Below are 186404 nucleotides of genomic sequence, written 5' to 3' on the forward strand. Positions count from 1 at the left end.
GACCATCATCCTGCCCGACGTGCCGGAAATCATCTCGCCAATCATCTATGCGCTGCCGATCCAGATGCTGGCCTATTACGCCGCCGTCTTCATGGGCACCGACGTCGACCAGCCGCGCAATCTGGCGAAATCGGTGACGGTGGAGTAGGGCGGATGGCTAATCGTCTCCGCCGAGAGGAGGTGACCAATGAGTCGGCAATTGGGACGAAGCCCTTGCGATCGAAGCTGCATTTTTCGTCGATCACAGGTAAATGGGCCAGTTGCGCTCTTGAGGTTTTCATCGTCGCAATGATCAGCTTTTTGCTGGCCAGCGCCATCGGCCTGATGGTCCCCATTTTGTTGATAGGTCGAGCCTAGCAAGCGCGAGGAATATCCTTCGTCCGTTCGAACGAAGACAAGTAAGGAGATAGGGATAAAATTCGTCTCACGCGGCATTTGGCGCCGTGGGGCAGTAAGCAGAAAATACAATGGCGGTGAGGGCCGGGGTTGATGAGTTTCAGCGATGGTCTATGCGCAGAATACCAAATTAAAGTGTCTCCGCTGGAACGTCACGTTCGTTAATCGACGCCTATTGATTTTATCTCGAGGGATACGCGGCACAGCGCGTTGCACCATATTTCGTTTCGTTCCGTTAACCCTCATTCTGTCATTTGCATCTCCAGCCTACAGTCAGCTTGCTCCGGAAACGTCAGCAGTCGGCGCAGCTAGTGACAGTTCGTCGATCGTGGTTTTGCACCACATCGATTTCGAGAAAGAACCGGGCAACGCGCAACCGGGCGCGCCCGGGTCCCATATATCCCATGCAGTCCTCGGTGAAGCGCAGGCATCCAAGGATGCACACAAGCCGCTCGACGAGAACGTGGAAGGTTTGCGCCGCGAGTTGGCCGCAGCACGAGCGGAGCTCGCCAGGCAAGCTCAAGCCTTAAAAGCACAGCAGCAAACAGACGAAGCGCTCTCGCACAGTCTGGAGACGGCGCAACGCGTTATCGAAAATCTCCGGGCGGCAGCCACTCTCTCTGAAACCTCGGACAACAGCGTGCCGGGAGCCAACCCCTCCATGGAAGCCTCCGAGGCTCCTGCCAAGCAAGCGCTTGAGGACGAGCGCCAGAAGGTTGAGCTCTTGAAGCGACAACTTTCCACGGCATATCAAACGATCGATGCCCTCAAGACAGGCGCAAATCTGGCCGCAGTCGGGCAGGCCAGCGCCGCAAAGGACCGCCAAGTGGCCGAAGCCGCTTCCAAGCAGGCTGGGGAAGAACTCAAACTGGAACGCGAACGAGCAGATTCAGCCACAAGGGAGCTCGACTCTGTCCGGAAGGAACGCGATGCGTTGAGGCAGCAATCGATTGTGTTGAGTGCGGCGCTGGACCAGGAGCGTGAAAGGTCTAACGGTTTGGCCCGCAGCCTCAGTGCCGCGCGTGAGACAATTGACATCTTCAAGGATAAGCGTCGCATTACAGCCTTGCAGCGCGCGCCGAGAGTACGCGCCCCAGCGGGTGAGCTTGCAGCTAAATTATCGCGCTCAGGGGCAACCCGTAAACCGCCCTCGCAGGAGAAACAGAAGGAAAAGGGCCAGGACCCATCGCAATCGGAGGTGCTGGCTACCATCGATCTTCCCGCGGCATTGCTCCCAACGCGCCCCCCGAAAAAGCGCGGCCTGCGCCAGTGAGGACCAGGGAGCGAAATGTATGCCGCACGGGAGCATGACAATGAAAAATTGCGTCGTGGCCGCATTGATGATCGGAATGGCAGTCGGGCCTGCCTCGGCTTTTGAAACAGGCGTTGGCGGTCACGTCGGCGGCATCGGACTCAGCGCAGGGGTGAGCGGCGGCAGGCAAGGCACATCTGTGGGGGTGGGCGCGAACGTCGGCGGTCTCGGGATCGGTGCTGGAGTGAGCGCCGGTGCGCAAGGTACGTCTGTGGGGGTAAGCACGAGCGTCGACGGTGCGGGCGGAGCAAACGTTGGAGCTTCGGTTGGCGCGGGTGTCGGCGTCGGCGATGATGAGTCCGCCGAAAACCAATCGGCTACCGCTGCCGGCAGTCCGGTCGCGGTCTCGGCAGCGACTGCCAAGACCACCAGAAAGTCGATGGTTCTGCCGCCTGTCCTAAGGCCTTCCAAATCAGGGCGGGGCTTCACCAAGGGGTATCCCTTTGGATTTCTGGGAGCACTGGAAGCGATTCCCGGGACGCCAGTTGCGGTCGTGCAAGCCTGCCGCTCGGCGGTCATGTCCGCTGCCAAGCCGCTTGGGGCCATCCGTGTCCGCGCGGCAAGCGCGGGTGCCTTGCGTCAACGCCGCGGTGCAATCTCGGCGCCGATCAAGGTGCGAGTGGACTACGCAAGGCAAGGTGGCATCGAAGTCCGGCAGGCAAAGGTCAATTGCAGTCTCGATAGAGCAGGCCGGGTCACCGGAATAAAATAGACCTATGGCCTGTAAGGCCCTGGCGCGCGGCGCCACGCTTGGCGATGACCATGCCCCAAGTCTGATTTTGGGAACCCGCCGCTTGATTAGACCTGGTGAACCTGAAGCCGCTGTTCCCGGTGCAGCGAGGAACCGGGCTGGTGGAGTTTCTCCCTGCAAAACCCGTTGGGTTGAAGGACAGGGAGCTTCGCGAGAATCCTAGCCTGTAGTGTAGCGACCGGACTCTCAAGAACGATGCAGCTGTGCAATCGTATCGCCTGGAAAGGGCCGATGCTATATCTCCTCGGTATAGGCGACAGTGAAACTTCGTGCCGAGATGGGAAAGATCGTTTCCATGCCTAGATTCTGGATTGTTATCTGTCTTTGGCGACCTGTTTTTCTATCACTGATCATCCAACTCGTTGAAACCGCATGCTTTGCAGCGGTACGCATGGTTCGGCTCCTCTTCGCGACGGAGCATCCTGACTGTGCCGCATGCGACCCAACAGATTGGGCACGAGAAATTGCCTCCGTAGCGCGGCCGGTACACTTTCAGGCGCCCGTCCGCGAGATCCGCGGCCTTCAGTCGTTCGGACATCTCGGCCAGGCTTTTGTAGGCTTCGGCGATTTGGGTTCGCAGGGTTTCTCGGTCGTTCGCTTGGGCGAGCGCTTGTTCCTTCGCGCGAAGAGTGAGTTTTTTGGCAAACCGCTCCATCATTCGCTGCCTGATCTACCTCGTCTCGGGAGTGGAGATAGGGGTTGCTTGAAGCAGGACGATAGGCCGTAAGGACTAGTTGACCCAATGTGAGCTTCAGCTAATTTTAGCTACGACGAGAATTCAAACCCCCTCGTCAGCCTTTGATGAAACTTCTCGCCCGCGGGCTCAAGCCGGCGGGCTTTTTTCATGTCTGTATGTCCTTGCTGACCTCATCGAGCATCTTCAGTGCAGCACTTTTTCTGCAGGCAGCACCAGCAAAGCGCGTTTATGAAAAACCGAAGCTGGACAAGAAGGGCAGGCTGACAGCTGTCACGGCTTCACCGCAGGCTTCTCCGGCTGTGCCGGCACAGCCGACGCCAACCTAAGTTATTGTTGAGCAACGCAAAGCCTGCTGGCGATTGCCCTTCCCCGCGCACTGGCGGATTGGACTATGATAGGCGCATGCTCTGCATCTTTTGTTCGAAAAGCGCGAGCTTGGTCAAATAACCGATCCTAATCTTCGCGTCGCATCGATCGCAGTTGAAGGTAGATATCACCTTCACCCAAGAGCCCTTCTTCACCATTACATGGGAGCAGTTGGGGCATTGAAATTCGAGGTACTCGTCCATCATTTCTTCGGAAATAGGCATGTGCCACTCCCCTCAGCGATTTACTGAAACTAAGCGGTGGCGGCCTTCCAGCCGAGCCACGAATGCGCGGCTCGAACCATAACCTTGGGCAAAGGTTCCATCGCCCGGCTTCGGTCCTAAGGTGCAATAGACCAAAGTCCCAATATGCTTGTCGGAAGTCATTTAAGAGGCGGCCCTCGGCCGCCGTGACCTCCGAGCAGGAAGGCAGGTTATCACTCTCCCCACCAGCCCGGTACCGTTCACCGGATCAATGCGGCCTGGTGCCAGCCGCAACCCGCGTGATCGACCTGCATCCTGCCGTGCTGGCAGCTATGAGGAGCAGCGAAATAGGGCGGCGGTCCGAGAGCTGTGATCTGACCGGCCGAGGTAATGCTGATCAGCAAGCGGCATCCCGACACAAACAGCTGCTCGGCGACCAGCACGGCGAATAAGGAACCGACCGCACAGCCAATGGCGCCAAGCGTCTGGCCATCCAGCTCGAACTCGTCAAGGACAGTATGATAGCAGGCCCAGCCCGCCGAGGGACGGGCGCGGCCTTCTTTCCGCAATCGGCGCACGATGTCGCCGTCCGGATCAAGCACGCACACGGAAGGCACGGGCTCCAGCGGCAGGCCTTTCTGCCGCCGTGCCTCCCGCAGCATGTTTTCAACCTGAAACACGGACTCGGCCGAATAGTCCTTCAGCTCAAGCAGCGGCGACTGCGGAATTAGCTGCGTCATATTGTTCGTCCAAGAATCTTTGGAGGCGGGACCACTTCAGGCCGCTGCCTCAACCGGAAGGCCTGCAGCCTTCCATTCGGGATAGCCGTCCTCGAGCCGGTGAACGACATATCCTCGCATCCGCAACGCCGCGACAGCTTCGAAGGACAGAACGCAATAAGGACCACGGCAATAGGCGATGACCTCTCGGTTCGCGGGCAGCTCCGCCAGCCGGCGATCAAGCTCAGCGAGCGGGATGTTGAGCGCCCCCGGAAGATGTCCGAGCGCGAATTCGTCCTCCGGCCGGACGTCGAGAACCGTGACGAGGCCATCATGAAGCCTTGAGACAAGGTCTTCGCGCGACACTGCCTCCAGAGCGTCGCGAGCGTGGAAGTAGTCGGTCATGACGCGATTGACCTCGGCGACGTTCCGCTCGCCCACGCGCCCAAGGGCCTTCATCAATTCAACCACCTGGGTATCTCCGGCAAGGCGATAAAGCACATGCTTGCCATGCCGCTGCGCCTCGACAAGTCGCGCGCGTCGAAGAATTTGGAGGTGGCGCGAGGCGTTGGCAAAGTTGAGGCCAGCCCGTGCCGCAAGTCCCTCGACGCTGCGTTCGCCCTGGGCGAGGTGCTCCAGCAATTCCAGCCGGTGCGCATGCCCGAGAGCTTGAGCCACTTCGGCAAGGCTGGCGAAAATTGCCTGTTTTGGCCCGATGCTTGACATGCGATCTTCTCGATGAAACATTCAGCAGAATAATTGACTGTTACCTCAAGCGAGGTAGAGAGCGCAAGTCATGATCCTCCGTCAATTCCTCCATTCCGACCCGGTCGCTGCATCCTACCTGTTCGGCTGTGGTGGCAAGTCGGCCGCCGCCGTCGTCGACCCGGTCGGCGACATCGCGCCGTATCTCAGGGTTGCCGTGGCAACCGGCATGCGCATCCTGTATGTGGTCGATACGCACATCCATGCCGACCACATTTCCGCCGGGCGGGCGCTTGCGGCTGCCTCCGGCGCCCAATATGTGCTCTTCCAAGGCGTGGAAGCGGGGTTCCCGTTTCTGCCCGCCAAGGACGGTGACGTGCTCGAACTTGGCAACGTGACCATGACCGTCATGCACACGCCCGGGCATACGCCGGAACACATTTCGCTCCTGGTCACCGACAGGACACGCGCGGCCGAGCCATGGTTCGTGCTGACGGGCCACACTCTCTTGGTTGGCGATCTCGGACGAACCGAACTTGCAACCAGCGCCGAGGCCGGCGCGCGGACGCTGTTTTCCAGCGTGCGGCGTCTCAAGCAACTGCCAGATCACGTCGAGGTGCTGCCCGGCGCCTTTTCCGGCTCGGTCTGCGGGCGCTCGCTCAGCGGCAAGCCGACATCGACGATTGGCTTCGAGAAGCGCTTTAACAAGGCGTTCCGCATCGACGACGAGGAGGCCTTCGTCGCAACGATGATCGCAGACATACCGCCTCCGCCGCCGGATGCGGCGCGCAACCGCGCCGCCAATGCCGGCTTGGCCGCCGCTGCGGCCTGACTGATGAGCGACGCATCGGTTTCGCAGTCAGCAGCAGGCTCGGCCGTCAGGCTTGGGCTCAAGGAAAACTGGCGGCAGTTTGCTCTTCTGATGCTGGTGAATGCCTTTGTCGGCGGCATGGTTGGGATCGAGCGAACGGTGGTGCCGCTCATCGGGTCGGAAGAGTTCGGCATCAAGTCAACGACACTCGTCGTCTCCTTCATCGTCAGCTTCGGCGTGGTCAAGGCGCTTGCCAATCTCGTCTCGGGCCAGCTCGCCGATACCTGGGGGCGCAAGCGCGTTCTCGTCCTCGGCTGGCTTGTCGGCTTGCCGGTTCCGTTCATGATCATCTGGGCTCCAAGCTGGGGATGGGTGATTGCGGCCAATGCACTGCTCGGCGTCAACCAGGGACTCGCCTGGTCAATGACGGTGGTCATGAAGGTGGACCTCGTTGGCCCGAAGTCACGCGGCCTCGCCGTCGGACTCAATGAATTTGCCGGCTATCTCGCCGTCGGCGTGACGGCGTTCCTCACCGGCTATCTTGCTTCGCGATACGGTCTGCGACCGGTGCCCATCTATCTCGGGATCGGCTATGCCGTCGCAGGCACTGTGTTGTCGGTGCTGCTCATCCGCGACACGCGCGGCCACCTCCGGTTGGAAACATCCGCTCACGCGCAGCAATCCGCGCCGATCAGCTTCCGGGAAGTTTTTGCGCTGACCTCGTTCCGGGATCGCAATCTGTTCGCGGCATCGCAAGCCGGCCTCGTCAACAACCTCAACGACGGCATGAGCTGGGGTATTTTCCCACTGTTCTTCGCGTCCTTCGGCCTCGGCGTCGAGCGCATCGGCATCCTGAAGGCGATCTATCCGGCGACCTGGGGGATCCTGCAGATCGTCACCGGCCCCTTGAGCGATCGGTGGGGTCGCAAGGGTCTGATCGTCGCCGGAATGTGGATCCAGGCCGGTGGCTTGTTCCTCACCGCGGCCACGAGCCGGTTCGAATGGTGGCTCGTCGGCAGCCTTCTTCTCGGCCTTGGAACGGCAATGGTCTATCCAAGTCTGATCGCCGCCGTTTCCGACGCTTCGCACCCCAGCTGGCGCGCCCGCTCGCTCAGTGTCTACCGGTTCTGGCGCGATCTCGGCTACGCGATCGGCGCGCTCTCCGCAGGTCTCATCGCCGATCGCTTCGGGCTCTCATCGGCGATCACATCGGTCGCCGCATTGACGTTTGTCTCTGGCGCGATTGTCGCTATCGTAATGCAGGAGGCTGCAAAAGGTCCGCGCCCACCATCCGCTGCCGGCGAATAGTCGACCGAGGGCGGGTCGGCCTGACATCCAGTGGCTCATATGGATTCGCTCACACTCATCCTTCGGTTCATTGGCGTAGCGCAACTGGCCATCATCGCTTGCCTGGCCGTTCGTGACCTGCGCTTCAGCCTCGTCGGCTACCTCGTTGCATTGTTCTGTTTTGGGGTCGCCACGTATTTGATCTGCCCAGTCATTGCAGTCCACGGCGATCTCGGGCTTCTGGACGTTCTGATCTATTTCGGCTGTTTCGGGAATCCAGTCTTCTTCCTGCTGCTGTCGCAGTCGATCTTCGATGACCGGTTCCGCCTGAGACCAGCGCACGGCGCTTTGCTCGCTTTGGTAGAGATGCTCGGATTCTGGCGCTTGGCGGAGCTGATCTACGGACCTTGGAATTGGGGCTTCGACACAACAGCCGCGTCCCTGATTGCCCAGCAATTCGCCGCACTCGGCATCATCGTCTGGTCACTGGTCGCAGCCTACCGGGGGCGCAGGATCGACCTGGTTGAACCGCGTCGACGCTTTCGCGAAATATTCGTCGCCAGTTGCGGAAGCTACATGCTCGTCGTCGTTGCCTCTGAGATACAGCTCAATGGCCGCATGGCTACCGAGGGACTCGCGCTTATCAATGTGGCTGTTATCGTCGCGTTCGTGCTGGTCGCATCGTTTTGGATGCTGCGGTTCTCGGACAGGGTGTTTGCCATTGCAGCACCAGGACGCAAGCCGCCCTGGGAGGTCCGCGCGCCAGTGGATCAGGATCTCCTGAAATCCCTGGAGGCGTTTATGAGCGCAGGAGGTTTCAGGCAAACCGGGCTCACCATCGGCGGGCTTGCCGACCACCTGCAGGCAAAGGAGCAGGGCCTGCGGCGCATGATCAACGGCGAGCTGGGATTTCGAAACTTCAACGCGTTCCTGAACAGCTACCGGATACGCGAGGCCAGTGAACTGTTGGCAACCAGTGGAGCTGGCCGCCTTCCGATCCTCACGATTGCCATGGACCTTGGCTACGGCTCGATTGGTCCTTTCAATCGAGCCTTCAAGGAAGCGATCGGCAAAACGCCCTCCGAGTATCGGGCGTCTTTTCTTCTGACCCAGAATAGCGAAGCGACTCCTCAGCGGTAGGGTCGGAAAAACCGCGCCGATTCCGGAATCGGTGCTATTTTGTAAGAGTTCGGCGAGACACCGCCCGACACGCGCCCACTTATGCTCCCGCACTGAGGGATCAATCCGCTCAGTTGATGGGAGCTGCACTATGAAGCCTGACTTTATCGCCCGCCAGGGAAGACGTCCCAGTGGCCTGCTCGGCCACATCGTGGCGCGCGTCATGGCGATGGAGACGAGAGTGGAAAACGATCGGGCGCTTGAGCTGCTTGAGTTGCGGGCCGATGACGATGTTTTCGAGATCGGCTTCGGCCACGGCGCCACCCTTTATCGTGCGGCTCAAATCATTCGCGAGGGGCATCTCGCCGGCGCCGATTTCTCGGACGTGATGGTCAAGATCGCAAGGGGTCGCAATCATCGATCCATCGAGGAAGGTCGCATGGATCTCAGACTTGCGGACACCGCAAGTCTGCCGTTTGGCGATGAGAGCTTCGACAAGGCTTATAGCGTCCATACGATCTATTTCTGGGCGAGTTTGGAGCAGCATTTAAGGGAAGTGCTGCGCCTGCTTCGCCCCACAGGGCGCTTTGTGCTTGGCTTTCGCCCGCATGAGGATGCGAATGCCGTCGCTTCTTTTCCGGCATCGATCTACCGATTCCGGACAATTGCCGAAGTGCAAGCCGCGCTACAGTTCAGCGGCTTTGCCGTGGCCAAGACTATCACCTCACCGCTGCAGTCGCGCCTCATGACGTGGATCGTTGCGGAAAGGCCGGCTCACGGATAGTGGGGCCGCCAATCAGCGCCGCGCATGCTTGCATTGAGATGCATGCCGTGTGGTACCGCAGGGGTTTGAACCCCCGCGACGAAAATGCATTTATTATCAAATGGTTGAGAGAAACCAAGGGCGTTGGAGTCTCCGTTTTTGACGTGTTCGAGGCAAAAATACGCAACAATGTCAGATGGTTATGTGATTGTGGTGGTAGCGGGAGACCGCTACAAGCGATCCCCACATTCGGAACCGGTGCCATTCATATATCGCGTCGCATCGTAGCGAATGTGCCAGCTACCAGAAAAGGAAGATATGCCCCGTTGCGGACTCTCTCGGCGGCAGAGGTCTTTGTGACCGCTTTGCGCACCATCCAGGCCGCCGGAATCCTATCTTCCCACCGCCCGGAAGCAGACATGGAGCCGCGCCCGAGAGTCAAGCTTGTCCCTAAAGGCTACGCCTCGCCGGTACTGTCAATCAGGCGTCTGGCGTGTAACACTGCTTGCTAATAAATGGGTGGGAAAGCATTCCGCTTGCACTTGGCGGAAGGTCCCTTGGGGAGAAGCCAATATGCAGGGTTCAGTCGAAAGCGACCTTGCCAGCCGCCTGGCATCCGCCAACCGGCGTATTGCCGAACTGGAAAATACCAATGCAGTCGCGGCGATCGAATTTGACCGTCTTTGCGTTGAAAACAAGCGTCTGACGCAGGTCGCCGAGGAACGCACAAAGGAACTCGCCATTCTCAACAGCGTTGGCGAAGCGATGGCGAAGACGCTGAATGTCAAGACGGTGACCCGCATCGTCGGCGACAAGGTGCGCGAAATATTCGGGGAGGACATCACCGAAATTCTGTTGCACGACGAGGCCTCTGACCTCATCACCGTCCCTTATTCATTTTACCGCGAGTACCAGGACGTCGAGCCCTTCACTTTAGGCGCGGGACTTACCTCCAAGGTCATTCTCTCTGGAAAACCGCTGGTTCTCGCGACGTTCGAGCAGTCCCTTGAGTTCGATGTGATCGCACTCACCGAAGCGGAGCGATCAGAATCATACATAGGCGTGCCGATCATCGCCGGAGGCAGAACGCTAGGCGTTGTCAGCGTGCAGAGTTACCAAAAGAACGCGTTCAGCGAAGACCACGTGCGTCTTTTGCAGGCGCTCTCTTCGAGTATGGGTGTTGCCATCTCCAACGCTCGCCTTTTCGATGAGACGCAGCGACTGTTGAAAGTATCAGAGGGCCGCGCAAAAGAACTCGCGATCCTCAACAGCGTCGGCGAAGCAATGGCCAAGACGTTGAACGTCAAGACCGTCACGCGAATCGTCGGTGACAAGGTGCGCGAGATATTCGGAACAGACGTCACCGAAATCCTGCTGCGTGATGAGAAGTCTGATCTGATCACCGTACCCTATGCGTTTTACAGGGACTATCAGGACCCCGAGCCATTTGCGATGGGCGAAGGTCTGACCTCCAAAGTCATACTGTCAGGCAAGCCATTGGTTTTGGGTACGACTGAGCAACACGTTTCTCTGGGCGCACTTATACCTACAGAAGATGACAGGACCGAATCCTACTTGGGTATGCCGATCATCGCTGGTGACAGGATTTTGGGTGTCGTCAGCGTTCAGAGCTACGAGAAGAATGTCTTCAATGAAGATCATGTGCGTCTGTTGCAGGGGCTGTCATCCAGCATGGGCGTCGCCATCTCCAACGCACATCTGTTCGATGAGACGCAGCGCCTGCTGAAAATGACAGAGGACCGCGCAAAGGAACTGGCCATTCTCAACAGCGTCAGCGAAGCGATGACGAAGTCGCTGAACCTGGACACCGTTATTCGCCTCGTGGGCGACAAGGTGCGGGAAGCCTTCGGCACCGAGGTCAGTGAAATTCTATTACACGATAGCGAGTCCGGGCTGATCCATGTCCCTTATGCATACTTCAGGGAGCATAGGTCCATTGATCCATTTCCAATGGGCATAGGCGTGGCGTCAAAGATCATCACAACAGGTAAGCCATTGGTTTTTGGCACTCTGGAGGATGGAAAAGAGCTGGGGGCTTACTTTCCCAACGAAGAGGACAGGACTGCGTCCTACATAGGCGTTCCAATCAACTCTGGTGAACGAACACTGGGTGTTCTCAGCGTGCAGAGCTATCAGAAGCATGCTTTCGACGAAAACCACGTGCGCCTGCTGCAGACGGTCGCCTCCAACATGGGCGTTGCGGTCGCCAATGCACGCCTTTTTGACGAAACCCAGCGTCTGCTCAAGGTGACCGAGGCCCGCGCCGCAGAACTGGGCGCCATCAGCGCGGTCAGCCAGGCGCTCATCGCGGAATCGGAACTCGAAAGCACGATCCAGCTGATCGGCAACCAGATGCAGGAAATCTTCAACGCCGATATCGTTTATGTCGCCCTGCTCGACCGTGAAACGAAGCTAATTCATTTCCCCTATCAATTTGGCGAATCCTTCACCACGCTCACCCTCGGCGAAGGGCTGACAAGCAAGATCATAGAGACCGGTGAGCCATTGCTCATCAACCAGGATGTAGCGGAACGCGGCGCCCAGATCGGGGCCACTCCCGTCGGCAAGGATGCCCTGTCTTATCTTGGCGTCCCCATCAAGACGGCTCAAGGCACTATGGGCGTCATTAGCGTGCAAAGCACGACCCGGGAGGGCATATTCAACGATGACTCGCTCCGATTGCTCTCCACCATCGCCGCCAATGCTGGTGCCGCCTTGCATAACGCGCAGCTATTCACGGAGCTCAGGCAACTATCTCTCGCGCTGCAGCAGGCAAAGGAAGCGGCCGAAGCGGCAAATGAGGCGAAAAGTTCATTTCTGGCAACAATGAGCCATGAAATCCGCACACCGATGAATGGTGTAATCGGCATGAGCAACTTGCTCCTTGGTACAAAGCTTGATGACGAACAACGCGAGATCAGTGAGACTATCAACCACAGCGGGGAAGCACTTCTAAGCATTATCAATGATATATTGGACTTCTCCAAAGTTGAAGCCGGCAAGCTGGAGCTCGACCCTCAGCCTTTTGAACTGCGCCAATGCCTTGAGAGCGCGATCGACCTGATAGCCCCCAGGAGCGCAGAGAAGGGGCTGGACCTTGGCTGTTTGGTGGAGGCCGGCACGCCGGAAGCCATCATCGCGGACAACAACAGGTTGCGGCAGGTTTTGATCAACCTGCTCAACAATGCCGTTAAATTCACTGAGCGAGGCGAGATCGTACTTTCCGTGTTGGAGGTTCCAAACGGAGCCGCGGACGTCAGTCCACACAGGCAAGGCGAGCGGAAGATGTGCACACTCCAGTTCTCGGTGCGCGACACCGGCATAGGCATAGCCAAGGACCGCATGGATCGCCTCTTCAAATCATTCAGCCAGGTCGATGCCTCCACGACGAGACGTTATGGCGGAACCGGGCTCGGTCTCGCGATCAGCAGGCGTTTGGTGGAATTGATGGGCGGTGAGGTCTGGGTGGACAGCGTTGAAGGCAAAGGCACGACGTTCTTCTTCACCATCCGCGCTCCTGTCGCCTCAAGCCACAAACCAGCTCACGCACCGCCAGAAAGGGACGAATTGGCGGGCAAGCGACTATTGGTGGTCGATGACAACGCGACAAACCGGCGCATCATGTCCCTGCAGGCGCAGTCCTGGAACATGGCGGCATCTGAAAGCGAACGTCCCGCCGACACTCTTCAAAGGCTTGCGGGAGGAGAGGTCTTCGACGTCATCATTCTCGACATGAATATGCCCGGCATGGATGGGCTCGAACTGGCCAAGAAAATACGCGCACTCGATGGTCAAGCTAACGTTCCGCTCATCCTGCTCAGTTCAATGGTGCCTTTGTCGGAAGACAAGAGGAAGGAGATGGAAAGCATCGAATTCGCCGCCACCCTTTCCAAGCCGATCAAGCCATCGCCGTTGCTCAATACGTTGCTGTCGATCTTTGTCGGAACCCCGACTCGCTTCATCCGATCCAATCAGCCGAAGGGACCGGCTCTCGATAGCACCATGGCGCAGAAGTTTCCGCTTCACATCCTCCTGGTCGATGACAATGCCACCAACCGAAAGCTTGGCAGCAGGTTCTCGAGCGCCTGGGCTACAAGCCGGAGCTGGCGGTCGACGGGCAGTCGGCGGTCGCCGCATACACCAAGGGCGGTCATGACATTATCCTGATGGATATCGAAATGCCCGATATGGACGGTCTAGAAGCGACAAGGTTAATCCGTGGGTCGGGCAGCCAACATGCCCGTCAACCGTTCATCATCGCCCTGACCGCCAACGCAATGGCCGGTGATCGCGAGAGGTATCTGGATGCAGGGATGGATGACTATCTCAGCAAGCCGCTGCGCGTAGAAGACCTCATCGCCTCGCTGAACAGGTCGGTGCCGGGTGGCGGACAGAGAGTTGCCGGCGCAGCGGGAATTTTCGAGGAACCCGGCGTGCCAACGCTCTGAAATCGAAAAGGCGGCCTGGCGCAATCACCACCGTGCTCGTGGCAGCATTGATTGAAAATTATGTGCTATCGCTAATTTAGCAAGCCTGAGATAGCCTGCCTATTGAATGGGATGAATTCTGACGAATTTAAGCAGCGCGGTCGATTTGATTTTACTTACCAGCATCGGAGAAATTCGCCGTGCTGGTTGTAAGCTAGAAGAAACGAACATCGGGGGATGTCGTGGCGATCGACAGAGGGGCACTGGACAAGCTGCGCGAGCTTGTCGGCGGCGAAGAAGCTGACCTTGTGGAGCTTGTGGGGTCCTTTCTCGAAGAGGGGCCATCCATCATGCAGGATATGTGGTCGTCGGGTCGGGCTTCAGACCTCGCCGCTGTCAGGCGGGCTGCCCACTCCCTGAAATCCAACGCGCGGGATATGGGCGCTGCCGAACTCAGCCAAATCTGCGCCCGGGTGGAGGCGCGGTCCGCCAGTGGCGAGCCAGCGGATATGACGGAAATCGACAATGCACAGCGCGCATTCGACGCCGCCGTCATGGAGCTTCGAACAATCTTCAATCTGGGAGAATAGCGTGAGCAGCCCTGGCAGGATTCTCATTGTCGACGACTCCCGTACCATAAGGATCAAGCTCAAGAAGTCGGTCGAGGCGCTCGGACACGAAGCCGAGGCGGCAGAGAGCGGCCGGGTGGCGCTCGATCTGCTCGCCACCGAGAATTTCGATCTCATCCTTCTCGACATCATGATGCCGGTGATGGACGGCTTCGAGGTGCTGAAGAGTCTCAAGGCATCGTCCAGGACGCGGGATGTTCCCGTTGTCGTGATTTCCGCGCTCGATGATGAGATGAGCACCGTCGTCAGGGCGATTGAACTAGGCGCCGAGGATTTCCTGCCTAAGGATTTTGAACTCGCGCTTCTCAAGGCGCGGGTTTCCACCTGCATCGAGAAGAAGAGACTGCGCGACGTCGAGAAAGAATATCTGCGGCAGGTGGCCAAGCTGACGAAGGCGGCCGCGACCTTGGAAAGCGGGAGGTTCAACCCTTCGAAGCTCGGCATCCGCGATGTGGCAGGCCGTCCGGATGGTCTGGGCAAGCTCGCCACGGTTTTCGCCGCGATGGCCCAGAAGGTCTATGAGCGCGAGCGAAAGATGCGGCAGAATATCCGCACATTTCGTGGCGCGTTACTGCTGTTGGCCTGCGGAGGACTATGGGGCCTTGTCGTGCCACTCTCGAAAATGGCTTCACTCGTCGAAGCCCATCCGATCGGGCTGGCGATCCTTATTGACGTCATTGGGGCGGTGTTCTGCGTCGGGATAAGCATGAAGCGCGGGACAATGCCGCGCCTGGCTGATCTTACGCACTCGGATTGGAAGTTCATCCTCATCTTTGCGTTTATCAGCTCGCTGGTCAATCAGGTGCTGGTCTATTGGCTGACGAGCAAGCTTCCCGCCTTCATCGTCTCGATCGTCATCGTCCTGGAGGGATTCGCCGTATTCCTGTTCGCCGCCTTGATGCGGACGGAAGCCCCCAACCTGAAGCGGTTTTTCGGACTTGGACTAGGCCTCGTCGGCATCTTCATCATACTTCTCTACGGAGAGCCGGCGGAAATGGCTACCAGCTGGTTGTGGCTTGCCATCGCACTCGTCATCCCGATCACTTACGCGACCGAGGATATTTACCTCTCAGAGTACAAGCCTAATGCCATCGATAGCGTAGCTCTGTTCGGCATCACCCTTGTTGCTTCGGTTTTGATGTTGATCCCGCTGGCAGCTTTCTATCGGGATTTCATACCGTTTGATCTGTTGACCGGGCGGCTTGGCGTCATCGTGGTTCTGATGGCCGCTGCCGGCAATTTGGCGATGTTGCTCTTCATGACCCTGATCTCCAGTACAGGCGCCGTGTTCGCAAGCCAGAACGCCTACGCGGTTACAGCGGCCGGCATAGGTTGGAGCATGCTCTTGCTGGCTGAGGCGATACCAGCGCTGACCTGGGTTTCACTCGCGCTGATCGTCGTTGGTCTTTTGATGGTCGAGCCCAAGCAGGAGGCTGAGGAAGAACCGCCACTGCTCGATGACGAGTTGGAGGAGTTCGCCCCGCGGCTTGATCTGGTGCCGTCGCCCACGGAATGAACAGACCAAGACAACGGCTACTCTGCGGCTGTTATAGCTTACATCGAAATTTAGCGCTTAATTACAATGGCTTAAAGAGATTTGGTAGCGGGAGAGCGCTACCGCCATTCCCCCCACTCATCGAGCTGCCAGTTCAAGCTTCGCTGCTGCGGCTGAGCGAAGCGAATCTATCTTAACTTGCGGCTTCCCGTTTCATCTTGCCGCGGCGCCGTATCTCTTCAGGGGTCGGCTGCTCAGCCGCTCGGGGCCGAAAACCCTGCGCGAGCCGCACGGCTGGCCAAGCTCGATCAGCAGGTTCGCTCGCATGCAAGCCTGGTGCGGCTGTATCTGTCTGTCTTCAGCCCACCCCTGCGTCCAATGTGACACCGGCGTGAGAGACGATTTATCGAGTCTGTGGTCGCCATTTCACCGGATCTGGAACCCATGCGCCAGCGGATCGCGATCGTCGACGAAAATCGTGTTGTGGCCGATGATCCGCGCCCAGCCGCTGACACTGGGCTTGATGCCCTTGAAGGGGCCGATGTCGGCCTCTGCCTCGACGCGGCCCTCGAACACTGTGCCGATCAAGCTTTCCTGGCGGAACGTGTCGCCGACCTTCAGTCGTCCCTTCCCGTAGAGTTGTGCCAGCCGAGCCGAAGTTCCGGTGCCCCCCGGCGAACGGTCGATGGCCTTGTCGCCGTAAAACACCGCTCCGCGGCCGTCGGCGTTGCTGCTTGAGGGCCTGTCGCACCAGATGGCGTGGTCCACGCCGCGTATCCTTTCGTCTTCGGAATGAACTGGATCGCAGACGGGTTCGAGCGCTTCGCGCAGACCGCGGCTGAGGTCCACGATGTCGCTTGCCGACATGCCGTCCAGGCCCGGCCATGACTCCTGCGGCTCGACGACGGCGTAGTAGTTGCCGCCATAGGCGATGTCGACGACGAGCCGGCCGAGATCGGGTACATCGACGGCGACGTCCGCGGCGTGAAGATAGCTGGCAACGTTGAACATCCGCACGGAGTCCACGAACTCGCCGGGCTTTTCGTATTCGATATCAACCCTGCCAGCCGGAGTTTCGATCGACAGCCTGCCGGGAATCCGAGGCGTTACCAGGCCTTCCTCGATTGCCGCCGTCACGAGGCCAATCGTGCCGGCGCCGCACATTGGCAGGCAGCCGCTGACTTCGATGAAGATCACGGCAAAGTCACAGTCCGCACGATAGGCAGGATAGATGATAGCGCCCGACATGATGTCGTGCCCGCGCGGCTCGAACATCAGTGCCTGCCGGATCCAGTCATGCTCGCGCACGAAGAGGTCGCGCCGCTCGGCGATGGGAATATGCGGCAGCAGGGGGCCACCTCCCGCGACCAGGCGCACCGGATTGCCGCAGGTGTGGGAGTCGATGCAGAAGAAACTGCGGCGCATGGGAATTCCTTTTGCGGTTCAGGCGAACTTTGCCGCGCCAGGCGCCTGGCTGCGCTGCAGCACGCCCCTGGAAACCCGGTCGAGGAGGATGGCGACGGCGACGATCGACAGGCCGGCCCTGAGGCCTAGGCCCATCTCCATCCGCGTCAATCCCCGCGTCACCTCGGCGCCAAGACCGCCTGCTCCGACGAGACCGGCCAGGACGACCATGGCCAGCGACAAGAGGATGCACTGGTTGAGACCGACCAGCAGTGTCGGCGTGGCCGAGGGGATTTCGATCTTGAACAGGATCGACCGCGGCGAGGCGCCGGTGGCCTGGCCAAGCTCCAGCAGGTCTTTCGGCACCTGGTTGAAGGCGAGCGTTGTCAGGCGCAACATCGGCGGGATGCCGTAGACGATCGTGGCGATGATCGCCGGAACGCGGCCTAGGCTGAAGATCATGACGGCGGGAATGAGATAGACCCATGGCGGCACCGTCTGCATGATGTCCAGCATGGGTCGGATCGCGGCCTCGAATTTGCGGTAGCGTGATGCCAGAACGCCAAGCGGGAAGGCGACCGCAACGGAAATGATCACCGCCACGGTCACCAGCGCCAGCGTCTGCATCGAGGCGGTCCAGAAACCTGCCAGCAGGCAGAAGGTGAGCGCAACGGCCGTCACCACCGAGACCCGGACGCTGACGAAGAACGCGGCGAGAAGGACTGCAACGACGATCGTGGCGTAGGGCGGCGGGTAGAGCAGGGCGGTTTCGATGGCGCCAAGCACCGCCTCGATCAGCTTGGTCACGGCATCGAAGAACGGATGGAAGTTCTTGTTCAACCAATCCACGGCAGGGGCGAGGTAAGCGCCGGGCGAAAACTGGAGCAGATCAGGATTCATCGTGCGTCTCCCTTGGCGCGGCGCGCCACACTCTGCGTAAGTCTGTCGAGCACCATGGTCAGGATGACGATTGCGATCGCGGCGTTGATCGACGTGGCGATGTCGAGCGTGCGCACCGCCGAATAGATCGTCTCTCCCAGGCCGCCAGACCCGACGATACCTGCAATGACGACCATGCCGAATGCCATCATCAGGCATTGGTTGATCCCGGCCATGATGCTTGGGATGGCGAAAGGGAGCCTGATCTTGGTAAACATCTGCCAGGGTGTCAGGCCGCTTGCCTGGCCAAGCTCTATGAATTCGTGCGGCGTCATCCTGATGCCAAGAGAGGTGAGCCGGATGGCGGGAGGCATCGCGACGATGAAGGTTGCGACGAGTGCTGTCGCAGCCCCGTAGCCGAGGAGCGCGATTGCCGGAAGGAGATAGATGTAGGGCGGCATGGTCTGGATCAGGTCGAGTATCGGCTCGAGAAAGCGGTCAAACGCCCCGACGAAACCAGCCACGATTCCAATGGGAATGCCGAAAAGAAGAGCGAGGATCGTGGCAGTGATCACCAGAGCCAATGTGCTCATGGTCTCGCTCCAAAGTCCCATGACAGCGCAAAAGATCATGGCAAGCCCCGCCAGGATGCCGGCGAAGGTGCTGATCAGGCGCCATCCAAGCAGGGCTGCGATGATCGCGATGACGTAAAACGGGGCGAGCTGAAGAAGCCAGAGCACGTCGCCATAGGTGCCTTCGAGCACGGCCCTGACAGAGTCAAACAGCCATTCGCCATTGTCGCTGATCCAGCTGAGAGCATTGTCCGTCCAGCTGTCAAAAATATCTGTGATGGTCGAGATGTCCATTTCGCTTCTCCCGAGCCTAAGCGGCGGTTGGCGTGCCCGCGACGCCTCGGAGCAAGCCACGAATGGTGACGACACCGATGACGGCTCCGTTCTCGACGACCGATATTGCGTCGCGATCGGACTGCATGGTGAGATCGATGAGCTCGGCGATATCGGCCTCTGGCGACGTTCGAAGAAGCGCGTTCACGTCGCAATGCGGCTCCGCCGCCTTGAATTCGGCAACCGGACGCATGACGGAATGGGCCTTTACAAAGTGGATCCTGGATATTCCGGCAACGAAATCTGAGACGTAGTCGTCGGCGGGCCTGGTTACGATCTCCTCCGCCGTGCCGACCTGGACGATGACACCGTCCTTCATGATGGCGATGCGGTCGCCGATGCGGATCGCCTCCTCGAGATCATGGGTGATGAAGACGGCCGACTTGCCCAGCGACTTCGTCAGCTGTCGAAACTCGTCCTGCAACTGGCGTCGGATCAGCGGATCGAGTGCGCTGAACGGCTCATCCATCAGGATGATCTCGGGATCTGCCGCCAGCGCCCGGGCGAGGCCGACGCGCTGTTGCATGCCGCCGGACAGTTCTCTCGGATAGCGCGAGGTCCAGTCGCCAAGCCCAACTTTTTCGAGTGCCGCGCGGGCAGTCCTGTTGCGTTCGTCTTTCGCAACACCTCGCACTTCGAGACCGAAGCCGGCGTTCCCGAGAACCGTCCGGTTGGGAAGAAGCGCCACGCTCTGGAACACCATGCCGATGTTGCAGGAACGCATATCGCGCAGCTCGGCCGGATTGAGCCTGGCGATCTCCTTTCCTTTCACCATGATCTTGCCGAGGCTTGGTTCGATCAGACGATTGAGAAGACGGACCAGCGTCGACTTGCCGCTCCCCGACAACCCCATGATGCAGAATATCTCGCCGCGGCGGACCTGCAAGCTGGCGTCGGAGACGCCCACCACGCAGTCGAAGTCTTGCAGCACCTGCGTCTTGGAGAGCCCACGTTCGGAGATGGCCTTGACGGCGGCCTGGGCGCGACTGCCGAAAATCTTCCACACCGACTGGCAGTCGACCAACACTTCGCTGGAGTCGTTCATCGCACTGTTCATCACGTTCCCCACGGGCCGGCTTGGCGGCGGCCTTCATGTTTCGTTGCTCCGGAACGGGCCGCCGATGTTGGCGGCCCGCCGTTTCGACGACTACTGGGTCTTGATGTTTTCCCAGCGTTTCAGGAGGTCGGCGTGGCTGTCGGTCCAGGCCTTGATGGCCTCGTCCATGGTCTTGCCCTCGTTGACGGCCGAGTTGATCGCCGTGATGTCGGCAAGCGGCACGTAGACGCTGGCGATCACTTCGCGTGCATGCGGATTGTCGGCTGAGAAGCCCTTCTTGCCGATCCAGTAATAGCTCTGCGGCGGTGGGAAGACTGCCTTCGGGTCCTTGAGGAACTTGACGTCATATTTCTGCATCATCCACGAGGGCTCCCAGATGGTGACGGCGATCCATTCCTTGCGGTCGACGGCCGACTTGAGCGCGGCGGTCATGGCAGCGGTGCTGCCCTCCACGAGCTGCAGTTTCAGGTCGTATGCCTTCACCGAGTTTGCCGTATCGCGCATGAGACCCGAACCAGGCTCGATACCGACGATCTTGCCGCCGAACTTGTCAGCGTCTTCATTCAGCTGGTCCATGGAGTCGATGGTCACGTATTTCGGGACCGCGACGCCCTGGAACAGGCCATGCGAAACCGGCGAGATCTTCTCCAGCTTCTTCTTGTTTTTGTCCCAGTAGTCCTGGGCGACGTAGTCAGTCTGCGAGGCAAGGATCTGGATGTCGCCCTTGGTAAGTGCAGCGTAGGCGATGCCCCACTCGGAAAAGTCCACCACCTTCACGGTGTAGCCGGAATCTTCGAGCACCTTCTTGGTGATGCCGGTGATGGGGGTGAGGTCCTCCCAGGACATCGTGCCCACGGTAATGGTCTTTTCCTCCGCCTGAGCGGACAGCATGGTCATACCGACCATCGCGGCAGCGCAGAGCGCTTTCCACAACGTCTTCATTTTACTCACTCCTTTGTTTTTCGTTCCCATTCTCATTTGAAGACTTCGCCCTCGGCTCGGTCTTCACATTGCGCGGCGAAGGTTATCCCTCGCGGCCGGCACGCAATTCCTGCAGTCGGATCACGGTATTGACGCCGAGCCATGCGAGCGGCTCCGGAGGGAGTCTCGCGGGCTCAGGCTGATCCGAAAATTTGTCGAGCATGTCCGAGCGGGTTCCGGTCGCCAGATCGGCGGCCATGACGCCCGCGAGCGTGCTTTTCACGGTCCCGAGGCCGTTCTCGCAGCACGCCGAGTAGAGGCCCTCTTCGATTTCGCCGAAGGCCGGCACATGGTTGCGGCTGAGGCAAAGCCGTCCGGCCCAGACGTGCTCGAACGGCACGTCCCTGAGGTCGGGAAACCGGGCTTCCAGGGACGTCCGCTGCTCGGCGGCGATCCCGGCCAGGCGTTTCTCGCCGACCTGGACGCTCCAGTCGTAGGTGAACCGGGTTCGGATCACGATCCGCGAGCTTCCTTTCGAGCTAATCTTCCTGACGGTCGCGCCCATCGGATCGGCCGGAAGCAACGCCCACCTGTCCTTGCCCGTCGATCTTTCGGTGAAGGGCGCGGTCATCGATGCGTAAGTGAAGATGTGCATCAAGCGGCCGCGGAAATGGCCGAAGTCCTCGATGTGGCCGTTGACGCCGAGGATGACTTTCGGCGCGGTGATGCTGCCTCGATGCGATATGGCCTTCCACGCCCCGCCGACACGCTCAAGTCTGAGCACCGGCGAGTGCTCGAATATGTCGACCTTTGATGACAGCCCGGCGGCAAAGCCGCGAATGTAGTCAGCGGGCTGGATCATCACCGAGCCTGGCGTGTAGAGACCTCCCAGATAGTAGGACGATCCGGTGATCTCCCGCATCTCGGCCGCATCCACAAAGCGGTGCTCCTCGCCGATGCTAGCGAGCGAGCGGCCATAGTTTGCGTTGAGTTTTATCCCGCGCTCCGTCGCGGCAGCATTGATCTTGCCCGACGGATCGAAGGTCCGCACCGACATGTCGTACTCGGCCGCAGCGGCGGCGGCGAAGGAGATCGCAAAACGGTTCTGGGCGATCTCCGTCTTTGTCGCGGCCTCGTCGGCGACGGAATACTCACCAGACGAGATATTGTGCGGGACGTCGATCATGTAGCCGGAGTTCCGGCCCGCGGTGCCCTTGGCGATCTCTCCCGCATCCAGAAGGACGATCCTGTCGCCAGGCCGCAGCTGAGACAGCCGCCGCGCCGCGGAGAGGCCGGCGAAGCCTGCACCGATGATCAGCCAGTCGGCCGACACGTTGCCGTCGAGCGTCCGGACGGGGAAGCAGCGTCTGCTCAGCGCCTCCCAGCCCGAGGTTCCGGATTCCGCCGGAAGCCGCTTGACGACGATTTCGTTCATCTGACGGTCTCGTCGACCGAACGATCCGAGACGTCGATCCAGACCGTCTTCAATTCGCAGTAGTTGTCATGCGCGAAGACCGACTTGTCGCGGCCGCCGAAGCCGGATTCTTTGTAGCCGCCGAACGGCGTCGTCGCGTCGCCTTCGCCAAAGCAGTTGACAGTGACGACGCCAGCCCGGATTTCGCGCGCAAGCTTGATCGCCTTGCGCAGGCTGCCAGTGTAGACGGACGCGGTCAGCCCGTAATTGGTGTCGTTGGCCAGAGCCACGGCTTCGGCAAGCGAAGTGAACGTCGTGACCGAAAGGATCGGACCAAAGATCTCCTCCTTGAACAGGCGGCTCGATGGCTTGACGCCGTCAACGACGGTCGGCTCGATGTAGATGCCTTTGTGCGTGGCGCCGCCATAGGCGACGGAGAGCTTTTCGGTCTTCACGTCGCCGAGGAAGGACTTTACCTTCTCGAAATGGCTCTTGCTGACGAGCGCGCCGATGCGGTTTTCCGGGTCGAGTGGGTCGCCGGTCTTCCACTCGCGCATGTAGGCGCCGATACGCTGCAGCAGCTCGTCCTTGATCCTGGCGTCGACGATCAGCCGCGACGTGGCCGAGCAGTTCTCGCCCATGTTCCAGAACGCGCCATTGACCACTTGTTCGGCGACCAGGTCGAGATCCTCGGCATCATCGAGAACCACTGCCGGGTTCTTGCCCCCGCATTCGAGGACGACGCGCTTGAGATTAGAGTCCGCTGCGTAGTGCAGGAAACGGCGACCTGTCGGCGTCGATCCGGTGAATGCCACCATGTCGACGTCCATGTGCATGCCGATCGGTTCGCCGACGTCCTTGCCGCCGCCCGGCACGACATTGAAGACGCCCGCCGGAATGCCTGCCTCATGCGCCAGCTCGGCGACGCGTAGTGTGGTCAGTGTCGTCTCCTGGGCCGGCTTCACGATCACCGAGCATCCGGCGGCAAGTGCCGGACCGATCTTCCAGGCCAGCATCAGCAGCGGGAAATTCCACGGCAGGACGCAGCCGACGACGCCGACCGGTTCGCGCACGACCATGGTCAGCGCGTTCGAACCCACGGGAGCGGTGTTGTCGTAGAGCTTGTCGATGAGTTCGGCATGCCAACGGATGGTGTGGATCGTATCCGGAACATCGACGGTCTGGCATTCGCGGACCGGCTTGCCGCTGTCGAGGCTCTCCATCACCGCAAGTTCGTGGCGGTTGCGCTCCAGCAGCTTTGCGAATTTGATGAGGACGGCCTTGCGCTCGCCAGGCGAGCGGAGATGCCAGCGGCCGTCGTCGAAAGCCTGCCTGGCCTTGGCCACGGCGAAATCAACATCGGCAGCATCGCACGCCGCGATCTCGGCAAGCGTCTCGCCCGTCGCTGGATTGGTCGTCTTGAATGTCTTGCCTGAATTCGCCGGACGGAACGCGCCGTCGATGAAGGCATTGGTCGGAAATTGAAGGCCTGCGGCAATCGCCTTGTATTCGGCGGCGGTCAAAGGTTCATGCATGGTTTGCTCCCGACGTGATCTGGGCGACCGTGCGCTTCAGGGTGGCGACGACAGTCTGCAGGGATCGCTTCTCTTCAGAATTGAGAGGGCGGAGGGGCGCGCGCACGCCGCCTGTCTTCAGGCCGACCAGCTCGCATCCATGCTTGATCGACTGGACGAACTTCCCGCATTCGAGAAAGTCCATCAGCGGCAGCATCGCCGTCATGATGGCGCGGCCCTTGTCGAAGTTCTTTTCGAGCACGCAGGCTTCGTAAAGCGCGACATGCTCGCGCGGGAGAAAATTGGATCCGGCACAGACCCAGCTCCTGGCGCCCCATGCAAAGAATTCGAGCGCCTGGTCGTCCCAGCCGCAGGAGAGCGCGATATGGGGGAATTTCCGCGCCAGCAAATGGAGGTTGCCCATCTCGCCGGAGCTCTCCTTGATGGCCACGACATTCCTGGATTTGCCGACACGGGAGAAATAGTCCTCCCTCATCGTCACCCCCATGCGGGCCGGGTAGTTGTAGAGCATGATCGGAAGGTTGGCCGCACGGTCGACGGTGAGCGCATGCACCGCATTCTCGCGCTCCGTCGGCAGAGCGTATGGCGGCGAGGAGACGAGGATCGCCTCGGCGCCGATCTCCTTTGCCGCCCTGGCGTATTCGACGGAGTCTTCGGTCCTGATGGCGCCCGTGCCGATGATGAGCGGAAGGCGGTTGCCGATCACCTCCTTGGCGTAGGCGCCGAGATCGAAGCGCTCCTGCGCGCTCTGGGCGTAATATTCGCCAGTCGATCCGCCAACGATGATGCCGTGTACTTTGGCTTCAATAAGGGACTCGAGAACATCCGCGAAAGCCGCGTTGTCGATCTGCCCATCCGGGCCGAGCGGCGTGACCGCCGGTGTGTAGATGCCTTCGAATTTCAAGTCATTCCTCCGTCCATGGAGTCGCCGTTTCGACGAATGCGCTTTCGGGGCGCACGAAGTCGTCTGCGAACTTCTCACGCGAGAATTCTCAGTGCCCGAACCCGTCGATCGCATTTGATGGTCTGGAAAATTGCACACGGTCCGGCGGGAGTCAATGAATTGTATTATCTGTGTACACATTTTTTATATTTTGCTAACACACCGCTGCCTCGCAGGGGCGAGCCTGGGGCCGGCGCTTGGTTCGGCCTGAAAATGGCGGCGACTATCTCACTGCCGGCAAAGTGCCCGGCGCGCGAGCAGAGCTGGATTCGCGGTCGGGGCGAGCCCACAGGACCAGAAGCAGCGAAAGCAGCAGTCCTCTCGCACGCGGCGCATTTCGAGCCCGTCCTGAACAGACAGGTGATGTCAGCAAGGTGTGATCCCGGCCCAGAGGTCGGGCGCTAATGCTGAAAGTTAAGGTCTCCGGATTTCTCCGGGCCGCTTACGGCGATGCGGTCAAGAACCGCCAACGAGAGCATCCGCCTTCAGTCCTTGGGGCGCGATAAACATCTCCATGTTTTCGCGCGACAGTTCCCAATGCTCGAACACAAGGTCGACAACAGCGTCCTCTTGGTGGGCGCCGATAGCAGCGATGAAGCCGTCATGGTGTTCGACTGCTATCTGAAGCCGCTTACGCATGTCATCGTTGCGCGGGCGGAAGAAGGTGTGACCGATCCGGGCGTGGTCTATCAGCAGTCTGCCGAGACTTGGCTGCAGGTAGGCATTGCCGGACATCTCGCCGATGATTTCGTGAAATCTGTTGTTCTCGAGGACCATCGAAAGCGCGTCGCTGGACGTACTTGCCTTGCGGAAACGCTCCTGCGTGTCCTTCAGATCCGAAAGCTGTGAGGGCTTGTAATTCTGGACGGCCAATCGGCCGATAGCAGCATAGATCATGGGCGCGACCAGGAAAAAATGTCGAAGGGTCGAATGGTTCATCGGGACAACGCGGGCGCCCCTGTTCGCGCGAATTTCGATGTATCCTTCGCCCTCCAATCTGCGGAAGATTTCCCTGACCGGGGTCCGTGACAGGCCGTAGCGCTCGCTCAGCGCCACTTCATCGAGATCCTCGTCAGGATCAAGTTCCATCGTCAGGATGCGGCGCTTCAGATCGTCGTAGAGGCTGCCCTTGCTGCTCTTCATTGCGCACCTTCGGAATGGTTCTGATAGTCAGTGACATCTAGTACGGCAGGAAGAATCGCATGCGTTGATAGGCGAGTCAACGGATTGTATTTTCTTGGTACACAATATATAGCCGGTCATCGATCGCTCACGAGAGGCAGACGAAACCACCCTTCTGCCGATCGAGAAACGCCCTAGTACAGCCAAGGAAAACGAATGGCCAAGAGGTTTGCGTTTCTCCTGGTTCGCGATTTCACCCTGTCGCCGCTCTCGCTGTTCATCGACACACTGCGACTGGCGGGCGACGAAGGTGATCGAAGCCGCAGGGTAGAATTTGACTGGCAGATCATTGGCGAACGCGGCCTGCCAATCAGGGCGAGCTGCGGCGTCGAATTGCTTCCGACGAAAGAGATCGGCAATCCGGAGGACTTTAACAATGTCGTCGTGGTCGGCGGCCTGCTCGACACCAACCGCGTCCTCAGTTCAGAGAAAGAGGCTTTCCTTGTGCGCGCCGCCGAGAAGGGAGTGCCTCTTACCGCGCTTTGCACGGGAAGCTTCGTGCTCGCCCGCTACGGCTTGCTGGATGGCTATAGCGCCGCCGTCAGCTGGTTCCACATCAAGGATTTTCGGGCTGAGTTTCCAGACGTGAACGCGCATGCCGATAGTCTGTTTTCCGTCGACCGAGGCCGCGCAACTTGTGCCGGAGGCACCGGCGCGGCCGACCTAGCCGGGCATTTCGTTTCGGAATCCATAGGCCGGAAAGCGGCCGAAAAAGCTGCCAAGATTCTTGTGCTTGATCGCATTCGAAACATCAAGGATGTGCAGCCGGTCGGAGACCTGTTTCCCGAAGCGTCGAGCCGCGCCGTGAAGCGGGCGCTGCTGTTGATGGAAAGCAATCTTCAGGAGAAAGTCTCGATCACCGAGATCGCAGGCCGATTGAATTGTTCGAGGCGACAGTTGGAGCGTCTTTTCGGGACTGAATTGGGCGTCAGTCCGATGGCGGCGTATCTCGCGCTGCGGGTGCATTATGCGAAGTCCCTACTGGAGGACAGCGACTTGCAGATAGGAGAAATCGCATACCGATGCGGTTTCGAAAATGCCGGGCATTTCAGCCGGGTGTTTCGTCAACAGACCGGTGCGACGCCTACTCACCTTAGGCATCAGACCCGATCCTCAGGCGGCTCTACCAATGCGTGACATGAGTTCGTGCCGGATTGAGCTGCGCCAACGTCCGATTTCTGCTCGAGACGTCCGAAACCCGACATGCCGCTTCCGGCCCCAAAGGCGACATCACAACATCTGCTCGGCGATGATCGCTTCTGGCGCATCTGCGACGTTCTTTGGCACCGTAAGGTAGCAGGCTCGGCCTTGAATCATTGAGGATTTTTCGGACAGGGCGCTACCATAGATCCGGGTTTTTGTTATATTTCAATAGCTTAAAGGTAGACTGGTAGCGGGAGAGGGACTTGAACCCCCGACCCCAGGATTATGATTCCCGTGCTCTAACCAACTGAGCTACCCCGCCAGGGCGGCGAAAGGCTCGAATCCACCTTAAATCGAAAGGCATTTCGAGGCGTTCGCCAAGGTCGCGCGGATATAAGGTTGGGAGGGCGAGCCTGTCAAGCATCGATGCGTCAGGCGCGCCGGCATATTGTCGCCCGAGAAAAGCTTTGCCGGCCAGACATCCCGATGCAGTCGGGATGGGGCTCTAGTCTTTGTTTGAGCATGGTCTTTTTCCGAAAACCGGTTCCCACTTTTCGGGACCACGCTCTTGTCGCCGGGGTTGAGTTCGGCGGGGCACGTCGCTATGTCTCGGCCAAGAAATCTAGAGTTTGAAGCTGATGAAGCCGCGCATTGCAGTCCTCGGTTGCGGATACTGGGGCAGCAACCACATCCGCACCCTCAAGGCGCTTGGCGCGCTGCATGCGGTTTCCGATGCCAATCGGGCGCGGGCCGAAGGTTTTGCCAGCGAGCAGGACTGCCTGGCGATCGAGCCGGATCAGCTGTTCGTGCGCGACGATATCGACGCCATCGTCATGGCGCTGCCGCCGCAATTCCATGCCGACCTTGCCGTGCGCGCCGTCAAGGCCGGCAAGGACGTGCTGGTGGAAAAGCCAATCGCGCTAACCGTGCCCGATGCCGAACGCGCAGTGCAGGCGGCCAAGGACAATGGCCGCGTCTTCATGGTCGGCCATGTCTTGCGCTTCCATCCAGCCTTCGAGACGCTCAAAGCGCTGATCGACAATGGCGAGCTCGGCGAAGTCCGCTACATCCATTCGCACCGGCTCGGCCTCGGCAAATTTCATACCGAGAACGACGCGCTGTGGGATCTTGCGCCGCATGATCTGTCGATGATCCTGGCCATTACCGGCACGGAGCCCATCGAAGTCAGGGGCGAGGGTGCTGCCTTGCTCGACAGTCTCAGCGACTTCGCGCACCTGCACATGCGCTTTCCCAACGGCCTGCGCAGCCACCTCTTCGCCTCGCGGCTCAATCCCTATCGCGAGCGGCGGCTGACCGTGGTTGGCACCAAGGCGATGGCGGTGTTCGACGATGTCGAGCCGTGGGAACGCAAGCTTGCCGTCTACCGCCATGCGGTGTGGCAGGACAGCGGCCAGTGGGCCTTCACCACCAACGAGCCGTCCTATGTCGCGGTCGGGCAGGGCATGCCGCTGACGCGCGAGCTGGAGCATTTCATCCATTGCATCGAGACGCGGGCCGAGCCCCGCACCAGCGGCGAGGAAGCCATCAGGGTGCTGCGCATCCTGACCGCGGGCACTGTCACACACACCAAATCCTGAGACCGTTTGGAAATTCTACTCCGGCGGCCAATTGTCTCCGAGAAAGTAGTGTTTACTCGGCGGGGATCTGTGCCGGCCTGGCGGCAAGCCGCGTCAGCATGGCCTCGGCCTCGGCGCCACGCTCGGAACGCTCGATGAAGCCGCCGCCGAAGACGCGGGCCTCGTTGCCGTCGTCGGAATAAAGCACGCAGGCCTGTCCGGGCGCGATGCCGGACTCGCCGTCGACCAGTTCCACAAAGGTGCTGCCGGCGCGGTGATGCAGTACGGCCGGGCGCGGCGGCCGCGTCGAGCGGACCTTGGCAAACAGCTCCATGCCGGCGGCCGGAATGTCTGACAGCGCGCGATCGCCCAGCCAGTTCATGTTGCGCAGGTAGATCTTGTGCGTCTCCAGCGCCTCGCGCGGGCCGACAATGACGCGGGCCCGGTCGGCGTCGAGATGGACGACGTAGAGCGGTTCGCCCGACGCAATGCCGATGCCGCGGCGCTGGCCGATCGTGTAGCGCAATATGCCATCATGGCGGCCAAGCACGCGGCCGTCGATATGGACGATGTCGCCCGGGTTGGCGGCAGCCGGCTTCAGCTTGGCGATGATATCGGAATACTTGCCCTGCGGCACGAAGCAGATGTCCTGGCTGTCCTGCTTGGCGGCGACGGTCAGCCCCATCTCTTCGGCAATAGCGCGCACCGCGGGCTTCGACAGGCCGCCGAGCGGAAAGCGCAGATAGTCGATCTGCGCCTGCGTGGTGGCAAACAGGAAGTAGCTCTGGTCGCGGTCCGCATCGACCGGCCGGAACAGCGCGCGGTGGGCGCCATTGGCGCCGGAGCGGATATAGTGGCCAGTGGCGAGCGCGTCGGCGCCAAGGTCCTTGGCGGTCGCCAGCAGATCGGCGAACTTCACCGTCTGATTGCAGGACACGCACGGGATCGGCGTCTCGCCGGCGACATAGCTCTCGGCGAACGGGTCGATGACCGCCTTGCGGAAGCGCTCTTCATAGTCGAGCACGTAATGCGGGATGCCCAGCGTCTCCGAAACGCGGCGGGCGTCGTCAATGTCCTGGCCGGCGCAGCACGAGCCGGCCCGGTGCGTTGCCGCGCCATGGTCGTAGAGCTGTAGCGTGACGCCGACGACATCATAGCCTTCGCGCTTCAAAAGGCCTGCGACGACGGACGAATCGACACCGCCCGACATGGCGACGACGACGCGGGTGTTTTGCGGGCTGGCGGGAAGGTCGAGGCTGTTCATGGTTCTTTCGTTCTGGGCGGCGCTTCAATGGCAGTGGCGCGAATATAGGTCAACCACATCAGCGGCGCCAGCTTTGCGGCAGCGCCGATTTTGCGGGAAAATTGCGCGCCCGCCGGCCGTTCACTCAAATGCCGACGAAAAGACTAACGCGGCGTTCATGATCCTTACCTAGTCATTAGGGTTCGCTTAGGCAATTTTTAAAGCTGTGGCGGTAATGTGGTGGGGATTGGGTCTTTGAGTTTTTTGTAGAGAGTACGATGACCGATCTTGTTAGACCGCGAGTCAAATATGTTATCGGGCCTGACGGCAGCCCTCTTACGATTGCCGATCTGCCGCCGACGAATACACGTCGCTGGGTTATCCGGCGCAAGGCGGAAGTGGTTGCGGCGGTGCGCGGCGGGCTTTTGAGCCTCGACGAGGCATGCCAGCGCTACAAGCTGACCACCGAGGAATTCCTGTCCTGGCAAGCGTCGATCGACGAATACGGGCTTGCCGGGTTGCGCACGACGCGCATCCAGCAATACCGGCACTAGAGCCAGGATCTCAACAAGAAAAGGGCGCGGTAACCGCGCCCTTTTGCCTGTCGTAAGGCCTGCTTCAGACCGTCAGCACCACCTTGCCGATGGGCCTGGTGGCGAGAAGGGCGTGCGCCGCGCCCGCCTGTTCGAGCGGAAAGCTCTTTGCCACATGAACGGCAAGCTTTCCCGCATCGACCAGTTTGCCAAGCTCAACCAGGCCTTCGCGGTCAGGCACCACAGACATGCGCTCGACGCGGATGTTTCGCGCCGCAGCCTTGGCCCGGGTGGTGTCGTGGACGTTGAGCAGCGACACCAGGACGCCGCCATCCTTCAGGACCGTCAGCGATTGGTCGGCATGGTCGCTGCCCATCGGGTCCAGAACCAAATCGATGTCACGGACCTCAGCGGTGAAATCGCCCTTGGTGTAGTCGACGACCTCGTCGGCACCGAGCGAGCGGACGAAATCGAGTTTCTTCGGGCTGGCGGTGGCGATGACGTAGGCGCCGCGCGCCTTGGCAATCTGCACTGCCAGATGTCCGACGCCACCGGCCGCGGCATGGATCAACACCCGCTGGCCGGGCTTCAGGCCACCATGGCGGACAATGCCCTGCCAGGCGGTCAGGCCGGCCAGCGGCAGCGCGCCGGCGTGATTGTGATCGATGGTTCGCGGCTTTGGCGCTATTTCATCGGCCGGGGTGACAGCGAGTTCCGCATAGGCCGCGGCCTGTTTGGGGAAACGCGGCATGCCGAACACAGCGTCACCGACCTTGAGGCCACCGTTGACGCCCAGGCCCAGCGCCTCGACGGTGCCTGAAATATCCCAGCCGAGGGTGAAGGGCGGTTCGCCCAGCAATGGATAATAGCCGGCGCGCACCGAGCCATCGACCGGATTGATGCCGGCTGCGTGCACGCGGACCAACACTTCGCCTGATTTGGGCGAGGGGGAGGGACGATCGGCGATGACGAGGACGTCGGGCCCGCCGACGGAATTCTGGACAACGGCACGCATGGGATATCTTTCCTGCTTGGGTTCATATGCCGCTATCATTTGGATAGTAATATTCTCTTGTCTAGTATGTACCTTTTCTATATATAGGTACCCCATGGATAGTGACAATGATTGCGGCAGCGGCTATGATGCCTTCCAGCGGACGTGCCCTTCGCACGCCGTGCTCGAAATGCTGGCCAGCAAATGGGTCTATCTGGTGGTTTGCGCATTGCGCCGCGGCCGGATGCGCAATGGCGAACTGGCCCGCAGGCTGGAGGGCATCACGCCCAAAATGCTGACGCAGACGCTGCGCATTCTCGAGCGCGATGGGCTGGTGCGGCGCGAAATCTTTCCGGTCATCCCGCCGCGGGTCGAATATGAATTGACGGAACTTGGCCAGAACCTGGCGGGGCTGCTCACCCAGATACGGTCCTGGTCGGAAGAGCATGTGCCCGACATCAAGCAAGCCCGGGCTAGGGCAGAGGCGAACCAGAAAGCGGAGTTGCAGGCACAGGCCTGAAGCTGCGGCCGCCTTGCGGCCAGATCAGCAGCGCTGGAACTTTGGTCCAGCCACACTCAAGCAAGGTGCGACGTCAGGCGCCGCTGGTGGATCAGCCACCGTCTTCAGCCGATCATGGCGCTGCGGCTGCCGAGTTCAGCATCGCGGATCTTGGTGTCGCGCGATTCCAGCATCTCGGCCTTGGAAAGCTCCGCTTCAGCTTCGCCGAGTAATGATTCGGCAGCGCTTCGCTGCTGGGCGAGGTCGCTTTGCGAGTTTCTGAGGTTGTCGCGGCGCAGACGCGCCGCTTTGGCGAAGGTTGGATAGGCGAAATGACTGATATCGGTGATGCCCGCCTTCTTTTCTTCGGCGGTGATCTGAAGCTCCAGTTCAACAGCCATGCGCTCGAACTCGGCGATCATCGTGTCGAGCTGCAGCAGCTGCCGCCGCTTCTCATTCACCTGAAACTGCTTCAGCCGAACGAGGTTTTCACGTGACTTCATGATTCGGTACTCCCGCAAACGCACACCTGCACATATCGTCCAATCCGCTCGCCAGGGCCTGGCGACACCCGTATCCACCGGCATTCCCCGAACTATGGGAAACAAATTCCTAAAGTTTTTTGCCGGCGGTAACCATTCGTTTACGGGCATTGTTAATCATACGGGCGAGGACTTAAGGCCGGGTAAAAATTCCGGCTCCCGATACGGAAGCCGGCCAGCGAGTCCCTTGAGTCACTTAGTCCAACTTATTAATGTGTTGCATTAGCGATTTGGTTCTGTGATTCATCATTAGATTCAAGAGGGTGTAGAAAGCGGTTAAAAAATCTGGTACCGTTCTGGGTGCGGAATTAGGTTTTGTTAACCATTCGATGGCAGCCTTCTGTTCAGGCAATCACTGCTCCGGTCCCGGATGGGTCGTGACTGGTCCGGCGGCAGAAAAGGGGAATGAAATGCGCGTTCTGCTGATAGAAGACGACAGTGCAACCGCTCAGAGCATCGAGCTGATGCTCAAATCCGAGAGTTTTAATGTTTATACGACCGACCTCGGCGAAGAAGGCGTCGATCTCGGAAAACTTTATGATTACGATATCATTCTTCTCGATCTCAACCTTCCCGACATGTCAGGCTACGAAGTCTTGCGGACACTTCGCCTCTCCAAGGTGAAGACGCCAATCCTGATCCTGTCCGGCATGGCCGGCATCGAGGACAAGGTGCGCGGCCTCGGCTTCGGCGCGGACGACTATATGACCAAGCCGTTCCACAAGGACGAGCTGGTCGCCCGCATTCACGCCATCGTGCGCCGCTCCAAGGGCCATGCCCAGTCGGTCATCACCACCGGCGACCTGGTGGTCAATCTCGATGCCAAGACCGTCGAAGTCGGTGGCCAGCGCGTGCATCTGACCGGCAAGGAATACCAGATGCTGGAGCTGCTCTCGCTGCGCAAGGGCACCACGCTGACCAAGGAAATGTTCCTCAACCACCTCTATGGCGGTATGGACGAACCGGAACTGAAGATCATCGACGTCTTCATCTGCAAGCTGCGCAAGAAGCTCGACGCTGCGTCCGGTGGCCAGAACTACATCGAAACGGTCTGGGGCCGTGGCTATGTGCTGCGCGAGCCGGAAGACATCCGCGTCAGCGCCTGACCGAATCATCTGATTGAATTCAATGCAAAAAACCCGGCTCAGGCCGGGTTTTTTGCTGTCCCTTCCGTTCGAGCACGAGCCGAATCAGGCGGCGATCTTCAGGGTACGAAAGCGTTCGAGCAGTTGCGGCCGGTTGAACGGCTTCAAGAGATAGCCCTGGGCGCCGGCGCGCTTTGCCTTCATGATCGAAGCGACATCGACTTCGACCAACGAAATCAGGATCTGCGGCTTGATCGCGCTTTCCATGGCGCGGACCCGGCGGATGACATCGACCGCCTGCATGTCCGGCAATGCGCCGTCGACGACAATCACATCGGGCATCTCGGCGGCGCACATCTCGACCGCGTCGTGTCCGGTGGCCGCTTCGATCACCACCATGTCGGAGCCGCCAAGAATCCGTTTTGCGACCTTCCTGATCACACTCGAATCGTCAACAAACATGCAGCGCTTCATTTCCGGGTCCTCTTTGCCTTGGGGCGAACCGGCGGCATCCGGGGTATCGGGATGCACCTTAGGCCGATCTGGTAAAGAAGCCGAAAAGCCGTTAGGTAAATTTTTTTGCAAAAATGTCGTTTGCGCGCCGTGTCAGCGGACGCGTCGCCGACGAAGAAACTTGGTTGTTCTGAATTTCGGCCAAGCCCGCAAATATCAGCGGGAAAAGATACTTGACTTGTTCTTGGCTGTCGGCCGAGCCGGAAACGACTTCGGCTCGTCAGACCGCGGACAGCACGATCTCGTCGGCGGTCGCGTGGATCGAGATCGTCATGTTGGCCTCACGCGCAAGAAGCAGCGTGTAATAAGGCTGGACCGAATGGGCGTCGATCGGCTCCTCGGGCTTGTTGCCGGAATGGAGTTCGAGGAATTTTGGCGGCACGCGCAGCATCGGGCCGCTTGCCGCAAGCGCAAAGCGCGGCTCGGTGTCGAGGTTTTCCAGTGTAACCACCAGCTTGCCGCCGCGCGGGATGGCGGCGTTGGCGACGAGCAGCAAATTGAGCAGCAGCTTGACCTTGTTCTTGGGCAGCAGGGCGCGAACGCCGTTCCAGACCAGTTCCGGCTTCTCGTTCTTCAGGAACGCGATGGCGACGGACTCGGCATCGCCGGTGTCGATCATCATGCCGGCCGAACCTGCGGCGCCGAAGGCGATGCGGGCGAACTGCAGGCGTGCCGAAGCGTTTTTGGCGCTCTGGCGAATCAGCTTCATGGCGTCTTCGTCGGCGCCGCCCTCGTCGAGGAGTTCAAGGCCATTGTTGATGGCCCCAACCGGCGAAATGATGTCGTGGCAGACGCGGCTGCACAACAAGGCTGCGAGATCGGGTGCGGAGAGAGAGAAAAGCTCGGCCATCGGCGAAAATCCCTGCAAAAAATTCATATCCTGGTGGCCACGCGAGCGACCGCCGCGCCTCACCCACCCGAATCACGCTCTTTCCCCAGCGCTTCTGAATACACAGCGCCCGAGCGTGCAGCAACAAATCCACAATTCTCGTCAGCAAAAATGGCGTGTTTGCACAGGATGGGAGCCCGCACAGACGGTCAGACAGCCTTCGAACCGCCATGTTCATGTGGAAGGTTAATGGTTGAAAAAGGATTACGGCATAGTTTGCCCGTAACAGTCATCCTTAACGGCCGCCTAAAGAGCCGGACGGGGTGCGAGGCGTCGGCGAAAGTGCTCCCTGACGGAGATTGGAAGCATGGTTTCCCGATTCTACGACCGGACCTTTGTCCGTGTCTTCTTCATGGCGATTGCCCTCATGGGCGCGCTCGCCTTCTCAACCTCTGCGTCGCGGGCGCAGGAATACACCGCTCAGGAGATCGTCGATTCCGGCCACAAGTTCTTCGGCGCGACGTCGGGCGGTCTCGCCACCGTCGTCGAGAAGATTTTTGCCTCCTACGGCCTGCCCAATGGCTATCTGCTCGGCGAAGAGGGTTCTGGCGCGGTGATCGGGGGCCTGACCTACGGCGAAGGCACGCTCTACACCAAGAATGCCGGCGACCATAAGGTGTTCTGGCAAGGTCCGTCGCTCGGCTGGGATTTCGGCGGCGAGGGATCGCGGGTGATGATGCTCGTCTACAATCTCGACGACGTCAGCAATCTCTACAACCGGTTCGGCGGCGTCGCCGGCTCCGCCTATGTCGTGGCCGGCGTCGGCTTCAACGTGCTGCAGAACAACAGGGTGCTGCTGGTGCCGATCCGCACCGGCGTCGGCGCCCGGCTTGGCGTCAATCTCGGCTATCTGAAGCTGACGCAGAGGCCGACCTGGAATCCCTTCTGAGCGATTCCGACCACAGGTCGGCCCGATCAACAGGTTCTGACCCGATCAAGCTGCGGCATACTCTTGCCGCAGCGCTGGATTTGCGTCATGCGAACATGGCAAAGTCCAGACTTGGCGGTTGTCGGCTAGCGGCCCGCCTGTAACGGGTAGTCACCTTGGTTCAATCGATCCTGTTCTTCGCCCTCGGCTTTCTGTGCGCCGGCTTTCTGGCGCTGCTGGTTGCGCCGGCCATCTGGCGGAGGGCGGTCGCGCTGACGCGCAGGCGTGTCGAGGCGTCGGTGCCGCGAACGCTGGCCGAGATCCAGGCCGACAAGGACAGCTTGCGGGCCGAGTTCGCCATGACGACGCGCCGGCTCGAAATCAGCGTCAAGACGCTGCGTGAGCAGGCCAATGAGCAACTCGTCGAAATCAGCCGCGGGCGCGAGGCGCTGAAAGGCCTGGCGGTCGAGCGCAAGGACAAGAAGCAGGCGCTTACCGAGCTCGGAGAAAAAAACGAATTGCTCCTGCATCGCGAGCAGCAGATACAGCAGCTGACGGACAAGCTGGTGCAGGCCGAACGCATGATGGAGAAGCGCGCGCTTGAGCTCGAAAAGCTCGAGCACATGTATGACGACGCCTCCTTCTCCTCTAGCAATCGTCAGATCGAACTGGTGGCGCGGGAATCGGAGCTGGAAAAGTTTGCCAACGACATTTCGGTGCTGCGCGGCCAGCGCAAGGAAGCCGAGAAGCGCCATCAGGAAGTCGTCGCCGAGAGCAAGGCAACGCGCGATTCTCTGAAAGCCGAGAAGAAGAGAACCGCCGATCTCGAGAAGAAGCTCGAGCGCCTGCTCGCCACGCTTGCCGATCGCGAGGACAAGCTCGATCGCCGCGAAAGGGAACTGGTGCGGCTTCGCGAACGGTTGAAGGGCGAGGCTGCGGGAGGCGCCGTGGCTGCTGGCCTTGTTGGCGCGCAGGACAATGCCCCCGCTGGTAACAACGACGTCGACACGGTGCTAGCCAAGCTCGAAGGCGATCGCGAGCGGCTGGAAGCCAGGCTGACGACGCTGGCCCGTGAGAACAAGCGGCTGAAGACGGAGCTTGGTGGTTCCGAGACCACGAGAAATGGCGACGACGGGCCCAGCGCCGGTGATGCGTTGCGCGAACAGATGAACACGCTCGCGGCAGAGGTCGTCAGCCTGACCGCCAAGCTTGAAGGACCCGATTCGCCGATCACCAAGGCGTTGGCTGCGCCGCAAGAAGCGCGATCGGGAACCATCAGCCTCGCCGATCGCGTGCGGGCGCTGCAAAAGGCAGATTCGGCGGGCTGAGCTTCAGGCCGCTGGCTTTCAAAAATCCTGGGCGGCTACCGAATTGGCAGTGAAAAATGATGCAACGCGATGGCTGAGGCTGCAGCGACATTCAGGCTGTCGAACCCTTCAGACATCGCAATCCTCACCGTCCGCAGCCGGTCAAGCAGCCTCTCGGGCAGGCCTTCGCCTTCGGTGCCGAGATAGAGCGCCAGTCGTTTCGGTCTCGCGGCATTGCGAATGTCAGCCTCACCGCGCGGCGATAGAGCGACCTGGCCGAAGCCCAACTCGTCGAGCTTCGCGATGAAAGCTTCAGTGTGGCTGAAGGAGGCGAAGGGAACTTTCAGCGCTGCGCCGACGGAGACGCGGATCGCCTTGCGATACAGCGGATCGCAACAGGTGGCGTCGATAAATACGGCATCGGCGCCGAAGGCGGCAGCGTTGCGGAAGATCGATCCCATATTGTCATGGTTGGCGATGCCGATGAGCACGACGATCAGCGCGTCGGCAGGCAAGGTGTCGAGCAGGGCCTCTGCGGGCTGCGGGGTGCCCTTGCTGCCGATCGCCAATATGCCGCGATGCATGTTGAAGCCGGCGATCCTGTCCATGATGTCGCTTGTCGCCACGTAAACCGGCAGGTCGGCAGGGGCCTTGCGCAGGATGTCGTCGAGCCCGGCCAGCCGGTTTTCCAGAACCAGGATCGACTCGGCGGCGAAGCGTCCGGCTGACAGCAGGACGTCCAGCACCACCTTGCCTTCAGCGACGAACCGGCCATGGCGGCCGGTGAGATCGCGTTCGCGGATGTCGAGATAGGCGGCGACCCGCGGATCGCGCGCGTCGTCGATCTGGATCGGACCCATCAATACCTCGGCCGGCGAAAAATCGTCAGCGAGGTAAGGAGCGATCGGAGCCGCAGGTCAAGTCCCGGCGCGGCGCAGACGCGTTGCCATCTGGGACAAGTCGCCGATCCCGAAAATGCCGTCCAGCATGCGCAACAGCTCGCGCACGGCGTCCGACTTGCAGGAATAGTAGATCATCTGCCGGTCGCGGCGGGTCTCGACAAGATCGAGCGCCCTGAGCTTGGCCAGATGTTGCGACAAAGCGGACTGACTGAGCATCACCTTTTCGGCGATGGCGCCGACCGACATCTCACCGTCGGCCAGATAGCTCATGATCAAAAGCCGCTTTTCGTTGCCCATAAGGGTCAGAAATGTCGCCGCCGATTCGGCATTGGCGATTAATTTGGTAGAGACCATGCCCCATGTTTCCCTGCTCATCCGAACGCTATGGGGGCAAATAGCGTTGGGTGCTATAATTCAGCTGTGGATCACGCTGCTGATTCAGCGTCGTATGAATCGTAGATCATTTCGCCCAAATCTCAAGACATGCTTTTGATTCATGACGATTATCCTTGCGTAGCCGGCATACGTCCGGTCTTGGCCATGTCGACAAGAACTGCTCGCAGGTCGCGCGCGGTCTTCAATGGTTGCGGAAAATAGACCCTGCAAACGGCGTCGCCCGATGCCAGATCCATGCCCTCGGCATCGAAGCCGGTCATGGTCCAGCCATCACCTTCGGCCTTGGCAAAATGATGCGCATAGACAGCGATTGCGTCGAGATGGTCGGCATTCATGTGATCGAGGGCGGACTGTTCGCTGGCGGCCAGCTCCTCGACGATCGGCCCATCGGTGATGAGATCGGCACGGCCCAGCAGATAGGCCTTGCCGAAACCGGCATTCAGGCTGGCGCGCTCCGGCTCGAGCCGGAAGATCGAGAAATCGCCGAGCCCGGAATAGAGCTTAGCCCTGGGATTGTGATTGAGATAGCGCCGCTCGGCGCGGGCATGCGCGCTCGATCCGCGCTCAAGCGGCTGGGCCTGGCAAACCAGTGTTATCCTTGGGTGTGCCAGCGGATCGCCCTTGCCGGGCTCACCGACAAGCAGCGAGCAACGCGGCTCGGCAAGCATCGCCCCGGTGTGGGCGGAGAGCGCCGAGACAAGGATCAGCGGCGTGCCATCGGTGTCGGTGGCGACACCGACCCTGGAGGCCAGCGGCGAACCGGTCGAGGGCTCGATGACCGCCAGGGCGCCGAAGCGGGCGCTGCGGATCAAGGTTGTTGCCAGCCTGACCGCCTCGGCGTCCGTCGCGCGAATGACGTCCTTCTTCGGCTCGTTCAAAATGCTCACCGGGTTAAGTTGATTTTCTTCATCCAGTTATTGGCCAATCAGACCGGATTTGACAAGCGCTGTGATCTCATCTGCCGAAAAGCCGAAGCGCGCCAGCACATTTTGCGGCCGCTGGTCGTCATCATCCGGCATGGCGGCAAGCGTCGGCTGCGAGGCGGAAAAGCGCGGCGCAGGTGCCGGGCGTTCGAACCTGCCCGTCTTCACAAATGCGTGACGAGCACGATTGTGCGGATGGTTCCTGGCCTCCGCAAGCGACAAAACCGGCGCGACGCAAGCGTCGGTGCCCTCAAACAGACCGGCCCAGTCGTCGCGCGTCTTCAGCCGGAACCGGTCGGCGAAGGTGGCGCGCATGTCCGGCCACAACGCCTTGTCGTACTGGCCGCGGACAAAATGCTCGCCCAGCGGCAGCAACCTGGCGAATTCGGCGAAGAAGCGCGGCTCAAGGCAGCCGACCGCGACGTGGCGTCCGTCCGCCGTTTCATAAGTATCGTAAAAGGGGGCGCCGGAATCGAGCAGGTTGGCGCCGCGCCTGTCGCTCCACAGGCCTGCCGCCATGAAGGCGTGTATGGGCGCCGTCAGCATCGAAGCGCCCTCGACCATTGCCGCGTCGACCACCTGGCCCTTGCCGGAGCGCGAACGCTCAAACAGCGCTGCTAGCACGCCGGCGATCAGCATCATGGCGCCGCCGCCATTGTCGGCGATCAGATTCAGCGGCGGTACCGGCCGGCTTTCCTCCCGGCCGATGGCATGCAGCACACCGGAATAGGCGAGGTAGGTGATATCGTGGCCAGCGCGGCCTGCGAGCGGCCCGTCCTGGCCGAAGCCGGTCACGCGGCCGTAGATCAGCGCCTTGTTGCGCGCCAATGCAGCATCCGGGCCGAGACCGAGCCGCTCCATGACGCCGGGACGAAAGCCCTCGACCAGCAGATCGGCCCGTTCGACGAGATCCAGCACCAGCTCGATGCCTTGTGATTGCTTGAGATCGACACGCAGGATGGAACGGCCGTGACGGTCGAGATTGTACTCATCGGAGAGCGGCAGCAGGGGTTGGTCCGACCCGCTGCGCTCGATGCGCAGCACCTCGGCGCCCATCTCCGACAGCATCAGCCCGGCCAGCGGCACCGGGCCGAGCCCGGCCATCTCGATGACTTTCAGGCCGGCCAGGGGGCCGGTCTTCACTGCGGCTGCGCCGGCCGCCATGGCCGTCTATTTCGGCGCCATACGGATCGCCCCGTCGAGGCGGATGGTCTCGCCGTTGAGCATCTGGTTTTCGACGATATGCAGGGCGAGCGCCGCATATTCGGACGGTTCGCCGAGGCGAGACGGGAACGGCACGGCCGCACCAAGCGAATCCTGCACCTCCTGCGGCATGCCGGCCATCATCGGCGTCTTGAAGATGCCGGGCGCGATGGTGCAGACGCGAATGCCGAAGCGGGCGAGATCGCGGGCGACCGGCAGCGTCATGCCGACGACGCCGCCCTTGGAGGCGGCGTAGGCGGCCTGGCCGATCTGGCCGTCATAGGCGGCGACCGACGCCGTGTTGACGATGACGCCGCGCTCGCCGCCCTGCAACGGCTCGAGCTTGGCGGCGCGATCCGCGACGAGGCGGATCATGTTGAAGGTGCCGATCAAGTTGATCTCGATCACCTTGCGATATTGGTCGAGCGGGTGCGGACCATCCTTGCCGATGGTCTTCACGCCGATGGCAATGCCGGCGCAGTTCACCAGGATGCGCGCCGGCCCAAGCCTTTTTTCCACTTCGGCGACCGCGGCCGCACCGCTGTCGGCGCTGCTGACGTCACACTGGATGGCGGTGCCGCCAATGTCGCCCGCCACTTTCGCCGCCCGGTCGATGCCGATATCGAAAATCGCGACGCGGGCGCCCTTGTCGGCCAGCGCGCGGGCGGTTGCCTCGCCGAGTCCGGAGCCGCCACCGGTTACGATCGCAATCTGGCCGTTCGGGTTCATGCCGCGTCCTCCCTGCTTTTCCGGATCATGCTACGAAGGTCGCTGGCATGGTGCAACCTGACCGGTCCATCGAGACGTCTCGATCGGCCGGGCAATCAGGCCATCGCCGGCGCGGGCTCGGCAATCCTGGCGACGCTGGCATGGCAGACTTCGCCGGAAAGACGCGCCACGGCGCCAGGCACGATCTCGTGCGACAGCAGCCGGTCGAGGTCGACCGGGCGTGGCATGGAGATCTGGCCGCGCGGGATCTTCCTGAAGCCGAGCGGGCCGTAATAGGGCTCGTCGCCGACAAGGATCACCGCCGGCGCGCCAGCCTTGGCAGCCGCTTCCAGCGCGATCGCCACCAGCCGGCGGCCGATGCCGAGATTCTTGAACGCAGGGCGCACGGCAAGCGGCCCGAGCATCAGCGCGCGGCCGGCGCCGGCGGCAATGCGGGTCATGCGCACCGAAGCAACGACGATGTCACCGTCCACGGCGACGAAGGACAGCGAGCGCTCGTGGCCGCCGGCCTCGCGGATCTTGTAGGCGGCCAGCACGAAGCGGCCGGGGCCGAAGGCTTCGTCGTTGATGGCTTCGATTTCGGGGTCATGCGCCGGAGTTTCCGGCAGGTATTTCACGTCGGCAAGGCTCATGGTCTTCGCGGTCCGATATACGAGGAAGGTTGCTGCAAGCGGCAGCGTTCGCCAGTCAGCGCTTTCTAAGCGCGGGCGCCCTTTCGTCGTCGGTCAAACCGTATCGAGGCAAAGTCGAACATGCGGAGTGTCCGCTAGCATCATTTTTCGGCCGCTGCAATCGGTCGCTTTTATCAGGCATTTCGGACGAGTGACGCTCTGTTCAGCAGATGACGACTTCGACATTGCCGCTTTGCGCCTACATTGGCCAAGGCAGGCAAGGAGATTTCGCATGGGTTTGCTGGTCGAAGGCAGATGGCAGGACCACCCGGTCAAGGTCGATAGCGGCGGTAGGTTCATCCGCGCCGAGGCCCAGTGGCGTGACTGGATCACGCGTGATGGCTCGCCGGCTAAAGGCCGTACGCGCGGCTTCAAGGCCGAACCGGGCCGTTACCATCTTTACGTCTCGCTCGCCTGTCCGTGGGCGCACCGCACGCTGATTTTTCGCGCGCTGAAGAAGCTCGAAGGGATCATCTCGGTTTCGGTCGTGCATCATTTCCTCGGTGCCCACGGCTGGACTTTTCTGGCCGAGGAGGGGGCCACCGGCGACACGGTTTACGGCCTCGATTTCCTGCATCAGATCTACACCAAAGCCGATCCCGCCTATTCGGGCCGGGCGTCGGTGCCGGTGCTGTGGGACAAAAAGGAACAGACCATCGTCTCCAACGAATCCGCCGAGATCATCCGCATGCTCAATTCCGCCTTCGACGCATGGGGCGATGCCAGCGTCGATTTCTATCCGCCGGCGCTGCGCGGCGAGATCGACAAGGTCAATGCGCTGGTTTATCCGGCCATCAACAACGGCGTCTACCGGGCCGGCTTTGCCACCACGCAAGCAGCCTATGAAGAAGCCTTTGCAGAGTTGTTCTCGGCACTCGACACGCTGGAGGAGAGGCTGTCAAAACAGCGCTATCTCACCGGCGAGCGCATCACCGAGGCGGATTGGCGGCTGTTCACGACGCTGGTGCGTTTCGACCCGGTCTATGTCGGCCATTTCAAATGCAATCTGCGCCGCATCGCCGACTATCCGAACCTGTCGAACTATCTGCGCGATCTCTACCAGGTGCCCGGCGTCGCCGGCACGGTGAACCTGCACCACATCAAGACGCATTATTACGGCAGCCACGAGAGCATCAACCCGACGCGCATCGTGCCGGTCGGCCCGGAGCTCGACTACGCCGCGCCGCATGACCGGGCGCGGTTCAGGAAGGCGGCCTGACGCCAAATCCAATCGAGCGCATGGCGCACTACGTTGCGATTTCAGCAGCGAGAGTTATCGCAGCAGCTAATGCTGTGGGAGAACTCTGGCCTACCAGTGCGGCGATGCCGGGTCCCCACCAAAAACCTCAGCGATCCGCCGCAACGTCGCGGGCGTCGTGCCCTCGGGCAGATGATCAAGCGGGAAGAAGCCGGCTTCGGCGATCTCGTGGTCCGGCAGTTTCGGCGCCGTCTGGCTGAAGCTCTCGATCAGGTAGAAGGCGACATGGTCGCGGCGGCTGGAGCGGCAGTTGAAATGCATTGATTTCAGCACCGGCGGGGCGGTGAGCGCGATGTTGCCTTCCTCGGCCAATTCCCGCGTCAGCGCTTCGCCAAGCGTTTCACCCAGTTCGACGCCACCGCCCGGCAATTGCCAGCCGGGAACGTAAGTGTGGCGGATGAGGAAGACTGAGTTCGACGCGCGATCGTGGATCAGGCCGCGCACACCAAGCGTCATTGGCCGCCGCAGCAGGAAATAGAGATGGAACAACCTTGCCCTGAAGCCGGCCCAACTGGTCTGGCGAAACGCCTGCTCCGGATCCGATATCGCCATCGCTAGCGAAACCGTAAGCAGACAGGAAACAGTGAGTGGAAAGCGGTGGGCGCGTCGCCTATGAAGGAAGGATGTTCAGGCTCGCGCATATTTCCGATGTCCATCTGGGGCCACTTCCCGGTGTAACCTATCGCGAACTCGCGTCCAAGCGCGTGGTCGGCTATGTCAACTGGCAGCGCAACCGCCGCCGCCATATGCACGATGCCGTCATCGACACCATCGTCGCCGACATGAAGGCGAGCGGTCCCGACCACCTCGCCGTCACCGGCGATCTGGTCAATCTGGCGCTGGACGGCGAGATCGAAATGGCAAAGCACTGGCTGGAGACGCTAGGCCCTCCGGAGGATGTTTCGGTGGTGCCGGGCAATCACGACGCCTATGTGCCGGGCGCCTTCGACAAGGTCTGCCGCTCCTGGGCGGCGTGGATGAGCGGCGACGGCGTCACCACACCAATCGACCGCAACACTTTTCCCTATCTGCGCGTGCGCGGCAACGTCGCGCTGATCGGCGTCTCGACGGCGCGCGCCACGGCGCCGTTCATGGCCAACGGCTTCTTCCTCGAAGGTCAGGCGCAAAGGTTGGCCTCGATGCTCGACGCCACCGCCAAACGCGGCCTGTTGCGGGTGATCATGATCCATCATCCGCCGGTGCGCGGCGCCGTCACCCAGCAAAAGCGCCTGTTTGGCATATCCCGCTTCCACAAGACCGTTCACCGGCACGGCGCCGAGCTTGTACTGCACGGTCATTCGCACCTGCCGTCGCTGTTCTTCATCGGCGGACGCGGCACCAGGATTCCGGTTGTCGGCGTCGCCGCTGCCGGGCAATCGCCCGGCGGCAAGAACCCGGCGGCACAGTACAATCTGCTCGACATCGACGGCGAAAAGGGCAACTGGCGGATCCGGCTGACGCGTCGCGGCCTGACCGGACCGGCCATACCGCCATCCGACCTCCAGGTGGTGGAACTCGGCGTGGATGCCGAGGCATCCAAACCGCTGGTCAGAAGCTGATTTTCATCGTCATCAAGCGATCCCAGAACAGCGCGGCCGCCACCGCCAGCCCCACCAGCGCGCCGGCGGCGATCAGGCCGAGGCCGGACAGGAAGGCCGACCAGCGCTTGCCGGGCGCGGTTGCTTGCAAGGGTGGTTCGGCTTCCCGCACGGTGGCGCGGTTCAGGCCGGCAACGGCCGGCTCGACGCCGCCCTCCATCATACGCTGACGCTCGACGATGCGCTCCGCCACATAGCGCGTGACCTGATCGGCAACCGGTTTCATATCGGTCGATTCGGCCAACACGACGCGGCCGATGCGGGTATCCCTGAGGAATCGGTAGGTGCGGCGGTCGCGCCCCATGGCGACATGGCTGACGGCGTCGATCCACAGCCGCGGCTGCAGGCCCGACGAGATGACGAAGTCGAAATTGTCCATGTCGGCGGGCACGTCGGCAAAGACCGGGGCGAGTTCGGCGGCAAGCAGCTCAAGCCGCATCCGGTGTGCCTCGCGCATGTCGACCACGACATCGTCGCGATCGGCAAAGGCGTTCTTCACGTCGCGAACGGCATCGGACAGTTTGCGCGACGGGGTTAAAGAGGTGAATTGCTCGTCTGAGTCCTTCATCATCCCTCGCTAATATATGGTTAATAGCGAGTTAACACAGCCATTTGCAAAATGCACTGGCGAGATGCCGGAAGACGGTGAGGTTCAGCTCGCTGCGGCGTCTAGTGTCGGACGCACACGCCTGCCGCGCCGGTCCATGTTCCGGCGCACAGCCTGGGCGACCACGCCTGGCGCCTCCTCGACCAGCATATGGCCGGCATCGAGGACGTGATGGATATGAAAATGTGTCGGCAGGCCATCAGCCTGGATAACGGGCAGCACCGGATCGTCCGTTCCCCAAACCACCATCACCGGCATGTCGAGCGCGTCCAGCTGTTCGCGGGGGATGACGCCCTGCCGCTCATCCCTGGTCATGACGGTTGCGATCTCGATCAGCTTGCGCAACTGGCCGGGGCGACGGCGTACTTCTGCCAGGACACCAACGATGCGCTCCGGCGGTGGGCTTTGCGGTCCGGACATGGCGGTAAGGCAGGTGCGGATTTCGCGTCTGTCGGCCGCCGCGGCGTAGCGACGCAACAGCGGCCCATTGATCTCCGGGCCAAAACCGCCCGGCGCCAGAAGCGTCAGCGAGGCTATTGTTTCGGGTTCGGCCAATGCCATCAGGGTGGCTACCGCACCGCCCATCGAATGACCGGCAACATGCACCCGTGCTATGCCGCGTGCGGCGAGATCCGCGAGAACTGCTCGCGCCGCTGTCCTGGCCGGACCGCTGCCGGGGAAATCGAGCGACAGTCCGTGTCCCGGAAGATCGTAGGCCAGTGTTCTGATCCCGGGCGCCAGCGTCGCGGTCACCTCGCGCCAGATTTCATGGCAACCGCCGAAGCCATGCAGCAGGACGACCGTCTTCGGCCCGGCGCCCCGCTCGGCAACATAGAGGGATGAGACCATGAAAAATGTATGATTATTGCAAGATAGGACAGGAAATTTCGAATTGGGCTGGATTGCTCCCAGTCCAGACCGATGGCCAGTAAAATTTTCGCGATCCGGAAAGATACTAGCTAGCGTTACCGAGGCCCGCGGCGCGCAACGCCTCGACCAGCCGCTCGGTCAGGTCGGCAGGATATTTCCGCTCGGCGAAGGCCGCACGCGGGTCAGCGGCGAATTTCGGGAATTTGGTGGTCAGCTCATCCAGAAGCTTGGCAGCCAGCTGCTCGCGGCCGGCAGCCTTGGCGCCGATCAGCCGCGCCGCCAGATAATGCGATTTCATCGCCGTCGTGCGCAGCGACTCGCTGGCGATCGCGGCCTTGTTCATATCGCCCAGCATGAACTGCCCGGCGAAGAGCCCGTAATCCCACCAAGTCGGGTGGCCGCTGAACGTCTCGACGGCACGGGTCAGGATCGGTGTTCCCTCGGCATATTTTCCGGCGAAGATCAGGCCATAGCCGTAGGCGGCAGCCATGCTGAGGTCGTAGGGGTTGAGCTGATAAGCCTTGCGCATCCAGCGGATCGCCTCCTCGGGGTTGCCGAGGCGCGAGTAAAGGTAACCGTATGCGCGGTGCGCATAGGGGCTGGTCGGCCCTATCTGGATGGCGCGATGGGCAAAAGACATCGCCTGTTCGACCGTCGCGTCAGGCGGATAGGCGTAGTGATCGGTCGCGGCCTCGAGATGGAGCGATGCCAGTTCCGAATAAACGAGCGACGATTTTGCGCCTTGGCTGGCAAGGTTTTCCAGACAGCGATAGGCGGCCTCATGAGTCTTGGTGCTCTGGTCGAGATAATATCTGTCGTTGAGGATCAGGCACCTCGTCAGCCCGGTCTGAATGCCGTTCTGTTCGATGTAGCTGTAGAGCGGGCCGGCGGCGGGAATGGTCGAGCTGAGGATGGCGGCGATACGATCCTCGACGGTACCAGGCGCACTGTCGGCGACCGTCAGATTGCGGGACAAAAGCACGCGCCCGGTCGCCACACTCTGCAGCTCGAGCGTCACGTCACCTGCCATTGGTCCCGGCAGGACATCGAAAACGAAACTGGTCGGATCGGTGCTCGGGTCGCGCTTGCTGTCGGCGTCGCGGCCGATGAAGTCGATTGTGTCGAAACCGGCAAGACCGGCGCGCAGCGAGGCGGCGACGCGGCCTGCCTCGGGGCCGGTGGCCTTCACGGCGATGTAGACGAGGGGCAGGGCCTCCACCGTCGGCGATGCGATGCTGCTCGTTGCGCCCTCCGTCTCGACCACCGCCGCCGGATCGCTGCTGGCAAGCAATGCGCCGCCGCCCTGGCGCAGGATGAGCACGCCCAGCATAAGGATGACCAGCGCCATTGCGCCCCAGAAGAAGTGCAGATGGCGCGCCAGGGAAGGTCCAGGTCCCGCAACCGCCGACGCCATCGAGGCAACCGGGGGCGCGGCAAGAGCGGGGTCCTCGGGCGATCCGGGCAAGTCGGCTACCGCCTGCGCCAGCGCCACCGGCTCCTGCCCATCCGGCAGGCGGATGGCGTTGAGTTCATAGGACGGCACATAGCCGCCGCGCGGAATGGCGATGCGGACCGGTTCGGCTACGCCCTCATTGGCGAAATAATGCTGGAGAAGTTCGCGCAGCCTGCCTGCCTGCACCCGGACCACCGCATCGGTCGACGAATCGAAATCGCCGTCCTTGCCGAAGACGTCCATGGCGATGGAGAAACCCTTGAGCCTGTCGGCTTCGCCGGCCTGCTCGCGCTCAACAAGATAGCGCAGCAACTTGCGTGCGCGCTCGGAGCGTCCGAACGTTTCGCTGGCGAGTAGTCGTTCCAGTGTCTCGCGCACTGCGGGGGCGGCAGGCGTGGCATGCTGCAAGTGTCGATCCTCTCGAAGTCGGCACAGGTTGAGGCGCAATCATATAGAGCCTGCACGTCCATACAAGCATGCTTATGTTATGCGATCGCGTACCGCACCGGATAATTGCCAATGGTTAACACGAGAAAACCGGAATTTCCCCCCGGCAAATGGGTCATTTCCGGGCGCCGCGGATACGGCGCCCGGCGAGAAGTCAGCCGGCCTTGCGCCCGATGATACGGTTGGCAGCCGAAACCACGGCTTCCAGCGAGGCGGCGACGATGTTGGTGTTGATGCCGGCTCCGAACAACTTGCCGCCGGGATATTCCATCTCGACATAGGAGATCGCCGAGGCGTTCGATCCGCGCTGGAGCGAATGCTCGGAATAGTCGAGGACCGACATGTCGACGCCGACATGGCGCGACAGCGCATCGACGAAGCCGTCGATCGGGCCGGTGCCGGATCCGGTGATGGTCGTCTCCTTGCCGTTATCGAGGATCACCGCCTCGACCACGCGCCGGCCCTTTTTTTCAGTGTCGGGATAGGTGTGATGGTCGAGGAATTTGAGCCGCGCGACGGGCTGGTCGACATAGGTCTCGAGGAAGCGGTCGTGGATGCGCTTGGCCGGCACCTCCTTGCCTTCCGCGTCGGTGATCGCCTGGATTTCCTGGCTGAACTCGATCTGCAGATTGCGCGGCAGGTTGAGGCCGTAATCGGCCTGCAGCACATAGGCGATGCCGCCTTTGCCGGACTGCGAGTTGATGCGGATGATCGCTTCGTAGCTGCGCCCGACATCGGCCGGATCGATCGGCAGATAGGGCACTTCCCAGACCGGCGTATTGGCCTTCTTCAGCGCCTTCATACCCTTGTTGATGGCGTCCTGGTGCGAGCCGGAAAAGGCGGTGTAGACGAGTTCGCCGACGTAAGGGTGGCGCTCGGGGATCTTCAGCTGGTTGGAATATTCGTAGACGTCCTTCATCCGGTTGATGTCGGAGCAATCCAGATGGGGATCGACGCCTTGTGTGTACATGTTGAGCGCCAGGGTGACGATGTCGACATTGCCGGTGCGTTCGCCATTGCCGAACAGCGTGCCTTCGACGCGGTCGGCACCCGCCATCAGGCCGAGCTCGGTGGTGGCGATGCCGGTGCCGCGGTCATTGTGCGGGTGCAGCGAAATCAACAGGTTTTCGCGGTTGTCGAGGTTGCGGCACATCCATTCGATGCGATCGGCATAGATGTTGGGCGTCGACATTTCGACCGTCGACGGCAGGTTGATGATCAGCTTGTTGTCGGGCGTCGGCTTCACGATCTCGGTGACGGCGTTGCAGATCTCCAGCGCGACTTCGAGTTCGGTGCCGGTAAAGCTCTCCGGCGAATATTCGAAGCGGTAACCGCCGCCGGCCTTCGCCGCCATGTCGGTGATCATCTTGGCCGCATCGGTGGCGATGCGCTTGATGCCGCCGACGTCCTTCTCGAAGACGACGCGGCGCTGCAACTCGCTGGTCGAATTGTAGAAATGCACGATCGGGTTGGTGGCGCCCTTCAGCGCCTCGAAGGTGCGGGTGATCAGCTCGGGCCGGCACTGTACCAGCACCTGCAGCGAGACATCGGCCGGCACATTGCCTTGCTCAATGCACCAGCGGGCGAAATCGAAGTCGGTCTGCGAGGCCGAGGGGAAACCGATCTCGATCTCCTTGAAGCCCATGTCGAGCAGCAGGCCGAACATGCGCGCCTTGCGCTCATGGCCCATCGGGTCGATTAGCGCCTGGTTGCCGTCGCGCAAATCAACCGAGCACCAGACCGGCGCCTTGTCGATGACCTTGTTGGGCCAGGTGCGGTCGGTGAGGCCGACTGTCGGATAGGGCTGGTATTTGCGGGCGGCGCCCGGCATGTGGCCGGCCGCGCTTTTTACGCTTTCGGCTTCGCCGGATCGTATCTCTTCTCGTGCGTTCATCGTCTTGTTCTCCCGGCGGCCCACGGATCGGTCTTCGGACGGATTGAGAGCGAGCTGCGCCTTACCAGATTTTCGTTCGCTTGATGTGAATTGCCAATTTTGAAACTGGCCAAGGAGCGTGCGCGTAAGCGGCGGTTCGACCGCCGGGCGCTCCTTCAGCGAACCCGGCGATCGCCGATAAGGCCGAGAAGAAGCAGGGTCGATGCCAGCGCGCGAACGGTCTCGCCGGTAAAGCCGGTCGGACGGGAAGCGACGGAGGAGGCGCGCGTGTTCATGGCGGTTTTCATACAGGAGCGGCCATGGAGAGGCAAGTAGGCGCATTTCTGCCTGTTTCAGACCTCTTCCCCACGCGCGGCAAATACGCCAGACTTGGTTTGTTTCTGTGCGTGTCGCCGTCCCTTCGCGGTCCCGGCGATAGGCTTGGACGAGGTCGCGATGCCGGGGGAGGTCGCCCATGAATGATGCCGGGGGAGGTCGCCCATGAATTTTGTATTCTTCTCGCCGCATTTTCCGGCCAACGGCGCCGATTTCTGCGACCGGCTGAAGAAGGCCGGCGCCACGGTGCTGGGCATCGGCGATGCGCCTTTTGATGCGCTGGACGGCAAGCTGAAGGCGGCACTGTCGGAATATTACCGCGTCGCCGACATGGAGGACTACGATCCGGTGTTCCGGGCGATGGGTCATTTCATCCACAAATGGGGCCGCATCGACCGCTTCGAGTCGCTCAACGAGCATTGGCTGGAACTGGAAGCCAACATCCGCACCGACTTCAACATCTACGGCACCAAGCTCGATTTCGTGAAGAATCTGAAGCGCAAGAGCCGCATGCGCGCCTTCTTCCGCAAGAGCGGCGTTGACACCATTGCGCAGCGCAAATGCTCCGACCGGGCAGGCGCCATGACCTTCATCCGTCGCGTCGGCTATCCCGTGGTGGTGAAGCCCGATTCCGGTTCCGGCGCCTCGAACACCTTCAAGATTTCCAACGCCAAAGAGCTCGACCAGTTTTTCCGGGACAAGCCCGAGGACGTGACCTTCGTCATGGAACAGTTCATCGAGGGCCTGGTGGTCACCTTCGACGGGCTGGTCAACCGCGACGGTGAGGTGGTGCTTGCCGCCAGCCACCGGTACGACCAGAGCGTCATGGAAGTGGTCAACAAGGACCGCCACATGAGCTACACCTGTTTTCCCAAAATCAGCCCCGCGGTCGAGGAGGCAGGCAGGAAAATCCTGAAGGCGTTCGACGTGCGCGAGCGCTTCTTCCACATCGAGCTGTTCGAAACCAAGGACGACCGTGTCATCGCGCTCGAGGTCAATATGCGGCCGCCCGGCGCCTGGATGACCGATGCGATCAACTACACGTTCGACATCGACGTCTATGCGGCGTGGGCCGACATGGTGGTCAAGGATGCCGCCGGCGGACCCTATGAGGGCAAGTATTTCACCGCCTATGCCAGCCGCAAGCAGCACCTCCATTATTTGCACAGCCATGAGGACGTGCTGGCCGCGCATCGCGACAAGATCGTCCACCATCAGCCGATAGAAAAGGTTTTCAGCCGCGCCATGGGAAATTACGCCTACCAGATGCGCTCGAAGGACGAAGCAGCGCTGCGCGAGGCCGTCGCCTATATTCACGCGGAAAAGGCTTAAACGCGATGGACATTTCCTATCACAAGGGCTTTGCCCGCAATCTCGGCCGCGACATGGAATACAAGCGCTACGGCCATGCCGGCAGGCCGGTGGTCGTGTTCCCGACCTCGCAAGGGCGGTTCTATCAGTTCGAGGATTCCGGCGGGGTAGGGGCGCTGGCCGAATTCATCGATACCGGCCGCATCCAGCTGTTTGCGGTCGACGGCATCGATTCGGAATCTTTCTTCAACAAGCATGCCGACGCCGCCCACCGCATCGGCCGCCACGAGGCTTATTTCCGCTATGTCCGTGAGGAGGCGTTGCCGGAGTTTCTGGCGACCGCCGAGAAAGCCAATGGCGGACGCAAGCTGAAGCCGCTGTTTACCGGCTGCTCTATGGGCGGCTACCATTCCTCGAACTTCGTCTTCCGCTTTCCAGAACTCGCCAGCGGCGTCATCGCGCTGTCGGGCGTCTATTCGGCGCGCGACTTCTTCGGCAAGGCGCTGGAAGGCGACATTTTCTACAACTCGCCGCTCGACTATCTGCCCGGCATCGTCGACCCGAAGCTCTTGGCGCGGCTGAAGGCGCTGAGGATGATCTTCTGTTGCGGGCAGGGCGCCTGGGAAGAGCGCATGCTGGTCGAGACGCGCAAGCTGGAACAGATCCTGCGCGACAAATCCATTCCCGCCTGGGTCGACTATTGGGGTGGTGACGTCAGCCATGACTGGCCGTGGTGGCACAAGCAGCTGGTCTATTTCTTCGGCCGCTGGCTGGATGACGATCTGATGCATAGATTGGACTGATGGCCACACCCGAGCCCATTCGCCGTTTCGTCGAGGCCACCAATGAAGGTGACACCGAAGCGTTTCTTGGCACCTTTACCGCCAACGCATCCCTGACCGACTGGGGACGATCCTTCCATGGCCGCGAGCAGATTGCGCGCTGGAACCGGTCGGACAGTATCGGCGTGAAGTCCAATCTGTGCATTGTCCGCATCGCCGAGGCCGATGGCAGCTACCACGTCCGCATCGCCGTCACAGGCGAAGGCTTTAACGGCGAAGGGGACATGGTCTTCACGCTGGACGGCGACCGCATAGCGAGCCTGGTCATCAGCTGACGCCGCGCAAGGCTAGCCTTCCTGGCATACCGGCAGAGGAACGGTTTCGTGCTCCACGGTCGATCCGCGGCGCAGGCCGAGGAAGACGACAAGCGCGGTGACGATGGTGATTGCCGCCAGCACGATCAGCAGCCTGTCGAACGCCGTCTCGTAGGCCTGGACCAGGACCGTGGCTCCGGTTCCCGGCAAGCGGGCTGCCGCTTCGCCGACATTGCCGGTCGCCAGCAGCTGGGCGGCAGCGGTTGCACTCAGGGACGACGTTGCGCCCTGGGCCGGCAGTTGTGCAGCCGTGAAGCCCGACAGGACCGCCATGACGATGGCCAGCGCCACGCCTTCACAAGCGACGCGGGTGGTGTTGAAGATGCCGACCGCCATGCCGGCGCGCTCCTTCGGCACGACGCTGACGGCAAGTCCGTCCATCAGCCCCCAGGGCAAAGCGATGCCGATGCCGATCAGCATCAGCGGCGCCACAAGGGCGAGGGCGACCGGCGGGGTCAGGCTCAGCCAGACAAGGCCGGCGGCGGCAATCAACAGGCCGACGCCGCAGATCGTCGCCGGAGCGATCCAGCGCGCCACCTGGCCGGCAAGCAGAGGCAGGATCAACAGCGGTCCCGACAGGCAGATCATCAATTGCCCCGCCTCGATCTCGCTCATCCCCTCAATGCCGATGAAGCGGATCGGCAACAGCACGAGCAGGACGACGAAGCCATAGGCGGGGGCAGCCGCCAGAAACTGGACGCCGACGAAGCGGGGAAAGCGGAACAGCGAGAGATCGAGCATCGGCCGGCCCACGCGACGCTCGACGATGACGAAGGCGGCAAAGAAGAGCGCAGCGATGGCAAGCAGCCCGATCACAAGCGGATCGGTCCAGCCGCTCTGCGGCGCCTGAAGCACGCCGTAGGTCAGCGCGGCCAGCGCAATTGTGAACGTGCCGGCCCCCGCCCAGTCGAGGCCGGTCGCATCGGGGTCGCGCGATTCCTTGATTGTGCCCAGACCCAGTAGCGCGGCGGCAATCGCAAGCACTGCCACCAGAACGAAGATCGACCGCCAGCCGAATGCTTCGATGATGAGGCCGGAGGCGATCGGACCGAAGGCGAGGCCAATGCCGAAACTGGTGCCGAGGAAGGAAAAGGCGCGCAACCGCAATTGTCCCTCGAATTCCTGGGCAAGCGCAGAGGCGCCGCCGGCGAAGGCGGCGGCACTGCCGAGCCCTTGCGCAGCCCGAAGTGTGTCGAACCAGACGATGTCAGGCGCGAGCATCGCGCCCAGCGTGGCCAGGACATAGAGGCCGAGGCCGGCGAGGAAGATGCGCTTGCGGCCATGATTGTCGGCGAGCGCGCCCAGCGCCATCAGGGTGGCGCCAAAGGTCAGCATGAAGGCGTTCGTCACCCAGTTGAGCGCGATCGGGCTGCCCCCGAGATCGGCTGCAATACGCGAGAGTGCGACGGCCGGGCCGGTGAAGGTCAAGGGCATGGTCATGGCGGCAAGGCATACCGACAACAGGACGAGCCATGGCGCGGCTGCGCCGTTTGTGGTCTTCGAAGTCATGGTTTTTCCTATCTGAAGCAGGATCCGCCGGTGTGCCGTCGGGAGCGCAACACCGGTCGCAACGGCAAGATAGGCCCGCGACATTCCCAGAAAAATAGTATTAAATCTCCAGATATACCGGACTGAAACGCTCGAATGGAGAGATGTGATGGAACGCCTCAACGGCCTTCTGGCCTTTGCCCGCACTGCCGAGTTCGGCAGTTTCATCGCCGCCGGCCGAACGCTTGGCATCTCGGCGTCGGCCGTCGGCAAGAGCGTCGCCAGGCTCGAGCAGGATCTCGGCGTGCGGCTGCTGCAGCGCAGCACGCGCCGTGTCGGACTGACCGAGGAAGGCAAGCTGTTCAACGAGCGGGTGCGGCGCATCCTCGACGACATCGACGATGCTGAGGCGATGCTGTCGCGAACGCGGGAAACGCCGCATGGGCGGTTGCGCGTTTCGACGCCGATCGTGACCTATCACCTGCTGTTGCCGGTGCTGTCGGAGTTCATGGCGTGCTATCCCGAAATCGAACTCGACATCGATTTCAACGATCGCATCGTCGACCTCATCGACGAAGGCGTCGACATCGCAATCCGCAGCGGTGAGCTGCCGGATTCGCGCCTGGTGGCGCGGCCGCTTGCGCCCTTCCGGCTGCTGTTGTGCGCGGCACCTTCCTACCTCGAGCAGCACGGCAACCCGAGCGGACCGGACGATCTCGTGAACCATTACGGCATACGCTTCCGGTTTCCAAACAGCGGAAAGCTGCAGGGTTGGCCGTTCATCGGCGGCAGTGTCGAGCCGCAGGTCCGCTCGATGCTGACCTGCAACAACACCGAGGCGCTGAAGGGCGCGACTATGGCCGGTCTCGGCATCAGCTCGATGCCCGATTTCCTGGTCCGCGAGGCGCTGCGCGATGGGCAATTGCGCACTGTGCTGGATGACCATGTCGACGGCCGCGGCCAGTTCCGGATGCTGTGGCCGTCAAATCGCCATTTGTCGCCGAAGGTTCGCGCGTTCGTCGATTTCCTCCCTGACCGGCTTGCCGCGACGCTGAGCGGCTCGTAGTCCTTCGCGGCGATGGCGATGGCGATGGCGATGGCGATGGCGATGGCGATGGCGATGGCGATGACGGCGAGGGACGAGCGCTGCTTTCAGTAGGTGGCCCGTCCGCCCGACAGGTCGAACGTTGCGCCAGTGGTGAAGGAATTTTCGTCCGAGACCATGAAGGCGATCATCGCGGCCGCCTCCTCGACTTCGACAAACCGCCCGCGTGGCACCTTGCCCAGCATGTAGGCCACCTGGGCCTCGGTGAGCTGTTCGAGGATGCGGGTGCGGGCGGGCGACGGCGTCAGCGCGTTGACGGCGATGTCGTGGCCGGCAAGCTCCTTGCCGAGCGATTTGGTCAGCGCGAGCACACCCGCCTTGGCGGCCGAATAGGCGGCGGCATTCGGATTGCCTTCCTTGCCGGCGACAGAGGCAATGTTGACGATGCGGCCGTAGCTGCGCGCGATCATGCCGGGCACCAGGCGTTTGCAGCAGTAGAAGACACCGTTGAGGTCGATGTCGATGATCTGGCGCCATGCGGCAGGATCATAGTCCACCACGGTAGCCGCCGGTCCGGCAATGCCGGCATTGTTGACGAGCAGATCGACCGGGCCGAGCGAGCGCTCGGTTTGCGTCGCGGCGCTGTCGACGGCCTCGACCAGCGATTGATCGCACAGCAAAGCTTCGATCCGACCGAGCGGGGCGAGTTCGGCGACGGCGTTCTTCATCGCAGCCTGGTCGACATCCCAGATGACAACGCTGGCGCCCGACGACAGCAGGCGCCGGGCAACGGCAAGGCCGATGCCTTGCGCGCCGCCCGTCACCACGGCGACACGGCCTGAGAGATCGACGGCATTCACGCGACGGTTCATGGGCAATTTCCTCTTCCCGGATCCTTGAATTCGTAACTCAGTCCCTGACGGCTCTCGCCACCAGCCGCGCGATGCTTGGTCCGGCGATGAGCACGACCAGGAAGCGGGCCGATTGCAGCGCCATGACGAAGGAGATGTCGACGTTCTGCGCGGCGGCGGCGATGATGGCGACGCTGTCCATGCCGCCGGGGCTGGTTGCGAGATAGGCGGTCAGCGGATCGATACCGAGGACATGGCTGATCAGCCAGGCAAGCCCGCCGCAAAAGGCGATCAACACGACGATCGAACCGACGATCTGCGGCAGTGCCCGCGTCGCATGGCGCAGGATCGCCCGTGTAAAATTCAGTCCGATCGACCAGCCGACCATCGCATAGGAGAGCGCCAGCAGCCATGGCGGCAGTTGCATCGCCACGCCGAAGCCGAGATGGACGATGGTACCGAAGATGAAGGTGCCGAGAAAGAAAGGCGAGGGCAATCGGCACAAGCGGCCGAGCAGGCCGCCGACCAACGCCACGCCGAGCGTGGCGGCAAAGGCCATTGCGTCGATCGGCGGGAACCAGACAATGGCTGGGATTTCAACGCCGGAGGTGTCGACCCACATCTTGGCCACGAGTGCCGCCGTCATCGAGACGAAGATCACGCGCAGATACTGCATGAAGGCGACGAGGCGCTGGTCGGCGCCGAAAGCGCCGGCCATCAGCACCATGGCGGTGGCCGCACCCGGCGACGAGCCCCAGACCGCCGTGGTGCCGGGCAGAATGCGCCAGCGGCTGATCAGCCAGCCGAGCAGGCTGGACGCCGCCAGGGTCGCCAGCACCACGACGACGAACAGCGGCCATTCCTTGTAGAAAACCGAAAAGATGTTGGCCGAGATCGACGCCGCGACAAGGCAGCCGACCAGGGCCTGGGCGGAGGCAAAGACGGGGCGCGGCACGCGCACGGTGGCGCCATTGGTGCCGGCAAGGATCGCTGCCAGCATCGGGCCTATCAGCAGTGCGGCGGGCAGTGCGGCGTATTCCAGCGTGCCGGCGAACAGCAGCGAGAAGATCAGCAACACCAGCCACTGCCGAAGCGGACGCATGCGCGTCATGCGTTCGATGGCCGGCTGTTCTGGCGAGGAATCCATATCAGGTCTTAGACTTGGAGAAGAATGATGCGAACCCCGCCGAGGAAACTCGAAAACCGCGTTTGCTTTCGAACATCACTCGTTCTTGACGGCGGGCAGGCCGAAACCCCCGACCGGATGGGTCTCGATCTGGAACTCGAAGCCGGAGATGAAAGGCCGCGCCTTGGCGATCGCCGCCTGGACTTCGGGCAGTTGCAGCGATGCCTTGTGGCTGGCCTGATCGGTCCACACTTCTGTGACCCAGATCGCGTCGGCATCGGCCGGGTCGGTGGCGATGATATAGCTCAGGCAGCCGGGGAGGGCGCCGGTGCTCTCGCGCAAAATGCCCATGATCGCGTCGCGCTGGCCGCGCGCCGCCCGCATCTTGCCGATCAGTCCGTACATCGCCTTACGTCTCCCCTTGCTTTCAAACCGCTGAAACTTTCGCACAACATGCTTGGGTTGCGAGACGCAGTATGCAATTGCCCGCTCAAGGCATCAACTGGCCACCGTTCACCTCGATCACCTGGCCGGTGATGTAGCCACTCAGGAGATCGGAGGACAGGAAGAGATAGGCGCCGACGCAGTCTTCAGCCGTGCCGGCGCGTCCCTGAGGAATGGTGGCAACCATGCCCTTGATCTGTTCGTCGGTGGAATAGCGCTCATGGAATGGCGTCAGGATCGTGCCCGGCGCCACTGCGTTGACGCGGATGCCGAAGCCGATCAGTTCCTTGGCCATGCCGCGGGTGACGTTGGAGACGAAGGCCTTGGCCGAGCCGTAGAGCCCGGCGCCGCCGCCAGCGCCATTGCGCGCGGCGATCGACGAGGTGTTGACGATGAAGCCGCCCTGCTTCTTCAGCCATGGCATCGCCTTGCGCGAGGCGGTCAGCACCGAGCGGGCGTTGAGGTCCATCACCGCGTCGTAATGCGCCTCGGTCTGCTCGGCATAAGGCACGCGGCCAAGCATGCCGCCGGCATTGTTGACCAGCCCGTTGAGCCGGCCGAAATGCTCGGCGCTCTCCTCGACGACACGCTCGACATCGGCGGCGGCTGAGAAATCGCCCTGTGTCAGGAACACCTCGCCGCCGCCATCGCGGATGGTCTTTGCCAGTTTCTCGGCCGCCTCGCGGCTCGAATTGTAGTGCAGAGCGACCCGGCATTTCTGCTCGGCATAGGCCAGCGCAAGGGCGGCACCTATGCCGGTCGAGGCGCCGGTGACCAGCACCGCCTTGCCGGCAAGATCGGGGATGACGAGGGTGGGGGTTGCTGGCACGTCGGTTCTCCGGGAATTTCCTCCCGTCCTTCGTAGGCGCTCGCAGCCCTCCTGTTCAAGCCCCGGCTAGGGTCTGAGATAAACGTAACCCTGGCGCTGCAGTTCGGCGAGCTTGACGACGCCGCCCTTGTCGGCAGCGTGGAAGCCCTCGAGCAAATCGGCAAGGGTGATCTCCATGCCTTTCATGGTGTTGCCGCAGGCATGCGGCTCAAGACCCTGCTGGACGAGACCGGCAAAGCGTCCCGAAATCGCCGCCGATATGCCTTTCGACTTGAAACCGGCAAGGGCGGGGCCATGCACGACCAGCACGATGTCGACATTGCCGCCGGTGCCTTCATAGTGGTTCTTGATGTTGCCGAGCACAAAATTGACCTTGTCGAGGTCGCTGAGATGATAGGCCACCTTCGGTCTGTCCTCGGCGGCGGCCGCCCGGCTCAGGCCGAACAGGCCGGCGGCGCCGGCAAGGCTGGCACGGAAAATGTCGCGTCGGCGCATGGCATCTTCCCCGGCTTGGTGCTCATCGCAAATTGCGTGGCTGCGGCCATGATACTAGCATAAATTGCCGTTACGTCCTGTCGATGCGAGGAGGGGGTCCAATGGCATTCAGGAAGTGGAAGAATTTCGCCGTCGCCGGATTTGGCGCCATGCTGCTCGGTGCACTTGCGGGTCCGGCCGTGGCCGACGATGCGCTTAGATTGCCCGAACTCAGTGCGAGTGGCACCGATGCCTGTTTCGGCCGTGTCTATGACGCGGCCCATCTCAAGGCGCATCCGAGGCAGAAGGTGGCGCGGATTTTCTTCCTCTATGGCCATGATCCGGTGAGCCATCCGAACGAGGAGCCGATGGCGAATGCGGACACCTCCTACAATGGCTTTCTCACCACCACGGTGCGTGGCGCCAAGACGCCGCAATGGGCCGGCGGCTGGTGCAATCATGAGTCCGAGGACGGCAAGTCGGGCCCGATCCGCTGCGGCATGGACTGCGACCGCACCATGGCTTCGCTGAAACTCGATGACAAAGGCCGCCTGATCCTCACCGATGTCTCGTCCGATCTCTATCTCGACGCCGGATCGGAAGACGAACTGGGCGAGGCTGAATATGACCGGCAGGCGCTGGGCTCAGAGGACGATAATTTCCGCCTCGACCCGATGCCGGCGGCAACCTGCAAGGCCGAATTCGCCAAGATCGATCCGATCGATCCGGCGCTGGGTGCGCCGTTGCGCGAGCGGCTGAAGCCGGACCAGCCTTTCTGTTTCGGGCGCGATTACGATGCCGCGCACCTGAGCTCTCATCCCGACCAGGTGACGCAGTCGATCCGCGTCTTCCGCGGACCGGTCGAGCTTGCCTCCTTCGCCTCAGGCGGCGATGTCGCCAACTGGCCCGACGGCGCCGACATCGCCGTTTCGGTGACCACCAGGAAGAACGGAGCCAAGGGCACGCAGACCTATTCCTGCCAGGGTGAAGCGGACCAATGGCGCTGTGCGGCGAGCGCGAAGATGAGCAATTTTTCGTGCGACATCAGCCAAAAGGAAATCTACCTCAAGCGCGGCGCCAACGGCACCATGATGCTCGCCAACCCCAACAGCAGCCTGGCGATCGTCGACCTCTGTTCGAAGGCGGCGGAAGGCAAGACGAAGTCGGACGACAAGGTTTACCGGCTGGAGGCCATGCCGCAGTCGGCGTGTGCGCCTTAGGCCGGCGGTGCTTCAACTCTCTGGTTGTGCCAACGGAAACGACCACGTGCCGTCGAGGATTTCTGCTCGCGGGCGGAAGAGACGTACCGTGTAATTCCACCCTCGCGTGATGGGCAGGCAATTCTGGATCTTGCCGTCGCATCCGCCGAACTGGATGGTGACCGCACCATCCACTCCTTTTTTTGCGGTGAGGCTGTTCACCGAATAGGCATTGTACTGGTTCGGCTGGAGGTAGCCCTCTCTGTTATAGACGGTAAGTGACCAGAAGCCGTCTACGGGTACATCCCCGACCGTCAGTTTGTGGACGGTGCTGGCGTCATTGCGTGCGGGAGTGGTCGGGAGATAGAGAGCATCCTTCTCCGGAAATCCGCCCCATAGCATGGCGCTTCCGATCAGATGCCTAACCGGGTCGACCTGATCTACGCTGGCACCGAACATGCGACGCGTATCGGAAACTGTCGTTCCAAGCTGTAAGAGTGCTGCTCGTACTTTCTTGAGGCTCACTTCATCCCAGTTGGGGACTTCGAACGTGCCTGGGCGTTCCTGCCTGAACTTAACAGCATCCTGCAAGGCATGGACCTGCTCGACATCTTCCTTGTCTGAATAATTGACAAGGAAACGGACAACGACAATGGCATAGCGGGTGCCAATCATCTCGCGGGTCAGAGTGTGGCCGCCCGCACCGTAATAGGTTGCTCGGGTGTATTGGTCCTCATTCGCGACCTGCATCCCCATGAAGCGCTTGCCGGCGTCCGGCAGGGTAATCGTTGCCGGCCCGGCATTGAGGTCGACAATCACAAATGAGTACAGCGTGTCCCGGTTGGGACGAACAATGCCTTGCTGGACAGGAGGAGCAAGCTCGCGGCCATGCCTGAACCTCCCAAAGCCGTCGTTTTTGACGACCCCGGCGAAATAAATATCGGTCTGGGCGCGGTTGTAGTTATCGACCGTGACGGGCAGGGCTGGTGAAGCAGTCGTCTGCGCCAATACGACGGAATTCGTCATCAATAGTGACATGCCCACCAAGGTCCTAATGCTGGTCTTCTTCATAGTGTCCTCAGGGTGGTGCGGAAGCTCTTGCGATCCACAGCTAGATCAGTCAGATATGGAAGTAAACGCGCCTTCTTGATAACCTTCCTACCAAATATGATAGGCTTGCCGCATGGATTTGAATGCCGCACGTATGTTTGTTGCTGTCGTCCAGATGGGCAGCCTCTCGGCAGCGGCAGCCCGTCTCGGAACGCCGCTCCCAACACTGAGCCGCCGTATCCGTGACCTCGAACTGCAGCTCAAGGTGCAGTTGCTGGTGCGCTCGGCGCGCGGCACAAAACTGACCGATGCAGGAACGAGGCTGTACGAGCACGCTGTCCGCGGCATCGAAGCACTGCTGGAGGCTGAGCAAGCCGTCGTGAGCGACCAGGCCCGGCTGAAAGGACGCTTGCGGCTATCTTTTCCGCCCACGGTTCAGCCATGGTGGGATTTGCTGGCGGCTTTCCAGCGCCGCTATCCGGACATCCAGATTTACGTCTACTCAACCGTGCGTCGCCTGGATCTGATCGAGGACGGCATCGATGTCGCCCTTCGCGTCGGCGCGGTCGTTCACGAAGGCATGGTGGCACGACAGGTGCTGTCCATCCGCAACATTCTCGTCGCCAGTCCAAAATTAGTGGAGCGCTTCGGCGTGCCGACCGAACCCGAAGCGCTTCATCGCTTCCCATGTGCGGTGTGGGCGTCGCGCGTGGATGTTCCGGCTCGCTGGGAATTGGGCGGGCATGTCGTGGAGCCCGCTGCGATTCTGTCCACCAACGACTATCATCACCTGTGCAGCCGTGCGCTTGGTGGCGATGTTGTGACGGAGTTGCCGCCCTTCCTGGCAGCCGCGCCCATTCGGGAGAAGCGCCTGATGCCGTTACTGCCGCAGTACCCGTTGCCCGAATGGGCAATCAGTCTGCTCTATCCGCCCCAGCGCCACCGATCCACCATCGTCAGGGCATATCTCGACTTCTGCCAGAGCTATCTCCCGAAGATCGTTCAAGCCTGCGAAATCGGCGTGGTGGATGAGAGAGCGGGCTGAATCGGCGGACGTCGGCTTTCGGGATCGCGGGAAGCATGGAACGTCCGCATGGGTCGGGAGACCGGCCATAGGCGCAGGGTACCAGGCGCTGCCGGTTAGGCGAAAGGCACCGCAGTCGTGCCTTTCGGCAGCTTCGCCTCATCGTCTGGCTCGACATGGATGGTCACGCGCACCGAGGGGATTTCGGCTTTCAGCGCATCCTCGATGCGGTCGCAGATAACGTGGCTGGCGCCGACGGTCATGTCGGCGTCGACGACCAGGTGGAACTCGATGAAGGTGGCGCGGCCGGCTATGCGCGTCTTGAGGTCGTGAACCTCCAGCGCGCCCTTGCAATTGGCCGAGATGATATCGCGGATGTGCATGTGTTCCTGCGTGTCGACGGCGCGGTCCATCAGCCCGTTCATCGACGAGCCGATGACATGCCAGCCCTGCCAGAGGATGTTGAGCGCCACGATGACGGCAAGCGCTGGATCGAGGATTTGCCAGCCGGTCAGGATTACGCCGACGAGACCGCCGAAGACACCGACGGAAGTCACCACATCGGTCATGATGTGGCGGCCGTCGGCAACCAGCGCCGGTGATTTCGCAGCGCGGCCGGCGCGGATCAGCGTCCAGGCCCAGAAAGCGTTGATGACGGTGGCGACGCCGTTGATCGCGAGACCTTCCCAAGGCTGTTCAAGCGGCGTCGGCGCCTGCCAGGAGCGCCAGGCCTCGCTGAGGATCAAAAGTGCTGCCAGCACGATCAGCACGCCTTCCAGCACGGCCGAGAAATACTCGGCCTTATGGTGGCCGAACGGATGATCCTGGTCGGCCGGCTTGTAGCTGACCCGGATCGCCCAGTAGGCAGCGGCCGAGGCGATGACGTTGACGATCGATTCCAGCGCGTCCGAATAGAGCGCGACGGAGCCGGTGATGTACCAGGCGGCAAGCTTGAGCGCGAGCACGACGCAGGCGACGACGATCGACCAGAAGGCGAGGGCGGCGACCCTTTGCTTGGCCGCCTCCTTTGCCGCGATCGCCGTCACGCTGTCCGCTGCGGCCATACCGGTCAGGCCGCCTTTTCCTTGGCCTTGCGCGGCAGATGCGCAACGATGTTCTCGATGATGCGCATGCCGGCATTGTGGCCGAGCGTCATGATCGATTCCGGATGGAACTGTACGGCGGCGATGGGCTCCTTGCGGTGCTCGAAGGCCATGATGACACCGTCCTCGGTCTCGGCGGTGACAACGAAGCCGTCGGGCAGCCGTACCGGATCGGCAAAGATCGAGTGGTAGCGGCCGACGGTGACTTCCTTGGGCAGGCCGGAGAAGATGATGCCGGGCTTGGAGACACGGATGCGCGACGGCTTGCCGTGCATCGGCACATGCAACTGCCTGAGCTCGCCGCCATAGGCCTCGGCCAGCGCCTGCAGGCCAAGGCAGACGCCGAAGATCGGCAGGTCGCGAGCCCTGGCCTTCTTGATGGTCGCGGCGCAGTCGAAATCCTTCGGCGTGCCGGGTCCCGGCGACAGCACGACGAGGTCGGGCTTCAGCCGCTCGAACACCTCCTCCGGCACTGGCGTGCGCACGGTCGAGACATTGGCGCCGGTCTGGCGGAAATAGTTGGCCAGCGTGTGGACGAAGGAGTCCTCGTGGTCGACGAGCAGGATGTTGACGCCGTCGCCGACGCGCGCGGTGGTGCGTTCGGCGCCGGCGGCATTGCCTAATTTGGCGTCGCGGATGGCGGAGAGCATGGCGGATGCCTTCAGTTCGGTTTCGGCTTCTTCTTCCTCGGGGATGCTGTCGAAGAGCAGCGTGGCGCCGGCGCGCACCTCGGCGATGCCGTCCTTGATGCGGATGGTGCGCAAGGTCAGGCCGGTGTTCATGTCGCCGTTGAAATTGACCATGCCGACGGCACCGCCATACCAGGCGCGCGGGCTCTTCTCATTCTGCTCGATGAAGCGCATGGCCCAGAGTTTCGGCGCGCCGGTGACGGTAACCGCCCAGGCGTGCGACAGGAAGGCGTCGAAGGCATCCATGCCTTCGCGCAAGCGCCCTTCAATGTGATCCACTGTGTGGATCAGGCGCGAATACATCTCGATCTGGCGGCGGCCGATGACGCGCACGGAGCCCGGATCGCAGACCCTGGACTTGTCGTTGCGGTCGACGTCCGAGCACATGGTCAGCTCGGATTCATCCTTCTTGGAGTTGAGCAGCTTCAGGATCTGCTCAGAGTCGGAAATGGCGTCGTCGCCGCGCTTGATGGTGCCGGAGATCGGGCAGGTCTCGACCCGGCGGCCATTGACGCGCACGAACATCTCCGGCGAAGCGCCGATCAGATACTCGTTTTCGCCGAGATTGATGAAGAAGGAATAGGGCGAGGGGTTGATCGACTTCAGCTTGCGCGAGATTTCGGAAGGCTGCGTCTCGCAACGCTCGTAGAACATCTGCCCGGGCACGACCTCGAACAAATCGCCGCGCTTGAAGCTATCCATCGCCTTGCGCACCAGATTGGCATATTCGCCGGGTTCATGATCGCCGCGCGGCGGGATGCGGTCAGCGGTCTTGAACGGCTCGGCGATTTCGTCGCGCGGCAGGCCTTCAGTCGAAAAACCGTCGCCGGAATAGTCGTAGCGGTCGGTCCAGGCCTTGGTCGAGTAATGGTCGACGACCAGGATTTCGTCGGGCAGGAACAGGACCAGGTCGCGCTGGCTCTGCTTGCGCTCGAGCTTGTAGTCGACCGGATCGAACTGGAAGGCGAGGTCGTAGCCGAAGGCGCCGTAGAGGCCGAGATTGGCGTCTTCGTCGGTCTTGAACAGCGCGGTGATGGCGCGCAGCACGGTAAAGACGGAAGGGACGCGGCTGCGCTCTTCCTCAGTGAAGACCCGGCCGGGTTTGGCGACATCGAGGCGGATCAGCTTCTTCGAGGTTTCGGTGACCGTGACTTCGCTCAAGCCGGCAAGCGCCTTGCCGATTACCGGCAACAGCACCTCGCCACGGCCGTTCAGTGCCTCGATGCGCATGGCGCGGCCACGCGCGGAAATCACCAGCGGCGGGTCGATGATGGCCGTATCCCAGCGCGTGTAGCGGCCGGGATATTCGTAGTTCGAGGAAAACACGGCCCCGCGACGCGAATTCAGCCCGTCGACATAGGAGTCGATCGCGCCGGCATAGGGCTTGTCGTGGCGCTCGCGGGTAATGGTGACGCCACCCGCGGTCACGAAGCGTTCCGCGCCGTTTTCCAGAACCTTCATCGTCGTCATTGCCGTCTCCATCTGGCTTGTTGGGCAACGGACCCGGGACTGGCTTTGAAAAAACAAATGGCCGCCCGGACATTCCGTTGCGGCCACCTTCTATTTTCACGCGTACGCGTTCGAACAGGCCGCTGTCAGCGAGCCCACCACCAAACGGTCTTGATCGAACGCATGTTCATGGGCGAAATCCATAGCGGCGAAAAGCCGGATGCGCAACAGGTTTGAAAGGCCTGTTTGTGGCCGCCGCTTCCGGGGCTCATGGCACATCGCCAGGGCTGGCGTTCCTGCCTAGACTAACACGCAACATCGAGAAGACGGGAAGACACCGATGACCGACCAGATCGAGCGCGCACGCACGTTCCATTCCCTCCACGTCAAGGGAAACCCGATCGTTCTCTACAATGCCTGGGATCCGGGCTCGGCAAAGATCGTCGAGAAAGCCGGAGCCAAGGCGATCGCCACGGGCAGCTGGCCGGTGGCGGCCGCCTTCGGCTATGCCGATGGCGAGAAAATCCCGCTGGAGCTGGCGCTGGACAACATCAAGCGCATCGTGGCTGCGGTCGACCTGCCGGTGACCATGGACGTTGAGGGCGGCTATGGCGTCGAGCCGGACGTCATCGCCCGCACAGTGACGCTTGCGCTTCAGGCGGGCGCCATCGGCTTCAATTTCGAAGACCAAATCGTCGGCGGCACCGGCCTGCACGACATCGCCGTACAGGTGAAGCGGATCGAGGCGGCAGCGGCAGCGGTGAAGGCTTCGGGCATTCCCGCCTACCTCAACGCTCGCACCGACATCTTCCTCAAGGCGAAGCCGGATGCGCATGACAAGGGCCTGCTCGACCAGGCGATCGAGCGGGCAAAGGCCTATGAAAAGGCCGGCGCGAGCGGTTTCTTTGCGCCGGGTCTTGGCGATGAGGGGCTGATCGAGGCGCTCTGCAAAGCCACAGCGTTGCCGGTCAACATCATCGCGCTGGCGCATGTGCCGCCACGCCAGCGGCTGGCCGAGCTCGGCGTCTCCCGTGTCAGCCACGGCCCGGTGCCCTACCGGCAGATGGCCGAATGGCTGGAGGCGAAAGCGCGGCTGGCGATCTCGGGCTAGGTCAGTCCTCCAGCGTCCCTGACCTGGCATCGGCGCTCTTCTTGTCGCCGACCAGCTTCAAAAGATCCTCGCCGGCGCGGATGATGCGGCGTGCGCGGCGGGTCAGGATGACGCCGTCCTGCGGGGCAAATACTTCGGTGCGGCCGCCGACCTCCCCGGGTGTATGGACAATGGTGGCGAGGCGTGCGCCCTTGGCGACGCGCTCGCCGGGCTTCACGTCGTAGAGCACGGCACCCGCCCGGGGTGCTGGCATCATGTCGATGTTTTCCAACGGCGCGACGAAACCAGTGAAAGGACCTGGTGCGGGTAGGGCCGGGTCGGCGATCACGCCGCGCGCCACCAGCAGCCAGTAGAGACCTTCGGCATCGGATGCGGCCAACCTGCCGTCGACATCGAGCATGCCGCGATATTCGACCGTGGTGACGACGCGCAGCTCGAACTTTGCCACGCCGGCGGGGACGTTCTGGTAGGGCATGATCGTGGCGCCCTCGAAGGTCCCGTCGCTGTCTTCGCTCCACAGCACCACCGCGTCGATGCCCATGGCGGCAGCGCAATCGGCCATTGCCGGCCACAGGCTGGAGTGGACGTAGAGATAGGCCAGCCCTTCATCGTCACAATGCAGATCAAGCACGATGTCGTGGCCTATGGAAAGTTGCAGCAGCCGCGTCTTCAACTGCTGATCGGCAGTTCCGAATGTGGTGTCCGGCAACAGTGCGGTGTCAGGCGCGGCAAGCAGCGGAAAGGCACGGTTGAAGTTGGTGCGGGTGCCGAGATGAAAGCGGCCCTGATGTTCGCCGAAATGATATTGCGCGCGGCCGATCGGGTTGGCCCAGGGCACGACCGTAATGTTGCCGTTGATGCGGCCTTCGGCCTCGGCCTTGTTCAGCGCAGGCATCAGCGCGTCGATGGCGACGACGCCCGGCAATTCGCCGGCATGGAGTGCCGACTGCAGATAGGCAGATGGCGCTGCCTTGTCGGCGCCGGTGAAGCGGAATGCCGGGAATTCGTAGAAAACGCCTTCGCTGTCGCCGGAAATGCGTTCGATCGATTTCTGCATGGGATGCCTCCAGGAAAGAGGCAGAACACATGCACGTTTGCCGGAGGGCTGTCGATCCGGTTCGCGGCGCTATGGGCGCAATATCATTCCGCGGCAGCCGGAACGGCCACAGGAGCGGAGCGTTCAAGCGCCTGCGAGACAACGGCCACGGTGACGGCCAGCAGCGCCAGAACCGCGCCGACCAGCGGCAGATGAGCGTAGGAGACGCCCGCCGAAAGGGCCAACCCGCCGATCCAGGCGCCACCGGCATTGCCGACATTGAAGGCGCCCTGGTTGAGCGTGGCGGCAAGGTTCGGCCCTTCGGACGCCGCTTCGACGACGCGGATCTGCAGCGGCGGCACGACGACGAAGATGAGCAGGCCCCACAGGAAGACGACACCGATGGCGACGCTGGCGATGGCGCCGAACTGCATGAAGCCGACAAACAGCACCGCCATCAGCAGCAGTGTGCCGATCACCGTCGGCATCAGCTTCCAGTCGGCCAGCTTGCCGCCGATGACGTTGCCGACGGTCATGCCGGCGCCGAACAGCAGCAGCACCCAGGTGACGGCCGAGGTGGACAGGCCGGAGACGTCGGTGAGGTAGGGCTTGATGTAGGTGAAGACCGCGAACAGGCTGGCCGAAGCAAGGGCGGCGATCAGCATCGCCAGCCAGACCTGCAATTTGCCCAGCACGCGCAACTCGCCGCGCAAGCCGCCGCCGCTCGGTTGGGCGACGTCGGACGGCACCAGCCAGGCAATGGCCGCAACAGAGAGCAAGCCGATGCCGACAACGGCGAGGAAGGTGGAGCGCCAGCCGAAGGCTTCGCCGAGCGCAGTGCCGGCGGGAACGCCCAGAATGTTGGAGAGCGTCAGGCCGGCGAACATCAATGCAATAGCGCTGGCGCGCTTGTTGCGCGGCACCAGGCTGGCGGCAACGACGGAGCCGATGCCGAAGAAGGCGCCATGGCCGAAGGCGGTGAAGACGCGCGCAGCCATCAAGAGCCAGTAATTGGGCGCAGCGGCGCAAAACAGATTGCCGACGACGAACATCGCCGTCAGCGCGACCAGAACCGGCTTGCGCGGCAAATTCGCGGTGGCCATGGCGACGATCGGGGCGCCGAAGACGACGCCCAGCGCATAGCCGGTGACCAGCAGGCCGGCCGAGGGGATCGACACGCCGAGATCGGCGGCAACCTCGGGCAACAGGCCCATAATCACAAACTCGGTGGTGCCGATGCAGAAGGATGCTATGGCAAGCGCAAGGATCGGCAAAGGCATGGAAAGTCCAGTCTGAATCGGTTCAATTTCAGACTGACCGAGAAGCCGTGCCATGCGCAATGCACATTGCTGCAATGCACCAATGCAGAAAGCCGGGAGCTTGACGCAAAGTTACGTCAGACCAGCGGCTTCAGTTCCTGGGCGATGGTCGGCAGCAGTTCCGAGACCGTCGGGTGGATGTGCATGGCACGGGCCAGCGTGTCGACCGGCGCCTTGGCGTACATCAGGTCGAGCACGCAGTGCACCGCCTCGTCGCCGCCAGGGCCAAGCACGGAACAGCCGAGGATCTCCCTGGTGTCGGCATCGACCAGGATCTTCATAAAACCTTGCGTCTCGCCCTTTTCGACGGCGCGGCCGACGCGGGTCATCGGCCGCTGGCCGACCAGCGCCTTGCGGCCGGATTTTTTCACGGCGGCCTCGGTCATGCCGCAGCGGCCGAGCGGCGGATCGATGTAGAGCGCATAGGCCTCGACGCGGTCGCTGACCTTGCGCGGATCGTTATCGAGCAGATTGGCGGCAACGATCTCATAGTCGTTGTAGGAGGTGTGGGTGAAGGCGCCCTTGCCGTTGCAATCGCCCATCGCCCAGATGCCGGGCACGCTGGTGCGCAGCTGGTCGTCGACGGTGATGAAGCCGCGCAGATCGACCGCGACGCCGGCCTTGTCGAGGCCGAGGTCGTCGGTGTTGGGAGTGCGGCCGAGCGCCAGAAGCACGTGCGAGCCGACTGCCGGCGGTTTGCCGGATGAGAAGGTCACGGCGATGTCGTTGCCCCGTTTGGCGAAGCCGATGTCGTCGGCGCCGACATGGACCGCTATGCCCTCGTTTTCGAGGATCGACAGGATCGCCGCCGATACGTCCTCGTCCTCGCGGCCGGCCAGGCGTGGGCTCTTCTCGATGACGGTGACTTCGCTACCGAAGCGGCGGAACATCTGTGCGAATTCCAGCGAGATGTAGCTGCCACCGACGACGATGAGGTGACGCGGCAAAATTTCGAGATCCATCATCGAGGAATTGGTGAGGTAGTCGATGTCGTGGATGCCGGGCAGATCCGGCACCGAGGCGCGGCCGCCGGTGTTGAGGAAGATCTTTTCGGCGGTCAAAAGGTCGTTGCCGACGCGCACCGTGTTGGCGGATTCGAAGCGCGCATGGCCGCGATAGAGCGTGCATTTGTCCATGCCGGAGATCCAGGTTTCCAGCCCGGTGCGGGAGGCGCCCGAAACCTTGTCCTTGCGCGCCTTGATCGCCTTATAGTCGACGCCGACAGGGCCACTGAGCGTCACGCCATAATCGGCGGCGCGCCGCGCCAGATGGGCGGCATAGGCGCTGGCGACCATAGTCTTGGTCGGGATGCAACCGGTGTTGACGCAAGTGCCGCCGACCAGCTTGCGCTCGATCAGCGCCACGCTCATGCCGGCTGCGTTCAGCCTGCCGGCGAGCGGTGTGCCGGCCTGGCCGGCGCCGATGATGATGGCGTCGAAAGTCTTTGCCGTCATGCCACGGCCGCCACGATCAGCAGGCCGCCGATGATCGCCACCGCGTCCTCGACGAGGGCGGCGGGCAAGTCCTTGCCGAAGGCTGCGGCCAGCCGGCCACGCGCTTCAGCGCCGCCATAGGTGCCAACGACGGCGCCGATGGCGCCGGCGATCAGACCGCCAACGGTGGAACCGGCGGTGGCGCCGATCACAGCACCTGCAAAGGCGCCCATGAGGATGCGGGCGCCGAATTGCTGCGGAACTTTGCGGCTCGGGGTCGACGGCAACTGGTCGGTGACCAGTTCGACAATGGCCAAAATGGTGAAGATGCCGACAGCGGCCCAATGGCCCATGAAGCTTGCCCAGGTGCCGGCAACCGGCAGCCAGCCGAGATAAGCGCCCCAGGCGACGGCGGCCGGCGCGGTCATGGCGCGAAGACCGGCAATGACGCCGATCAGAAGTGCAAGCAGGTAAAGCATGATGGATCCCCTCAGAACCTCGGACGGTCCGCGCGGGCAAGCTAGCATAGGCCGGGCATTTGGACAGTGGGGTTTTCCCCGGCGGAGGATTGTGCTTTGGCAGGAGATCAGATTGGAGGCATGGCCATGTCCGCAAGCGAACGCACGAAGATGATTGCAGGCGAGTGGTACACCTGCATCGACGACGAGTTGGAAGCGCTGCGGGTGATCGCGCGCGATGCGGTGTTCGAGCACAATTCGCTGCCGCCCCGACCGCGCGGCAACATCGGTCCGGCGCTATCGGCGCTGCTCGGCAGCGCGGGCGAGGGCGCCCGCATCGAGGCGCCGTTCCATTGCGCCTACGGTTTCAACATCCATCTCGGCGCAGGCGCGTTTCTCAATGCCGGCTGCACCATCCTCGATACCGCGCTGGTGCGTATCGGCAACCGGACGCTGCTTGGTCCTAATGTGCAGATCTACTGCGCCGAGCACCACAAGGAGGCAGCGGGCCGTCAGGCGGGGCTGGAGATCGCCAGGCCGGTCACCATCGGCGACAGTGCCTGGATCGGCGGCAGCGCCATCATCCTCGGCGGCATCAGCATCGGCGATGGCGCCATTGTCGGCGCCGGCGCGGTGGTGACGCGCGACGTGCCTGTCAACACCACCGTGGTCGGCAACCCGGCGCGGGCGGTCAAACGCGGCTGAATACGCGTCCGCCGATGATCAATGAGACAGGGCGGACATCGCCTGCTCGCCGGTCCGCCTGGAGAATTCGCGCCGGTACTGCGCCGGCGAGGTCCGCAGTCGTGCGGCAAAATGCTGGCGCAGCGAGGTGGCGCTGCCGAAGCCGGCCTCGAAAGCCACCATGTCCATCGATTTCTCGGTCGCCTCCAGCAGCCGTTGCGCCAGTTCGATGCGCTGGCCGGCCAGCCACTCGCCAAAGCTGGTGCCGATCGATTTCTGGAAACGGCGGGTGAAGGTGCGCCGGGTCAGGCGGGCGGCCTCGGCGACGCGGTCGAGGCTGTGCGTTTGCCCCAGCGTTGCCCGCACGGTGTCGAGCGCCTGGGTGAACCGGTCGGCGGCCGGGGTTTTCGCCAGCGGGCGCTCGATGAACTGGGCCTGTCCGCCTTGCCGATGGGGGGAGAGCACGACGTGCCGGGCGAGCCGCAGTGCGGCCTCGGCACCATAGCGGGCACGCACGATATGCAGGCAGCAGTCCAGCCCGGCGGCGACGCCAGCGGAGGTGACAATGTCGCCCTCGTCGACATAGAGCACATCGGCGTCGACGGCGATATCGGGATGAAGCGCCTGCAACTGGTCCGTATAGGCCCAGTGCGTGGTCGCTTTCCGGCCCGAAAGCAGGCCGGCGGCGGCAAGGGCAAAAGTGCCGAGACAGAGCCCGACGATCAGCGCGCCGCGCCGGTGCGCACGGCCGAGCGCTTCCTTCAATGGCTTGGCGAGAGGAGCTTCGAGATCCTTCCAACTCGGGACGATGACGATATCGGCGTCATCGAGCGCGGACAGCCCATGCGGCACGAGGATGCTCAGCCCCGCATCGGTCTGGATCATGCCTTCCTCGACCCCGCAGACACGGAAGTCGAAGCGCGGCAGGCCGAGCTTGGTGCGGTCGGCGCCGAACACCAGGCACGGCACGGAGAGATGGAACGGGCTGATGCCGTCGAAAGCAAGGACGGCGACGATGGGAGCGGTCATGGGCGTTTCCAGCAGGTGAGTTTGGATTGTCCCAATTCTTTCGAATGATGTCAATTGGGCCACTTTTGGCAGCCGGGCGATCCGCCTATTTTCGGCCCGTCCCATTCAAGCCCGAAAGGAAAACACCATGTCCACCAACACCACGCCGCGCCGCGCGCTCATCGTCATCGATGTCCAGAACGACTATGACGGCGGCAACCTCGCCATCCAGTATCCGCCCTTTCGCGACAGCGTCGTCAACGTGGCGCGCGCCATGGATGCCGCCACTGCCGCCGGAGTCAAGGTGGTGGTCGTCAAGCAGATGGCGCCCGAGACGTCGCCGATCTTCGCCAAGGGCAGCCATGGCGGAGAACTGCATCCCGAGATCGCCAGGCGGGAGCGTGACCACTATGTCGAAAAGTCGCTGCCCTCGGCCTTTGCCGGCACTGACCTCGAGGAGTGGCTGCGCGCCAACGCCATCGATACGATCACGGTGGTCGGCTACATGACGCATAATTGCGATCTGTCGACCGTCATCCACGCCGCGCATGTCGACTTTGCGGTCGAGTTCCTGTCCGACGCCGCCGGCTCGGTGCCCTATGCCAACAGCGCGGGCTATGCCTCGGCGGAGGAGATCCATCGCGTGGTGACGGTCATTCTGCAGTCGCGCTTCGCGGCCGTGCTCGATACAGCCGAATGGATCGATTGCCTCAAGACGGGCGCACTGCCCAAGCGCGATACGATCTATGCCTCCAACCAGCGGGCACTGGCGCGCAACGCGGCGTAACGCCCTGGAAACAAAAAAGGCGCCGCATCGCTGCGGCGCCTTTGATAGTCGAGAAAATCTCAGAACAGGCCTTCGATCTGGCCGGCTTCGTTGAGGAAGATCTTTTCCGAGGACGGCGCCTTGGGCAGGCCGGGCATGGTCATGACCTCGCCGCAGATGATGACGACGAAGCCGGCGCCGGCCGAAAGCCTGACCTCGCGCACCGGCACGGTGTGGCCGGTCGGCGCGCCGCGCAGGTTCGGGTCGGTCGAGAAGGAATACTGCGTCTTGGCCATGCACACCGGCAGGTGGCCATAGCCGGCCTGCTCCCAGGCATGCAGTTGATCGCGCACCGACTTGTCGGCAATCGCCTCGGAGCCGCGATAGATGCGCTGGACGATGGTGTTGATCTTCTCGAACAGCGGCATGGCATCTGGATAGAGCGGTGCAAACTGCGAGGCACCGGATTCGGCCAGCGCCACCACCTTGTTGGCGAGATCCTCGATGCCGGCGGAGCCATGGGCCCAGTGCTTGCACAGGATCGCCTCTTCGCCCATCGAGGCGACATAGTCCTTCATCGCCTGGATCTCGGCGTCGGTGTCGGAATAGAAGTGGTTGATGGCAACCACCGCCGGCACACCGAACTGCCTGATGTTCTCGATGTGGCGTCCGAGGTTGGCGCAGCCCTTCTTCACCGCCTCGATGTTCTCCTTGCCGAGGTCTTCCTTCTTGACGCCGCCATTCATCTTCATGGCACGCACGGTGGCGACGATGACGGCCGCAGCTGGCTTCAGCCCTGCCTTGCGGCACTTGATGTCGAAGAATTTTTCGGCACCGAGGTCAGCGCCGAAGCCGGCTTCGGTGACGACATAGTCGGCGAGCTTCAGCGCCGTCGTGGTGGCGACCACCGAGTTGCAGCCATGCGCGATGTTGGCGAACGGGCCGCCATGGACGAAGGCCGGGTTGTTCTCCAGCGTCTGCACCAGGTTGGGCTGCATGGCGTCCTTGAGCAGCACCGCCATGGCGCCATCGGCCTTGAGGTCGCGGGCATAGACCGGCGTCTTGTCGCGGCGGTAGGCGACGATGATGTCGCCGAGGCGCTTTTCAAGATCCTTCAGGTCGTTGGAGAGGCACAGGATCGCCATGACTTCCGAAGCGACGGTGATGTCGAAACCGGCCTCGCGCGGAAAACCGTTGGCGACGCCGCCAAGCGAGGCGATGATTTCGCGCAGAGCGCGGTCGTTCATGTCCATGACGCGGCGCCAGACGACGCGGCGGGTGTCGATGCCGAGCTCATTACCCCAGTAGATGTGGTTGTCGATCAGCGCCGACAAAAGATTGTGCGCCGTGGTGATGGCGTGGAAGTCGCCGGTGAAGTGGAGATTCATGTCCTCCATCGGCACGACCTGCGCATAGCCGCCGCCGGCGGCACCGCCCTTGACGCCGAAATTCGGACCGAGCGAAGCCTCGCGAATGCAGACGATCGCCTTCTTGCCGATGCGGTTCAATCCATCGCCGAGGCCGACGGTGGTGGTCGTCTTGCCTTCGCCGGCCGGCGTCGGGTTGATGGCGGTGACCAGAATCAGCCTGCCGTCCTTGTTGCCCTTTACCGACTTTATGAACTCTGCCGAGATTTTCGCCTTGTCGTGGCCGTAGGGCAAAAGGTGCTCGGTCGGGATGCCGATCTTCTTGCCGATCTCCTGGATCTGCTTTTTGTTGGCGCCGCGCGCGATCTCGATGTCGGACTTCACTTCGGCCATGACGGCTTTCCTTCGGATTGAACGGTGGAGGGGACGGGTTTGATCTCACTCGCAGGCATTTTGAACCCGGGCGCGGGCATGTTCTAACCCTGTCGCTGCCGTGGCGTCAACTTGCATGCAACTATGTTTCCTGTGAAGAAAGTGTCTCCGCGGCCGGGCCGACCTGCCGTCGGTTCTTCCTGGCTCCGTTGCCGCGCCGTATAGAAGCCAGAGGACGCGCCGTTCCGCCGTCTCAAAACAGCCGCTCAATGCACGGAATGCGACAGAGGCGACGGCGCAAATTCGCCATCACCTGTTGAGGCAGCAGCAGACGTTACTGCGTCAGAACGTTGCTGATCTCGACCATGTTGGAGCGCACCCGCAGCACGTAGAAACCCATCGTCGTCAGGTGTGTCGGCATGATCCAGCCATCCTCGCGGCCATTGGCGATGATGAAGGGCTGTATGCGCAGCGCCGAGACGAATTGCGAATCCATCGTGTCCCACAGATTGCCGAGATGCTTTTCCTTGATCACATCCTCGAAGTCGGCCTGGGCACCCTTCATCAGGCCGTAATAGGCATAGAGCTGGCCATAGGCGAACCAGAAGCGGTCGTCGGCGCGGAAGTCGAACCAGCCATTGTTGTGGTTTTCGGCACGCTCCTTGAGGATTGCCGAGGTCGAACCGATGTCGGAGGAGATGCGGTCTATATACTGCTTCAGATTGTCGGCACGGGCGTCGAACGTCGCCTGGCAGGTGGCCAGGCGGGCGTTGAAGGAGCGCAGCTTGTTGACGGCATCGCGATAATAGCTCGGGGTCGGCGTCTTCGGCCCGAACGGGTTCAGGCCGAAATACCAAGTGTATTCGTCGAACTGCAGATTGCCGCGCGCATCCTGCAGATCGGCGTCGATCTGCGATGTCGTACGCACGCGGCCGAGATTGTCGGCAAGCTCGGTGGCGGTGCGCCGCACCGCCTGGTTGATGCCGCGCTGGAACGAGGCCTTGTTGTCCATAAACGGCGTGTGATCCCAGTCGACGCCGAACAGGCCGAGCTTGTAGAGGATCATCGACGAGACCCAGGCATTCTGGTTGACGTTGAAATCGGTGAGGTCGGCCGCGACCTGGGCGATGCCCGAATTGCCACAGGTCTTGGCAGTCTCGGTGCCGGCGCCGGCCGCGACCTGTTCGCCGGCGGAAATGTTGCGGTTCTCGAAGGTGTATTTGTCGACGTAGTTGGGGTCGAACTTGTTCCACCATTGGGTGGCGTAGAAGAAGTTGGCGTAGAGGCCGATCAACACCAGCAAAGCCAGGCCGACCACCGCCTTCAGGATCCAGCCGCGCTGCGTATACCAGCGCCCGGCCCATAGGAAAGGCCACAGGATCGCGCCGATGACAAGGCCGATACCGCGGCCGATCCATTGGAAGATGCGGGTGAAGAAATTCACGATCGGATCAAGCATGGCTCTCGTTCACCCCCTCAGCATGAGGCCAAAAAGTTGCAGGCTTTTTGGATAACATCATGCGCCAAAACAATAAATTAGAACGAAATGACGGCTCATTTCGTTCTAATCAGTCAAGCCGTAAAGGCGCGTGCGAAACGCCACCTTGTCTCTCAAATATGTGGTTTTCAGAACGTCCACAACATGCGATCGCCAAGCGTCGCTGTAGCCGTCATAGTCCTTGTAGAAGCCGGGCTTGTTGAAGACGTAGCGCGAGACGAAGTCCTGCGGTACGAAATCCGAGATCAGCTGGTTGGTCAGCCAGGCATCGGGATGATCGGGCTTGCCGCGCACGACCAGGAAGCGCTGGCGCGGCGCGACATCCTCGATCTTGAGATGGCCGAGCTGGGCGATCTCGCGCTTGGCGGCGTTGAGGAAGGGAAAATTGCCGTCGCTGGTGATGAGATCAGCATGGCCGTGGATCCAGGTCTGCAGCCAGACCTTGTCGACGTCGGTCAGATTGCGGTTCGGGTCGGTGTCGCGGATAAGGGAACGCACAACCATCTCGGCGCGATGCTCGAGATAGCCCGAGCTTTCGACCCATGACGCCCGCGGCAGTTCGATGCGGCCGGTCGAGGCCAGGAACTTGAACACCTTGTCGGCATCGTTGATCGAGAGATAGCTGACCTGCCAGGGCCGCGAGCGGCGAAAGCCGGGTGCGGCCGGGTCGCCGATGACGGTGGTCATGTCAGGGTCGACGAAAACGTAGAGCCCGCCGAAATGGCTGGTCCAGTAGGCGTTGTGGCGGAAGATCACCTGGTCGGGCACTAGTGCGTTTTCGCGGATGTCGCCGCAGACCTTGGCCAACTCTACCATGCGGGTCAGCATGGCGCTGTCGCGCCAGGCGTCCGGCTCCTGCTTCAGCCGGTCGACAAGCTTGCCGAGCTCGGCGGCCTTGCCCAGCACGTCCTCGGCCGACAGCACCTTGAACTCGACCTGGCTGATCGACAGCAGATCCTCGATGTCGTTGACCACGGGGACGGAATCTTCGATCTCGCCGTAGATGACGTCCTTGATGGTCAGCGCATCGATGGCGCGCTGGTTCTTGGACATGAACTCGAACATCAGCTGCGAGGTGTTGGAGAAGGCGGTGTGCACCACCGGCAGGTCGATCTGCGACGGCGTCAGGATGATGAAGCGGCGGTTGACCTCATTGGGATCGAGATAATCGTAGTCGCCGCATTCCTCGGCCACCTCGGGCGAGAAGCCGGTGCGGTCGATCTGGAAACTCTTTAGTTTGGTCGGCTTCAACCCGAAGGCAACAAGCGCCTTGTTGTAGCGCTGGATGAGGTGCGACTCATCGACCGTCAGCAGCCGGCCGTAGATGAGCTCGTTGTCGCGGAGAAGGTCGGGTTTTTTGGCGGGGTGGGTCAATCTTCCTTCTCCCCGTTCACGGGGAGAAGGTGCCCGAAGGGCGGATGAGGGGCGCGGCTTCTCCTTCTCCCCCTGTGGGAGAAGGTGGATCGGCGCGTTAGCGCCGAGACGGATGAGGGGTGTTCCAGCGGAGTGAGGCGCTGGCGTTCCCTGGAACACCCCTCATCCGTCGCCTTCGGCGACACCTTCTCCCACAAGGGGAGAAGGGGGCGTTGGCGTGCTTTACGCATTCCACAGCCCCTTCTTCTTCATCTCCTCCATCTCCCGCCCAGCGCGTTCGCGCAGCCTTGCGTCGCGGAGCAGCTTCTCGACCGCCGCATCGTCCGACTTGTCGGAATAGCGGAACTCGGAATCGGCGTAGCGGTTGATCTCCTGCATGACCATGTCCATCGAGAACGGCCCGCGCAGTTCCTCGATCATGGCTTTCTTCTCGTCATAGCCCTTGTGCATGAAGGCTTCCGGCTTCTCGAACCAGTCGTCGGGCAACTCGATATCCATGGCGCGCATCTTGATGGCGTCGGTGACGTTCTTGATGGCGCGGCCGGTGAAGCGCGGCTCGGCGTCCTTGATCAGGTGCAGATAGGTACCGATGTCGGCCATCGATTTCGGCGCGCCATTCTCCTTCATGTAGCGCTCATAGACCTTCATCAGCCCATCTTCCTGCGGCTTCTCATGCTCCTCATAGGCCTCGGTCACAGCACGCTGGATTTCCTGCGCGGCATAGAGCTTGTGGTCGCCGAGTGGGATCTTGTGGTTCTTGCCGGCGAGCAAAACGAAGATGTCGATATAGTCGTCGCGGCTCTGCGGGCCGTCGACCAGCCAGCGGGCGCCGGCACGCTGGCGCAGCGCATCGTCGACATTTTCAGGATAGTTGGAAAACATGCCGAACGAGCAGTTGCCACGCACCACCGTGCCGGCGCCGGCAAAGGCATCCATCAAGACGCCGGTGATTTCCTGCTGGCCGGCCGAGGCGCGGTCGTCGGAGCGGCGTGCCGCCACCTGGTCGATGTCGTCGACGGTGCCGAAACCGATGACGCGCGGGTTCAAGACATTGTTTATGAACTGGCGGCAGTTCTGGCCTGACTTGCCCTGGTAGGACGAAATCTGGTCGACGCCGAAATTCTCATAGGCGAAGGGATAGCCGGCGACCTGGCAATAGCCGTTGACCAGGCCCGCGATCATCTGGATCAGCGTCGTCTTGCCGGTGCCCGGCGCGCCGTCGCCGATGAAGGTGAAGAGGAAACCGCCGAGTTCGACGAACGGATTCAGCTCGCGCTCGAAATCATAGGCCATCAACATCTTGGCCAACTTGACCGACTGGTATTTGGCGATGTGGTTGCCGACGACCTCTTCCGGCTTCTTGAAGGTCATCACCAGCGGCTTGGAGCGCTTGCCCGGCGCGACGTCGAAGCCATCCAAGGTGAAATCGTCAGCGTCGATGCGGATATGAGCGTCCTCGAACGGGCCGATACCATCGAAGCGGCCTTTGCGGGCCAAGAGCCCGTCAATGGCGACGCGGGCGAAGGCGCGCGCCCGGGTGGTCAAATCGCCATCGTCCTTGGAGCCGGCAATCGCTTTGTCGAGACCGGCGACAATCGACTTCACCGCATCCTGCGGCGTGTCGAACAGGAAGTCCGGCTCGGGGATATCGTTGGGCGCCTCGCCGTCGCTGTCGATCAGCTGGAACAGATAGGAGGCAAGACTGAAGGCTGAAACGTAAGCCGAGGCTGACAGAAGCTTCTTGAAGGTGGCGGCTTCGTCGCCTTCCAGCGGCGCGCGTGTGTTCTTGGCCTGCAGGCTTTCAAGATCGGAGCCCTCGGCGAAGACATCGGAAATGGCGAGCGAAATCGCCAGGCCGCGCCGGGCGCGAAACAACAGCGTGTGCTGTGGGATGCTCATCAGCTGGTCGTCGGGGTGGATGGCGGCGACGGTCTTGGTCAGTTCGACCTCCCGCGTGCGCCGCACCGAGCCGACGGAAACGGTCGAGACGAAGCGGCGATTGGTGCCCGCAAGCGCGGTGCCGGATTCGCGCGAAGGGTCTTCCAGAACGACGACGCGGGTGATGAAGCTCTGCGCCGTGGCGCGGTGCTTTTCGATCGCGGCTTCCGGGATGGTGGTCAGGCCGGTGTCCATGAAGGATGCTCCGTGGTGTGACGGTCAGACGTCTGAGATGACCTGTCCGTTGGACAGGATATGAACCTTGTAGCCGGAAAAGATCTTCTGCGCCTCGCCGGCGGCGTAGAGTGCCTGGTAGGCTTCGTGCGGGATCAGCGCGTGGTTCTCGTAGCTCGACACGCCCTGGCGCGCGGCTTCGAGATCGTCGGTATTGATGAAGAATTCCTGCGTCGTCTTCTCGCTGGAAAACAGGCCCTTTCGGCCGGGTTTCTCGCCCTTGGAGTAGACCTCCTGGATGGTCCAGGTGAGCAGCCAGGCATTTTCGGGCTTGCGCACCTTGGCCAGCACCTCGGTCACCGTCGAATTGTTGTCGGTAATCCCTGCGGAATAAAAGGGGCCAAGCACGACGCGGCGCAATTGCTTGGGGTGCAGCGGCTCGAAATCCTTGTCGAGATTGACCGCAATCGTCGCCGGCGACAGCGTGTAGGCGGAATTCTTTTCGGTGAAGTCGTCGAAACGGTGGGCAAGCTCGGGGTTGAGCAGGCCATCGACGGGCAGCGGGATGTCGACCTGTTCGTTGAGCTTGCCGTTGCTGTCGACAAGCTGGCGGATCATGGCTTCGGAGGAATCCTCCACCGTCACCATGTAGACCAGCGGCAGGTTGGCGCTGCCGTCGAATGTCGCCCAGTGGACGAGGTAATAGGGCCGGAAGGTTTTTGGATTGACCGAGACCTTGGCCGTCTGCGCCAGCGAGAACGGGCCGAAGGTCTGCTCACTCTTGACGTCTTCGAGATAGAGCCGCTCGGCCATCGACTTTTGCAGCGCCTCGGGGAACTCCTTGTGGCGCAGAATGAAGTCGGCCATTTCCTCGCGCAATTCGCCGGCGAGCGGGATGTTGGCCAGCCGCGCATCGGCCTGGCGGCGGTCGTTTTCCAATTCGAGCAGGTTCTGGAAGACGGGATAGCCGCTGTCGGCGCGCGAAATGCGGAACGTGTCCATGAAGCCGAGCCGGTTGCGCCAGCAGGAGAACGATTTGTCCAGCCGGGCAATGTATTCGGCGACGATCTTGGCAACGATACCGTGCCGGTAAAGCGGCGAGCGGTCGTCGCGCATGAACACTTCAAGGCCGCTGAGTGCGGCGGTGATGGCGGAAAAATAGCGCGCCGCCGCTTCGTTTTCGGGAGTCATGCCGGGTGTGCTCGCGTGCAACCGCTCCTTACGACTGCACGTAGTTGGCCGAATTGTGCTTCTTCATCACGTCGTCGAAACGGCGGGCGAAGGCATCGTCGGCAAGCTTCTTGCGGCGCTGGATGTCGCCGCTGGCGACCATGTTCTTCTCGTGCATTTCGAGGAGATCGCCAATGTGCTTTTGCGAGGCGGCGCCAATGCCGGCCATAGTCTCTTCGGCGGTGTTGTCGACCTGGCTGCCCAGCGTGTTGATCTTGTGGGCGACGTCCTGCTGGGCGGCGGTCTTCAAAGAATCTTCCAGGGCCTTGTAAAGCACGATGCGCTGCTCGGTATCGATGGTCAGCTTGTTGATCAGCGTCGACTGCGCGGCGATCTGGTTGTTGAGCGAATCGACGAAGGTCTGGAACATCGAGGTGTAGCGTTCCAGCGTCTGGCTCTCGGCCAGCAATTCCTGCTCCTTGGCTTGCTTTTCATTGTATTCGGTGGCCAGTTTCGAGCGCTCGCCCTCAAGCTGCGTGCGTTCCTTCTGGCTGGTCGAGGCCGCGATCTTGTTCTCGATGTCGAGCAGCAGCGGGTTGACCTCCTCGATGCGCTTTTGCACCGCTTCGAGGTTGGCCATGGTGACCTTGCGGCGCTCAATCACCTGCGACAGGCTGTTTTCGGAGGTTTTGTAGCGCTGGTCGAGGACTTCTTTCTGCGCCTTCAAGATGCCGACGATGGTGTCGGATTTGACCAGAAGCTCCTGCAGATTGCCGGCCAGCGACATGTTGCGGACGCGGTCGGTGCGCATGCGCTGCTTGCGTTGCGCGGAGAAGACGCCGACGAAGCTTTCCCAGCCGGTATAGTTCTTCATGCTTTCGAATTCGGTGCCGAAGACGTTGGTGGCGTCTTCCAGGCCGATGATCAGGTCGGCAATATTGCCTTCCATCACCTTCTGCTGCTTCAGCACATCCTCGATGCGGGCGTTCTCGATGTCGAAATTGGCGTCGCCGATCTTCTTGTCAGCGGTGGCCAGCGTATCAAGCACGGTGCCGGACTGCTCGATCTTGGTGCGCATGTCCTGCACAACCTGCCTGGTCTTGGCAATTTCGGCATCAAAATTCTGCAATGTCGCCATAGGGGCCTCCCGCTTCGGCTTCCGGTCGCTGGCTGCGAACAGCGGCGAATATATGTGGGGCATCCGGGGATTGAAAGACGCAAGACAAGACCCGCCCCGAAAACAAAAAAATCCATCATCGTCTTGAAAGTCAATGAAGGCGGGGTCATGGCGTGAATAACCGGCCGGCCAGGCATTGTTCAACTGTCATTGAACTTTGATGTTGGCAAGCAGCCGATCTCGGCCGGTGCGGACGTCCTGAAATTCGACAGAGAACTCAATCGGTTGCAGGCGCGAGACAGCTGGCCAAAGCCATCGCTGTCACGCTACGCATCCAGCCGTTCAGGGCTTCGGATCGGCCTTCAGATAGGCGATGACGTTGGCAATGTCCTCGTCGCTGGTCAGGCCGGAGAAGGCCATCTTATTGCCGGGTACTTTCAGCTTGGGGGCGCTGAGATAGGCCTTGAGGTTGGCTTCGTCCCAGACGAGGCCGGCGGCGCCGGCATCCTTCATGGCCTGCGAATAGCTGAAATTCTCGGCTGTGCCGGCTGTACGGCCGACGATACCAAGGAGATGCGGGCCGATCTTGTCGCGGTCGGTTGCCGCCTCGTGACAAGCCATGCATCTGAAGAAAACCTTCTTGCCCAGCGCTGCATCGCCGTCGGCTTGTGCGGCCGCGATACCGGCTAAGTAAATGACAAGTGCTGATGAAATGGCTCTAAGCATGGCGGTCCCCGGCTGGCTCTGGCTGCGGGCAAAATAGGCTGCAGGGCCTTAACAAACGCCGCATGGTGGCTGGATTGCAAGACGGGTCTTATCCCGTTCGGTGGAGCGGGATTTCCGCGATTGCCTGCCGGATCGCTTGTTCAATTGCTGCCGATGAGTGGTTGTCACGTACGAAGGTGCGGCCGCTCTCCGCCATCTCGGCCGCCGCTTGCGGGCGTTTCGCGAGATCGACGATTTTCGACGCCAGTTCGCCGGCATCGTTGCTCGACAGGAAATGCCTGCCCGCCTGCAGGCCGAGCCCTTCGACGGCCTTCTCGGTGGCGCAGACGACCAGGCCCGCCGCCATCGCCTCAAGCACCTTGATGCGGGTTCCGCCGCCGAAGCGCAGCGGGATCGGCGCATAGCCGGCACGACCAAGCAATTCCGGCAGATGCGGTGGGTTCTCGATCAACTGCAGACCATGCTTGGCGCATAAACCACGCACGACGTCGCGCGGGTTCCTGCCGGCGACGGTGATCGACCAGGGCCGGCCGGAGGCGGTGAGGCGCGGCACCATCCCGCGTCCGATCTGCTTGACGGCGTCGATGTTGGGGAAATAGCCGAGATGGCCGATGAAGCACAGGCTGAGTTCACGGTACCGCTCGGCACCAATCGGCAGGGAAAGCACAGTCTCGTCCGGAATGGGGTTGGCGATGAACCTGACGTCGCCGACGGGGCCGAGAGCGGACAGCAGCGCGCCGTCGGTCGGCGAGCAGACCCATACCTGATCGGCCATGGCAGCCGCACGCCTGTCGGCGTCGCGCGCCTCTGCCTTCTTGCGCCTGTTTTGGCGCCAGCCTCGAATTTGCTGCCACAGCGTCAGGCCGGCGATCCGGTCGGCGACCGTCCGGGATTCGATGTTGTGCTGGTCAAGAACGGTGCGTGCGCGATGCTTCGGCGTCAGCGTCAGCAGCTGCGACAGTGGGATCTCCTCGACCACAACGAGATCGGGCGAGAATTCTCTCCAGATCGCGTCGGCTTCAGCCAGTTCGTCGTCCGGCATCATATGCACGGTCGGGTGAGGGCTGCGCCTGCCCCAGAGACCTCTGCCGCGCGCCGCCTCGATGATCCGGTGACGGATATTCGGCGGTGGAGAAGGCGCCGGGGCGCCAGTTAGGCTTACCGTCAGAACCTCGCCCATCGATGCCAAGGCGCGCGCATTGGCGGCGTTTCTGATCTCGGCGCCGGATACCGGCGGAAACGGGCAATCGACTGTGAACTGGAGAATTCTCATGTTGCCCCGGCCGTTCAGCCTCTGGTGAAGCCGATGAAATCATCGGGTGCTGTGCGGCCCATTTCCTCTTCCCAGTGGCGCCGGCAGAGCGAGACATAGACGTCCTTGCCGATCGCTACCTGTTCGCCCTGTCTTGCTACCTTGCCGTCGGGACCGAGACGCACGACCATTGTCGCCTTGCGGCCGCAGCGGCAGATGGTGCGCACTTCGCGCAGATCGTCGGCGATGGCGAGAAGCGCGCGCGAACCGGAAAACAGATTGCCCTGGAAATCGGTGCGCAGGCCGTAGCACATGACCGGGATGTTCAGCCGGTCGGCGATACGGGCAAGCTGCCAGACCTGCTCTTCCTCGAGGAACTGCGCTTCGTCGACGAAGATGCAATGCACGGTCGTGTGTTCATGGTGCTCGGCGACGCGGGCGTAGAGATCGTCGCCATCGCGGAACATCTCGGCCTCGGTCTCCAGGCCGATGCGCGACGAGATCAGCCCGGTATCGCCCTTGCGATAGTGGCCGGCGACGAACAGCATCGTGGTCATGCCGCGTTCGCGATAATTGTAGGACGCCTGCAGCAGCATCGTCGTCTTGCCGGCGTTCATCGTCGCATAGTGGAAGTAAAGCTTGGCCATACCGTCCTTTTAAGCCGAGTTGACGCGGCGCGGGGAGGGGGCACCGCAGCATTTCATGGGAAAAGCCGTCTGCCATCGAAAAAGCGGCAGGCGTGTCGCTGTTTGGCCAGCCCGCGCCGTTGATCGTGATTGCCTTAGCGCTTGAAACCACACCAGAATGGTGTTTGGCTGACGAAACAAGGCGGGCAAAGAAACCGTAACTACGCTTCGCCAAAGAATCACAATGGGAGACTATCAATGTCGCGTATGAACACCTTCGTCGCCGGCCTCGGTCTGGCGACTTTCCTGTCCACGAGCGCAGCCCTTGCCGGCGATCCGGAGAGCTGCAAGGCGGTGCGCCTTTCCGATGTCGGCTGGACCGACATCCAGGCCACGACCGGCGTCGCTTCGGTGCTGCTCACCGCGCTCGGCTATGAGCCGCAGACGATCCAGCTGTCGGTGCCGGTGACCATGGCGTCGCTGAAGAACAAGGATGTCGACGTCTTCCTCGGCAACTGGATGCCGTCGATGACCAACGACATCAAGGACTATACCGCCGACGGTTCGGTCGAGACGATCAGCACCAACCTGACCGGCGCCGGCTACGGCATCGTCGTGCCGACCTATGTCGCCGATGCCGGCGTCAAGTCGCTGACCGACCTCGGCAAGTTCAAGGACAAGTTCAACGGCAAGATCTATGGCATCGAGGCCGGCAATGACGGCAACCGCATCATCCTCGACATGATCAAGAACCCGAAGGACAATCTCGAAGGCTTCGAACTGGTCGAATCCTCGGAAGCCGGCATGCTGACGCAGGCCGAACAGTCGATGAAGAACAACGAGTGGATCGCCTTCCTCGGCTGGACGCCGCATCCGGTGATGGGCGCCATGAAGATCACCTATCTCGACGGCATGGGCGACAGCGGCTTCGGCGCCGCCACCGTCTACACCAATGTGCGCAAGGGCTACACCACCGAATGCCCGAATGCCGGTAAGTTCATCGCCAACCTGAAGTTCAATCTCGACATGGAAGGCGAGATGATGGACGCGATCCTGAAAGGCGGCGACGCCAACACGGTCGCAGCCGACTGGCTGAAGAAGCACCCTGACGCGGTTGCGCCGTGGATTGCCGGCGTCACCACCTTCGATGGCGGCGATGCGGCCGCAGCGGTCAAGACCGCGCTCGGAAGCTGAGCCGACTGAGTTCGGCAAAGCCGAACCAGGAAGGGCAGCCAATCTAGAAAAGGCTGCCCTTTTTCATATCCTGTGAGAAGATGACGTAACGACAGCAGAGGCCGGGGGCAAGCGGTCTCGCGCATGAGAGGGGCGATATGGATCCGATTTCGAAATTCATGGTCGATCACAAGATACCGATCGGCGCCTGGGGAAAGGCCTTCTTCGGTTTCCTCACCGACAATTTCGACACTGTGTTCAGGGCTTTTTCGAATGGCCTCAATTTCCTGCTCGACGGACTGGTCGACATCCTGCTGGTGGTGCCGCCGGTGCTGCTGGCGCTGGTCATTGCCATCATTGCCTGGCTGCTGCAGCGCTCGCGGCCGCTGGCCATCGGCGTGTTCCTCGGCCTGATCTTCATCATCAACCAGAACCTCTGGAAGCAGACGGTGCAAACCCTGGTGCTGGTCGTGGCCGCCGCCGCCATGGCGATGGCCATCGGCGTGCCGCTCGGCATCTGGGCCGCGCACAAGCCGAAGGTCTACCGCGTCATGCTGCCGGTGCTCGACCTGATGCAGACGCTGCCGACCTTCGTTTACCTGATCCCGGTCTTGACCCTGTTCGGCCTTGGCAATGCGCCTGGCCTCATCGTCACCATCATCTTCGTCATCCCGACCGCGGTGCGGCTCACCCATCTCGGCGTCGTCTCGGTGCCGAAGTCGATCATCGAGGCGGGTGAGGCGTTTGGCGCCACCAAGCAGCAGCTGCTGTGGAAGGTCGAACTGCCGTCGGCGCTGCCGACCATCATGGCCGGCCTGACGCAGTCGATCATGCTTTCGCTGTCGATGGTGGTGTTCGCAGCGCTGATCGGCGCCGGCGGCCTCGGTACTGAAATAAACCGCGCGCTCGGCTCGCGCCGCATCGACCTCGGCCTTGAAGCCGGCCTGGCGATCGTCGTGCTCGCCATCGTGCTCGACCGGATGACGCGCATCGGCGTTGGAGGCAAGAAATGACCGTCGCAGTCGATTTCAAGAACGTCGATATCGTCTTCGGCTCCGATCAGGCCGGTTCGCTGGCACTGATCGACGGCGGCGCCACGCGCGCCGAAATCCTCGAAAAAACCGGCAATGTGCTGGGCTGTGCGGGCGCCAGCCTGACAGTGCACGAGGGCGAGATCTCGGTGCTGATGGGCCTGTCGGGCTCCGGCAAGTCGACGCTGCTCCGGGCCGTCAACCGGCTCAACGTGGTGTCGCGCGGCCAGGTGCTGGTCAAGGACGGCGACAACATCGTCGACGTCGTGACCTGCGACCAGGCGACGTTGCGGCGGCTGCGCCAGAAGCAGGTGGCGATGGTGTTCCAGCAGTTCGGCCTGCTGCCATGGCGCACGGTCGAGGAAAATGTCGGCCTCGGCCTCGAACTCGCCGGCGTGCCGGACGCAGAACGCAAGGAGCGCGTGCACAAGCAGCTCAAGCTGGTCAATCTTGACCAGTGGTCGAAAAAATACGCGCATGAATTGTCCGGCGGCATGCAGCAGCGCGTCGGCCTCGCGCGCGCCTTCGCCACCGAGGCACCGATCCTGCTGATGGACGAGCCGTTCTCGGCGCTCGATCCGCTGATCCGCACCAAGCTGCAGGACGAATTGCTGCAGCTGCAGGCGGAGCTGAAGAAGACCATCATTTTCGTCAGCCACGATCTGGAAGAGGCGCTGAAGATCGGCAGCCACATCACCATCATGGAAGGCGGCCGCATCGTGCAGACCGGCGCGCCGGAAGACATCGTGTTGCGGCCCGCCAACGACTATGTCCGCGACTTCATCGCCAACGTGAACCCACTCTCGGTGCTGACCGCCTGGAACGTCATGCGCGACCGCCGCGACCTGGAGCACGGCGATAACGGCTGGGTGTGGCTCGACCGGCGCAAGACGACGCGCTTCAAGATCGACGATCACGGGCTGGTGGCAGCGGCTGAACGCGACGGCAAGCCGGCAGTGTGGGTGTCGTGCGTCGATGTCGAGGCCCAGCCGGAGGAGACGGCACAGGTATTCTGGGCCACTCCGGGCACCTCGCTGAAGACAGTGATGCTGGCCATGCACCGCTCGCAGACAGCGCCCGTGGCGCTGTTCGACGACCAATCGCGCTTCGTTGGCGCCATCGGCATACGCGATGTGCTGAGCGCGGTGCTGCGGCGTTAGTTCAGCCCGATGCGCTTGGCGCCGAGCTTGAACAGGGCTGTGGCATCCGGGTCGAAGCGGAAGGTGTCGATGAAGTCGTCGGCGCGGTAGCCAGGAAGCGTCTTGCGGATGGCGGCGGCGAAGGTTTTGGCCTCGTCGAGCCGTCCGGCCAGCGCCAGGCAATGGGCGGCGATCGACAGGATAATGACATGGGCATTGGGGCGGGCCGCGGCCTTGAGCGCCCAATGCGCCGCATCATCGAACTGGCCCAGCCGGACATGGGCCATGGCGCGTGCACCCAGCATGCCGAACAGCAACGGATCGAACGGCGACAGATGGCGCGAATGATCCGACGACCCGATGGCCGCTTGCGGGTCGCCCGACTGCGACTGGACGAAGGAAAGCGCATAGTGGCCAAGCGCGAAATTGGGGCTGAGGTCGACAGCTCGTTGCAGTTCGAGCAGGGATGCGTTGCCTTCGCCGCGCAGCCACAGCGCCCGGCCCATCGCCCAATGCGCGGCCGGATTGTGATCGTCGATCAACAGGCTTTGGCCGGCCGCTTCGAAGGCGAGCGCGCTGTCCCGGTCGCGGTCGCCCCAGCGCTGGAAAGCACTTTGCCAATGGGTGAAGGACAGGCCGGCATAGGCGCGGGTGAAGGTCGGGTCCTGGCTCAGAGCGATGCCGAAGAAATGCCTGGCCTGATCGTTTTCGCCGCGTGTGAAGCGATACATGTGCCAGAGGCCGCGGTGGTAGGCCTCCCAGGCATTGAGTGAATTGGGCGCCTTCAGCATGGCGCGGTTGCGCTCGACCGTCTCGATCTCGGATGAGATCGAAGCCACGATGCTGTCGCCGATATCGTCGAGCACGGAGAAGATGTCGTCCGGCTTGCGCTCGAACGTTTCGGCCCAGACGATCCTGGCGGTGCGCACCTCGACAAGCTCGATGGTGACGATCAGGCGCCCCGTCACGCTACGCACCGTGCCGGTGGCGACATAATCGACATTCAGCCTGCGGCCGGCATCCTCCGGCGCAATGTTTTTCTCGGCCAGCGCGAAGACCGAGCCACGGGCAATGACGAAGAAATCTCTAAGCTTGGCGAGGCGGGTGATGATGTCGTGGGTCAAGCCGTCGGCCAGCCCACCACGAACGCCGCCGGCGTCTTCGGCGAACGGCATCACGGCAAGCGAAGCCTTGTAGGGCGTTGCCGTTTCGGAAGCGGCAAGCACGATCGGGCTCTGGCTCGGCGTGGGTGGGGCCGCCGGCTGTGCCGGCACAGTCGCGCAGGGCCGTTCCGCGCGAATGGCCAGCCACGCCTGGCGGATAGGACCGAAATCCAGCTCTTCGGATTGGAAGAGCGCAGCTGCGGCGGCAAGATGGTCCTCGCAGGCTCCGAACTGGCCGCGCCGCGCCAGCCTTGCCAGGAGCGCGATGTGGGCGCAGCTGTCGAACGGGGTCAACTCCAGCCATTTTTCGAGATGGGAGGAGACGTCTTCGGAATCGGCCGGGAGCGTCTTGACCAGATGTTCCAGTATGGCCGCGTGGCAGGATCCGAAACGACGGCGCTGCGCGGTCAACCAATTGTTGAAGAGAGGGTTGCGGTCGATCTCCAGCCCCTCAAGGAAATTACCGGCGAAGAGCTTCGACAGGGCCTGCAGACGCTCGGTACCAAGCTTTTCGATTCCCGCAGCAGCCGCTGACGCGACATCCAACGCGTCGACGCAAATGCCGTCGAGATCAAGCGCGATCGCATCATCAGCGGTTTGGATCCTGCGGCGGTCCGGTTCGTCGAGAGCGGCCCGCAATTTGCTCAGACACCAGCGAAGCTCGCCCCTGGGGTCATTTGGAACATCCCACAGCAATTCGCAGAGTTTGCCACGTCCGATCGGATGGGGCGCCAGCGCGAGATAGGCGAGCAGCGCGCGCAGTTTGCGCGATGCCGGCAAAGCCACCGGGACGCCGTCGCGCACAAGCGCCAGCGACCCAAACAGGCGCACGCTAAGACCTTGATGGCTTTTCGCCTGGCTCGATTCCACGCCAGTTTCCACGCCTGCTCCCACGCTGGGCCTCCAGCCCTTGCTTTATCACCGAACACGACAAAGTGCACCCGGCTCGCAAAATATGCGCGCCGGATGTGGGGTTTACCACATTGCGGCACGTCAAAGACCTGTAGTGCGGCAAGGTGTCGAAACCTCGCCGCCCAAACCGCCGGTGTGTAACCGGTCCGTGAGCAAACCAGGAGTTCATCCATGTTGCATCAGCAGAAAATCAGAACCACGGCCGGCCGCGGCCGCCTGTTCGACAGCATTCTCGACACGGTCGGTGACACGCCGGTCATCCGCGTCAACAATCTCGGCCCGGAGCACGCCACCATCTACGTCAAGGCAGAGTTCTTCAACCCGGCGTCATCGGTGAAGGACCGGCTGGCGCTCAACATCATCGAGGAAGGCGAGCGCACCGGCGCGCTCAAGCCGGGGCAGACCGTCATCGAGGCGACCAGCGGCAACACCGGCATCGGCCTTGCCATGGTCTGTGCGCAGAAGGGCTATCCGCTGGTGGTGACGATGGCCGACAGTTTTTCGGTCGAGCGCCGCAAGCTGATGCGCATGCTGGGCGCCAAGGTGGTGCTGACGCCGCGCGCCGAGAAAGGCTTCGGCATGTACAAGAAGGCGGTGGAACTGGCCGAAGCCAATGGCTGGTTCCTGGCCCGCCAGTTCGAGACCAAGGCAAACGCCGCCATCCATGAGGCGACCACGGGACGCGAGATCGTCAACGATTTCGCCGGCTCGCGGCTCGACTATTTCGTCACCGGCTACGGCACCGGCGGCACCGTTGCCGGCGTGGCGCGTGTGCTGCGCCGTGAGCGGCCCGAGACCAAGATCGTGCTCACCGAGCCCGCCAACGCACAGCTTGTCGGCAGCGGCAAGCCGCAGGTGCGTGGCGCAGGCGGCGCGCCGGCTGCCAGCCATCCGGCCTTCGAGCCGCACCCGATCCAGGGCTGGACGCCGGACTTCATCCCGAACGTCCTGCAGGAAGCGATCGATGGCAACTTCTATGACGAGGTGATGCCGATCGCGGGGCCGGAGGGCATGAAATGGGCCAAGGCGCTGGCGCAGCAGGAGGGGATCTTCACTGGCATTTCCGGCGGCTCGGCTTTCGCCGTGGCGCGCCAGATCGCCGGCACGGCACCTGCCGGCTCTGTGATCCTGTGCATGCTTCCCGATACCGGCGAACGCTACATGACGACGCCGCTGTTCGATGGCATCGAGGCCGAGATGAATGCGGAAGAGCTTGCTCTTTCGCGCTCGACGCCTGGTTGCCAGTTCCCGGCATGATGGCGCGGGAGCAATCTGCATGGACGCGATGTCTGGACACTCGGCTACCGGCACCGAGGAAACGCTTGACCCCTCGGACTGGGCCGATGTGCAGGTCCTGTCGCATCGGATCGTTGATGATGCCGTCGCCTATTTGCGCGATGTCAGGCAACGGCCGGTGTGGCAGGAGATGCCTGGAGATGTGAGAGACTTCTTCACTGCGTCCCTGCCGCAATCGCCAACGCCGCTTGCCGACATCTATGGCGATGTCGTGGAAAAGGTGATGCCCTATCCGATGGGCAACATCCATCCGCGCTTCTGGTCCTGGTATATGGGGTCGAGCAATTTTACGGGCGCCCTCGGCGATTTCCTGGCGGCCATCCAGGGCTCCAATCTCGGCGGCGGCAACCATGCCGCCGCCCTGATGGACGGCCAGGTGGTCGACTGGTGCAAGCAGATGATGGGCATGCCGGCTTCGGCCAGCGGCACGCTGGTCAGCGGCGGCTCGATGGCCAACATCATCGGGCTCACCGTGGCGCGCAACACCAAGGCCGGCATCGACGTGCGCGAGCATGGCGTTGCTGCAATCGAGAAGCCGTTGCGCTTCTACGGTTCGGACCAGATCCACTCCTGCCACCGCAAGGGGATGGAGGCGCTCGGCCTCGGCAACAGGGCGCTGCGCCGGATTGCCAGCGACGCCAGCCTGCGCATCGATATCCAGGCTTTGCGGGCGGCGATTGCTGAAGATCGCGCGGCCGGGTTCAAGCCGGCCTGCATCATCGGCAATGCCGGCACGGTGAACACCGGCGCCATCGACGATCTGCAGGCGCTGGCCAAGCTGGCGCACGAGGAAGACATGTGGTTCCACGTCGACGGCTGCATCGGCGCGCTGATTGCGATTGCGCCTGAGAATGCGCATCGCGTCGCCGGCATCGAATGGGCCGATTCCATCGCGCTTGATCCGCACAAATGGCTGCATGCACCGTTCGAGGCGGGCTGTGCGCTGGTCAGGGATGCCTCGGCGCATCGCAAGACTTTCGCGGTGACACCGGAATATCTGGAATCGACACCGCGCGGCCTCGCTTCCGGGCAATGGCTGCACGATTACGGACTGCAGACGTCACGTGGCTTCAAGGCGCTCAAAGTGTGGATCGCGCTGCGGGAACATGGCGTCGAGAAATTCGGCCGCCTGATCGACCAGAATATTGCGCAAGGGCATTATCTCGCGAACCTGATCGAGGCCGAACCGGCGCTTGAGCTGACAGCGCCGACCAGCATCAACATCGTCTGCTTCCGCTATCGCGCGGAAGGGCTCGATGGCGAGCGCTCGAAAGCGCTCAACACCGAGATCATGCTGCGGTTGCAGGAAGAAGGCATCGCCGCCATTTCCGATACGACGGTGCAGGGCCGACATTGCCTCAGGGTGGCGATCAACAACCACCGGACGCGACGCGAGGACCTCGACCTTCTGGTCGCCGAAACGGTCCGCATTGGAAAAGACATCGATGCTGCTGCGGCACCGGATTGAAGAGAGCGCGGCCAAGCCGTGTCATTCGGGCAGGCCGGCCAGCCGCAGCGCTTCAACATATCTGGCGAAATAGTCCGGCCTGATTTGCCCCACGCGGTGCCTGAGGTTGGAAAGCGTCAGTTCGGGGTCGAGCCGCAGCGAGCGCGCGATATGCTTGCTCGCGGCATCCAACCTGCCGGCCATGGCATTGCTAGCGGCCGCGACGCGTAGTCCGGTGAGATAATATGGCTGCGCGCGGGAAGCAGCCTCGGCGAGCGGCCAGGCGGCGGCGTAGCGACCAGCCGCGAAATGGGCGAAGGCGGTGAAACACTGCATGAAGAAGGTCAGCGGATCGAGCGGGCTCAGCCTCCTTGCCCGCGACAGGTGCTCGATGGCGATGTCCGGATCGTCGTAGCAGGCCTTGAGGCAGCCACTGGCGCTCCAGGCGGCCGCGCAGTTAGGGTTCAGCACGAGCGCGCGGTCGACCAGTGCCGAGCCGGCCTCGTAGTCGCCGATGACATAGCCCAGCGCGAGGCCGCTGAAGGCCAGCGCCACAGCGTCGTCTTGGTGGGCAATGGCTACGTTGCCGGCCAGTCGGGAGACCTCGGCGCTCTCCTTCTGCGGGTCAGTCATCCAGCCATTCGCCATTCGCCAGAAATAGCACCAGGCCGCAGCGCCCTTCGCGGCGGCAAAATCGGGATCGAGCTCGATGGCCTTGTAGAACTGCGGGAGCGCGACCTCCTGCCCCTCCCTCGTCCAGCAGTAAAGGCTCGCCATGCCGCGCAAATAGTGGTCATAGGCGTCGAGACTTTCGGTGGGTTTGCGCTTGGCGCGCGCCATCTCTGCCTGTTCGAGCTTGGGCGAAATCGCGCCGATGACGCTGGAAGCGACGAGGTCCTGCAGTTCGAACACCTCCGAGACGCCGCCTTCGAAGCGGTCGGCCCAGAGACTCACACCCGCCGCCGCCTCGATGAGTTGGCCCGCCACGCGCAGCCGGCTGCCGGCCTTGCGGACGCTGCCCTCCAGCACGTAGCGCACACCGAGTTCCCTCGCCACGCGCGTGACGTCGACCGCCTGGCCCTTGTAGGCGAAGGCGGAGTTCCGCGCGATCACGAACAGCCAGCTCACATGCGATAGCGCCGTCGTGATCTCCTCGACCACGCCGTCGGTGAAATAGTCTTGCTCGGCGTCGCCGCTCATGTTCTGGAATGGCAGCACCGCGATTGACGGCTTTTCCGGCACCGAAACGGTAGGGCGCAGCGGCTCCACCTTCGCTTCCAGGCGGGAAAGTCCGATCTCAGGCGGGCCGCCATCGGCCATGGGTTCCTTCAAACGCCCCATGTTGGGCGCTTCGATGCGTTCGACCAGCGCCCGCGTCGCCTCTTCTGGCTCGACTCCGAGCTCACGCTTCAGTGCTTCCTTGCAGGCCAGAAACTGGCGGAAGGCATCGTTGGTCTTGCCGTGGCGGTGGAGGATGCGGATCAGGGCGCGGTGGGCCTGCTCGGCGCATGGGTCGAGAGTCACCAGCCGTTCGGCCAGTCTTTCACAGGCCTGTTCCTCGCGCGAACCGAGTTCCGGCAAAAGGCTTAGCCGCTCGACCAGGTCCAGCGCCTTGCGGGTATAGTTCGCCCGAAGCGGCGCAAGCCACTCGTCGATTTCGTGTGAGAATGACAGCCCGTCGAGCAGGTCGCCCCGGTAGAAGTCGGCCGCTGCGGCGAGGCTTGCGCCGTCATCGGCCTGAATCTTCCGGTCGAAAATCCAGATGTCGGCTTCATCGGCGCTCGCCGCCAGCCAGATGGTGTCGGCATTGCCTTCGACGCGAATGGTCTCGTCGCCGGCGGACGGAAACAGCCGCCTGATGTCGACCAAGGCCTGGCGCAGGCTATTTCGCGCCTGCTGCTCCCCGCTGCCTGCCCACAGCATCGCCGCCACCCTCTCGCGGCGAAGGCCCTTGGGTCCAGCCAAAACGAGCGCAGCAAAGAGCAGCGACGTCTTGCGCGTCGCGAAATGCAGAGGTTCCCCGCCTCCAGAGACAACCTCGATGTCCCCAAGCAATCGGATAGGCACCCCGACCCCCGTGAAACAGCCCCCGACAGGATATCACGTCCCGCTGTCAACTTAACGACGATTTAGCGCTTCCATCCGCAGTTTTTTCTGCCGTTTAACGCCTGGATGAACATTGGCAAAGCGAGCCGATGGGACATTGCCCTCGTGAGTTCGAAACAGGGAGAATGACAATGACCTACATCGGCCTCAGGACCTTCCAGCCGACTTCACGTTTTGCCGACTCGCTCGCCGCCCATGTCACGACCGTCATCGCCGGGCTTCGGCGCCGGTATCAGGACGCCATGCAACGCAGGGCTTTGGCCGGCCTGTCGATATCGGAACTGAAGGACTTCGGCTATCCAGCCGATGAAGCTCCCGCCGATGTCGCAGCTCGCGGCCGCATCGCCGGGCGCAGTTGCCTTGCAGGCTCTTCTCATCCCGCGCCGGCGGCAAGCCGGGCGCCAGGCAGATAGAGCAGGATCGGGCGGATTTCGTAGACTGCCGAAGGGTTGACGCGCCTCAGGTCACGCGCCGCCGCGATGGCTTCATCCTGGGTGGCGCAGTCGAGCACATACAGACCCAGCAATTGCTCCTTGGTCTCGGCGAATGGACCGTCGATGACGGTGCCTTCTCCGGGACCGCGCAGCGTGACGGCGTCGGCGGTCGCGCCCAGCCTTGCCGCCGGCCCAAGCTTGCCCTCACGGGTCAGCCTGGCATTGACCTCGAGCAGGTCGTGCATCAGCGCCGCATCCTGTTGCGGCGTCAGGGACTGGATGGTCTGTTCGACGTGATAGGCCAGGATGGCGTAAAACATGCGGCGATCTCCTCCTGTTCGAGCGGCCGCACTATTGCAAGGTTGGGTTGGCCGATCCAGCCCCGGTGCCCATCGAGACGGTAGTCTGCTGCCTTATGCCGCCAGCGGCAGCCTTAATTCCGTCAGCAGGCCGCCGCCGGGATGGTTGGACAGATGGACCTCGCCGCCGGCGGCACGCGCAATGTTGCGGGCAATGGTCAGGCCGAGGCCAAGGCCGCCGGTCTGGCGGTTGCGCGACTGCTCCAGCCGCACGAAGGAACCGAACACCTGGTCGAGCTGCGCCTGCGGGATGCCCGGTCCCTCGTCGCGGATGACCAGCGTGATCGTGCCGTCCGACTGGCGCAGGCTGAGATGGGCTTTCTTGCCGTAGGTCACGGCATTCTGGACGAGGTTGTTGACGCAGCGCTTCAGCGCCACCGGCCGCGCCATGCAGACCATGCCACGCGGCCTGGCGCCGTCATGGTCGAACGAGACGTCCTCGAAACCGTCGGCGATCGATTCCACCAGCGACCAGAAATCGATCCGCTCGCTCTTCTCCTCGGTGACTTCGAAGGTAGCGAAGTCGATGACGGAGCTGGCGATGCTCTCGATGTCGGCGAGGTCGTGGGCCAGCGCCTCGCGCGCCGTCGATTTGCGCAGGAGTTCGAGGCGCAGCCGCATGCGGGTCAGCGGTGTGCGCAGGTCGTGTGCGAGCGCAGCGGCAAGATGCTCGCGGTCCTCGACATAGTCGCGCAATCTGACCTGCATGGCGTTGACGGCTTTCGCCGCGGCGCGGATCTCGCGACTGCCGGTCTCGGCGATCGGCGGGCTCTTCAGATCCGTGCCGATCCGGTTGACCGCCGTTTCCATCATCCGATAGGGCGCGGTCAGCCGGCGCAGCGACCAGATCGACATGATCACCACCAGGGCTGCGATCAGCGAATAGAGCGGCAGGCTGTCGAAGCTGAGGATCGGTCCGACCGGCGTGTTGGGCTCGGTGAAATTCAGCCATTGGCCGTCGGCGAAGCGGACCGATGCCGTCAGCTTGTCACTCTGGGCGAAGCTCGCCGCCAGTCCCAGGAGGTCGCGCTCCACCGCACCGACATCCTTGGTGAGCACCACGCCGCCAGGCGTGTTGGCCGCCTGCGATGCAGGATCGCGCCGGACGCGTGCGTCGGTGATGCCGAATTTCGACAGCCGTCCGACCAGTATGTCCTCGAGTTCGGCCAGTTCGTCGTCGCCGGCGATCGACGAGGTGACCGCGGGCGTGTCCGAAACGGTCAATGCATAAGTGGCGTTGAACAGGCCGGACGCCGTCAGCTTGCGCTGATCGGGCGTGTCGTCATGCATCAGCTGCACCAGCGAATAGGCGCGGTCGTTGAGCCGGTAGAGATCGACCTCGTCATTGGCGACGGCGCGGTCGCGCGAGACGATATAGAGGGTGGCAACCTGGCTGATCAGCAGGCCGGCAATGACGATGAGCAAAACCCAGACCGGCAGGGTTTGCGGCAACAGGCGTCTCATTCGGAGGTGGTCTCGGGCAGGAACTGGTAGCCGCCGCTGCGCACCGTCAGAATCAGTTTCGGCGTCTTGGGATCGTCTTCCATCTTGCGCCTGAGACGGCTGACCAGAATGTCGATGCTGCGGTCGAAGGAATAGTCGCTGTCGCCACCGGAAAGCTCGATGAGCTGGTCTCGGGTGAGCACGCGCTGTGCGCTCTTGACGAAGGTCTGCAGCAGGTTGAACTCCGCCATGGTCAGCTCGACCCTGACGTCGCCGGGCGCCATCAGCCTTCGGCGCGAACAGTCCATCGTCCAGCCGGCGAAATGGTAGATCTGCTTGGTGCTGGCGCGCTTCGGCTCGGCAGCGCCATTGCGCCTCAGCACGGCGCGGATGCGGGCCAGAAGCTCGCGCGGATCGAAGGGTTTGGGCACATAGTCGTCGGCGCCCATTTCGAGTCCGACGACGCGGTCGGTGGTCTCGGTGACCGCGGTCAGCATGATGATCGGTGTCGAATAGCTGGCGCGCAGGTCGCGGCAGAGCTCCAGCCCGCTCTTTCCCGGCAGCATCACATCGAGAACGATCAGGTCGACCTGCGTGCGACGCAGTATGTCCTCCATCTCGATGCCGTCGGCGGCAACCGTGGTGCGCAGGCCGCGCTTCTGGAAGAATTCCTGAAGCAGGTCGCGAATGCCCTTGTCGTCATCGACGATCAGTATGTGCGCATCGGATTTCACGGCGATCCTGTCATTGTTGGCGGGCCAGTCGGGTGGCCGCCGCTCGAGTCTGCTTTGGCGACGTCACCCACACGATAGAATTCTGGCCACATGTTGGCCAGCGGCGATGATCGCCTGCAGAGCCGATTTGCCAGAAACAATCCAGAAACAAAATTCTATAGTCCGGAAAAACTTCCGAAAAAAATCAAGGGCATAAAGGGTGCCGTGGCGGTCAGGTCATCGGCTGCGACGCTAGTCTCCGGAGTAACGGACGTTACCAATGCACAGGTTCACGATCAGCTTGATGGGTGCGCTGTTCAGCATTTCGCTCGTCACGGCCGCGGTCGCAGCCTCTAGCGCAAAGGTGACGCCGATCACAAGGAGCGAGCGCTGCATCGATCTCAATCGCCAGGTAGACGAAGCCCTCGAAACCCATGCCGCGGCAACGCAGGTCACCGCGGCGAAAGCACTGCAAAGAAAGGGAAACCGGTTCTGCGCCAACAAGAAACAGGCACAGGGTATCCGGATGCTCGCGAACGCTTTGAAGCTGCTTGGAGTGACACCGATCGACCCGGTTCAGTGACACTCAAACCGACCCGCACAAAGAAGGAAATGAAGCCATGAAAAAGTCCATCCTCTCCGCCACCGGTCTCGCCGTCGCTCTCGCTTTCGCGATGCCGGCTCTGGGCAATGCCGCTGCCACCACGACCGCTGCTCCGGCTGCCTCGACGACCGCTCCGGCGACCACGACCGCCAAGCCCCCGGTGAAGAAGGTCGTCGCCAAGAAGCCCGTCAAGAAGCACAAGAAGGCCAAGAAGGTCGTCAAGAAGGACGCTCCGAAGGCCTGATCCAGACCAACCCAATAGGGTTGTCTGTAACAAGGCCGCTCCAGCATCCCCCGGCTGGAGCGGCCTTGTCGCATCTGACAAGCATGATTATCCCGTTGATGGGTGCCGGCCACCCAGGACTTTAACCCGTTTGCAATGCCGGTCCGATAGGACAGCCAGCATGAAGAAGCGGCTTTCATCCATTCTGCGCTCGATGGCCATTAGCGGCCTTGTCGCCTCGGCTGTGGTCAGGGTGCTGATCCAGTTTACCGCCAGCCCGGTGCCCGATCCGGTGAGCGGGCGCACCGAGCCGTCGCTGTTCGCGCCGGCTATCTCCAGCAACTGGCAATACATAACGCCATGGCAGAGCCTGCTGCTTACGGTGCTCACCGGCGGCGCGCTGGCCTGCTTTGCCGGCTGGCTCGCTGTCGCCTGGATGGAGCGCAAGGCAGACGCGGCCAGGTCCGCCTCAGCAGGGCAATTCCACGCTCGTCGCACCGTCGACCGCCAGGGCCGTTGAACCGTACCGGACAGTTCCTAAATTTGTGAATGGCAGCACTCCCGGAAAGCCGGTTTCGCGCGCCGATCAAAATGGACGACCGCTTTCCCCCATGACAAAGTGAGAGCGACCCTCGCGCAATGCCGGTTTCCGATGCCTGAGATTGTCTCCAAACCCCGCACCAAGACCAAGCCGCAGACCGAGCGGCCGAAGCTCTACAAGGTCATCCTCATCAATGACGATTTCACGCCGCGCGAATTCGTGGTGACGGTGTTGAAGGGCGAGTTCAAGCTTAGCGAAGACCAGGCGCGCCGGGTGATGATCACCGCCCACCAGCGCGGCGTCTGCGTCGTCGCCGTGTTCACCAGGGACGTGGCCGAGACCAAGGCGACCCGAGCCACCGATGCCGGCAAGGCCAAGGGCTATCCGCTGCTGTTTACGACGGAGCCCGAAGAATAGGGCTCATGGGCGGTTGACGAAGCCATCCGTGACAGCCTCTTTCTCCCCGTCACTATACGGGGAGAAATGTCCGGCAGGACAATGAGGGGCGGCGCCGAGTTCGGTTAATTTCAGTTAAGCAGGCCGTGGTGGTTGCAAATTATCTCAAGCTGGCGCTGCCCCTCATCCGCCTGCCGGCACCTTCTCCCCGGGACGGGGAGAAGGAAGCTACCGTCCCTCTCTGTACCACATCGCGCCCATGGCCAGCAGCAGCAGGCCGAGGCCGAGGAAGCCGCCGAACAGGGGCACGCGCGAGACGGCTTTGAGCACGCTGTCGTCAGTGGTGCGCAGGCCGATCCAGTCGGCACCCGAGGCCGCGCCCGAGGCGCGGACCGGGACGATGGAGGGCAGGGCGACACCACCGGTGAGTTGGCCAAGGGTCGAGGACGCCAGCCGGCGAACGCTGCCGCCGGTGGCTTCGGCCGGCGCCTTCAGCCGGTCTTCGGTGGAGATGACGTCGGAGAATTCCGGCGCGTTGACCGGGCCGACATGGGCAAGTGCGGTCAGGTCGCCATTGCCGATCTGATAGAGGCCGATCTCCTTGGTCTCGATGCTGCCGAGGAACACGCCGGGCTCGGATTTTTCCAGCTTGACGATCAGCGCCTTGCCTGAGGGGGTTATCACCTGGGCCGGGCCGGGGTCGTCGCTCATCGTCTGGCGGCGGATTTCCAGCACCATGCCGCGGCCGTCGGCGGTCAGCCGCTCTTCCTCGAGCTCAGGCTCCTTCATCAGCCAGTGGGCGATGCGGCGGTAGAGCTGGACATGCGGGCCGCCGCCCTCAAAGCCGCGCGCCCATAGCCAGCCCTGATCGGACAAAAGCATGCCGACGCGACCTTCGCCCTTGTGGTCGAGCAAAAGCAGGGGACGGTTGTCGGCACCCTTCATCACCACTTCGCCTTCGGGATTCTGCACGCCGATGGTGCGGAACCAGCGGCTCCAGTGCGGCGGCTCGCTCGCCGAACCGTCGAGGCCGCGCGTCACCGGATGGCGCTGGCCGAGATCGGTGAGGCGCGGATAAAACGCCTTGTCGATGACTTCGCCTGTCGGCATCGCCGGCAGCGAAGACATTAGCGGCGTGCGGGCGATCGAGGCGTCGCCGGCATATTCCGGCCCGGCGGCGATCAACAGCGCGCCACCCTTTTCGACATATTCGGAGATGTAGTCGTAATAGAGGATCGGCAGCACGTCGCGGTGCTGGTAGCGGTCGAAGATGATGAGATCGAAATCCTTGATCTTCTCGACGAACAGTTCGCGGGTGGGGAAGGCGATCAGCGACAATTCGTTGATCGGCGTGCCGTCCTGCTTTTCCGGCGGCCGTAAAATGGTGAAGTGGACGAGATCGACCGAAGCGTCGGATTTCAACAGGTTGCGCCAGGTGCGCTCGCCGGCATGCGGCTCACCGGAAACCAAAAGCACGCGCAGGTTTTCGCGAATGCCGTCGATCAGCGCGATGGCGCGGTTGTTGGCGTCGGTCAGTTCGCCCGGCTCCCGGTCGATCGAGAGTTCGACAATGTTGCGGCCGGCGCTGGGGATGGTCACCTGCAGCGGCATGGGCTGGCCAATGGTGGCCTCTTCGACCGCGACCTGCTCACCATTGACCGAGACGCGCACATCGACCGGGCCGGTTTCGCCATCGGTGGCGATGACGCGGTAGGTCATATCGAGCGGCTTGCCGACGAGACCGAAGCGCGGCGCGTTCTCGAAGCGGATGCGGCGGTCCTTTTCGTGCTCATTGCCGGTGATCAGCGCGTGCAGTGGCGCGTTGAAGTCGGGGGCGGCGGGCGGCGCGTCATGCACCTCGCCATCGGTGATCATGATGGCGCCGCCGATGCGCGATGGCGGCACGTCGCGGAAAGCGCCTTCGAGGGCTGCGAAAAGCTTGGTCTCGGTGCGCTCTTCGGCGGCTTCCGACTTGCCGGCCTCGACGACGCGCACGTCGAACTGCTTGAAGCGGGCAAGGCGCTGCTGCAACCCTGCCAGCGCTTCGTCGGTCTGCTTGGTCCGGTCGCCGATGTCCTGGCTCTGGCTACGGTCGACGATGACGGCAACGACGCTTTTCAACGCCTCGCGCTCCTCGTCGAGGAAGACCGGGTTGAGCAAGGCGGCGCCGAGCGCAATCAGCGCGGCGAAGCGGAAGATCGCGCCGCGCTGGCGAAACCACAGGCCGACAGCCGCGAGCAGCAGCAAAGGCACCAGCACCATGGCCAGCAGCGGCCAGGTCAGCAGCGGTTCGAAGGAGATCGACCAGTTCATGATCTTACTGCCCCAGCCGTTCGAGCAGGATGGGCACGTGCACCTGGTCGGATTTGTAATTGCCGGTCAGCATGTACATCATGATGTTGACGCCGGCGCGCAGCGCATAGATGCGCTGCATTGGATCCGACGGCACGGTCGGCAAAAGCGGGTCGCCATTCTCGTCGACGGCCCAGGCGCCGGCAAAATCATTAGCGGTGATCAGGATAGGCGAGACGCCGTCGCCGACGCGCACCGGCCGGTTCTCGGCATTGCTGGCGTCGAGCGAGGCTTCGACCCAGAGCGGGCTGCCGGCGAAGCGGCCGGGAAATTCGGGCAGGATGAAGAAGGATTTGGTCAGCACATGGTCGGCAGGCACCGGCTCCAGCGGCGGCACGTTGAGATTGCCGAGGATGTCGCGCAATCGTTCCGTCGCCGGGCTCGCCGAATCCGCGCCTATGCCGTTGGCAAACTGGTCGCGGGTGTCGAACAGCACCGTGCCACCCTGCTGCATATAGGCGTCGATGCGGGCGATCGCGGCCTCGCTCGGCATCGGCGCGGAGGGGTCGATCGGCCAATAGATCAGCGGATAGAAGGACAGCTCGTCTTTCGAAATGTCGACGCCCGCCGGCGCGCCCGGCTCAAGCGCGGTCTTCTCGATCAGGAAACGGGTCAGGCCTTCGAGCCCGGCGCGGCTGATCGAATCGTCGCCTGGCACGCCAGTCAGCACATAGGCGATGCGGGTCTTGGCAATGTCCTCGATGGCCGCGGCGTCGCCCGATTTGGCATCGTCGGCGCGGGCGAGGTCGGCATGGCCAAACAACATGCCGAGGCCGAGCAGCAGCGCAGCCGTCGTTGCCGCGGCCGTGCGGGCGCGGCGCGGCCGGCGTGACAACAGCCCGCCCATCCAGAACACCGCCAGCGTGTCGAGCAGCATCAGCACAAGTGCTGCGGTCACCAACGGACCCTTGAGGTCGCGCGATTCATCGAAAGCATACTGGACATTGGTCACCGGCACTGTGAATTGCGGACGGACCAGCGGCGCGAAGACGGTGGCCGGATCAAGCAGATTATGGGCGAAGACGCCGGTTTCGGAGCCGTAGAGACCGGGCGGGTTCTCGAACGTCACAGGCAGCGGGCCGGCGACGGGCACCAGCGGCCGTGCGTCCGGCGTCGGCGGCACCAGCGCGCCGTCGGCCGCGATCATGCGATAAGGAGCCAGCGAGGTGGCGGCGGCTTCGGCGTTGGCGACCGCGGCGCCCTGGTTGCGCGACAGCTGCACGATACGCCGCAGCATTTCGACGAAGCTGCCGGAGATCGGCAGCGTCGACCATGTCGCTTCCGGGGTGACATGGAACAGGACGAGCGTGCCCTTGCCCTTTTTCAGCCCGGTCACCAGCGGCGTGCCGTCGGCCAGCGTTGCCCAGGTGCGCTCGACGATATCGGGCGTCGGCTCGGCCAGGACCTGCCGGCTCACCGTGACTTCGGCCGGCGGCGCGAGGTCGGCAAAGGGGCCGTTCTTCGGGAATTCGGTCACCGGCTGCGGCGTCGTCCATGACAGGGAGCCGCCGAGCGAGCGTTCGCCGGTGCGCAGCCTGACCGGCAGAAGATCGTCGTCATTGCCTGCGGCGGCCAGCCGCGACCCGGCGAAGCGCACCAGCGTGCCGCCATTGTCGACCCAGTCAACCAGCCGCTGATGGACTTGTGGCGGAATGGTGCCGATATCGGCCATGACGATCATCGCCGGCTTCTGGTCGAGGAGTTGCGGGATGGCATCGGCAAGGTCGGCGCTCGACGGTTCGACCAAATCGGCGAAGGGCTGCAGCGCGCGCCTGATGTAGTAGAGCGGCGACAGAAGCGGCTGCGCCTGGTCGGCCTCGGCCTGCGACAACAATCCGACGCGGCGGCGCTTCGAGCTTTCGTCGAGCACCCGCACCGCACCTGCCTGGTGCTCGCCATCAAGGGCGATCGAGGCGAAGTCGTTGCGCAGCTCGAACGGCACCGCCATCGTGCCGGTGGCGGTGGTTTCGCCGGGCGCGAAAGTCAGCGTCGCATCGGCGATGCGGCGGCCCTTGTCATCGAAGGCGCCGGCGGTGACCTGCGCCGGGGCTGGATCGCCGGGTGCGCGAATGGCGGTCAGTGCAAAGCCGTCGACCTGGTTCTCGGCGCCGGTGAGGCCGGTCAGCGCCAGCCGGTCGGAACTGGCCCAGACAACACGGGCGGCATTTTTCGACAGCAGCGTGTTGAAGGCGGCCTCGTCGCCTTTTGCGGCAAGGCCGTCGGCGAGAACGGCAACGCTGGCGCCGGGCAAGGTCTCCAGCACGCCGGCAACACGGGCATAGACGGCAGGACGGTCAGTCGGGATCGGCCGCGGTTTTGCCGCGCGCAGCCGGTCCAGAGCGGTTGCGGCGTCGAAGGGGCCGATCTCGGCATTCGGCTTTTCCGCGGTGAAGGCGATGACGACCGGCACGCCGTTCGAGCCGGCATCGGCGATCAGCCGCTGCGCGGTGGCGACGCGTTTGCCCCAGTCGGCGGCACTTGCCCAGTCATTGTCGATGACCAGTGCCAAGGCTGCCCCCTCTGCCGGCAGTTTTTCGCGCGGGTTGAAGACGGGTTCGGCCAATGCCGCGACGACAAGGGCCGCCATCAGCAGCCGAAGCAGCGTCAGCCACCACGGGCTCTGCTGCGGCGTCTCCTCGCGCTTCAGCACGCGGGCGAGGATCTTCAGCGGCGGGAACACCTCGGTCTGCGGCTTGGGCGGCGTCAGCCTGAGCAGCCACCAGATCACCGGCAGCGCCAGCAAGCCCCACAAGACCATGGGAGCACCAAAGGAGAGCGGCAGCCAGCTCATGCGCTGGCCCTTCCGGCGAACGCGCCATCGGCGGTCATCGCCATATGGATGCGCACCAGTGCCTCGGAGGCGAGGCGATCGGTGTGGTTGACCGTATAGCTCCAGCCGAGGCGCTTGCACCAGCCGGCCAGCTCCTGGCGGCGGGCGGTGTAGAGCAGGCGATATTCATCGCCGAGCATTTCCGCGCGACCGGCGGTCAGCTTGTCGCCGGTCTCGGGATCGGTGAATTCAGTGCGGCCGGCATAGGGAAAGGTCTCCTCGGCCGGATCGGCGACCTCGATCAGATGCGCACGCACGCCATGGCGGGCCAGCACGTCGAGCCAGGCCATGGTCTCCTCGGCCGGATCGAGGAAATCGCTGACGATGACGATGTCGCAGAAGCGGCGGATGCTGGACAGGTCAGGCTTTGCCGGCGGATCGGCGGCGTGCATCAACTGCGCTGCGATGCGCTCGGCGCCGTTGCGGGCGGTGAACGGATCGGTCAGACCGGGCCAGGCGATGCGCTCGCCGCTGCGCGACAACAGTTCGGCCATGGCCAGCGCCAGCACCAGCGCGCGCGATTCCTTGGACACGCTGGCGCCGGTCGATTTGTAGAGCATGGAAGGCGAGGGGTCGGCCCACAGCCATACTGTATGGGCGGCCTCCCATTCGCGGTCGCGCACATAGGTATGATCGTCGCGGGCCGAACGGCGCCAGTCGATGCGCGAGGAATCGCCTTCGACATAGGGGCGGAACTGCCAGAAATTCTCGCCGATGCCGCGCTTGCGGCGGCCATGCCAGCCGGCAATCACAGTGTTGACGATCCGGCGCGCTTCTACCAGCAGGTCCGGCACCAGCGAAGCCCGCAACCGGCCCCTGGCGAGCGCGTCGCGCGTCGCTGCCGGTGTCTGGACTTCGCCGATACGAGCCATCAGATGCCTTTGGCCAGTTTCGCCACCACGTCACGCACGGTCGTGCCCTCGGCGCGGGCGGCGAAGGTCAGCGCCATGCGATGCTGCAGCACCGGCTCGGCCAGTGCGCGGATGTCGTCGACCGAAGGCGCCAGCCGTCCGTCATAAAGCGCGCGGGCGCGGGCGCAGAGCGTCAGCGCTTGGCTGGCGCGCGGACCAGGACCCCAGGCGACGTGCTTGTCGGTCTCGGCATTGCCCTGGCCGGGGCGCGCCGAACGCACCAGCTTGAGGATGGCGTCGACGACGCTTTCCGGCACCGGCATGCGGCGGATCAGCGTCTGGATCTCCTTCAGCCGCACAGGCTGCAGGACGTTTTGCGCCTTGGCGTCCTCGATGCCGGTGGTTTCCAAGAGGATGCGGCGCTCCGCCTCGATCTCGGGATAGAGGATGTCGACCTGCATCAGGAAGCGATCGAGCTGCGCTTCGGGCAGCGGATAGGTGCCTTCCTGCTCCAGCGGGTTCTGCGTCGCCAGCACATGGAAGGGCGCGGGCAGGTCGTGGCGAACGCCGGCGATGGTGACGTGATATTCCTGCATCGCCTGCAGCAGCGCCGACTGGGTGCGCGGTGAGGCGCGGTTGATTTCGTCGGCCATCACCAATTGCGCGAAGATCGGGCCGGAGATGAAGCGGAAGGAGCGCTTGCCAGCCTCGTCCTGCTCCATCACTTCGGAGCCGAGAATGTCGGACGGCATCAGGTCGGGAGTAAACTGGATGCGGCGCGAATCGAGGCCGAGCACGACGCCGAGCGTCTCGACCAGCTTGGTCTTGGCAAGGCCTGGAACGCCGACCAGCAGCGCATGGCCGCCGGCGAGCAGCGCCACCAGCGTGCGTTCGACCACCGCTTCCTGGCCGAAGATGACGCGGCCGACACCGTCGCGAACCCTGGAAATATCGGCCAGCGCCGTCTCGGCCTGGGCGACCATGTCCTTTTCGCTAATAGGGTTTTCCTTGACCATCACGCTCATGCCGCATCGATCCTTGTGCTGGAAGTACCGGCTTGCACTTGTAGCAGTGCCGTAGAATGCCGCGATTCGGCCTCGCCTGGCGCCTACGAATGAATTTAAATCACAGACTTAGGCTGACAAGCGGAACAACAGTGACTATTTCGTGACCATGACGGAACGCTTCGAGCATCGCGAACAAAGCCTTACCGATGCCACCGAGGCCCGCGGCCTCGAGGCGCTGATCTCGCGCGCGGCCCGCGCCGGTAAAGGCGCGGCGCCGGTAGAGCGTTGGAATCCCGCCTTTTGCGGCGATCTCGACATGGAGATCAAACAGGACGGCACCTGGTTTTATCTCGGCACACCGATCGGCCGCATGCCGCTGGTGCAGCTGTTTTCCACCGTTTTGCGCAAGGACGAGGACGGCAAGACCTATCTGGTGACGCCGGTCGAACGGGTCGGCATCCGCGTCGTCGATGCGCCGTTCATTGCCGTCGAAATGGACGTTTCCGGCGCCGGAGCCGGGCAGATCGTCACCTTTCGCACCAATGTCGGCGATGTCGTCGAGGCCGGACCCGGCCATCCGCTGCGCTTCGTCGACGAGGACGAGACCGGGGGCCTGAAACCATATGTGCTGGTGCGTGGGCGGCTGGAAGCGCTGGTGACGCGGCCGGTAATGTACGAACTGGTCGAGCATGGCGAGGAGATCGACATCGGCGGCAAGACAATGTTTGCCGTGCGCTCGAAGGGCGAGGTCTATCCCATCATGCCGGCGGAAAAACTGAAGCGGCTGAGCATGTGATGGATCAGGTGACGCCGGCAGCGTTTTCCACAGCGGATTTTCGGGCGCGTGTCGCGGCGCAAGCTGAGGCCCATGCCGGCGACGACTATGGCGACCATCGCTTCAACCCCGGCCATCCCCGGTTAAAGCAGCTGAAGGCGCTGCGCGATGCCGCTGTGCTGATCCCGGTCGTCGACCACGGACGCGATGCGACCGTGCTCTTGACCAAGCGGGCGGAAAAGCTGCGCAGCCATTCCGGGCAGGTGGCTTTTCCCGGCGGCACCATCGATCCGACCGATCCGACCCCGGAAGCAGCGGCCTTGCGCGAAACCTTCGAGGAGATCGGGCTTGGCCAGGACCGCATCGAGATCATCGGCCGCATGCCCGATTATGTCGCCGGCAGCGGCTATCGCATCGCCCCTGTGCTGGCGATCGTGAAGCCCGGTTTTACTCTGTCGCTCAACGCCGACGAGGTCGATGCCGCCTTTGAAGTGCCGCTCTCCTTCCTGATGGATTCGGCCAATCACACCAGGGACAGCCGCATGTGGAACGAGCTCGAATGGTTCTTCTACGAAATGCCCTATGGCGGCCAGCGCATCTGGGGCGTCACCGCTGGCATCATCCGCACGCTCTATGAAAGGCTCTATGCTTGAGTGATCCGATATCGCTGGCGGGAAAGGCTGACTGGCTCGGTGAAAAACACCTGCAGCGGCTGCTTGCCGTGCTGGCGCAAGGCGGTGAAGAAGCCCGTATCGCCGGCGGCGCGGTGCGTAATGCGCTGATCGGTCAGCTGGTGGCAGACATCGATATCGCCACGACCTGCCTGCCTGAGGAAACCATCCGCCGCGCCGAAGCGGCGGGCTTCAAGGCCGTGCCGACCGGCATCGAACACGGCACGATTACGGTGATCGCCGGTGGCACGCCCTATGAAATCACCACGCTGCGCGCAGACATCGAGACCGACGGCCGCCGCGCCAAAGTGACGTTCGGCCGCGACTGGAAGGCCGACGCCGAACGGCGCGATTTCACCATCAACGCACTGTATGCCGAGGCCGACGGCACGGTCATCGACCTGGTCGGCGGTGTCGGCGATATCGAGGCGCGCAGGCTGCGCTTCATCGGCGATGCCGAGCAGCGCATCCGCGAAGATTATCTGCGCATCTTGCGCTTCTTCCGCTTCTTCGCCTGGTATGGCGACGGCCGGCCCGATGCCGAGGGACTGAAAGCTTGCGCCCGGCTCAAGGACGGGCTCGAAAAACTCTCGGCGGAGCGCATCTGGTCCGAGCTGAAGAAGCTTCTGTCGGCCCCTGATCCGTCGCGCGCGCTGTTATGGATGCGCCAGGCGGGCGTGCTGACCGGCGCCCTGCCGGAGAGTGAGAAATGGGGCATCGATGCCATTCACGGGCTGACAAAGACCGAGAAAGATCTGGGTTGGGCGCCGGATCCGCTGCTCAGGCTGGAGGCCATTGTGCCGCCCGATGCGGCGCGGATGACGGTATTGGCCGAGCGGCTGAAACTGTCCACCAATGAGGCGGAGCGCCTGCGACACTGGGCGCTGACGGGTGCCATCGAACCGAAGACGAGTGAAGCGGAGCTGGCAAAGCTGCTTTATGCAAGCCATCGCCAGGGCTTTGTCGATCGCTTTCGGCTGTCGCTCGCCTCGGCGCGGGCGCGCGCCGTCGAGGACAATGACGCGCTTGTCCAGGCCGGCGGTTTTTCGCGCCTGCTGGCTTTTGCGCTGAAATGGGAAAAGCCGGTATTTCCGGTCAAGGGTGCCGATCTGACCGCGCTTGGCGCGTCGCCGGGCCCGAAACTCGGCGCAATCCTGAAGAACCTTGAAAGAGAATGGATAGAGGCCGGTTTCGCGCCCGATCGCAGCGCGCTGCTCGAGCGCGCCGCAGAGGCCTTGAAACCTAGCGCTTAGCGTCGCTGCAGCGCCGCGCTGCTCACCTGATCGCCAAGGGAGCCAGCGCGCGTGAAAGGCTTGCCTCGCCCTTGCCATAGACGGAGGCGCTATAGTTGACCAGCGTGTCGGTACGGGCCGTGTTGAGCAGTTGGTCGGTGATCTGGGTCGGCGTTGCGCTGGTGAACTTGCTGCCCACGATCGCGGCGTAGCCGGAAATGATCGGCGCAGCGAAAGAGGTGCCGTAAAGGCCCGTCTTGTTCCCGGCGACACCCACGACGAGGAAATGGCTCTGCACAACCGGGTTGGAGCCGGCAGTGTTGGAATACCAGGCCATTTTGGTCTTGCTGGACGTCGTGCCATTCCCGTCGAGCGCGCCGACGAAGATCGCTGACGCCTTTCCGACCAGAGCGAGGTCGAGATAGTCCTGCTGGCCGCCGACGACACCGCCGACCGCAACCGCGTCGTTGCCCGCTGCCTTCGAAACGACGGCTGTTCCCTTGGTGGCGTAGGAGATGATGGAGGCTTCCTCGGCGCTCCATCCGATCTGGTTCGGGCTGTAGCCCGCCTTGGCGTACATGCCATAGCTCAAATTGAGCACGTTCAGGCCCGGCACCAGCGTGACCGCCGAACTGGTGGAGAAGTCCTTCGATCTGATGGTCGCCAGGGGAGCAATCATGCCGGCTTCCTGGCGCGTCCATTCGCCGTGCCGCTGGTTCTGCACCCCGACGCCAAAATTGCCACTGAACCGCGATGTGCTGGAGAAGTCGTCGACGATGGTAATCGTGGCACCCTTTCCCTTGTAGCCTGCAGCCCACGCGGCGCCGACATCGGAACTCATCCAGCCTTGCACGGCCTGCGTTGTGGTGGTCGGCAGCGTTGCGCTCAAACATATGGAAGCGTTCGATTGACCGCCGACGCAGAGCGCCCCCAGCGGATCCGGACCAAGATCCTGCGCCGCTGCCATCGATGCCGGCAGGAGGGCGAGAGCTGTGGCGAGAGCGAACTTCCAACGATTACCTGACATGTTCTTACCCCGGATCAAACAAAAGCTAGGACGGAAGATCGCGAATTTCTGCCGGCGGCTCGACATCTCATGAGCCTCCTGGCGATCAGAAAGTAACACGGTAATTCAGCCAGAGGTGCTGGCTCTCCGGTTTAGCGTTAACCAGATATTTCAAGGTTTCCTCAGGCGCCATCTCGCTGGCCGCGAGGCGGCAATTGACGCTGTAGGTGCCCAGATCGCCATAGTCGGCCTGGCAGGCCTTTTCGGTGAGGCTTCCGCCGATGGTCGTGGTGAGCGAGAACGAAAGAATGCTGTTCGGAGTAGGATGGAATTGAGTTAGGAAGCCAAGCTTGAAGCTGGGCTCGATCCGATACTTCTCTGCCTGTTCCCCGGTCCCGAACCCCCAAAGGATGCCGGTATCGTCCGTGATCTGGGTGATCAGGTCCACATGCATGTCGACCCAGTTCGGGCGGTACCATCGGTTGAACGATACCCAGCTCCCATTCTGTAGCTCGTATCCGCCGTCGCCCAGACCTCTCGCGCGGTCGCTAAGCGGCGAGCCCTGATGTATGTCGACCAGCGACGTCGTAATTTCCTGGGCAATCGCCGGAGATGCCCCAAGGAGCACGGACACTAGGAGCGCCGTCGTGCGGAAACTGCCTCGAATGCCGGACTTTTCGCGCATGCGCGAAACACCTCGCCCCACCGATTCCGGACCAGTGCCTTGTGGCGACGGGCTTCTCGATCCGCCCACTGTAGCCGGATTATCCGCACGACAGTCGCACGGGTTGGGTTACCGCAGGGTTTATTTCAGCTGAAGCGAATATGTTTTTTTGACCGAGAACGGTCGCGCTGAAATTCACGGGCCGCAATGTTCCAAAGCCGTGGCCGCATTTGTCAAAAATCGCCCGCCAAGGTGTCAAGAACGCCAATGACGGGCGCTACCGGTCCAACGCTTTTCTGCTACGCCGCCTACGCTGCGTCGCGAACCTTCTCGATGCGCGAGCGGATCGCCTCGATCATCGTCTCGCGGATGACCGTTTCGCCATGCGTCTCGCGCAGGTGGTCGACGGCACGGCGCATCACCTCGGCTTCCTCGTCGGCACGGGTGTGCCACTCACAGCCGGGAACCAGCGAGCCGCAATGGAATTCCTTCATGGGTTTTTCTCCTTTCCTCCTGGGAGCCCGCGCCTCTCACGGGCACGAAGCTCCGCCACCTTTGTTCCGCGCCCTGTCGTAGCAGTCGGTTTTGAGAGCACGTATGGGGGAACAAGCATAACACGGTTCGGCGGTTTTGGTTGCCGCTAAAGCGCGTCGCGTCGAAGCGGATTCACGCGACGCGCTTTAGGCCTTTGATTTTATGCATGTGATTTTCCCCGAACCGAGGTCACTTTTGGGTGACATGCATAGGCAAAAAAAGGCGGAGCAGCGCTGCTCCGCCTCCTTACGCTACCCCAGAGCAAGACCAGCTTGGTCTTGTCCCGACAGGGCCGTCACTTCACGATCTTGACGGACTCGGCAACTTTGTTCTTGCCGCTCATGTCCCAGGAAACGCGGACCTTTTCGCCGGCCTTCAGGCCAGGATCCTTGAAGGTCTTGGGCAGCGTAAAGGTCGATCCATCGTCCAGAACAAGGCTCATGGCCGTTCCATCATAGGTTTTGACCGTGCCCGTGGTGTGCTTGACCGCGGCAAAGGCAACCGAGCCTGATGCGAGAAGGGCAGCGGCGGCTGCCGTTACAATGAGCTTTCGCATGGTAAGTACTCCTGGAAAATGCGGACATCCGTTTCTTGAGAATGCTCCGCCTTGTTCAGGGCCGTCCGGTAGCGTCGTGTCGCGGTTCGGGACTGAACCGCCGGCGCTTCCCGGCCCGGAAACGACAAATAGTCGTTTTATTTCAATTGCCTATTAGACGAAAAAGATAATTCGTGCGCCACATTGAATGCCAAAATTCGGCGAATGGGACGCTTTTGCGGCTCACGCTTCGCTCACCGATTTGTTACGGCCACCTGACCTCCGGCGGCAGGCTGGACAGTATCGAGGCGACATTGCCGCCGGTCTTCAGGCCGAAGATGGTGCCGCGATCGTGAAGAAGGTTGAATTCGACGTAACGGCCGCGGCGGATGAGCTGTTCGTCGCGGTCGTCATCGGTCCAGTTTTCGTTGAAATGGGCTCGAACCAGGTGGCCGTAGACGACGAGAAAAGAACGCCCGACATCCTGGACGAAATTCAAATCGGCATTCCAGCCGCCTTTGTCCTCGCCCGAATGCAGCCAGTCGAAAAAGATGCCGCCGACGCCGCGCGGTTCGTTGCGGTGCGGCAGATAGAAATACTCGTCGCACCAGGCCTTGAATTTGGGGTGGTCGGCGACGGCGGCATTCTTCTCGCAGGCAAACTGCATGGCGCGGTGGAAGGCGACCGTGTCGGGGTGATCCTCGGTGCGGTTGCGGTCGAGCACCGGGGTCAGGTCGGCGCCGCCGCCGAACCAGTGGCGCGACGTCACGACCATGCGGGTGTTCATGTGCACGGCCGGCACGTTGGGACTCCACGGGTGTGCGATCAGCGAAATGCCGGATGCCCAGAAGCTCGGGTCTTCCTCCGCGCCGGGCATCTGCTTTCGGAATTCCGGCGAGAACTCGCCATAGACGGTGGAGGTGTGGACACCGACCTTCTCGAAAACGCGGCCATGCATCATCGACATGGTGCCGCCGCCGCCCTTGCCCTGGTCGCGCTCCCACGGCGTCTTTTCGAAGCGGCCGGGAGACCAGGCGGCCAGCGGCCCCTGCAGTTCCTGCTCGATCTGCTCGAAAGTGGTGCAGATGCGCTCGCGCAGCGTCTCGAACCACAGCCTGGCCTTCATCTTCTTTTGTTCGATGTCGGCCGGCAGGCCTGCCGGTATTTCTGGTCGTTCCAAAATCAGGTCTCCGGTCGCAGCCGACAAACGACCTAGTGGAGTGAATTTGACATTTGCACACAGCGTGGCGCAGGGCACGACGCAAATGTCAAATTCGAAAACTCCACTAGAAACATAAACTTGCTAGTGGTCCTTGTGATTCCAACATTCGCAACGGCGCCTGCGGATGGGGAGGCGAATGTTGGAATCGGGCCACTAGCCTTTTTAGGGCGCGATCCCTAATCTCTTAAGGGCAAGGGTCAAGTGTCATCTGGTCAAGGCCCCAGGAGTTCTTTCATGCGCACCCCGGCAAGACCGCCGCTGGATGGCTTGAAGAAGCGGCTCGACCGTTCGCGCGCCGAGCGCGAGCGCATGCCGCGCGACGGTTTTCTGCGTGAAACCTTCGTCCTGCCGCGTTCGGATGCGCGGCTCAAAGCCAAGGAATGGTTCGAACGCTTTCCCAAGCAGGCCTACTGGACCGAGATCGAAAGCTGGTTCGAGCGGCCGGGAGATGTGATCGAATTCACCATAAGGCGGCTGCCGGCAGCGGACTAGAACTAGGGCGCGTACTCATGAATCCGGTTGTGTAAGCGCGGCTCGCTAAATGTCCGCTTCGCTCCGAGAACACCGAATTGCAGCTGCCGCGAAATATCGCGGCCTGCCATAGGCCGACATGACTAACGGTCAGAGAGTGTGAGTGACGATATTAAAACCCTCGTCGGGTCTCGGCGGGACGAAATAGCTCATGAACAATTCGTAGGTCTCTTCGCTCACTTCATACGGATGCTCGCCCTCCGCGTTCCGTTGCCGAAGCCTTTGCTTGCAGATCGCATCTGGAACATCCAGAACGTGAAGCTCGTGGGCGACGTCAGCTTTATCGATCAAGGATCGCATCCAACTACGCCATTTCACGGTATTTGCCGGGAAGTCGAGAACAACCGAAAGGTCGTGCCGCAAGATGTCGACCACGTGCGGACCCATCGCATCGCGAAGTCGTCCAGATAGGCGCGCGAAATCCTCAATAGTCCTATTCTCCGTCGGGAACAGGAGCGACATCCAGTGATCCATGGTGATCAGGAGGGTTGTCGGACGTTCTGCAAGCCGACGCGCAAGCGTCGACTTCCCAGAGGCGATCTTTCCGCAAAGGAGATACAACGTCGTTACACGGGCAGATTCCATGGTCGAAGAATATTCTGTCTCGCCAGTCGGCTTAAGTCCCCTCTGGATCATTTTCGACCGGGACGAGCCCAGCGGCAGATATTCAAGAGCAGACATTCAGGTCAGCGCGGGCATCGTCGTGAGCCGACCCGCAGCAGACGTCGACCCCCGACTCCCGAGAGCTGACGTTGAAGCCGTGATCGATTGCCGCTGCCATTGACAAGCCGGTCTTGCCAATAGCTAACTCGCGACAGTCTCTGCCCAGAAGCCGGCCACCGTGTAGATTTTCGGCCAAAACAGCCGCCCTTGGAAGCGAGGCGCCGATGAAGACGGTTCTTGTCACACGGGTTCGCGGCAAAACAGGGCGCCAGATTGCAGCTGCCCTTACCCGCCAACCAAGTATTGAAGTTCGGGGCGCGGGCCGGAATGTTACCAACTTGACCCGGCCTAGCCAATAATTTTGTACCGGCGCAGTAGCAGTAAGAGAGTCGCCATGAGAAGCGCCGAGCTGGCGCTCAATTGCGACATTCGGCGTTAGGACTCTACCATAAGCCGTCTCGCCCCGGTTCCCTCGCGCGCCAACCGATCCTCCTTGTTCCGCAGCGGGCATTTGTCGATCGACATGCAGCCGCAGCCGATGCAGTCGGTCAGGCCATCGCGCAGCTTCTTCAACTGGCTGATCTTGCGGTCGAGGTCGTCGCGCCAGCCGGTCGACAAGAGGTTCCAGTCCTCACGCGTCGGCGTGCGGCCTTCGGGCAGGGATTGAAGCGCCGCCGCGATCTCGGCCAGCGAGATGCCGACCTCCTGTGCGACCCGGATGATCGCCACCCGCCGCAGCACGTCGCGGCCATAGCGCCGCTGGTTGCCTGACGTGCGGTGGCTGCGGATCAGCCCGCGCGCCTCGTAGAAATGCAGCGCCGACACCGCCACGCCGCTGCGCATGGCCACCTGGCCAACCGTCAATTCCTTTGCCAGAGCCATTTTGACTTTTCCGCTTGACCTCAACTTAAGTTGAGCTTGTAGCCAAGAAATGTCGATAGGGCAATTGAGGAGAAGGCGATGTGCGCCTGGGTGAGAATGACGCAAGAAATAAAGGCCGTTCGCGACGGAGACGAGGAATTAGCCGAGCTGCCGGATGGCTTCGCCGGCGACCATGGCGACCGACAGCGCGACGTTGATGCTGCGCGTTTCCGGCTGCATCGGGATCGTCAGCCGCGCATCCGCCGCCTGATGGATAGGATTTGGTACCCCAGCCGATTCTCGGCCGAACAGCAGGATGTCGCCGGCGGCGAAGTTGAAGCCCGTGTAGGCGGTCGCGGCTTTGGTGGTGAGCACCACCAGCCGGCGCTCGCTCGCTTGGCGCCAGTCCTCGAAGGCGTTCCAGTCGACATGCCGGGTCAGAGCGGCCATTTCGAGATAGTCCATGCCGGCGCGCTTGAGCGCTTTGTCGGAGAGCGGGAAGCCTGCCGGCTCGATAATGTCGACGCCAAGACCGAGGCAGGCGGCGAAGCGCAGGATTGTCCCGGTGTTGCCGGCAATGTCAGGCTGGTAGAGGGCGATGCGGAGACGGTGGTTCATTTCCGCGTCTTTCTAATAAGTGGCAGATCGGCCACAGCGGACTCCTGGTTTTGGAAATTGCTGGACCTGCGGGTGGCCATTTTCTGCGAAGTGGATTATACCGCAAGCATTGTCAACCCGAACCGATGGAGGGGTATTTCATGATGGCCATGCACATCCAGCGCCCCTCCCGTGGGCTTACCTGCCTGCCGGCGGTTTCGGTACGACGATTTACCTGACTTCCTAGATCTGATCGCACCGATTCCCGCCGAACCCAGTTTTCGGCTTTCGAAGGAATCCTGCGATGTTTTTCAACCTGTTGAAGGGGCCAAGCGCCCCAGTTGAGTGTGTCCTGACCGAGGTGTCCCCTCGTGTCCCGACCGATGCAATCCGTGCCTCCGGCCGAATGCCGGCGCACGACATTGCTTCGCCTTTTTATCTCTATTTGCACACGGAGGACGGACCGATGTTCGATCCCTATAAAATACCTGGTTCAAGAAGCCTGCACGAGCGCAAGACGGCAACCTGGGCGTTGCTGATAGGCGAGACCTACTCGTCGGCGGTTCACGCCGAGACGCGCCGGCGTCCGCATCGCGGCATGCTGCCGGATGTCGACTTCTCGCGCGCGGTTCCTGACCACAGCCGGCCGTCGCTGGTGCGCCGGATCATCCGGCTGATCCGGCCGGGCGCGAAAAACCGGGCTGGCGGCGGCGTGCCGTCAGGTCAGTCGAACCTGCCTGTCGGCGAAAAGCCCGCAAGTCCCTATATTGCGCGAAGCAGGACCGATGGCCCGGGTGATTCCGGGCCGTCGGTCCCTGACACCGTACGCTCCGGGGACTTTTCCCGTGCCGCGTGAGCGGACAACAGTTTTGTGAGCATCACCATGTTTAGCTGGTTTGAAAAAAGGCTCGATCCGTTCCCCGCAGCGGAACCGGTCGAGCCGCCGAAGACGCTGGTTGCCTTCTGCGTGCATTATACGCGCGGCGCCTGGCCCTACATCATCGTCGATGCGGTGCTGGTGACGGCGATCGCGGTGGCCGAAGTGTGGATGTTCGGCTTTATGGGCCGCATCGTCGACTGGCTGTCCGGGCAGAATCGCGAAACCCTCCTGCAGACCGAGAGCTGGAAGCTCGCCGGCATGGCGTTCGTCGTGCTGTTTGCGCTGCCGGGCACGGTGTGGCTGCATTCGCTGCTCAACCAGCAGACGCTGATGGGCAACTACCCCATGCGCATCCGCTGGCAGGTGCATCGCTATCTCTTGAAGCAGTCGATGAGCTTCTACCAGGACGAGTTCGCAGGCCGCATTGCCACCAAACTGATGCAGACGGCGCTCGCCGTGCGCGAATGCGTCATCAAGGTGATCGATGTGCTCAACTACGTCATCGTCTATTTCCTCGGCATGCTCTTCATCGTCGGTTCGGCCGACGTGCGGCTGGCGGCACCGCTTGGCGTCTGGCTGCTCGGCTATATCGGGCTGTTGCGCTACTTCATCCCGAAGCTGGGCAAGGTCGGCGAGGCGCAGGCCAATGCGCGCTCGACCATGACCGGCCGCGTCGTCGACAGCTACACCAACATCCAGACGGTCAAGCTGTTTTCCCATGCGCGCCGCGAAGCAACGTTCGCCAAAGAGGGGATGGCCGGCTACCTCGACACGGTCTACCGGTCGATGCGGCTGGTGACAGTGCTTTACGGTCTGCTCTACATCCTCAACGCGTTGCTGCTGTTCTCGGTCACCGCGCTGGCGCTATGGCTGTGGCTCGGCCAGGCGGTGACGATCGGCGCGGTTGCCGTGGTCATCGGCCTGGTGCTCAGGATGTGGGGCATGTCGCAGTGGATCATGTGGGAAATGTCCGGCCTGTTCGAGAACATCGGCACGGTGCAGGACGGCATCGCCTCGATCTCGCTGCCACGCCTGGTCGAGGACCGGCCGGGGGCGAAGGACATTGCCGTCACCAAGGGTGAGATCCGCTTCGACGATATCCGCTTCCACTACGGCAAGCAGAAGGGCGTCATCGAGAGCCTGTCGCTGACGGTGAAGCCCGGCGAGAAGGTCGGCATTGTCGGCCGCTCGGGTGCGGGCAAGTCGACGCTGGTCAATCTCCTGCTGCGCTTCTACGATTTGGAGAGCGGCCGGATCCTGATCGACGGCCAGGAGATCGCGTCGGTGACGCAGGATTCGCTGCGCGCACAGATCGGCATGGTAACGCAGGACACTTCGCTGCTGCACCGTTCGGTGCGCGACAACATCCTCTACGGCCGGCCCGACGCCACGGAAGAGATGCTTGTCGAGGCAGCCGGGCGGGCCGAGGCGCTGGAGTTCATCGCCGGGCTTTCGGACCACAGTGGACGCAAAGGGCTCGACGCTCATGTCGGCGACCGCGGCGTCAAATTGTCCGGCGGCCAGCGGCAACGCATCGCCATAGCTCGCGTTATGTTGAAGGACGCACCGATACTTATCCTTGACGAAGCGACCTCAGCGCTGGATTCCGAAGCCGAGGCCGCCATCCAGGAGAATCTCTACAAGCTCATGCAAGGCAAGACCGTCATCGCCATTGCGCACCGGCTGTCGACCATTGCGGCGATGGACAGGCTCGTCGTCCTCGACAAGGGCCGTGTCATCGAGGAGGGGTCGCACGAGGAACTCGTCGCCAGCGGCGGGCTCTACGCGCAGCTCTGGCAGCGTCAGTCGGGCGGGTTCCTGCTCGACGACGGCCCGGTCGACGCCGCCAATGACGCTGTGGCCAAGGGAGAAGCCGCAGAGTGATGACATCAGCATGATGACAGCCGTCTATCGCTGGTTCGAGAACTGGGTCTATCCGTTCAGGGAGCCTGCGAATCTTCGGCCACCATCAAGCGTCGGCGGCTTCCTCTGGTACTATGTCGGCCAGGCGAAGTTCGCCTTCTTCGCCATGCTGGTCATCGGCGGCATAGCGCCGCTGATCGAGGCCGGGCTGTTCTACTTCGTCGGGCGGCTGGTCGATATTCTCGACCAGCTTCCCGGTGAACGCAGCTGGCATGCGCTGTGGACCGCTGCCGGGCCCGAGCTTGTCTTCATGGTCGCGGTGGTGCTGGTTATCCGCACCGTCGTGGTCGGCTTGTCGGCGCTGGTCGACGAGCAGACGATTACGCCGGGCTTCTACAATCTGGTGCGCTGGCAGGCGCACCGGCATGTATCGCGCCAGTCCTACACTTTCTTCCAGAACGATTTTGCTGGCCGCATCGCGACAAAAGTCTGGCAGGCGGGGCAGGCGACCGGCGACCTGATGGAGAGCTTCATCGAGGTCATCTGGTTCATGCTCATCTATACGGTGACGACGCTGGCGCTGGTCGCCGGGCTGGATCTACGCCTGGCCGTGCTGGTGGTGGTCTGGATTCTCGCTTTCGCCTGGCTGGCCAAGCTCTATCTGCCCTCGATCCGCAGGCATGCCGAGGCCACGGCTGAAGCTGGCTCGATGATCAATGGGCGCATCATCGATTCCTATTCCAACGTGCAGACGCTGAAGCTGTTCTCGGCCGATGGCGACGACCGCTACATCAAGAACGGCTTCGACATCTATCTTGACGCGCTACGGCCTTTCACCCGCCGGCTGACCGGCGTGCGCATGGCGCTGACGACGCTGTCGGGCATCATGATCTCAGCGATTGGCTGCTTTGCGGTCTATCTCTGGGTCGAAGGGTCGATCACCGTCGGCGCCGTCGCTTTCACCCTGTCCCTAGTCTTGCGGCTCAACATGCTGCTCGGGCGGGTGATGATGCAGCTCAACGGCATTTTGCGAAACCTCGGCGTGCTGGAGAACTCCAAGGCGCTGATCTCGCAGCCGCTCGGCCTCATCGATGCGCCCGACGCCAAGGAGCTTGTCGTGGCCGGCGGCCGCATCGACGTGAAAAATGTCGAGTTTCATTACGGCAAAGGGTTCGGTGTGCTCAACGGCATCGACCTTGTCGTGCGGCCGGGCGAAAAGGTCGGGCTGGTCGGACCGTCCGGTGCCGGCAAGACGACACTCGCCAACCTCATCCTGCGCCTCTACGACCTCGAGAGCGGACAGATCACCATCGACGGGCAGGATGTGTCAGAGGTGACACAGAATTCGCTGCGCGCCAATATCGGTGTCGTCAGCCAGGACACCGCGCTCTTCCATCGCTCGCTGCGCGACAACATCAAGCTCGGCATGCCTGATGCAACCGACGCCGAGGTGATCGCGGCGGCAAAGAAGGCCGAGGCGCACGAGTTCATATTGGGCCTTCGCGACAACCGGGACCGTGCCGGCTACGAGGCCTTTGTCGGCGAACGCGGTGTCAAACTGTCCGGTGGCCAGCGCCAGCGCGTGGCGATCGCCCGCGTCTTCCTCAAGGATGCGCCGATCCTGATCCTCGACGAGGCGACATCGGCGCTCGATTCCGACATCGAGGCGGCGATCCAGGAGAATCTGGCCCGGCTGATGGAGAACAAGACGGTCATTGCCATCGCGCATAGGCTGTCGACCATTGCCGCACTCGATCGTCTCGTGGTGCTGGACGGCGGCCGCATCGTCGAACAAGGCACGCATGACGAGCTGGTGGCGCTAGATGGGCTCTATGCGCGGCTATGGAAACGGCAGTCCGGCGGCTTCCTGTTCAACGAGGAAAGCGTGCTGGAAGAGACGCGGCCGGCGGAGTAAAACGCTGAAATGTCGGTCAGAATGCCCTCGAATTTTGGACGCGGCGGCGCACAGGAAAGCGCGCTGGACCTGCTCGGCCACGAGATCCTGGCCGAAAAGGCGGCCGCACTCGGCCGCGCTGGCCAACGGGTCGAGGAAACGCTGAAGAAGCTGCGCGAGAACAGTGATGACGAGCATCGCGCCCGGCTGCTGAAGGAAGCCGCCGCGGCAGTGCACGCCTATTTCATCCAGCGCGAACTTTGCGGCTTATGCCGGCACGACGCGGTGATCCGCGAATACGACATCCCAAGGGCAGTGCTGGTCAGGCTCGGCGCCAGCTAAAGGTCGCCGGCAACATCATTCCAGCCATTCGGTGATGAAGCTGCCGCTTTCGTGGATGTCGGTCGATTCAAGCGGGCCTGGGCCGAGATTGGTGAATTTGTGCGGTGTGTTCGGCGGCACGATGAGGATCTGGCCGGCCGTGGCCTCGACCCGCTGGTCGCCGATCGTGAACAGGCCGGTGCCCTGGCGGATGATGAAGATCTCGCAATAAGGATGCGTGTGCAGCCGCGGGCCGCCGCCGATCTCTGCCTGGTAATTGAAGATCAGGCAGGAGTTGGAGCCATGGGCGGCGAGCTGCAATTCGCCCTGCCAAAGGCCGGGCGTCCTGGTCCAGGTCTCGCGGTCGATGATGTGTGCCATGCCAGCGAGACTAGATCACGGCAACCTGTCCTGTCGAGACAAGCGGGGAGCCTCGGATTTGCTGATATTTCCCTGTTGTTTAGCCGCCTTTGCCGGCCTTTGGACATCTGGCCGACTGACGCGCTCTTCTGTCCCCGCGACAATCTGCCCTTGTGCCTTCACCCGTCTGGACAAAAACGGGCTTCACGCATAAACCGAACTCCAAATGCCGGAGGAATTCGCTAGCCTGTTCGCCATGCGCTGTCGGGTTGGCGTAAACGAGCGGGGAGCAAGGCTCGGCCACCGGCACGGAAGAGGCGAAAGGATCAGGCACCCGTGAGCGCAACCGATACCCAGGATCCCAACCGTCGTGATTTTCTCTACGTCGCCACCGGCATGGCCGCAGTGGTCGGGGCAGGGGCCGTCGCCTGGCCGTTCATCGATCAGATGCGCCCCGATGCCTCGACGCTGGCGCTGGCCTCGGTCGAGGTCGATGTTTCCTCGCTGACGCCTGGCATGTCGCTGATCGTGAAATGGCGCGGCAAGCCGGTCGTGGTGCGCAACCGCACCGAGCAGGAGATGAAGGACGGCGAGGCCGTCAACCTTGCCGATCTCAAGGATCCGATTGCCCGCAACGCCAATCTGCCGGCCGATGCGCCGGCGACCGACGCCAACCGCACCACGCCCGGCAAGGAAGCCTGGATGGTGATGGTGCAGGTCTGCACGCATCTGGGCTGTATTCCGCTCGGTCAGGAAGGCGATTTCGGCGGCTGGTTCTGCCCGTGCCATGGCTCGGTGTACGATACCGCCGGCCGTATCCGCAAAGGCCCGGCGCCGGAAAACATGGCTGTGCCGGTATTCAAGTTCATTTCCGATACCAAAATCCTTATCGGTTGAGGCAGGGGATATTTCGATGAGCGAGGGACACTCGACCTATACGCCCAAGACCGGTATCGAACGCTGGTTCGACGCCCGCATGCCGCTGCCGCGCATGGTCTATGACAGTTTCATCGCCTATCCAGTGCCGCGCAACCTCAACTATGCCTGGACGTTCGGCGGCATCCTGGCAATCATGCTGGTGGCGCAGATCCTGACCGGCATCGTTCTGGCTATGCACTATACCGCCGATACCAATCTCGCCTTCAATTCGGTCGAGAAGATCATGCGCGACGTGAATTCGGGCTGGCTGTTGCGCTATCTGCATTCCAACGGTGCCTCGTTCTTCTTCGTCGCCGTCTACATCCACATCTTCCGCGGGCTTTATTACGGCTCCTACAAGGCGCCGCGCGAGCTGCTGTGGATCCTCGGCTGCATCATCTACCTCTTGATGATGGCAACCGGCTTCATGGGCTATGTGCTGCCCTGGGGGCAGATGAGCTTCTGGGGCGCCACCGTCATCACCGGTTTCTTCAGCGCCATTCCGTTGGTCGGCGACTGGATCCAGCAGCTGCTGCTCGGCGGTTTCGCCGTCGACAACCCGACACTCAACCGCTTCTTTGCGCTGCATTATTTGCTGCCGTTCATGATTGCCGGCGTCGTCGTGCTACACGTCTGGGCGCTGCATGTGGTCGGTCAGTCGAACCCGACCGGCATCGAGGTCAAGTCGAAGACCGACACCGTCGCCTTCACGCCCTATGCGACCATCAAGGACGCGTTCGGCATGATCGTGTTCCTGTTCTTCTTCGCCTATTTCGTCTTCTACCTGCCGAACTTCCTCGGCCATCCGGACAATTACACGGTCGCCAACCCGCTGAAGACGCCGGCCCACATCGTGCCGGAGTGGTACTTCCTGCCGTTCTACGCGATCCTGCGCGCCATCACCTTCAACATCGGGCCGATCAACTCCAAGCTCGGCGGCGTGCTGTGCATGTTCGGCGCCATCGTCATGCTGTTCCTGGTGCCGTGGCTCGACACCTCCAAGGTGCGCTCGGCGGTCTACCGGCCTTGGTACAAGCTGTTCTTCTGGCTCTTCGCAGCAGACGCCGTCCTGCTCGGATGGCTGGGCTCGCAGCCGGCCGAAGGCAGCTTCGTGTTCATGGCGCAGATGGCGACGCTGTTCTACTTTGCCTTCTTCCTCGTCGTCCTGCCGGTGCTCGGCCTGATCGAGACGCCGCGCAGGCTGCCGAATTCGATCACCGAAGCGGTGCTGGAGAAGAACAAGGGTGCCGGTGGGGGACATCCGGCAGGTGCGAGCGCCGCGCCGGAAACCAAGGGCTGAGCGAGAATCTAAGGGGATTTGGCATGAAAAAGATTCTCACCTCGCTCGCCCTGCTCGGCCTGTTGGCCGGCGGCATCGGAGCGGTCGGCAGCGTGGCGATGGCGGCCGAAGAGGCGCATAACGCGGCAGCACCGACGCATTTCCCGATCGACGAGCCGAAGGAAATGGACTGGAGCTTCGCCGGTCCGTTCGGCACCTATGACAAGGCCCAGCTGCAACGCGGCCTGAAGGTCTACAAGGAAGTCTGCTCGGCCTGCCATTCGATGAACCTGGTGGCGTTTCGCACGCTGGAAGGCCTCGGCTATTCGGAAGCACAGGTGAAATCCTTTGCCGCCGAATACACCATCCATGACGGTCCCAACGATGCCGGCGACATGTTCGACCGGCCGGGCAAGCCGTCGGACCATTTCCCGGCGCCGTTCGCCAATGAGGAGGCGGCTGCCGCCTCCAACGGTGGCGCAGCCCCGCCCGACATGTCGCTGCTGGCCAAGGCGCGCGGCGTCGAGCGTGGCTTCCCGCGCTTCGTCTTCGATATCTTTACCCAGTACGCCCAGGGCGGTCCGGATTACATTCATTCGCTGCTGACCGGCTACGACCAGACGCCGCCGGCAGGCATGGTGATCCCGGAAGGCACGCACTATAATCCCTACTTCATGTCCGGCGTGTCGCTGAAGATGCCGAAGCCGCTCTCCGACGGCCAGGTCACCTATGATGACGGCTCGCCGCAGACGGTCGATCAGTATTCGCGCGACGTGTCGGCTTTCCTGATGTGGGCGGCCGAGCCGCACTTGGAAGACCGCAAGAAGACGGGCTTCCGCGTATTGGTGTTCCTGTTGCTCTTCGGCGCCCTGGTTTATCTGACCAAGCGCAAAGTGTGGGAAGGCGTGGCGCACTAAGGCCAAGCAGCCTGCGATCAAGAAAGGGCGCCGAGAGGCGCCCTTTTTCGACGGCAAGGGGCGCCAGCGGCGTCCCTTTTTCGTTCATGGCTGTGACCAAGAGGCAGTTTGGCAATTCACCCGTTGGCATGGCGGCATCGGATTGATATTCGACGCAGCGAGCTTCTTGCGCCATGGCATTTGGACATCGATGATGCGGCTAAGCGACTGTCACAACTTTTCCGATTTCCGGCGCATGGCGCAGCAGCGGCTGCCGGGGCCGATCTTCAACTATATTGACGGCGCGGCGGACGACGAGGTCACCTATCGCCGCAACACCGAGAGTTTCGAGCGCTGCGATCTCGTTCCCAATGTGTTGCGCGGTGTCAGCGAGATCGACATGTCGGTGACGGTGATGGGCCAGAAACTGGCCATGCCCGTCTACTGCTCGCCGACCGCCTTGCAGCGGCTGTTCCATCATCAGGGCGAGCGTGCGGTGGCCAAGGCTTCGGCCAAGTTCGGCACGATGTTCGGCGTGTCCTCGCTCGGCACCGTCAGCCTCGAGGAAGCGCGCAAGATCAGCAGCAGCCCGCAGGTCTACCAGTTCTATTTCCACCGGGATCGCGGCCTCAACCGGGCGATGATGCAGCGGGCCAAGGCGGTCGGCGTCGAGGTGATGATGCTGACCGTCGACAGCATCACCGGAGGTAACCGCGAGCGCGACAAGCGCACCGGCTTTGCCATTCCCTTCAAGCTCAACCTTGCCGGCATGCTGCAGTTTGCGCTCAAACCGGGCTGGGCGATCAACTATTTCACCCATGAGGGTTTCAGGCTGCCGCAGCTCGACGAGCATGTCGACATGGGCGGCGGCACGATGTCGATCAGCCGCTATTTTACCGAGATGCTCGATCCGTCGATGACATGGGACGATGTCGCCGAGATGGTCAGGCTGTGGGGTGGTCCGTTCTGCCTCAAGGGCGTCATGTCGGTGGAGGATGCCAAACGCGCTGTCGAGATCGGCTGCAGCGGCATTGTGCTTTCAAACCATGGCGGCCGGCAGCTGGACGGCTCGCGGGCGGCCTTCGACCAGCTGGCCGAGATCGTCGACGCCGTCGGCGACAGAATAGACGTCATCATGGATGGCGGCGTGCAGCGCGGCACGCATGTGCTGAAGGCGCTGTCGCTCGGCGCCAAGGCTGTCGGCGTTGGGCGCTACTATCTGTTCCCGCTGGCGGCGGCCGGCCAGCCGGGCGTCGAGCGGGCGCTGGAGCAGATGCGGGTCGAGATCGAGCGCGGCATGAAGCTGATGGGCTGCAGTTCGATCGAACAATTGTCGCGCACGAATCTCCGTTTCAGGTAATCTCGGCTCATGAAATCCTCGCTCGAAGACACGCTGCTCGCCGCGATCCGCACCATTCCGGACTATCCCAAACCCGGCATCCTGTTTCGCGACATCACCACTTTGCTCGGCAATGCGCGCGCTTTCCGCCGCGCCATCGACGAGCTGGTGCATCCCTATGCCGGCCAGAAGATCGACAAGATCGCCGGCATCGAGGCGCGCGGCTTCATCCTCGGCGGCGCCGTCGCGCACCAGCTTTCCGCCGGCTTCGTGCCGATCCGCAAGAAGGGCAAGCTGCCCTACGAGACGGTGCGCGTCGCCTATAGCCTGGAATACGGGCTGGACGAGATGGAGATGCACAAGGACGGCGTTGCGCCGGGCGAGAAGGTGATCCTGGTCGACGACCTGATCGCCACCGGCGGCACGGCGGAAGCAGCGATCAGGCTGCTCAGACAGATCGGCGCCGACATTCTTGCTGCATGCTTTGTCATCGACCTGCCGGACCTTGGCGGGCGGGCGAAGCTTGAGGCGCTGGATGTGCCGGTGCGGACGCTGATCGGGTTTGAAGGACATTAGGCAGGGCGCTTTTTCCCCTTCTCCCCTTGTGGGGTGAGAAGCGGTCCGCGCAGCGGACGAAAAGCCAATTGCCTGGCTTTTCGAGCTTCGAACGCCCTGAGCCGGCGAAGGGCCGGGTGGTGGCCCGATCCACCTGCCGGGTCCCCGCTGCTTCGCAGCGTCCCGGCGTTCGCCGGCCTTTCATCGTGCCACTGGCACGATGAATTCGCTTACGCGCGAACCGGCTGCTCACCCCCCTGTGGGACAAGGAAGAGGCTACCCTGCCTTCACCAGCACGGCGCTGTCGAATTCCAGCACCTTGTCGTCCGTCGAGTCGAACCCCTCCGAGCGCAGCGCGAGCAGCCGCCAGCCGGGGCGGGTGGCGAGCGGGCGGTGGGAGACGGCCGTGCGCATGAAGGTTACGGTTTCACCTGCATAGACCGGCTTTGGCCATTTCAGGTTCTTGAAGCCGGGCGAGGGGCCGAATTCGGGCACCGGGCCGGGACCGCTCCATCGCGTGGCGTCCAGCCGGCTTTCGAGATTGAGTTTCATCCAGGTGGCGGCGGTGTGCCAGCCTGAGGCGCAGAGGCCGCCGAAAACGCTTTTCTTCGCCGCCTCCTCGTCGACATGAAACGGTTGTGGATCGTATTTGCGGGCAAACGCCTTGATCGCCTCGGCGTCGAATGTGTGCGAGCCGAGATCGATGGTTTCGCCAATGCGGAAGAACGCGTCGAGGCTCATGCGCCGGCCTCGCGGGTCAGGAACATGACGGTGTTTTCGAGTTCGAAGACGCGCTCGCCACGCTGGTTGACCATTTCGCTGCGAAAGGTGACCAGACCGAGTTGGGGTCGTGACTTCGAAAGGCGCCTGGCGACCACACCAGTCCTGCCGGAAAGCGTGTCGCCGGCCAGCACCGGCTTCTTCCATTTGACCTGGTCGATGCCCGGCGCACCTTGCGCGGTCGAGTCGAGCAGGAAGGCGTCGCACAGCATGCGCATGAAGATCGCGCAGGTGTGCCAGCCGGAGGCGGCGAGCCCGCCAAGGATGCTGGCTTTGCCGGCCTCCTCGTCGAGATGCATCGGCTGCGGGTCGAACTCGGTGGCGAATTCGACGATTTCGGCCGCACTCACCTGCTTGGCGCCGAGGTCGATCGATGCGCCCTCGGTGAAATCCTCATAGGCCCAGGTCTTTCCAGTCATGATCCTAATCCAGTTCAAGATTGTACGATCACCGGGCATCCGGATGCCGTCCGGAGGGCGTTGGGTCAAGTGAATTCTGGTGATCCAGACCCGGTCAGAGCCAGCCGCGACGGCGGAAATACCAGAAGGGGAGGATCGCCGACAGGATCATCAGGCCGATGGCGAAGGGGTAGCCGAGCTGCCATTTTAGCTCCGGGATGACGTCGAAATTCATGCCGTAGATCGAAGCCACCAGCGTCGGCGGCAGGAAGATGACGGCGGCGACCGAGAAGATCTTGATGATGGCGTTCTGCTCGATCGAGATCATGCCCAGCGTCGCGTCGAGCAGGAACGAGATCTTCTGCGACAGGAAGGTGGCATGGTCGGCGAGCGACAGCACGTCGCGCGACACGGTCTTGATGCGGGCGCGGACGTCCTTGCTCATCTTGATCTGGGTGGCGACATGGGCGAGGAAGCCGGAAAGGCGCTGCAGTGAGATCAGGCTGTCGCGGATCGATGAGGCGATGTCTTCCTTGCGGCCGATGGCCTTGAGCAGCTCCTGGAAATCGCGATTTCGCTTGTTCACCTTGGTCGAGCGCGCCTCGAAGATGTCGCGCGAGATCGTCTCGATGTCGCGGCCGGCGCGCTCGAGAATATCGGCGAGCCGATCGACGATCGCCTCCAGCAGACCGATCAGGATGGTGTTGCCAGTGGTGCAGCCGGTCGCCACCTTCTCGGCACGCAGCGGAAAGGTCTTGAACGCCTTCGGCTCATGATAGCGGATGGTGACCAGTCTCGGTCCGGCAAGCACGAAAGTGACCGGTGACATCAGTGGATCATCGATCTCGGTCTGCGCCGGCAGCGTCGCGGTCATAAAATAGGCCCCGTCCTCGATGTAGAGGCGGCTCGAAATCTCGATCTCCTCCATCTCCTCGCGCGTCGGAATGGCAACGCCGAGCCAGGTCTCGATCGTCGTTTCTTCTTCCTTGGTCGGGTTGAGAAGGTCGGCCCAGACGACCTGATCGCCATTGGCCACGAGATCGTCGGCGAGGCGCAGGCGGTCATTGTCGACGACGAAGGCCTTGATCATCGCCGGTCTCCGTTGGTTGAACCCAAGAGGTTTCGTTCGATAGCGATGGGTCCTGCGCGCGCAGCCATTTCCCACGGAGACGGGCAGGTCGCATGCAGACGGCCTTAGACCCGGTGCCAAGGGCAGTCAAGCGAAGCAGCATGCGGGCTCTTTCACTTGACGCAGCTGTGATCGGCCGCGGTCAGCGCGCCGGCCGCGAGATACCTTGGCGCCTCAAGTGTTGAACTTGAACAGCAGCACGTCGCCGTCCTGGACGACATATTCCTTGCCTTCGTCGCGCGCCTTGCCGGCTTCCTTGGCCGCCACTTCGCCGCCCAGCGTGATGTAGTCGTTATAGGCGATGGTCTGGGCGCGGATGAAGCCGCGCTCGAAATCGGTGTGGATGACGCCGGCGGCCTGCGGGGCCTTGTCGCCCTTGTGGATCGTCCAGGCGCGCGTCTCCTTCGGCCCGGCGGTGAAATAGGTGATCAGGTGCAACAGATCGTAGCCGGCGCGGATGACCTTGTTGAGGCCCGGTTCGTCGAGCCCGAGCGAGGACAGGAACTCCATCTCTTCCTCGTCGGAGAGCTGCGCGACTTCGGCCTCGATCGCGGCCGAGATCACCACGGTGCCGGCGCCCTGCGCGGTGGCCATCTTTTCCACGGCCCGGCTGTGCTCATTGCCCGTGGCGGCATCGGCTTCGGCGACGTTGCAGACATAGAGCACTGGGTGCGAGGTCAAGAGGTTCAGCCCCTGCAGAATGCGCAGGTCCTCGGCTGAAATCCCCTTGAGCAGGATGCGGGTCGGCTTGCCGGCCTGCAGCAATTCGAGCGCAGCCTCCATCATCGGCAAAACGGTGGTGGCTTCCTTGTCCTTGCTGCCGGCGCGCTTGCGGATCTGCACGATGCGGCGCTCGAGGCTGTCGAGGTCGGCAAGCATCAGTTCGGTCTCGACCGTCTCGGCGTCGGCGACGGGGTCGATGCGGCCCTCGACATGGGTGATGTCGTCATCCTCGAAGCAGCGCAGCACATGCACGATGGCGTCGACCTCGCGGATGTTGGCGAGGAACTGGTTGCCCAGCCCTTCGCCTTTGGAGGCGCCGCGCACCAGGCCGGCAATATCGACGAACGAGATGCGGGTCGGGATGATCTCTTTTGACTTGGCAACCGCGGCGATCTTCTGCAGGCGCGGATCTGGCACCGCGACCTCACCGGTGTTCGGTTCGATGGTGCAGAACGGATAGTTGGCGGCCTGCGCCGCCGCGGTCCTGGTTAACGCGTTGAAAAGCGTCGACTTGCCGACGTTGGGCAAGCCAACGATGCCGCATTTGAAACCCATGTGTCCGGTCCTATCGGGAAAATAGAAATTTGATGAGGGCTATGGGCGATAGCGCCAATGATCGTCAAGGCGCAATTCAGTTCAGAGGCTGGGCAATGTCGTCGGTGCCGATGGCCAGCGAGCGAACACCGGACCGGCTCAGTATCTGCAAAAGGTGCCAGAACGCGTCCACTTCGGCGGTTCCGAAATCAATCGTCATCTGTCCATCGAGCAAAAGGGCGCTGTGGATGATGTTGCCGACGATCTCCGTCGTCTCACGTTCTCCGTCGATATCGAACCAGCTGCGAAACCATTCGTCGAAGAGATCGGCGTTGAGGCTCTTTATATCGAATTTGAACCCGGCCTCGTCCCATTGGAACGGAGCAATGTGCACATCCATCCCACCGATGCCGGCGTGGATATCCGGAGCGAATTTCAGATAGGTATCGCTGTTGATGAACTGCGGATCCGGCTGTCCGTCATTGGCAACGAAGTCAACGGCGATAAAATTTCGATAGTAGGAATCGACGTTCGCGTATTTGACCTCACTCGATCCGGGGCTGGCTGCGGCAAGCTCGCCAAGATCCGAAACGAACTGATCGACATATCTCTGCCTGATGCGGCGGACCAGTTCCTGGACGTCATCCATGTCCATGGCTCAGTCTTTCTTGCCGAACAGTTTCTTCAGCATGGCGGCCATCGGTCCGCTTTCCGGCAGCTTGGCCGGCGCCTGCTGCGGCCGTGCCTGGCGGATGTGGCTCTGGCTTTTTGGGCCCTCGGCCTTCGGCGCCCTTGGCGGCGGGCGGTCGTCATCGCCGGTCGGCACGAGCTTGTCGCGCAGAGCCAGCGTGATGCGGTTCATGAATGAATTGTCGTCGCCCTTGGCCAGCAGCCCGGCATCGTCGGCGATGGTGTCGAGCAGCACGTTCAGCCATTCGCGGTCGGCCTTGGCGAAGTCGCCGAGCACATGGCCATGCACCATTTCCCTGACGCCGGGATGGCCGACACCGATGCGTACGCGGCGATAATTCTTGCCGATGTGCTGGTCGAGCGAGCGGATGCCGTTATGACCGCCGGCGCCGCCGGCGACCTTGACCCGCAATTTGCCGGCCGGCAGGTCGATCTCGTCATAAAAGACGGTCAGCGCCTCGGGGCCGAGCTTGTAGAAGCGCAAGGCTTCGCCAACCGCCTGTCCTGACAGGTTCATGAAGGTCTGCGGCTTGATCAGGAGAATCTTTTCGCCGGCAATCGTGCCTTCGGCGATCAGGCCCTGGAATTTCTTCGACCAGGGCGAAAAGGAATGGCGGCGGGCGATAGCGTCCGCCGCCATGAAGCCGACATTGTGCCGGTTATCAGCGTATTTCGCACCCGGATTGCCGAGGCCTGCAAAGACAAGCATCGTGCGCTCCGGGCCCGAAAATTACTTCTCTTCGGCAGCAGGAGCCGCCGCTTCGGGGGCTGCCGCTTCCGCCGTCTCTTCCGCCTCCGGCTTCATCGCCGAGGAACCGGCAATGGTCGCGATGGTGAAGTCGCGGTCGGAGATCACCGGCTTGACGCCGGCCGGCAGGGTCACCGCCGAGATGTGGATCGAATCGCCAATGTCGGCGCCGGTGAGATCGACGGTGATGAATTCCGGGATCGCATTGGCCGGGCAGTGGAACTCGACCTCGTGACGCACGATGTTGAGCACGCCGCCGCGCTTGATGCCGGGCGACTTGTCTTCATTTATGAAGTGGACAGGCACGTCGACATTGACCTCGGTGTCCTTGCCGATGCGCAGGAAGTCGACATGGACCGGGAAATCCTTGACCGGATCGAGCTGGAAATCCTTGGGCAGAACCTGGATTTTCTTGCCGTCGACGTCGATCGTGGCGATCGTGGTCAAAAACCCGCCGCCATGGATTTTGTAGAAGACGTCCTTGTAGTTCAGCGCAATCGCCAGGGGAGGCTGCTTGTCGCCATAAATAACTGCAGGCACTTTACCGTTGCGGCGAACTGCACGGGCGGACCCCTTACCGACCTGTTCGCGCGCTTCGGCCTTGAGCTCGTAAGTATCGTGGCTCATGGCATTTCCTTTCGCGTGTTATGGAGCGTTTGCGGCGGGCAATGTGCCTGGACCGTAAACGTCGAAAGCCGCCATGCCTGGATATCCCAGAGAACGCAGCCGCTTTGACACGGAGCTTTGTTCGGGATCACCGGGGGAAGGCAGCCTTCCGCCGCGTTGCCTCCAAGGGTGTCTACGCGGGTGGCGGCTCTATAGCGGAAGGCGGGAAAGGGTGCAAGCCGGCGGCAATGGTCTGCTTTGCACCATGATTGGACACTTCAAGGTCCAAAGCTGTCACTAGCGCCAGAGCCGGAGATATTCCACCGCCTAGATGTTCTCACGGGTGTAGACCTCGAAAGGCAGGATGGTGGTGACGTTGCTGCTTTCGTTCGGCGCCGAGACGGCGCGGATCATGCCGGCCAGCGCTTCCTGCGCGATGCGGGCGAGTGGGTGCGAGATGACGAAGGTCAGCGTGCCATCGAGGAGCGCCGGGCGGGTCGAGTCCATCAGTTCATAGCCGACGACGACGATGCTGCCGGCGCGGCCGGTGGAGCGGAGCGCGGCAATGGCGCCGGTGATGCCACCGCCGGCGACATAGAGACCGGACAGATCCGGATTTTCGTTAAGCAGCTTTTCGGTCATCTCCTGCGCGATCGCGCTGGATTCGAAGGTCAGCAGCGGCTCCAGCAGCGTGAAATCAGGCGCGTGCTCGCGGAAATAGGAGCGGAAACCGCTTTCGTTCATCTCCTGGCATCGATAGCGATGATTGCCGACGAGGATGCCGAGCTTGCCGGGCGCCCGGCAGACATGCTCGAACACCCACGCCGCGGTGCGCCCGACCTTCCAGTTGTCGAGGCCGATATAGTTGACATGGCCTGTCGCCGAGATCTGCGAAATCAGCGCGAAGACCGGGACGTTGCGGGCATGCAGCGCATCGACCGCCTGGGTGACGAGAGGATGGACCGCTGCGACAACGCCGACGGCATCGCATTCGGCGCCGAGCGCCAGCAGGCGGGCGGCGACGTGCTGCGGTGACAGATCGTCGAGAAACTCGGTGCGCAGCTCAATTTCGCAGTCAGGCATGGTCGGCGCCACCGCGCGCAGCGCCTCGGCGATGTTGCGATAAAAGGCGCGGCCGGGTTGGTGCAGCAGGAAACCGAAGCGGTAGCGCGGCCTGGCGGCAGCTATGCGGCTGCGCAGCGCGCCCATGCCGTAGAAGCCGATCTGCTCGGCCGCCAGCCTGACGCGCTCGCGCGTGCCTTGGCGGACGGCGCCGGCGCCGCTCAGCACCCTGTTCACTGTGGCCACCGAGACCTTGGCCTCGGCGGCGACATCCCTGATCGTCGGCCGCTTGTTCTGATCCATTTCGTCTCATCCGTCTGTAGCATTTGATACGAAGGTATCATTTGCCGTGTACGATTGATATGAATGACACAATCAATTGGAATAAACATTCTATTCTTGATTCATTTTGGATCAAGATGTTTATCTCAGCAAAAGCAAGCAAGGCGGACGCACCGCCAGCCTAGGGATAGCAGCAGCACAGCGCAGACGAGTCTTCGCCCACCGCCCCGGCGGTGTCAGGCAGCGTGCGCGTGCAGCCCATTCCAAGGCGTTGCGGTGCGGCATTGCGGGTGGAGGATTGGCATGGACGATCTCAAATACGGTGCGCGCGACAAGCGCGGTGACTGGAAGCCGAACGGGCGCATCGAAGGCGCGCCGTTGTTGAACTGGCCGCCCAGGCTGCCGAAAATCCTGGCATGGCTGCCCGGCTATATCTGGCCGTGGAATGCGTTCCACATGGCGACGGCGCTGATCTACTGGTTCTATGTCGTCCCCGGCGTCGAGACGATGAAAACCCTCAGCTGGGGCTGGGCGCTGTGGCTCTACGCCGTCAACGCCGTGGCGATCCTGGTCTTCTACGGCATCTTCGAGTTGCGCTATTACATCAGGCGCGCCCAGGCGACGCGGTTCAAATACAACCACAAATTTCCAGGCGATGCGCCCTCGGATGTGTTCTGGTTCCAGAGCCAGAACCTCGACAACTTCCTGCGCTCGTTCTTCATCACCATCCCGTTGTGGACCGTGGTCGAAGTCATTTTCCTGTGGTGCTTTGCCAATGGCTACGCGCCGTGGGTCAGCTGGTCGGATCATCCAGTCTACCTCGCCGCACTGGTGCTGATCGCGCCGGCCATCCACGAGGTGCACTTCTTCTTCATCCACCGCCTGATCCACTGGGGACCGTTGTATCGCTGGATCCATTCGGTCCATCACAATTCGATCAACCCCTCGCCGTGGTCGTCGCTGTCGATGCATCCGGTGGAAGGCTTCCTCTATCACGCGGTGGCCTTCTGGCACCTTGTCATCCCGTCCAATCCGATCGTCGCGCTGTTCCAGCTGCATGTCGCCGGCTTCGGTGCCGTCAACGGTCATCTCGGTTTCGACAAGCTCGAGGTGAGCGAGGACACGGCCGTCGATAGCCATGCCTACGCGCACTACCTGCACCACAAATATTTCGAGGTGAACTACGGCGGCGACGGGCTGATCCCGCTCGATCGCTGGTTCGGCACCTGGCACGACGGCACGAGGGAGGGCGACGCCATGATGGACGCCCGCTTCCAGAAAAAGAAGGAACGCATGAACGCCAAGGCCGCGGCGAACCATTGATCAATTGACGCCACGCGCAACGGGAGAGGTGCGCGCGCAGATGAATTCAACGTTTTTCTAAATCCGTCCAAGGACGGCAACCGGGAGGAAATGACATGAAACGCACCACGAACCTTTTAACGGCGATGATGACGGCCGCCGTGCTGGCGATAGGCGCCACAGCGGCGTTTGCCGACGGGGCGAAGATCTTCGTCATCGGCGGCAAGGCGGACGACCCGTTCTGGTCGAAGGTCAAGAAGGGCGCCGACGATGCCGGCAAGGTCGCCGAACTGACCGGCGGCTCGGTCACGTGGCTCGGTCCGCAGAACTACGACAATCTCGGCCCGGACGCAGCCAAGCTGATCCGCACCGCGCTCAGCCAGAAGCCCAGCGCCATCGTCGGTCCCGACTGGGTGCCGGAGGCCATGGATGACGCCTTCAAGGAGGTCGTCGCCGCAGGCGTGCCGCTCATCATCTACAATTCCGGCGGCATGGATGCAGCCAAGCGGCTCGGCGCGATGAACTATGTCGGTAACGAAGAATACACAGCCGGTCTGGGCGGTGGCGCCTATTTCGGTAACCACGGCGCCAAGAACGTGCTGTGCGTCAACACCTTGCCGGGCTCCACCAACACCGAAGACCGCTGCAAGGGCATCGCCGACGCCATCGCCAAGAGCGGCGGCAAATCGAGCCAGCTGCCGTTGCCGTCATCCAGCTTCGGCAACCCGACCGCGGTCGCCGAAGCGATCAAGGCCGCCGTGTTGAAAGACAATACGCTCGACGGTGTCATCACCATCAGCGCCGGCGACGCCAACAGCGCGGCCAACGCCATCAGCCAGGCCAGTGTCGGCGACAAGGTCAAGCTTGCGTCGTTCGACATGGATGAAACCGGTCTGCAGCGCATCAAGGACGGCACGCAATTGTTCGCTGTCGACCAGCAGCCCTATTTGCAGGGCTATCTCGCTGTGTCGCTGCTCAACGGCTTCGTCAACTATGGGCTGGACCTGCCGACGAAACCGGTGCTGACCGGGCCGGGGATCGTCGACGCGGCCAATGTCGACGCGACGCTGGCCGGCGCGGCGGCCGGCGCCCGGTAGGGCTCCGCCTCGCCTTCTCCCTTTGTGGGAGAAGGTGGATCGGCGCGCAGCGCCGAGACGGATGAGGGGTGTTGGAAGAAACGCCAACGCCTCACTCAGCCCAGCCCCCTCATCCATCGTTCAAGCCAGGGAGCACTTCGATGACATCCCAAGCCCATCACCAGCCCGCCGTGGCAGCGACAGCGCCCCCGCACTCGTCGATGCCCTCGATCGGCAGCCTCGTGCGGCGGCCCGAAGTCGGCTCGCTGATCGGCATGATCGCAGTGCTGGTCTTCTTCTCGATCTTCGGCGGTACCAATTTCCTGTCGGCCGGCGGCTCCGCCAGCTGGCTCAACGTCGCCTCGGAACTCGGCATCATCGCCCTTCCGGTCGGGCTGCTGATGATCGCTGGGCACCTCGATCTTTCCATCGGGTCGATGATCCCGGCCAGCTCAATGACCATTGCCATCCTCTCGGGCCATTACGGGTTGCCGATCATCGTCGGCATTCTCGCGGCGCTCGCCCTCGGGCTAGCCGTCGGCTTCATCAACGGGGTCCTGGTGATCCGCACCAAGGTGCCGTCCTTCGTCGTCACGCTCGCAACGCTGTTCGCGCTGGCCGGCCTGACGCTCGGTCTCTCGGTCATCCTGTCCGGCAGCACGAGTGTGGCGCTGAAGAGCGGGCCGACCGCCAAGCTTTTGTTCGGCGACTATCTCGGCGGCAAGTTCCAGGTCACCCTGTTCTGGTGGATCGCCATCATCCTGATCGTCGGCTTCATCCTGAATTTCTCGCGCTTCGGCAACTGGATCCTGGCCATGGGCGGCGACGCCGTCAGCGCCCGCAATGCCGGCATCCCGACCGACCGGGTCACCATCGCGCTCTTCATGAGCAGTGGCCTGTGCGCTGCCTTCGTCGGCATGTCGCAGGCGATCCTCTACAACAGCGCCCAGGTGGCGGCGGGGCAGTCTTTCATCTTCAACTCGATCATTGCGGTGGTCATCGGCGGTGTGCTGCTGACCGGCGGCTACGGTTCGGTGGTCGGCATCGTGCTCGGTACGCTGACCTTCTCCATCGTCAACCAGGGCATCTTCTACACTGGTTTCGATGCCAACTGGGCGAGCCTGATCATCGGTGTCCTGCTGCTCGCGGCCGTGCTGATGAACAACACCTTCCGCACCATGGCGTTGACCTACGCACCGCGTGCCAAGTCGAGGGTCCGCTGATGACCACGCCTCTGCTCAGATTGACTGCAATCAACAAGTCGTTCGGTCCAATCGACGTCCTCCACGACATTTCGCTGGACGTCAGCGCAGGCGAGGTGCTGTGCCTGCTCGGCGACAATGGTGCCGGCAAATCGACGCTGATCAAGATCCTCTCCGGCGTCCACAAGCCGACATCGGGGACAATGGAAATGGACGGCAAGGCGGTCGAATTCGCCAGCCCGCGCGACGCCAGCGACCATGGCATCGCCACCGTCCACCAGTTCGGCGGGACGTTCGCGCTGATGAGCATCGGCCGCTCCTTCTTCGTCGGCGCCGAGCCGACACGGCGCTGGGGGCCGCTCACCATCTACGATCGCAAGCGGGCCAACGAGATCGCCGTCACCGAGATGCGCCAGCTCGGCATCACCCGCATCGACGATGGCGACCGCCTCGTCGGCGGACTGTCGGGCGGCGAACGTCAGGCACTGGCCATCGCGCGCGCCGTGCATTTCGGCGCCAGCGTGCTGATCCTCGACGAACCGACCGCGGCCCTTGGCGTCAAGGAGGCGGCGCATGTGCTGCGCATCGTGTTGCAGGCACGCCGCAAGGGCATCGCGGTCATCTTCATCACCCACAATGTCGTCCATGCGCTGACCGTCGGCGACCACTTCGCCGTGCTGATCAGAGGCTCCAAGGCCGCCGATTTCCGCAAGGGCGAGAAAAGCCGCGAAGCCATCACCGATTTGATGGCGGGCGGCGAGCAGATGGCCGAGCTTGAAGCCGAGATCGAGAGCTTCAGCGCGACACAGTGAAGACGCCCATCTCCTCCTCCCGGGCATCTTCCTGTGCGGCCGGCGGAATTTCGCCGGCCGCCTTTTCAACCAACCAGAGACAACCTCGCAGGAACCAGCAATGGCAAAGTGGATTGATGCGTGTGCGACGGACGATATCGAGGAAGAGGATGTCATCCGCTTCGATCACGAACGCCGGACCTTCGCCATCTTCCGTAGTCCGGACGATGCATTCTTCTGTACCGACGGGCTGTGCACGCATGAGAAGGTGCATCTGAGCGACGGGCTGGTTATGCAACACAGGATCGAATGCCCGAAGCACAACGGCGTGTTCGATTACCGGACCGGCGAAGCCGTGCGCGCACCGGTCTGCGTGAACCTTAAAACCTACAACACGAAGGTCGAGGACGGCCGCGTGTACATCGAGGTCTGACATGTCCGATACGTTTACGCTTGCGGCTTGCGCCGAAATGCTTTGGCGCGACCGGCCGCTGGAGTTTCGCGTCAAGCGCCTCACCGAAATGGGCTTCCAGGTCGGGCTGTGGAACTGGCCCGAGCACGACCTCGCAATGCTGGAGAAATCCGGCGCCACCTTCTCGATCATGAACGGCTATCTGCGTGGCCGGCTGGCCGATGACGAGGGCGCCGCCGAACTGTTGAAGACGGCGAAGGAGACGGCTGCGGTCGGCAAACGGCTCGGCGTCGCACGGCTCAATCTGCACGGCACCGGATTGGGCGAGGGCGGCCTGCCGGTCACGCCTTGCGAGACGATCACCGGCGCCATGTGGCTCAAGGCGCGCGACACGCTCAACCGCATCGCGGACCTCGCAGACGCCGAGGGCGTGACCTTCACGCTGGAGAATTTGAACCTGCCGGTCGACCATCCCGGCGTGCCGTTTGGGCGCGCCGAGGATACGCTGGCGCTGGTATCGAGTGTGAACCGGCCGGGGCTGCGCCTCAATCTGGACCTCTACCATGCACAGATCGGCGAGGGGAATCTGATCGAGCTCTGCCGCGCCTGCCTGCCGTGGATCGGCGAGGTGCAGGTCGCCGATGTTCCCGGACGCATGGAGCCAGGCAGCGGCGAGATCAACTACCGCGGCATCGCCCGTGCGCTGAAGGCCATGGGCTATCGCGGACCCGTGGGCATGGAGGCGTTTGCCTCCGGCGATCCCGAGGCGGCGCTACTGGCCTTCCGCGACGCTTTCACTATCTGAGGGAACAACAATGGTCACCAAGAACAGCCGCCCCACCGTAGCCGACATCCGCGCCATGAAGGCCCGCGGGCAGAAGATCTCCATGCTTTACGTCACCACGCTCGAAGAGGCTGCGGCAGCGGATGCGGCCGGCGTCGACATGCTGTCGATCGAGGCCCGCTTTTTCTCGTCAGAGATGCGCGAGGCGGCCGGCCGCTGTTTCGTGCAGGTCGGGCTGCCCTACGGCCCCGCGGGCAATCTGGTCACCGCAGAGGATTATCTCAAAACCGCCTACCACTTCATGCGCATCGGCGGCGATTGCTTCTATTGCGCCGCCTCGCTCGATATCCAGAAGGCGCTCTGCGACAACGCGGTGCCGGTCGTTGCCCATGTCGGCCTGATCCCCTCGCAATGCACCTGGACCGGCGGCTTCAAGGCCGTCGGCAGGACAGCCGAGAGCGCGCGTGCGGTGTGGGATCATGTCAAGCGCCTGGAGGCCATTGGCTGCTTCGGCGCGGAGCTGGAGGTGGTGCCCGACCGGATTGGCGAACTGATTACGAGGAATACGCCGATGATCATGCTTGGCATGGGAGCTGGGCCGCATGCCGACGCGCAGTATCTGTTCAGCGAGGACGTTCTCGGCCACACGGCTGGCCACAGACCGCGCCACGCCAAGACCTACCGCAACTTTGCTGCCGAGTATGAACGGCTGCAGCGCGAGCGTGTCGCCGCCTATCGCGAGTTCATCTCCGACGTGCAGACAGGCGCCTATCCCGAACCCCAGCACGTGGTCCCTATCACCGACACGGAACTGTCCACTTTCAAGGCCGCTCTGGGGCTATAGCGTTTTCGCTGCCGACCTATCGGTCGCCGCTCAGCGCGTCGCGCAGCGTCTGGATCTGCCGGTTCAAAGCATCGAGTTGTGCCAGCGTCATGCCCGAGCGCTCGATCAGGGTTTCGTTGAGGCAGTTGCACTGGACGAGCAGGGCGCGGCCGGCAGGGGTCAGGTCGACCTGCACCTGGCGCTCGTCGGTCTGGCTGCGCTGACGGGTGACCAGGCCCGCCTGTTCCATGCGCTTCACCAGCGGCGTAATGGTGCTCGATTCCAGAGCAAGCCTGTGCGCAATCGAGCCGACCGACATGCCGTCGGCCTCGGCAAGCGCGTTCAGCACGAGGTATTGTGGATAGGTGATGCCCATCTCGTCCAGCATCGGTTTGTAGGTTCGGTTGATCGCCATGCTGGTGGCGTAAAGCGCGAAACAGATCTGGTTGTCCAACGGGAGAGGCACGACACATTCCTTTGCCGACTGAGCGTTTGATATGTAGCACGAAAAATAATATCGCGATACATATTTTCTGTAGACAAGGATTTCGATCTGCGCTAGTCATATCGTTATCGCGATATTGATTATCGCGAAAGACAATCAATGGAGATTGAGATGACCAAGCCCGGCAGCAGCACGATCACCACCAAGGACGGCACCGAGATTTTCTACAAGGATTGGGGAACCGGCCAGCCCATCGTCTTCCATCACGGCTGGCCGCTGAGCAGCGACGACTGGGACGCCCAGATGTTGTTCTTTCTGTCGAAGGGCTACCGCGTCATTGCCCATGACCGGCGCGGCCATGGCCGCTCGACGCAGACCGATACGGGCAACGAGATGGACACTTATGCCGCCGATGTCGCCGAACTTGTGGCGCATCTCGATCTCAAGGGCGCCATCCATGTCGGCCATTCCACCGGTGGCGGCGAAGTGGCGCGCTATGTCGCGAAGTTCGGGTCAGGCGGCCGTGTCGCCAAGGCTGTCCTGATTGGCGCTGTGCCGCCGATCATGCTGAAGACGCCGGCCAATCCCGGCGGCCTGCCGATCGAGGTTTTCGATGGTTTCCGCTCTGCCCAGGCCGCCAACCGCGCCCAGTTCTTCCACGATGTTGCGGCCGGCCCGTTCTACGGCTTCAACCGTCCCGGCGCCCAAGTCTCGCAGGCTGTGGTCGAAAATTGGTGGCGCCAGGGCATGATGGGCGGCACCAAGGCGCATTATGATTGCATCAAGGCGTTCTCGGAAACAGACTTCACCGACGATCTGAAGGCCATCGACGTGCCGGTGCTGGTCATGCATGGCGACGACGATCAGATCGTTCCGATCGCGGACTCGGCGCTGCTGTCGGTCAAGCTGCTCAAGAAGGGCGAGCTCAAGGTCTACAAGGGCTTCCCGCATGGCATGGCCACCACCCACGCCGACGTCATCAACGCCGACCTGCTGGCCTTCATCAAGGCCTAGTACTGTCCACTTGGGATAGGCAAGGCACTCGCCGTCAGGCGGGTGCCTTGTGCTTTCATCGAAATGTCCGCAGGATCTATTTGGCGAGAAAACCGGTGATCAGCTTGACGGTGGCGTCGGGGTTTTCCTCCATGATCCAGTGACCGGAGTCAGGCACGATGCCGCCCGCGACATCGGCCGCAACAAGCCGCAGGATATCGGCCTGCGTGGTGCCGGCGGATTTTTCCCCGCCAACAGCCAGCACCGGCATGGTCAGTTTGCCCCCGGCGGCGAGCATCGCCTGGTTGTCGATCGCGTCCTGGTCAAAGGCCTTGAACTGCTCGAACGCGTCATGCATCGCATGCGGGCGGGCATAGAGTTTGGCATAGTGCTTGCGCGTTGCCTCGTCGATCTTCTTGGGGTCGGCCGACAGCTCGTTGTAGAAGCGGTCGAGATAGATGCGCTCGCGCCCTGCGACCAGCCGCTCCATATCCGGGCCGCGAAAGTTGAAGTGCCAAAGCAGCGGGCTTTGCTTGATCTTTTCCCAGTTGCCGATGCCGGGTAGCGGCGCATCGATGATGACCCATTTGGTGATGCGCTTGGGATATTGCGCGGCAAGCGCATAGCCGACCATGTTGCCGATGTCGTGGGTGACCAGATCTGCCTTGTCGATCTTAAGCGCGTCCATCACCCCGGCGATATCAACGGCCTGGTTCTTCTTGGTGTAGCCCGCTTCCGGGTGAGCAGACAGACCCATGCCGCGCAAGTCCGGCACGATGACGGTGTGGTCCTTCGCAAGCGCCGCCGCCGCCGCGCCCCACATGTCTCCGGTATCGGCGAAGCCGTGCAGCAGCACGACAGCGGGACCCTTTCCACCGATGCGCACATAGAGTTTGGTGCCGTTGGTTTCGACGGACTGCGTCTCGAAACCTGGCGGAAAAGGAACGATGCGTGCCATAGCCGGCACGGTAACAAGATGCACGCCCAACACGGCCAATACGATCTTGCGCATATCATTCTCCAGAGACGTTGAGGATCTGTGGCAGCGTCGCCCCGCGCACACGTCTCGAACACTAACAGGCTTTTCACCCGGCGCATGGGAAAGAATCAATAAGGGCGCGGCAAACGCCACGCCCTTATGTCGAGTCCTGGAGATCGGTCTCTTAGCTGGCGGTGGCCTGCGCCTTCCTGGCTTCCTTCATGTTGGGCAGGAACACCGTCAGCAGGCCGAGCAGCGGCAGATACGAGCAGATCTGGAAGACGAAATCGATGCCCTTCATGTCGGCAACGACGCCGAGCACGGCAGCCGCGATACCGCCCATACCGAAGGCGAAGCCGAAGAAGATGCCGGCGATCGTGCCGACGCGCCCCGGCACCAGTTCCTGTGCAAACACAACGATGTTGGAGAAGGCCGAGGACAGAATCAGGCCGATCAGCACCGTCAGCACCATCGTCCATTCGAAATTGGCGTAAGGCAGCGCCAGCGTGAAGGGCAGCACACCGACGATCGAGAACCAGATCATCGCCTTCTGGCCATAGCGGTCGCCGAACGGGCCGCCGAGCAGGATGCCCAGCGCCGAGGCGCCGAGGAACAAGAACAGTATGACCTGGCTCATCTGCACCGACACGCCGAACTTATGGATGGAATAGAAGGTGTAGTAGCTGGAGAGCGAGGCGATGTAGGCGTTCTTGGTCAGCACCAGCAGCGTCAGCACCGCCAGCGCTCCCATGACCTTTTTACGCGGAAAGGGCGAGACGAAGCTTGCCGCCTTGCGGCTGCCCTGCGCGGCGCGCATCCGGCTGTACCAGCCGCCGACCCGCGACAGGACGATGATGCCGATCAGCGAGCCAACGGCGAACCAGGAGATGCTGGTCTGGCCGAAGGGCACGACGATGAAGGCGGCGAGCAGCGGCCCCATCGACTGGCCGAAATTGCCGCCGACCTGGAACAGCGATTGCGCCAGACCAAAGCGGCCGCCCGAGGCGAAACGGGCAATGCGCGAGGATTCCGGATGGAAGATTGCCGAGCCGATGCCGATCAGCGAGGCGCCGACCAGAAGCAGCGCATAGTGGCCGGCATAGGCGAGCACGATCAGGCCGATCAGCGAGGACGCCATGCCGTAGGGCAGCGAATAGGGCATTGGCCGCTTGTCGGTGATCATGCCGATGATCGGCTGCAGCAGCGACGCCGTTACCTGGAAGGTGAAGGTCAAAAGACCGATTTGCCAAAAATCGAGACCGTAATTCTCTTTCAGCAGCGGATAGATCGCCGGCAGCAGCGACTGCATGATGTCGTTGATGCCGTGGCAAAAGCTCACCGCCAGGATGACGGTGAAGGCGGTTGCCTGGACTGAAGGGAGGCTGGCGTTCGGCTGCGGCGCAATGCTGGCGGCTGTCGTATCGGTCAAGGCAGGCTCCGAGGTCTTTTTGGCGGGCGTTTGCCCGCAGGCAGGCTTGGCGGCCGCATTTTGCGGACCGTCTTAAGGACGCTCGTCTGAAGCGCCTTGGGGGACGACTGCCTTATAAGCCGCTTGCGAGGCGACTTCTTTCGTGGTTTGGTCCAATAGTTTCGCAAGTGGGCCATAGCCAATGCCACATGGCAGGGACGTCTTCCGCGCCGGCAATGCCGATCTCGGCCGATTGCACGAAAGCCGCTGGCAATGGCTCGAGGAAGTTTCCGGGCCGGCGGTGGCTTTGCCGACCGAATATCCCGACGGTTATCATGTGCCGCAACACCGCCACAGCCGCAGCCAGTTGCTGCATGCGCTGGTCGGTGTCGTGCTGGTGACGACCCGGTACGGGCGCTGGATGGTGCCGCCCGACCACGCAATGTGGATACCGGCCGGCACCGAGCATTCCGTCGAAATGCTGGGCGATGTTTCGATGCGCTCCGTCTATGTCATGCCGGGCGCGATCCCCGGGCTGCCGGAAGGTTTGCGCGTCGTCGGCGTCACCGAACTGATGCACAGCCTGATCGTCGAATCAGAAAAGCTACCTCAAGGCGGCGAACTGGAAGGACGCGGCGGGCTGATCATGAACCTGCTGTTGCATGAAATCCCGATCTTGCCGGAACGGCCGCTCGGGCTGCCGTTCCCGTCCGATCCAAGGCTGGCAGCGCTCTGCCGGCGCTTTGTCGCCGCACCGTCTCCGCATGCCACGATCGACGAGTGGGCCGATGCCGCCGGGATGAGCCGGCGCTCTTTCACCCGCGCCTTCCATCGCCAGACCGGGCTATCACTGTCGACATGGCGCCAACAGGCCTGTCTGTTCGCGGCGCTGCCCAGGCTCGCCGACGGCGAGCCGATCACCAGGGTGGCGCTCGACCTCGGCTATGACAGCGTGCCGGCCTTCATCACCATGTTCAAGCGCATGCTGGGCGCCTCGCCGCGCGGCTATATGCGCGGCGCGCGCGACAATGGCGAAGCCATGCGGCGGGCTCCGCCGCGACTTGAGGCTCCGGCACCATAGAGCGGGTCACCGTTTCACGGAAACGATGACCCGCTCTATCTCTTTGGTTTTACGCAATTCCGGACGGAAAACCGCTTCACACTTTTCCTGGAATTGCTTTTAGTCCATCTGGACGCCGCTGGCCTTGACGATCGGCTCCCATTTGGCGAGCTCGGCTTTCACATGCGCTCCAAGCTCCTCCGGGGTGGAGGCCACGATCGAGGCGCTGAACTGGGCCATGCGGGCAATCACGTCTGGATCTTTCAGGGATTCAACTGCCGCTTTCTGAAGCACGGCAACCACTTCCGGCGGTGTGCCCGCGGGTGCGAACAGAGCGTTCCAGCTGTAGGTTTCATAGCCGGGGATGGTCTCGGCAATGGCCGGTATGTCAGGGAAGGAGGGGACGCGCTCCTTGGTGGTAACGCCGAGCGCTCTCAGCGTCCCGCTCTTGATATGGCCCGATGAGGACGGAAGGTTGTCGAACATCATCGGCACTTGATTGCCGATGACGTCGTTCAAGGCCGGTCCGGCGCCCTTGTAGGGAATGTGCTGCATGCTGACGCCGGCCATCGTCTTGAAAAGCTCGCCGGAGAGATGCAGCGGGGTGCCATTGCCCGAGGAGGCGTAGGCGTATTTGTCCGGGTCCTTCTTCAGCATCTCGATCAGTTCCTTGACGTCCTTGGCGGGGAACGCAGGGTTCACGACCAGGACGTTCGGCACCAGGACAAGCAGCGATATCGGCGCAAAATCCTTCTCCGCATCGTAGGGCTTTGTCTTCAGGATAAGAGGGTTGAGCGCGTGTGTCGCAACCGTGCCCATGAGGATTGTGTAGCCGTCCGGTTCGGCCCGGGCGACCTGGGCAGCACCAATGCTGCCGCCGGCGCCGCCGACATTTTCGACGACAATCTGCTGGCCGAGTTTTTCGGACATCTTGTTGGCGACGAGGCGCGCCACCAGATCCGTCGAGCCGCCAGCGGAAAAGGGGACAACCATTGTGATGGTCCGATCCGGGAAATCGGCGGCCCAGGCCGCCGGCGCCGAAAAGGCGGCCGCGATGGAAACCGCAAGCCCGAGCAAAGTCCTACGCCGCATCTGCTACTCCTCCATTGTTTGTAGGAGCAGTATGCCATGCTAAGCGTGTCAGGAAAAACGTCTGCTTCCCGCAACAGTGCAGATTACGGGCCGCTAATGTGTGCGCCCGCTTAGTCGAACAGGCTCGACACGGACTCTTCGGTCGCCGTCCGCGAGATCGCCTCGCCCATCAGGTCGGCGATGGAGATGACGCGGATGTTCGGCGCGTCGAGCACGCCCTGCGTCGGCTGGATGGAATCGGTGATCACCAATTCCTGCAGCTTCGAGCCGGCGATACGAGCCACCGCGCCGCCCGACAGCACGCCATGGGTGATGTAGGCAGTGACGCTGGTGGCGCCGTTGGCGAGCAGAGCATCGGCGGCGTTGCACAGCGTGCCGCCGGAATCGACGATGTCGTCGATCAACAGGCAATCCTTGCCGGCAACGGCGCCGATGATGTTCATCACTTCGGATTCACCGGGGCGTTCGCGGCGCTTGTCGACGATGGCCAGTTGCGCATCGAAACGCTTGGCCAGCGCACGGGCGCGCACCACGCCGCCAATGTCGGGCGAGACGACGACGACATTGGCAAGCTGCTTGTATTTCGCCTTCACGTCGCGGGCCATCACCGGCACCGAGAACAGATTGTCGGTCGGAATGTCGAAAAAGCCCTGGATCTGGCCGGCATGGAGATCGAGCGTCAAAACGCGGTCGACACCGGCGCGGGTGATCATGTTGGCGACCAGCTTGGCCGAAATGGGCGTACGGCCCGAGGCGCGGCGATCCTGCCTGGCGTAGCCGAAATAGGGGATGACAGCGGTGATGCGCTTGGCCGAGGAGCGCATGAAGGCATCGATCATGATGAGCAGTTCCATCAGATGATCGTTGGTCGGGAACGAGGTCGACTGCAGGATGAAGACATCCTCGCCGCGCACATTCTCCTGGATTTCGACGAAGATTTCCTGATCGGCGAAACGTCTGACGCTGGCCTTGCCCAGCGGGACGTTGAGATAGCGGGCGACCGCTTCGGCCAGCACCCGGTTGGAATTGCCCGCGAAAAGCTTCATGCACCGTTCCTGGCGAAGGATAGAGAGGCCCGACAGACTCTCGAAAGCCTCTTAACCGGGCTTTTAGCGAGCCGTGCCGGTATTGCAAGCCTCGTCAACCGGATTCCGCCGGCTAATCTCAAAAACGTCAACGCGTGACGAATAGCGGTAACAGGCGGATCAGCCGGCGCTGCTGCCGAGCCAGGCCGAGAACTGGTCGATCGTCTGGTCGGCGATTGCCTGCATGGTAGCGGGGGCGACGGCGGGCCAGCCTTCGGCGCCACTGACGGAGGCCGCCTTCTGCTGGCCGTTGATGCGGTGCAGCCGGTTGCCGGCGGGGTCATAGACGTCCCAGACATAGATGACGGTGGTGTCCTTGCCTTCCGTCATGGTCGAGAAGTAACCCTTCAGCACATGGGTGGCTGTCTGATCGGTGCTGCCGGCAAGGGTGATGCCGCGCTGCCTGGCGCGGGTCTGGAGTTCGGCTGTCAACGGCGTTGCCGCTTCCACCGAGGCGCCGACGATCGGCGCGATCTGCAGCCGCGTCTTCGACAGGGCGGCGGCCTGCGCAGGGTTGGCGGGTGTTGTGGCGCCGACGGCCGGCGGCGAGGGCGTGCCAGCTGGCGCGGTGCCTGGGGTTGCCGACGGAGGCTGGGCTGATTGGGCAGAGGCTGCCGGCGGCGTGATGGCGGACGGTTCGAGGACGTCCTTGGCGTTGGTGCAACCGGCCAGCACAAGCGCCGCGAGCAATGACACGGTCGTCACACGCGATCGTCTCATCTGCCCGAAACTCCTTAGCCGTGAACGCCGCCGCGTGGACCAACCATTATGGATTCACTGTACGATCAAGTCGAGATCATGGCGCGAAAGCGGCTTCGGCTGGGATTCGGTGGTCAGGTAGGTGCGGCCAAGCGTCATTGCCGTCTCGGTTTCAGAGTCCATGATGATCATGTGCGCGAACAGCGTCATGTTGGGCGCGATCGGCTCGGGATTGCCCTGGTAGAACATCGGCATGTCCATCCAGGACGGGGTGAAGCGGGCGCCGACCGAGTAGCCGCAGGCGTTGAGCCGGTGCTTGGTCAAATTATGCGCTTCCAGCGTGCGGGCATGGGCGTCGAAGACGTCGCCGAAGGTGTTGCCCGGCGTCATCGCCTTCTCGACCGCCAGCAGGGCGGCGCGGGCGGCGTCGAACAGCTCCTGATGGCGCTTCGACACCTTGCCGGTCAGCACGGTGCGCATCATCGGGGCGTGATAGTGGTGGAAGACGCCGGCCCATTCGAGCGTCAGCTGGTCGTTCTTGGTGAGTTTGCGGCGCCCGGCCTTGTAACGGCAGAGCAGTGCATCGACGCCCGAGCCGATGATGAATTCATTGGCCGGATAGTCGCCGCCGCCAGCAAAGACCGCGCCCTGCATGGCGGCAAGGATCAGCGCCTCATCGCCGCCCTGCTTGATCAGCGGCAGGGCCGCGTCGAGCGCGTCATCGGATAGATTGGCGGCCTTTTCGGCCTTGGCGATTTCGGCCGGGCTCTTGAACAGGCGCAGACGGCCGACAATGCCGGAGGCGTCTGCGATCTGGCCAAAGGTCTGCAACTGCTCGTCGACGCGGCGGCCATTGAAGGCGGTCAGGCCATGGGTGTCGTATTCGACGCCGATGCGGGCGCCGAGCAGATTGAGGTCGTTGAGCAGGTTGCGCAGGTCGATCGCCGGGTTGGCGCCGTCGCGGTCGGTCCACAGGACGATCTTGTCGATGATCGAGGTGTGGCGCGCCTGGCGCAGATCGGCCGACCGGGTCAAAAGCACCATCGAGCCATCGGCCTTTACCACCAGGCACTGGAAGAAGCAGAAGCCGAACGTGTCGTAGCCGGTCAGCCAGTACATGCTCTCCTGGGCGAAGAGCAGCACTGCGTCGAGCTTCTTCTCGGTCATCTCGATCATCAGCCGGTCACGCCGGGCGTCAAACTCCGAGCGTTCGAAATGCAGCGCCATTATTCATTCTCCAAAACAATTGCCGAAACCTGCCGACCGTAGTCCGGTTCCTTGCGATGCGTGGTGCGCCGGTAGGAATAGAAAAGATCCTCCTCGGCATAAGTACAGCGGCGAAGCCCCTCGGCGATCACGCCAGCCTTTTTCAGCCGGTCGACCGTATAGAGGTTGAGGTCGAACATCGCATGCCCCGGATTGGCTGAAGGGATGAAATAGCTGATGTTTTCGGCATCGGCTTCGACAAAACGGGCGACGAATTCCGGCCCGACTTCGTAGTTTTCAGGACCGATGGAAGGGCCGAGAACCGCAACGATGCGCTCGCGGCGGGCGCCGAGGCTTTCCATCGCCGCAATGGTGTTTTCAAGCACGCCGGTGAAAGCGCCCTTCCAGCCGGCATGCGCCGCGCCGATGACGCGCGCCTCTGCATCGGCAAACAGCACCGGGCCGCAATCGGCTGTCGAGGCGCCGATGGCGATGCCCGGCCGGTCGGTGACGACGGCGTCGGCCTTGGGCCGTGGACCGGCGAAGGGTTCGTTCACGATGACGACGTCGGGCGAGTGAACCTGATGCGCAGTCAAGAGATGGCTGGCCGGCACGCCCATCCAGGCAGCGACGCGGCGGCGGTTCTCGGCGACCAGCGTCTGGTCGTCATCCGAGCCGGTGCCGATGTTGAGCCCTTGGTAGATGCCGCTGGAGACACCGCCGATACGGGTGAAGTAGCCATGGCGGATGCCTCGCGGCTTCGCCGCTTCCAGCAGCGGCGAGCGAACAGGATCCGGTTTGGTCTGATTCAGCATGGATGGGTTTGTTGTCCGCGCCAGCGCTTTCGTCAAGGCGAAGTTCGGCCAAGCATTTGCGGCAGCCATGCCGCATTGGCTCCGAGTTGGCGAAAAGCGGGCATTCGACTATAGGCAATGGCCAGACAATTTCCGGGGCGGGCGAAAGTGCATGGGCTGGAATCCGGTCAAAAGCCTGATCCGAAAGATCCACCGAAATCGCCAGGTGCGCAAGGCGAAGGATTTTCGCAACGCGCTGGTGAAAGGCTATTTCCGCTCACGCAATGCAGCGTCGGGGGCGGAATTTGCCGAAGAGTTGCGGCGAACCGGCGCTCGGCATTTTTGCTTCTCCATCGCCTACAACACGCCCTGGGTCATCGATGCGCTGACCAAGGCGTGGCTGACCTATTCGAGCGGGACGACGCTGGTGGTCATCGACAATTCGTCCAAGCCCGCGGCGCGGCAGGCGATCGAGGCCATCTGCCGGCGGCGCGGCATTGCCTATTTCGGCTTGCCGCGAAATCCCGAATGGAATCCGAACCGGTCGCATGGCATTTCGATGAACTGGGTTTTTCATAACATCGTGCGCCCGCTGCGGCCCGACCTGTTCGGCTTTCTCGACCATGACTGCTTTCCGGTGGTTGCCCTCGATATAGCCACGCGCATGGCGGGCACGGACGCCTACGGCCCCAAATACCCCGCCAAAAGAGGCCATGACGGTTGGTATTTCTGGGCGGGGCTTTGCTTCTTTCGCTTTTCCGTCGTCGAGGACCTTGAGCTCGACTTCACGCCGCGCTTCGACACCGGGCTCGATACTGGCGGCGGCAACTGGCCGATGCTGCGCGACAGGCTGGACGACAGCAATATCGTCAATGCCGGGAAGACCACGATCAGCCTGAAGCTCGGCGGCATCGAGGCCGACCATCGTATGCTGGACAACAGCTTCTTTCATGTCGGCGGCGCTTCGTATCGCGGCCTGATCAGCACGCGGCACTATCGCCGGCTGATGTGCGATCATGTCTGGGAGACCTACCTTGGCGGTGTGGCGGAGCGGCTTGTAAACGACCTCTAGAGCGTTTCACCGTTTCACGGAAACGGCGAACCGCTCTATCTCTTTGTGTTGACGCAATTCCCAAGGGAAAGCGCTACGCGCTTTTCCCGGAAAAACCGCTCACACTTTTCCTGGAATTGCTCTTGTCAGCCTGGCTGGTGCGGCAGGATTTTAAGAACCTTGAACAGCGTGCCCATGGCGTCGGGGCCGGCCAGGCGCTCGACGGCGTCGGTAATGGTTTGTTTTGCCTCGTCGCTTGCCTGGCTACCCAGCAGGCCCGCCCGTTCGAGCAAACCCATGGAAAGCAGGAAGTCGCCCTGCGTCGTCAATTCCACATCGAGGCCATGCGCCCGCACGACAGCGGCCAGTGCTGCGAAGTCGACATGCGCGGTGAGATCGGCTTCACCGGGATTGGCCAGCACATCTTCGGGGGCGTGCTTGCGCACGGCCTGCAACGTATCGCCGAAACCGGGCTGGAGATGGCCGTAGTCAGGGAATAGCCCGGCGCCGCCGTGGCCGGCTATGCATTCGGCAATGCCCGCCATCAGCGCCGCGCGGGCCGGTGCTACTTCGAAAATAGAGCCTTGCGGCGCCTCGGCGGCATTGTCCGGCAGCAGCGTCGCGTCGACCGAGCCGGCGCCGGCGAAGAAGCTCAGTTCATCTGACACATCGAGGCCGATCATCCGTTCGCGCCATCCGGTGCGGGCGCGAATGAATTGGCGGATCGGCACCGCGTCGAACAATTCGTTGCCGACGATCAGCAGCGGCGCCTGCGGCAGCGTGGCGATGGTTTCGTGCCAGCTCACCCCAGCTGAACTCCCGGCAAGCGTCCGTTTCTGGATTTCGGTTAGGCGCGGGCTGGTCTCGATCAGAGCGAACGATGCGCCCTTGGTGAGCGCCGGATCGAGCCGCGCCAGGGTACGCAGTATGTCCTTCATCAGCGTGCCGCGGCCGGGGCCGATTTCGGCGATGGTGACCGGCAGCGGCCGGCCGATCGTCGACCAGGCCTGATACAGCCAGACGGCGACGAGTTCGCCGAACATCTGGCTGATCTCCGGCGCGGTGACGAAGTCGCCCTCAGCGCCGAACGGTTCGCGCGTCGTGTAGTAGCCGTCGCTGGGGTCGAACAGGCAGAGCGCCATGTATTCGTTGACGGGGAGGGGGCCGAGCGCACCGATCAGGTCGACGATGCGGGTTTTCAGCCGTGTCATGCCGGCTGTGGCTGCGGCACCGGCTTGGCAGTGGCCATCGCCCAGATGCCGGCGAGCACCATCGGCAGCGACAGCACCATGCCCATGGTGAGCCAGCCGCCGAAGAGATAGCCGAGCTGCTGGTCGGGCTCGCGGAAGAACTCGACGAAGATGCGCGACAGGCCGTAGCCGCAGATGAAGGCGCCGCCGACGAAGCGCGGTGTCTTCAGCTTCAGCCGCGAATGGGTGAGGAAGCGCAGGACCAGGAACAGCACCAGGCCCTCAAGCAAGGCCTCGTAGAGCTGGCTCGGATGGCGCGGTTCGAGGCCAGCGACGCAGCCCGCCACCGTCTGCTGGAGGCGCTCGTTGCAAAAGACGACGCCCCACGACACATCGGTCACGCGACCCCACAGTTCCGCATTGACGAAGTTGGCAATGCGGACGAGACCGAGACCGACCGGCACGCCGGCCGCCACGACATCGAACAGCGACCAGGTGCGAATGCCGCGCTTGATGGAAAACAGCGTCATGGCGAGGATGACGCCGAGCAAACCGCCATGGAACGACATGCCGCCCTGCCAGATGGCGAAGATGTCGAGCGGATGGTCGATATAGCGCCTGAGGTCGTAGAACAGCACGTAGCCGGTGCGCCCGCCAAGTACCACGCCGACAGCGGCCCAGACGATGAAATCGTCGAGGTCGATGGGTTTCATCGGCAAGACGCCGTCAGGCCACAGCCTGGTGTTGGTGACGAGCCGCTTGGCGTACCACCAGGCGAAGAGGATGCCGACGATGTAGCCAATGCCGTACCAGTGCACCGCCAGCGGGCCGATCTGGACCAAGATCGGGTCAATGTTGGGGAAAGGCAGCGACGCCATCGGCAGCAGGAAATAGTCGTTCAACAGGGTCTCCCGGAAGGGCTCGCGTTCGGGCGCGGACCATGCGGCAGGGTTTTGGCGGGGTCAAGGCAAGGTGGTGGTTGCCTTGACGTCGCAGATGGAGGGCTCAACCGTGCGGCTTGCCGGCGACCAATTGCCTGAGCGCGTCGTTGATCCTGTCCTGCCAGCCGGGACCGTCTTCCTGGAAATGATCCAGCACGGCGCGATCGATCCTGATCGACACAAGCTCCCTGACATTCGGTGCACCCGCGGGCTCGCGAATAGGGGCGGCCGGTTTTTTGATCGGCTTGAAGGCGGCTTCAGCGGCTTCCATCGGATTTGTCGGTCGGCGCGGGGGTGATGCCATTGGTGGATCCTGATTGAGAGCGACTTGACGTAAGTCGCGAGGAAGAGATCATGTTAAGCGACTGGCCCGTGATGACCAGCCGCTTTCACTTGGTTCTCTCTGCCATTGCCTTGTATTTGGCTTCAAGCCTGTCCAGCACCTCGTCGCCGGGCTTGACCCGGCCGGCATCGGCATCCGAAATGCCTTTGGCGAGTGCTGCATCAAGTGCTGCGAGGCGCTTCTCAAGGTCTGCACTAACCGTCATGGCTATCGTCCTTCCAAGAGTTCAATTTGCGATAATAGCAATTTATCGACCCGGACCGTGAGGCAAAATCGCATCCGACATGAAGCCGCACCAGCTTCAACGTTCTTGCATTCGGCGCGCGGCGCCACTACGTCAATGCAAGCAAGCGAGGATTTGCCATGTCGACCGGACCGAACCGCATTCTCGATGAATTCGCAAAGCTGATGACCGATGCCGCGGGTGCTGCGCAAGGCGTGCGCCGCGAGGTCGAGACTGCCTTCAAGGGCCAGGCCGAGCGCATCCTCAACACCATGGACGTGGTGCAGCGCGAGGAGTTCGAGGCCGCCCGCGACATGGCGGCCAAGGCCCGGGAAGAAAACACCAGACTGGCCGCGCGCATCGATGCGCTCGAGGCCAGGCTGGCCGAATTGACCGGTCAGGCCGCACCTGCGGCGGCGGCAAAGCCCAAAGCAAAAAAATAATCTTTAAACTTTTCCACAAAGCGCAATCCGAAAAAGTGCTTTGCCGTGAATCGTTTACCGGCGATGCATGAATCTTTGTGACAGCGCCTTTCCACATGCGGATGACGCAGTGCGAAAAATTAGGCTGTTCACGCGACTCCCGATCAATAGACTGAATTTGTTGCATGATTCGGAGCAGGGTCATGCGGCCGGGCGGTGGGGTCCGGTCCGGGGTCTTTGTGTCGTGAAGTCCTGGCCGTCCGAGTTCTAGACAAGATTGTTCGTCGTGTGTGCCCCGCGGAGCGTGTGGCGCTCCCCTGAACACAGGAAGCATTCCATGGAACTTCTCGAACTCGAATTCTCCCGCGAAATCCATCCGGTGGATGTCATCGAGCAGGTGGCACATAACAATGACTGGTCCTTTGAGCGGGCCGGCGATGACGAAATCTCGATCTCGGTTGCCGGCAGCTGGACCGACTATCACGTCTCTTTCTCGTGGATGGAGGATTTCGAGGCGCTGCATCTGGCCTGCGCGTTCGACATCAAGGTGCCGGAAGCCCGTGCGTTGGAAGTGATGCGGCTGTTGTCGCTGATCAACGAGCAGATGCTGTTTGGCCATTTCGACCTGTGGGAGCAGGAGGGCGCGATCATGTTTCGCCAGTCGCTGCTGCTCGCCGGCGGGGTCGAACCGTCGAGCCAGCAGGTCGAGGTGCTTTTGTCGTCGGCCCTGGAAGCCTGCGAATGCTATTTTCAGGCCTTCCAGTTCGTCGTCTGGTCAGGAACCTCGGCCAAGGATGCGCTGGCCGGCGTCCTGTTCGAGACCTACGGCAACGCCTGATCGTCGCTAAGAAAAGAAGATGAGTTCAAGCCGCGCGCGCAAGCCCGAGATCAGCTTTGCCGATTTCGATCGTGTCGACATCCGTGCCGGCACCATCATCGAGGCTGAGCCGTTCCCCGAGGCGCGCAAGCCCGCGTTCAAGCTGAAGATCGATTTCGGCCCCGATATTGGCGTGAAGAAATCCTCGGCGCAGATCACCAAATATTATGCGCCGGGAACGCTGATCGGCCGGCAGGTGTTTGCGGTGGTGAATTTCCCGCCGCGCCAGATCGGTCCGTTCATGTCTGAAGTACTGACGTTGGGATTTCCCGACGAGGAAGGCGCGGTGGTGCTGGGCGCCATCGAGCGCAAGGTGCCGGACGGCGGGCGGCTGTTCTAACTGCCCCTAGGCGGCAAGCTTCCGCTTGGTGCCAAGCGCCTCTTCGACCGTGTCCATGAACATTTCGGCGCAGGCTTTCCAGCTGTAACGCATGGCGCGTTCGCGCGCCTCGGCGCGGTCGACGTTCATCGCGGCGAGCGCGGCCTCGCGCAGATCGGTCGACACCGCGCCGCCGATGCCGTCGCCGACAATGTCGATCGGCCCGGTGACCGGATAGGCGGCGACCGGCGTGCCACTGGCCAGCGCCTCGATGATGACGTTGCCGAACGTGTCGGTGCGGCTCGGGAAAACGAAGACATCGGCAGAGGCGTAGATTTCCGCCAGTTCGTCGTTCGGACGGTGGCCAAGGAAATGGGCCTGCGGGTACTTCGCCTTGAGCTTGGCCAGTTCCGGCCCCTCGCCGACGATGACCTTGCTGCCGGGGAGATCGAGATCGAGGAAGGCGCTCAGGTTCTTTTCAATGGCGACACGGCCGACGCACAGGAACACCGGGCCGGGAAAGCCGAGGTCCTTCTTCTTGTCCGGGCGGAAATGGTCGGTGTCGACGCCGCGCGTCCACGGCCTGAGCTTGTTGAAGCCGCGCGCGGCGAGATCGTCGGCCAGCGACTGTGTGGCAACCAGCGTGCCTTGTCCGGAATTGTGGAAATCGCGCAGCCAGCGGTAGGCCCAGCTCTCCGGCACCGGCAGGCGGGCGCTGAGATATTCGGGAAAGCGGGTGTGATAGCTGGTGGTGAAAGGACGGCCGGCGTTGCGGCAATAGCGCCGCGCCATGATGCCGAGCGGTCCCTCGGTGACGATATGGATGTGGTCGGCCTTGCGCTGATCGATCAACCGCGCGACGTTGCCGGGCGTGGTCAGTGCCAGCCGGATGTCGGGATAGGTCGGCAAGGGCAAGGTGCGAAAGATGTTCGGGGTCAGGAAGTCGACCTCGACATCAAAGGATTTCAGCGTTTCGGTGAGCCGCTCCAGCGTATGGACGACGCCGTTGACTTGCGGCCGCCAGGCGTCGGTGACCATCAGGATGCGCATGGCGGTCCTTTGCTCGGATCGACGGTTGCCTTGATGCGATGGCGGAACGGCACCCACACGGCGGCCCTCGCTTCGCTCCAGCGCACCCGGGCGGGCACGATTTCGAAGTGAGGCGGCTGAGCCGAATCAACTGAGGTCGCGCGCTTCATGCGCGCTCTTGACCATGATTTCATGACGGGCGGATGAAGGGGTTTTGGCTGAGCATGATCTCTGGACAAACGGTTCCCGTTTGATCGAGGAAACCGGTTCCCATTTTTCGGGATCATGCCTCGTCAGGCAGGAACCTTGATCACCGCCCGCAGGCCGCCGAGCGGACTGTCGTCCAGCGTGATGTCGCCGCCATGGCTGCGGGCGATGTCGCGGGCGATGGAGAGGCCAAGGCCGGTGCCGCTGGCGTCGAGGTTGCGAGCTTCGTCAAGCCGCAAGAACGGCTTGAACACGTCCTCGCGCTTTTCGGGAGGGATGCCCGGACCGTCGTCGTCGATGGTGACGACAAGCGAACCACGGCCGTGATTGGCGCTGATCTCCACGGTCTTGGCATAGCGCAAGGCATTGCCGGCGACATTGGACAACAGCCGGGCGAAAGCGTGCGGGCGCACATGCACGTCCGGATCGCCGGCGAGCACGGTCGACAGCTTGCGCTTGTGCAGCGACGCCTCCTCGCCGAGCTTCTGGAAATAGGCCTCGAGATCGAAATGGCCGGCATCTTCCGACGCTTCGCCGCGGGCAAAGGCGATATAACCTTCCAGCATCGACTGCATGTCATCGATGTCCTGATTGAGCGCCGCCTTGGTCTCGGGTTTGCCGCCGGCCAGCGCCAGCTGCAGCTTGAAGCGAGTGAGGATGGTTCTGAGATCGTGGCTGACGCCGGTCAGCATGGCGGTGCGCTGTTCCAGCTGCCGTTCGATGCGCTCGCGCATCTGGATGAAGGCAAAGCCGGCGCGGCGAACCTCCTCGGCGCCACGGGGGCGAAAATCGCGCGGCATCGGCCGGCCCTTGCCGAAGCTTTCGGCGGCCTCGGCCAGCATCAGGATCGGCCGGATCTGGTTGCGCAGGAAGGGGATGGCGATCGTCAAAAGCACCAGCGAGGTGCCGACCATCCAGATCAGGAAGATGTGGGTGTTGGAGGCATAGGCCTGGCTGCGGCGCACGAAGACGCGCAGCACCTTGCCTTCAAGCTGGATGCGCACCTCGATGATGTTGGAGTTGCCGACGGTGTCGATCCAGAACGGGCGGTTGATCTGGCGGGTGATCTCGGTGGAAAGGACGTCGTCCAGGATCGAGAAGAAGGGCTTGGGACCTGGCGCCGGCAGTGGGTCGGGCGGCAAGAGGTCGACCTTCAGCTGCATGCGGTCCTGCGCGATGCGGATGATGTTGGCGTAGTCGCCGTCGTGCGGATAGGTCTCGATCATGTCGATGATAGCGGCGATGTCGCGCACGGTGGCCTGCGACAGGCGCTGCGTCACGGTTGCCCAGTGTCGTTCCATGAAGTCAAAGGCGACGACCGATTGCAGAAGGATCATCGGCGCGATGACGATGATCAGCGAACGGGCATAAAGCCGCTTCGGCATATAGAGCGCGACCAGGCGCCAGAACCGGTTCCAGGCGCGCGGCATGGCTTTCAGCGCGCGTAATATGCGCGTGCCGAAGCCGCCTTGTTCCGGCCGTTCCAGTTGCGTGGTCGCCATGTGTCCTTCCGCTGGTCGCTCGTCGATGGCACTCGTCTATGGCCAAACGGCGACCGTCGGTGGCATTCTATTCCACGCCGAGCCGTTCTGGAACAGTCGTGGCATGGCGGCCGACGAGCAGGCACGGAATCGCAAGTATCGTGATCAAGGGTTCGCCGGTGCGTTGCGTTGGAACCACATCGCGGATCGAGCGTTACGAGCGGATGGTCAGACGATTTGCCTACGCCCTTATCTTCGTCCAGGTATTCATGGCGACCGCGCTGGCTACACAGGTATTCCTATCGACCGCCGAGGAAGCCCGTAGCTCAGAACTCTCGCTGGCGCCGGCGCCAGGCGAAGAGGGATGCGCCAAGGCGATGTGGCCCAATATTCCGGAACGATGTCTGCAACGAGTCGAGCCGAAAGTGGTGACGCTCGTGCTCAGCCAAAACAACTGATGGCGAATGGCGCTTTCTGAAATGCAGGTGCCATGCGCCGCTGGCTGCGCTGCCGCGGGACCACCAACGCTCCGTTAAGCCTCGGTCAATCTCTGCAATCTATCTTGAAGGCCAGATTGTCGAGGGTGACATGAAGCGCAAGTCGGTAATGGTCTTTGCCTTCCCAGCTCTGATCCTGCTGATCCTGGCAGGGGAGCGCATGGCGGCCTTCTTGCTGGGGGCCTATCCGGCCAGTCCCACAATGTGGTGGATCTGGCTTGAACTAAGGCCGCTGTCGACGATGTTCTGGCAACAGATCGATCTCTATCTGGGAGCGTCGATGGTCGTTGATGCCTCCATCCTGGCCGCCGCGTCGATCGTTTGCTGGATGGCGTGCCGCACAAGAAAGTCGGCTGCCTTCTACTTCCTTGCAAATCACGTCGCCCTGCTTTTTGCCGGGTTGATGATCGCCGCCACCAGCCATTCCGAAACAGCGAGCGCGATCGCCTCGTTCACGGTACCCGGGGGTCTTCCATTCTCGCTAATGGTCGATTTCACCCTGAAGAACAGCCTTGTGCTGTTTCTGGGTGTGACAGCATGCGCCTACTGTCACGTTGCCTTCCTCAGCGAAACCCGACAGCGGTCAGAAGCGCTGGCCATGAGACTTGTTGCTCTGCAGCGGGATCTCTAGGGCAGCCCACGTCTTCCAGCCCTAGTTGATCTTTCTGTAGTAAACCTTGCCGTCGGCCTGTTCTATGCGCTGGTAGTTTGGGCTTGGGGCAGGCGCTGTCGCGACGATCCTCTTTTTCGGAGCACGCGGCGCATCGACCACGCTGGGCCCGGTCGCATCTTCACCATCGACGGCGACGGGTGCCTCCGCCACGGCGTTGGCCGCGACCATCGAAGGTTCCGCTGCGCTCGACATGACGTCGTCACGGGCAAGGGGCTGGTTCTGTTCCAGCCGGGCTATGCTCCTGTTGATCTCACCGAAGCTGCTCTGCAGTTGACTGTCGAGTTTTTCAAATCGGCTCTGAAAACCGTTGTTGACCGTGTCCAGCCGGCCTCCGATTCGTTGTTCGAACGTCCCGAGTTGTTGCAGGCGCCCTTCTAGAAAGCGCATATCGCTGATGCCGCGGTAGAGATAAACCGCGGCTATTATATTCACCAGGGTGATCAGGGACGTGCCGATGATGACCGCGCCGATCATGCTTTTGTCGCTCGGTTTCCCAACGACAGCCTGCTCTTCAACGCGGGTTGCTGTCCCAATCTCGATTGCCGGCATGTCCGGTTCGCTGATCATGGTCATTGAACCACCACCTTTGCGCCGACCGCGACGCGTTTGAAGAGATCGATCACATCGGTGTTGGTAAGGCGAAAACACCCCGATGTTCCGTCGAAGCCAACCCCTGACGGATCGTTGGTTCCGTGTATCCGATAGAGCGTGTCACGCCCGTCCCGAAGCAGATAGAGCGCCCGGGCGCCGAGTGGATTGTAGGGACCGGCAGGCACCATTTGCGGCAGCTCCGGCTGGCGGGCGCGCATTTCCTGGGGTGGGCGCCATTCCGGCCATTCGGTCTTGGCCCCCACCTTGACGACCCCGGTCCAGCCAAAGCCGTCGCGGCCGACGCTGATCTGATAGCGAAGCGCCTGGCCTTGTCGGGTCACCAGATAAAGCGCTTTCTCGCCCTTGCGGATAACGATCGTTCCGGGTTGTTCCGTGGTCTCGAAGGCGACGGTCTTGCGCAGGCTGGGGCCCATTGCCGGCAGTGGCGGCCGATCCGCAAGTGCCGATCGCGCGCTGGCGAAGTCCTGGACCGACATTGCCAGCGCCATGGCCATGACGCAGGCCAATCCCGCGCCAATTCGATTCCTACCTGGCCGATACCTATTTGGCAGCGTCATCAAGCCGCTCTTTGAACATTCGCTTCAGGTCTTTGTTGAAGCGCGCACGCCCATCCACCTCTGAAGGCAGGATAGCACGGTTCAACGCATCGGTCAGAAGCGCATTGTCCAGCGCGACCGATTTGATGTGCGGCGCCTTGAAAATCTTTTCGAGTTCGCTGCGCGAAAAGTGGTTCCCGAACCATTTGCGCTTGTGCTTGTTGGCGACCAGCGTGATGCTGACCGCATTGCCACGCAACTCGCGGATCTTCTTGTAGAGCCGCTTGCCTTGCCGCAGCGAGGCGACGTTGAGTTCGAAGACGATGAAGATCTCATCGCTCGTCGACAGCACGGAATTGTGCCAGGGCGTCTCGATGTTCGGCAGATCGATGACGATGTCGTCGAACCGGTAGGCGACGAGGTCCAGCAGCCGAAAGACGAAATCGGCACCCTGCGGCTCGAAAGGCAATTGCGGCCTCTCGAAGGAATAGAGTGTCAGCCCGGACGGACGCGAGAGCTTGATGACATCCATCAGCTCGACGTCGAGCCTCTCCGGTTGGCCGATGATGCCGCCGAGGTCGAACTGGTTGAACTGGTTGAGATAGGCGCCGCAATTGGCGCTCTGGAAATCGAGGTCGACCAGGCAGGTCGAAGCCCCGCGTTCTGGCGATTTCGACGCCAGGTGTTCGGCGGCCGACAGGGCGAGCGTCGTGGCGCCGGCGCCGCCGCTGGCGCTGATGAAGGTGATTATGCGGCTCTTGGTGCCCTGGTTGCCTGTGTCGTGGAAGGTCACTGCGTTCAGCAATTCCTTGCCGTCGAGCGGCTTGTGCAGCCAGTCCGAAGCGTTCATGCGCACCAGCACGCGCGTCTGCTCCGACGACAGCTCGTCGGAGACCGCGATCAGCGGCACGGTTGCCCATTTTGAGCGCGCCTCGACAATGCCGGGCTGGCCGAGCAGCTCGCCATTGCCGAGGTCGAGGATGACGATGCCGGGCCGGGCGTCCGCGGGCGGACCCCTAAGGAAGTCGCCGGTCTCGGAAACCCTGACATCATAGATCGCCAGCGCATCGAGCCGCGTCGCCACATCACGCTTGAAATTCGCATCCGACGAGAACAGTGCAACCTGCTTTCGCTTGGTCGGTGTAACCTTGGTGTTGATAGCGTTCATGGATAGCTGCTCTTCAGGTCTTCGCCCGTGACCGTGCTCAGCATGGAGGGCATGGTGATGTTGTTGAAACCGAGCAGTCCGCTGAGGAAGAAGAACTGGAAGGTCACGTTCTGCAAGCTGACGGTGATTGTGGGTACCGGTCCGCCTGGGCGGGTCTGGTAACCAAGCCCGGTGGCCGTATATCTGACGATCACATTGGCTGGCTGGAGCATTGGAAAGAAATGACACATGCCTGGCCGTTGTCCCGCACTAAGCGGCGGGCAGGTGCCCGCGCCCGTCGCGTCGCCTCGAAAAATGCGATTGAAGTTGGCGGCAGTAAAAGTTCCGGCCACGCATCCTGAACCGGAGCAACTGCACACGCTGGTGGCGCCATTGCAGGTGTAGTCGTAGTTGCCGACGGGAATCGGATCGCCTGGCGTCGTCGCGGTTCCCGCTGCCGCAATCGTTGGCGCAATCGGCGTCGAAATCGACGCTAGGCGTGCGCCGATCTCCACGGCTTTGGTCGCAGCATTCCATTGGTACCATGCATATCCAAAGTCTACGAAGCCGAGGGTAAGTGTCAGGAGCAGGGTCATGCTGATGGCGAACTCCACCATCACAGCGCCAGCCTCATCTCTCCTGAACAGGGCTAATGCGCGCATTTCACCACCCGTTGTAACGTTCTTCGTGGGCGGCGGAAAAGGTAACCGGCCCCAGGCCGAGAAAAGTGAGAAGGGAGGCGCCGGTATATGTGAAAGAGGTCTCAAGTCGGACTACCCGGACATTGGCTGTCGCGCTGTGGTAGTTAGCCAGGCCAGTATTGGGGTCGATAGTCACCGGTATGACGAGGTGATTGAGATCGACCGTGACAGCCGCCGGCAGCCAACCGGTGACCCGGCTTGCAACATTGCAATTTCCACCACAGTTGTACGATCCTGTGGCGGCGATGTTCCGCGCATAGGTGACACAGTTGAGCGCCGTGTTAAACGTCTGATTGCAGCGTGCGGCGTAGCGAGCCCCGTCATTGAGGCCAGCTTCGATTAGCAGCTTTTGATGGAGAAGATTGCCGAACTCGAAGACACCCGCCGAAAGGCTGATCATCAATGGCGTGATCAAGGTCATTTCGACGAGGACCGTGCCTCGCTCCTCGAGGCCAAAACTGCGTAAAATAGACCTCAGCGCAGTCAGCATCACATCACCTGTAAAGCTGCGGTTCGTCACGCACGAAATTGTCGAGCGTTCCCTGTCCGCCTGCGGCGATGTCGACCAACTCGACCATGACGGAGGCATCGTCCGATGCCGATAGGACAGGCTCGGTCAGGAAGAAGCTGGCGAACGATTCGACGGGAAGATTCTCGCTGTGGCCAGACAGGTCATTGCCCAATGCTGAAAGAGCTTGGCAGTTGAGAATTGCCCCATAGAGTAACCTGCGGTCGACTGTCGTTATCGGGGCTTGACACGAATTCACAGGCGTTCCGCTTTCCCCTCCGGTCGATGGTGTTCCAACAAGGCCTGCCGAAATCTCGTAGCGATAGACCTCATAGCGTGTCGGCTTGGTTGTAGCCCAACTGGCCGGCTTGGCGGCGGCTCCGAAATTGGTGCTCCAGTAAGTGTCTAGATCCCAGTTCCCGTCACCTAGCCGAGAATTGATCTGCCCGGCATCCCGAGGCAGCCCCTGAGTGCCGGGCAGATTGAAGGTCAACTGGTTAAAGCTGGGGCATTGGCCCGCGCCTCCCTGAGTCTTTAGGGCGCCCTTTCGGACGTTGGCGGCAGGACCGTATTCTGGAGTGTTGAAGTGACCGCCGGTCGTCCTTATGCCAAACCGGACGTTGAATGCGTCCTGTACTGGGCCAGCGTTCTGCCCGGTTTTGGTGGTGACGTTGTTGTTTCCGTAGCAGCCTATCGGATTTGATGTCGCAATGGTTTGGGCGAGCGCCTGCGCACCGTTGCCGATGCCTTGGGGAGGCTCCAGGAAACCGAAATTGCCCGGCCCGGCGGCGGCGCCATTCCCGACTTTGCGGAGTTCGATCAGTCGGCGGCGCAGGTTCCGATCGGCTGCGGCTTGCTGCAGGGTTACGCCGCCCGGTGCGAGTTCGTACGGGTTGCACATGAATACTGGGGTGAAGTGGCACACGGCACTCTTGAAGCCTGCGACCGAAACCGCACCGATATCGAAGCCGTTTGTTGAGCTACCGACAAAAGTGGCAGGGAACATTGTCGCGAAACCAACCGGTGTGACGGTCACCTCAACGAATTTGGCTGCGGTCGGATCGGTAGTCACATTCGCGGCAACGATGGGATCGCTGTCATTAGTTGGGAGGCTACTCAGGTAGCGCCATGTCACTCCAGCTGCTGCTAGCGCTTCCGCGCCAGGCGGATCGCCGGCAACTGGCTCAGCGAAACGGTACGTGTTGAAGACAAGCGTTGCGAGGGCGTTATTGCCGCGGGTGATCGCGTCCGACTTGCCATCGAGCTCCGCTGCGGTGGCCAACGCGAAAGCATCGGCGCCCTTCTGCAAGTCGTTGTGCAGACTGTTCGCCCGGCTCATGTCGATCACAAGCAACGCAAAACCGACGATTACCGGCAGCATGATTGCGACAAGGATCATCGCTATGCCGCGTTGATCGTCCCAGAACGCCCTAATGGTCCCCAACATGACCTTACTCTCTGCTTCCTTGCACCAGGTCCCTCGCTCACCCGGCGCAGTGCGACCGCATCCTTCTGTTCAATTCGCTCCGTTGGTCACACCCGACCCGCCGACATTGACCGTTATCGCAGGCGGTGGCGGTGGTGGTGGTGGAAATTTGTAGCTCTGGGCAACAGCGGCTGCCCGCGCGCCGTCGCCTTCGATATGTGTGTTCTTCGAGTTCGGATTGAGTGGATCGACCGTCTGCAGCATTGAATTGAATTTCTGCGTATCGCCGGCAGCCAGCGTCACCGAATCGTAGTGGTTCAGATAGTCGGCGGCGCAGCCCGATAGTGCACCGGCGCACAGAATGAGGATCAAGGCGCTATTTCTTGACATAGAGCATCTTGTCCTTCGATTTGAAGTCCAGCATGTGGCCATAGGGGCCGGTCACGCCGTCTCCCGTTTCATATTTTCGGATCATGTCCTTGTTCACCTCGAGCTGACCGAGCACGAAGAATTCCGGGTCGTTGGCCGGTCGCGTCTTGTCGAACGGCGTCGCCAGTTGCTCGCCGGGCTTCACCGGCCGTACGATGTGCGGCGTGACGATGACGACCAGTTCGGTCTCTTCCTTCTGGTTGCTCGAATTGCGGAACAGCGTACCAATGACCGGCACCTGGCCGAGCCACGGTACCTGGTTCTGCAGCTTGGTGGTCTTGCTCGACAGCAGCCCGCCAACCGCGAAGCTCTGGCCGTCGCGCAATTCGACGACAGTTGCCAGCTTGCGGTTGGTGAAGATCGGGTCGCCGGCAGTGGTGAAACCGGTGAGGTCACTCACTTCCGGCGCCAGCTTCATATGGATCTTGCCGTCGTCGAGTACGACCGGCGTGAACAGCAGATTGACGCCGAATTGCTTGTACGTGATGGTTACCTCGCCATCGGTGCCGATGACACGGATGGGCACTTCGCCGCCGGCGTTGAAGCTGGCGGGCTCGCCGGAAAGCGTTGTCAGGTTGGGATTTGCAAGCGTGCGCACAGCCCCCTTGGCCTCGAGCGCTTCAATGATCAGGTCGACCTTGATGTTGCTGTCAATGACGCGGGTGATCAGAGCCGCGAAGGGATTGCTGGTCGACAGCAGGCCGGTGAGCAAGTTCCCAGGTCCCAGCACCACACCATCTTCGTCGACGGCCGCAACGCCCGTGCCTGTACGGGTAGTGCCGCTGCCATTTGTGCTCTTGATCGAAACGCCGAGATCGCGGCCGGCATTGCGCTTGGCCTCCAGAACACGGACCTCGAGATTGACCTGCTGGCTGTCGTCGACAATGACGGAATTGATGATAGCGTCAGGCCCATACTGCTGCACTACCTCCATAATGGACGCCAGCGTGGCGCCATCCTTGACGTGACCGCCAAGCCTGACCTTGCCGTTGATCGAACCGATCTCGATGCGCGCCCTGGGCGCCACCTGGCGGATCGCCTGCGCCATGTCGCTGACGTCGACGCCGACTTCGATCTGGATGACGCCCAGCGAGCGCTTTTCCGGGGAGAAGAGATTGACAGTGGTGGTGCCGGCGCTCTTGCCGATGACGTAAAGCGTCCGGTCGGTCATCGGCTGGGCATCGGCGATCTTCTCGTCGCCGACAACGATGTCGCCGAGATTGGCGCTCACCTGGAGGGTCACCGATTGCGACATCGGCAGGAAGACGCGATGGACGCTCGGGTTCGATACGTCGATGAAACGGTCAGCCGCATCGGCCGCAACGCCCGATAGCATCAGCGCAGCCAGACCGGACAAAGCGGCCGCCCCCATCCTAGCCCAAAACCCCTGCATCCCCGTCTCCCCAATCACTGCCGGCGGCAGCCCTCGATTGCCGCGTGTCTGTTATGGTTGTCGCGGCACATCATATGATTCGAGCTTCACGCCGCGAAAGACGCCCACTGTAACATTCTTCGGCGGTTCCGGCTGCACGTATTTGATCACTTCCTTAACGTCCGGTCCCGACGCCACGGCCGGGTTCACTTTGCCCAACTCGTCGAGGCGGCTTCCCACTCTCTCCACCGCCTGGGTCAATCCGGCAATCTTGTCGTCGGCGCGCTTGCGCTCAGCTGCGGCCTCCGCTTCGGCGGCAGCCTGCCTATCCAGTTCGGCCTGCCTTTTGGCAACATCGTCGGGCGTTTCGCCGGTCAGATCCGAAAGCGTCACGCGTTCGGTCGTCTCGCCCTTGCTGGCCGCTGCCTGGCGAAGGGCCAGCGACAATTGGCCGGCGCCGGCGGCGAGTGTGAGCTTCTGCGCGTCCTTGGTGCTGGCCTCGACCGTTACCGCCTTGACAACCGTCGGGCTGTCCTTGCTTTCATCGGCGACCTGGTCGACGGCGAGCACCTTCATGCTCTGCAACAGTACGTCGACAAAACTCTGGTCCACACCGTCACTATTGCGCACCGTGCGTGTCAGCAGGATATCGACGCGGTCTCCCGGGAAGACGAAGCCGGCGACGCCAAGCACGTCGTTGACCCGGATGGAAACGGCCTTCATGCCTTCGCCGAGCACTGCCGAGAGCGTGGCGCGCTGGCCTGGACCGGTTATCTTGGTTGCGAGAACGGGCTCGTTGGTGCCGATCGCTTGCAGCGCCTGCTTTGTGCCTTCGCCGGCCAACGCGTCTTTCGTTGTCCTGAATGCGCCGGCCGGAACCGCTCCGGCAGGCCATGCGATTTCGCGCAATTTGTCTGATGTCAGCGTGTCGCCGAACTTCAGCGCTACTGCCGCCACCACGACGGTGTCGCGCTTGACGCCATTTGCTTCCGCCATGGCGCTGCGCTGGCTGGCAAGCCAAATGTTGACAAGGACGACCGCCAGGACGCCAAACACGCCGGCCAGGATGATCATGATAAGCGTATTGGCGCGCATGAGCCTAAACCCCAAAAGGCCAGAAAAAAGAACCGCACTCGCCCAGTGCGACCGGTTCAGGTCCGGGTCGTGAAACCCGGACCTGAATTTGTTAGGCGATCAGCTTCCGCCAAGCGCCGAGCAAGTGCCAGTCGGGTGCGCGTCGAGACCGGTGCAAAGTTCTGTGAACCGACCGTTCACCCAGGCGCCGATAGCGATGACAACCATGATCGATGCAACGGCGATGATGCCGATAAGGATGGAATATTCGACCATAGCAGCGCCGTTATCGTCGTCGCGGAACTGCCGGGCCATCGTCATGAGCTTCTTCATGATAATTTCTCCCTTTGGAGGTTTGAACCCGACGAGACAGAGCCAAGGATGAACCCCATACCCAAGCATCCCCCGTCACCTCAATCCTAGGTCGCACCAAAAAGCAGAGTCAAACGGATTAAGAGTTCCTTAACCTTCCAATACCTGAACTTGCGAGCTCAAAAGCGATTTGAATTCTGACAAGAGCTTGATTCGGCTGAATTTTCAACCGTCCTTAACCATTCGTTCACAATTTGGCCGCAGCTAAGGCAAAACGATAGTCGTATTAGTCGAGACGCATATTCCTTTATATCTAAGGGCTTACGGACATTTTTCGCCCGCATGCCGTTTGTTGCGGCATGAAATGTTCCGTGATGTGGTAAGTCGGGCTTCGTGTGACAACGGCAAAGCGCGGCGTTGAAATAAAAAACGATATTTTTTACGTCACCGCTTTAACTATGTTGCAAGTATTAGGTGTTCGCCGCTTGTGCCCCTCGTGGTTAACGCTTAGTTTCCGGAGTTGGGGATTTTCAAGGGGGCTTGGGCGATATGTTGGGTCGCTTTATCAAGGGACCGAGTGAGGTGGGAACGCCGCAGCCGGCACCCGCCGTAGTAGCGTCGAACGGAGCGGCAATCGTTCCGCCGTCTGATGTCGAACCACATGGCGACGACTTCCTGACGCTCAAGGTCGAGCTCCACAGTCACCTGATCGACCGGTTCAATCTTGCCGCGCTGGAAACGGCATCGAAGGATGAGATCCTTAACGAGATCCGGCCGATCGTGCGCGAGTTCGTCCGCGCTCGCGCCGTGCCGCTGAATGCGCGTGAACTCGACAGGCTGACCAGTGAAACCGCCGACGAGATGCTGGGGCTGGGACCGATCGAACCATTGCTCAAGGACGACTCCATAACCGACATTCTGATCAATACCCACAAGCGTGTCTTCATTGAACGGCGTGGCTTGGTTGAAGAGACGGCCATCCGGTTTCGTGATGAGGCGCACCTGCTGCGCGTCATCAACAAGATCGTTTCGGCGATTGGCAGGCGCGTCGACGAATCGTCGCCGATGGTCGATGCGCGCCTGGAGGACGGCTCCCGCGTCAACATCGCGGTTCGGCCGATATCGGTTGACGGCCCGCTGGTCTCGATCCGCAAATTCTCGAAGAATCCCTATTCGCTCGAACGACTGATGGCGCTCAATTCAATCAAGCAGCCGATGATCGATCTGTTGCGGATCGCCGTGCTGGCGCGCAAATCGATCCTGGTTTCGGGTGGCACCGGCAGCGGCAAGACCACTTTGCTCAACGCCCTGTCGAGCTACATCCCGTCCAGGGAGCGCCTCATCACCATCGAAGACGCGGCCGAACTGCAATTGCAGCAGCCGCATGTCGGCCGGCTGGAGACCCGCCCGCCCAATGTCGAGGGCAAGGGCGAGGTCCGTCAACGCGAGCTCGTCAAGAATGCGCTGCGCATGCGGCCCGACCGCATCATCGTCGGCGAGGTTCGCGGCGAGGAAGCCTTCGACATGCTGCAGGCCATGAATACCGGCCACGAAGGCTCGATGACCACCATCCACGCCAACACACCGCGCGACGCTATCTCGCGCCTGGAGCAGATGGTCGGCATGGCCGGCATGCCGATGACACACGAATCCATCAGAGCTCAGATTGCCTCGGCCATCGACATCATTGTGCAGACGCAGCGCCTCTCCGATGGCGGCAGGCGGGTCATTTCGATATCGGAACTCACCGGCATGGAAGGCAATGTCGTCCAGCTCCAGGAAATCTACAACTTCGTCCGTCGCGAGGTGACGCCGGAAGGCAAGATCATAGGCGAGTTTCGCGCCACCGGCATCCGTCCACGCTTTGCCCCTGAGGCGGCGACGCTTGGCCATCATTTCGCCAAGGACGCGTTCAACCCACAGGTTGCGCTCTGATGCCGACCGGTCAAGCTTTGCTCTATTTTATTTACGTGGTCGCAGCCGCGTCGGCTATTCTTGCCGGCGAGGTTCTGTATCTTTCCTTTGCCAAGAGCCGGTCACGGATTGGCGCGATCAACCATCGGCTGAGGCGGCTGGCTGATGACGCTCCGGCCGAAAGGACCTTGCAAGGTTTGCTGCGCGAGCGCGGGCTGACGGAGTCGGGCGACTTTCTTTTTGGCCTGGTCGGGCTGAACAGGCTCTACACCCAATCCGGAATCACCGGAAACCCGCTGTCGTTTGCCACGATGTTTATTCTCGCCGGGCTGGTACTGGCGCTGCTATTGTCGTTCCTTCTCGGCTTCTCGACCTTGGTGTCGCTCCTTGTTTTTCTGACAATCGGACTTGTGATGCCGCTTCTCGTTCTCCGCCGCGCGCGCGCCAAGCGAATCCAGAAATTCGCCAAACAACTACCTGACGCGCTCGACATGATCGTGCGTTCGCTGCGCGCCGGACATCCGGCCTCGGTGGCGGTTGGTCTCGTCGCCCGCGAAATGCCTGATCCGCTCGGCACCGAATTCGGTATCGTCTCCGACGAAATTACCTTCGGCCTCAGCATCGAACAGGCCGTGCGAAAACTCTCCCAGCGGGTGGGCTTCGAGGGACTTCACCTGCTGTCGGTATCGCTGTCGATCCAGGCCAAGACCGGCGGCAATTTGACCGGGATCCTGTCCAATCTCTCATCCGTGCTGCGCGAGAGGCAGAAGCTGAGGCGGAAGATCAGGGCGCTTTCGGCCGAGGGCCGGGTGTCGGCATGGGTCATCTCACTGTTCCCGGTTGCGATGTTCTTGATCCTTCAGCTGCTCTCCCCGACCTACTACGGCAATGTTTGGCACGACCCGCTGATCATGCCGGTGTTCCTGATTTTCGGTCTATGGGCGCTGCTGGGGGATTTCATCATGTATCGAATGGTCAATTTCGATTTCTGACAGGAGCGAGGCATAAACTTGTTTTCGACTATTCAGAATCTGAGCGCTCTGGTCTCCGTCGCCGTGTTCGTGGCGGCGGTGGCGCTTTTCTTGTTCGGCGCTCTCGTCTTTTTGCCGGCGCTGCAGACGCGGAAGCTGGTCGTTCAAAGCCTGATGGGAGAAGGGATTTCCGATCCGCGCACGCTCGTCGGACAGGAACAACTTGCCAAGATCGCCGCGCAGCGGCCGGTCGATGCATATTTTCGATCGATAGAAAAGGAGCGGGACGAGCCAAATGCCCTCGAAGCGAAGCTCTTTCGGGCGGGCTTCTATCAGCCGAGCGCTCCGCTCTTCTATACCCTGTCGCGCCTTGGTGCGGTCTGTGTCGGGTTTCTGGCTGTCTATGCGCTCCTGAACCGAGTGCTCCCGCCTTCCTTGCCCGGTTTCATAGGCTTTGCCGGAGCCGGCTTGTTCGGGCTCGCCTGCCTCGTGATTCCGAGCGTTTTGCTCGATCGCTTCGAGAGCGCGCAGAAGGAAACCTATCGTCGCGGCTTTCCCGATTTCATGGACATGATGATCACATGTGCCGACGCGGGAATGAGCCTGGAGGCGGCGGTTGAGCGCGTCAGCAGCGAATTGGCCGGCACCCACAAATGGCTCGGCATCCAGCTTGCGATCATGAATTTACAGTTGCGTGCCGGCAAGCCGCTACGGGAGGCACTGCGCGAACTCGCTGACCGTATCGGCCTGGACGAGGCGCGGGCGCTGGCTGTGCTGTTCAGGCAGTCGGAAGAACTCGGTACAAGCCTGACCGACGCTTTGCGCGTTTACAGCGAAGAGATGCGCGGCCAGAGAATTCTGAGTGCCGAGGAGCGCGCCAATTCGCTGCCGGTCAAAATGATGATTCCGTTGGGGCTGTGCATCTTCCCGGTAGTGATGATGGTGATCATGTTACCGGTGATCATTAGAATGAGAGGCATTTTCTTCTAGATGAACATGTGCTTTGGTCAAGAATCAGGTCGGACGACCCTTGGGGAGACTAGATGATAAGGCCAATGCGCCTCGTGGCCGCCGCCAGTCTGCTGATTGTTGTGCTTTCTGGTTGCCAGACGGCCGATCCCGATGGTGTCGTTCGCACCAATGAGCCGTCGAAAGGCGACGTCACGTCGTTTGGCGATGCTTTCGACGGGTTGAAGACAGTCGGCGATGTCGAATATTACGCCTCTGACCAGGCTGTTGCCGAAGCCAAGAACCAGTTCCGCGCCGAAAATTACGGCAATGCCGGCGCCCTGTTCTTCAAGGCGACGCAACTTGCTCCCAATGATGGTGGCGCCTGGATGGGACTGGCCGCCTCATGCGACCGGATCCACCGCTTCGACCTTGCAGACCGCGCCTATGGCCGTGCCTTCAAGCTGGTCGGCGCGACCCCCGAATATTACAACAATGTCGGCTATTCCTATCTGCTGCGCGGCAAGCTGCAGGACGCACGCGCGAATTTCCTCAAGGCCTACGAACTGGCGCCCAATGATCCGACCGTGGTCAACAATCTGAAGCTGCTGTCGTCCAGCGTGCAGAACATCGAGCGGTAGATGTTGTTTGCCGCGTCGCTGTCGATAAAGGCGCTTGTGATCCCCCTACTGGCGTGGGTCGCCTGGATAGACTTCTCGGCCCAGAAGATATCCAACCGTGATGTGCTGCTGCTCTTGTGTCTCGGGCTGGGATCGCTCCAGCTTGTTTCCATAGCAAGCGGATCGTGGTGGGACATGGGATTGAGCGTGATCGCCGGATTTGTGCTGTTCACCGCGCTCTTCCCGTTCTGGATTTTGCGCAAGGTCGGAGCCGGCGACGTCAAGCTGATGGCGGTCGTTCCGTTTCTGACCGGTGGAAACGGTCTGGCCCTGTTCTCGGTGTTGCTATTGGCTTTCGCCGTCGCCACCGTGGCGATCATGAAAAACCCTTTCATGCTGCCGGCAGGCGCGTTTCGCGTCTATATACAGCACTTGGACCGCAAGGGCGTCGTGCCCTTCGGCGTGCCAATTTCGGCGGCTGCGATCTGCACGATAGCGTTCCAGATTTATGCAAGTCTGGCGCTGGCGGGCAGCTCTGGAATCCTGGACCAGCTGCACTGAACCTCAGCTATCCGCTCGGTCGTCCCCAGACATGAAGTCAAAAGCGCAAATGCCTGGACTGAAACCGCCTAGCCGCGCCCCAGCTATTCCACGCTGAGCCGATAGCCGATGCCGCGCACCGTCTGCAGCCAGACCGGATTGGACGGATCGCGCTCGATCTTGCGGCGCAGCCGGTTGATCTGGACGTCGATGGTGCGCTCGCCGACTTCGGAATCGTCGCCGACCAGCTCATGGCGCGGTATGGTTTCGCCGGCGCGTGCGGCGAAGATCGCCAGGATCTCCTGCTCGCGGTCGGTCAGCTTCAGCGCCTCGCCGCCACGCTTCAGCTCGCGCCTGGCGATCTGGAAGGTGTAGGGGCCGAAGACCAGCTGCTCGACCTTGGGCGTGGTCGCCGGGCCGCCGCGGCGCAGGATGTTGTTGATGCGCAGGATCAGCTCGCGCGGGTCGAAGGGTTTCGGCAGATAGTCATCGGCGCCGGCCTCGAGCCCGGTGATGCGGCTGTCGGTCTCCGACAGCGCGGTCAGCATCAGGATCGGCACGTTCTTCTCCGCCCGCAGCGCCTTGGTAAGGTCGACGCCGGTTTCACCGGGCATCATGACGTCGAGGACAAGGAGGTCGAAGTCGAGCCCGGCGAGCTTTCGCCTGGCCTCGCCGGCATTTCCGGCCACAGTGACGCGAAAGCCGTTTTCGGTCAGATATTGCTTGAGCAAATTGCGGATGCGGGTGTCGTCGTCGACCACAAGCAGATGCGGCGCGTCATCGTCCGGCGCCGCCGGCTGGTCCACCCTCTCAATGGTCTCCATGGCTTTTCCCTGACATGTTTGCAGGCACAATGTCGATCTGCGCCCTTAGTTCCGGATTGACCATCGCTTCCAGGAATCTTTCGATCAAGGGGCGCTCGCCGGCTCCGGAATCTTCCAATGCAGCACGGATGCGGCGTGACTGTGGCCGCGCCAGGGCCAGCGCCAGGGCGCGGCCCTTGGCCGTCGGGTAGAGTTCACGCTGGCGGCGGTCGCGCGGGCCCTGCAACTGCACGATATGGTCGGTGTCGATCAGCTGCTTCAGCACCCGCGCCAGGCTCTGCTTGGTGATCTTGAGCACGTCGAGCAGTTCGGCGACCGTCAGCCCCGGCCGGCGGTTGACGAAATGCAGCACACGGTGATGGGCGCGGCCGAAGCCGTAATCGGCCAGGATCTGGTCGGGGTCGGAGGTGAAATCACGATAGGCAAAGAAGAACAGTTCGATGATGGCGAAGTCGATGCCGTCCTCGTCGGTGATCGCCGTCTTGATCGGTTTTGCTGGGCTTCGATCCGTCATCATTTCTCCGTCTATAGAGGGAAATTATGTCAGTACTATTGACGTAATTTCCCTGCAATGGTAATTTTTGACAAGCTTTTGGGCGGATTGCGAACGAAAAGGCAAGGGAGCGCGGTTTTTCCGGAACTTCCTGAGTTTGCCAGAGTTCGATTATCCGCTTACGCTTCAAGATATACGGCCGCCCGATGCGGCTGTCGCGAAACAAACAACAACACCAATGATGTGCGGGCCGCCGCCCGCGGGAGGTTTCCATGGCATCCGTTCCCTTCGACCAGTTGGAAGGCTTCATCTGGATGAACGGCGAGTTCGTCAAATGGGCCGACGCCAAGATCCACGTGCTGACCCACGGCCTGCACTATGCCAGCGCCGTCTTCGAGGGCGAGCGCGCCTATGGCGGCGCGATTTTCAAGCTGAACGAGCATACCGAGCGCCTGCATGAATCGGCGCGGCTGCTCGGCTTCAAGATTCCCTATTCGGTGGCCGAGCTCAACGACGCTTCGACCACGCTTCTGAAGAAGCAGGGTTTCCAGGATGCCTATGTCAGGCCGATCGCCTGGCGCGGCAGCGAACAGATGGGCGTGTCGGCGCAGAACAGCCGCATCAACTGCGCCATCGCCATCTGGCAGTGGCCGAGCTATTTCGACCCGGCGCAGAAGCTCAAGGGCATTCGTCTCGATCTGGCGGAATGGCGCCGGCCCGACCCGCGCACGGCGCCGTCGAAGTCGAAGGCCGCCGGCCTCTACATGATCTGCACCATGTCCAAGCATGCCGCCGAGGCCAAGGGCTATGCGGATGCCATGATGCTCGACTGGCGCGGCCAAGTCGCGGAAGCCACGGGCGCCAACATCTTCTTCGTCAAGGACGGCAAGATCCACACGCCCAAGCCCGATTGCTTCCTCGACGGCATCACCCGCCGCACCGTCATTGGCCTGGCCAAGGACCGCGGCCTTGAGGTGATCGAGCGCGCCATCATGCCTGAGGAACTCGAAGGCTTCGAACAGTGCTTCCTCACCGGAACGGCCGCGGAAGTGACGCCGGTTTCCGAGATCGGTCCCTACCGATTCGAGGTCGGCGAGATCGCCAAGACTTTGATGAACGACTATTCTGCCGCAGTGCAGCCTAAGCATGCGATAGCTGCAGAATAACGGAAATCACAGCTTTTTTCGCAAGCAGGGGCGGTTTTAGGGCCGCCCCTTTTATTTCAGCATTTACGCATTTGACTTTCGTCTAATTCGGCGTCTCATGATGGTGTCGGCCCGGGAGGCTGGCAGCTATGGAGGGACTAGGTACATGGATACGAACACGCTCATTGCGATCGTTGTGCAGGTAATAGCGGGTGTTGTCGGTGGTCAGGCAATCGGCGTTGCGCTGAAGAATGCGGCGATGGGCCAGTTGACCAAAATCCTGGGCGGCGCCATTGGCGGCGTCGGCGGCGCGGCGATCCTCGGCAGCCTGCTCGGCGGCGGCACGGTCGATCCGGCAGCGGCTGCGGCGGCAACCGGCGGGTTGGGCAGCGCGTTGAACATCGAAAACCTCGTCGGCGGCGCAGGCGGCGGCGCGATCCTGACCGGCATCATCGGTGCGGTCATGGGCGCGATGAAGAAATAAGCCTCGACATCTCGGGCTTCGTCATATGGGCGGCCGTTGGGCCGCCCATATCTGTTTTCGGGTCTGTCAAGATTGTCGCGCAGCTGTGGACGTTGCCGGCCTGTGCCTCTACATCACGCGAGACACAGCGAAAGGACAATCATGGGTCAGCTCAATGCCGGCATCGTGCCGGTCACACCCTTCCAGCAGAACTGCACCATCCTGTTCGACATGGATGACAAGCATGGCGTCGTCGTCGATCCGGGCGGCGACATCGACAAGGTGCTGGCGGTGCTGAAGGACAATGCGATCTCGGCCGGCGCGATCTGGATCACTCATGGCCACATCGACCACGCCGGCGGCGCCATGGAGCTGAAGGAAGCGCTCGGCGTCGAGATCATCGGCCCGCACGAGGCCGACAAGCCGCTGCTCGACAACCTGGAAAAGCAGGGCCAGCTCTACGGCATTGCAGGGGTGCGCAACTGCATTCCCGACCGGTTCCTCACCGAAGGCGAAACCGTGTCGTTCGGTTCGCATGTGTTCGAGGTGCTGCATTGCCCCGGCCATGCGCCCGGCCATGTCGTTTACTACAATCGCGCGGCGAAGTTCGCCCATGTCGGCGATGTGCTGTTTCGCGGCTCGGTGGGGCGCACCGATCTGCCGGGCGGCGATCATGCGACGTTGATCGCCTCGATCAAGGACAAGCTCTTGCCGCTCGGCGACGACATCGGCTTCATCTGCGGCCATGGCCCGGGCGGCCGTTTTGGCGAGGAGAGGCGGACCAATCCGTTCCTTGCTTAGCGATGTCTTTCTGCCAACAAAAAAAGCGCCGACCTTGCAGTCAGCGCTTTTTGTTTGGGGCAGGGAAGCCTAATTAGCGGTGCAGAAATGCTGCTCACCGTCATTGCCGGTGAACGTGCCGCTGCGGGCGTTGAAGGTCCGGTAGCGGTCCGAGCAGTATTCGTACCAGTCGCGAGTCCACGGCTCGGCATAGCGGTCGGCATAGACAACCCTCGGCTCGGCATAGTAACGGCGCACCGGCCGCACTTCGCGATAGTCGTAGTCGTCGTCATAGCTGCTGTAGCGCGGCTGCGGATTGCTCAGCGCTCCGGCGATCAGGGCGCCGGCCGCAAGGCCGACCACACCGGCTGCAAGCGCGTCACCATTGTGGTGACCATGATGGCGATGACGCCATTCGTCGGCGTTGGCGGCGGGCAGAGCGGCGAGCGTGGTCGCGGCGAGTGCGGCGCCCAGGATGGCGGTCTTGAAAATGCGATTCATTTTGGTCTCCTTCGTGCCGGCCCGGGTAGTTCTAGGGGATGCGGTCCGGCCTTGGGGACGATTAATAGGAGACCGTGGCTGAACGGGGGCTGAACGGAATTTACACCTCTGAATTCAGGCCATGCGGCAAAAACCAAGCGCGTGCGGAAGGCGCTCCGCCTCGTCAATCTCCGCCCAGACTGTCTTGAGCCGGCTCAGCCGACCGACAGATTGACGGCCTTCGGACCCTTGCCGCGCTTGTCCGGCTCGGTGTCGAATGTCACTTTCTGCCCATCCTCAAGACCGGGAAGACCCGACGCCTGCACGGCGGAAATGTGTACGAAGACATCCTTCTGGCCGTCGTCCGGCGTGATGAAGCCGAAGCCTTTGGCATGATTGAAGAATTTGACGGTGCCGGTCTGCGGCATGGGAAGCTCCCTTTGATCCCATAAAGTCAGTTTCGGGCCGGCAAATGCCCGAAGGGAAATTTGTCCTTTATTTTAGCGCTATCGGCAAGAGAAAGTTTTGGCGAGGCCGGCAACGGTCGAGGGGTGAAATAGATCGTTGCAGGCAAGGCAATTCGCGCCAGACGATCGCGCCGGCGATCAGCCATTCGATGAACGGGTCGGGCGTCCTTTGCCCATCCCCGGCGGCCATGAAAAAGGCGCGACGGGAAACGTCGCGCCTTCGAAACCCTGGGACGGCTGACAATGCCGGTTCAAGCACGCTTTCAGTGCTTCCTTGGCGCGCCCTGACGGGCGCGCGGGCACCGCCGGCTCAGGCCGCGCGGAGATTGACCGCCTTCGGGCCCTTGCCCATGCGGTCGGGTTCAACGTCGAAGGTGACCTTCTGGCCGTCGACGAGCGTACGCAGGCCCGAAGCCTCGATCGCGGAAATGTGGACGAACACATCCTTGGCGCCGCCGTCGGGCGTGATAAAGCCGAAGCCTTTGGTCGCGTTGAAGAATTTAACGGTGCCGGTCTGGGCCATTGGGGAAACTCCTTCACCCGTGTCAGTCTTGTGGTTTGCCCGCCGCCTGGCATCGTGGGCAAGTCCCGGTGGTTGCTTCGGCAGTCCTGCATTTGCGCATGGTAAAACCCCCCGCCGAAAACGGGGCCGTCAGAGATTCACAGTATCGGGGAAAGGTCGTCCAAAACGTTCCGCTCTCCGGGTCGCAAATGCCCGAACACAAATTTTATCGCACGGAAACGTGATAGTTGCAAGATAGCGCCGCGGGCCGCGACCATCAACGCATCCCAACGCAGGCGCTTCGATAAACCCGGCCCCGTTGGCGGTCATCAGCCAGAGCCCGGCCACGCATGGTCCAGCTGATATAATCCAAGGTTAAAACAATGCGGGGAGGGGTATCGCATGGCTCCGCCGCGCCGCAAACAGGGGTTGCATTTGGCAAGGGAATGGCGAGGATCGACAGGCGCGTTTTGCGCCGGGACGGGGGTTCTCGAGGGAGGCATATTCATGAGATTTCTTGCGACGATTTTCTCGCGCCAGGGTTTTACCATTCTCTTCCTGTCGGGTCTTCTTGCGGCCTGCACCGTCGTCGTCGACGACGGGCCGGGACCCCGTCCGCGGCCGCCACGGCCGGAACCGGAATTCTGCACCAGGGAATATGAGCCGGTTTGCGCGCGCCGCGGCGGCGATCGCCAGACCTTCGCCAATGCTTGCCTCGCGGAGCGCTCGGGCTACCGCATCGTGCGCGACGGCCCTTGCCGTGACGGAGGTGGTGGTGGTGGCGGCGGCAGCGAAGAGCCGACGTTCTGTACCCGCGAATACGCGCCGGTCTGCGCCCGCCGTCATGGCGAGCTGCGCACCTTCCCCAATGCCTGCGAGGCCCGTGCCGCCGACTATCGCGTCGTCGACAACGGCCCCTGCTGAGAGGGCGCCTTTACCTTCTCCCCTTGTGGGAGAAGGTGGATCGGCGCGTTAGCGCCGAGACGGTTGAGGGGTGTTGGACGGAATGAGGCGTTGGTGTCTTCTGGAACACCCCTCATCCGACCGAGCTTCGCTCGGCCACCTTCTCTCAGAGGGGAAAGGCAAGGTCGCGGATCAAATCGGAATGGTTGCCTACACCGGATACGCCCCGTCGGCGGGGCCGGCGTAGAGCTCTGCGCCGTTCTCATCGCAGATACGCAAGCGATCGGGAATCTGCGGCATGGCCAGCGTATGGAACAGCGCGGTTGCGCCCTGCAGGGCGGCGCGCAGGTTGGGCGCTTCCAGCGACACTTTGTCGAGCGTGGCTTCGTCGGCGTCGCGCGAACGGTAGAACTCGATGAAGAAGTTCAAGCACGTCTCCGTGGCAGAGCGTTGCGCGAGCTTGTTGCCGTCACCTTGCGCCTAGAGCGTTTCACCGTTTCCCGGAAACGGCGAACCGCTCTATCTCTGTTTTTTCGCAATTCCCTAGGGAAAGCGCTACGCGCTTTTCCCGGGAAAACCGCTCACACTTTTCCTGGAATTGCTCTAAGGCGACGGAGGGGCGCACGAAGCGCCCCTTGCCGGTCAGTTTTTGGACTTCGGCTTCAGGCCGCTCTCGGCCTGCTTGACCGACGAGCCGAAGGGGGCGGCGGGCTTGGCCACGACCTTATCCTTCTTCGGCTTGCGCGTTTCGCGGTTGCTTCGCTGTTGACCCTTGGACATGGACTGCTCCTGGTGCGTGTTGGCTTAGCTTTGCCGGCGTTTCAGGCGGCCGGGTTGTTGGCAGCAACCAGATCGTCGGCCACTTCGAGATTGTCTTCCGTGGTCACCCGCTCATAGGTCTCCTGCTCGCTGCGGATGCGGTATTGCGGCGAGCCGTCCTTGACCGGCAACCTGCTCTTGATCTCAAACAGTTCCACGGGCTTCTGGAGCATCCCGATGCGGCTCTTCATGCGGACCGTCTGGCCGACGGCGAAGCGGTGCGAGGGCGTGTCGGTGCGCGGACGCGCATTCTGCTGGAAGCGGATCATGCTGCGTTCTCCTGGTCGCGCCTCAGCGCTGTTTCGAGTTCGAGGTAGTCGATGGCGACAAGCTGGCTGGTGGTCGGGTTCTTCACTGCCCTTGCCGGCAAATGGATGAAGGTGGCGATGCGACGCCAGGCAAGCCGCGACATGCCCTCGATCAGCTCTTCGTCGTGGTCGATGTCATAGTCGCCGGCCGGCAATTGCCCTTCCAGCCCGCCGAGCACGAAGGGTGCTGCGAAATGGGCGATGGAATGGGTGGTGCGCTCCGACATTGGCTTGGCTCTGGTTCCGCCTGGACGCGCTGCACGCCACTGTGCCGGCAATTCAGATATCGGCGATTTGGAATGAGTTTGGCGGGTCGAGAACTTCTGACGCCGCGATATGCCAAGCTTGGCCCAAAAACGATCTTGCAATCCATAGCCTTAAACAGCGGCTTGTTCAAGATAATTTCTGGCTAGATTCGACCGGACTAAAAATTTAATGCATATAAATCTTGGATAAAACTGCTATGACGTCATTATATCAACAAATCCCTTATCGATGGCGTGCCGGAATAATTGTCCCGTCGCCCGCTTTTATTTTTCCTGAAAAGGCGAAAACTATGAGAATCATGAAAACACCGGACGGCCCAGCCATAACCATCGCGCCAATCGTCGCGTTCCCGAAAGCCCTCTCTGTGCGCCTGACGATAAGGAGCGACGAAGCGGCACGGCGCAAGATCGCCGACACCGACGGGACGCTGCGGCGGGAGCGCCAGCTTGCCGAAAGCAACCGGCTGATTTGACCGGGGCTTGGTCATGACCTGTAGCGCTGCGCGCTCGCTGGACACCCCCGCAGCACTTTGATTTTACGCACGGTTGTTGCTCTGACCGAAGCGACACCCCGGCCGCGATCTACCCTTGAATCTGTCTCTTCCATGCCTTAGGTCCGGCTAGCGGACAAACACGGCAGGTTTCCCATCAACAGAGATCAGAGAAGAGCGGCGGGTGCTGGAGCTGGCGGACAGCCGCCGCTGGGCCTCGACCAATATGTGCAGCAGGCGCTGCAGCTGCACCAGGCCGGGCGCAGGCAGGAGGCCGAGACGCTCTACCGGCAGGTGCTGGCGCGCAAGGCCAATCACGCGGCGGCGGCGCATTTCCTGGGCCTGCTGCTGCACCAGACCGGGCGCAGCGCCGAAGGGCTGGAGCTGATTGAGCAGTCGGTGCGTCTGCAGCCGAAGAATCCCGATTTCCTCAACAATCTCGGCACGGTGATGCGCGATCTCGGTCGCGTTGCAGCGGCGGCCGATTTCTTCCGTGGTGCGGTCGATCTCAAGCCCGACCAGCTCGCGGCACGCGATAATCTGGGGTCCGCGTTGAAACAGCTCGGCCAGTTCGAGGCGGCCGAAACGATCTATCGCGGCACGGTCGGACGCAACCCCTTCCATGTCCGCGCCCGCATCGGGCTTGCCGAAACGCTACAGGAAGCCGGGCGTCTGGACGAGGCACTGGCGACTTTTCGCGAGGCGCTGACCATCCGACCCAAGGATGCTGACCTGTTGCACGGGCTCGGCGTCGGGCTGATGGAAAAAGGCAAGCTCGATGAAGCCGCCGACCTGTTCCGGCAGGCGCTGGCGATCGCGCCGGGCATGGCCAAAGCCTGGCTGATGCTGACGCAGGTCAAGCGCCAGAAGGAGCGCGACGCCGAACTCGCCGGCATGGAGGCACAGCATGCCAAGGCGCCGGCCGACAGCCTGGCGCGCATGCAGCTCTCCTTCGGTCTCGGCAAGGCCAATGACGATTTGAAGGATTACAGCAGGGCCTTCGACTATTTCGCCGAAGGCAATGCTATTCGCCGCAAGGGCATCGACTACGATTCCGTCAGGACACGCGACGAATTCGAGGCGATGAAGACGGTGTTCGACACCGGCTTTTTCGAAAAGCACAAGCCGAGCCCGATTTCCAATGACACGCCGATCTTCGTCGTCGGCATGCCGCGTTCGGGCACCACGCTGGTCGAACAGATCATCGCCAGCCATCCTGAGGTCTACGGTGCGGGCGAGCTCAGCATTTTGAAGACCGCGGTCGGCAAGCAGTTCCCGACAAATATGCCCGGCGGCTTCCCCTGGGGACTGGTTGATGTATCCGACGCGGAGTTTGCCGAGGCAGGCCAAGCCTATCTCGACATGCTGCATGCCCGCTATCCCAACTTCAGGCATGTCACCGACAAGATGCCCGGCAACTTCCTGCTCATCGGCTTTATCCATATGATGCTGCCGAAGGCGAAAATCATCCATTGCGCGCGCGATGCGGCGGCGACGTGCCTTTCGATCTACAAGGTGCATTTCCGCGGCGACAGTCACCGCTACGGCTATGATCTCGGCGAACTCGCCGACTTCCACAATCTCTACACCGACATCATGGCGCATTGGCGCCGCGTGCTGCCCGGCGTTGTCCATGACGTGCGTTACGAGGATTTCGTCGCCGACCAGGAGGGACAGACGCGGGCGCTGATCTCGCATCTTGGCCTGCCCTGGGACGACAAGGTGCTGTCGTTCCACGAGACCGATCGTCCGGTGCGCACGGCCTCGGCCGCGCAGGTGCGCCAGCCGATATATCAGGACTCGGTCGATCTGTGGAAGCGCTATGGAGACAGGCTGAAGCCTCTCCTCGACAAGCTGGCCTGAGGCAGCGGCTATAGCTCCACGAACGGTTGGAAGCCGCCGTAGATCATGCGCTTCATATCGAAGGGCATAGGTCCCCAATCGGGCGTGAAACGCGGATCGGCCATCACCTTGGGCATCACCGTGTCGCGGCTTTCCCTGGATTCATAAACCACCCAGGCGAAGACGACGATCTCATCGTCCTTGGCCTGAACTGCACGCGGAAACGAAGTGACCTCGCCATTGGGCACGTCGTCGCCAATACATTCGACATAGGCGAGCGCGCCGTGCTCCATCCATATCGGGCCCGCGAGGTTGGCCAGTCTCTTGTAGTCATCGAGATTTGCCTTGGGCACGGCGAGCACGAAACCATCGACGTAGGACATGGGGTTCTCCTTGGTTGGTGGCGTTCTTCCTTCTCCCCTTGTTGTGGGCGAAGGTGGATCGGCGCGCAGCGCCGAGACGGTTGAGGGGTGTTCCAGCTTGGCGCCAAGTTACCCCTCACCCGGATTGCCAGCCGAATTGCAAAGAGCAATTCGGGGCAATCCGACCTATCCCACAGGGGGAGAGGTAAGAAGCGTCAGCCTTGCTTCGCCGGTGCGTTCATCGCCCACTCGACACCGAAGGGGTCGCGCATGTTGCCCCACTGGTCGCCCCAGAACATCAGCTGGAGCGGTACGGCGACTTCGCAGCCGGCATCGACAGCGCGCTTCCACCAGGCGTCGATGTCGTCAGCGCCGAGATGGAGCTGCATGGTGTAGCCCTGCGGCTTGACGGCGGGCATGCCGTTTTCGGGGTAGAAATCGGAGATCATCAGCGTCGAGCCGTTGATGTGGAGATGGATGTGCATGGTGCGGCCCTGGTCGTCGGGCGGATAGAAGAACACCTGCTCGGCGCCGAAGGCCTTCTTGTAGAATTCGGCTGCCTTGAAGGCGCCGTCCAGTTGCAGATAGGGGGTCAATCCACCGAGAACTTTCGCGGCCGGCTGAACGGGGGTCTGGTCGGTCATATCTTGCTCCTCTTTGCGTTTGGTCTGGGCGCTTGATCTGGTCTTGCGAACCCTAGGACGAACGAGGCGGCGGCAATCCTACATGGCCGCTACGATTTTTTTGGCGTGAAAGGAACTTGCGCCGGCGGCGCCCAATCAGAGCGCAATCCTCGCGGCCCGCGGGCTAGAAAAGGGACCGCTTCTTCAACCCGTTGAGACGACAATGATCCTCTACTACCAGACCCATTCGCCCTTCGCGCGCAAGGCGCTCGTCTTCGCCCATGAGGTCGGCCTTGCCGATCGGCTCAAGATCATTCACGACGAGACCAGCCCGACCTTGCGCAACGCCCGTGTCTACGCCGAAAATCCGCTCGGCAAGGTGCCGGTGCTGCTGCGGCCGGATGCGTCGCCGCTCTTCGATTCCGATGTCATCTGCGCCTATCTCGACACGCTGCATGACGGCCGCAAATTGCTGCCGCAGGATGGCGAGGCGCGTTGGCAGGCGTTGCGGCTGCAGGCGGTCGCCCAAGGCTTAGCGCAGACGGGGATAGGCTTGCGCTGGGAGACGGAAAGGAGGCCCGAACAATTGCGCTATGCTACGCTCGCCCAGGGATACCGGGACAAGATCGAGGCGAGCTACGACTGGATCGACAGCACGCTGGATGATGAGGCGCCGCTCCATGTCGGCCACATAGCGCTTGCCACCACGTTGTCCTGGATGGCGTTCCGCCAGCTGCCGTCGTTTCGCGCGCGTGTGCGGCTGACGCGCTGGTTCGAGGCGTTCGAAAAGCGCGCATCGATGCAGGCGACGCCGCTTTCGGGCGATACGCATGACTGAGCAAAGGTCGCTCCGCGGCGGCCTGCATCGACAGCACTTCTCCCGGGCCGCATGGTCAGGGCGCCCTGCAGATCCTCGGGCCGTTTTGCGCGTCGATGACGATTTCAGGCCAGCCGATATCCTTGCGCAGTTCGATCGGCAGGGCGAGCAGCTCGCGCTCGCTGCGATGGCGGGCGCGGTTCTGTGCGTAACGGGTGGCGACGCGGCCTATGGATGACAGAATGGACATGATGCTTTCTCCTCAGATGAAGCCGGCATCATCGTGTCGGCATCCCAAGGACGCAGCAGGTTCAGGCGATCCGACAGAGCGCCGAAATTATTTTAGAGAACCGACGCGGCGAGGGCAGTGTCGTAATACTCCACCATCTCGACCACCTTGCCGTCGCGTACCGTCCAGAAATCAGCGGTACGCATGACAAGCTCCTGGCCGTTGGTTCTGCGCGTCAGATGGATTTCGACCTGCGCAGCAATTCTGTCGCCGCTATGGATGAAGTCGACCGGACGAAAGCTCCGGTATTCGAAGTCATTGTCCAGTGACATCAGGCGGGCAAGGAACTCCTGCTTGCCGCTGCCGGCCCTGATAAACGGGGATTCCGGTTCGGCGACCCAGCGGAAGACGACATCGTCGGCGCAGTGGTCCAGCGCACCTTTGATGTCGCGTTTTGCATATGCCTCATAAAGGCTCTTGACGACGTCCACCCCACCCATGACCGTTTCCTCCCTCGGTTTGTGGAAGCTTCAGAATGCGCCTTTTCCGGCCGATGGGGAAGTATGGTTGTGCTGCCAATACTTTTGACGGGCCGGCAGTACTTCCAGATGCCGGCCCGTACCATGTAGTCACCACTCAATCGGCTGTCTCGGCGACCGAGCGGAAGAATTCTTCCGGATCCTCGACTTCGGTCAATCGCCGTTTGTCGACCAGCCAGAAGCGGTTGCCGATGGCGCGGATGAAGGAGCGGTCGTGCGAGGCGAGCACGCAGCTTGCCTGGTGCTTCAACAACTCATCCTCCAGCGCCTCCTGGCCGTCGATATCGAGGTGATTGGTCGGCTCGTCCAGCAGGTAGAAGTTGGGATCGGCGAGCCTGAGCGCCAGCATCATCAGCCGCGCCTTTTGGCCACCGGACAGCACGCCGATCTTCTTCTCCTGCATCTCGATGACCACGCCGGCGCCGGCAAGCAGCGAGCGGGCGCGCTGTTCGCCGACATCGTAGCGGCACGAGACCATGGCCAGCGGCGTGTCGTCGCCGCTGATGCCGGCCAGCGCCTGGTCGCTGTAGCCGAGCACCGTCGACGGGGTCACCTTGACATTGGACACTGTGTCCGGTTCGGCGATGGCGTTGCGGATCAGGTTGACGAAGCGCGACTTGCCGACGCCGTTGCGGCCGAGCAGCACGATGCGGTCGCCCTGGCAAATGTGGCGCTTACCGGTCTTGAACAGCAGCGTACCGTCTGGCGTTTCCACCGCTGCGTCGTCAAGCGTGATCAGCACCTTGGCATGCGTGCCGCGGTTCGCCAGCCTGATCGCTCCGGCCGATTTCTCGCGATGCGCTGATATCGCGGCGTCTTCGAGCTTCTCGGCACGCTCCTTCAACTGCTTGGTCTTTACCGTCAAAAGGTCGCTGCCGGAATTGATGCCGATGTTGTTGAGCTTGGCGGCCTGTTTGCGCAGCTGCTGCGCCATCTTCATGTCGCGCTCGAACCGGCGCGCCATCGACGCGTCCAGTTCGTCCAGCGCCTGCCTTGCCCGCGAATAGGGCAGTGCAAACACCGGCGATTCTTCCGGACGCAGGAACAGCGTGCGGTTGGTGACGGCGTCGAGGAAGGCGCGGTCATGGCTGGCGATCACCACCGGCACCTCGCGCGGCAGCGCGTTCAGCCAGCTCTCCAGCTGGCTGATCTTGGCGAGGTCGAGATGGTTGGTCGGCTCGTCGAGCAGCAGAACGTCGGGATCGGTGACCCAGACACGGGCGATCAGCGCCAGCCTCTGCCAGCCGCCGCTCAACGCCTGCATTGGCCGCTCGCGCATCGGCTCCGGCACGTCGAGCGAATCCAGCACCACGTCGACCCGCCACAGCTCGCTGTCGGCCTGCTCGGCCGGCAATGCGTCAGCCACCACCTGATGGAAAGTGCGGCTGAGAAGGGCAGGGGGAACCGACTGTTCGACATGGCCGACGCGCAGGCCGCGCGTGCGGGTGATGTCGCCGGAACTCGGCTCCGTCCCGCCGGTCAGGCATTTCAGCAAGGTCGACTTGCCGCGGCCATTGGCGGCAACAATGCCAAGCCGGTCGCCGGTGCCGATGGTGAGGTCGAGATTGGAAAACAGCGGCGCACTCATGGTGACGCCGAGGGATTTGAGGCTGATCAGGGCCATTTGATTTCTCTGGTCTAGCCGGAGACAGCTCCGGGTGCACTTTGACGGTGCGCTTGCCGGCATCAGGCCAGGCGTTGCGCACCACGAAGGGCAGACCAAAAATCGAAGCGGGAAAAACCCGTGATGTCCCTGGTCAGCCCTGCAAGCTAGCTCGCAGGGCAGAAATCGGGCCACGCTGACGATGGTGATCGATAAACACGCAGCCCTCCTTTCAAGACAGACGTTGAGTGTGCGGGAGCGATTACACCAAAGGCGGGGGTGGAGGCAAGTGGGTGGGG

195 protein-coding genes and 1 tRNA gene are annotated in these 186404 nt (G+C 62.1%); 80 read left to right on the top strand and 116 right to left on the bottom strand.

The window, feature by feature from the left end; genetic code table 11:
* Nucleotides 1-153: 153 nt before the first annotated feature.
* From AC04SG_RS09820 to AC04SG_RS09830, 3 genes are all read left to right on the top strand, one after another.
* The gene (locus tag AC04SG_RS09820; RefSeq protein WP_488550864.1) at nucleotides 154-357 is read left to right on the top strand and encodes a hypothetical protein; all 204 of its coding nucleotides are present in this window, start codon (nucleotides 154-156) and stop codon (nucleotides 355-357) included.
* Between the two features lie 145 nt (nucleotides 358-502).
* Entirely contained in the window at nucleotides 503-1669 is a 1167-nt protein-coding gene (locus tag AC04SG_RS09825; protein WP_488550865.1) for a hypothetical protein, read from the top strand.
* Between the two features lie 40 nt (nucleotides 1670-1709).
* On the top strand, nucleotides 1710-2420 hold the full coding sequence (locus AC04SG_RS09830) for a hypothetical protein (RefSeq protein WP_488550866.1): 711 nt from the start codon (nucleotides 1710-1712) through the stop codon (nucleotides 2418-2420).
* A gap of 382 nt (nucleotides 2421-2802) precedes the next feature.
* Here AC04SG_RS09830 and AC04SG_RS09835 read toward each other — a convergent pair whose 3' ends face one another.
* Complete coding sequence (locus AC04SG_RS09835) at nucleotides 2803-3114, bottom strand: hypothetical protein (protein WP_488550867.1); 312 nt, start codon at nucleotides 3112-3114, stop codon at nucleotides 2803-2805.
* A 146-nt stretch (nucleotides 3115-3260) separates the two neighbouring features.
* On the opposite strand from AC04SG_RS09835, the gene AC04SG_RS09840 reads away from it, so the two are divergent.
* Nucleotides 3261-3482, top strand: coding sequence for a hypothetical protein (locus AC04SG_RS09840; protein ID WP_488550868.1), 222 nt, complete (start codon nucleotides 3261-3263; stop codon nucleotides 3480-3482).
* Nucleotides 3483-3985: 503 nt separating this feature from the next.
* Here AC04SG_RS09840 and AC04SG_RS09845 read toward each other — a convergent pair.
* Both AC04SG_RS09845 and AC04SG_RS09850 read right to left on the bottom strand, forming a co-directional pair.
* On the bottom strand, nucleotides 3986-4465 hold the full coding sequence (locus AC04SG_RS09845) for a nucleoside phosphorylase-I family protein (RefSeq protein ID WP_488550869.1): 480 nt from the start codon (nucleotides 4463-4465) through the stop codon (nucleotides 3986-3988).
* Nucleotides 4466-4501: 36 nt separating this feature from the next.
* Complete coding sequence (locus AC04SG_RS09850) at nucleotides 4502-5170, bottom strand: ArsR/SmtB family transcription factor (RefSeq protein ID WP_488550870.1); 669 nt, start codon at nucleotides 5168-5170, stop codon at nucleotides 4502-4504.
* 70 nt (nucleotides 5171-5240) lie between these two features.
* On the opposite strand from AC04SG_RS09850, the gene AC04SG_RS09855 reads away from it, so the two are divergent.
* The 8 genes from AC04SG_RS09855 to AC04SG_RS09890 all read left to right on the top strand — a co-directional run bounded on the left by AC04SG_RS09855 (nucleotide 5241) and on the right by AC04SG_RS09890 (nucleotide 15722).
* On the top strand, nucleotides 5241-5981 hold the full coding sequence (locus AC04SG_RS09855) for an MBL fold metallo-hydrolase (protein ID WP_488550871.1): 741 nt from the start codon (nucleotides 5241-5243) through the stop codon (nucleotides 5979-5981).
* Nucleotides 5982-5984: 3 nt separating this feature from the next.
* Nucleotides 5985-7268: an MFS transporter gene (locus AC04SG_RS09860; protein WP_488550872.1), complete on the top strand. Its 1284-nt coding sequence runs from the start codon at nucleotides 5985-5987 to the stop codon at nucleotides 7266-7268.
* A gap of 39 nt (nucleotides 7269-7307) precedes the next feature.
* A complete protein-coding gene (locus AC04SG_RS09865; protein ID WP_488550873.1) occupies nucleotides 7308-8387 on the top strand; it encodes a helix-turn-helix transcriptional regulator in 1080 nt (359 codons plus the stop codon).
* A 202-nt stretch (nucleotides 8388-8589) separates the two neighbouring features.
* Complete coding sequence (locus AC04SG_RS09870; RefSeq protein ID WP_488550874.1) at nucleotides 8590-9150, top strand: class I SAM-dependent methyltransferase; 561 nt, start codon at nucleotides 8590-8592, stop codon at nucleotides 9148-9150.
* Nucleotides 9151-9702: 552 nt separating this feature from the next.
* Nucleotides 9703-13317 carry a GAF domain-containing protein gene (locus AC04SG_RS09875; RefSeq protein ID WP_488550875.1) on the top strand — a complete coding sequence of 1205 codons (3615 nt, stop codon included), beginning with the start codon at nucleotides 9703-9705 and terminating at the stop codon, nucleotides 13315-13317.
* Nucleotides 13254-13598 (top strand): response regulator, encoded by a 345-nt coding sequence (locus AC04SG_RS09880; protein ID WP_488551005.1) that lies wholly within the window; start codon nucleotides 13254-13256, stop codon nucleotides 13596-13598. The genes AC04SG_RS09875 and AC04SG_RS09880 overlap by 64 nt, the downstream gene beginning before the upstream one ends.
* A 221-nt stretch (nucleotides 13599-13819) precedes the next feature.
* A complete protein-coding gene (locus tag AC04SG_RS09885) occupies nucleotides 13820-14167 on the top strand; it encodes an Hpt domain-containing protein (protein ID WP_488550876.1) in 348 nt (115 codons plus the stop codon).
* A gap of 1 nt (nucleotide 14168) precedes the next feature.
* The gene (locus AC04SG_RS09890) at nucleotides 14169-15722 is read left to right on the top strand and encodes a response regulator (protein ID WP_488550877.1); all 1554 of its coding nucleotides are present in this window, start codon (nucleotides 14169-14171) and stop codon (nucleotides 15720-15722) included.
* Nucleotides 15723-16127: 405 nt separating this feature from the next.
* Here the strand turns inward: AC04SG_RS09890 and AC04SG_RS09895 are convergent, their stop codons facing one another.
* The 9 genes from AC04SG_RS09895 to AC04SG_RS09935 all read right to left on the bottom strand — a co-directional run bounded on the left by AC04SG_RS09895 (nucleotide 16128) and on the right by AC04SG_RS09935 (nucleotide 25902).
* Nucleotides 16128-17126 carry a 4-hydroxyproline epimerase gene (locus tag AC04SG_RS09895; RefSeq protein WP_488550878.1) on the bottom strand — a complete coding sequence of 333 codons (999 nt, stop codon included), beginning with the start codon at nucleotides 17124-17126 and terminating at the stop codon, nucleotides 16128-16130.
* 18 nt (nucleotides 17127-17144) lie between these two features.
* Nucleotides 17145-18005, bottom strand: a complete 861-nt coding sequence (locus AC04SG_RS09900; RefSeq protein WP_488550879.1) for an ABC transporter permease — start codon at nucleotides 18003-18005, stop codon at nucleotides 17145-17147.
* Nucleotides 18002-18850: an ABC transporter permease gene (locus AC04SG_RS09905; RefSeq protein WP_488550880.1), complete on the bottom strand. Its 849-nt coding sequence runs from the start codon at nucleotides 18848-18850 to the stop codon at nucleotides 18002-18004. Before AC04SG_RS09905 ends, AC04SG_RS09900 begins: the two co-directional genes overlap by 4 nt.
* Nucleotides 18851-18866: 16 nt before the next feature.
* Nucleotides 18867-19934, bottom strand: a complete 1068-nt coding sequence (locus tag AC04SG_RS09910) for a quaternary amine ABC transporter ATP-binding protein (RefSeq protein ID WP_488550881.1) — start codon at nucleotides 19932-19934, stop codon at nucleotides 18867-18869.
* A 102-nt stretch (nucleotides 19935-20036) separates the two neighbouring features.
* Entirely contained in the window at nucleotides 20037-20888 is an 852-nt protein-coding gene (locus tag AC04SG_RS09915; protein ID WP_488550882.1) for a glycine betaine ABC transporter substrate-binding protein, read from the bottom strand.
* 82 nt (nucleotides 20889-20970) lie between these two features.
* Nucleotides 20971-22302 carry an NAD(P)/FAD-dependent oxidoreductase gene (locus AC04SG_RS09920; RefSeq protein ID WP_488550883.1) on the bottom strand — a complete coding sequence of 444 codons (1332 nt, stop codon included), beginning with the start codon at nucleotides 22300-22302 and terminating at the stop codon, nucleotides 20971-20973.
* Nucleotides 22299-23816, bottom strand: coding sequence for an aldehyde dehydrogenase (locus AC04SG_RS09925; protein ID WP_488550884.1), 1518 nt, complete (start codon nucleotides 23814-23816; stop codon nucleotides 22299-22301). Before AC04SG_RS09925 ends, AC04SG_RS09920 begins: the two co-directional genes overlap by 4 nt.
* Nucleotides 23809-24720, bottom strand: coding sequence for a dihydrodipicolinate synthase family protein (locus AC04SG_RS09930; protein ID WP_488550885.1), 912 nt, complete (start codon nucleotides 24718-24720; stop codon nucleotides 23809-23811). The genes AC04SG_RS09925 and AC04SG_RS09930 overlap by 8 nt, the downstream gene beginning before the upstream one ends.
* A 495-nt stretch (nucleotides 24721-25215) precedes the next feature.
* Nucleotides 25216-25902, bottom strand: coding sequence for a GntR family transcriptional regulator (locus AC04SG_RS09935; RefSeq protein ID WP_488550886.1), 687 nt, complete (start codon nucleotides 25900-25902; stop codon nucleotides 25216-25218).
* Between the two features lie 195 nt (nucleotides 25903-26097).
* Here AC04SG_RS09935 and AC04SG_RS09940 point away from each other — a divergent pair, with 195 nt between their 5' ends.
* Nucleotides 26098-27078 (top strand): GlxA family transcriptional regulator, encoded by a 981-nt coding sequence (locus AC04SG_RS09940; protein WP_488550887.1) that lies wholly within the window; start codon nucleotides 26098-26100, stop codon nucleotides 27076-27078.
* Nucleotides 27079-27329: 251 nt separating this feature from the next.
* Here the strand turns inward: AC04SG_RS09940 and AC04SG_RS09945 are convergent.
* Nucleotides 27330-27406, bottom strand: a tRNA-Met gene (locus AC04SG_RS09945).
* A 316-nt stretch (nucleotides 27407-27722) separates the two neighbouring features.
* Between AC04SG_RS09945 and AC04SG_RS09950 the strand changes: the two genes are divergently transcribed.
* The gene (locus AC04SG_RS09950; RefSeq protein WP_488550888.1) at nucleotides 27723-28682 is read left to right on the top strand and encodes a Gfo/Idh/MocA family protein; all 960 of its coding nucleotides are present in this window, start codon (nucleotides 27723-27725) and stop codon (nucleotides 28680-28682) included.
* A gap of 52 nt (nucleotides 28683-28734) precedes the next feature.
* Here the strand turns inward: AC04SG_RS09950 and mnmA are convergent, their stop codons facing one another.
* Nucleotides 28735-29925 (bottom strand): tRNA 2-thiouridine(34) synthase MnmA, encoded by a 1191-nt coding sequence (gene mnmA / locus AC04SG_RS09955; protein ID WP_488550889.1) that lies wholly within the window; start codon nucleotides 29923-29925, stop codon nucleotides 28735-28737.
* A 257-nt stretch (nucleotides 29926-30182) separates the two neighbouring features.
* Between mnmA and sciP the strand changes: the two genes are divergently transcribed.
* A complete protein-coding gene (sciP, locus tag AC04SG_RS09960) occupies nucleotides 30183-30458 on the top strand; it encodes a CtrA inhibitor SciP (protein ID WP_013529904.1) in 276 nt (91 codons plus the stop codon).
* Nucleotides 30459-30522: 64 nt separating this feature from the next.
* Here sciP and AC04SG_RS09965 read toward each other — a convergent pair whose 3' ends face one another.
* The gene (locus tag AC04SG_RS09965; RefSeq protein WP_488550890.1) at nucleotides 30523-31452 is read right to left on the bottom strand and encodes an NADP-dependent oxidoreductase; all 930 of its coding nucleotides are present in this window, start codon (nucleotides 31450-31452) and stop codon (nucleotides 30523-30525) included.
* A 94-nt stretch (nucleotides 31453-31546) separates the two neighbouring features.
* Between AC04SG_RS09965 and AC04SG_RS09970 the strand changes: the two genes are divergently transcribed.
* Entirely contained in the window at nucleotides 31547-31951 is a 405-nt protein-coding gene (locus AC04SG_RS09970) for a winged helix-turn-helix transcriptional regulator (RefSeq protein WP_488550891.1), read from the top strand.
* A 104-nt stretch (nucleotides 31952-32055) separates the two neighbouring features.
* On the opposite strand, the gene AC04SG_RS09975 is transcribed toward AC04SG_RS09970, so the two are convergent.
* Complete coding sequence (locus tag AC04SG_RS09975) at nucleotides 32056-32433, bottom strand: flagellar export protein FliJ (RefSeq protein WP_488551006.1); 378 nt, start codon at nucleotides 32431-32433, stop codon at nucleotides 32056-32058.
* Between the two features lie 449 nt (nucleotides 32434-32882).
* Between AC04SG_RS09975 and ctrA the strand changes: the two genes are divergently transcribed.
* The gene (gene ctrA / locus AC04SG_RS09980; protein WP_006203583.1) at nucleotides 32883-33578 is read left to right on the top strand and encodes a response regulator transcription factor CtrA; all 696 of its coding nucleotides are present in this window, start codon (nucleotides 32883-32885) and stop codon (nucleotides 33576-33578) included.
* A gap of 84 nt (nucleotides 33579-33662) precedes the next feature.
* On the opposite strand, the gene AC04SG_RS09985 is transcribed toward ctrA, so the two are convergent.
* Both AC04SG_RS09985 and chpT read right to left on the bottom strand, forming a co-directional pair.
* Nucleotides 33663-34031 (bottom strand): response regulator transcription factor, encoded by a 369-nt coding sequence (locus AC04SG_RS09985; RefSeq protein WP_112561197.1) that lies wholly within the window; start codon nucleotides 34029-34031, stop codon nucleotides 33663-33665.
* 259 nt (nucleotides 34032-34290) lie between these two features.
* Nucleotides 34291-34920, bottom strand: a complete 630-nt coding sequence (gene chpT / locus AC04SG_RS09990; protein ID WP_488550892.1) for a histidine phosphotransferase ChpT — start codon at nucleotides 34918-34920, stop codon at nucleotides 34291-34293.
* Nucleotides 34921-35311: 391 nt separating this feature from the next.
* Here chpT and AC04SG_RS09995 point away from each other — a divergent pair, with 391 nt between their 5' ends.
* Together AC04SG_RS09995 and AC04SG_RS10000 are read left to right on the top strand one after the other, a co-directional pair.
* Complete coding sequence (locus tag AC04SG_RS09995; RefSeq protein WP_235984549.1) at nucleotides 35312-35848, top strand: DUF1134 domain-containing protein; 537 nt, start codon at nucleotides 35312-35314, stop codon at nucleotides 35846-35848.
* Nucleotides 35849-36003: 155 nt separating this feature from the next.
* The gene (locus AC04SG_RS10000; RefSeq protein ID WP_488550893.1) at nucleotides 36004-37155 is read left to right on the top strand and encodes a coiled-coil domain-containing protein; all 1152 of its coding nucleotides are present in this window, start codon (nucleotides 36004-36006) and stop codon (nucleotides 37153-37155) included.
* A 35-nt stretch (nucleotides 37156-37190) separates the two neighbouring features.
* Here AC04SG_RS10000 and AC04SG_RS10005 read toward each other — a convergent pair whose 3' ends face one another.
* From AC04SG_RS10005 to AC04SG_RS10030, 6 genes are all read right to left on the bottom strand, one after another.
* Nucleotides 37191-37994: a TrmH family RNA methyltransferase gene (locus AC04SG_RS10005; RefSeq protein WP_488550894.1), complete on the bottom strand. Its 804-nt coding sequence runs from the start codon at nucleotides 37992-37994 to the stop codon at nucleotides 37191-37193.
* A gap of 57 nt (nucleotides 37995-38051) precedes the next feature.
* Nucleotides 38052-38390: an ArsR/SmtB family transcription factor gene (locus AC04SG_RS10010; RefSeq protein WP_112561151.1), complete on the bottom strand. Its 339-nt coding sequence runs from the start codon at nucleotides 38388-38390 to the stop codon at nucleotides 38052-38054.
* A 149-nt stretch (nucleotides 38391-38539) separates the two neighbouring features.
* Nucleotides 38540-39310 carry a HugZ family pyridoxamine 5'-phosphate oxidase gene (locus tag AC04SG_RS10015; protein ID WP_488551007.1) on the bottom strand — a complete coding sequence of 257 codons (771 nt, stop codon included), beginning with the start codon at nucleotides 39308-39310 and terminating at the stop codon, nucleotides 38540-38542.
* A gap of 36 nt (nucleotides 39311-39346) precedes the next feature.
* The gene (locus AC04SG_RS10020; RefSeq protein WP_488550895.1) at nucleotides 39347-40519 is read right to left on the bottom strand and encodes a CaiB/BaiF CoA transferase family protein; all 1173 of its coding nucleotides are present in this window, start codon (nucleotides 40517-40519) and stop codon (nucleotides 39347-39349) included.
* 6 nt (nucleotides 40520-40525) lie between these two features.
* Nucleotides 40526-41287, bottom strand: coding sequence for a 3-hydroxyacyl-CoA dehydrogenase (locus tag AC04SG_RS10025; RefSeq protein ID WP_488550896.1), 762 nt, complete (start codon nucleotides 41285-41287; stop codon nucleotides 40526-40528).
* A gap of 95 nt (nucleotides 41288-41382) precedes the next feature.
* Nucleotides 41383-41919, bottom strand: coding sequence for a GNAT family N-acetyltransferase (locus AC04SG_RS10030; protein ID WP_112561148.1), 537 nt, complete (start codon nucleotides 41917-41919; stop codon nucleotides 41383-41385).
* 271 nt (nucleotides 41920-42190) lie between these two features.
* Here AC04SG_RS10030 and AC04SG_RS10035 point away from each other — a divergent pair, with 271 nt between their 5' ends.
* A complete protein-coding gene (locus AC04SG_RS10035; protein WP_488550897.1) occupies nucleotides 42191-43177 on the top strand; it encodes a glutathione S-transferase family protein in 987 nt (328 codons plus the stop codon).
* Nucleotides 43178-43267: 90 nt separating this feature from the next.
* Here the strand turns inward: AC04SG_RS10035 and AC04SG_RS10040 are convergent, their stop codons facing one another.
* On the bottom strand, nucleotides 43268-43768 hold the full coding sequence (locus AC04SG_RS10040; RefSeq protein ID WP_488550898.1) for an NUDIX domain-containing protein: 501 nt from the start codon (nucleotides 43766-43768) through the stop codon (nucleotides 43268-43270).
* A 71-nt stretch (nucleotides 43769-43839) separates the two neighbouring features.
* Between AC04SG_RS10040 and AC04SG_RS10045 the strand changes: the two genes are divergently transcribed.
* Nucleotides 43840-44775: a metallophosphoesterase family protein gene (locus tag AC04SG_RS10045; protein WP_112561193.1), complete on the top strand. Its 936-nt coding sequence runs from the start codon at nucleotides 43840-43842 to the stop codon at nucleotides 44773-44775.
* Here AC04SG_RS10045 and AC04SG_RS10050 read toward each other — a convergent pair.
* The 4 genes from AC04SG_RS10050 to leuA form a co-directional block, all read right to left on the bottom strand.
* Entirely contained in the window at nucleotides 44765-45382 is a 618-nt protein-coding gene (locus AC04SG_RS10050) for a hypothetical protein (RefSeq protein WP_488550899.1), read from the bottom strand. The genes AC04SG_RS10045 and AC04SG_RS10050 overlap by 11 nt on opposite strands.
* Before the next feature lie 84 nt (nucleotides 45383-45466).
* Complete coding sequence (locus AC04SG_RS10055) at nucleotides 45467-46270, bottom strand: alpha/beta fold hydrolase (protein WP_488550900.1); 804 nt, start codon at nucleotides 46268-46270, stop codon at nucleotides 45467-45469.
* 106 nt (nucleotides 46271-46376) lie between these two features.
* Entirely contained in the window at nucleotides 46377-48152 is a 1776-nt protein-coding gene (locus tag AC04SG_RS10060; RefSeq protein ID WP_488550901.1) for a tetratricopeptide repeat protein, read from the bottom strand.
* Nucleotides 48153-48345: 193 nt separating this feature from the next.
* Nucleotides 48346-50022 carry a 2-isopropylmalate synthase gene (leuA, locus tag AC04SG_RS10065; protein ID WP_436262050.1) on the bottom strand — a complete coding sequence of 559 codons (1677 nt, stop codon included), beginning with the start codon at nucleotides 50020-50022 and terminating at the stop codon, nucleotides 48346-48348.
* Nucleotides 50023-50565: 543 nt separating this feature from the next.
* On the opposite strand from leuA, the gene AC04SG_RS10070 reads away from it, so the two are divergent.
* The 3 genes from AC04SG_RS10070 to AC04SG_RS10080 are packed head-to-tail and all read left to right on the top strand — an operon-like array spanning nucleotide 50566 to nucleotide 52828.
* A complete protein-coding gene (locus tag AC04SG_RS10070; protein ID WP_488550902.1) occupies nucleotides 50566-51732 on the top strand; it encodes an ATP-grasp domain-containing protein in 1167 nt (388 codons plus the stop codon).
* A 5-nt stretch (nucleotides 51733-51737) separates the two neighbouring features.
* The gene (locus tag AC04SG_RS10075) at nucleotides 51738-52514 is read left to right on the top strand and encodes an esterase family protein (RefSeq protein ID WP_488550903.1); all 777 of its coding nucleotides are present in this window, start codon (nucleotides 51738-51740) and stop codon (nucleotides 52512-52514) included.
* On the top strand, nucleotides 52514-52828 hold the full coding sequence (locus AC04SG_RS10080; protein ID WP_488550904.1) for a nuclear transport factor 2 family protein: 315 nt from the start codon (nucleotides 52514-52516) through the stop codon (nucleotides 52826-52828). The genes AC04SG_RS10075 and AC04SG_RS10080 overlap by 1 nt, the downstream gene beginning before the upstream one ends.
* 12 nt (nucleotides 52829-52840) lie before the next feature.
* Here the strand turns inward: AC04SG_RS10080 and AC04SG_RS10085 are convergent, their stop codons facing one another.
* On the bottom strand, nucleotides 52841-54376 hold the full coding sequence (locus AC04SG_RS10085; RefSeq protein WP_488550905.1) for an MFS transporter: 1536 nt from the start codon (nucleotides 54374-54376) through the stop codon (nucleotides 52841-52843).
* 148 nt (nucleotides 54377-54524) lie between these two features.
* On the opposite strand from AC04SG_RS10085, the gene AC04SG_RS10090 reads away from it, so the two are divergent.
* On the top strand, nucleotides 54525-55421 hold the full coding sequence (locus AC04SG_RS10090; protein WP_112561140.1) for a LysR family transcriptional regulator: 897 nt from the start codon (nucleotides 54525-54527) through the stop codon (nucleotides 55419-55421).
* An 86-nt stretch (nucleotides 55422-55507) separates the two neighbouring features.
* Here the strand turns inward: AC04SG_RS10090 and AC04SG_RS10095 are convergent, their stop codons facing one another.
* The 5 genes from AC04SG_RS10095 to AC04SG_RS10115 all read right to left on the bottom strand — a co-directional run bounded on the left by AC04SG_RS10095 (nucleotide 55508) and on the right by AC04SG_RS10115 (nucleotide 59145).
* Nucleotides 55508-56260: an SDR family NAD(P)-dependent oxidoreductase gene (locus AC04SG_RS10095; RefSeq protein ID WP_488551008.1), complete on the bottom strand. Its 753-nt coding sequence runs from the start codon at nucleotides 56258-56260 to the stop codon at nucleotides 55508-55510.
* Nucleotides 56261-56309: 49 nt separating this feature from the next.
* Complete coding sequence (locus AC04SG_RS10100) at nucleotides 56310-57398, bottom strand: AbrB family transcriptional regulator (protein WP_488550906.1); 1089 nt, start codon at nucleotides 57396-57398, stop codon at nucleotides 56310-56312.
* 75 nt (nucleotides 57399-57473) lie between these two features.
* Entirely contained in the window at nucleotides 57474-57782 is a 309-nt protein-coding gene (locus AC04SG_RS10105) for a putative quinol monooxygenase (protein ID WP_488550907.1), read from the bottom strand.
* 85 nt (nucleotides 57783-57867) lie between these two features.
* Nucleotides 57868-58650 carry an SDR family NAD(P)-dependent oxidoreductase gene (locus AC04SG_RS10110; protein WP_488550908.1) on the bottom strand — a complete coding sequence of 261 codons (783 nt, stop codon included), beginning with the start codon at nucleotides 58648-58650 and terminating at the stop codon, nucleotides 57868-57870.
* Nucleotides 58651-58716: 66 nt separating this feature from the next.
* Entirely contained in the window at nucleotides 58717-59145 is a 429-nt protein-coding gene (locus AC04SG_RS10115; protein ID WP_488550909.1) for a DsrE family protein, read from the bottom strand.
* A gap of 101 nt (nucleotides 59146-59246) precedes the next feature.
* Here AC04SG_RS10115 and AC04SG_RS10120 point away from each other — a divergent pair, with 101 nt between their 5' ends.
* Nucleotides 59247-60344, top strand: coding sequence for a hypothetical protein (locus tag AC04SG_RS10120; protein ID WP_488550910.1), 1098 nt, complete (start codon nucleotides 59247-59249; stop codon nucleotides 60342-60344).
* Between the two features lie 12 nt (nucleotides 60345-60356).
* Here the strand turns inward: AC04SG_RS10120 and AC04SG_RS10125 are convergent, their stop codons facing one another.
* Nucleotides 60357-61394: a DUF1254 domain-containing protein gene (locus AC04SG_RS10125; RefSeq protein WP_488550911.1), complete on the bottom strand. Its 1038-nt coding sequence runs from the start codon at nucleotides 61392-61394 to the stop codon at nucleotides 60357-60359.
* A gap of 112 nt (nucleotides 61395-61506) precedes the next feature.
* Between AC04SG_RS10125 and AC04SG_RS10130 the strand changes: the two genes are divergently transcribed.
* Entirely contained in the window at nucleotides 61507-62418 is a 912-nt protein-coding gene (locus AC04SG_RS10130) for a LysR family transcriptional regulator (protein ID WP_488550912.1), read from the top strand.
* Between the two features lie 95 nt (nucleotides 62419-62513).
* On the opposite strand, the gene AC04SG_RS10135 is transcribed toward AC04SG_RS10130, so the two are convergent.
* Both AC04SG_RS10135 and AC04SG_RS10140 read right to left on the bottom strand, forming a co-directional pair.
* A complete protein-coding gene (locus AC04SG_RS10135; RefSeq protein WP_488550913.1) occupies nucleotides 62514-63461 on the bottom strand; it encodes a cation diffusion facilitator family transporter in 948 nt (315 codons plus the stop codon).
* A gap of 5 nt (nucleotides 63462-63466) precedes the next feature.
* Nucleotides 63467-65671 carry an anthranilate synthase gene (locus AC04SG_RS10140; RefSeq protein WP_436261110.1) on the bottom strand — a complete coding sequence of 735 codons (2205 nt, stop codon included), beginning with the start codon at nucleotides 65669-65671 and terminating at the stop codon, nucleotides 63467-63469.
* 307 nt (nucleotides 65672-65978) lie between these two features.
* Here AC04SG_RS10140 and AC04SG_RS10145 point away from each other — a divergent pair, with 307 nt between their 5' ends.
* Nucleotides 65979-66749, top strand: coding sequence for an isocitrate lyase/PEP mutase family protein (locus tag AC04SG_RS10145; RefSeq protein WP_488550914.1), 771 nt, complete (start codon nucleotides 65979-65981; stop codon nucleotides 66747-66749).
* A gap of 1 nt (nucleotide 66750) precedes the next feature.
* Here the strand turns inward: AC04SG_RS10145 and AC04SG_RS10150 are convergent, their stop codons facing one another.
* From AC04SG_RS10150 to AC04SG_RS10165, 4 genes are all read right to left on the bottom strand, one after another.
* Nucleotides 66751-67806, bottom strand: a complete 1056-nt coding sequence (locus tag AC04SG_RS10150) for a M14 family metallopeptidase (RefSeq protein WP_488550915.1) — start codon at nucleotides 67804-67806, stop codon at nucleotides 66751-66753.
* 83 nt (nucleotides 67807-67889) lie between these two features.
* On the bottom strand, nucleotides 67890-69065 hold the full coding sequence (locus tag AC04SG_RS10155; RefSeq protein WP_488550916.1) for an MFS transporter: 1176 nt from the start codon (nucleotides 69063-69065) through the stop codon (nucleotides 67890-67892).
* A 116-nt stretch (nucleotides 69066-69181) separates the two neighbouring features.
* Nucleotides 69182-70558 carry an FAD-containing oxidoreductase gene (locus AC04SG_RS10160; RefSeq protein ID WP_488550917.1) on the bottom strand — a complete coding sequence of 459 codons (1377 nt, stop codon included), beginning with the start codon at nucleotides 70556-70558 and terminating at the stop codon, nucleotides 69182-69184.
* Entirely contained in the window at nucleotides 70555-71016 is a 462-nt protein-coding gene (locus AC04SG_RS10165) for a DUF4126 domain-containing protein (protein WP_488550918.1), read from the bottom strand. The genes AC04SG_RS10160 and AC04SG_RS10165 overlap by 4 nt, the downstream gene beginning before the upstream one ends.
* Nucleotides 71017-71142: 126 nt before the next feature.
* On the opposite strand from AC04SG_RS10165, the gene AC04SG_RS10170 reads away from it, so the two are divergent.
* Nucleotides 71143-71700, top strand: coding sequence for a sugar O-acetyltransferase (locus tag AC04SG_RS10170; protein WP_488550919.1), 558 nt, complete (start codon nucleotides 71143-71145; stop codon nucleotides 71698-71700).
* An 18-nt stretch (nucleotides 71701-71718) separates the two neighbouring features.
* Here AC04SG_RS10170 and AC04SG_RS10175 read toward each other — a convergent pair whose 3' ends face one another.
* Complete coding sequence (locus AC04SG_RS10175; protein WP_488550920.1) at nucleotides 71719-72708, bottom strand: helix-turn-helix domain-containing protein; 990 nt, start codon at nucleotides 72706-72708, stop codon at nucleotides 71719-71721.
* Between the two features lie 127 nt (nucleotides 72709-72835).
* On the opposite strand from AC04SG_RS10175, the gene AC04SG_RS10180 reads away from it, so the two are divergent.
* Complete coding sequence (locus AC04SG_RS10180) at nucleotides 72836-73474, top strand: cysteine hydrolase family protein (RefSeq protein WP_488550921.1); 639 nt, start codon at nucleotides 72836-72838, stop codon at nucleotides 73472-73474.
* Nucleotides 73475-73533: 59 nt separating this feature from the next.
* On the opposite strand, the gene AC04SG_RS10185 is transcribed toward AC04SG_RS10180, so the two are convergent.
* The 9 genes from AC04SG_RS10185 to AC04SG_RS10225 form a co-directional block, all read right to left on the bottom strand.
* A complete protein-coding gene (locus tag AC04SG_RS10185) occupies nucleotides 73534-75213 on the bottom strand; it encodes a formate--tetrahydrofolate ligase (protein WP_192258808.1) in 1680 nt (559 codons plus the stop codon).
* A 313-nt stretch (nucleotides 75214-75526) separates the two neighbouring features.
* On the bottom strand, nucleotides 75527-76651 hold the full coding sequence (locus AC04SG_RS10190; protein WP_203277144.1) for a DUF2333 family protein: 1125 nt from the start codon (nucleotides 76649-76651) through the stop codon (nucleotides 75527-75529).
* Nucleotides 76652-76756: 105 nt separating this feature from the next.
* Nucleotides 76757-78064: a DUF6638 family protein gene (locus AC04SG_RS10195; protein WP_488550922.1), complete on the bottom strand. Its 1308-nt coding sequence runs from the start codon at nucleotides 78062-78064 to the stop codon at nucleotides 76757-76759.
* Nucleotides 78065-78286: 222 nt separating this feature from the next.
* Nucleotides 78287-80197, bottom strand: coding sequence for an AAA family ATPase (locus tag AC04SG_RS10200; protein WP_488550923.1), 1911 nt, complete (start codon nucleotides 80195-80197; stop codon nucleotides 78287-78289).
* 24 nt (nucleotides 80198-80221) lie between these two features.
* Nucleotides 80222-81367, bottom strand: coding sequence for a hypothetical protein (locus AC04SG_RS10205; protein ID WP_181061309.1), 1146 nt, complete (start codon nucleotides 81365-81367; stop codon nucleotides 80222-80224).
* Nucleotides 81368-81395: 28 nt separating this feature from the next.
* Nucleotides 81396-82484, bottom strand: coding sequence for a hypothetical protein (locus AC04SG_RS10210; RefSeq protein ID WP_488550924.1), 1089 nt, complete (start codon nucleotides 82482-82484; stop codon nucleotides 81396-81398).
* A gap of 321 nt (nucleotides 82485-82805) precedes the next feature.
* The gene (locus tag AC04SG_RS10215; protein WP_352556368.1) at nucleotides 82806-83189 is read right to left on the bottom strand and encodes a c-type cytochrome; all 384 of its coding nucleotides are present in this window, start codon (nucleotides 83187-83189) and stop codon (nucleotides 82806-82808) included.
* An 88-nt stretch (nucleotides 83190-83277) separates the two neighbouring features.
* Nucleotides 83278-84462, bottom strand: a complete 1185-nt coding sequence (locus AC04SG_RS10220) for a glycosyltransferase (protein WP_488550925.1) — start codon at nucleotides 84460-84462, stop codon at nucleotides 83278-83280.
* Nucleotides 84463-84476: 14 nt separating this feature from the next.
* Nucleotides 84477-85088: a thymidine kinase gene (locus AC04SG_RS10225; RefSeq protein ID WP_488550926.1), complete on the bottom strand. Its 612-nt coding sequence runs from the start codon at nucleotides 85086-85088 to the stop codon at nucleotides 84477-84479.
* Nucleotides 85089-85325: 237 nt separating this feature from the next.
* Here AC04SG_RS10225 and AC04SG_RS10230 point away from each other — a divergent pair, with 237 nt between their 5' ends.
* From AC04SG_RS10230 to choV, 3 genes are all read left to right on the top strand, one after another.
* A complete protein-coding gene (locus AC04SG_RS10230; RefSeq protein ID WP_112561117.1) occupies nucleotides 85326-86261 on the top strand; it encodes a choline ABC transporter substrate-binding protein in 936 nt (311 codons plus the stop codon).
* Between the two features lie 137 nt (nucleotides 86262-86398).
* Nucleotides 86399-87253 (top strand): choline ABC transporter permease subunit, encoded by an 855-nt coding sequence (gene choW / locus AC04SG_RS10235; protein WP_352556372.1) that lies wholly within the window; start codon nucleotides 86399-86401, stop codon nucleotides 87251-87253.
* Complete coding sequence (gene choV / locus AC04SG_RS10240; RefSeq protein WP_203277150.1) at nucleotides 87250-88431, top strand: choline ABC transporter ATP-binding protein; 1182 nt, start codon at nucleotides 87250-87252, stop codon at nucleotides 88429-88431. Before choW ends, choV begins: the two co-directional genes overlap by 4 nt.
* Here choV and AC04SG_RS10245 read toward each other — a convergent pair.
* A complete protein-coding gene (locus tag AC04SG_RS10245; protein WP_488550927.1) occupies nucleotides 88428-90455 on the bottom strand; it encodes a transcriptional regulator in 2028 nt (675 codons plus the stop codon). The two genes, choV and AC04SG_RS10245, sit on opposite strands and share 4 nt — an antisense overlap.
* Nucleotides 90456-90656: 201 nt before the next feature.
* Here AC04SG_RS10245 and AC04SG_RS10250 point away from each other — a divergent pair, with 201 nt between their 5' ends.
* Together AC04SG_RS10250 and AC04SG_RS10255 are read left to right on the top strand one after the other, a co-directional pair.
* On the top strand, nucleotides 90657-91742 hold the full coding sequence (locus AC04SG_RS10250; RefSeq protein ID WP_488550928.1) for a PLP-dependent cysteine synthase family protein: 1086 nt from the start codon (nucleotides 90657-90659) through the stop codon (nucleotides 91740-91742).
* A gap of 19 nt (nucleotides 91743-91761) precedes the next feature.
* Nucleotides 91762-93249 carry a pyridoxal phosphate-dependent decarboxylase family protein gene (locus AC04SG_RS10255; protein WP_488550929.1) on the top strand — a complete coding sequence of 496 codons (1488 nt, stop codon included), beginning with the start codon at nucleotides 91762-91764 and terminating at the stop codon, nucleotides 93247-93249.
* Between the two features lie 21 nt (nucleotides 93250-93270).
* On the opposite strand, the gene AC04SG_RS10260 is transcribed toward AC04SG_RS10255, so the two are convergent.
* Nucleotides 93271-95193, bottom strand: a complete 1923-nt coding sequence (locus AC04SG_RS10260) for a BTAD domain-containing putative transcriptional regulator (RefSeq protein WP_488550930.1) — start codon at nucleotides 95191-95193, stop codon at nucleotides 93271-93273.
* A gap of 272 nt (nucleotides 95194-95465) precedes the next feature.
* Here AC04SG_RS10260 and AC04SG_RS10265 point away from each other — a divergent pair, with 272 nt between their 5' ends.
* The gene (locus tag AC04SG_RS10265) at nucleotides 95466-95747 is read left to right on the top strand and encodes a hypothetical protein (RefSeq protein WP_488550931.1); all 282 of its coding nucleotides are present in this window, start codon (nucleotides 95466-95468) and stop codon (nucleotides 95745-95747) included.
* Here AC04SG_RS10265 and AC04SG_RS10270 read toward each other — a convergent pair.
* The 3 genes from AC04SG_RS10270 to AC04SG_RS10280 form a co-directional block, all read right to left on the bottom strand.
* Nucleotides 95708-96088, bottom strand: coding sequence for a YciI family protein (locus AC04SG_RS10270; RefSeq protein WP_488550932.1), 381 nt, complete (start codon nucleotides 96086-96088; stop codon nucleotides 95708-95710). The genes AC04SG_RS10265 and AC04SG_RS10270 overlap by 40 nt on opposite strands.
* Before the next feature lie 93 nt (nucleotides 96089-96181).
* Complete coding sequence (locus tag AC04SG_RS10275; RefSeq protein ID WP_488550933.1) at nucleotides 96182-97591, bottom strand: ATP-binding protein; 1410 nt, start codon at nucleotides 97589-97591, stop codon at nucleotides 96182-96184.
* Complete coding sequence (locus AC04SG_RS10280; RefSeq protein ID WP_112561185.1) at nucleotides 97588-98304, bottom strand: response regulator; 717 nt, start codon at nucleotides 98302-98304, stop codon at nucleotides 97588-97590. The genes AC04SG_RS10275 and AC04SG_RS10280 overlap by 4 nt, the downstream gene beginning before the upstream one ends.
* A 259-nt stretch (nucleotides 98305-98563) precedes the next feature.
* Between AC04SG_RS10280 and AC04SG_RS10285 the strand changes: the two genes are divergently transcribed.
* The 4 genes from AC04SG_RS10285 to clpS all read left to right on the top strand — a co-directional run bounded on the left by AC04SG_RS10285 (nucleotide 98564) and on the right by clpS (nucleotide 100068).
* Nucleotides 98564-98866, top strand: a complete 303-nt coding sequence (locus AC04SG_RS10285; RefSeq protein WP_112561109.1) for a hypothetical protein — start codon at nucleotides 98564-98566, stop codon at nucleotides 98864-98866.
* Nucleotides 98867-98903: 37 nt separating this feature from the next.
* Nucleotides 98904-99131, top strand: a complete 228-nt coding sequence (locus tag AC04SG_RS10290) for a hypothetical protein (protein WP_112561108.1) — start codon at nucleotides 98904-98906, stop codon at nucleotides 99129-99131.
* A 160-nt stretch (nucleotides 99132-99291) separates the two neighbouring features.
* A complete protein-coding gene (locus AC04SG_RS10295; RefSeq protein WP_488550934.1) occupies nucleotides 99292-99630 on the top strand; it encodes a hypothetical protein in 339 nt (112 codons plus the stop codon).
* A 132-nt stretch (nucleotides 99631-99762) separates the two neighbouring features.
* A complete protein-coding gene (clpS, locus tag AC04SG_RS10300; protein WP_112561106.1) occupies nucleotides 99763-100068 on the top strand; it encodes an ATP-dependent Clp protease adapter ClpS in 306 nt (101 codons plus the stop codon).
* 207 nt (nucleotides 100069-100275) lie between these two features.
* On the opposite strand, the gene AC04SG_RS10305 is transcribed toward clpS, so the two are convergent.
* Genes AC04SG_RS10305 through AC04SG_RS10320 form a run of 4 tightly spaced genes read right to left on the bottom strand, consistent with a single transcriptional unit; the run spans nucleotide 100276 to nucleotide 107105 of the window.
* A complete protein-coding gene (locus AC04SG_RS10305) occupies nucleotides 100276-102360 on the bottom strand; it encodes a hypothetical protein (RefSeq protein WP_488550935.1) in 2085 nt (694 codons plus the stop codon).
* Nucleotides 102361-102364: 4 nt separating this feature from the next.
* Nucleotides 102365-105190 (bottom strand): DUF4159 domain-containing protein, encoded by a 2826-nt coding sequence (locus tag AC04SG_RS10310; protein ID WP_488550936.1) that lies wholly within the window; start codon nucleotides 105188-105190, stop codon nucleotides 102365-102367.
* Entirely contained in the window at nucleotides 105187-106101 is a 915-nt protein-coding gene (locus AC04SG_RS10315; protein WP_488550937.1) for a DUF58 domain-containing protein, read from the bottom strand. Before AC04SG_RS10315 ends, AC04SG_RS10310 begins: the two co-directional genes overlap by 4 nt.
* Nucleotides 106101-107105 (bottom strand): AAA family ATPase, encoded by a 1005-nt coding sequence (locus AC04SG_RS10320; protein WP_488550938.1) that lies wholly within the window; start codon nucleotides 107103-107105, stop codon nucleotides 106101-106103. The genes AC04SG_RS10315 and AC04SG_RS10320 overlap by 1 nt, the downstream gene beginning before the upstream one ends.
* A gap of 148 nt (nucleotides 107106-107253) precedes the next feature.
* On the opposite strand from AC04SG_RS10320, the gene AC04SG_RS10325 reads away from it, so the two are divergent.
* The 3 genes from AC04SG_RS10325 to AC04SG_RS10335 are packed head-to-tail and all read left to right on the top strand — an operon-like array spanning nucleotide 107254 to nucleotide 109786.
* Nucleotides 107254-107883 carry a DUF1285 domain-containing protein gene (locus AC04SG_RS10325; protein WP_488551009.1) on the top strand — a complete coding sequence of 210 codons (630 nt, stop codon included), beginning with the start codon at nucleotides 107254-107256 and terminating at the stop codon, nucleotides 107881-107883.
* On the top strand, nucleotides 107883-108515 hold the full coding sequence (locus tag AC04SG_RS10330; RefSeq protein WP_488550939.1) for a CoA pyrophosphatase: 633 nt from the start codon (nucleotides 107883-107885) through the stop codon (nucleotides 108513-108515). The genes AC04SG_RS10325 and AC04SG_RS10330 overlap by 1 nt, the downstream gene beginning before the upstream one ends.
* Complete coding sequence (locus tag AC04SG_RS10335; protein ID WP_192258832.1) at nucleotides 108512-109786, top strand: CCA tRNA nucleotidyltransferase; 1275 nt, start codon at nucleotides 108512-108514, stop codon at nucleotides 109784-109786. The genes AC04SG_RS10330 and AC04SG_RS10335 overlap by 4 nt, the downstream gene beginning before the upstream one ends.
* A 22-nt stretch (nucleotides 109787-109808) precedes the next feature.
* On the opposite strand, the gene AC04SG_RS10340 is transcribed toward AC04SG_RS10335, so the two are convergent.
* From AC04SG_RS10340 to hemF, 5 genes are all read right to left on the bottom strand, one after another.
* On the bottom strand, nucleotides 109809-110792 hold the full coding sequence (locus AC04SG_RS10340) for a S8 family serine peptidase (protein WP_488550940.1): 984 nt from the start codon (nucleotides 110790-110792) through the stop codon (nucleotides 109809-109811).
* A gap of 85 nt (nucleotides 110793-110877) precedes the next feature.
* Complete coding sequence (locus tag AC04SG_RS10345; protein ID WP_488550941.1) at nucleotides 110878-111456, bottom strand: hypothetical protein; 579 nt, start codon at nucleotides 111454-111456, stop codon at nucleotides 110878-110880.
* Between the two features lie 287 nt (nucleotides 111457-111743).
* Nucleotides 111744-111929: a DUF1059 domain-containing protein gene (locus AC04SG_RS10350; RefSeq protein WP_192258835.1), complete on the bottom strand. Its 186-nt coding sequence runs from the start codon at nucleotides 111927-111929 to the stop codon at nucleotides 111744-111746.
* 335 nt (nucleotides 111930-112264) lie between these two features.
* On the bottom strand, nucleotides 112265-112525 hold the full coding sequence (locus tag AC04SG_RS10355; protein WP_192258836.1) for a DUF1344 domain-containing protein: 261 nt from the start codon (nucleotides 112523-112525) through the stop codon (nucleotides 112265-112267).
* A gap of 244 nt (nucleotides 112526-112769) precedes the next feature.
* Nucleotides 112770-113684 (bottom strand): oxygen-dependent coproporphyrinogen oxidase, encoded by a 915-nt coding sequence (gene hemF, locus AC04SG_RS10360; RefSeq protein ID WP_112561184.1) that lies wholly within the window; start codon nucleotides 113682-113684, stop codon nucleotides 112770-112772.
* 276 nt (nucleotides 113685-113960) lie between these two features.
* Between hemF and AC04SG_RS10365 the strand changes: the two genes are divergently transcribed.
* Nucleotides 113961-114218 carry a hypothetical protein gene (locus AC04SG_RS10365; protein WP_006202578.1) on the top strand — a complete coding sequence of 86 codons (258 nt, stop codon included), beginning with the start codon at nucleotides 113961-113963 and terminating at the stop codon, nucleotides 114216-114218.
* A 129-nt stretch (nucleotides 114219-114347) separates the two neighbouring features.
* Here the strand turns inward: AC04SG_RS10365 and AC04SG_RS10370 are convergent, their stop codons facing one another.
* The 3 genes from AC04SG_RS10370 to AC04SG_RS10380 form a co-directional block, all read right to left on the bottom strand.
* On the bottom strand, nucleotides 114348-114938 hold the full coding sequence (locus tag AC04SG_RS10370) for a P-loop nucleotide/nucleoside kinase family protein (RefSeq protein WP_488550942.1): 591 nt from the start codon (nucleotides 114936-114938) through the stop codon (nucleotides 114348-114350).
* A gap of 417 nt (nucleotides 114939-115355) precedes the next feature.
* Nucleotides 115356-115802, bottom strand: coding sequence for a redox-sensitive transcriptional activator SoxR (gene soxR / locus AC04SG_RS10375; RefSeq protein ID WP_488550943.1), 447 nt, complete (start codon nucleotides 115800-115802; stop codon nucleotides 115356-115358).
* 138 nt (nucleotides 115803-115940) lie between these two features.
* Nucleotides 115941-116399, bottom strand: a complete 459-nt coding sequence (locus AC04SG_RS10380) for a tRNA (cytidine(34)-2'-O)-methyltransferase (protein WP_488550944.1) — start codon at nucleotides 116397-116399, stop codon at nucleotides 115941-115943.
* Nucleotides 116400-116844: 445 nt separating this feature from the next.
* On the opposite strand from AC04SG_RS10380, the gene AC04SG_RS10385 reads away from it, so the two are divergent.
* From AC04SG_RS10385 to AC04SG_RS10400, 4 genes are read left to right on the top strand one after another with little or no spacing between them, the layout of a single operon-like run.
* A complete protein-coding gene (locus AC04SG_RS10385) occupies nucleotides 116845-117234 on the top strand; it encodes a hypothetical protein (RefSeq protein WP_488550945.1) in 390 nt (129 codons plus the stop codon).
* Between the two features lie 27 nt (nucleotides 117235-117261).
* Complete coding sequence (locus AC04SG_RS10390) at nucleotides 117262-119142, top strand: ABC transporter ATP-binding protein (protein WP_488550946.1); 1881 nt, start codon at nucleotides 117262-117264, stop codon at nucleotides 119140-119142.
* 10 nt (nucleotides 119143-119152) lie between these two features.
* Nucleotides 119153-121036 (top strand): ABC transporter ATP-binding protein, encoded by a 1884-nt coding sequence (locus AC04SG_RS10395; protein WP_488550947.1) that lies wholly within the window; start codon nucleotides 119153-119155, stop codon nucleotides 121034-121036.
* Nucleotides 121037-121045: 9 nt separating this feature from the next.
* Nucleotides 121046-121357 (top strand): DUF6665 family protein, encoded by a 312-nt coding sequence (locus tag AC04SG_RS10400; protein ID WP_488550948.1) that lies wholly within the window; start codon nucleotides 121046-121048, stop codon nucleotides 121355-121357.
* A 15-nt stretch (nucleotides 121358-121372) separates the two neighbouring features.
* On the opposite strand, the gene AC04SG_RS10405 is transcribed toward AC04SG_RS10400, so the two are convergent.
* Nucleotides 121373-121717 carry a cupin domain-containing protein gene (locus AC04SG_RS10405; RefSeq protein WP_488550949.1) on the bottom strand — a complete coding sequence of 115 codons (345 nt, stop codon included), beginning with the start codon at nucleotides 121715-121717 and terminating at the stop codon, nucleotides 121373-121375.
* Nucleotides 121718-122032: 315 nt separating this feature from the next.
* On the opposite strand from AC04SG_RS10405, the gene petA reads away from it, so the two are divergent.
* The 5 genes from petA (at nucleotide 122033) to AC04SG_RS10430 (ending at nucleotide 126704) form a co-directional block, all read left to right on the top strand.
* A complete protein-coding gene (gene petA, locus AC04SG_RS10410) occupies nucleotides 122033-122593 on the top strand; it encodes a ubiquinol-cytochrome c reductase iron-sulfur subunit (RefSeq protein WP_112561092.1) in 561 nt (186 codons plus the stop codon).
* A gap of 16 nt (nucleotides 122594-122609) precedes the next feature.
* Complete coding sequence (locus AC04SG_RS10415; RefSeq protein ID WP_488550950.1) at nucleotides 122610-123914, top strand: cytochrome b; 1305 nt, start codon at nucleotides 122610-122612, stop codon at nucleotides 123912-123914.
* A 23-nt stretch (nucleotides 123915-123937) separates the two neighbouring features.
* Nucleotides 123938-124810, top strand: coding sequence for a cytochrome c1 (locus AC04SG_RS10420; RefSeq protein ID WP_488550951.1), 873 nt, complete (start codon nucleotides 123938-123940; stop codon nucleotides 124808-124810).
* A 193-nt stretch (nucleotides 124811-125003) separates the two neighbouring features.
* Nucleotides 125004-126149: an alpha-hydroxy acid oxidase gene (locus AC04SG_RS10425; protein ID WP_488550952.1), complete on the top strand. Its 1146-nt coding sequence runs from the start codon at nucleotides 125004-125006 to the stop codon at nucleotides 126147-126149.
* 9 nt (nucleotides 126150-126158) lie between these two features.
* Entirely contained in the window at nucleotides 126159-126704 is a 546-nt protein-coding gene (locus tag AC04SG_RS10430) for an adenine phosphoribosyltransferase (protein ID WP_192257709.1), read from the top strand.
* A gap of 255 nt (nucleotides 126705-126959) precedes the next feature.
* Here the strand turns inward: AC04SG_RS10430 and AC04SG_RS10435 are convergent, their stop codons facing one another.
* From AC04SG_RS10435 to AC04SG_RS10470, 8 genes are all read right to left on the bottom strand, one after another.
* The gene (locus AC04SG_RS10435) at nucleotides 126960-127424 is read right to left on the bottom strand and encodes a MaoC family dehydratase (protein WP_488550953.1); all 465 of its coding nucleotides are present in this window, start codon (nucleotides 127422-127424) and stop codon (nucleotides 126960-126962) included.
* Nucleotides 127421-127882, bottom strand: a complete 462-nt coding sequence (locus AC04SG_RS10440) for a MaoC family dehydratase (protein WP_203277166.1) — start codon at nucleotides 127880-127882, stop codon at nucleotides 127421-127423. The genes AC04SG_RS10435 and AC04SG_RS10440 overlap by 4 nt, the downstream gene beginning before the upstream one ends.
* A gap of 94 nt (nucleotides 127883-127976) precedes the next feature.
* Entirely contained in the window at nucleotides 127977-128951 is a 975-nt protein-coding gene (gene corA, locus AC04SG_RS10445; protein ID WP_488550954.1) for a magnesium/cobalt transporter CorA, read from the bottom strand.
* Between the two features lie 213 nt (nucleotides 128952-129164).
* Entirely contained in the window at nucleotides 129165-130268 is a 1104-nt protein-coding gene (gene ychF / locus AC04SG_RS10450) for a redox-regulated ATPase YchF (protein WP_488550955.1), read from the bottom strand.
* Between the two features lie 76 nt (nucleotides 130269-130344).
* Nucleotides 130345-130896: a hypothetical protein gene (locus AC04SG_RS10455; RefSeq protein WP_488550956.1), complete on the bottom strand. Its 552-nt coding sequence runs from the start codon at nucleotides 130894-130896 to the stop codon at nucleotides 130345-130347.
* Between the two features lie 9 nt (nucleotides 130897-130905).
* Nucleotides 130906-131646 carry an aminoacyl-tRNA hydrolase gene (gene pth, locus AC04SG_RS10460; RefSeq protein ID WP_488550957.1) on the bottom strand — a complete coding sequence of 247 codons (741 nt, stop codon included), beginning with the start codon at nucleotides 131644-131646 and terminating at the stop codon, nucleotides 130906-130908.
* A 21-nt stretch (nucleotides 131647-131667) separates the two neighbouring features.
* On the bottom strand, nucleotides 131668-132312 hold the full coding sequence (locus AC04SG_RS10465) for a 50S ribosomal protein L25/general stress protein Ctc (protein WP_352588437.1): 645 nt from the start codon (nucleotides 132310-132312) through the stop codon (nucleotides 131668-131670).
* A gap of 306 nt (nucleotides 132313-132618) precedes the next feature.
* Nucleotides 132619-133656 (bottom strand): LacI family DNA-binding transcriptional regulator, encoded by a 1038-nt coding sequence (locus tag AC04SG_RS10470; RefSeq protein ID WP_488550958.1) that lies wholly within the window; start codon nucleotides 133654-133656, stop codon nucleotides 132619-132621.
* A gap of 282 nt (nucleotides 133657-133938) precedes the next feature.
* Between AC04SG_RS10470 and AC04SG_RS10475 the strand changes: the two genes are divergently transcribed.
* The 7 genes from AC04SG_RS10475 (at nucleotide 133939) to AC04SG_RS10505 (ending at nucleotide 140046) form a co-directional block, all read left to right on the top strand.
* Nucleotides 133939-134958 (top strand): sterol desaturase family protein, encoded by a 1020-nt coding sequence (locus AC04SG_RS10475; RefSeq protein WP_488550959.1) that lies wholly within the window; start codon nucleotides 133939-133941, stop codon nucleotides 134956-134958.
* A 95-nt stretch (nucleotides 134959-135053) separates the two neighbouring features.
* On the top strand, nucleotides 135054-136034 hold the full coding sequence (locus tag AC04SG_RS10480) for a sugar ABC transporter substrate-binding protein (protein WP_488550960.1): 981 nt from the start codon (nucleotides 135054-135056) through the stop codon (nucleotides 136032-136034).
* A gap of 200 nt (nucleotides 136035-136234) precedes the next feature.
* Nucleotides 136235-137236 carry an ABC transporter permease gene (locus AC04SG_RS10485; protein WP_488551010.1) on the top strand — a complete coding sequence of 334 codons (1002 nt, stop codon included), beginning with the start codon at nucleotides 136235-136237 and terminating at the stop codon, nucleotides 137234-137236.
* Entirely contained in the window at nucleotides 137236-138027 is a 792-nt protein-coding gene (locus AC04SG_RS10490) for an ATP-binding cassette domain-containing protein (RefSeq protein ID WP_488550961.1), read from the top strand. Before AC04SG_RS10485 ends, AC04SG_RS10490 begins: the two co-directional genes overlap by 1 nt.
* A 100-nt stretch (nucleotides 138028-138127) precedes the next feature.
* Complete coding sequence (locus AC04SG_RS10495) at nucleotides 138128-138439, top strand: MocE family 2Fe-2S type ferredoxin (RefSeq protein ID WP_488550962.1); 312 nt, start codon at nucleotides 138128-138130, stop codon at nucleotides 138437-138439.
* Between the two features lies 1 nt (nucleotide 138440).
* Nucleotides 138441-139223, top strand: a complete 783-nt coding sequence (locus AC04SG_RS10500) for a TIM barrel protein (protein ID WP_488550963.1) — start codon at nucleotides 138441-138443, stop codon at nucleotides 139221-139223.
* Nucleotides 139224-139233: 10 nt separating this feature from the next.
* Nucleotides 139234-140046, top strand: a complete 813-nt coding sequence (locus AC04SG_RS10505; protein ID WP_488550964.1) for a 3-methyl-2-oxobutanoate hydroxymethyltransferase — start codon at nucleotides 139234-139236, stop codon at nucleotides 140044-140046.
* Nucleotides 140047-140062: 16 nt separating this feature from the next.
* Here AC04SG_RS10505 and AC04SG_RS10510 read toward each other — a convergent pair whose 3' ends face one another.
* The gene (locus tag AC04SG_RS10510; RefSeq protein WP_488550965.1) at nucleotides 140063-140491 is read right to left on the bottom strand and encodes a MarR family winged helix-turn-helix transcriptional regulator; all 429 of its coding nucleotides are present in this window, start codon (nucleotides 140489-140491) and stop codon (nucleotides 140063-140065) included.
* A gap of 150 nt (nucleotides 140492-140641) precedes the next feature.
* Between AC04SG_RS10510 and AC04SG_RS10515 the strand changes: the two genes are divergently transcribed.
* Nucleotides 140642-141484 (top strand): alpha/beta fold hydrolase, encoded by an 843-nt coding sequence (locus AC04SG_RS10515; protein ID WP_488550966.1) that lies wholly within the window; start codon nucleotides 140642-140644, stop codon nucleotides 141482-141484.
* Between the two features lie 76 nt (nucleotides 141485-141560).
* Here AC04SG_RS10515 and AC04SG_RS10520 read toward each other — a convergent pair whose 3' ends face one another.
* Both AC04SG_RS10520 and AC04SG_RS10525 read right to left on the bottom strand, forming a co-directional pair.
* A complete protein-coding gene (locus AC04SG_RS10520; RefSeq protein ID WP_488550967.1) occupies nucleotides 141561-142475 on the bottom strand; it encodes an alpha/beta fold hydrolase in 915 nt (304 codons plus the stop codon).
* A 151-nt stretch (nucleotides 142476-142626) separates the two neighbouring features.
* Nucleotides 142627-143871: an MFS transporter gene (locus AC04SG_RS10525; RefSeq protein ID WP_488550968.1), complete on the bottom strand. Its 1245-nt coding sequence runs from the start codon at nucleotides 143869-143871 to the stop codon at nucleotides 142627-142629.
* Nucleotides 143872-144052: 181 nt separating this feature from the next.
* Here AC04SG_RS10525 and AC04SG_RS10530 point away from each other — a divergent pair, with 181 nt between their 5' ends.
* Entirely contained in the window at nucleotides 144053-144931 is an 879-nt protein-coding gene (locus tag AC04SG_RS10530) for an AraC family transcriptional regulator (RefSeq protein WP_352588471.1), read from the top strand.
* A 99-nt stretch (nucleotides 144932-145030) separates the two neighbouring features.
* Here the strand turns inward: AC04SG_RS10530 and AC04SG_RS10535 are convergent, their stop codons facing one another.
* The 5 genes from AC04SG_RS10535 to pgeF form a co-directional block, all read right to left on the bottom strand.
* A complete protein-coding gene (locus AC04SG_RS10535) occupies nucleotides 145031-146002 on the bottom strand; it encodes a Bug family tripartite tricarboxylate transporter substrate binding protein (protein WP_488550969.1) in 972 nt (323 codons plus the stop codon).
* Nucleotides 146003-146112: 110 nt separating this feature from the next.
* Entirely contained in the window at nucleotides 146113-147048 is a 936-nt protein-coding gene (locus tag AC04SG_RS10540) for a ribose-phosphate pyrophosphokinase (RefSeq protein ID WP_142869247.1), read from the bottom strand.
* 159 nt (nucleotides 147049-147207) lie between these two features.
* On the bottom strand, nucleotides 147208-147807 hold the full coding sequence (locus AC04SG_RS10545; RefSeq protein ID WP_488550970.1) for a hypothetical protein: 600 nt from the start codon (nucleotides 147805-147807) through the stop codon (nucleotides 147208-147210).
* Nucleotides 147808-147861: 54 nt separating this feature from the next.
* On the bottom strand, nucleotides 147862-149013 hold the full coding sequence (locus AC04SG_RS10550; protein WP_142869245.1) for a M24 family metallopeptidase: 1152 nt from the start codon (nucleotides 149011-149013) through the stop codon (nucleotides 147862-147864).
* A complete protein-coding gene (gene pgeF / locus AC04SG_RS10555) occupies nucleotides 149013-149807 on the bottom strand; it encodes a peptidoglycan editing factor PgeF (protein WP_488550971.1) in 795 nt (264 codons plus the stop codon). The genes AC04SG_RS10550 and pgeF overlap by 1 nt, the downstream gene beginning before the upstream one ends.
* Before the next feature lie 151 nt (nucleotides 149808-149958).
* On the opposite strand from pgeF, the gene AC04SG_RS10560 reads away from it, so the two are divergent.
* Nucleotides 149959-150858, top strand: a complete 900-nt coding sequence (locus tag AC04SG_RS10560) for a hypothetical protein (RefSeq protein WP_488550972.1) — start codon at nucleotides 149959-149961, stop codon at nucleotides 150856-150858.
* A gap of 125 nt (nucleotides 150859-150983) precedes the next feature.
* Here AC04SG_RS10560 and AC04SG_RS10565 read toward each other — a convergent pair whose 3' ends face one another.
* From AC04SG_RS10565 to AC04SG_RS10580, 4 genes are all read right to left on the bottom strand, one after another.
* Nucleotides 150984-152048 carry a class I SAM-dependent methyltransferase gene (locus tag AC04SG_RS10565; protein ID WP_488550973.1) on the bottom strand — a complete coding sequence of 355 codons (1065 nt, stop codon included), beginning with the start codon at nucleotides 152046-152048 and terminating at the stop codon, nucleotides 150984-150986.
* Nucleotides 152045-152929 carry a prolipoprotein diacylglyceryl transferase gene (gene lgt / locus AC04SG_RS10570; RefSeq protein ID WP_203277186.1) on the bottom strand — a complete coding sequence of 295 codons (885 nt, stop codon included), beginning with the start codon at nucleotides 152927-152929 and terminating at the stop codon, nucleotides 152045-152047. Before lgt ends, AC04SG_RS10565 begins: the two co-directional genes overlap by 4 nt.
* 103 nt (nucleotides 152930-153032) lie before the next feature.
* Nucleotides 153033-153272 carry a BrnA antitoxin family protein gene (locus AC04SG_RS10575; RefSeq protein ID WP_488550974.1) on the bottom strand — a complete coding sequence of 80 codons (240 nt, stop codon included), beginning with the start codon at nucleotides 153270-153272 and terminating at the stop codon, nucleotides 153033-153035.
* Nucleotides 153273-153357: 85 nt separating this feature from the next.
* Nucleotides 153358-153516 (bottom strand): hypothetical protein, encoded by a 159-nt coding sequence (locus AC04SG_RS10580; RefSeq protein WP_488550975.1) that lies wholly within the window; start codon nucleotides 153514-153516, stop codon nucleotides 153358-153360.
* A 158-nt stretch (nucleotides 153517-153674) separates the two neighbouring features.
* On the opposite strand from AC04SG_RS10580, the gene AC04SG_RS10585 reads away from it, so the two are divergent.
* The 3 genes from AC04SG_RS10585 (at nucleotide 153675) to AC04SG_RS10595 (ending at nucleotide 155173) form a co-directional block, all read left to right on the top strand.
* Nucleotides 153675-153977: an accessory factor UbiK family protein gene (locus tag AC04SG_RS10585; RefSeq protein WP_023711152.1), complete on the top strand. Its 303-nt coding sequence runs from the start codon at nucleotides 153675-153677 to the stop codon at nucleotides 153975-153977.
* A 316-nt stretch (nucleotides 153978-154293) separates the two neighbouring features.
* Nucleotides 154294-154794, top strand: coding sequence for a type III secretion system chaperone family protein (locus AC04SG_RS10590; RefSeq protein ID WP_006202532.1), 501 nt, complete (start codon nucleotides 154294-154296; stop codon nucleotides 154792-154794).
* A 19-nt stretch (nucleotides 154795-154813) separates the two neighbouring features.
* On the top strand, nucleotides 154814-155173 hold the full coding sequence (locus tag AC04SG_RS10595) for a tRNA-binding protein (RefSeq protein ID WP_488550976.1): 360 nt from the start codon (nucleotides 154814-154816) through the stop codon (nucleotides 155171-155173).
* Nucleotides 155174-155179: 6 nt separating this feature from the next.
* Here AC04SG_RS10595 and AC04SG_RS10600 read toward each other — a convergent pair whose 3' ends face one another.
* On the bottom strand, nucleotides 155180-156202 hold the full coding sequence (locus tag AC04SG_RS10600) for a glycosyltransferase family 4 protein (protein ID WP_488550977.1): 1023 nt from the start codon (nucleotides 156200-156202) through the stop codon (nucleotides 155180-155182).
* Nucleotides 156203-156474: 272 nt separating this feature from the next.
* Entirely contained in the window at nucleotides 156475-157890 is a 1416-nt protein-coding gene (locus AC04SG_RS10605; RefSeq protein WP_477339055.1) for an ATP-binding protein, read from the bottom strand.
* Between the two features lie 140 nt (nucleotides 157891-158030).
* Between AC04SG_RS10605 and AC04SG_RS10610 the strand changes: the two genes are divergently transcribed.
* Entirely contained in the window at nucleotides 158031-158327 is a 297-nt protein-coding gene (locus AC04SG_RS10610) for a hypothetical protein (protein ID WP_488550978.1), read from the top strand.
* A 130-nt stretch (nucleotides 158328-158457) separates the two neighbouring features.
* Nucleotides 158458-158997: a hypothetical protein gene (locus tag AC04SG_RS10615; protein ID WP_488550979.1), complete on the top strand. Its 540-nt coding sequence runs from the start codon at nucleotides 158458-158460 to the stop codon at nucleotides 158995-158997.
* Nucleotides 158998-159018: 21 nt separating this feature from the next.
* Here the strand turns inward: AC04SG_RS10615 and AC04SG_RS10620 are convergent, their stop codons facing one another.
* The 10 genes from AC04SG_RS10620 to AC04SG_RS10665 all read right to left on the bottom strand — a co-directional run bounded on the left by AC04SG_RS10620 (nucleotide 159019) and on the right by AC04SG_RS10665 (nucleotide 167177).
* The gene (locus AC04SG_RS10620; protein WP_488550980.1) at nucleotides 159019-159612 is read right to left on the bottom strand and encodes a hypothetical protein; all 594 of its coding nucleotides are present in this window, start codon (nucleotides 159610-159612) and stop codon (nucleotides 159019-159021) included.
* Entirely contained in the window at nucleotides 159609-160208 is a 600-nt protein-coding gene (locus tag AC04SG_RS10625) for a L,D-transpeptidase (RefSeq protein WP_488550981.1), read from the bottom strand. Before AC04SG_RS10625 ends, AC04SG_RS10620 begins: the two co-directional genes overlap by 4 nt.
* Nucleotides 160192-161355, bottom strand: coding sequence for a CpaE/TadZ family protein (locus tag AC04SG_RS10630; protein WP_488550982.1), 1164 nt, complete (start codon nucleotides 161353-161355; stop codon nucleotides 160192-160194). The genes AC04SG_RS10625 and AC04SG_RS10630 overlap by 17 nt, the downstream gene beginning before the upstream one ends.
* Nucleotides 161352-161996: a TadE/TadG family type IV pilus assembly protein gene (locus AC04SG_RS10635; RefSeq protein ID WP_488550983.1), complete on the bottom strand. Its 645-nt coding sequence runs from the start codon at nucleotides 161994-161996 to the stop codon at nucleotides 161352-161354. Before AC04SG_RS10635 ends, AC04SG_RS10630 begins: the two co-directional genes overlap by 4 nt.
* Before the next feature lies 1 nt (nucleotide 161997).
* Nucleotides 161998-162525 carry a TadE/TadG family type IV pilus assembly protein gene (locus tag AC04SG_RS10640; RefSeq protein ID WP_023734690.1) on the bottom strand — a complete coding sequence of 176 codons (528 nt, stop codon included), beginning with the start codon at nucleotides 162523-162525 and terminating at the stop codon, nucleotides 161998-162000.
* 4 nt (nucleotides 162526-162529) lie between these two features.
* Entirely contained in the window at nucleotides 162530-163990 is a 1461-nt protein-coding gene (locus AC04SG_RS10645; protein ID WP_488550984.1) for a TadE/TadG family type IV pilus assembly protein, read from the bottom strand.
* A 69-nt stretch (nucleotides 163991-164059) separates the two neighbouring features.
* Nucleotides 164060-164359 (bottom strand): hypothetical protein, encoded by a 300-nt coding sequence (locus AC04SG_RS10650; RefSeq protein WP_488550985.1) that lies wholly within the window; start codon nucleotides 164357-164359, stop codon nucleotides 164060-164062.
* Nucleotides 164346-165791 (bottom strand): type II and III secretion system protein family protein, encoded by a 1446-nt coding sequence (locus tag AC04SG_RS10655; protein WP_488550986.1) that lies wholly within the window; start codon nucleotides 165789-165791, stop codon nucleotides 164346-164348. The genes AC04SG_RS10650 and AC04SG_RS10655 overlap by 14 nt, the downstream gene beginning before the upstream one ends.
* 51 nt (nucleotides 165792-165842) lie before the next feature.
* Nucleotides 165843-166865: a Flp pilus assembly protein CpaB gene (gene cpaB, locus AC04SG_RS10660; RefSeq protein ID WP_488550987.1), complete on the bottom strand. Its 1023-nt coding sequence runs from the start codon at nucleotides 166863-166865 to the stop codon at nucleotides 165843-165845.
* A 99-nt stretch (nucleotides 166866-166964) separates the two neighbouring features.
* Nucleotides 166965-167177: a Flp family type IVb pilin gene (locus AC04SG_RS10665; protein WP_488550988.1), complete on the bottom strand. Its 213-nt coding sequence runs from the start codon at nucleotides 167175-167177 to the stop codon at nucleotides 166965-166967.
* A 528-nt stretch (nucleotides 167178-167705) separates the two neighbouring features.
* On the opposite strand from AC04SG_RS10665, the gene AC04SG_RS10670 reads away from it, so the two are divergent.
* Genes AC04SG_RS10670 through AC04SG_RS10690 form a run of 5 tightly spaced genes read left to right on the top strand, consistent with a single transcriptional unit; the run spans nucleotide 167706 to nucleotide 172170 of the window.
* On the top strand, nucleotides 167706-169091 hold the full coding sequence (locus AC04SG_RS10670) for a TadA family conjugal transfer-associated ATPase (protein ID WP_488550989.1): 1386 nt from the start codon (nucleotides 167706-167708) through the stop codon (nucleotides 169089-169091).
* Nucleotides 169091-170062, top strand: a complete 972-nt coding sequence (locus AC04SG_RS10675) for a type II secretion system F family protein (protein WP_488550990.1) — start codon at nucleotides 169091-169093, stop codon at nucleotides 170060-170062. The genes AC04SG_RS10670 and AC04SG_RS10675 overlap by 1 nt, the downstream gene beginning before the upstream one ends.
* Before the next feature lie 18 nt (nucleotides 170063-170080).
* On the top strand, nucleotides 170081-171031 hold the full coding sequence (locus AC04SG_RS10680; protein ID WP_488550991.1) for a type II secretion system F family protein: 951 nt from the start codon (nucleotides 170081-170083) through the stop codon (nucleotides 171029-171031).
* Nucleotides 171032-171084: 53 nt separating this feature from the next.
* Nucleotides 171085-171630, top strand: a complete 546-nt coding sequence (locus AC04SG_RS10685; protein ID WP_488550992.1) for a tetratricopeptide repeat protein — start codon at nucleotides 171085-171087, stop codon at nucleotides 171628-171630.
* A complete protein-coding gene (locus AC04SG_RS10690; protein ID WP_488550993.1) occupies nucleotides 171631-172170 on the top strand; it encodes a prepilin peptidase in 540 nt (179 codons plus the stop codon). It begins immediately after the preceding gene.
* An 83-nt stretch (nucleotides 172171-172253) separates the two neighbouring features.
* Here the strand turns inward: AC04SG_RS10690 and AC04SG_RS10695 are convergent, their stop codons facing one another.
* Together AC04SG_RS10695 and AC04SG_RS10700 are read right to left on the bottom strand one after the other, a co-directional pair.
* Nucleotides 172254-172973 (bottom strand): response regulator, encoded by a 720-nt coding sequence (locus AC04SG_RS10695; RefSeq protein ID WP_023744302.1) that lies wholly within the window; start codon nucleotides 172971-172973, stop codon nucleotides 172254-172256.
* Nucleotides 172960-173487, bottom strand: coding sequence for a MarR family winged helix-turn-helix transcriptional regulator (locus AC04SG_RS10700; protein ID WP_488550994.1), 528 nt, complete (start codon nucleotides 173485-173487; stop codon nucleotides 172960-172962). The genes AC04SG_RS10695 and AC04SG_RS10700 overlap by 14 nt, the downstream gene beginning before the upstream one ends.
* A gap of 251 nt (nucleotides 173488-173738) precedes the next feature.
* On the opposite strand from AC04SG_RS10700, the gene AC04SG_RS10705 reads away from it, so the two are divergent.
* From AC04SG_RS10705 to AC04SG_RS10715, 3 genes are all read left to right on the top strand, one after another.
* Nucleotides 173739-174632 (top strand): branched-chain amino acid aminotransferase, encoded by an 894-nt coding sequence (locus AC04SG_RS10705; protein WP_112561042.1) that lies wholly within the window; start codon nucleotides 173739-173741, stop codon nucleotides 174630-174632.
* A gap of 145 nt (nucleotides 174633-174777) precedes the next feature.
* On the top strand, nucleotides 174778-175095 hold the full coding sequence (locus AC04SG_RS10710) for a hypothetical protein (RefSeq protein ID WP_112561041.1): 318 nt from the start codon (nucleotides 174778-174780) through the stop codon (nucleotides 175093-175095).
* Between the two features lie 141 nt (nucleotides 175096-175236).
* The gene (locus AC04SG_RS10715) at nucleotides 175237-175875 is read left to right on the top strand and encodes an MBL fold metallo-hydrolase (RefSeq protein ID WP_488550995.1); all 639 of its coding nucleotides are present in this window, start codon (nucleotides 175237-175239) and stop codon (nucleotides 175873-175875) included.
* Nucleotides 175876-175944: 69 nt separating this feature from the next.
* On the opposite strand, the gene AC04SG_RS10720 is transcribed toward AC04SG_RS10715, so the two are convergent.
* The 3 genes from AC04SG_RS10720 to AC04SG_RS10730 form a co-directional block, all read right to left on the bottom strand.
* Nucleotides 175945-176355: a BA14K family protein gene (locus AC04SG_RS10720; RefSeq protein ID WP_203277209.1), complete on the bottom strand. Its 411-nt coding sequence runs from the start codon at nucleotides 176353-176355 to the stop codon at nucleotides 175945-175947.
* A gap of 194 nt (nucleotides 176356-176549) precedes the next feature.
* The gene (locus AC04SG_RS10725) at nucleotides 176550-176762 is read right to left on the bottom strand and encodes a cold-shock protein (protein ID WP_112561038.1); all 213 of its coding nucleotides are present in this window, start codon (nucleotides 176760-176762) and stop codon (nucleotides 176550-176552) included.
* A 349-nt stretch (nucleotides 176763-177111) separates the two neighbouring features.
* Nucleotides 177112-177324: a cold-shock protein gene (locus tag AC04SG_RS10730; protein WP_006202520.1), complete on the bottom strand. Its 213-nt coding sequence runs from the start codon at nucleotides 177322-177324 to the stop codon at nucleotides 177112-177114.
* Between the two features lie 486 nt (nucleotides 177325-177810).
* On the opposite strand from AC04SG_RS10730, the gene AC04SG_RS10735 reads away from it, so the two are divergent.
* On the top strand, nucleotides 177811-178227 hold the full coding sequence (locus AC04SG_RS10735) for a Kazal-type serine protease inhibitor domain-containing protein (protein WP_488550996.1): 417 nt from the start codon (nucleotides 177811-177813) through the stop codon (nucleotides 178225-178227).
* A 189-nt stretch (nucleotides 178228-178416) separates the two neighbouring features.
* Here the strand turns inward: AC04SG_RS10735 and AC04SG_RS10740 are convergent, their stop codons facing one another.
* The 4 genes from AC04SG_RS10740 to AC04SG_RS10755 all read right to left on the bottom strand — a co-directional run bounded on the left by AC04SG_RS10740 (nucleotide 178417) and on the right by AC04SG_RS10755 (nucleotide 179560).
* Nucleotides 178417-178635: a hypothetical protein gene (locus tag AC04SG_RS10740; protein ID WP_488550997.1), complete on the bottom strand. Its 219-nt coding sequence runs from the start codon at nucleotides 178633-178635 to the stop codon at nucleotides 178417-178419.
* 213 nt (nucleotides 178636-178848) lie between these two features.
* Nucleotides 178849-178986 carry a hypothetical protein gene (locus tag AC04SG_RS10745; RefSeq protein WP_192257804.1) on the bottom strand — a complete coding sequence of 46 codons (138 nt, stop codon included), beginning with the start codon at nucleotides 178984-178986 and terminating at the stop codon, nucleotides 178849-178851.
* A 41-nt stretch (nucleotides 178987-179027) separates the two neighbouring features.
* Nucleotides 179028-179294, bottom strand: coding sequence for a hypothetical protein (locus AC04SG_RS10750; protein WP_488550998.1), 267 nt, complete (start codon nucleotides 179292-179294; stop codon nucleotides 179028-179030).
* Nucleotides 179291-179560, bottom strand: a complete 270-nt coding sequence (locus AC04SG_RS10755) for a hypothetical protein (RefSeq protein WP_192257805.1) — start codon at nucleotides 179558-179560, stop codon at nucleotides 179291-179293. The genes AC04SG_RS10750 and AC04SG_RS10755 overlap by 4 nt, the downstream gene beginning before the upstream one ends.
* A 236-nt stretch (nucleotides 179561-179796) precedes the next feature.
* Here AC04SG_RS10755 and AC04SG_RS10760 point away from each other — a divergent pair, with 236 nt between their 5' ends.
* The gene (locus tag AC04SG_RS10760; protein WP_488550999.1) at nucleotides 179797-180072 is read left to right on the top strand and encodes a hypothetical protein; all 276 of its coding nucleotides are present in this window, start codon (nucleotides 179797-179799) and stop codon (nucleotides 180070-180072) included.
* Between the two features lie 246 nt (nucleotides 180073-180318).
* Nucleotides 180319-181953: a tetratricopeptide repeat-containing sulfotransferase family protein gene (locus tag AC04SG_RS10765; RefSeq protein WP_488551000.1), complete on the top strand. Its 1635-nt coding sequence runs from the start codon at nucleotides 180319-180321 to the stop codon at nucleotides 181951-181953.
* An 8-nt stretch (nucleotides 181954-181961) separates the two neighbouring features.
* Here AC04SG_RS10765 and AC04SG_RS10770 read toward each other — a convergent pair whose 3' ends face one another.
* Both AC04SG_RS10770 and AC04SG_RS10775 read right to left on the bottom strand, forming a co-directional pair.
* Entirely contained in the window at nucleotides 181962-182315 is a 354-nt protein-coding gene (locus AC04SG_RS10770) for a DUF1428 domain-containing protein (protein WP_112561032.1), read from the bottom strand.
* Nucleotides 182316-182509: 194 nt separating this feature from the next.
* Complete coding sequence (locus tag AC04SG_RS10775; protein WP_488551001.1) at nucleotides 182510-182938, bottom strand: VOC family protein; 429 nt, start codon at nucleotides 182936-182938, stop codon at nucleotides 182510-182512.
* A 202-nt stretch (nucleotides 182939-183140) separates the two neighbouring features.
* Between AC04SG_RS10775 and AC04SG_RS10780 the strand changes: the two genes are divergently transcribed.
* On the top strand, nucleotides 183141-183755 hold the full coding sequence (locus AC04SG_RS10780) for a glutathione S-transferase family protein (protein WP_488551002.1): 615 nt from the start codon (nucleotides 183141-183143) through the stop codon (nucleotides 183753-183755).
* A 55-nt stretch (nucleotides 183756-183810) separates the two neighbouring features.
* Here the strand turns inward: AC04SG_RS10780 and AC04SG_RS10785 are convergent, their stop codons facing one another.
* From AC04SG_RS10785 to AC04SG_RS10795, 3 genes are all read right to left on the bottom strand, one after another.
* Entirely contained in the window at nucleotides 183811-183984 is a 174-nt protein-coding gene (locus tag AC04SG_RS10785; protein WP_185970417.1) for a hypothetical protein, read from the bottom strand.
* Between the two features lie 92 nt (nucleotides 183985-184076).
* Nucleotides 184077-184463: a nuclear transport factor 2 family protein gene (locus AC04SG_RS10790; protein WP_488551003.1), complete on the bottom strand. Its 387-nt coding sequence runs from the start codon at nucleotides 184461-184463 to the stop codon at nucleotides 184077-184079.
* Nucleotides 184464-184599: 136 nt separating this feature from the next.
* Nucleotides 184600-186126, bottom strand: coding sequence for an ABC-F family ATP-binding cassette domain-containing protein (locus AC04SG_RS10795; protein ID WP_488551004.1), 1527 nt, complete (start codon nucleotides 186124-186126; stop codon nucleotides 184600-184602).
* Nucleotides 186127-186404 lie beyond the last annotated feature (278 nt).

It is taken from the genome of Mesorhizobium sp. CNPSo 4684 (assembly GCF_057784315.1).

What these genes read in the sequence shown, in the direction of transcription:
- AC04SG_RS09820 (WP_488550864.1), top strand. Translation starts at nt 154, where the DNA reads ATGGCTAATCGTCTCCGCCGAGAGGAGGTGACCAATGAGTCGGCAATT.
- AC04SG_RS09825 (WP_488550865.1), top strand. Translation starts at nt 503, where the DNA reads ATGGTCTATGCGCAGAATACCAAATTAAAGTGTCTCCGCTGGAACGTC.
- AC04SG_RS09830 (WP_488550866.1), top strand. Translation starts at nt 1,710, where the DNA reads ATGAAAAATTGCGTCGTGGCCGCATTGATGATCGGAATGGCAGTCGGG.
- AC04SG_RS09835 (WP_488550867.1), bottom strand. Translation starts at nt 3,114, where the DNA reads ATGGAGCGGTTTGCCAAAAAACTCACTCTTCGCGCGAAGGAACAAGCG.
- AC04SG_RS09840 (WP_488550868.1), top strand. Translation starts at nt 3,261, where the DNA reads ATGAAACTTCTCGCCCGCGGGCTCAAGCCGGCGGGCTTTTTTCATGTC.
- AC04SG_RS09845 (WP_488550869.1), bottom strand. Translation starts at nt 4,465, where the DNA reads ATGACGCAGCTAATTCCGCAGTCGCCGCTGCTTGAGCTGAAGGACTAT.
- AC04SG_RS09850 (WP_488550870.1), bottom strand. Translation starts at nt 5,170, where the DNA reads ATGTCAAGCATCGGGCCAAAACAGGCAATTTTCGCCAGCCTTGCCGAA.
- AC04SG_RS09855 (WP_488550871.1), top strand. Translation starts at nt 5,241, where the DNA reads ATGATCCTCCGTCAATTCCTCCATTCCGACCCGGTCGCTGCATCCTAC.
- AC04SG_RS09860 (WP_488550872.1), top strand. Translation starts at nt 5,985, where the DNA reads ATGAGCGACGCATCGGTTTCGCAGTCAGCAGCAGGCTCGGCCGTCAGG.
- AC04SG_RS09865 (WP_488550873.1), top strand. Translation starts at nt 7,308, where the DNA reads ATGGATTCGCTCACACTCATCCTTCGGTTCATTGGCGTAGCGCAACTG.
- AC04SG_RS09870 (WP_488550874.1), top strand. Translation starts at nt 8,590, where the DNA reads ATGGCGATGGAGACGAGAGTGGAAAACGATCGGGCGCTTGAGCTGCTT.
- AC04SG_RS09875 (WP_488550875.1), top strand. Translation starts at nt 9,703, where the DNA reads ATGCAGGGTTCAGTCGAAAGCGACCTTGCCAGCCGCCTGGCATCCGCC.
- AC04SG_RS09895 (WP_488550878.1), bottom strand. Translation starts at nt 17,126, where the DNA reads ATGCGCCGCAGTTTCTTCTGCATCGACTCCCACACCTGCGGCAATCCG.
- AC04SG_RS09900 (WP_488550879.1), bottom strand. Translation starts at nt 18,005, where the DNA reads ATGAATCCTGATCTGCTCCAGTTTTCGCCCGGCGCTTACCTCGCCCCT.
- AC04SG_RS09905 (WP_488550880.1), bottom strand. Translation starts at nt 18,850, where the DNA reads ATGGACATCTCGACCATCACAGATATTTTTGACAGCTGGACGGACAAT.
- AC04SG_RS09910 (WP_488550881.1), bottom strand. Translation starts at nt 19,934, where the DNA reads ATGAACGACTCCAGCGAAGTGTTGGTCGACTGCCAGTCGGTGTGGAAG.
- AC04SG_RS09915 (WP_488550882.1), bottom strand. Translation starts at nt 20,888, where the DNA reads ATGAAGACGTTGTGGAAAGCGCTCTGCGCTGCCGCGATGGTCGGTATG.
- AC04SG_RS09920 (WP_488550883.1), bottom strand. Translation starts at nt 22,302, where the DNA reads ATGAACGAAATCGTCGTCAAGCGGCTTCCGGCGGAATCCGGAACCTCG.
- AC04SG_RS09925 (WP_488550884.1), bottom strand. Translation starts at nt 23,816, where the DNA reads ATGCATGAACCTTTGACCGCCGCCGAATACAAGGCGATTGCCGCAGGC.
- AC04SG_RS09935 (WP_488550886.1), bottom strand. Translation starts at nt 25,902, where the DNA reads ATGAAGAGCAGCAAGGGCAGCCTCTACGACGATCTGAAGCGCCGCATC.
- AC04SG_RS09940 (WP_488550887.1), top strand. Translation starts at nt 26,098, where the DNA reads ATGGCCAAGAGGTTTGCGTTTCTCCTGGTTCGCGATTTCACCCTGTCG.
- AC04SG_RS09950 (WP_488550888.1), top strand. Translation starts at nt 27,723, where the DNA reads ATGAAGCCGCGCATTGCAGTCCTCGGTTGCGGATACTGGGGCAGCAAC.
- mnmA (WP_488550889.1), bottom strand. Translation starts at nt 29,925, where the DNA reads ATGAACAGCCTCGACCTTCCCGCCAGCCCGCAAAACACCCGCGTCGTC.
- sciP (WP_013529904.1), top strand. Translation starts at nt 30,183, where the DNA reads ATGACCGATCTTGTTAGACCGCGAGTCAAATATGTTATCGGGCCTGAC.
- AC04SG_RS09965 (WP_488550890.1), bottom strand. Translation starts at nt 31,452, where the DNA reads ATGCGTGCCGTTGTCCAGAATTCCGTCGGCGGGCCCGACGTCCTCGTC.
- AC04SG_RS09970 (WP_488550891.1), top strand. Translation starts at nt 31,547, where the DNA reads ATGGATAGTGACAATGATTGCGGCAGCGGCTATGATGCCTTCCAGCGG.
- AC04SG_RS09975 (WP_488551006.1), bottom strand. Translation starts at nt 32,433, where the DNA reads ATGAAGTCACGTGAAAACCTCGTTCGGCTGAAGCAGTTTCAGGTGAAT.
- ctrA (WP_006203583.1), top strand. Translation starts at nt 32,883, where the DNA reads ATGCGCGTTCTGCTGATAGAAGACGACAGTGCAACCGCTCAGAGCATC.
- AC04SG_RS09985 (WP_112561197.1), bottom strand. Translation starts at nt 34,031, where the DNA reads ATGAAGCGCTGCATGTTTGTTGACGATTCGAGTGTGATCAGGAAGGTC.
- chpT (WP_488550892.1), bottom strand. Translation starts at nt 34,920, where the DNA reads ATGGCCGAGCTTTTCTCTCTCTCCGCACCCGATCTCGCAGCCTTGTTG.
- AC04SG_RS09995 (WP_235984549.1), top strand. Translation starts at nt 35,312, where the DNA reads ATGGCGATTGCCCTCATGGGCGCGCTCGCCTTCTCAACCTCTGCGTCG.
- AC04SG_RS10005 (WP_488550894.1), bottom strand. Translation starts at nt 37,994, where the DNA reads ATGGGTCCGATCCAGATCGACGACGCGCGCGATCCGCGGGTCGCCGCC.
- AC04SG_RS10010 (WP_112561151.1), bottom strand. Translation starts at nt 38,390, where the DNA reads ATGGTCTCTACCAAATTAATCGCCAATGCCGAATCGGCGGCGACATTT.
- AC04SG_RS10020 (WP_488550895.1), bottom strand. Translation starts at nt 40,519, where the DNA reads ATGGCGGCCGGCGCAGCCGCAGTGAAGACCGGCCCCCTGGCCGGCCTG.
- AC04SG_RS10025 (WP_488550896.1), bottom strand. Translation starts at nt 41,287, where the DNA reads ATGAACCCGAACGGCCAGATTGCGATCGTAACCGGTGGCGGCTCCGGA.
- AC04SG_RS10030 (WP_112561148.1), bottom strand. Translation starts at nt 41,919, where the DNA reads ATGAGCCTTGCCGACGTGAAATACCTGCCGGAAACTCCGGCGCATGAC.
- AC04SG_RS10035 (WP_488550897.1), top strand. Translation starts at nt 42,191, where the DNA reads ATGGGTTTGCTGGTCGAAGGCAGATGGCAGGACCACCCGGTCAAGGTC.
- AC04SG_RS10040 (WP_488550898.1), bottom strand. Translation starts at nt 43,768, where the DNA reads ATGGCGATATCGGATCCGGAGCAGGCGTTTCGCCAGACCAGTTGGGCC.
- AC04SG_RS10045 (WP_112561193.1), top strand. Translation starts at nt 43,840, where the DNA reads ATGTTCAGGCTCGCGCATATTTCCGATGTCCATCTGGGGCCACTTCCC.
- AC04SG_RS10050 (WP_488550899.1), bottom strand. Translation starts at nt 45,382, where the DNA reads ATGAAGGACTCAGACGAGCAATTCACCTCTTTAACCCCGTCGCGCAAA.
- AC04SG_RS10055 (WP_488550900.1), bottom strand. Translation starts at nt 46,270, where the DNA reads ATGGTCTCATCCCTCTATGTTGCCGAGCGGGGCGCCGGGCCGAAGACG.
- leuA (WP_436262050.1), bottom strand. Translation starts at nt 50,022, where the DNA reads ATGCCGGGCGCCGCCCGCAAATACCAGCCCTATCCGACAGTCGGCCTC.
- AC04SG_RS10070 (WP_488550902.1), top strand. Translation starts at nt 50,566, where the DNA reads ATGAATTTTGTATTCTTCTCGCCGCATTTTCCGGCCAACGGCGCCGAT.
- AC04SG_RS10075 (WP_488550903.1), top strand. Translation starts at nt 51,738, where the DNA reads ATGGACATTTCCTATCACAAGGGCTTTGCCCGCAATCTCGGCCGCGAC.
- AC04SG_RS10080 (WP_488550904.1), top strand. Translation starts at nt 52,514, where the DNA reads ATGGCCACACCCGAGCCCATTCGCCGTTTCGTCGAGGCCACCAATGAA.
- AC04SG_RS10085 (WP_488550905.1), bottom strand. Translation starts at nt 54,376, where the DNA reads ATGACTTCGAAGACCACAAACGGCGCAGCCGCGCCATGGCTCGTCCTG.
- AC04SG_RS10090 (WP_112561140.1), top strand. Translation starts at nt 54,525, where the DNA reads ATGGAACGCCTCAACGGCCTTCTGGCCTTTGCCCGCACTGCCGAGTTC.
- AC04SG_RS10100 (WP_488550906.1), bottom strand. Translation starts at nt 57,398, where the DNA reads ATGGATTCCTCGCCAGAACAGCCGGCCATCGAACGCATGACGCGCATG.
- AC04SG_RS10105 (WP_488550907.1), bottom strand. Translation starts at nt 57,782, where the DNA reads ATGTACGGACTGATCGGCAAGATGCGGGCGGCGCGCGGCCAGCGCGAC.
- AC04SG_RS10115 (WP_488550909.1), bottom strand. Translation starts at nt 59,145, where the DNA reads ATGCGCCGACGCGACATTTTCCGTGCCAGCCTTGCCGGCGCCGCCGGC.
- AC04SG_RS10120 (WP_488550910.1), top strand. Translation starts at nt 59,247, where the DNA reads ATGGCATTCAGGAAGTGGAAGAATTTCGCCGTCGCCGGATTTGGCGCC.
- AC04SG_RS10125 (WP_488550911.1), bottom strand. Translation starts at nt 61,394, where the DNA reads ATGAAGAAGACCAGCATTAGGACCTTGGTGGGCATGTCACTATTGATG.
- AC04SG_RS10130 (WP_488550912.1), top strand. Translation starts at nt 61,507, where the DNA reads ATGGATTTGAATGCCGCACGTATGTTTGTTGCTGTCGTCCAGATGGGC.
- AC04SG_RS10135 (WP_488550913.1), bottom strand. Translation starts at nt 63,461, where the DNA reads ATGGCCGCAGCGGACAGCGTGACGGCGATCGCGGCAAAGGAGGCGGCC.
- AC04SG_RS10140 (WP_436261110.1), bottom strand. Translation starts at nt 65,671, where the DNA reads ATGGAGACGGCAATGACGACGATGAAGGTTCTGGAAAACGGCGCGGAA.
- AC04SG_RS10145 (WP_488550914.1), top strand. Translation starts at nt 65,979, where the DNA reads ATGACCGACCAGATCGAGCGCGCACGCACGTTCCATTCCCTCCACGTC.
- AC04SG_RS10150 (WP_488550915.1), bottom strand. Translation starts at nt 67,806, where the DNA reads ATGCAGAAATCGATCGAACGCATTTCCGGCGACAGCGAAGGCGTTTTC.
- AC04SG_RS10155 (WP_488550916.1), bottom strand. Translation starts at nt 69,065, where the DNA reads ATGCCTTTGCCGATCCTTGCGCTTGCCATAGCATCCTTCTGCATCGGC.
- AC04SG_RS10160 (WP_488550917.1), bottom strand. Translation starts at nt 70,558, where the DNA reads ATGACGGCAAAGACTTTCGACGCCATCATCATCGGCGCCGGCCAGGCC.
- AC04SG_RS10165 (WP_488550918.1), bottom strand. Translation starts at nt 71,016, where the DNA reads ATGCTTTACCTGCTTGCACTTCTGATCGGCGTCATTGCCGGTCTTCGC.
- AC04SG_RS10170 (WP_488550919.1), top strand. Translation starts at nt 71,143, where the DNA reads ATGTCCGCAAGCGAACGCACGAAGATGATTGCAGGCGAGTGGTACACC.
- AC04SG_RS10175 (WP_488550920.1), bottom strand. Translation starts at nt 72,708, where the DNA reads ATGACCGCTCCCATCGTCGCCGTCCTTGCTTTCGACGGCATCAGCCCG.
- AC04SG_RS10180 (WP_488550921.1), top strand. Translation starts at nt 72,836, where the DNA reads ATGTCCACCAACACCACGCCGCGCCGCGCGCTCATCGTCATCGATGTC.
- AC04SG_RS10185 (WP_192258808.1), bottom strand. Translation starts at nt 75,213, where the DNA reads ATGGCCGAAGTGAAGTCCGACATCGAGATCGCGCGCGGCGCCAACAAA.
- AC04SG_RS10190 (WP_203277144.1), bottom strand. Translation starts at nt 76,651, where the DNA reads ATGCTTGATCCGATCGTGAATTTCTTCACCCGCATCTTCCAATGGATC.
- AC04SG_RS10200 (WP_488550923.1), bottom strand. Translation starts at nt 80,197, where the DNA reads ATGGACACCGGCCTGACCACCATCCCGGAAGCCGCGATCGAAAAGCAC.
- AC04SG_RS10205 (WP_181061309.1), bottom strand. Translation starts at nt 81,367, where the DNA reads ATGACTCCCGAAAACGAAGCGGCGGCGCGCTATTTTTCCGCCATCACC.
- AC04SG_RS10210 (WP_488550924.1), bottom strand. Translation starts at nt 82,484, where the DNA reads ATGGCGACATTGCAGAATTTTGATGCCGAAATTGCCAAGACCAGGCAG.
- AC04SG_RS10215 (WP_352556368.1), bottom strand. Translation starts at nt 83,189, where the DNA reads ATGCTTAGAGCCATTTCATCAGCACTTGTCATTTACTTAGCCGGTATC.
- AC04SG_RS10220 (WP_488550925.1), bottom strand. Translation starts at nt 84,462, where the DNA reads ATGAGAATTCTCCAGTTCACAGTCGATTGCCCGTTTCCGCCGGTATCC.
- AC04SG_RS10225 (WP_488550926.1), bottom strand. Translation starts at nt 85,088, where the DNA reads ATGGCCAAGCTTTACTTCCACTATGCGACGATGAACGCCGGCAAGACG.
- AC04SG_RS10230 (WP_112561117.1), top strand. Translation starts at nt 85,326, where the DNA reads ATGTCGCGTATGAACACCTTCGTCGCCGGCCTCGGTCTGGCGACTTTC.
- choW (WP_352556372.1), top strand. Translation starts at nt 86,399, where the DNA reads ATGGATCCGATTTCGAAATTCATGGTCGATCACAAGATACCGATCGGC.
- choV (WP_203277150.1), top strand. Translation starts at nt 87,250, where the DNA reads ATGACCGTCGCAGTCGATTTCAAGAACGTCGATATCGTCTTCGGCTCC.
- AC04SG_RS10250 (WP_488550928.1), top strand. Translation starts at nt 90,657, where the DNA reads ATGTTGCATCAGCAGAAAATCAGAACCACGGCCGGCCGCGGCCGCCTG.
- AC04SG_RS10255 (WP_488550929.1), top strand. Translation starts at nt 91,762, where the DNA reads ATGGACGCGATGTCTGGACACTCGGCTACCGGCACCGAGGAAACGCTT.
- AC04SG_RS10265 (WP_488550931.1), top strand. Translation starts at nt 95,466, where the DNA reads ATGACCTACATCGGCCTCAGGACCTTCCAGCCGACTTCACGTTTTGCC.
- AC04SG_RS10270 (WP_488550932.1), bottom strand. Translation starts at nt 96,088, where the DNA reads ATGTTTTACGCCATCCTGGCCTATCACGTCGAACAGACCATCCAGTCC.
- AC04SG_RS10275 (WP_488550933.1), bottom strand. Translation starts at nt 97,591, where the DNA reads ATGAGACGCCTGTTGCCGCAAACCCTGCCGGTCTGGGTTTTGCTCATC.
- AC04SG_RS10285 (WP_112561109.1), top strand. Translation starts at nt 98,564, where the DNA reads ATGCACAGGTTCACGATCAGCTTGATGGGTGCGCTGTTCAGCATTTCG.
- AC04SG_RS10290 (WP_112561108.1), top strand. Translation starts at nt 98,904, where the DNA reads ATGAAAAAGTCCATCCTCTCCGCCACCGGTCTCGCCGTCGCTCTCGCT.
- AC04SG_RS10295 (WP_488550934.1), top strand. Translation starts at nt 99,292, where the DNA reads ATGAAGAAGCGGCTTTCATCCATTCTGCGCTCGATGGCCATTAGCGGC.
- clpS (WP_112561106.1), top strand. Translation starts at nt 99,763, where the DNA reads ATGCCTGAGATTGTCTCCAAACCCCGCACCAAGACCAAGCCGCAGACC.
- AC04SG_RS10305 (WP_488550935.1), bottom strand. Translation starts at nt 102,360, where the DNA reads ATGAACTGGTCGATCTCCTTCGAACCGCTGCTGACCTGGCCGCTGCTG.
- AC04SG_RS10310 (WP_488550936.1), bottom strand. Translation starts at nt 105,190, where the DNA reads ATGAGCTGGCTGCCGCTCTCCTTTGGTGCTCCCATGGTCTTGTGGGGC.
- AC04SG_RS10315 (WP_488550937.1), bottom strand. Translation starts at nt 106,101, where the DNA reads ATGGCTCGTATCGGCGAAGTCCAGACACCGGCAGCGACGCGCGACGCG.
- AC04SG_RS10320 (WP_488550938.1), bottom strand. Translation starts at nt 107,105, where the DNA reads ATGAGCGTGATGGTCAAGGAAAACCCTATTAGCGAAAAGGACATGGTC.
- AC04SG_RS10325 (WP_488551009.1), top strand. Translation starts at nt 107,254, where the DNA reads ATGACGGAACGCTTCGAGCATCGCGAACAAAGCCTTACCGATGCCACC.
- AC04SG_RS10330 (WP_488550939.1), top strand. Translation starts at nt 107,883, where the DNA reads ATGGATCAGGTGACGCCGGCAGCGTTTTCCACAGCGGATTTTCGGGCG.
- AC04SG_RS10340 (WP_488550940.1), bottom strand. Translation starts at nt 110,792, where the DNA reads ATGTCAGGTAATCGTTGGAAGTTCGCTCTCGCCACAGCTCTCGCCCTC.
- AC04SG_RS10345 (WP_488550941.1), bottom strand. Translation starts at nt 111,456, where the DNA reads ATGCGCGAAAAGTCCGGCATTCGAGGCAGTTTCCGCACGACGGCGCTC.
- AC04SG_RS10350 (WP_192258835.1), bottom strand. Translation starts at nt 111,929, where the DNA reads ATGAAGGAATTCCATTGCGGCTCGCTGGTTCCCGGCTGTGAGTGGCAC.
- AC04SG_RS10355 (WP_192258836.1), bottom strand. Translation starts at nt 112,525, where the DNA reads ATGCGAAAGCTCATTGTAACGGCAGCCGCCGCTGCCCTTCTCGCATCA.
- AC04SG_RS10365 (WP_006202578.1), top strand. Translation starts at nt 113,961, where the DNA reads ATGCGCACCCCGGCAAGACCGCCGCTGGATGGCTTGAAGAAGCGGCTC.
- AC04SG_RS10370 (WP_488550942.1), bottom strand. Translation starts at nt 114,938, where the DNA reads ATGTCTGCTCTTGAATATCTGCCGCTGGGCTCGTCCCGGTCGAAAATG.
- soxR (WP_488550943.1), bottom strand. Translation starts at nt 115,802, where the DNA reads ATGGCTCTGGCAAAGGAATTGACGGTTGGCCAGGTGGCCATGCGCAGC.
- AC04SG_RS10380 (WP_488550944.1), bottom strand. Translation starts at nt 116,399, where the DNA reads ATGAACCACCGTCTCCGCATCGCCCTCTACCAGCCTGACATTGCCGGC.
- AC04SG_RS10385 (WP_488550945.1), top strand. Translation starts at nt 116,845, where the DNA reads ATGTTCGATCCCTATAAAATACCTGGTTCAAGAAGCCTGCACGAGCGC.
- AC04SG_RS10390 (WP_488550946.1), top strand. Translation starts at nt 117,262, where the DNA reads ATGTTTAGCTGGTTTGAAAAAAGGCTCGATCCGTTCCCCGCAGCGGAA.
- AC04SG_RS10395 (WP_488550947.1), top strand. Translation starts at nt 119,153, where the DNA reads ATGATGACAGCCGTCTATCGCTGGTTCGAGAACTGGGTCTATCCGTTC.
- AC04SG_RS10400 (WP_488550948.1), top strand. Translation starts at nt 121,046, where the DNA reads ATGTCGGTCAGAATGCCCTCGAATTTTGGACGCGGCGGCGCACAGGAA.
- AC04SG_RS10405 (WP_488550949.1), bottom strand. Translation starts at nt 121,717, where the DNA reads ATGGCACACATCATCGACCGCGAGACCTGGACCAGGACGCCCGGCCTT.
- AC04SG_RS10415 (WP_488550950.1), top strand. Translation starts at nt 122,610, where the DNA reads ATGAGCGAGGGACACTCGACCTATACGCCCAAGACCGGTATCGAACGC.
- AC04SG_RS10420 (WP_488550951.1), top strand. Translation starts at nt 123,938, where the DNA reads ATGAAAAAGATTCTCACCTCGCTCGCCCTGCTCGGCCTGTTGGCCGGC.
- AC04SG_RS10425 (WP_488550952.1), top strand. Translation starts at nt 125,004, where the DNA reads ATGCGGCTAAGCGACTGTCACAACTTTTCCGATTTCCGGCGCATGGCG.
- AC04SG_RS10430 (WP_192257709.1), top strand. Translation starts at nt 126,159, where the DNA reads ATGAAATCCTCGCTCGAAGACACGCTGCTCGCCGCGATCCGCACCATT.
- AC04SG_RS10435 (WP_488550953.1), bottom strand. Translation starts at nt 127,424, where the DNA reads ATGAGCCTCGACGCGTTCTTCCGCATTGGCGAAACCATCGATCTCGGC.
- AC04SG_RS10440 (WP_203277166.1), bottom strand. Translation starts at nt 127,882, where the DNA reads ATGACTGGAAAGACCTGGGCCTATGAGGATTTCACCGAGGGCGCATCG.
- corA (WP_488550954.1), bottom strand. Translation starts at nt 128,951, where the DNA reads ATGATCAAGGCCTTCGTCGTCGACAATGACCGCCTGCGCCTCGCCGAC.
- ychF (WP_488550955.1), bottom strand. Translation starts at nt 130,268, where the DNA reads ATGGGTTTCAAATGCGGCATCGTTGGCTTGCCCAACGTCGGCAAGTCG.
- AC04SG_RS10455 (WP_488550956.1), bottom strand. Translation starts at nt 130,896, where the DNA reads ATGGATGACGTCCAGGAACTGGTCCGCCGCATCAGGCAGAGATATGTC.
- pth (WP_488550957.1), bottom strand. Translation starts at nt 131,646, where the DNA reads ATGCTTGTCTTTGCAGGCCTCGGCAATCCGGGTGCGAAATACGCTGAT.
- AC04SG_RS10465 (WP_352588437.1), bottom strand. Translation starts at nt 132,312, where the DNA reads ATGAGCCACGATACTTACGAGCTCAAGGCCGAAGCGCGCGAACAGGTC.
- AC04SG_RS10470 (WP_488550958.1), bottom strand. Translation starts at nt 133,656, where the DNA reads ATGGATCAGAACAAGCGGCCGACGATCAGGGATGTCGCCGCCGAGGCC.
- AC04SG_RS10475 (WP_488550959.1), top strand. Translation starts at nt 133,939, where the DNA reads ATGGACGATCTCAAATACGGTGCGCGCGACAAGCGCGGTGACTGGAAG.
- AC04SG_RS10480 (WP_488550960.1), top strand. Translation starts at nt 135,054, where the DNA reads ATGAAACGCACCACGAACCTTTTAACGGCGATGATGACGGCCGCCGTG.
- AC04SG_RS10485 (WP_488551010.1), top strand. Translation starts at nt 136,235, where the DNA reads ATGCCCTCGATCGGCAGCCTCGTGCGGCGGCCCGAAGTCGGCTCGCTG.
- AC04SG_RS10490 (WP_488550961.1), top strand. Translation starts at nt 137,236, where the DNA reads ATGACCACGCCTCTGCTCAGATTGACTGCAATCAACAAGTCGTTCGGT.
- AC04SG_RS10495 (WP_488550962.1), top strand. Translation starts at nt 138,128, where the DNA reads ATGGCAAAGTGGATTGATGCGTGTGCGACGGACGATATCGAGGAAGAG.
- AC04SG_RS10500 (WP_488550963.1), top strand. Translation starts at nt 138,441, where the DNA reads ATGTCCGATACGTTTACGCTTGCGGCTTGCGCCGAAATGCTTTGGCGC.
- AC04SG_RS10505 (WP_488550964.1), top strand. Translation starts at nt 139,234, where the DNA reads ATGGTCACCAAGAACAGCCGCCCCACCGTAGCCGACATCCGCGCCATG.
- AC04SG_RS10515 (WP_488550966.1), top strand. Translation starts at nt 140,642, where the DNA reads ATGACCAAGCCCGGCAGCAGCACGATCACCACCAAGGACGGCACCGAG.
- AC04SG_RS10520 (WP_488550967.1), bottom strand. Translation starts at nt 142,475, where the DNA reads ATGCGCAAGATCGTATTGGCCGTGTTGGGCGTGCATCTTGTTACCGTG.
- AC04SG_RS10530 (WP_352588471.1), top strand. Translation starts at nt 144,053, where the DNA reads ATGCCACATGGCAGGGACGTCTTCCGCGCCGGCAATGCCGATCTCGGC.
- AC04SG_RS10535 (WP_488550969.1), bottom strand. Translation starts at nt 146,002, where the DNA reads ATGCGGCGTAGGACTTTGCTCGGGCTTGCGGTTTCCATCGCGGCCGCC.
- AC04SG_RS10540 (WP_142869247.1), bottom strand. Translation starts at nt 147,048, where the DNA reads ATGAAGCTTTTCGCGGGCAATTCCAACCGGGTGCTGGCCGAAGCGGTC.
- AC04SG_RS10545 (WP_488550970.1), bottom strand. Translation starts at nt 147,807, where the DNA reads ATGAGACGATCGCGTGTGACGACCGTGTCATTGCTCGCGGCGCTTGTG.
- AC04SG_RS10550 (WP_142869245.1), bottom strand. Translation starts at nt 149,013, where the DNA reads ATGGCGCTGCATTTCGAACGCTCGGAGTTTGACGCCCGGCGTGACCGG.
- pgeF (WP_488550971.1), bottom strand. Translation starts at nt 149,807, where the DNA reads ATGCTGAATCAGACCAAACCGGATCCTGTTCGCTCGCCGCTGCTGGAA.
- AC04SG_RS10560 (WP_488550972.1), top strand. Translation starts at nt 149,959, where the DNA reads ATGGGCTGGAATCCGGTCAAAAGCCTGATCCGAAAGATCCACCGAAAT.
- AC04SG_RS10565 (WP_488550973.1), bottom strand. Translation starts at nt 152,048, where the DNA reads ATGACACGGCTGAAAACCCGCATCGTCGACCTGATCGGTGCGCTCGGC.
- AC04SG_RS10575 (WP_488550974.1), bottom strand. Translation starts at nt 153,272, where the DNA reads ATGGCATCACCCCCGCGCCGACCGACAAATCCGATGGAAGCCGCTGAA.
- AC04SG_RS10580 (WP_488550975.1), bottom strand. Translation starts at nt 153,516, where the DNA reads ATGACGGTTAGTGCAGACCTTGAGAAGCGCCTCGCAGCACTTGATGCA.
- AC04SG_RS10585 (WP_023711152.1), top strand. Translation starts at nt 153,675, where the DNA reads ATGTCGACCGGACCGAACCGCATTCTCGATGAATTCGCAAAGCTGATG.
- AC04SG_RS10590 (WP_006202532.1), top strand. Translation starts at nt 154,294, where the DNA reads ATGGAACTTCTCGAACTCGAATTCTCCCGCGAAATCCATCCGGTGGAT.
- AC04SG_RS10595 (WP_488550976.1), top strand. Translation starts at nt 154,814, where the DNA reads ATGAGTTCAAGCCGCGCGCGCAAGCCCGAGATCAGCTTTGCCGATTTC.
- AC04SG_RS10600 (WP_488550977.1), bottom strand. Translation starts at nt 156,202, where the DNA reads ATGCGCATCCTGATGGTCACCGACGCCTGGCGGCCGCAAGTCAACGGC.
- AC04SG_RS10605 (WP_477339055.1), bottom strand. Translation starts at nt 157,890, where the DNA reads ATGGCGACCACGCAACTGGAACGGCCGGAACAAGGCGGCTTCGGCACG.
- AC04SG_RS10615 (WP_488550979.1), top strand. Translation starts at nt 158,458, where the DNA reads ATGAAGCGCAAGTCGGTAATGGTCTTTGCCTTCCCAGCTCTGATCCTG.
- AC04SG_RS10620 (WP_488550980.1), bottom strand. Translation starts at nt 159,612, where the DNA reads ATGACCATGATCAGCGAACCGGACATGCCGGCAATCGAGATTGGGACA.
- AC04SG_RS10625 (WP_488550981.1), bottom strand. Translation starts at nt 160,208, where the DNA reads ATGACGCTGCCAAATAGGTATCGGCCAGGTAGGAATCGAATTGGCGCG.
- AC04SG_RS10630 (WP_488550982.1), bottom strand. Translation starts at nt 161,355, where the DNA reads ATGAACGCTATCAACACCAAGGTTACACCGACCAAGCGAAAGCAGGTT.
- AC04SG_RS10635 (WP_488550983.1), bottom strand. Translation starts at nt 161,996, where the DNA reads ATGCGCGCATTAGCCCTGTTCAGGAGAGATGAGGCTGGCGCTGTGATG.
- AC04SG_RS10640 (WP_023734690.1), bottom strand. Translation starts at nt 162,525, where the DNA reads ATGCTGACTGCGCTGAGGTCTATTTTACGCAGTTTTGGCCTCGAGGAG.
- AC04SG_RS10645 (WP_488550984.1), bottom strand. Translation starts at nt 163,990, where the DNA reads ATGTTGGGGACCATTAGGGCGTTCTGGGACGATCAACGCGGCATAGCG.
- AC04SG_RS10650 (WP_488550985.1), bottom strand. Translation starts at nt 164,359, where the DNA reads ATGTCAAGAAATAGCGCCTTGATCCTCATTCTGTGCGCCGGTGCACTA.
- AC04SG_RS10655 (WP_488550986.1), bottom strand. Translation starts at nt 165,791, where the DNA reads ATGCAGGGGTTTTGGGCTAGGATGGGGGCGGCCGCTTTGTCCGGTCTG.
- cpaB (WP_488550987.1), bottom strand. Translation starts at nt 166,865, where the DNA reads ATGCGCGCCAATACGCTTATCATGATCATCCTGGCCGGCGTGTTTGGC.
- AC04SG_RS10665 (WP_488550988.1), bottom strand. Translation starts at nt 167,177, where the DNA reads ATGAAGAAGCTCATGACGATGGCCCGGCAGTTCCGCGACGACGATAAC.
- AC04SG_RS10670 (WP_488550989.1), top strand. Translation starts at nt 167,706, where the DNA reads ATGTTGGGTCGCTTTATCAAGGGACCGAGTGAGGTGGGAACGCCGCAG.
- AC04SG_RS10675 (WP_488550990.1), top strand. Translation starts at nt 169,091, where the DNA reads ATGCCGACCGGTCAAGCTTTGCTCTATTTTATTTACGTGGTCGCAGCC.
- AC04SG_RS10685 (WP_488550992.1), top strand. Translation starts at nt 171,085, where the DNA reads ATGATAAGGCCAATGCGCCTCGTGGCCGCCGCCAGTCTGCTGATTGTT.
- AC04SG_RS10690 (WP_488550993.1), top strand. Translation starts at nt 171,631, where the DNA reads ATGTTGTTTGCCGCGTCGCTGTCGATAAAGGCGCTTGTGATCCCCCTA.
- AC04SG_RS10695 (WP_023744302.1), bottom strand. Translation starts at nt 172,973, where the DNA reads ATGGAGACCATTGAGAGGGTGGACCAGCCGGCGGCGCCGGACGATGAC.
- AC04SG_RS10700 (WP_488550994.1), bottom strand. Translation starts at nt 173,487, where the DNA reads ATGACGGATCGAAGCCCAGCAAAACCGATCAAGACGGCGATCACCGAC.
- AC04SG_RS10705 (WP_112561042.1), top strand. Translation starts at nt 173,739, where the DNA reads ATGGCATCCGTTCCCTTCGACCAGTTGGAAGGCTTCATCTGGATGAAC.
- AC04SG_RS10710 (WP_112561041.1), top strand. Translation starts at nt 174,778, where the DNA reads ATGGATACGAACACGCTCATTGCGATCGTTGTGCAGGTAATAGCGGGT.
- AC04SG_RS10715 (WP_488550995.1), top strand. Translation starts at nt 175,237, where the DNA reads ATGGGTCAGCTCAATGCCGGCATCGTGCCGGTCACACCCTTCCAGCAG.
- AC04SG_RS10720 (WP_203277209.1), bottom strand. Translation starts at nt 176,355, where the DNA reads ATGAATCGCATTTTCAAGACCGCCATCCTGGGCGCCGCACTCGCCGCG.
- AC04SG_RS10725 (WP_112561038.1), bottom strand. Translation starts at nt 176,762, where the DNA reads ATGCCGCAGACCGGCACCGTCAAATTCTTCAATCATGCCAAAGGCTTC.
- AC04SG_RS10730 (WP_006202520.1), bottom strand. Translation starts at nt 177,324, where the DNA reads ATGGCCCAGACCGGCACCGTTAAATTCTTCAACGCGACCAAAGGCTTC.
- AC04SG_RS10735 (WP_488550996.1), top strand. Translation starts at nt 177,811, where the DNA reads ATGAGATTTCTTGCGACGATTTTCTCGCGCCAGGGTTTTACCATTCTC.
- AC04SG_RS10745 (WP_192257804.1), bottom strand. Translation starts at nt 178,986, where the DNA reads ATGTCCAAGGGTCAACAGCGAAGCAACCGCGAAACGCGCAAGCCGAAG.
- AC04SG_RS10750 (WP_488550998.1), bottom strand. Translation starts at nt 179,294, where the DNA reads ATGATCCGCTTCCAGCAGAATGCGCGTCCGCGCACCGACACGCCCTCG.
- AC04SG_RS10755 (WP_192257805.1), bottom strand. Translation starts at nt 179,560, where the DNA reads ATGTCGGAGCGCACCACCCATTCCATCGCCCATTTCGCAGCACCCTTC.
- AC04SG_RS10760 (WP_488550999.1), top strand. Translation starts at nt 179,797, where the DNA reads ATGACGTCATTATATCAACAAATCCCTTATCGATGGCGTGCCGGAATA.
- AC04SG_RS10770 (WP_112561032.1), bottom strand. Translation starts at nt 182,315, where the DNA reads ATGTCCTACGTCGATGGTTTCGTGCTCGCCGTGCCCAAGGCAAATCTC.
- AC04SG_RS10775 (WP_488551001.1), bottom strand. Translation starts at nt 182,938, where the DNA reads ATGACCGACCAGACCCCCGTTCAGCCGGCCGCGAAAGTTCTCGGTGGA.
- AC04SG_RS10780 (WP_488551002.1), top strand. Translation starts at nt 183,141, where the DNA reads ATGATCCTCTACTACCAGACCCATTCGCCCTTCGCGCGCAAGGCGCTC.
- AC04SG_RS10785 (WP_185970417.1), bottom strand. Translation starts at nt 183,984, where the DNA reads ATGTCCATTCTGTCATCCATAGGCCGCGTCGCCACCCGTTACGCACAG.
- AC04SG_RS10790 (WP_488551003.1), bottom strand. Translation starts at nt 184,463, where the DNA reads ATGGGTGGGGTGGACGTCGTCAAGAGCCTTTATGAGGCATATGCAAAA.
- AC04SG_RS10795 (WP_488551004.1), bottom strand. Translation starts at nt 186,126, where the DNA reads ATGGCCCTGATCAGCCTCAAATCCCTCGGCGTCACCATGAGTGCGCCG.